This window comes from Pigmentiphaga sp. YJ18, assembly GCF_038066655.1.
In the GTDB taxonomy this organism is placed as follows: domain Bacteria; phylum Pseudomonadota; class Gammaproteobacteria; order Burkholderiales; family Burkholderiaceae_B; genus Pigmentiphaga.
This window is the reverse complement of the sequence record NZ_JBBUKU010000003.1, coordinates 110438-335153: the sequence shown is the minus strand read 5'-3', so window position 1 is coordinate 335153 and position 224716 is coordinate 110438. Positions and strand designations below refer to the sequence as shown.

Genomic DNA, 224716 nt, shown 5'->3' with positions numbered 1-224716 from the left:
ATGGCCCAGTCCGAACACGCGCGCGGCGAACGAGGGAAAATCCAGGACGCTGCCGTCGCGCGCGTCCACGATCGCGGGCCGGCCGGGCCAGCGCTGCGCGCAACGTTGAAGCAGGGCACCGATGTTCATAGCCAGCCCTGCATGATCACGCGGCCTTCCACGGCCTTGGTGTCGAGAAGCTCGTGCGCGCGGCGGATCTCGTTGAAGGGCAGGGTGGCGGAGATGACGGGGCGGATCTGGCCGCAGGCCAGCATCGCCAGCGCCTGGCGGATGTCCTCCAGCGTGCCGCTGCCCGATCCCATGACGCGTATCCTGCGGCCGATCAGCAGGCCGGGCAGCACGTCCACCGCCTGGCCGTCGATGTTGCCGAGCACCACCACCGTGCCGCCCTGCGCCATGCTGCGCAGGGTCTCGGGCAGCGACAGGCCCAGGTTGTCGATGGCGATATCCACGCCCTGCTTGCCCGTGAGCTGCCAGGCCTGGGCGCTGAACTTCAGGTCCGGCGCCACGATGACTTCGTCGGCCCCGAGCGATTTCAGGTGCGCGGCCTTGGCCGGGCTGGAGGTGACCGCGATGGAGCGGGCGCCCAGGGCGCGCACGATCTGGATCTGGTGCATGCCCAGGCCGCCGCTGGCGCCGGTGATGAGGACCGTGTCGCCGGGGCTGGTGCCGGCCAGGGTACGCAGCGCGCGCAGGCTGGTGCCGATCGGGCAGCACGACAGCGCCGCGGCTTCCCAGGGCAGGCCCCGCGGCACGGGGATGGCCATGGGCGCGGGTACGCAGACATATTCGGCGTAGCCGCCCACGGTGTCGACGGCCGGCAGGCCCAGCGCGCGGCACATGTCCTGCCGGCCGCGCAGGCAGTTGCGGCACAGGCCGCAGAACTGGCGCTGGTAGATGACCACCGGGTCGCCCACGCGGTGCGTGATCACGCCGTCGCCCACCGCCACGACCTCGCCTGCGGTCTCGTGGCCCAGGACGACGCCGGCGCGCGCGCCGGGCAGCTTGCCCGCGCGGTGCAGGACGTCATGGTGGCAGATGCCGGCCGCCCTGACCTGCACCAGGACCTCGCCCGCTGCCGGGGAGGGTGTGGGAACCTCGCGGATTTCCAGGGCGTCGGGGGGGCCGAAGGCGGAAAGGATGACGGCTTTCATGGAGGGATCGTCCTTGGTTGGTTGTGCATAATATGCACATAATGTTTACTATTCACACATTTGCGGTATAGTTTGCATAGCCGGCACCCGCCTGTCAACGTATCGCCGGCGCCATTCATGGGAAGAGGCCTGCATGGGTATCGACTATCGTCCGCTCGAAGGCGGCATCCACGAGATCGTCATCAACCGTCCGGAGCGCATGAACGCGCTGGACGTGCCCGCCAAGCGGGAACTGGGCCGCATCTGGCGCGACGCGGCGCGGGATCCGGCCGTGTCGGTGCTGGTGCTGCGCGGCGCGGGCGAGAAGGCCTTCTGCGCCGGTTCGGACATCAAGGAAATGCAGGCCACCGGCACCATGGTGGACACGCGCACGCTGATGGAGGCCATTCCCGGCATAGGCGTCGAACTGCACAAGCCGGTGGTGGCGGCGCTGCACGGCTTCACCATAGGCATGGGGCTGACGCTGGCCATCCATGCCGATTTCCGCATCGCCGCCGAGACGGGCAAGCTGGGATTTCCCGAGGTGCAGCACGGCATGCTCTCGGGTGTCAGCGCCGTCACCCTGCCGGGGCTGGTGGGCGAACCGCGCGCGCTGGACCTGATGCTGACGGCCCGGCTGATCGAACCGCGGGAAGCGCTGCGCATCGGGCTGGTGGACGAGGTCGTGCCCGACAGCCTTGCGGCCGCGATGGCGCTGGCGCGGCGCATCGCCTCGAATTCCGCGGCGGCGGTGGCGCAGACCAAGCGCCTGATCCTGCTGGAGCGCCGCCGCCGTGCGCGCGATCATGCCGCCGCCATCGACGATGCGCGGCTGGCCATACTCGAGTCGAAAGAGTTCGGCGACGTGGTGGCCCACAAGCCCGGAGCGGGCCGCATTCGCTAGGCGGCGCGCCTATCCGTCCATGCGCCGCCCCGCGTCCAGCAGGCGGCCGATGTCCTGTGCCGCCAGCAGTTCCACCGTTCCCTGCGCGAGCTGCGACAGCGGCCGCTCGCGGGCGGTGGCCAACACAAGGTTGTTGCGCATGCGCGGCGAGCCGATGGTGGAGATCCGGAACGGGCCGCCTTCGACGATGCTGGCGATGGGCGCCGCGCTGCGCGGCACGATGGCATAGCCCTGCCCGCTCAGCGCGAGCTTGAGCAGGGTGTGCACGGCGTCGACCTCGGCCACGACGTTCAGCTTGATGCCGTGGGGCCGGCAGCCCGCCTCGATCACGTTGCGCACGGCGTTCGGAATGCTGGGCACGAGGACCGGGTAGCGCTCCAGCTCCCGCGCCGCCAGCCGCGCGGGCAGCGGGAAGGCGGGCTTGGGACGGCCGCACAGCACCATGTCCTCGCGATACAGGCTGCGGTACTCGAGCCGGGGGCTGGGCGGAGGGTCGAACAGCAGCGCGATCTCGATCTTGCCCAGTATCAGGTCCTCGCGCAGCGCGACGCTCAGGCCCTCGGAGACGGAAATCGATGCCTCGGGGTAGCGCTTGCGGAACTGCTTGACCAGTTCCGGCGTCAGCACGTGCGCGATGCGCGGGGGCAGGCCCACGGTCAGCCTGCCGGTGGGCTGTTCGCGCAGCGCCTGGATGTCGGCGCGGGCCTGCCGCGTCAGCTTCAGGATGGCGTTGCCGTAGGACAGCAGGCATTTGCCGGATTCGGTCAGCTCCACGCCGCGGCCGGTGCGGACCAGCAGGTGGGATTTCAGTTCGAGTTCGAGCAGGCGGATGTGGCGGCTGAGCGTGGGCTGGGAGACGCCCGCCACCAGCGCGGCGCGGGTCAGGCTGCCGAGTTCGGCCACGCGGACGAAGGATTCCAGCTGCTGCAGGTCCATGGTATTGAATTTTCGGATATCAGATGTAGAAGCTATTTTATTGATGAAAATGGCCGGCGTGCTCACAATGCCGCCTCTTGACGAAACGCCGCCAGCGGGATGCCGCCAAGGCGGCATGCACGAGGAGACCCCATGCACATGTCCCGCAAATTCCTGGTCCCGGCCGTTGCCCTGGCGCTGGCTTCCACGCTGGGTGCCGCGCGCGCCGAGGATTATCCCGACCGTCCCGTGCGCATCGTGATTCCGTTCGCGCCCGGCGGCAGCAACGACATCGTCGGCCGCCTGATCGGCGAGGAACTGTCCAAGAGCCTGGGGCAGCCGTTCATCGTCGACAACCGGGGAGGCGCGGGGGGGACCATCGGTACCGAGGTGGTGGCCAAGTCCCGTCCCGACGGCTATACGCTGTTGCTGATCTCGACCCCGCACACGGCGAATTCGACGCTGTACAAGAAGCTGTCCTACGATCCGAACAAGGACTTCGCGCCCATCGCCCGGCTGGCGACCGCGCCGCTGCTGATTTCGGTCTATCCGGGCCTGCCGGTGAAGACGCTGTCGGACCTGATCGCCTACGCCAAGGCCAATCCGGGCAAGCTCAACTACGTGTCGTCCGGCGTGGGCAGTTCGCAGCATCTGGTCAGCGAACTGTTCGAGATCCGGGCCGGCATCTCGATGACGCACGTGCCCTACAAGGGCGCCGGCGCGGCCCTGACCGACGTTGCCGCGGGCCATGCCCAGGTGTCCGTCGGCACCGTGTTGCAGGCGTTGCCGCACGTCAAGGCCAACCGCCTGCGGCCGCTGGCCGTCAGCGGCAACCAGCGCCAGCCCGTGCTGCCCGAGGTGCCCACGGTCCAGGAAGCGGGCCTGGCGGGCTATGACGGCGACAACTGGTGGGGCATCCTGGCACCGGCCGGCACGCCGCCGGCCGTCGTCGACAAACTGAGCAAGACCATCGGCGACATCCTGGCCAAGCCGGAGATGCGCCAGCGCCTCGCGGCCGAGAGCGCGTCGGTGGCCTATCTGTCGCCCGAACCCTTCGGCAAATTCATGGCCGGCGAAACGACCAAGTGGGCGGAGCTGATCAAGCGGCTCGGCATCCAGGCCGACTGACGCGTCCGGCTGGCCATTTCTGGAAGATGCATCTATGAGTAGACCCGCCGCGGTGTTGTTGCGGTATTCCCCGGTGCCCGCCGACCTGGCGGCCATCGAACGGCTGGCGGCCGAGGTGGCGGCCGCCCACCCCGGGTACTTCGAGCGCGTGGACGCCAACCGCGCGCTGGACGGTTCCCATCTGTACCTGTACTTCTGGTCCGCGCGGCCCGGCGGCCCGGAGCTGGCCGGTGCCATCGCCGAACGGGCCGGCCGGCTGCTGCCCGGCCAGGCGCCGGACGTCCTGGTCCTGTCGCCGGTGCAGGATCTGCCCGGCGTCTCGCAGGGGCAGCCGGCCACGCACCACTACGTGGTCGAGACCGACGTGCGTCCGGAGGTGGCCGAGGACCTGTCGAACTGGTACGGACAGGAACACCTGCCCGGGCTGGCCGCCGTGGCGGGCAACGTGCGCGCGCGCCGGCTGGTGGCGGACAATAGCGATGGCAGCCAGCGCTCGCTGGCCTGCTATGACCTGACCACGCCCGCCATCCAGCAGGATCCCGCCTGGCTGGCCGTGCGCGCGACCGACTGGAGCAGCCGCGTGCGCCCGCATTTCCAGAATACGCGCCGGGTCATGTGCGAACGGATCTACGCACTCGAACCCGGCCAAGGAGCGATATGACTTCCGCAATCCGACGAGACGGCGCGCCCGCCCTGGTGGACGCCCGCATCACCCGCATCGAGACCATCCCGCTGAAAGTTGAGCTGGAACGTCCGGCCACGGGCTCGACCCTGAAGCTGACCCATCGCTGCACCATCGTCACGCGCGTCCATACCGACGCTGGCGTGGTGGGCGAGTGCTTCAACGGCAACGACGACGAACTGCAGGCGGACATCATCCGCCTGATCCACGACGAACTGGAGCCGCTGCTCAAGGGGCGCCGCGTCGCCGCCATCGACGACGCCTGGGCCGCCACGCGGCGCGCGACCGAGCCTTTCCTGCGTGACCGCCGGGTGGCGCTGCGGGCCCAGGCCTGCGTGGACAGCGCGCTGCACGATGCCGTGGGCAAGCTGGCCGGCCTGCCGCTGCACCTGCTGTGGGGCGGCGCGCGCGAGCGGGTGCCGGTGGTGGCGCTGGGCGGGTACTACCGCCAGAGCGGCGACCTGGAAGCCCTGGCGGACGAAGTGGCCGAACTGAAGGCCTTCGGCATCCACGGCCTGAAGCTCAAGCTGGGCGGCAAGACCCCCGCCGAAGATGCCTTGCGGGCCCAGACCGTGCGCCGGGCCGGCGGCGATGACTTCGTGCTGGCTTGCGACGCCAACCAGGGCTGGAGCCGCGAAGAGGCGCTGGAGTTCGTGCGCCGGACCCGCGACCTGAACCTGGCCTGGTTCGAGGAGCCCTGCCGCTGGGACAACGACCGTGCCGACATGGCGGTGGTGCGGACGGTGGGCGGCGTGCCGGTGGCGGCGGGGCAGAGCGAGCTGTCGCGCTTCGGCTGCCGCGACCTGCTGGTGGCCGGCGCCATCGACGTCTGCAACTTCGACGCCAGCTGGGGCGGCGGGCCGACCGAGTGGCGGCGCGTGGCGATGCTGGCCTCGGCCTTCAACGTCTCGGTCATGCAGCACCTGGAGCCGCAGATCGGCCTGATGATGTCGGCGGGCGTGGCCAACGGCCGCTATGCCGAGGTCATGCTGCCCTGGCGCGATCCGTTCTTCTACAAGCTGATCGCGAACCAGCCGGCGCGGCCGTTCGTCGACGGCTTCTATACGCTGCCGACGGCGCCGGGCTGGGGCATGAGCTTCGACCCCGAGTACCTGGAGTTCGCGCGGCGCAAGTAGCGGCCGCCGGCTCAGCGCGCCGCGAGCAGGGCCTCGACGGCGCGCGCCACCGCCAGCAGGCGGCGGTCCTGGCCGCCCGGCGCGGCCAGCATGAGCCCGACCGGCGCCGTGCCCGGTTCGTGGCAGGGCAGCGAAATGGCGCACCCGTCCAGGAAGTTGATGAAGGTCGGGTTGCGCAGCATCAGCAGGTTGGCCCGGCCATAGGCCTCGTCGTTGGCCAGCTCGCGCAGCGTCGGCGCGATCACGGGCACCGTGGGGCAGACGATCACGTCCAGCGTCTCGAAGTGCCGGCTCGTGCGCCCTATCCAGTCGGCGCGGCGGGCATGCAGTTCGGCAACGTCCCGGGCGGTCAGCTGCGCGCCTTTCTCGATGCGTACCTTGACGCGCGGATCGTACCGGTCGCCGTGCCGGGCCATCATGTCCCGGTGCAGCGGATAGGACTCGGCGGCCGTGTAGCCGCCCTTGGCATTGATGGCCGCCAGTTCCGAGAATTCCGCGAAGGGCGCGTCCACGATGGCCGCGCCGGCTTGCGACAGCCGTTGCAGCGCGGCCTGGAAGGCCGCGGCCACGTCGCCGTCCATGCCGTCCAGCACGAGGGTTTGCGGCACGCCCATGCGCAGGCCGGCCAGGGGCGCCTGCTCGTCCAGGTGCACCGGGTCGCCGGACAGGATGGCGTCGACGAGGGCGCAGCAGTTCACCGTGTGGCCGAGGCCGCCTATGCTGTCCAGCGTGGTCGACAGCGGAAAGGCGCCCGCCGCGGGCACGCGCGCCGCGGTGGGCTTGAAGCCGGCCAGGCCGGTCAGCGCGGCGGGGATGCGGCATGATCCGCCGGTATCGGTGCCCAGGCCCACGGCGGCCATGCCGTCGGTGACCGAGACCGCCGCGCCCGAGGACGAACCCCCGGGGATCCGGCCGGTCTTGCGGTCGTAGGGATTGAGCGGCGTGCCGTAGTGGGGATTGAGCCCCAGCCCCGAATAGGCGAACTCGGTCATGTTCGTGCGGCCCATGACGACGAAGCCCGCCTCGCGCAGGCGGGCGACCGCCACGGCGTCGCGCGCGGCGGGCGGGCCATCGGCCAGCACGCGCGAGCCCGCCGTCGTGACCTGGCCTTCGATGTCGAACAGATCCTTGATCGAGATGGGAATGCCCGCCAGGCGCCGGGTGCGTTCCCCCCGCGCGCGCGCCGCATCGGCCGCATCGGCGGCGCGCCGCGCGCCGTCGGTATCCACCCGGGTATAGGCGCGCGCGCCCTCGCCGGACGGATCGGCGATGCGCGCCAGACAGGCTTCCACCAGCTCGCGGCTGGTCGTGCGGCCGGCGCCCAGCTCGGCGCTCAGGTGTTCGAGGGACATCAAGGACGGCATCGCGGGGTCTCGTTCAGGCGGGGTCGTAATAGTGTATTTCCAGAAGGAGACAGCCGCCGTTCGATTTGAAGGGGCCGTGCCAGGCGCCGGGCGGGCGCACCGCGTAGGTGTAGCCGGAGAACGGCGTGCCGCCGTTGCCGTCGGCGTCATTGCCCACCGTCAGGTCGCCTGAGACCAGGAAGACTTCTTCCCAATGATCGTGGACGATGGCCTCCCGCGTGTGGAGGCCCGGCGGGAAGCGCAAGAGGCGCGTGCGGCTGCCGCGCTTGTTCAGGACGTCCAGCGCGCCGGCCAGGATCTTCTCGCGGGCGCCGGAGGCGGGGTCGTAGCCCTCGGGCAATTGCCAGCCATTCTCCATGTCCAGCGTATGGAATTCGTCGTGCAGTTTGTTCACGGGCATAGGGGTGCTCCTGATGGGAAACGGGATCAGCCGGCCACCGGCAGCGCCTCGGCGCGATAGCCATGGCGCAGCGTGCGGTCCAGCACGGGGTCGTGCAATTCGAAATCGAAGCGGGCCGAGTGGCGGATGCCGCCGTGGGCCGGCAGCGTGCCGCAGAACATGGCGCCGCCTTCGGGCAGGGCGCCCGCGCCGTCGGCGTAGCCGGCGATCAGGTCGAGCGGATGGCGCATGGCCGACACCGGGCCTTCCTGGTAGGGCACGCGCCGGCCGTCTTCCTCGATGAAGGCGCGCAGCAGCAACTGGTCCCAATGCGGGGCGACGTCGTCGAACAGCCACCAGTCGGCGCCTATGGGTTTTTCGCACAACTGCTTGGAGATCGCCACCCCCATGGTCTCGACCTTGCGGTCGGTATGGTCCGAGCCTATGCCCACCCACAACTGCCCGCCCGCGCGCAGCATGACGAATTCGACCTCGCCGCTGGAGTCGGTGCCGCTGACCTCGATGTGGTCGCGAGTGGTCAGGCGCGACGCGGCGACGCGGTAGTACATGGGCGTGGCGGCCGGGCGCGGGACGCCCAGGGCCTCCAGTTCGGCGATGTGTTTTTCCATGGCCTCGCGGTCGCGGCCGGTCCAGCCTGCGATGACGGCGTGCGAGATGGCGGTGTCGCGTGGGACTTTGCCCGCGCGGGTGATGAAGTTCAGAAGCATCGTGTGTCCATCGGGAAAAGCGTGGCGGCCGCGCATGCCGTGGCATGCGCGGCCGGATCGGTCCGGCGTCAGTCCAGCTGGGCGTTGGCGGCCTTGACCACCTTCTGCCAGCGGGCCGATTCCTGCGCGATGAAGGCGCGGAACTCGTCGGGCTTGTCGGCGATGATGGTCAGTCCCAGCGATTCCAGCCGGGCCGTGACGGCGGGGTCGTGCAAGGCCTTGGCGAACTCGGCGTTCAGCCGGTCGACGACGGGGCGCGGCGTGCCGGCGGGCGCGACGAAGCTGTACCAGTTGCCGGCCTGCACGTCGGGATATCCGGCCTCGGCCGAGGTGGGAATGTCCGGCGCCTGCGGGCTGCGTTCCTTGGCGGTCAGCGCGATGGCCTTCAGGCGGCCGCTCTTGACGTACTGGAGGACGTTCGACAGGTTGTCGCACATCAGGCCCACGCGGCCGCTCAAGACGTCCTGCATGGCCGGGGCCGGGCCCTGGTAGGGCACGTGCACCAGGTCCACGCCGGTGGCCGCCTTCAGCGATTCGCCGCACAGGTGGCTGGTGCTGCCGTTGCCGGCCGAGGCGAAGGTCAGTTCGCCGGGGCGCTTGCGCGCCAGTTCCACCAGTTCCTTCAGGTTGGACGCCGCGATGCCGGGGTGGGCCACCAGCAGGTTGGGGGTGGACGCGGCGTTGATGACCGGGTCGAAGTCCTTGGCCGGCGCGTACGCGAGCTTGCTGTACACCCAGGGGTTGATGGCCAGCACGCCCGTCGTGGCCATCAGCAGCGTATAGCCGTCGGCGGGCGAGGTCGCCACTTTTGCGGCGCCCAGCGAGCCGTTGGCGCCGGCACGGTTTTCGACGACGACCGTGGTGCCCAGGGCCTTCGAGACGTGGGGCGCCAGCAGGCGGGGAATGATGTCGCTGGTGCTGCCCGGCGGAAACGGCGTCACGATGGTGATGGGGCGGCTGGGGTACGGATCGGCCCAGGCCGTGGCCGACGCCAGCGCGAGGAGGGTACCTAGTGCGAATTTGCTGAACATGCTGAACTCCCGATGGAGGATTGGTGGGAAGGGGAGCGCATACGGCGGGTCAGGCTCCCTGGTGCATCTCCGGCCGCCGCAGGCTGCTGATCATGGACACCTTCAACAGGTACTCCCTGGCCAGTTGCCCGTCGCCGGCCGTGCGGGTCATCTCTTCGCGCCAGGTCTTCTGCCGCGCTTCGTCCCGCGTCTCCAGGTTGTTCTTGTTGGCGATGGTGATCTTGTTCACGTAGTCGAGCGCGACGGGCCGGCGTTCCGCCTCGTACCGGTCCAGCAGTGCGTCGTCGGCCTGCCCCAGGCACACGCGGGCGAGCTTGTCGGCCAGGTTGAAAGCATCATGTATGCCACCGTTCATGCCCATGCCGCCCAGCGGATTGTTCAGGTGGGCCGCATCGCCGGCCAGAAAGGCCCGGCCCACACGGTAGCGCGGCGCCACGCGCTGGTGCACGGAATAGATGGTGCGGTGCTCGATGGTGTAGCCGGCCGGGTTCGGGTGCACGCATTGCAGGCGCCGCTGGATGCTGGCGTCGGACAGGATGTCGGCGTCGGTTTCGTCGGCGCCCACCGGCAGCATCACGCGCCACAGGCCGGGCACGCGCAGCAGGAAGAACCACTGCTCGGGGTCCGCGAAGTAGCTGACTTCGGCCAGGCCGGGAATGACGTCGGCGAAGTCGAAGGGGGTGCTGGCGACCAGGAAGCGTTCAGTCCAGGTGAAGCCTTCCAGCACCACGCCCACCAGGTCGCGCACCGCGCTGCGGCCGCCGTCGGCGCCGATCAGCCAGGTGCCGCGTTCCGTCGTCTCGGCGCCGTCCGCGCGCTGAACGGTAAGCGTCACGCCGTCCGCGTCCTGCTGCGCGTTCGTCACGCGCGCGTCGAAGCGGACCTCGGCATGCGGAATGCGCGCCAGGCGGTCGACCAGGAGGCCGTTCAGCTTGAACTGCTCGCACTGGAGGCGGTAGGGGTGCGCGGTCTCGCCGCCGATGGCGCCGAAGTTGAACTCGGCCACCCAGCCCTGGCGATCGCGGTATTGCATGCGCGGGGCCACCAGGCCCATGTTGATGAGTAATTTCGAAATATCGAGGCGGGCAAGCAGGTCCAGCGTCGACGGCTGGAAGGTGGAGGCGCGCAAGGTCTGGGGCAGGCTGGCCTCGGCCTCGAACACCGTCACGGGTATGCCGGCATCCGCCAGCACGTTGGCGGCCACCAGGCCCACCGGGCCGGCGCCGGCGATCAGGACTCGTTCGTTGTTTGCGGTCATGGCTTGCAGGAATGTGGAAGAACGGGAGACATCCTAGGAGTCTTGTCCGAGGCCCGACAAACGATTTATTCTGGACACATCTTGAGTTTTTGGAATGACCCAATGCGACGCAGGCTGCCCAGCATCGGTGCGTTGACCGCCTTCGAGGCGGCCGCCCGCCACCTCAGCATCACCCGCGCGGCGGCCGAACTGGCGCTGACCGAAAGCGCCGTGTCGCGGCAGATCTCGCTGCTGGAAGAACAACTGGGTGTACGGCTGTTCCATCGCATCAAGAAGCGCATTTCCTTGACGCGCGCGGGTGCCATGTATGGCGAGCGGGTGATGCAGACCATAGAACGCATCGAACGCGACACGCAGGAAGTCATGGGACATGAAGGCGGCGGCGTGGTGCTCGAGATCGCCGCGTTGCCCACCGTCGGGTCGCAGTGGCTGGTGCCCAGGCTGGCCTCGTTCTACGATGGCCAGCCCGGTGCCACCGTGCACGTCAGCGCGCGCAGCACGCGCTTCTTCTTCAGCGAAAGCGCGCTGGACGGTGCCCTGTATTTCGGCGCGCCCGACTGGCCCGGCGCCGGCGTCGACCACCTGTTCGACGAGGTGCTGCTGCCGGTGGGCAGCCCGGCCTTGCTGCGCGGCGCCGCCTCGCTCGGTCCGCGCGACATCGTGGGCTGCCGGCTGCTGCACCTGATGACTCGCCCCGAGGCCTGGCGCCAATGGTGCGCGGCGGCGGGGCTGGCCGACGTCAACGTCATGCGCGGACCGCGTTTCGAGATCCAGTCCATGCTGATCAGCGCCGCCTGCGCGGGCCTGGGCGTGGCGCTGCTGCCGCGTTTCCTGATCGGCGACCAGCTGCGGTCGGGCAAGCTCAGGGTGTTGTCGGATCTGGCGGTGCGCAGCGAAGGCTCTTATTACTTCGCCTATCCGGTGGAAAATGCCGGCGACCCGGCTCTGGCGATTTTTCGCGCCTGGCTGCAGGCGCAGACCGAATCCCTCAGGAAACAGACACGGGCAAGCGATGCCGCTCCAGCCGCTCGCGGTCTATCCAGTCGTCCAGGCAAGGCGAGGGCGGCAGTGCCACGCGGCCGCGCCGGATGAGCGGCTCGGCGGGCACGACCTGCTCGGCCAACGTCAGGAAGAAGGTCTGCTCCGCGGCGAAGGCGCTGTCGGCGGCAGGTACGGCCGCGGCCTGCTGCAGGTTGATCAGGGTGCCCAGCGCGCTTTCCGCATAGATGCCGGTGGCGATCCGGGCGCCGTAGTCATGCGCGAGTTTGCCGATGGCCAGTGTTTCGGTCATGCCTATGCGCCCGGGCTTGGCGCTGAGCGAGCGCGCGCCCCGTTCCAGGAACAGCGCCGCATCGGCGGCCGTGGCGCAGGGGCTGTCCACCAGGATGGGCAGGGGGGTGCCGCGCTGCAAGGCCTCGAAGTGGGTATCCGGGCGCAGCGGGCAGGGGTCTTCCGCGGTCTCGACCCCTTCGTCCTCGAGCAGGCGCAGGTAGGCCGCGGCCTCGTCCGGCGCATAGGCCGAGTTGGCGTCCACGTTGAAGACCGCGCCGTCGCCCACCGCCCGGCGTATGGCGCGCAGCGCCCGCCGGTCGACGTCCATGCCTTGTCCGCCCTTGATCTTGAACGCGCGTATGCCATGGCGCTCGGCCGCGCCGGCGGCCTCGCGCGCCATGACTTCCGGGGGCTGGCGGGTCACGGTCCAGGTCACCTCGACCTCGGGCGTGCCGCCCCAGAATTGCCACAGCGGCTGCTGGGCGCGGGCGGCGCGCAGCATCCAGCAGGCGGTTTCCAGCATGCCCTTGGCCAGGCGGTTTTCCGGAAGGGGAGCCAGCGCCTGGCGCAGCGTGGCCGGATCGGAGACGTCCAGGCCGGCCGCCGCCGGCATCACCAGATCCCGGAAAGCCGCGGCCAGCGAGGCCGGCGAGACGCCGGACCAGGTCGCCTTGACCGTGCCTTCGGCCATCCCGGCCAGGCCCTCGTCCGATTCGATGCGCAGCAGGGCGTAGATGCCCGCGTCTTCGACCGCGTTGGCCCAGACCACCTGGCGGCGGTAGGGCAGGCGATAGAAATCCAGCGACCAGCGGGCGATCTTCATGGCGGAAGGTCAGCCCATCGTGATGTTGGCTTTCTTGATCAGCTTGCGCCAGGTCTCCATCTCGCGCTCGACGTGGGTCCGGAATTCCTCCGGCGTGGTACCCAGCATCTCGACGCCCTGGGACTTGAAGTGCTCTTTGAATTCGGGCGATTGCACGATCTTGTTCAATTCGCGGTTCAGCTTGTCGACGATGGGCTTGGGCGTGCCGGCTGGCGCGACATAGCCCCACCAGCCCGAGGCATCGTAGCCGGGCAGGGTTTCGGCGATGGTGGGCACGTTGGGCAGTACCGACATGCGTTCCTTGCCGGTGACGGCGATCGCCTTCACGCGGCCGGGTTGCAGGTAGGCCATCGCCCCCGTGTAGGTGCTGAACGTCAATTGCACCTGTCCGCTGGCGACGTCGTTCAGGCCCTGTGCCAGGCCCTTGTAGGGGATGTGCATCAGGTCGACGTGGGCCATGTCCTTGAGCAGTTCGCCCATCAGGTGGGCGCTGCCGCCGTTGCCGGTCGATGCGTACGAGATCTTGCCCGGCTGCGACTTGGCCAGCGCGATCAGTTCGGGGACCGTGTTGGCGGGCAGGCTGGGCGTGGCGGTCATCACGTAGGGCGAGGTTCCCACCAGGGTGATGAAGCTGAAGCTCTTGATCGAATCGTAGGGCAGCTTGGCGACCAGGCTGGGATTGATCGAATGGGAAGCCGCCGTTTGCAGCAGGGTGTAGCCGTCGGGTTCGGCGCGCGCGACGTACTCGGTGCCGATGACGGTGCCGCCGCCGGGCTTGTTCTCGACGACGACCGATTGCTTGAGCGCTTCGGACAGTTGCTGCGCGACGCGGCGCGCCAGCACGTCATTGATCGCGCCGGGCGTGTAGGGAACGATGATGCGGATCGGCCGCGAGGGGTAGTTGGCCGCGGATTCGCTTTGCGCCCACGCGGGCAGCGTTGTCGCCACGGCAGCCGCGACGGCTCCCAATTGAAGGGCGAAACGGGTCTTCATGCTGTCTCCTCGATGGCGGCTGTCCGGGGGACTTGCCGTCCTTGCCGGGGAAAAGCCAGATTGTTGTCTAAATCAACTATGGATTTTATCAACTATACCGTAGCAAGTTGCCATTTTCAACGAAGAGGCGCTGGGGAAAACCCCGGGCGCCCCCGCCCGCATCGTTCATTCGTAGGAGAGAGTGTCGAACAGTGTTTGCACGGCCGCCGGCGGGGTGCCGGCGCCCAGCGCCAGCATCAGTGTGATGCGCGCCTTGTAGGGGTCCAGGCCGGCGGCCTGGATGAAGCCGCCGCCGGGCAGCCCGACCCGGCCGGCGCCGCAGCGGGTGGCACGCACGATCGCCAGGCCCTGCCGGCCGGCCTCGCGCAGCAGCGGTTCGATGCGGCCGCTGATCGAGCCGTTGCCGTAGCCGGCCCAGACCAGTCCGCGCGCACCGCCGCGCAGGACCGCTTCGACCATCGAGGTGGAAATGCCGGGATAGTCGAACAGGATGTCCACCGGCGCGAGCGGCGCATCCGGCGCGAAGCGCGCCGCGGGCCGGCGGGGCGGCCAGAACCAGCCCACGCGGCCGTCCTGGATGAAACCGGCGGGCCCGGCTTCCCCGCTGTCGAAGGCGTCCACGCGATGCGTGTGCGCCTTGCGCAGATGGCGGGCGTGATGGATCTGGCCGTTCAGGACGGCCATTACGCCATGCCGCGCTGCCTGCGGGCAGGCCGCCACCTGCACGGCCTGCAGCAGGTTCATGGGGCCGTCGGCGGAGGCCGCGGTGGCGGGGCGCATGGCGCCCGTAATGACCAGCGGCTTGGCCAGGGCCAGCGTCAGGTGCAGGAACCAGGCCGTCTCCTCCAGGGTGTCGGTGCCGTGGGTCAGCACCACGCCGTCGACATCCGGGTCCGCCTGTGCCCGCCCGACTTCGCGGGCCAGCATCTGCCAGAAACCGGGCAGCGCATCCTTGCTGTCCAGCGAGGCCAGTTGCCGCGCGTCCAGGCGAATGTCGTCCTGCGGGGGAAGGGCGGCCAGCAGCGCATCGACCGGAAGGGCGCCGGCGCGGTAGCCGCTGGTATCGCGAGGCGATGGCGCGGCGCCGGCGATGGTGCCGCCGGTGGCCAGGATGCGCACGGCGGGTATCCGGCGCGTCATGCGGCCTCCGCGGAGTATGCTCGCGTGGGGGCGCGCAGCCGCGCCCGCCTGTCAGGACGATCCGTATGCACGATGCGACACACCGCTTGCTGGCCGCGCTCAGGATGCGCCAGCTCGAACTCATCAGCACCCTGGCCGATGCCGGCAACATGCGGGCGGCGGGCCAGCGGCTGCACCTGAGCACCGCGGCGGTCAGCAAGGGCCTGCGCGAGGTGGAAGCCCTGTTCGGCACGGCCATCTTCCACCGCCTGCCGCGCGGCGTGGTCACGACCGCTGCCGGCGACCTGATCGTCCAGCGCGCGCGGGTGCTGCTGGGCGAGGTGGCCCAGTTGGCCGACGAGCTGGCCGCGCACGGCATGCCGGCCGACCAGGGCATACGGCTGGGCGCGCCGCCCTTCATCGCCTGGACGCTGGTGCCCCGGCTGCTGCGCGACCTGGCGGCCCACGGCGGCCTGCCGCCCGTGCGCATCGTCGAGGGCCGCCTGGCCGACATGTGCCAGAAGCTGGAGGCCGGCGACCTGGACGTGCTGGTCACGATGAACACGCCGTCCGAGCTTGGCGGGCTGAGGCCCGACGGTTTCGTGATCGAACAGATAGGGACCGAGGAATGGACCGTGGTGTGCGCGCCGGCGCATCCGCTGGCCGCTGACCGCCGCCGGCGCCACGCGTGGCGGTCGCTGCGCGACGAGGCCTGGATACTGCCGCCGCGGCCGACCAACGCCCGCATGATGGTGGAGCAGGTCATGCTGCACCACGACCTGGCGCCCATCGTGCCCCGGATCGAATCCACCAATGCCATCACCAATCTGCAACTGGCCGAACAGTCGCTGGGCGTGACGCTGGCGGCGCGCTGCGTGATCGAGGATCGCCTGCGGCGCGGGACCCTGGTGGAGATCGGCATGGAGGACCTGCCCGCGCCGGTCCCCATCGCGATGGTCTATCGCTTCAGCGGCGCTCATCGCGGCGGCGTGTCGGCGCTGCGCGAGGCGGCGCAGCGGCTGCGCAGCGCGGCGACGTCGCCCGAGGCCAGCCCCAGTTCGTCCACCAGGAAGTTCTCGGCCCGGAAATCGCGCGCATAGGCGGCCTCCAGGATGTCGATGCAGGCCGACAGCAGCGGCGACTCCACGCCCGCCGCCCGCGCCAGCGCTTCCTGGAACACCAGGCCGAAGGGCGCGTCTTCCAGCACGTAGCGGTGGTCCAGGCGGGCGGGGCCCGAGGGACCCATGCCGCGCGCCTGGATGGCGGCGGCCATCTCGTGCAGCGGTCCGGCCTCGATATGGTAGGAGCGGCTGTAGTGCTCGGCCAGCGTGGGCAGGGCGAAGCCCAGCGCCGCGGCGGTGGCCAGGCGTTCCCGGTCCAGGCCCGCGGCCAGGCGGCCGACCACCGGCGTGAAGCAGCCGAACAGCGGCCAGTCCTCGCCCCGGTCCATGCGGGTCAGGTTGGGGATGACCTCGGCGGCGTGGGCGATGGGGTTGATGTTGGCCAGCGTCGGCGCCAGCAGGTCGCCGGCATCGACGAAGCGGTCACCCAGCAGGGCGGCGCAGAGCGCCAGGATGCGGTCGCCCGCTCCGGTCGAGGCCATGTCGATGCGATGGCGCAGCGGATTGGCGTGCAGCCGGCCGTCGGGCAGGAAGTGCGCGGTCGTGGGCGTCGTGGCCCAGCCCGCGGCGTGCAGATCGCAGCCGCGCCGCGCCGCGCGCTCGCGCAGCCAGAGCGGCGCCAGGCTGAGCGCGCCGCTGACGATGATGGTCTGGCCGTCGCGCCACACCGGCGTCAGCCGTCCCAGCACGTCGGCATAGGCATTGCCCGGCAGGCAGACGATGACGGTGTCGAACCCGGCCAGCCGTTCCGGCGCGGCCAGCAGCTCGATCTCCACGTCGCCGTCCAGGGCGCCGGTGCAGGCGATGCGCGCCATGCCGCCGCGGCGCTCGAGCCGGGCGGCGGTGGGGGACCACAGGAAGGGACGGTGTCCGTGACGAAGCAGATAGGCCGCGGTGGCGCAGCCGATGGGCCCGGCGCCGACGACTGCGACGTCGAGCGCGGGGTGGGAATGCGATGCCATCCTAGTCCAGGGAAATGTGGCGTTCGCGGATGATGCGGGCCCACTTGGCGCTTTCCGCGGCCGCGGCGCGGCGCAGCTCGTCGGGCGAGCCGTCGACGATCTCGACGCCCTGGCGGCGCAGCTTGTCGCGCAGGTCGTTGCCCGACAGCACCTTGTGCACGGCCTGGTGCAGGCGGTCGATGATCGGGCGCGGCGTGCCCGTCGGCGCGAACAGCGCGAAGTTGGTCGTCGACTCGAAGCTGGGGACGCCGGATTCGCCCACGGTGGGAACCTCGGGCAGCAGGGGCGAGCGGGCCGTGCCCGTCACGGCGATGGCCTTCAGGCGGCCGGCGGCGGCGAAGGGCAGGGCCACGCCCAGGTCCAGGAAGGCCGCGTCGACTTCTCCCGCGGCCACCGCGTTGTTGGCCGGGCCGCCGCCCTTGTAGGGCACGTGCGTCATGGAAATGCCGGTCAGGCTCATGAACAGCTCCGCCGCCAGGTGGCTGGTCGAGCCGTTGCCGCCCGAGGCGACGTTCAGGCGGCCGGGCTGCTTGCGGGCCAGCGCCAGCAGATCCTTCACGCCGGATGCCTCCAGCGTGGGACGCACCGCCAGGATGAGCGGGCTCGAGGCCAGCAGCGAGACCGGGGCGAGGTCGCGTTCGTTCCGGTAGGGCAGCGATTTGTACAGGTGCTCGGCGATGGCGTAGGTGCTGTTGGTGGCCAGGATCAGCGTATAGCCGTCGGCCGGGGCGGCCGCCACCTGGGCGTGGCCGATGGTGCCGTTGGCGCCGGGCCGGTTGTCCACCACCACCTGCTGGCCGAGCTGCAGGCTCAGTTCCGTGGAGACCATGCGGGCCAGCAGATCGGTGGCGCCGCCAGGAGACCACCCGACCACCATCTTGATGGGACGGGAGGGATAAGCGCCGGACTGCGCGTGGGCGGCCGGGACAAAGGCGACGGCCAGCGCGGCCCATAGGCTTATGGCGGGTAAGGTTTTCATCGAAGGGAGTCCGGGGTGAAGGGTACGATGAGTGTATTGAGCGCCTTCCCGCCTGACGAGCGACGTCTTTTCAAGCCTCGTCAACCCAGGGTTAACGCAGCGTGGCCATCGCCCGCTTCCCCGGTGGGCGCAACCCTTGCACGAGAGCAGAATGACCGCACTGTCCGTATTGGATCTGTCACCCATCTGCGCCGGCGGCACGGCCGCCGACGCCTTTCGCAACACCCTCGACCTGGCGCAGCACGCCGAGCGCTGGGGCTATCGCCGCTACTGGCTGGCCGAGCACCACAACATGCCCGGCATCGCCAGCGCCGCCACGGCGCTCGTGATTTCCCACGTGGCCGCCGGCACCACCCACATCCGGGTGGGCGCGGGCGGCGTCATGCTGCCCAACCACGCGCCGCTGGTCATCGCCGAACAGTTCGGCACGCTGGCCTCGCTGTATCCGGGCCGCATCGACCTCGGCCTGGGCCGCGCGCCCGGGTCGGACCAGGCCACCGCCCGCGCGTTGCGCCGGGGGCAGGGCGATACCGCCGACCGCTTCCCGCAGGACGTGGCCGAGCTGCAGCACTATTTCCAGGCGCCGAGCCCGGGGCAGCCGGTGCAGGCCGTGCCCGGCGGCGGACTGGACGTGCCGCTGTGGCTGCTGGGGTCCAGCCTTTTCAGCGCGCAACTGGCGGCGCAGATGGGGCTGCCGTTCGCCTTCGCCTCGCACTTCGCGCCGGGCTATCTGACGGCGGCGCTGGATCTGTACCGCACGCGCTTCCAGCCTTCCGAGGCCTTGCGGCGCCCCTATGTCATGCTGGGCATCAACGTGGTCGCCGCCGACACCCCGGACGAGGCGCGCCGCCTGTTCACGTCGCTGCAGCTGCAATTCGTCAACCTGATCCGCGGGACGCCCGGCAAGCTGAACGCCCCGGTCGACAACATCGAGGAAATCTGGAGCGGCGCCGAGAAGGCGCACATCGAGCGTTCGCTGTCCTGCGCGGTGGTGGGCACGCCGGAAGACGTCGAAACCGGCCTGGACGAATTCGCGCGCCGGCACGGGGCCGACGAGCTGATGGTGACGGCCCAGGTCTACGACCACGCCGCGCGCCTGCGTTCGTTCGAGATCGCCGCCGCCGCCGGCGCGCGGCTGGGGTGGCTGGAAAACGCGGCGTGAGGCTGGTCAGTCGTCCCGCTCGGGCAGGCGCTCGGCTTTCAGCGGCAGCACCTTGCCCAGCCAGAATCCGTGGACCAGGTGATCGCGGCGCGGAAGTCCCGTGTCCGGGTGCACCAGCACGTCCAGGCCGCGCCGGTTCAGCATGAGCCAGGGCACGAGCGAGGCAAAGACGGCGGGGTCGAACAGCAACTGATACATCGCCTGGGTATGCGGGCCGACGGGCACGTCGTGCCAGCGGCCGGCGCGCAGGGGAAAGCGCGCGACGGCTTCCTCGCGCACGATCGCGGCCACGTCGCGGGTGGCGGCGGGGTCGTAGTAGACATGGGCATGGAATGCGCGAATGATGCCGGTGTCGTAGGAGTCTGCCTGCATGGCTTCTGGCCTGGATGGCGGTGCGGACCGCGGTGGTGAATGAAAGAGAAGAAGGCGCGGCGGTGGCCGAGCCCTGTATCGATTCTATGTGACGGAGCGACAAGTGGACCTGGGATTGAAAGGAAAAGTGGCGGTGGTGACCGGCGCGACGGCAGGCATAGGCCTGGCGGCCGCGCTGAAGTTCGTGGAAGAGGGCGCCCGGGTGGCGATCTGCGCGCGCAGCGCCGACAAGCTGGCGGCCACCGTGGAGCTGTTGCGGGCCAAGGGCGGCGATGTCTTCGGGCTGGCGACGGACATCTCCAGGCCCGAGGAGATCGAGCGGTTCTTCACGGCCGTCGCGGATCACTTCGGCCGTATCGACATCCTGGTCAACAATGCCGGCACCTCGATGCGCGGCCCGTTCCTGAAGATGAGCGACGCCGACTGGGACGCCGATCTCGAACTGAAGCTGTACGGGGCGATCCGCTGCTCGCGGCTGGCCGTCCAGCACATGAAGAAGCAAGGGGGCGGCCGCATCGTCAACATCTCGACCATAGGCGGCAAGCAGCCCGCCGCCACCTCCATGCCGACCTCGGTGTCGCGCGCGGCGGGGTTGGCCCTGACCAAGGCGCTGTCGCGCGAGTTCGCGGCCGACAACATCCTCGTGAACGCCGTCTGCATCGGCAAGATCAAGGCCGGCCAGCACGAGCGCGCCGCCGCCTCGAAGGGCCGCGACGCCGACGACCTGTACCACGAGTTCGCCCAGGACATCCCCCTGGGCCGGGTGGGCGAGGCCGAGGAAGCCGCCAACGTCATCGTCTTCCTGGCGTCCGGGGCGGCCAGCTACGTGACCGGCTCCAGCGTCAACCTGGACGGCGGCGCATCCTCCGTGATGTGACGGCGGCGCGGGCTCCGGCCCGCGGCGGGGCTTGCAATTCCCAACCTTCGCCTATATAGTTAGTTCAACTAACTAACTTATTGGGCGCAGCGCCCGCGCGCCTGCCCGTCAGGACCATGTTGGACCCCACCGGCAACGAATCGATCGACCTGGCCGCGCAATTGCGGCCGGCCATCCTGCGGCTGAACAGGCTGCTGCGACGCGAGACCCAGGCCTTCGGCGTCTCGCCGCTCATGGTCATGCTGCTCTCGGCCATCGACAAGGAGCCCGGCATAGGCGTCAACGATCTCGCCAATCGCGAGAACATGCGCGCCGCCAGCATGAGCAATCACGTCAAGCAGCTCGAGGCCGCCGGCTACATCCAGCGCGACCAGACCCTGCATACGGACAAGCGCCGCGTCGGACTGGCCGTGACGCCGGCTGGCCGCAAGCTGGTGGCCGAGGTGCGCAAGCGCCGCACCGACTGGCTGGCGGGCCGCATCGCCATGCTCGATCCCGACGACCGCGCCGCGCTCGGCCGCGCGGCCAAAGCCCTGCAGCATCTCGGGGAGTGACAGCCATGGCCTTGTCCACCAACCATCACTCCCCGTTCATCACCCGCATCACGCAGCGGCTGGCCCCCATGGTCGTGCCGCTCATCGTCGGCTGCGCGCTGTTCATGCAGATGCTGGACTCCACGGTCATCGCCACGGCCCTGCCGGCCATGGCTCATTCCTTCGGCGAGGATCCGGTCCGGCTCAACGTCGCGATCACCGCCTATCTGCTCAGCGCCGCGGTGTTCGTTCCCATCTGCGGCTGGGCCGCCGACCGGTTCGGCGCGCGCCAGGTATTCGCCTCGGCCATCGTGCTGTTCACCATCAGCTCCACGCTGTGCGGTCTGTCGCAAACGCTGGGCCAGATGGTGGCCGGCCGCATGCTGCAAGGATTCGCGGGGGCGATGATGGTCCCGGTGGGGCGCATCGTGCTGCTGCGCACCGTGTCCAAGTCGGAACTGGTGCGCGCCATGTCGTTCCTCAGCATGCCGGCGCTGCTGGGGCCCATCTTCGGGCCCGCCGTGGGCGGCTTCCTGGTCGAGTATGGCTCCTGGCGCTGGATCTTCTTCATGAACCTGCCCATCGGCATCCTGGGCGTGATCCTGGCGCTGCGCTACATCCGCGATACCGAGGCGGGCCAGCCGCAGCCGCTGGACATCATCGGCTTCCTGCTGACCGCCGTCTGCCTGGGCACGCTGGTGTTCTGCTTCGAAGCCGTGGGCCATGGCGTGCTGTCGACGCCCGTGGTGCTGGCGATGCTGGGCTTGGGCGGCGTGTGCGGGCTGCTTTACGTCAAGCACGCGGAGCGTTCGCCGCACCCCATCCTGGATTTCCGCCTGCTGAAGATCCCGACCTTCTCCATCGCGCTGCTGGGCGGCAACCTCTGCCGGCTCGCGGTCGGCGCCGTGCCCTTCCTGCTGGCCATGCAATTGCAGGTGGCGTTCGGCATGGGGCCCTTCGCCGCCGGGATGTTGACCTTCGCCGGCGCGCTGGGCGCGCTGATGATGAAGATGAGCGCCAGCCCCATCATCAAGCGCTTCGGTTTCCGCCGCACGCTCGTGGCCAACGCCTTCCTGACCGGGGCGTCCATCATCGGCTGCGTGCTGTTCACCTCGGTCACGCCGCATGCCGTCATCATCATCGTGCTGCTGCTGGGCGGGTTCTTCCGCTCGCTGCAACTGACCGGGGTCAATTCGCTGGCCTATGCCGACATCGGCCCCGAGCAGATGGGGCGGGCCACCGGCATGGCCAGCGCGGTCCAGCAGTTGGCCATCAGCCTGGGCGTGGCCGTGGCCGCCTTCGCGCTCAAGGCCAGCATGGCCACGCGCGGTACCACCACGCTCGATGCCTACGACGTGATCCCCGGCTTCCTGGTCATCGGCATCGCGATGATGATGTCGGTGTTTTTCTTCAGCCGCCTTTCCGCCAACGCCGGTTCCGCCGTCAGCGGAAAGCGGGAGCCCCCCCCTACGCGCTGACGCGCGCCCCCCAGGGGGCGATGCGGGTGGACCGGCAAAGCCGGATCCACCGCATCCTGGGTCTAGTACCGCTATCTTGGTTGGTGGCGCCGGTGCTTCGCTGGCTGCCAGCGGTAGCAACCGTGCTTCTATCCAAGATAGTTTCCCTAGACCCAGGAAACCGCGGATCTGGCTTTGCCAGTCCGCCGGTTTCGCCCCCTGGGGGGCGCGCGAAGCGCGTAGGGGGGGGCTTCGCCTCTACACCATGTTTTTCGGGATGACCCAGGCGTCGAACTGCTCGTTCGTCACGTAGCCCAGGGCCAGCGCGGATTCGCGTAGCGACAGGTTTTCCTTGTGGGCCTTCTTGGCGATCTGCGCGGCCTTGTCGTAGCCGATGTGGGGATTGAGGGCGGTGACCAGCATCAGGGAGCGTTCCACCAGTTCGGCGATGCGGTCGCGGTTGGGTTCCAGGCCCGCCACGCAATTCTTCTCGAAGCTTTCCATGCCGTCGGCCAGCAGGCGGACCGATTGCAGGAAGTTGTGGATCAGCATGGGCTTGAAGACGTTCAGCTCGAAGTTGCCGCTGGCGCCGCCGATGTTGATGGCGACGTCGTTGCCCAGGACCTGGGCGCCGAGCATGGTCAGGGCCTCGGACTGGGTCGGGTTGACCTTGCCGGGCATGATGGAGCTGCCGGGCTCGTTCTCGGGGATGCTGATCTCGCCCAGTCCGGAGCGCGGGCCGCTGGCGAGCCAGCGCACGTCGTTGGCCAGCTTGATCAGGCCGGCGGCCAGGGTCTTGAGGGCGCCGTGGGAGAACAGCAGGCCCTCGTGCGAGGCCAGCGCCTGGAACTTGTTGGGCGCCGACTCGAAGGGCAGGCCGGTTTCGCGGGCCAGCTCGGCGGCCACCTTCGCGCCGAACTCCGGATGGGTATTCAGGCCGGTGCCGACGGCGGTACCGCCTATGGCCAGCTGCAACAGGCTGCGCTGGGCGTGGCGGATCTGTTCCTCGGCCAGCAGCAACTGGGCCTCGTGGCCGGACAGCTCCTGCCCCAGGGTCAGGGGCGTGGCGTCCTGCAGGTGGGTGCGGCCGATCTTGACGATGTCGGCATAGGCGCGCGCCTTGTCGCCCAGCGTCTTGCGCAGGCGCGCCAGGGCAGGCAGCAGGCGGGCGTGGATCTGCAGCGCCGCCGCCACGTGCATGGCCGTGGGGAACACGTCGTTGGACGACTGGCCGCGGTTGACGTGGTCGTTGGGGTGGACCAGCCGGGCCTCGCCCCGCTCGCCGCCCAGGAGTTCCGAGGCGCGGTTGGCCAGCACCTCGTTGACGTTCATGTTGGTCTGCGTGCCCGAGCCGGTCTGCCAGACGCTAAGGGGAAATTCGTCCGGCCAGCGGCCGGCGATGATCTCGTCGGCCGCCGCCTCGACGGCATGGGCGGTACGGCCGTCCAGCAGGCCCAGGTCAGCGTTGACGCGGGCGGCGGCGCGTTTGACCTGGGCCAGGGCCGTGATCAGCGGCATGGGCATCTTCTCGTGCGAGATCGCGAAGAACTGCAGCGATCGCTGGGTCTGGGCGCCCCACAAATGGTCGGCGGGAACGTCGATCGGACCGAAGGTGTCCTTTTCAACACGGGTTTGCATGGTCATCTCCTTGCCTGCCGGCCCAGCCTGCGGGCCTGGATGATTCCAGGTTAGCAGAAGCCATCCACGCATCGGCTTGTGTCCCTGCAAGCGACTGTGGTAAAGGATGAGCGATGCCAGAACCAGGGAGCTTTTCGTGTTCGAACGAGCCGAGCGGGACCCGTCCATGGACGAGCGGGAGTACGAGCGGCGCGAGCTCGTGCTGCGGACGGAACTGCTCCAGCAGCAGTACGAGCTTCTGAAGCAGCGCGACCGCGCCGTGCTGATCGTGGTGGCGGGGGTCGACGGCGCGGGCAAGGGATCCGCGATCAACCTGCTGAACGAATGGATGGACCCGCGCCACATCCGCACCCTGGCCTTTGGCGACCCCAGCGTGGACGAGGCCCAGCGGCCGGCCATGTGGCGCTACTGGAACGCGCTGCCCGCGCTGGGGCAGACCGGGATCGTCTTCGGCTCCTGGTATGCGCCCCTGTTCAAGGAGGCCGCGCGCAAAAAGCCTGACATGGACCGCATCGAGGCGATGGCGGCCGAGATCCTGCGCTTCGAGTCCATGCTGGCCAGCGAGCGGGTGCGTATGCTCAAGCTCTGGTATCACCTGTCGCGCGATGCGCAGGTGGCCCGCATCGATGCGCAACTGGCCGATCCCGCGACGGCCTGGCGGGTGTCCGAGGCCGACCTGAAGGTGCGCAAGAAATTCGACCGGCTGCGCACGGCCGGCGAGATTGTGCTGGGCGCCACCGACGCGGCCCATACGCCGTGGCGGGTGGTGCCGGGCGCCGATGCCCGGCTGCGCGCGGTCGAAACGGCCTCGGCCGTGTTGCAGGCGATGCGCGAGCCGCTGCCGCGCGCGCCGCGCCGGCCGCCGCTGCAGGGGGTGCGCCCCGGCGGCAGGTCCAAGGCGGTGCTGGAGCCCATGCCGGGCGCGGGCAAGCTGGACGAGGTCGATTATGAAAGGCAACTGGCCGGCTGGCAGGCGCGCTTGTCGGAGCAGGTACGCGCCAAGCGCTTTCGCAAGCGCTCGCTGGTGCTGGTGTTCGAGGGTGTGGATGCCGCCGGCAAGGGCGGCGCGATCCGGCGTGTCTCGCATGCGCTGGATGTGCGGAACTTCGATATCGTGCCGATCTCCGCGCCCAGCGACGACGAACTGGCCCATCCCTACCTGTGGCGATTCTGGCGGCATCTGCCGCTGCATGGCAGGGTGTGCATCTTCGACCGTTCCTGGTATGGCCGGGTGCTGGTCGAGCGGGTCGAGTCGCTGATTCCGCCCGCCACGTGGCGGCGCGCCTACGACGAGATCAACGACTTCGAGGACCAGTTGCGCCGCGGCGGCGCGGTGGTGCTGAAGTTCTGGCTGTCGGTCTCGCGCGAGGAACAACTGCGCCGCTTCAAGGAGCGCCGCGATTCCCCGTTCAAGAGTTTCAAGCTCACCCCGGACGACTGGCGCAACCGGCGCAAGTGGGACGACTACATGTCGGCCGCGCGCGAGATGATCGCGCGCACCGACACTGCGCACGCGCCCTGGATCGTGGTGGCCGACGACGACAAGCGCACCGCGCGGGTCAAGGTCCTGGAACACATCGTGAAGGCCATGGATGAAGCCTGATCCACGCCAGCCTTCCACCGCGTGGGTGCTGGCCGTCACGCTGGCGATCCAGTCGCTGGCCTCGGCCGCCACCATCGCGCCGGCGGTGGTGGCCCCGGTGGCCACGCGCGAACTCGGCCTGCCTTCCAGCGCCATCGGCTTCTACATGGCCCTGGTCTACCTGGGGGCGATGTTCACCAGCGTGATCGGCGGTACCCTGGTCACCCGCCTGGGAGCGGTGCGCTGCAGCCAGGCGGCCCTGCTGCTGTGCGGCCTGGGCACGGGGCTGCTGTGCAGCGGCGGCCCCACGGTCGCGGCCTTGGGCGCATTGATCATCGGTGCCGGGTACGGCCCCATCACGCCTTCCAGTTCCTACCTGTTGATGCGCAGCACGCCCGCCCATCGGATGTCGCTGGTGTTCTCGATCAAGCAGACCGGCGTGCCGCTGGGCGGGGTCCTGGCCGCGCTGGCCAGTCCGCAGATCGAACACGTGCTGGGCTGGCGCTGGGCACTGGGCATTTGCGCGGTGGCCTGCCTGCTGTGCATGCTGGTCGCGCAAAGCGTGCGCCGCAGCCTGGACGTGCCGGGCGAGCCCGCCGCCCCGTGGCGCTGGCAGGACCTGGCGCGGCCGGTCGGACTGGTCTGGCGCACGCCCGCGCTGCGCCTCATGGCCGTGTGCTCGCTGTTGTTCTCCTTCATCCAGCTGGCGATCACGGCTTACCTGGTGACCTACCTGAACCTGTCGTTGGGATGGACGCTGATCGCGGCGGGTGTGATCCTGTCCTTGTCGCAGGTCGCGGGCGTGGCCGGGCGGATCCTGTGGGGCATCGTGGCCGACCGCTGGGCGCCGCCGCGCAAGGTCCTGGGCGGGCTGGCCCTGACGATGGCGGCAAGCTGCGTCGCCACCGCCTTGTTGCAGCCCGCCACGCCCTGGGTGCTGGTGGCCGCCGTCGCGGTGGTGTTCGGCGCTTCGGCCATAGGCTGGAACGGCGTGTTCCTGGCCGAGGTCGCCCGGCGCGCGCCGGCGGGGCAGGCCGGCGCGGCCACGGGTGGGACTCTGCTGTTCACCTATTTCGGCGTATTGGTGGGCCAGCCCTTGTTCAGCTACGTGGCGTCGTTGGCGGGCCCGGCCGGGCAGCCCGGCTATGCCTGGGCATACGGGCTGCTGGTGATTCCCGCGCTGTTCTGCGCCACCTGGCTGCTGCGCGCGCGGAGCTAGCGGACCTGCGCGATGACGTGGGCCACGGCAGCGGTCAGCTTCTTCACGTAGGGAATGTGCAGGAACTCGTTGGGCCCGTGGGCATTGGACCGGGGGCCCAGCACGCCGGTGATCAGGAACTGGGCCTCGGGGAATTTCTCGCCCAGCATGCCCATGAAGGGAATGGTGCCGCCTTCGCCTATCCAGGCCGTGCCTTGCCCGAATGCCGACTGCGACGCCGCGTCCAGCGCGCGCGCGAGCCAGGGGGCGGTCGGCGGAGCGTTCCAGCCACCGGCGCCGCCCTCGCTCTCGAACCTGACCCGGGCCTGGTAGGGAGGGTCCCTTTCCAGCGCGGCTTTCATCGCATGCGTCGCGCGTTCGGCGTCCACCGTGGGCGGCAGGCGCATGCTGAGCTTGAGCGAGGTCTTGGGACGCAGCACGTTGCCGGCGGCGTCGATGGACGGCAGGCCGGCCGCGCCGGTCACGGACAGGGCCGGCCGCCAGGTGCGGTTCAGGATGCCTTCGACCGGGTCGGTGGTGGTGGGCTGGGCGTGGGCATGGCCGTCGGCGCCGTGCGAGCATCCCACCCAGGGGAATTGCTTCCACACCTGGTCGCCCAGGATGGCGCCCGCCGTGCGGGCCTGGGCCAGGCGCTCATCCGGGATGCCGGCATGGAGTTCGGGCAGCAGCACGCGTCCGGTGGCCGGATCGTCGATCCGGTTGAGCAACTGGCGCGCGACCCGGAACGAGGACGGCACCAGGCCGCTGGCCATGCCCGAGTGGACGCCTTCGTCCAGGATTTCCACCGTCAGCACGCCGCCGGTCAGCCCGCGCAACGAGGTGGTCACCCACAACTGCTCGTAGTTGCCACAGCCCGAATCCAGCCCCACCACCAGCGTGGGCGGGCCGATGCGCGGGGCGAGCAGGTCGAGATAGGCGGGCAGGTCGTAGCTGCCGCTTTCCTCGCAGGTCTCGATCAGTCCCACGCAGCGGGGGCGCGGAATGTCCTGCGCATCCATCGCGGCCAGCGCGGCCAGGGCGGCGTAGATGGCGTAGCCGTCGTCCGCGCTGCCGCGTCCATAAAGCTTCCCGTCCTCGATCTTCGGCGTCCACGGACCCAGGTCCTGGCGCCAGCCGGTCATTTCGGGCTGCTTGTCCAGATGGCCGTAGAACAGCACGGTGCGGTCCCCGCCCAGTCCCTGGGTGGCCGGCGCCTCGAAATACAGGCAGGGGGTGCGTCCCGGGATGGCGACGATCTCGACGTGCAGTCCGGTAACCGGCTGAGCGCGCGCCCACTTCGCCGCCGCCTCCACGACCGCGGCCAGATGGCCGTGCTCGGCCCAACTGGCATCGAACATGGGCGACTTGGCGGGGATGCGCACGTAGTCGGCCAACAGGGGAATCAGTTCGTCGTCATAGCGGCGCGCCAGCACCGCGGCAAGGTCGGACAGGTCCATGAAGGGGCTCCCGGATCAGGCTCCAGTGTAGAACTTGTAGCCGGGGAAGGCAGCTTGCAAGATTTACATGTAATTCTTACCTGAGGTAGGGTGGGAGGCCATGCAAATCTTATAAACACCCCTGCGCCTACCCAGCGCGACAGGCTTTTCAACGGGCAAGGCCGGCATGGTACGGAACGTGCTCGTTGTTTCCGGCACGACGCTTACCGCGTCGCCAAGACAGAACCCGCCATCAGCGGGACGAGTTTTACGGGAAAGCCAAGGAGAAGAACCATGTTGCGCTGGGCTACTATCTTTTTCGTGATTCCCTTGCTGGTTGCCGTCGCGGGATTCAGCGACTTCGCGGCCAGTGCCGCGAACATCGCCGTCGTCCTGTTCCTGGTTTCGCTGGGGGCCTTTCTCGCCACCTTCTTCATCCGGACGCCCGAGGACGTGGAAGAGGGCTACGAGGGGGAATGGTCCCGATGAACCCACAGTTCCTTTTCCGCGGTTGAACATGGTTGCAAGACGCGTTTCGCAGGCGGCCGGGCCGCCCGATTCCTCTTATCGCAGATTGGCCGAGCACGCGCCGGGCGTACTTTGGTCAGCCTCGGAGACAGGGGAGTGGCTGTATGTGAATCCGGCCTGGACCCGCCTGACGGGGCAGCCCGCCAAGGCGGCCCTGGGCTGGGGCTGGCTGGCCTGCGTGCCCGCCGACCAGCGCGACCGGGTCCGTGCCGCCGTCGCCAAAGGAGCCGCCGATGCCGCGCCCTTCGAGGTGGTGCACGGACTGGCCACTGCCGACGGACGGTGGGTGGATGCGCATACGCAAGCGCAGCCCAGCCTGGAGGCCAATCAGCAGTTCGTGGGATTCAGCGGTACCTGCCTGCCGTGGCGCGAGTTCGCCGCGGTTAGCCCGTCCGCCGAGGAAGAGCCCGACGGACGGCAATTGCTGGACCTGCTGCCCCATGCCGTCGTCGCCTACGACGCCTCCTTGCGCTACGTGTACGCGAACCGCGCGGCCGGCGAGCTGTTCGGCATCGAGCCCGCCGTCTTCGCCGGCAAGACCGCGCGGCAGTTGGGCGTGGCGCCCTATATCGCATCGGCATACGAACAGGCGGTGGCCGACGCGCTGGCCACGGGGGTGCCGCAGACCTTCGACTACCGCATCGATACCGGCTCCTCCACGCGCCACTTCCGCGCTCGCGTCGTGGCCGATGGTGACGGCCGGCGCGCCGTGGCTTCCACTTTCGACACCAGCGCCTGGGTGCGCGTCCAGGTAGAGCAGGACACGCTGCTCCTGCGCGAACAGGCGGCGCGGACCCAGGCGGAAACCGCGATCGGGATACGCGACCAGTTTCTCTCCATGGTCTCCCACGAATTGAGGTCTCCGCTCAACGGCATCCAGAGCTGGGCTCACGTGCTGGAGAGCCGGGTCGATGCCGGCGTGCCCACGATCGCGCGCGCGCTGGCGGGCATCAGGACCGGCGTGCAGCAGCAGGTCGGACTGATCGACGAACTGCTCGACGCCACGCATGCCATGACGGGACGGCTTCAGCTTTCGATGGCGATGGAGGCGCTGGGGCCCATCGTCGAACGCGCGATCGCCCGCGCCGCCCCGAAGGCGGCCGAACGCAACGTGAGCCTGCGTGCCGAACTGCCGCCGGGCGAGATCCGGGTCTGGGGCAGCGCCGAGCGCATCGAGCAGATGGTCGGGCACCTGCTGGGCAACGCCATCAAGTTCAGCCAGCCCGACGGCCAGGTCGCGGTGCGGGTCGAAGCGACGCAGGACGAGGTGCGCATCGCCGTCGGCGATACCGGCAAGGGCATCGCGGCCGACGTCATGCCTTATCTGTTCGATCCTTTCCGCCAGCTCGACGCTTTTCGCGCTCGCCGCCCGGACGGCCTGGGCCTGGGATTGACGCTGGTGCGGCACCTGGCCGAATTGCAGGGCGGCAGGGTGGCCGCCCAGAGCGGAGGCGAGGGGCAAGGCGCGGTTTTCTCGATCTACCTGCCGCTGGCCGGCGATGGCGAGGCGCCCGTGCCGGCCGTGCGACCCGAAGCGGCCGGCGTGTCCGCCGGCATGCTGCGTGACATACGCATCCTGCTGGTCGAGGGGCACGCCGAGGCGCGAGCCGCGCTGGCCGATTCCTTGCAACAGGCAGGGGGCGCGGTGGTGGCGTGCGACTCCAGCGCAGCGGCCCTGGAGCATCTGCGCCGAACCGGCCCGGGGGAGCTTCCCCATGTCATCGTCAGCGACATGACCCTGCCCGGCATGGATGGCAGCGACACGCTGGCCCGCATCCGCGAACTCGAACGCGGCGAGCCGGACCGTTTTCCTTCGCCTACTCCCGCGGTCGCGCTGACCTCGGCCAGCCGGTGCGAGGATCGTATCGGCGCGCTGGCCGCCGGCTTCCAGGTCTACCTGGCCAAGCCGGTGGAGTTTCCGCAATTGGTGGGATTGATCCAGAATCTGGCGCGGGCCGCCTCTCTGGAGCGACGCTAGCGAAAAGGCGGCCCGCAGGCCGCCTTTCCGGTCAGGCGTGCGCGCGCATCCGGTCGCGCAGTTCCTTCACCTGATCGTGGTTGCGCACGACGCCTTCATATTGCAACTGGATGAGTGCCAGGAGCTGAGGCGGAAGTTCCTCGCGCAGGGCAGCCTGGTAGCGGCCCTTGGCGACGTCCTCGCCGCGTTCGCACTCCTCCAGGATGGCGAGATCCGTTCTTCCCGCCACCGCCGATTTCAATCCCAGCCAGCCACGGTGCAGCGCGCCGGCCGCGGTGCCGCCTTCTTCCGGCTCGTCGCCCAGTGCCGATACCTGCTCCTGCAACTGGGCCGCGGCCGTCGAGCAGTCGCTCGCGCGCCGGGAGAAAAGCGTCTTCAACTCGGGATCGTGGGCGTCCTGGGCAGCTTGCCGAAAGCCGTACTCGCCGTCCTTGCAGGTCTCGACCAAGTCGTTCAGTACTGTCGTCACATCTCGGGCCATCTTCGTCTCCTGGGTAGTCCGAATGAACCGGGCCGCATCGGGCCCGGTCCGGGACTTCAGCAGGAAACGGGCCCGCCTGACGATGGCTATTTCTTGGGATGGCTGGGCTTGAGCTTCCAGTCCTTGTCGTCCTTGTCGGTACGGACTTCCTTCTCGGCATGGGCGGCGGCCCCGGGCGAGATCGGATCGCTGGCCGGGAAGGTATCCTCCAGCGAATCGTCCAGCAGTTCCTGGTAGGTCGGCAGCCCTTCGTCGGACTGCTTGGCCTTGTCCTTCGGATCCTTCTCCGAACGGTTCTTGGGTTCAGTCTTCATGCCATGCTCCCGCAAATTGTCGCGTGGTCGAGTCGGCAAGAGTCATGCCCGGGCCTTACGCCCCGGCGGCGCCGCCCGCCGACGGTGGCGGCACCGAAACCTGGGGTCCGTCGCCATCCAGGCGGCGGACGAAGCTGGCCTGCGGATTGGCAAACTTTATCCCCAACTGCTTGAAACGGCGATAGATGCGCTGGTTGAATCCGCGCTGCACCGCGGCCTTGCCGCGATCCAGCGTGCGGATCTGCCCCGCCAGCGTGACCGAGGCGCCGTCCACCTGATCCACGCCCCACAGGTCCAGGTCGGCCAGCATCAGCGGACCCAGGTTGGGATCGTTGCGCATTTCCTCGCCCACGTTGCGGATCGCGGCCATGACCTCGTCCAGGTCCGAATCGGCGCTTACGCTGACCCGCACCGAGGCGTTGCCGATGCCGCGGTTGCTGTTCGAGACCGTGCCCACGGCGCTGAACGGGACCACGTGCAGCGAGCCGTCGCCCGCGCGCAGCCGGACCGTCCGTATGGACAGATACTCGACCGTGCCCGACACGCCGGCCAGCGTGACCGAGTCGCCCACCTGCATCGCGTTCTCCATCAGCAGGAAGATGCCGGTGATGAAATCCTGCACCAGCTTCTGCGAGCCGAAGCCGATGGCCACGCCGATGATGCTGGCGCCGGCCAGCAGCGGCGCGATGTTGATGCCCAGCTCGTTGAGCGCGGTGAACAGCACGATCAGCGCGATCACGATGAACAGCGTCGTGCGCAGGATGGGGACCAGCGTGCGCAGCCGCGTCGCGCGGGCGAGGTCGCCGGCCCGGGTCCAGCGCTCCATGCGCCGGTTGATCGACAGGTTGGCGGCTTCCCAGGCGACCAGCGCCAGGATGCACGACACCGCGATGGTGGCCGTGGCCGACACCAGCCTGCGGCCCACCGTGCCGGTCTCGAACCAGTCCAGCGCGCGCACGCCCCAGACCTCCAGCAGCGCGATCGCCGTGGCGACGAATACCAGGATCATCACCACGCGCTGCGCCAGCGTCTGGTAGGGCCGCCGGCCCGGCTGGCCGTCGCCCCCCGCGGGCGCGTCGCTGTAGAAGGCGCGGTCCAGCGCCCCGAGCAGGATCATGCTGAGCACGGTGGCCGCCAGCATGACCAGCGCCGTGCCCCAGACGTAGTGCAGCAGCTGCGACAGCCCGCTGGCCGTGCCCAGCGCCCATACCGCCCACAGGCCGGCGATCACCGCGATGGCCGTGGGTGCCCAGACATTGGCCAGCACCACTCGCAGTCCCTCGCGTTCCGGCCCGCGTATCCAGCGCGAGACCTGGCGCCGCCGCTGGACCACCATGATGATCAGCATCACGTGCACGGCCAGGCCCACCAGCTTGGACAGCACGTTGCGCGCGTCGTCGCCGGCCCCCAGCAGATAGGCGATCTCGGTCGCGGCCACGCCGAAGGCGCCGACCGCCACCACGCGCCGCAGCCACGTGTCCAGGTAGCGCGCCGCTTCGTCGCCCAGCCGCGACAGGCGCAGGCAGGCGGCCGACGGCGAGGTCAGGAGACGCAGCGCGGCCATCGTCAGGCGCATGGCGAGATAGGCGGCGATCAGCGGCAGGATGAACGGATAGAAATCGGCGGTCGGCGCGCCGAACAGCGTCATCAATACCGTCGCCACGACCAGGAAGCCGGCCAGCGGCACCAGGGTCAGGATGGCATGCGCCAGCGCGGCGGGCAGCCGGCGCACGATGCGCAGGTGCTGGTCGGGCTCGGCGGGCGTTTCCGTGTCGGCGTCCGGCGCGGAGGGCGGGACCGTGTCCGGAATGTGCCGGCGTTCCGCGTAGGCCATCAGCATCGCGCGCGGCCGGCGCAGCAGCCGCCCGATCCCGGCTTCCACGCCCAGGGCCGCGGCCAGGATCAGCAGGATGGTGCCCAGGCCCTGGAAGGTGGCCGCGCGGGCCTCGGGCGTGCCGAGGTAGTACTGCCACCAGGCGCCCGCGGAACGCAGCGACAACAGCGTCGCGCCCGTCAGCCGCAGCTCGTCCAGCGCCGAGTGCACCCAGCTGCCCGCCTGCGTGAAGGCCTGGGCGACCAGTCCGTCCTTCTCCAGCGCGGCGGGGACTTCGGGCGCGGAGGGTGCGGCCGCCTGTTGCTGCGTCGCTTCGGCGATGACGCCCAGCGTCTGTTCCAGTTCCGCCCGCCGGGCATCGTCGCGCAGCAGGTCCAGGACCTGGCGCGCCTGGGCGGGCGTCACGGCGGCGGGCGCGGGGGCGGCGGCGCCGGCTGGCCGCGACATCCAGAGGGCCAGGCACAGCAGGGCGAGGGCGGTCCAGGGGCGTGGGCGTCGTGTCTGCATGGGATCGGTCGGAAGGGGGATAGGGCGATTCTACCCAGCGGTGCGGGATGTCTGGGGGGAGTTGCGGGGCAATCAAAAAAACCGCTATAATCTTTCTTCTTTGCAGGGCTGTTAGCTCAGTTGGTAGAGCAGCGGACTCTTAATCCGTAGGTCGAGTGTTCGAGCCACTCACAGCCCACCAGAATTCGAAATCAACGCCTTAGCCGCTATGCGGCCTAGGGCGTTTTTTCTTTTGCGGCAACGCCTGTCAGGCATGGCTCGTAGCTTCTGGAATGAGCAACGCCGTCGAAGGACCCTCGAAAGAACCGTCATGGCCGTGGCCATGAAGGGCTTTCATTCTTGCAACCACATGTGGTGAAGATATGAACAAGCCTTTCATTTCGCTGTGTCCAGAGATCACTCGGGCAGACGCGCTGACGCTGATGGATTGGTTGGAAGATGAGCGCGTCATCCGCTACCTGAGCGATTCGCGCCACGTCTCCCGGTTCATCGAACAGGTCATCGGCCGGGTTCAGTTGCCGATCCTGACCCATCTGTTCAACCAGGGCGGCCGGTTCTTCATGGCCTACGACCGGCATGACGTGCCGGTGGGGTTCGTGCGTCTCGTCAAGACCGGTCCGGACTGCGAGATCGTCCTGGTCATCGGCAATCGCGACAACTGGGGCCGCAAGCTTGGCGCCAGCGCCATCCTCGAAGGCATGAAGCTCGCCTTCTTCGACATGCGGGCCGAGAAACTCATCGCCAAGGTCCACCCGGACAACGCGCGCTCGTTGAAAGCCTTCCTGCGCTGCGGCTTCCTGCTTGAAAGCGAAACGCCCACGCTGAAGTCATTTTCCATGACATTCGAGCGCTATCTCCGGCTGCTGCGCGAAAACGCCGTGGGCGACTCCACCGACATCTACATCACCGAAATCGACAAGGCCCGGCTCAGCAGCCTGGTCGGGTTCGAACAGGGGCCGGCTGTCGTCGACCTCGAGCACGAGATCGAACGAGCCATCGTCGTCGATTCGCGGCAAGTGGCGCGCAATGTCGTCACGATGAACTCCAGGGCCTTGCTGCACCTGGACGACGAGGAAGTGGAAGTCGCCCTGGTCTACCCCGAGGACGCGGACGGCAGCGCCGGGAAACTGTCGGTGTGCTCCGACGTCGGCGCCGCGATCCTGGGCTACCAGGAGGGCGATGCCATCGACTGGCGGATTTCGGACCGGACCCGCCGTATCTGCATCGAGAAAGTGCTTTACCAGCCGGAAGCCGCCGGCGATTTCCACCTGTAGCGTCGCACGCTTGCGCCTGCGCGGTTTGCATCTTCGATATGTGCCGTCCCCGCCGCCTAGCCGATGGACGGCTGGTGCCGCCGGTGCATGACCAGCCACTTGCCCACGGCGATGACGGATAGCGCGGCCACGATCTCCACCGCCAGTTCGACCATGGGGCCGGGTTCGCCCAGGTGTTCGACGACGAAGGTGTCGCTGATCAGCATGCCGCCGGCGATCCATCCCAGCATGCCCGCGCCCAGCGTGACGATCACGGGGAAGCGGTCTATCAGCTTCAGGACCAGCGTGCTGCCCCAGACGATGATGGGCACGCTGACGCACAGGCCGAAGATCACGTAGTACAGCTGGTGTCCGAGATGGGCGCTCTCGGCCGCGCCGGCGATGGCGATGACGTTGTCCAGGCTCATGGCGAAGTCGGCGATGATGATGGTCCGGATGGCGCCGAAGACGGACGTGCCGCCGTCGATGTCGCCGTGCGCGTCCTTGTCCTGGGCCAGCAGCTTGATGCCTATCCAGATCAACAGCGCACAGCCCACGATCTTCAGGAAGGGCATGCTCAGCAGCGCCAGCGCGAAGGCGATCAGCAGGACGCGCAGCAGGATGGCGCCCGCGGTGCCCCACAGGATGCCTTTGATCCGTTGCCGGGGCGGCAGGTTGCGGCAGGCCAGGGCGATGACGATGGCATTGTCGCCGCCCAGCAGGATGTCGATCAGGATGATCTGGAAGACGGCGCCCCAATGAAGCGTCTCGATGAGTTCGAACATGAGCTTGCCCCCGGAAAGAACAAGGAAGGCCGCATCGATACCGGCGCAAGAGCCGTACGCATAAGGATGAGCCGCGAAACATTCTATTCCTAGAATGTTTTAAACATTCTAATAATGGCACTATTAAAAGGGTCACTCGCCTTCCCGGAACGGCGGGACCGTATGTTTCCGCTGAAAAATAGATATCTGTTTATCGGATGGGATGTGACTTGTCCTGACCGATTGGTGGATGGAAACTGGCCGCCATGATCAATATTGGGGTGGTCGATGTCCATCAGGCCCCGCGTACCGCGTTTCCTTTGTAGTGCCGTGCTGTTCTGGGGCCACTGCGCGCGCAGGTTCCTGTCTGCCCGTGCGATCCAGCGCGCCATCCGCCGGCGCGAATTCCGCATGGTGTACCAGCCCATCGTCGCGCTCGACACCCTGGCGTTCAGTGGGGTCGAGGCGCTCGTGCGCTGGCACCGGCCGGGCCGGGGCGGCGTGCCGCCCGATCGGTTCATTCCGGTGGCGGAGAGCCGCGGCCTGATGGCCGAACTGACTCGCCACATCCTCGACCTGGTTGCCCGCGACGCCGTCAGCCTGGGGCTGGGGGCCCAGCATCGCCTGGCCGTCAACATCAGCGGTTCGTACCTGGCTACGCAGGCGTTCGCCGAGGACATCCGCCGTTTCATGGGCCGGCTTGGTCCCGACCGGCCCGTGGTCGTACTCGAACTGACCGAGCGCGAATGCCTGCCCGACAGTCCGCTGGTCCGGCACAACATGGCGCAGGCGCGTGCACTGGGCGCCCTATGGTCGCTGGACGATTTCGGTACCGGCCACAATTCCCTGGCCTGTCTGGACCGGTTTCCTGTCGATCATCTCAAGATCGACCGTTCGTACATACGCGGCATCGGGACCGGTTCGATCCGCGCCGTGGTGCTGGACACCCTCATCGACCTGGCCCGGCGGTTGAACCTCGCGGTGGTGTCCGAGGGCATCGAGACCGAGGCGCAGGCCGCCTATCTGCGCGATCGCGGCGTGGCGCTGGGGCAGGGCTATCTGTTCGCCAAGCCGCTGGAGGCGGCGGATCTCGCGGCCTGGCGCTAGCCGCCGGGGATCAGGTGCCGCCCAGGTTGCGCATCAGGCCGCCGTCGACGAAGTAGCTGCTGCCCGTCACGTAGCTGGCCTCGTCCGAGGCCAGGAACAGCACCACGTTGGCCACTTCCTGCGGCTGGCCCGGCCGCCCCTGCGGGATCTGCGAGGCCGACTCGCGTGCCTGCGCGGGATCTTTCAGGCGGTCCTGCGTCATGGGTGTGGCGATCATGCCCGGCGCGACATTGTTGATGCGTATGCCGCGCGAGGCCAGCTCGAGCGCCAGTGTCCGCGTGACCGATCGCAATCCCGCCTTGGACGCGTCGTAGGCCGCGCTGCCGGGCAGGGAAATTTCTTCATGTACCGACGTAATATTTATGATGACGCCGCCGGTGGACACCATGCGGCGGGCGGCCGCCTGGCACAGCAGCCAGGGCGATACGAGATTGATGTTCAGCATCCACGAGAATTCGTCGGGCGGGATCTCCAGCGAATCCTGGCGCGTGGCGCCCGCGCCGGCGTTATTCACCAGCACGTGCAGGCCTCCCATCCTTGCGTGGGCCTGTTCGAAGAACGCCTGCGCGCGCGCGGAGTCGGAGAAGTCCGCCTGCAAGACCTCGGCGCGCCGCCCGGCTGCCCGCACCTGCGAGGCCGTGGCGTTGGCTCCTGCTTCATCCCGGTGATAGTGAACCAGCACATCGGCACCTTCGCGGGCGAACGTCGCGGCCACCGCCTGGCCGATGCCGCTGTCCGCGCCGGTCACCCAAGCGATCTTGTCCTGGAGTTTCATGTCGGCTCCCTGGTCGTAGGCGGACTGGCGCCGACGCAAGCGGCGTGCCGCCCGTGCCGAAGGGTGTTGTAAAAAAGCCGTTTCCCCGCGCCGGGTGCGGCGCCCGGCGCTAAGATACGCGCCACCCCGGAACACAGGCGTCGCGTCGAACGCCGGTTCGCCACTCCCATAGGCCATGTCCGCCCCTTCCTCCCGCATGCCGCTGATCGATGCGATCAAGGCCGTCGCCTGCCTGGCCATCGTGCTTCATCACCTGGCCTTCTACGGCCCCATGTCCGAGATCGCCCACCCGCTCATGCCGCGCGTGCTGGATGCGCTGATGCACTACGGCAGGATGGCCGTCATGGCGTTCTTCGTGGTGTCGGGATTCCTGGCCGCGCGTGCCTTCGCCCCGGCGGGCGTGTCGCGGGTGGAGCAGCCCCTGGCCGCGATCAAGCGGCGGTATTTCCGGCTGGCCGTGCCCTTCATGGCGGCGCTGGTGCTGGCCATGGGCTGCGCCGCGCTGGCGCGGGCCTGGATGGAACACGACTCCATCCCGGATACGCCCACGGCGCCGCAACTGGCGGCCCACGTGCTGCTGAGCAACGGCCTCTTGCGCCAGGAGTCGCTGTCGGCGGGTGTCTGGTACGTGGGCATCGATTTCCAGCTGTTCAGCGTCATGGCGCTGCTGCTGGGGCTGTCTCGCTGGATCGGCGTGCGGCGTCCCACCTGGCGGTGGCTGGGCGCCGCCGCGATCGGCGGACTGACGCTGGCGTCGCTGTTCGTCTTCAACCGCAATCCCTATTGGGACGAGACCGCGCTGTATTTCTTCGCCTACTACGGCCTGGGGTGCTGCGCCTACTGGCTGACCGGCCGACCCAAGGGCGGCCTGTGGCTGCTGGCCATGGCCGGGGTGGTGGCCGCGGCGCTGGTCACGGATTTCCGTGAACGCATCGTCGTGGCGGCGGCCATCATGCTGCTGCTGGGCGCGGCCCGCCAGGCGGGCTGGCTGGAGACGGTGGCCGTGCCCGGCGTCCTGAGCCGGCTCGCGCGCATCTCCTATTCGGTGTTCCTGGTGCACTTTCCGCTGTGCCTGGTGGTCAGCGCCCTGGTGTTCCACTTCTTCCCGGAGCAGGCCTCGGCCAATGCGCTGGGCATGGGGCTGGCGGTACTAGTCAGCGTCGCCGGCGGTGCCGCCTTCCACCGGCTGGTGGAGTGCCGCACGCTGGACCCGATCGTGCGGCGCGCCGTCATGGGGCTCTTCGCCGTGGGCGGCGCGCTGGCGGTCTACTCCCAGGTCTAGGGCCCTACACCAGCCTCGGGCCCCGGGGCTGGTGCCGGGCTTCGGCGGCCGAGGTCAGTCCCGCTTCCTTCTCGAAATCCGCGCCCTGGCTCTGGACCTGGGTGTAGGCGTGCTCGCGGAACAGGTTTTCGGCGCGGTCGGCCTGCCCGCTTTCTATGGCGGTGACGATGGCATGGTGCTGCCGATGGGCGTAGAACAGGAAGTTGAACATCATGTCCCGGCTCTGCGTGTCGAACGCCAGCGTGAGCGGATCGGTGAACGGCACGATGTTGCAGCGGCTGACCAGGCTGGCCAGCAGGGGCATGTCGGCGCCTTCCAGGATCAGCGTATGGAAGCGCGCGTTCATTTCCGCATAGCGGATCTCGTCGTCGTCCGATAGTTTGCGCTCGGTGAAGATGCGGTCGCCCTGAGCCAGGCAGTCCTTGAGTTCGGCCAGCAGTTCCGCGCTGGCGCCGTTGGTGGCCAGCGCGCGCGCCGCCAGCCCCTCCAGCGCGGCGCGCACGTGCAGGGCCTCCGTGCTTTCGCGGGCGGAAAAGGCGCGTACCGCGAAGCCACGGGCGCCGGATGGCACCAGCAGGCCTTCCTGGGCGAGCGCGGGCAGGGCCTGGCGCACGGGCGTGCGCGAGGTGCCCAGCCGTTCGGCCAGGTCGGCTTCCCGTACCCGTTCTCCCGGCGCGAGTTCGCCCCGGAGGATCATTTCACGAATATGCAGCATGGTCGTGGTCTGCTGCATGCGTGCTCCCTGAGTGATGATGCGGTTGCCTCGCGGCTGGCGAGGTGGGTGCAAGTATAAGACTCGTTTGGGATCCCGTATTGGATCCCAAGCAGGCGCCTAAACCCGAAAAAACCCTTGATTGCTTTATTTTGGGATCCCATATAATCTCCGCTACGCATAAAAAAGGGCTGGTGGCGCATGGCGATGCGGCCGCGCCGCCTTCCTATCAGACGGAGCACGCATCATGGCAAGAATCATCGGCGGCATCGGCAGCTCGCACGTGCCGACCATAGGCGTCGCCTATGACAAGGGCAAGCAGAACGATCCGGCCTGGGCGCCGCTGTTCGACGGCTACAAGCCGGTGGCTGCCTGGCTGGCCGAGAAGCAGGCCGACGTGCTGGTGTTCTTCTACAACGACCACTGCACGACCTTTTTCTTCGACATGTATCCCACGTTCGCGCTGGGGGTGGGGGCAAGCTTTCCCATCGCCGACGAGGGCGCGGGCCTGCGCAACCTGCCCGCCATCCGCGGCAACGTCGATTTCCAGGCCCACATCGCCGAGTCCCTGGTGAACGACGAGTTCGACATCACCGTCTTCCAGGACAAGCCCATCGACCACGGCTGTGCCTCGCCGCTGCCGTTGCTCTGGCCGCACCAGCCCGACTGGCCGGGCACCGTGGTGCCCGTCGCGATCAACGTGCTGCAATATCCGCTGCCCACGGCGCGCCGTTGCTATCGCCTGGGGCAGGCCGTGCGCCGCGCGGTGGAATCCTATCCCGAGGACCTGAAAGTAGTGGTGGTCGGCACCGGCGGCCTGTCGCATCAGGTCCATGGCGAACGCACCGGCTTCAACAATACCGAGTGGGACATGGAGTTCCTGCGCCTGCTGGAGGAAGATCCCGAGGCGCTGCTGCGGATGAAGCATGCCGACTACGTGCGCCTGGGCGGCGCCGAGAGCGTGGAGCAGATCATGTGGCTGTCCATGCGCGGCGCGTTGGGCACCGGTCCGCTGCGCAAGCTGCACCAGAACTACTACCTGGCCACCACCACGGCGATGACGGTGGTGCTGTACGAAGAAGGCGAGCCCGTCGCCCGGCAGGCCGGCCCGGCCGCCGCGGCCGTGGCCTGAGGAGCGCGCGATGAATCCGCAACTGGAAGGCATCGAGCAGATTCCCGGCACCTACGCGTTCGACCTGCGCATCAGCAACCGTACGCTGAAGATCAATCGCTTTTTCTGGAACATGATAGGCGCCGACTGGCGCGCGCGCTTCATCGCCGACGAGGAGGGCACGATGGATGCCGCCGGGTTGACGGAAGAGGAAAAAGCCCTGGTGCGGGCGCGCGACTGGCTCGGCTTGATCCAGCACGGCGTCAACTTCTTCGTGCTCGAGAAGTTCGGCCGGGTCGTCAAGAAAACCAATCTCGAGATCTACGCCATCATGCGCGGCGAGAGTTTCGAGGAATTCATGAAGACACGGCTGGTCCCGGACGCTAGGTAGAAGACCCCCGTACGCGCTTCGCGCGCCCAGCATGGTGAGCCCCCAGCCGCTACGCGGCAGCCCCCCGAGGGGGCCGGGACCCGCCTTGGGGCGGCCCGGCGCCGGGTCCCGTGGGGGCGGCACTGGCGGACCAGCGGAGCCGGATCCACTGTGCCTTAGCTACACCATTACATCGCAACACCACCGACGATAGGCGCAGCGCGCCAAGGAGAGAGACTATGCGAATCGGGAAACGCGTGGCGGGGCTGCTGTGCGCCGCCGCGGCCGTGGCGGCGGCGGGAACGGCCGCCGCGGCGGAAATCAAGGTCGGCCTGCTGAGCCAGTTCTCGGGCGCCTACACCTGGTGGGGCCGGGAGTATCAGCGCGGCGTCGACCTGTACCTGGCCCAGCGCGGCGGCAAGTTCGGCGAGCACACCATCACGGTGCTGTCGCGCGACGAGGCCGGTTCCAATCCCCAGCGTGCGCGCCAGTTGTCGCAGGAACTGGTGGTGCGCGACAAGGTGCAGTACCTGATCGGCGGCGTCTTCACGCCCACGGTGCTGGGCGCGGTCGATGTCATCAACCAGACCAGGACGCCCTACGTCATCCTGAACTCGGGCACGTCCAGCGTGACCGACAAGTCGCAATACTATGTGCGCGCCGGTTTCACGCAATGGACGGTCAGCATCCCGCTGGTGCAGTGGGCCTATGACCAGGGCATGAAGAACGCCGTGGTGCTGGCGGCCGATTACGCGCCGGGCCACGACGCGCTGGAGGCCTTCGGCCAGACCTTCGCCAAGCTGGGCGGCAAGGTGGTGGGCGAGATCAAGGTGCCCATGGGCACCACCGATTTCTCCAGCTACCTGCAGCGCGTGCGCGACCTCAAGCCGCAGGCGGTGTTCATGTTCATGCCGGTGGGCCCCATGTCGGCCGGCATGATCCGCAGCTTCAAGGAACGCGAGCTGGACAAGGCCGGCATCACGCTGCTGGTGACCAACGAGGCGCAGGAAGAGGATATCGCCCCCATCGGCGACGCCGCGATCGGCCTGACCTCGGCGCTGCACTATTCGCCCTACCTGGATACGCCGTTGAACAAGGAGTTCGTGACCGCCTACAAGGCCAAGTACGGCAAGGACGAACTGCCCAGCGTCGCGTCGGTGGCGGCCTACGACGGCATGCGGCTGATCGAGCAGATGGTGCGCGCCACTGGCGGCGTGAAGGACGGCGACAAGGCCATGGCCGCGATCAAGGGCTACAAGTGGGACAGTCCGCGTGGTCCGGTCAGCATCGATCCGCGTACCCGCGAGATCGTCCAGAACGTCTACATGCGCAAGGTCGAGAAGATCGACGGCAAGCTCGGCAACAAGGTGTTCCACACCTATCCCGCCGTGAAAGACCCCTGGCACGAGATCAACAAGTAATTCCCGCGCGGGCGCGGCCCTGGCGCCGCGTCCGTTCCCTTCTTCCTCGCGCCGGATGACGCATGACTTCGACGCTCGCCACTTTCCTCAGCCTTGCCGTGGACGGTATCGCCTACGGCATGATGCTGTTCCTGATATCGGTCGGCCTGACCATCACGCTGGGCGTGATGCGCGTGGTCAACCTGACCCATTCGGCCTTCGCCATGATCGGAGGCTACATCGCGCTCTGGTTCATCCAGCGCGCGGGCGTGCATTTCTTCCTGGCCGTGCCGCTGGCGGTCCTGGCCACGATGGCCATCGGCGCGCTGCTTGAACGCACGCTGTACCGCTGGGTCTACGGCACCCACGGACTGGGCCAGCTGCTGATGACCATCGGCCTGACCTTCATCATCACGGCCATCGTCAAGAACCTGGCCGGCACGCAGCTGCAGTCCCTGCCGCTGCCGCCTTCGCTGCAGGGCAATTTCAGCGTGGGCCCGCTCACGCTGTCGGTCTATCGCGCCTTCCTGATCGGCGCCAGCGCGGTCGTCGCCTTCGCGCTGTGGCTGGGCATCGAACGCACGGCCTTCGGCGCCCGCCTGCGCGCCGCGGTCGATAACCAGCGCATGGCGCGCTGCGTGGGCATCAACGTGCCGGCGGTGTTCTCGGCCACGTTCGCCATCGGCTGCGGGCTGGCCGCGGTGGGCGGCGCGCTGGGCAGCCCCATGCTGCCGCTGGAACCGTACTATGGCCTGAAGTACCTGGTCATCGTGATGATCGTGGTGGCCGTGGGCGGCCTGGGCAGCCTGCGCGGATCGCTGTACGCGGCGCTGCTGCTGGGCCTGATCGATACGCTGGGCCGCTACTACCTGCCCGCGCTGGGCGCTTTCGTGATCTATCTGGCGGTGCTGGCGATCCTGCTGGTGCGCCCCCGTGGCCTCGTGGCGAATTGATCATGACGACACCTTCCCTGAACTCATCCGTCGCGCGCGCGTTCTCGCGCCATCGCTACAACCTGCTGGACCTGGTGCTGCTGGGCGCGGCGGTCGCGACCTTCTTCCTGGCCGACCTGTACCTGGCCCTGGCCACCGCCGTGCTGATCATGATCGTGTTCGCGCTGTCGCTGGACATCGCGCAAGGCTACGGTGGCATCGAGACCCTGGGCCACGCGGCCTTCTTCGGCACCGGCGCCTATGCCGCCGGCCTGTACGCCATGCACGTCTCGTCCGAGCCGATCTCGGGCCTGTTCGTGGGCATGGCGGCGGCCGCCGTCGTGGGCCTGCTGTCCGGCCTGGCCGTGCTGCGCACCGCGGGCCTGACCCAGATCATGCTGACCCTGGTCTGCGCGACGCTGCTGCTAGAGCTGGCCAACGTGGCCAAGCCGCTCACCATGGGCGACGACGGCTTGACCGGCTATTCGGTGGCCCCGGTGCTGGGCCTGTTCCAGTTCGACATCGAAGGCCGCACCGCCTACTGGTACGCGCTGGCCGTGCTGGTGCTGGTCTACGCCTTCTGCAAGTTCCTGGTCAGCTCGCCGCTGGGCCTCACGGCGCAGGGCGTGCGCGAGAACCCGACGCGCATGGCGCTGCTGGGGGTGCCGGTACGCCGGCGCCTGCTGACGCTGTATGCCATCTCGGCCGCGCTGGGCGGGGCCGCGGGCGCGCTGTCGGCGCAGGTCAACAACATCGTCGGGCTGGACAGCCTGGGCTTCACCATGTCGGCCAACGTGCTGGTCATGCTGGCGCTGGGCGGCACCGGCCGGCTCTACGGCGCCTTCCTGGGCGCCATCGTCTTCATGCTGCTGGCCGACCGCGCGGCGGCGCTGGACCCGACCAACTGGCTGGCGGCGCTGGGCGTGCTGCTGATCGTCGTCGTGCGCTTCGCGCCCACCGGATTGTCCGGCTGCCTGGCCCGGTGGACGAACAAGGAGGGCACGCAATGAGCACCCCTCCGCTGCAGCTCGTGGGCCTGTGCAAGCAGTACGGCGCGCTGAGCGTGACCCGCGACGTGAACCTGACGCTGGAAGCGGGCGCCCGGCACGCGCTGATCGGCCCCAACGGCGCCGGCAAGAGCACACTGGTGCACCAGATCACCGGCGTGATCCGGCCCAATGCCGGCAAGGTCCTGCTGGAAGGACGGGACGTCACCGCCATGCCGGCCGAGCAGCGCGTCAAGCTCGGGCTGGCGCGCACCTTCCAGATCAATTCGCTGTTCAATCACCTGACCGTTGCCGAGAACATCGGCCTGGCGCTGTCCGCGCATCGCGGCCTGGACGGCCGCATCGGACGGCCGCTGCCGGCGCGCCCGGCGTTCGTCGACGAAGCCGTGGAGTGCCTGCGCGAACTGGGGCTGCTCGACCTGGCGGGCAGGCGGGTGAGCGAGCTGGCCTACGGCCAGCGCCGCCAGATCGAGATCGCGCTGGCCCTGGCGCTCAAGCCGCGGGTGCTGCTGCTGGACGAGCCGGTGGCCGGGGTGCCGTCGACCGAGGGCAAGCGCCTGTTCGAACTGCTGGAGCGCCTGCCGCAGGACGTGGCCGTGCTGGTGATCGAACACGACATGAGCCTGGTATTCCGCTTCGCGCGGCGCATCACCGTGCTGGTCGAGGGGGCGGTGCTGCTGGAGGGCAGCGTGGACGAGGTCCGGACGGATCCGCGCGTGCGCGACGTCTACCTGGGCAAGCGGGGGCATCATGACTGAGCGGGTACTGGAACTGCGCGACCTGAGCGCCGGCTATGGCGAGACCGTGGTGCTGGAGGACGTGTCGCTGCACGTGGACGCAGGCGAGGCGCTGGCGCTGCTGGGCCGCAACGGCGTGGGCAAGACCACGCTGCTGACCACCGTGCTGGGGCTGAACACGGTGCATGGCGGCAGCGTGCGCTACGTGGGCCAGGACATCGCCGCCTGGCCGGCGCACGTGCGCGCGCGCAAGGGCCTGGGGCTGGTGCCGCAGGAGCGGGAGATATTTCCGTCGCTGACCGTGCAGGAGAACCTGACCGTGGCGGCGACGGCGGGGACCTGGACCCTGGAGCGGGTGTACGAATTGTTTCCGCGGCTGGCGCAGCGGCGGCGCAACCTGGGCTACCAGTTGTCGGGCGGCGAACAGCAGATGCTGGCGATCGGCCGTGCGCTGATCGGGAACCCCAGGGTGCTGTTGCTGGATGAACCCTTCGAGGGACTGGCGCCGGTGATCGTCGACGCCCTGGTCGATGCGTTCGGCAAGCTGCGCGAGGGCGGGGCGCTGTCCATCGTGCTGGTCGAGCAGCATGCGGAACTGGCGCTGGACCTGACCGAGCGCGCCGTGGTGCTGGATAGGGGACGCATCGTCTGGCAGGGCGCGAGCCCGGATCTGCGCGGCGATCCGGAGCGGCTGGCGTCATTGATAGGTTTGGAGGAAGTGTAATGAGCAGTCTGTCGAATCCGCCCCTGGTGCTGCTGCCGGGCCTGCTGTGCGACTTCGCCGTCTGGGAGGACCAGCGCGCGCGTTTCGGCGATCGGTTCGCATGTCAGGTGCCGGACTACGGCATGCTGGATACGCTGACGGCGATGGCCGAGCACGTGCTGCGGCACGCGCCCGCCGACCGGTTCAACCTGGCCGGCCATTCCATGGGCGGCCGTGTCGCCCTGGAGGTGACGCGCCTCGCACCGGAGCGGGTGCTGCGCCTGGCGCTGATGGACACCGGCTACCAGGGCCTGGCCAAGGGCGTGGCGGGCGAGTCCGAGCGCGCCGGGCGGCTGGCGCTGCTCAAGGCCGCGCGCGAATCGGGCATGCGCGAGATGGGGCGGATCTGGGCGCGCGGCATGGTGCATCCCGACCGGCTGGACGGGCCGGTGTTCGAGGCCGTGCTCGACATGATCGAGCGCCGCACTCCCGAGGTGTTCGAAGCGCAGATCCACGCCCTGCTGAACCGGCCCGACGCCACGGGCCAACTGGCCGGCATCGCCTGCCCGACGCTGGTGCTGTGCGGCCGGCAGGACACCTGGAGCCCCTTGTCGCGCCACGAGACGCTGGCCGCCGAGATCCCGGGCGCGACGCTGGCCGCCATCGAGGATGCCGGCCACATGACCACGATGGAGCAACCCGGCGCGGTCAACGAAGCCCTGGCGCAATGGCTGCGGGCGGAGGTACGCCACTGATTTCGCAACCCTTCGCGCGGGGCCGGCTCGCGGCCCGCGGCGCGAAGTCATCACTGAGGAGACTCACATGTCGTCCAATCGCGGTGTCGTCTACGTAGGTCCCGGCAAGGTCGAGGTGCAAGGCATCGCCTTCCCCGAACTGGTAAGTCCGGCCGGCAAATCCATCGAGCATGGCGTCATCCTCAAGGTGCTTTCCACCAACATCTGCGGCTCGGACCAGCACATGGTGCGCGGCCGGACCACCGCGCCGGCGGGACTGGTGCTGGGCCACGAGATCACCGGCGAGGTGCTCGAGGCCGGGCGCGACGTCGAGACCCTGAAGAAGGGCGACATCGTTTCGGTGCCGTTCAACGTGGCATGCGGCCGCTGCCGGCTGTGCAAGGAACAGCAGACCGGCGTCTGCCTGAACGTGAATCCCTCGCGCGCCGGCGGCGCGTACGGCTACGTGGACATGGGCGGGTGGATAGGCGGGCAGGCCGAGTACGTCATGGTGCCGTACGCCGACTTCAACCTGCTGAAATTCCCCGACCGCGACCAGGCCCTGGCCAAGATCCGCGACCTGACCTGCCTGTCGGACATCCTGCCCACCGGCTATCACGGGGCGGTCACGGCGGGCGTGGGGCCGGGCAGTACGGTCTACGTGGCCGGCGCCGGACCGGTCGGCCTGGCGGCCGCCGCATCGGCCCGCCTGCTGGGCGCGGCGGTGGTCATCGTGGGCGACGTGAATCCCGCGCGGCTGGTGCATGCGCGCAAGGTGGGCTTCGAAACCGTGGACCTGTCGAAGGATGCCTCGCTGGGTGACCAGATCGCCCAGATCCTGGGCGTGCCCGAAGTGGACAGCGCGGTCGACGCGGTGGGCTTCGAGGCCCGCGGCCATGGACACGAGGGCGCCCGCCACGAGGCGCCGGCCACCGTGCTCAATTCGCTGATGGAGGTCACGCGCGCCGCCGGCAAGATCGGCATTCCCGGCCTGTACGTGACGGACGATCCCGGCGGCGTGGACAGGGCCGCCCAACAGGGTTCGCTCAGCATCCGCCTGGGCCTGGGCTGGGCCAAGTCGCACAGCTTCTTCACGGGCCAGACGCCGGTGATGAAGTACAACCGCGCGCTGATGCAGGCCATCCTGTGGGACCGCATCAAGATCGCCGAGGTCGTCGGCGTGGAAGTCATCACGCTGGACGAGGCGCCCAAGGGCTATGCCGAGTTCGATGCCGGCGTACCCAAGAAATTCGTCATCGATCCGCACGGGCAGTTGCCGAAGGCTGCCTGATCGTCTCCCCCATCCTAGGGAATGTACCGAGGCCCGCGGCGCCCACCAACGATTGACGTTGGGGGCGCCGTGTTTCATTATTCTCCTGCAATTCACCAAAAAGTGAATTAAGCGCGAGCGACGGGATCCCGTGTTCGCGCCGCACCGGTTGCATGCGTATAAAAGACACCGCACCAGGAGACAACCATGAACTTCGTCCGCGCCGCAGCACTCGCTCCGGTATCGTGCCTGATCGCCCTGGCCCACGCGCCGGCCGGCGCCCAGGATGCCGCCTACCCCACCAAGCCCATCCGCGTGATCGTGCCGTTCACGGCGGGCAGCACGACCGACATCATCGCCCGCGCCATCAGCGACAAGCTCGGCGCCAGCCTGGGCCAGACGGTGGTGGTCGAGAACCGCGCCGGGGCCGGCGGCACCATAGGCGCGGCCCAGGTCGCCCAGGCCGCGCCCGACGGCTACACGATCCTGATCCACTCCTCGTCGCATACGGTCAATCCCTCCACCTTCGCCAAGCTGCCGTTCGATACGGTGAAGGACTTCGCGGGCGTGACGCCGATCTCGACGCTGCCCAACGTGCTGGTGATCGCACCGTCCAAGAACATCAAGTCGCTGTCGCAACTGCTGTCCACTGCGCGCAGCCGCCCGGGCACGCTCAACTACGCGTCGTCGGGCACCGGCAGCGCCACGCACCTGAACGCCGAGCGCTTCCGGCTGCAGGCCAAGATCGACGCCACGCACATTCCCTTCAAGGGTTCGCCCGAGGCCGTGTCCGAAGTCATCAGCGGCCGGGTCGACTACTACTTCTCGCCCGTGGCGCCGGTCATCGGCCAGATCAAGGAAGGCCACCTGGTGCCGCTGGCGGTGGGATCGCCGCGCCGCTCCAGCATCCTGCCCGACGTGCCGACCACGGCGGAAGCGGGCGTACCGGGGTCCGAGTTCAACTTCTGGATAGGCATGATGGTGCCGTCCAGGACGCCGCGCCCCATCGTCAACAAGCTGCAGGCCGAAGTGGCCAAGGCCCTGGCCACGGAAGAGGTCAAGACGCGCTTCGCCGCGGTGGGCGCCGATGCCTTCGTGCTGGCGCCCGAGAAGTTCGACGCCTACATCAAGGATGAAATCGAGTCGAACGCCCAACTCGTGAAGGCCGCGGGCATCGAGCCGATGTAAGGCGTGCTAGGCGATGGCCGGGTGGGGCCAGAGCGCGTTGCGGTCGATGTCCCGCAGCGTGCGGCAGCCGGCCAGGGCCATCGCGATCTCGAGCTCGGTGCGCAGCATGTGCAGCACGTGGATGACGCCCACGGCGCCGGCCGCCGCCAATCCATGCACGTAGCCCCGGCCCACCATCACGGCGCTGGCGCCCAGCGCCAGCGCCTTGAATATGTCGGTGCCGCGCTGGATGCCGCCGTCCATCAGGACCGGCAGGCGGCCACCCACTTCGGCGGCGATCCAGGGCAGGGCCTCCAGCGTGGCGGGCAGCGTGTCCAGGCCGCGGCCGCCGTGATTGGACACGACGATGGCGGCCGCGCCGGCATCGATCGCCAGCCGGGCATCGGCCGGCGCCAGGATGCCCTTGAGCACCAGGGGCAGCCGGGTGGCCGAGCGCAGCCAGGCGATGTCGTCCCACGACGGCGCGCCGTCCAGCGTGCCGCCGCCGAAGATGGCGCTTTCCCCGGCCCGCGCCACCGCGCCCGCCATGGGGCGCATGCCCCGCAGGTTGACAGCCTCGACGTCCGGGGGCAGCCCGAAGCCCTGGCGCTGTTCGCGGTTGCGCACGCCGTTGACCGGCGCATCCACCGTGACCACCAGCGCGCGATAGCCAGCCGCCTCGGCGCGCCGGACCAGCCGCAGGGTGTCGTCGCGCTCGCGCTGGAAATAAAGCTGGAACCACAGCGGCGCTTCGGCCGTGCGCGCCATGTCCTCGAGTCCGACGCTCGCCTGCGTGCTGGCCACCATGACCGTCTTCATGGCGGATGCCGCCAGCACGCTGGCCAGTTCGCCCTGCGGATGGACCAGTTTCTGGTAGGCCACCGGGGCCAGCAGGATGGGGAAGGGCAGCGGCGTGCCCAGCAGCTCGAGCCCGGTGCCGCCGCCCGTCAGGTCGCGCAGCACGCGCGGCTGTATGCGTACGCGCGCATAGGCCTCGCGGTTGGCGCGCAGCGTGTGTTCGTCGGCAGCGCCGCCCGACAGGTAGGCCCAGGCGGCGTCGCTCATGCGTTCCCGCGCGTAGTCCTCGTAGTCGGCCACGGCGGCGATCTGCGGGGGAATCTGCGTCAGGGGGGGCAGGGGCATGTCGGCTCCGGGGCGCCCGCTCAGGTCTGCGACCATTGCCGCAGCAGGTTGTGATAGATGCCGGTCAGCTGGACCACGGCGTCGCTGCCGGGGACTTCGCGGGACAGTTGCTGGATGGCCGTGTCCATGCGGTACAGCGTTTCGCGTTGCGTCTCGTCGCGCACCAGGCTTTGCACCCAGAAGAAGGCCGAGACACGGGCGCCGCGGGTCACGGGGGTGACGCGGTGCAGGCTGGTGCCGGGATAGATCACCAGGTGGCCGGCGGGCAGCTTGACGCGGTGGGCGCCGTAGGTGTCCTCGACCACGAGTTCGCCGCCGTCGTAGTCTTCCGGCGGCGTCAGGAACAGGGTGGCCGAGATGTCGGTGCGCACGCGGTGGGCGCTGCCGGGCAGGCTGCGGATGGCGTTGTCGATGTGGTTGCCGTAGTTGCCGCCACCTTCGTAGCGGTTGAAGGCCGGTGGCAGCACCTTCAGCGGCAGCGTGGCGGAAATGAACAGCGGGTTGGCGCCCAGCGCGTCCAGGATCTGGTTGCCCAGTTGCGCGCCCAGCGGATCGTCATTGGCCAGTTGCTGGTTGTGCTTGGCGTGGACCGCCATGTGCCCGGCCGTGGCGCGGCCATCGACCCAGGCGGCACCCGCCAGCGCCTGCCGGCAGCGTGTCACCTGCTCGGCCGTCAGCACGTCGGGAAGGGTCAACATCATGGCGGAGTATCCTCGTGAGTATCCCGGCAAGTTTACCCTTGCCGCCCAACCAGGAGCCCCGCATGCCCGCCGATATGCCCGACCTGCAATCCCTCTGGATGCCCTTCACCGCCAATCGCCAGTTCAAGGCCGCACCCCGGCTGCTGGTGTCGGCCAAGGGCATGTACTACACCGACGCCGACGGCCAGCGGATCCTGGACGGCACGGCCGGCCTGTGGTGCTGCAACGCCGGACACGGGCGCGAGGAAATCATCGAGGCCGTGCACGGGCAGATGCGCGGGTTGGACTATGCGCCGCCTTTCCAGATGGGGCATCCGCTGGCCTTCGAGGCGGCGCGGCGGCTGGCCGCGCTGATGCCGGCGGGGCTGGACCGTATCTTCTTCACGAACTCGGGGTCCGAGTCGGTCGATACCGCGCTCAAGATCGTGCTGGCCTACCACCGGGCGCGCGGCGAAGGCCAGCGCATGCGCTTCATCGGCCGCGAGCGGGGCTATCACGGCGTGGGGTTCGGCGGCATGTCGGTGGGCGGTATCGGTACCAACCGCAAGGCCTATGCGGGCAACCTGATGCCGGGCGTGGACCATCTGCCGGCCACGCTGAACCTCGCCGAGGCGGCGTTCACGCGCGGGCAGCCGGCCTGGGGCGCGCACCTGGCCGACGAACTGGAGCGCTTGCTGGCCTTGCACGATCCTTCGACGGTGGCGGGGGTGATCGTCGAGCCCATGGCCGGCTCGGCGGGCGTGCTCGTGCCGCCGCTCGGCTACCTGGAGCGCTTGCGCGAGCTATGCACGCGCCACGGCATTCCGCTGATCTTCGATGAAGTGATCACCGCCTTCGGCCGCTTGGGCGCGGCCACCGCGGCGCAGCGCTTCGGGGTGACGCCGGACCTGCTGACGATGGCCAAGGGGATCAACAATGCCGCCATTCCGATGGGCGCGGTGGCGATATCGCGGGAGATCCACGACACGATCATGGCGGCGGGGCCGGGCAACGCGATCGAGCTTTTCCACGGCTACACCTATTCGGGGCACCCCGCCGCGGCGGCGGCCGCGGTGGCCACGCTGGACCTGTACGAGAAGGAAGGGCTGTTCGCGCGCGCCGCGAGTCTGGAGCCGGTGTTCGAGTCGGCGGTTCACGGCCTGCGGGGAGCGCCGCACGTGAAGGACATCCGCAACATCGGGATGGCGGCGGCGATCGAACTGGAACCGCGCGCGGGGCAGCCGGGGGCGCGGGCCTACGAGGCGTTCCTGGCCTGCCTGAAGGCAGGGGTGCTGGTGCGGTTCACCGGGGACATCCTGGCGTTCTCGCCGCCGCTCATCATCGACGAGGAGCAGATAGGCGTGCTGTTTTCCGTGGTGAAGACGGCGCTGGATGCCGTGGGCTAACCAGGGCGCAGCGGATCCGGCTTTGCCGGTCCGCCAGCGCGTAGGGGGGTCAGCTATAGTCCGGCTGCTTCGCCGGCACGGCCTGCTGGAACGCGGGCTGCTGCTGGCAGTGCTCGTACACGGCCATCACCCGGGGGTAGGCCGAGGTGTCGCAGCCCATGCGCTGGGCGTTGCCGACCTGGGGGACCAGGCAGCAGTCGGCCAGCGTGGGGGCGTCGCCGAAGCAGTAGGGACCGGAGCCGTGGGCCTGGAGCAGGCGTTCGACGGCGGCCAGGCCGTCCTGGATCCAGTGGTCGTACCACGCCTTCTTCTGTTCCTCGGTGACGCCGATGACGTCGGTGAGGTACTTCAGGATGCGCAGGTTGTTGACCGGATGGATGTCGCAGGCGATGGCCAGCGAGACCTCGAGCACGCGGGCGCGCTGCATCTTGTCCTGCGGGATCAGGCGCGGCTCGGGATAGGTGGCGTCGAGGTAGTCGAGGATGGCCAGCGACTGCCCCAGTTGCACTTCGCCGTCGACCAGCAGCGGGACATTGGCCGAGGGGTTCCTGGCCACGTAGTCCGCCGCGCGGTGCTCCAGCTTGCGGATGTTGACGCCGTGGTACTCGTAGGCCAGGCCCTTGAGCGCCAGCGCGATGCGGACCCGGTACGAGGTCGAGCTGTTGAAGAAGCTATAGAGTTCCATATCGGCTCGTCCGGCCTCAGACCACGCGGACCTTCAGTTCGCCCAGGCCGGCCACGCCGCTTTCCATCAGGTCGCCCTTGACCACGGGGCCCACGCCTTCGGGGGTGCCCGTGAAAATCAGGTCGCCCGGTTCCAGGCGGAAGTACTTGGACAGGTAGGCCACCGTTTCCGCGATCGACCAGATCAGCTTGGAGGTGTCGCTGCGCTGCTTGTCCTGGCCGTTGACCTTGAGCCACAGCTCGGCCTTGTCCATGTCGCCGACGTCGGCGGCCTTGTGCAGCGGCGCGGTGGGCGCGCTCTGGTCGAAGGCCTTGCCGAGTTCCCAGGGGCGGCCGACTTCGCGCATCTTGATCTGCAGGTCGCGGCGGGTCATGTCCAGGCCGACGGCGTAGCCCCAGACGTGGCTCAGCGCCTGTTCGACCGGGATGTTGGAGCCGGCCTTGCCGATGGCGGCGACCAGTTCGATCTCGTAGTGGAAGTTCGAGGTCTCGGACGGGTAGGGCAGGTCCAGGGTCGTGCCGTAGGGCACGGCCACCACGGCGTCGGCAGGCTTGCAGAAGAAGAACGGCGGTTCGCGGTCGGGATCGAAGCCCATTTCGCGCGCGTGGGCGGCGTAGTTGCGGCCGACGCAGTAGACGCGGCGCACGGGGAATTGTTCGTTGCTGCCGACGACGGGCAGCGCGGTGACCGCTTCGGGTTGGAAGACGTACGACATGGGCGGGTAACCTTTGGTGGAGGGATGGGAAAAGGGATCAGGCGACGCGCTCTTCGCGCAGCAGCCCCAGCGCGGCCTGCACCGGACGATCAGAATAGCTGAATAGCACCGCGTCTTCGAGCGCGGCCAGTTGCACCGGTTTCCAGGGCGGCACGGAGAATACGTCGCGCGGCCCGAACTGGAAGACTTCGTCGCCGATGCGCACGCTGCCCTGGCCTTCGACCACGCTGAACACGGTGGAGTCCGAGGTGCGGTAGGTCTTGCCCTGGAAGCCGGCCGGCAGCCACTGCATGAAGGTCGCCATGGTGGGCATGGGGTAGCCGCCGGTGGCCGGGTTCACGTAGCGCAGCTTGACGCCGTCCCAGGGGTCGAGTTCGCCGCGGCGCGCCAGCTGGTCGAGGGCCTCGCGCGAGCGTTCGTAGGGATAGTTGAAGATGGGCGAGGACGTGCCGCTGAAGGTGTGGCGCACCGGCGCCATGTTGTAGCCGTAGCGGGCGAAGCTGTCCCCCTCGGGGCGCATGACGGGCTGCGAGGCCTCGGGGTAGTTTTCGGCGAAGCCGGCGTCCAGCGAGCGCAGCAGCGGGATGTCCAGGCCGTCGAGCCAGACCACCGGCTCGCCGCCTTCGGCCTCGGTGGGGTTGCCGTGGTCGTGCCAGGTCCAGGACGGCGTGATGATGAAGTCGCCGGGATGCATGGTGGTGCGTTCGCCGTTGACCGCCGTGTAGGCGCCCTTGCCTTCGACGATGAAGCGCAGGGCGGACTGGGTGTGGCGGTGGCTGGGGGCGATCTCGCCGGGCAGGATCAGCTGCAGGCCCGCGTACAGCGTCTGGGTGATGGCCGACTGGCCTTTCAGGCCGGGGTTCTCCAGGATCAGTACCCGGCGCACGGCTTCCTCGGCGCTGATGATGGAGCCCGACTCCATGACGTCGGCGCGCAGCTTCTCGTATTTCCAGATCGCGGGCACGCACTGCGGCTGCGGCTGGGGCGGGACGAGGGTATGCAGGGATTCCCAGAGGGGGCTCAGGTTCTTCTGCGCGATGCGGTCGTAGTAGTCGCGGCGCGCGGCATCGGGAGCGGTCTTGTCGAGCATGGATGTCTCCGTGTCTGGCGGAATGGCGCGGAGTGCCCCCGCAGCCGTGGTTTCGGCCATTGTATGCGTCGAGGTATGCAAATCGATATGAAATTATCTTATCAACCATATCAATAAAAATATGGCTTGCGGCATGTAGGCCGGCTCATCCATGCACCAACCGGAGGGCCGGGACTAGAATCGTCGATGATGCCGACCAGCGTGAGCCCCCTATGACCTATTGTGTGGCGACGCGCGTGGACCAGGGGCTGGTGTTCCTGGCGGACACGCGTACCAACGCGGGCGTGGACCACGTCAGCACCTTCCGCAAGATGACCGTGTTCGAGCAGCCCGGCGAGCGCGTCATGGTGTTGCTGACGGCGGGCAACCTGGCGCTGACCCAGTCGGTCGCGCAGCTCCTGTCGCAGCCGTCCGACCCGGACCTGTCCACGCCATGGAACGTGCCCAACATGTTCGAGGCGGCTTGCCTGGTGGGGCGGGCGGTGCGCGAGGTCCACCGCATGCACGGCAGCGCGCTGAACGATTTCAACATCGAGTTCAATTGCAGCTTCCTGCTGGGCGGCCAGATCCGGGGGCAGCCCATGCGGCTGTTCCAGATCTACGCGGCGGGCAACTTCATCGAGGCTTCGACCATGAGCCCGTATTTCCAGATCGGCGAGGCCAAGTATGGCAAGCCCATCCTGGACCGGGTGCTGACGCCGTCGATGCCGCTGGACGAGGCGGCCAAGTGCGCGCTGATCTCGATGGATTCCACGCTGCGCTCGAATGTGTCGGTCGGCCTGCCGCTGGACCTGCTGGTGTACGAGAAGGACAGCCTGCGCGTGACCAAGTTCGCGCTGATCGACCACGACAACGACTACTTCCGGATGATCCATTCGTCGTGGGGCGAGCGGCTCCGGCAGGTGTTCGCCGAGATTCCCGACCCGCAGTGGGCGCCGGTTTCGGCGCTGCCCCACGGCAAGTCGCCGATGCGCTCCGAGCCGCCGCTGGCGCCGGGGCACGGGCCCTACAAGTCGGTGCACGAGCCCGCCCTGGCACAGACCCTGGCGCAGTCGCCGGGGCGTCAGCCCGGGCCGGACTAGGGCCTGTTCCCCCTAGGCGATGGGCGTCAGCGCGTTTTCCAGCGCCTGGGCGGTCAGCGGCCGCGAGAACCAGAACCCCTGCGCTTCGTCGCAACCCAGTTCGCCCAGCCGGCGGGCGTGGGCGGCGGTCTCCACGCCTTCGGCGGTGACCTTGATGCCCAGCGCGTGGGCCATGCCTATGATGGCGCTGATGATGGCGTCGCCGTTCTTGACCGACGAGATCGCGCGTACCAGCGAGCGGTCGATCTTGATGCGGTTGACCGGGAAGCGCGCCAGGTAGGCGAAGCTGGAATAACCGGTGCCGAAGTCGTCGATCGCGATAGCCACGCCCAGCTTGCGCAGGCTTTGCAGCGTGTCCGAGACCTGGCGGGTATTGTCCAGCAGCAGCCCCTCGGTAATCTCGAGTTCCAGGCAGCCCGGCGGCAGATGCCAGCGTTCGAGGGCGGAGGCGACCACGCCGTAGAGCTTGCGGTCGCGCAACTGCGTGGGAGAGATATTGATCGCCATGCACGGCGACTGGCCGAACTTGGCGTGCAGGCGCACGGCCTGCTGACAGGCGGTGTCGATCACCCAGGCGCCCAGTTCGTCCATCAGGCCCAGGTCTTCGGCCATGGGGACGAACTCGGAGGGACCGACGGCGCCCAGCCGCGGGTGCTGCCAGCGCAGCAGGGTCTCGGCGCGGGTGATGTGGCCGGTGCCCAGGTCGACCTGCGGTTGGTAGGCCAGCGAGAACTGGCGCGTTTCCACCGCCTCGCGCAGCAGCGTCTCGAGATGGTTGCGGCGCGCCGACTGCGTCTGCATGCCGAAATCGAAATGGCGGGCGGTGCCGCCGCCGCTGCGGCTGGCCGCGTGCAGGGCCAGCAGGGCGCGCTGCAGCAGGGCCCGGGCATCGTTGCCGGCCGTGGGATGGGAGCTGACCCCGATGCTGGCGGTGACGTGCAGCGTTGCCGAGGCGAACGGGATGGGCCGCGAGACTTCCGCCATCAGCGCGGTCTCGCGCTCGACGGACAGCGTGTTGCGGCCGGTGGAGATCATGACGAACAGCGAGCCGCGCATCAGTCCGAGCACGTGCTCGTCGCCGCACAGGCGCTTCAGGCGGGACGCCACCTGCTTGATGGCGGTGTCGGCGGCGGCATGGCCGAGGGTGTCGCGCAGCTTGCGCAGGTTGTCCAGCTCCAGCAGTACCAGCAGGACCGGATCGCTGCCGTTTTTCGCGCGTTCCAGCGCCAGTCCCAGGCGCTCTTCCAGCAATTCCTGGTTGGGCAGGCCCGTCAGGGGATCGTGGTGCAGCAGGTGCCAGAGCTGCAGGCCATTGCGGGGGCGGCGGGAGTTGTCGAAGACCGTGCCCACGTAGCCGGCGGTCTGGCCATCGGCCTGGGTCAGCCGGCTCAGGGCCAGCGTGACGGTGACGCGGGCGCCGTTGCGGCGCATATAGGTCCAGTCGGCTTCCGCCCCCTGGCTGGCGATCATTTCGGAGTCGGGGTGCAGGCCGACGATGTCGCGCACCGGCGGCGAGGCCAGTTCGCCCTGGCGCAGCGCCAGTTCGGACGGGTCGTGAAGCGCGTCGAAACGCAGCTTGCCGATCAACTGGCCGGCGGAATAGCCGGTGATGCGCTCGTAGGCGGGATTCACCATGGTAAACACGCCATGCGCATCGCACATGAATATGCCGCAGGGAGCCGACTGCATCGCCAATTGATAGGCGGTGGCGGTCCATTGCTGAGCGGACCACGCCGTCGTGGTGCCCGCATCGTTGTGCACGGTCTCATTCCTCCACGACCAGGACATTCTGTCGTGCCGGCCCCGCCGGCACGGCATCTATTGAATCACAAGCGGCCACGGCGCGGCAGGCGATGATGGCGCTACGCCACGACTTTTCAGGGATCTCCCTTGGTGGCGCGTTCGGGGGGCGGCTTTTTTTCGCCGCCGGGCCGCCCCAAGGCAAAAAAACGCCCCCTCGGGGGCAGCGGGAAGGCCGGCCCGGCCTCAGGCTTTCAGCCGGGCATCCATCGTGATCTGCGCGTTAAACAGCTTGGACACCGGGCAGCCCGCCTTGGCCGCGTTGGCGGCTGCCTCGAAGGCGGCCTGGGCGGCGCCGGGAATGGCGGCCTCCACGTCCAGGTGGACCGCCGTGATCGAGAAGCCATCGCCCACCTTGTCCAGCGTGACCGTGGCCGTGGTCGCTATGCTTTCCGCCGTCATGCCCGCCTTGCCCAGCTCGGCGGACAGGGCCATCGAGAAGCAGCCGGCGTGGGCCGCCCCTATGAGTTCCTCGGGATTGGTGCCCTTGCCGCCCTCGAAGCGGGTATGGAAGCTGTAGGGCGTTTGCGACAGCACGCCGCTCTCGGTGCTGAGCGTGCCATTGCCATCCTTGATGCCGCCTTTCCAGACTGCCGAAGCCGATTTCTTCATGAATGCCTCCTGGTTGACAGAGCCGTCCAGCTTAACGCCGGGCGGCCGGCGCGGGCCGGGAGGGAATCGCAAGCGGCTGTAACGCCTTGAGGCGCGGGGCTGTCAAACTACAATCCACGCGATGCACGGAACACGAACGGACATGACGCGGAACGCCGCGGCGGACACGCGGGCCGCCGTGCCGCTGCGCGTGCTGCGCGCGGTCGCCGCGGTGGCGCAGGCAGGCGGCGTGACCCCGGCCGCGCTGGCGCTGCACCAGTCCGCCTCGTCCGTGACGCGGGCCATCCAGGAGGCGGAGTCGCTGCTGGGCATACGCCTGTTCGACCGTGGCGCGCGAGGCATGGCCGCCACGCCGGCGGGCGAAGTCCTGGCGCTGCGGGTCGCGCGCGCAATGGCCTTGCTGCGCGCGGCCGCGGAAGGGCTGCGGCTGCGCGGCGCGCCGGCGTCGGTCATGGCGCTGCCGCGACTGGTCGGCGACACTTCGCTGGCGGCGCTGGCCTTGCGCGCCGACCATGCCACCGAAGGCGCCGCGGCGGATGCGCTGGGCATTTCCCAGTCGGCGCTGCACCAGGCGCTGCGCCGGCTCGAGCACCTGGCCAAGCTGCCGTTGTTCGAGCGCACGCGGATCGGCACGCGGCTGAACGAATCGGGCCGCTGGCTGCTGCTGCACGCGCGCCGGGCCGTGGCCGAGATCCGCATCGGCCACGAGGAACTGGCGCGCTGGCGAGGCCTGGGCGGGCGTCGCGTATCGATAGGCTCGCTGCCCATGACGGGCGACGTGCTGGTGCCGCGCGCGGCCGCGCTCGCGATCGGCGCCGAGTCCGATATTTCCCTGACCATCAAGGGCGGCACCTACGAAGCGCTGACCGAGATGCTGCGCGCCGCCGACATCGATTTCATGGTCGGTCCCCTGCGCGGAGCCGCGCTGGCGGCCGACTTCGTCGAAGAGGTGTTGTTCATCGATCGCTTCGTCGCGGTCGTGCGTGCCGGCCATCCGCTGCTGGCGCGCCGCCGGCGTCCCTCGCTGCGCCAGCTGGCGGCCTATCCCTGGGTCGGGCCCTTGCCCGGCACGCCCGCGCAGCGGGTGTTCGACCACCTGTTCGCGCAGGCGGGCATCCCCATGCCCGGCGTTTCCATGCAGGCCCACAGCACGGCGGTGGTGCGGTCCGTCCTGCTGTCGGGCGACCACGTGGCGCTGGTCTCGCCGCTGCAGGTCAGGGCGGAGGTGGCGGCCGGCCTGCTGGTCCATGCATGCGGTCCCCTGGCCGGCACGGAGCGCGGCATCGGCATCACCCAGCGGCGGGACGCCCTGGCGTCGTCGGCCTGCCTGGCCGCCATGGCGGCCTTGCGCCAGGCGGCGGCGGAGGCCATTGTCACACCCATCGATAAGTAGAACGCAACGCAGGATCCCCAACACGCAAGGCTGGGCTCGCATCGGCAGGGGTGCAGTTCGTATACTGCCCGGCAAGGAAAACCTCCGGCGCTGCGTGGCGGCTTCACGCGATGCACGGCCGGTGGAAACGACAAGAAAACAGGGGAGACCACGACATGTGGAATAGCTTGCGCGCAACGATTTTCCTGACGGTCCCGGCCATCATGGCCTGCGCGGCCACCAGCGCGGTCCACGCGCAGGATGCCGCCGCCAATTATCCGAATCGGCCATTGCGTCTGGTGGTGCCTTTCACGCCGGGTGGGTCCACCGACATCCTGGGACGCACCATCGGCCAGCAACTGAACCAGGCCTGGGGCCAGGCAGTGGTGGTCGAGAACGTGCCGGGCGCCGGCGGCAGCATAGGCGCGGACAAGGTCGCCAAGGCGCCCGCCGACGGCTACACGCTGTTGATGGGCCACATCGGCACGCTGGCCGTGACTCCTTCGCTGTACACCAAGCTGCCTTATGACCCGATCAAGGCCTTCGCCGCCGTAGCCTGGGTGGCGCGCGTTCCCAACGTGCTGGTGGTGCATCCCTCGGTCCAGGCGAAGAGCCTGCAGGAACTGGTCGCCTATGCCAAGGCTCACCCCGACGCGATCAACTACGGATCCGGCGGCAACGGCAGCGCCGCCCACATCGCCACCGAATACCTCAAGCTGCAAAGCGGGGCGAGCATGCAGCACGTGCCCTACAAGGGCACCGCGCCAGCGGTCAACGATCTCGTCGCCGGCCACATCAAGGTCATGTTTACCGGCGTGCCCGCGGTGATCGCGCAGATCAAGGCCGGCCAGCTGCGGCCGATCGCGGTATCCTCGCCCCAGCGCGTGAAGATGCTGCCCGACGTGCCCACCGTGGCCGAGAGCGGTTATCCGGGCTTCGAGGCGGACCAGTGGTATGGCGTGGTCGCGCCGGCGGGCACGCCGCGCGAAGTGGTGGCCAAGCTGAACAAGCAGATCAACCAGTCCCTGTCGTCGCCCGAGATCGAGCAACGCCTGGCCAGCGAAGGCGCCGAGGCCACGCCCAACCCGCCCGAGGTCTTTGCCAAACTGATCAACGCCGAGATCGCCCGCTGGCGGCCGGTGATCGAGAAGGGCGGCGTCAAGGTGGATTGATCGTTCTTTCCGCAACGACAGGACCAAGGGCCCGGCGTGTTCGCGTCGGGCCCTTGTTGCGTTGCCGATACGCCTGCCGTCATGCCGCTGTCACCCGATGACGCGGGAGCCGCGATAGATCGGCCCGCGCCAGCGGTCTGCCTGGGCGTCGGTGGAAAGCGTTACATCTGAGAAGGTAAAACATTCGCGAAAATCGGCTGGCAGCGAAGGCCATGGATTAAGCTTTGCCCAACCTCACTTCAAATGGAGGGCATGATGCTCGAGTGGCTTCGTAGGTGGGTACTGAGTCACGCCCCGACCCCGGAAAGAGAAGCAGAAAAGGCGCTGAACGAGGCGCGGCTGGCGCTGTATCGCGCCGAGCAGCGGGTTCGCGATGCGATCATGTACGCGGAGTACTACCGCGAGCGGGTCAGCTTCCTGAAGCGGGTCAAGGAAGAAGGCATCGAGAACGTGACCGACGTGCGGGCCATGCGTCCGTATGGGGGCCAGGCCGGAGGTTCGCAGGCGACGCTGCGGCTGCATCCGAAGGCGGTCACGAACGAGTAGCCGCGCACCGCTGGTTCGCAAGCAAGATACCGACCGCGCGGCGGCAAAAAAAAGCCTCCGCTCTGGGAGGCTTCATGGCAACCATCCGAGGATGGTTGGTAGGGTGGGAGGGACTCGAACCCTCGACTCTCTGATTAAAAGTCAGATACTCTAACCAACTGAGTTACCACCCCACGTACTCACGGAGTTCGCTGTTCGATCAACTGAACTTGCGACCCGAAGCCCAAAATTATGGCAACCCAAAGACTCTTTGTCAAATGAAAAAGGCCGGTATATCCGGCCTTTTTCATTTGAGCGGGTATCGCGTCACTTCAGCAGTTCGAGGCGATCCTTCGCGGTCTGCGCGGCGGGCACGCCGGGATAGTCGCGCACGATGCGTTCGAGCGTGGTGCGCGCACCGCGCCGGTCGTTCAGTTCGACCTGGCTGCCGGCGATGACCAGCAGCGCGTCGGGCGCGCGGACGTTGGTGGGAAAGTTCTTGACCAGCGCCTGCTGCTGCGTGATGGCCGCCTTGTAGTCCTTGAGCGCGTAGTGGCTGCTGCCGACATAGAACTGCGCGGCGGGCGCGTACGGGCTCTGGGGGTACTGGCGGACGAAGTTCGACAGGGCGGGGATGGCGTCGGCGTAGTTGCCGTTGCGGAACAGGTCGATGGCGGCGTCATAGGCGCGCTTCTCGTCGGCGCCCACGGTGGCCTGCTGGCCGTCTATCGAGGCCGTCTGGGGTTCGAGGCGCTTGAGGCGCGTGTCGAGGTCCAGGTAGATGTCTTTCTGGGCTTGCTGGGTGTCGGCCACCTGCTTGGTCAGAATTTCGATCTGACCGCGCAGGCGGGCGATTTCCTGCTGCAACTGCTCGATCTGCGAGGCAAGCTGCAACTGGCTGCGCTGGCTCTGGGCCAGGTCGTCGGTCAGTTTGCGGCCTTGCTGGTCGGACCGCTCGCGCACTTCCTTGCGCAGGTCGATGATGGCCTGGCGCGCCTCGTCGTCGGAGAACAGGGCCGCGTGGGCCGAGAAACCCGTCAAGCTGGCGCCGATGCAGGCGGTGGCGGCCAGCAGCCGGAGGCGGGAAGTGCGGAGCGTCATGAGGGCGGATCCTTAGCGGTAGGCGATGTCGGCGCGGCGGTTCTCGGCGCGCGAGGCTTCATCCGTGCCGGTGGACTTGAGCTTTTCCTTGCCGAAGCTGATGGCTTCGACCTGGTCGTCGCGCACGCCCAGCAGCACCATCATGCGGCGCACGGCTTCGGAACGGCGCTGGCCCAGGGCCAGGTTGTATTCGCTGCTGCCGACGTCGTCGGTGTTGCCTTCGATCACGACCTTGCGGTTGCGGTTGTTGTTCAGGAAGCGCGAGTGGTTTTCGACGATGGGACGGTACTGGTCCTTGACCACGTAGCTGTCGAAGTCGAAGTACACCGAACGCTGGGCCAGCACGCCCTTGGGATCGTTCAGCGGATCCAGGCCCTGCTGGGTGGTGTCGACGCGGGCGACGCCGTTGGGGTTGGCGCCGGTGTTCTGGCCGGAGCGGTCTTCGACCGGGACGTTGCTGCTCTCATCGAGCTTGACGGGGCTGCTGCAAGCCGAGACTACCGCGACAACGCTCGCCACGACGAACATTTTGAATGCACGAGTAGACATGATTTTTCCTTGGGTTCCGAGGGACGATAGTGGGTTGGAAAAGACGATGACCAGACCGAAACGTGATCCTAAAGTGTCACATGAGCCCCACGGCGCGCAAGGTTGCAAGACGTGACAACGATGCGGCGCCGCGACAGCGGGGCCCTTTTCAGGTAATCAATTGTTCAGGAAAGGCCCCCAGGTGGGTTCGCGTACGTCACCGTTGAGCACCGACAGAGTCTGGGTAACGCGACCGTCGCTCGAAACCGCAGCCAGCACACCGCGGCCGGACTGCGATGTTGCATAAAGAATCATCTTTCCGTTGGGGGCAAAGCTGGGGGATTCGTCCCGGCCGCCGTTGGTGAGGACGAGCTCATTACCGGTGGCGAGGTCTAGGGAAGCTATCTGGAAGCCGGCGCGGCGGGTGACGTACAGCAAGGTTTTGCCATCAGGCGACAACTGGGGAGAAATATTGTAAGTCCCTTTGAACGTGACGCGCTCGACTTGATTGTTGTCCACGTTCAGCCGGTAGATCTGCGGGCTGCCGCCACGGTCGCTGGTGAACAGAATGCCACGGCCATCGGGCGTGAAAGTAGGTTCCGTATCGATGCCGGGAGACTGGGTCAGCCGGCGCAGGCCCGAGCCGTCGGCGTTCAGCATGTACAGCTGGGACAGGCCGTCGCGGGTCAAAACGACCGCCAGGCGGTTGCCATCGGGCGCCCACGCCGGGGCGCTGTTATTGCCCTTGAAATTGGCAACCGGTATCCGTTGGCCCGTGGTGATAGTGTGCACATACACAACAGGCTTGCGCGATTCGAAGCTTACATAGGCCAGGCGGGTGCCGTCGGGCGACCAGGAGGGCGAGATGATGGGCTCGCGCGAGCGCAGGGCCGTCTGGGCGTTCTGGCCGTCGGCGTCGGCGATCTGCAATTCGTAGATGTTGTCGCGCTTGAGCACGTAGGCGATGCGTGTTGCGAAAATGCCACGATCACCGGTCAGCTTCTCGTAGATGCGGTCGGCGATCTGGTGCGCGGTGCGACGCATTTCATTGGCGCCCGAGGCGAAGGCCACGCCGTCGATCTGGGCCTGCTTGACCGTGTCGACCAGGCGATAGCGAACGTCGTAGCGGCCATCGCTGGTGCGTTGCACGCTGCCCACGGCCAGCGCGTCGGCGCCGCGGGTCTTCCAGGCGGCAAAGCCGATGACGGCCGAGTCCGACAGCGGGGTGTCGCCGGCATCGATGATGCGGAACAGGCCGGTGCGGTTCAGGTCGGCGCGGATGATTTCCGCGATCGCCTTGCCCTGCGGATCGGCCGACTCGAAGTTGGCGATGGCCACCGGATACTGGTTGGCGCCGGCGCCCGAGATCTGGACGGTGAGCTGGGCGCGGGCCGGGGCGGCGCCCAGGGCGAAGGCCGTCGCGGCCAGCGCCGCGGCGCATTGCAGGAGCCGCCGTCCTAGCCGGCTGCCGAGGTCACGCAGGCGAGCGCTGCCGGACAGGGCGGACGAGGGGGGGAAAGCGGGATTTGCAAATGTCATCAGTCGAACATCCGATATTGAACTTCTATGTTGGACTCGTACCGGCCGGAAGACGGCCGCGGGAAGGGGTCGCAACGCCGGATACCGGTCTCGACCGCGCGATCGAAAGCCGGGACGCCGGAGGAGCGGACGAGGCGCGGCGCGCCCGCCTGGTCCCCGGTGGGTAGCAACTGGACCCGGAACACGGCTGTGGGGTTCCCGCCGGAGGAACTGCCACTTGCACTATAAATGACTCCGGGTTTGATGCAAGCGCGCACCAGATCCGCATAGCCGGGGTCGCCCCCGCCGCCGCCCGCCTGGTTGCGGTTGGCGGTGCCGCCCTCGCGGCCGCCTTCCAGGCCGGCCGCGCGCGCGGTGTCGTTGCGGAAGGCTTCGCGCAGCTTGCGGTCGCGCTCGGCCTGGGCCTTCTTGTCGGCAGCGGCCTTCTTGTCGGCGGCAGCCTTGTCGGCCGCGGCTTTCTTCTCGGCGGCGGCCTTGTCGGCGGCCAATTGGTCGGCCTTTTTCTTGTCGGCTTCGCGCTGTTCGGCTTCCTTCTTTTCTTGCGCGCGCTTGTCGGCCTGCTTCTTTTCTTCCAGCCTCTGCAGTTCGCGCTTGCGCTCGGCCTCGCGCTCTTCGGCTTCGCGCCGTTCAGCCTCGCGGCGCTTCTTTTCCTGCTCGATGGCGATGTCGGGCTTCTCCTGCGTCACCTTGGGTTCAGGCGGCGGAGGCGGTGGCGGGGGCGGCTTGACAGGCTCGGGTTGCGGTTCGGGCGTGGGGGTGGGCGGCTCGGGCTGGTTGGGCGCGGGCAGCGCCGTCCACAGTTCGGCCTGGACCGGCCCCGGCGAGCGCCGGTTCCAGTCCAGGCTGAAGATCAGGGCGGCGGCCAGCAGCACGTGCATCAGCACCGCCAGGCCGAAGGATTTCCACTTGCCGGGTTCCGGCGGTCGTCGGAGAGGTCGGTTGGATCGGTCGTTGGGCGCCATGGGCAATCAGGAGCCTTGTTGCTTGACCAGCAGGCCGACCCGCTTGACGCCCTGGCGCTGCAGGTCGTCCATGACTTTCAGCACGGACTCGTATTGCGCCTTGCGGTCGGCGGAGATGACGACGGGCTGGTCGGGATGTTCGGACTGGCGTTCGCGCGCGAGGCGGGCGAGGTCGTTGCGCGGGACGGCATGCGGCGTGCTGTCGCCGCGCTCGCGGTCGCGGATGGTGACATTGCCGTCGGCGGCCAGGATGATCTCGAGCGGCTTGACCGGTACCTGCGAGGCCTTGCCCACCGTGGGCAGGTCGATCAGGCCCGGCGACATCATGGGCGCGGTAACCATGAAGATCACCAGCAGCACCAGCATGACGTCGATGTACGGGACGACGTTGATCTCGTTCATGGAGCGGCGCCCACCTCGGCCGCCGCGGTTGCTGGAGCGGTTCGAGGGCATCAGCGCACCTGTCGTTGCAGGATGTTCAGGAACTCGTCGATGAAGCTGTCGAAGCGGATGGACAGCCGGTCGATGTCGTGCGAGAACCGGTTGTAGGCGACCACCGCGGGAATGGCGGCGAACAGGCCGATGGCCGTGGCCACCAGCGCTTCGGCGATGCCGGGCGCGACGCTGGCCAGCGTGGCCTGTTCGACGTTGGCCAGGCCGCGGAAGGCGTGCATGATGCCCCAGACCGTGCCGAACAGGCCGACGTAGGGGCTGACGGAGCCGGTGGAGGCCAGGAAGGCGAGGTGGGATTCGAGCGAGTCCATCTCGCGCTGGTAGGCGGCCCGCATCGCGCGGCGGGAGCCGTCCAGCAGCGTGTTGACGTCGCTCAGCTTGCTCTGGCGGCCCTTGACGAATTCGGCCATGCCGGCCTCGAAGATGCGCGCCAGCGCGCCTTGTTCGCCGCGCCGCGTGGTGACCGCCTGGTGCAGCATGTTCAGGTCGCCGCCGGACCAGAAGTCGGCCTCGAAGCGCTCGGTCTGCTGCTTGGCGCGCTTGATGGCGAAGTGCTTGCGGAAGATGTAGGTCCAGGACATCAGCGACACGATGGCAAGGATGGCCATCACGCACTGGACGGTAAAGCTTGCCTGGGTGATCAGGGACAGGATGGACATATCCTGGTTGACGTTCATGCAGAGTCCTTTGGGGGGCGAAAGAGGATGCCTGAAGGGTTGATGTCGGGGTTAATCGGTTGCGGGTTCCGCCGCGAGCGGCGCGAGCGCCCGGACGAGATCGGGCGGCAGCGCGCGCGGCCGCAGCGTCGCGCGATCGACGCATCCTACCTGGACCTTGCCGGTCGCGAGCAGTTCATCGCCACGTTCGCAAAACTGCAGGAAATCGATGGAGGCCTTGCCCAGGCGGGAGACCTGGCTGCGTATCGTCAGGCTGTCGTCCAGGGCGGCTGGCCGCCGATACTGGGTGTCGATGCCGCGCACGACGAAGATGCAGCCGGTCAGGTCCGCCAGCGCCCGCTGTTCGACGCCCAGCGCGCGCAGCCACTCGGTGCGGGCGCGTTCGAAGAACTTGAGGTAGTTGGCGTAGTAGACCACGCCGCCGGCGTCGGTATCTTCGTAGTAGACCCGGATCGGAAACCGGAAATCTTCACTGGCGGGTTGGAGCACGAGGCGGAACCTTGGACGAGTCTGGCGAGCTGAGGCCGATGAAGCCCCTGGGGCGAAATTGTAAACAACCCGCCGGTCCGGGGCATCCGGCCACCATGCGGGCATTGTGCCAAATGTGACGGCTTGTAAAGCGGGAAACTTTAGCGCGCCAGGGCCGTCAGACGCCAGGAAGCGTTGATTGCAAGCCTGTGCGGCTTCGGGTGCGTGGGTGGCGCCGTCCGGGTTATCGACGCTTCCACCCTTCTTTTATAGGCCGGGCGATTCTGCACCGAGCTGTCATGGCCGCGTCATCGACGCCGTTCATGATCTCGTCCGACTTGATGTCAACTGTGCCCTGCACAGTCGAACCCGTGACCTGGGGGATGCCCAGCACGGGTTTTGTTTTTGTACCCCCCTACGCGCTTACGCGCGCCCAGTATGGTGAGCCCCCAGCCGCTACGCGGCAGCCCCCCAAGGGGGCCGGGACCCGCCTTGGGGCGGCCCGGCGCCGGGTCCCGGGGGCGATGCGGGTGGACCGCCGGATCCGCCGCATCCTGGGTCTGCCTCGATCATTTCCGTATCAACTGGAAAACAGATCGCCGCCGGTTTGCGTGGGCGGGGTCAGGCCCAGGTGGCGGTACGTGCCCTGGGTGGCGATGCGGCCGCGCGGGGTGCGTTGGACGTAGCCGTGCTGGATCAGGTAGGGCTCGATCACGTCCTCGATGGTGTCGCGTTCCTCGCCGATGGCGGCGGACAGGCTGTCCAGCCCCACGGGGCCGCCGTCGAACTTGTAGACGATGGCTTCCAGCAGCTTGCGGTCCATGATGTCCAGGCCGGCCGGGTCGACGTCCAGCATGGACAGGGCGGCGTGGGCGACTTCGCCGGTGATGCGGCCGCCGGCCTTGACCTCGGCGTAGTCGCGCACCCGCCGCAGCAGCCGGTTGGCGATGCGGGGCGTGCCGCGCGAACGGCGCGCGATCTCGCGGGCGCCGTCCTCGGCGATGGCGGCGTTGAGCAGGCCGGCGCTGCGGGTCACGATGGAGGACAGCTCGTCGGCGGTGTAGAACTCCAGGCGCGCGATGATGCCGAAGCGGTCGCGCAGCGGGTTGGTCAGCATGCCCGCGCGGGTGGTGGCGCCGACCAGCGTGAAGGGCTGCAGGTCGAGCTTGACGCTGCGGGCGGCGGGGCCTTCGCCGATCAGGATGTCGATCTGGAAGTCTTCCAGCGCGGGGTACAGGATTTCCTCGACCACCGGGGACAGGCGGTGGATCTCGTCGATGAAGAGGACGTCGTTGCGTTCGAGATTGGTCAGCAGGGCCGCGAGATCGCCCGGCCGCTCCAGCACCGGTCCGGAGGTCTGGCGCAGCTGGACGCCCATCTCGCGCGCGACGATGTGGGCCAGCGTGGTCTTGCCCAGGCCCGGCGGGCCGAACAGCAGGACGTGGTCCAGCGATTCCTGGCGCTTGCGCGCGGCGGCGATGAAGATCTCGAGCTGTTCGCGGATGCGGCGCTGGCCGACGTATTCGTCGAGCGCCTTGGGGCGCAGCGCGCGTTCGATGGCCTCTTCGTTGGGGGACGAGGCGCGTGGAGAGATCACCCGCATGTCGGGGGCGTCGTCTCGGATGGAAAGCTTGTCGGGCTGGATCGCCATGGGGGTATTCTGCCTTGAACTGCGGGTATGTTAGCCCGTTCCGCGCCGGGCTGCGGGCGCCGCCGCCGGCTTAGTAGTCCAGCCGTCCGTACAGTTCGCCGAAGGGCACCATGACGTGCTCGCGATAGGGCGCGCGCTGCTGCAGCCGCTGGTACCAGGCCCTGACGTGGGGCACGTCGGGCCGGGCGATGTCCAGGCCGAAATAGCGGTACAGCGCCGTGCCGGCGGGAATGTCGGCCAGGGTCAGTTGCGCGCCGCCCAGAAAGGGCTGGTTCGCCAGCCGCGCATCCAGCAGGCGGAAATAGCCGGCGCATTCCTCGACGCGGGCGCGGATCCGGTCGGGGTCGCGCAAGGGCTCGGGCGTCCGGTAGTAGCCCCAGAACACGCCGGTCAGGAAGGCGGGTTGCAGCGAGGTGTGGGCCCAGTCCATCCAGCGTTCGGCCTGCGAGCGGGCGGCCGGGTCGGCCGGCCAGAAGTCCGGTGCGCCATGGCGGGCCGCCAGGTAGCGCAGAATGGTGTGGGATTCCCAGACCACGGCGCCGTCGTCGTCGATGACCGGCACCCTGCCGTGGGGGTTCAGCGCGCGGAATTCCGGCGTGTCGATCAGGCCATGCTCGCCGCCGGCGGGGATGTGTTCGTAGGCCAGCCCCAGTTCGTTCGCGAACCAGAGCACCTTCTGCACATTGAACGAGTTGCGCCGTCCCCAGATCCTGAGCATGCGGCCTCCGTCGGCGCGCCTAGCGGGCCAGCGCCTTGAGCGCCTGCTTGATGCCTTCCGAGACGCCCACGCCGGCCGGCAGGTTCTTCACCGAGGCCACGGCCTCGCGTTCGGAATAGCCCAGCGCCACGAGCGCGTTGAGAATGTCGGTCTGGCCGTCGACCACCACGTGGCCGGCCGCGGCCCCCAGGTCGGCGCCCAGCTTGCCCTTGAGTTCCAGCAGCAGCCGTTCGGCCGTCTTCTTGCCTATGCCCGGCACGCGGGTCAGGCGGCCGGCCTCCTGCAGGGTGACGGCCTGCGACAGCTCGGCTACCGTCATGCCCGACAGCACGGCCAGCGCGATCTTGGCGCCCACGCCGCTGACCTTGATGAGTTCGCGGAAGGTGACGCGTTCGGCCGCGGTGCCGAAACCGTACAGCACGTGGGCATCCTCGCGTATGGCCAGGTGGGTGAGCAGCGTCACCCGGGCCCCGAGTTCGGGCAGGGAATACAGCGTGCTCATCGGCACGTCCAGTTCATAGCCCACGCCGTTCACGTCCAGGCAGACGGTGGGCGGTTGTTTCTCGACCAGCGTTCCGGTCAGGCGTCCGATCATGAATTCACCTTGGCGACTTGTCTTCGCGCGTCATACTAATCTTCCGGCCCGCAGCCGGGTACCGCGGCGGGCGAAGGCGGGATGGCTGCCGTGTTCGCGCAGGCGGTCGGCCATGGGCGAGACGTGCGCATGGCAGATGGCGCAGGCCAGCGCGTCGGCGGCATCGGCCGCGGGGGCGCCGTCCAGCGCCAGCAAATGTTGCACCATGGACTGCACCTGGGTCTTGGCGGCGCGTCCGGTGCCGACCACCGATTTCTTGATCTGCAGCGCAGTGTATTCGTGCACCAGCAGTCCGGTGTCGGCCAGCGCGCACAGCGCCGCGCCGCGCGCCTGGCCCAGCAGCAGCGTCGAGGCGGGGTTGGTGTTGACGAAGACCTTCTCGACGGCGGCGAAATCGGGCGCGGTGTCGCGCACGACCTGCCGCAGGTTGTCCAGGATGATCTTGAGCCGCGCCGACAGGTCGTCGTCGGCGGGCACCACGATGGTCCCGCTGGCGACATAGCGCAGCCGCGGCCCCTCCGATTCGATCACGCCGAACCCCGTACGCCGCAACCCCGGATCCACCCCAAGAATACGCATAACGTCAGCCTACCCCGGATCCAGGGCGCCGAGGATCCGGCTCCGCCGGTCCGCCAGCGCCGCCCCCGGGACCCGGCGCCGGGCCGCCCCAAGGCGGGTCCCGGCCCCCTCGGGGGGCTGTCGCGTAGCGGCTGGGGGCTCACCATGCCGGGCGCGCGTCAGCGCGTAGGGGGGGGCCATCTCTAGTGGCGGAAGTGGCGGGTGCCCGTGAGCACCATCGCGATGCCGCGTTCGTCGGCCGCCGCGATGACCTCCGCGTCCCGCATGCTGCCGCCGGGCTGGATGACGCAGCTCGCGCCCGCGTCCACGACCACGTCCAGGCCGTCGCGGAACGGGAAGAAGGCATCGGAGGCCACGGCCGAACCCTTGAGCGACAGGCCGGCGTTCTCGGCCTTGATCGAGGCGATGCGGGCGGAGTCGACGCGGCTCATCTGGCCGGCGCCCACGCCCAGCGTCATGCCGCCGCCCACGAACACGATGGCGTTGGACTTGACGAACTTGGCCACCTTCCAGGCGAACAGCAGGTCGTCCATCTGGGCCTCGGTGGGCGCGACCTTGGTGACGACCTTGAGCTGGTCGCGCGCGACGTTGAACGAATCGGGCTGCTGCACCAGCCAGCCGCCGCCCACGCGCTTGACGTCGAAGGCGTTCACGCCGTCGCCCATCGGGATTTCGAGCAGGCGCACGTTCTGCTTGGCGGCGAAGATCTCCAGCGCGCCGGCCTCGTAGGCGGGGGCCAGCAGCACTTCGACGAACTGCTTGCTGACCGCCTGCGCGGTGGCAGCGTCCACGGGGCGGTTGAAGGCGATGATGCCGCCGAAGGCGGACGTGGGATCGGTCTTGAACGCCTGCTGGTAGGCGTGGAGCGCGTCGGTCGACACCGCCACGCCGCACGGGTTGGCGTGCTTGACGATGACGCAGGCCGGCGCGTCGAAGGTGCGCACGCATTCCCAGGCGGCATCGGCGTCGGCGATGTTGTTGTAGGAAAGCTCCTTGCCCTGCAACTGGCGGTAGTTGGCCAGCAGGCCGGCGGCCGGCGCGGTGTCGCGATAGAAGGCCGCGGACTGGTGCGGGTTCTCGCCGTAGCGCATGGCCTGGCTCTTGGCGGCCTGGAAGCTCAGGATCTCGGGATAGGCCTCGCGCGCCGGCACGGCCTCCTGGGCCGGCGCGTCGGTCAGGCTGGTCAGGTAGTTGGCGATCGCGCCGTCGTACGAGGCGGTATGGGCGAACACCTTCTTGGCCAGGTTCAGGCGCAGGGCGTAGGACGTGGCGCCGGTGGCATCCATTTCCTTCAACACCTGGGCGTAGTCGGCCGGATCGATGACGACCGTGACGCCGCCGGCTTCGGTGCCGTGGTTCTTGGCCGCGGCGCGCAGCATGGCCGGCCCGCCGATGTCGATGTTCTCGACGGCGTCGGCGAAGGTGCAGTCGGGCTTGGCGACGGTCTCGCGGAAGGGATAGAGGTTCACCACCAGCAGGTCGATGCGGCCGATGCCGTGGCCGGCGATGGCGTCCAGGTGCGCCTGGGCGTCGCGGCGGGCCAGCAGGCCGCCGTGGATCTTCGGATGCAGCGTCTTGACGCGGCCGTCCATCATCTCGGGAAAGCCGGTGTAGTCGGAGACTTCCTGCACGGGCAGGCCGGCCTGGGCCAGCAGCTTGGCCGTGCCGCCGGTGGACAGCAGTTGCACGCCGCGGTCGTGCAAGGCCCTGGCGAAGTCGACGATGCCGGATTTGTCGGAAACGGAAAGAAGCGCGCGTTCGATTTTCATGGGTGTGGGGCAGAATGGCGTGCCAGGGCCGGCACGGGACAATGGGGATAAAGGGGCCGGGTCAGAGCTTGATCTGATAGTGGTCGAGCTTCTTGCGCAGGGTATTGCGGTTGATGCCCAGCATCTCGGCGGCGCGCGATTGGTTGCGGTCGGCCTTCTCCAGCACGACCTCCAGCATGGGGCGCTCGACGGCCGTCAGCACCATGTCCCAGATGCCGCTGGTCGTCTCGCCTTCGAGATCCTTGAAGTAGCGGTCCAGGGTGTGGCGTACGCACTCTTCAAGCGTATGTTCTTTCATTGGGTTGTTTCCTTGATGCGCGGTCTAGGCGGCCAGCCGCGAGGCTGGCGTGTCGATCGGGTGATCGAACCAGTCGGCCACCGCCTGCCATTGGTCGCGCGTGTTTTCTATCAAATTCAGCTGCGCACAGAACTGCGGCCCTCCCGGCAGCGAGCCCAGATACCAGCCGATATGCTTGCGCGCGGTCCGCACGCCCGTGTATTCGCCGTAGAAACGGTAGTGGTCGTCGAGGTGCTGCAGCAGCAGTTCGCGCATTTCCGCCTGCGTGGGAGCGGGCAGGCGGGTTCCGGTGCGCAGGTAATGGTCGATTTCCCGGAACAGCCAGGGCCGGCCCTGGGCCGCCCGGCCGATCATGACGGCGTCGGCGCCGGTTGCATCCAGCACGCGCCGCGCCTTTTCGGGCGAGTCGATGTCGCCGTTGGCGATGACGGGAATGGCGAGCTCGGCCTTGACCGCGGCGATGGTCTCGTATTCCGCCTCGCCCATGTAGAGGTCCTCGCGGGTGCGGCCGTGCAGGGCCAGGGCCGCGATGCCGATGTCCTGCGCGCGCTGCGCGACCCGCAGCACGTTGCGGTCGGCCCGGCGCCAGCCGGTGCGGGTCTTGAGCGTGACGGGCACGCCCAGCGGCTCGCAGGCGCGCACGACGGCCTCCAGGATGCGGGCGACCAGGTCCTCGTCGCGCAGCAGGGCCGAGCCGGCGGCCACGTTGCAGACCTTCTTGGCCGGACAGCCCATGTTGATGTCGATGATGCGGGCGCCCTTGCCGACGTTGAAGACGGCGGCCTGCGCCATCATTTCGGGGTCGCTGCCGGCGATCTGCACGGCGATGGGATCGCTTTCGCCTTCATGGTCCAGGCGGCGCGAGGTCTTGACGCTGTTCCACAGCCGCGGATTGCTGGCGGCCATCTCGGACACGGCATGGCCGGCGCCCAGCCGCTTGCACAGCTGGCGGAACGGACGATCCGTCACGCCTGCCATGGGAGCGACGAAAACGTTGTTCGGAAGGTCGTAGGGGCCGATGCGCATGACTGAATGCGCCGTCAGCCCTGTTCATCGGGGATGCGGCGCGTGAGGCAAAAATGTCCGAGGAAGGCGGGGATTGTACCGCTGTCGGGGCGCCGCGGCGATCAGGCCCGCAGCCCCTCCATCAATTGTCGCGCCAGCGGTCCGCGCAGCGTGCGCGATACGTCCAGGCCCAGCAGGGCCAGGCCGCAGGCATGTTCGACGGGGGCCAGGCCGGTCGTGAAGATGCGCGGCATGAAATCGGTCAGGCCGCTGGTCAGCCAGCGGTCGGCCCCGCGGGCGCGGGCGTAGGCCGCCAGCAACGGCGCGGCGCCGGCGGACGGATCGCGCAGCAGGGGGGCGAGGCTTTCGGCCAGCCGAGCGGCGTCGCGCAGGCCGAGGTTCATGCCCTGGCCGGCCACCGGGTGCAGGGTCTGGGCGGCGTTGCCGATGGCGACGGCGTTGCCGTCGACCACGTGACGGCGCAGGTTGATGCCCAGCGGGTAGCGGTGGCGCGGACCGGCGGCGGCGAAGCTGCCCAGCCGGGTGCCGAATGTCTGTCCCAGGGCCTCGGCGAAGGCGCCGTCGTCCAGGGCCGCCAGGCGCTCGGCATGGCCGGGGCGGCAGCACCAGACCAGGGCGTAGCGGCCGGCGTCGTGGGCCGGCCCGGCGGGGTAGGGGAGCAGGGCCAGCGGGCCCTCGGTGGTGAAACGTTCCCAGGCCCAGCCCGGACGCGGACGGCTGGCGCGGACGATGGCCAGGACCGCATGCTGGCCGTAGTCGCGGTGCAGGTCGTTGCGGGCCTGGTGGTCGAAGGTGCCGCCTTCGGCGTGGACGCAGGCCCGGGTGGCCCATTCCTGGCCTTCCTGGCCGATCACGGCGGCGTCGCCTTCCTGGCGCAGGAGGGCGGCGGGCTCGCCTGCGCGAACGGTGATGCCCGAAAGCGCCAGCGCGGCGTCCAGGGCTTCGACGATGGCCGGATAGGGTACGACCGTGCCCAGCGCCGGCACGCCGAAGTCGCTGTGCGAGATATGGGTGCGGCCCAGGCGGCCCTTCTGCGAGACATGGACGTGCAGGATGTCGGCGCCGCCGTCCGGCCAGGCGTCCAGCGACGCCAGCAGCACCCGGCTGCCATGGTTGAGCGCCATCGAGCGCGGATCGGTCGCCGCGCTGGCGGAGGCGACGGCGGGGCGCCGGGGGCGGCACAGCACGATGCGTTCGGGCCGGGCGGCGGCGCGGGCCAGGAGCAGCGCCAGCGTGGCCCCGACGGGGCCGCCGCCCAGGATGGTGATGTCCGCGTGCATGCCCGCGTCAGCCCCGCATCAGGGCTTCGATCTCGTCGGCGGCAACGGGCACGCCGCGGGTGATCAGGTCGCAGCCGGACTCGGTCACGACGGCGTCGTCCTCGATGCGGATGCCGATGTCCCAGAACCGCTCGGGCACGTCGGCGGCCGGGCGGACGTAGATGCCGGGCTCGATGGTGAGCACCATGCCCGGCCGCAGTTCGCGCCACGGGCGGGGTTCGTCCGCGGCCGGCGCGGTGCCCGGCTCGCGGTAGTCGCCGACGTCGTGCACGTCCATGCCCAGCCAGTGGCCGGTGCGGTGCATGTAGAAGCGGGCGTACTGCTGGGACTCCAGCACGCCGTCCAGCGTGCCCGTCAGCAGGCCTTCGTCGATCATGCCCTGCGCCAGCACGCGGACCGCGGCGTCGTGGCCCTCGTTCCAGCGCGCGCCGGGGCGGGTCAGGGCGGCGGCGGCGTTCTGCGCTTCCTGCACCAGGTCGTACAGCGCGCGCTGCGGACCGCTGAAGCGGCCGTTGACCGGAAAGGTGCGGGTGATGTCCGAGGCGTAGCCGTCCAGTTCGCAGCCGGCGTCGATCAGCAGCAGGTCGCCGTCCTTCAGTTCGGCATCCCCGGCGCGATAGTGCAGCACGCAGGCGTTGTGGCCGGTGGCGACAATGGAGTTGTAGGCCACGGCCTGCGAGCCGTGGCGGCGGAATTCGTGCAGCAGCTCGGCTTCGATCTCGTATTCGTGCAGGCCCGGCCGCGACGCCCGCATGGCGCGCACGTGGGCGCCCGCCGAGATGGCGCCCGCGCGGCGCATGGTCTCGATCTCGAAGGCGTCCTTGACCAGGCGCATTTCCGCCAGGATGGCGCGCAGGTCGTAGCTGCTGGCGGGCGCGGTGGCGCCGGAGCGGCCCATGGCGCGCACCCGGTCCAGCCAGCCGCGCAGGTGGGTGTCGAACAGGCGGTCGCTGCCCATGGGCACGAACAGCGCCGGCTGGTCGGCGATCAGCTTGGGCAGTTCGTCGGCCAGCGCCTCGACCGGCAGTGCGCGGTCGAAGCCGAACTGCTCGGCGGCCGCGTCGGGACCGATGCGGTAGCCGTCCCAGATCTCGCGTTCCAGGTTCTTGCTGCGGCAGAACAGGATGCTGCGGTCTTCCGTGCCGGCGATCAGGACCAGCCAGGCCTCGGGCTCGGGAAAGCCGGTCAGGTAGAAGAAGTCGCTGTCGAAGCGGAACGGGAACTCGGCGTCGCGGTTGCGGACGAGTTCGCGCGAGGTAGGCAGGATCGCGATGCCGCCGCCGCGGGCATGCATGGTGTCCAGCACGCGCCGGCGGCGCGCGGCGAAGGGGGCGAGGTCCGGGGCGGGAATGCTCATGGCGATGGATCCGTGCGCGGGAATGACCAGGGTTTATTGTAGGCTGGCGTCGAGCTCGGCCAGGCGCTGCGGCGTGCCCACGTCGGTCCAGCGGCCGCAGTGATGCATGCCGGCGACCTGGTCGCGGCCCATGGCGGCGCGCAGCAGGGGCGCCAGCCTGGCCGGCTCGCCCGCAGGCAGGCTGGCGAACAATGCCGGCTGGTAGACGCCGATGCCGGCGAAGGTCAGCCGAGGTTCGCCGTCCCGGACCAGGCCGGCGGGCGTCAGGCGGAAGTCGCCCGTGGGATGGTGGACGGGATTGTCGACCAGCACCAGCCAGGCCAGGCGGCCGTGCCGCGGCAGGTCGTCGGCCGCGGCGCGGGCCAGGGAGGGATCCCAGTCGGTCCAGATGTCGCCGTTGATCACCAGGAAGGGGTCGCTGCCCAGCAGGGGCAGGGCCTGGCGGATGCCGCCGGCCGTCTCCAGCGCGGTGGCCTCGGCCGAGTAGCGCAGGCGCACGTCCCAGCGCGAGCCGTCGCCCAGCGCTTGCTCGATGCGCGCGCCCAGCCAGGCATGGTTGACGACGATGTCGCGCACTCCCGCCCGCGCCAGCCGCTCGATGTGCCAGACGATCAGCGGCTTGCCGCCCGCCGGCAGCAGCGGCTTGGGCACGGTGTCGGTCAGCGGCCGCATGCGTTCGCCGCGACCGGCCGCCAGGATCATGGCGCGCATCAGAAGGTGTATCCGGTGGCGGACGTCTGGCCGTCAAGCTTGTCCAGCAGCTTCATCAGCGGCTTGAAAGCCAGGTAGCGGCTGGCCACCTGCCGGACGTAGGTATTGACGCGGGGCATGTGGTCCAGGTAGGCGAGCTTGCCGTCGCGGTGGGCCAGGCGGGCGAAGACGCCCAGGATGCGCAGGTTGCGCTGCAGCCCCATCCATTCGTAGGCGCGATGGAAATCGGCGAAGTCGGGCGCCACCGGCAGGCCGGCCTTGCGCGCCATTTCCCAGTAGCGGATGCCCCAGTCGAGCTGTTGCGGTTCGTCCCAGGTGGTACGGGCATCGGTCAGGACCGAGGCCAGGTCGTAGGTGATGGGGCCCACCACCGCGTCCTGGAAGTCGATGACGCCGGGATTGGGGCCGTAGTCCGGTCCGCCCGCCGGCAGGTCGGTCAGCATCAGGTTGGGCGAGTGGTAGTCGCGGTGCACCAGGACGAAGGGCTGGGCCATATTGGCGTCGATCAGCGTTTCGAACACGGCGTCGAGCGCGGCCCGGTCGGCCGCGGCCAGGGGCTGGCCGCGGTAGCGCGCGGCGTACCAGTCCGGAAACAGCTCGAGCTCCGTCGCCAGGCGGGCCTTGTCATAGCGCACCAGGTCGGTGGTTGCGCTTTGTTGCAACTTCACCAGCGCCGCCAGCGCGTCCATGTAGATGCGGTGCGTATCGTGCGGGGTGGGCGTGCCCCGCAGGTAGTCGACGTAGGTGCTGCGCCCCAGGTCCGACAGCAGCAGGAAGCCCTGGCCCAGGTCCTGCGCCAGCACCCGCGGCACGTGCACGCCGGCGTCGTGCAGCAGGCCCGCCACGTGGAGGAAGGGACGGCAGTCCTCCTTGTCGGGCGGGGCGTCCATCACGACCGCGGTGCTCGGGCCCATGGCGACCCGGAAATACCGCCGGAAGCTGGCGTCGCTGGAGGCCGGCTGGAGGGTGGAAGGGTCGAGCTGGAGCTGCTGGGGAAGGCTGGACAGCCAGGCGGCGACCTGGGCCCGCCTGGGGTCGGCGCCGGCCTGGCCGGCGGCTGGATCGGAAATGGCGTTCATGCCTCCTATAATACCGACCGATATCGGTTCCCGGAACGAACCCGGCCCCCTTTTCGGCGGGGCCCGGCGCCCCCCGCCAAAAGCCGCGGGCCGCTATCTTTTTTTACCGCGCGCGGCCGTCGGCTCGCGTATTCTTCGACTTTCCGTTTTTTCATTCCTCGAGGCCCGTGCGATTGATCCGGTGGTTCAGCCTGTTTGCAGCATTTGCGGTAGCGCCGCTGGCCTATGCGCAAGACGGTCCGTCCGAATCCCAGGCCGGCGCCGGGCCGGTATCCGGCCCTGGCCTGCGCCTGTCGCCGGGCCTGCGCCAGCACACCTACGATCCCGACCAGTTGCCGGTGTTCATGCAGGCCGATACGCTCACGGCCGAGGACCAGGACAAGCTCCGGCTGGAGGGCAGCGCGCAGGTGCGGCGCCAGGACACCATCCTGAAGGGCGACACCATCGAGTACGACAAGGTCGAGGACGAACTGGAAGCGCTGGGCAACGTGCGGCTGTTCCGCGAGGGGAATCTGCTGACGGGGCCGAGACTCAAGCTCAACATGAGCAGCGGCACGGGCGAGATCGACAACGCCCGGTTCTTTTTCGGACTCAACGGCGGCAGCGGTTCGGCCGAGCGCATCCGCATGCTGGGACAGAACCGGGTGCGCGCCGACCGGGTGCGCTATACGGGGTGCGCGTGCGAGACGCCTGACTGGGAGCTTCGCGCCCGGCGGGCCGACTTCGACTATGACGCCGGTACCGGGGTGGGCTATGGCGGGGTGCTCTATTTCAAGGATTTCCCCATCCTGGCCTCGCCCATCATTTCCTTTCCGCTGAACAACGAGCGCAAGTCGGGCTTCCTGTCGCCCACGTTCGGCCTGACCAGCAAGAGCGGTCCGGAATTCTCGATTCCGTACTACTTCAACATCGCGCCCAACCGCGATGCCACGCTGACGCCCAAGTTCATGACCCGCCGCGGGCTGCAACTGTCGGGCGAGTTCCGCTACCTGGAGCCTTCGTTCAGCGGGGTGACGCGGCTGAGCTACCTGCCCGACGACCGGGTCGCGCAGCGCGACCGCTATCTGTTCAGTTCGCAGCACCGGCAGCAGTTGACGCCCAACCTGGGCTTCAACTGGAACGTGTCCAAGGCGTCCGACGACGCGTACTTCCGCGACCTGTCCGTGCTGGGCACGGGCCTGGCCTCGACCGCGACGCTGGAACGTTCGTTCTCGCTGAACTGGCAGCAGGGGTACTGGGAAGCCTACGGCCGCGTGATCAGCTACCAGACGCTGCAGGATCCGCTGGCGCCCATCGTGCCGCCGTACGGCCGCGAGCCGCAACTGCACCTGACCGGCCAGCGCTACGACTGGAACGGCTTCGACGTGCGGATGGACGCGGATGCCACGCGCTTTCGCAGCAATACGCTGGTGAACGGGTCGCGCGCCTATGCCTATCCGTCGGTGTCGTATCCCATCATCCGGCCGGGCGGGTTCTTCATCCCCAAGATCGGCATCCATTCCACTCGCTACAACACGGACTCCTACCAGGGGGCGGCGTCCTACACCGCCAACCGTACCGTGCCCATCATGTCGCTGGACACCGGCCTGATCTTCGAGCGCGACAGCACGCTGCTCGGCAGGGAGGCGCGCCAGACCCTGGAGCCGCGCCTCTACTACCTGCGCGTGCCGTACCGCAACCAGTCGAACCTGCCCATCTACGATACGGCGCTGGCGGACTTCAATTTCGCGCAGATATTCTCCGAGAATCTGTATTCGGGCTGGGACCGGATCGCCGAGGCCAACCAGCTGACCGCGGCGCTGACCACGCGCTGGCTCGACCCCAAGACCGGCGTGGAGCGCGCGCGCATCATGGGTGCCCAGCGGCTGTACTTCAGCGACCAGCGGGTCACCCTGCCGGGCGAGGAGCCCAGTTCCGACGGCCGTTCCGACTTCCTGGTGTCGGTCTACGGCGCGCTGACGTCCACGCTCAGCGGCGAGACGACGGTGCAATACAATCCCAAGATCGAGCGCGTGACCCGGTCCACGATCGGCGCGCGCTGGAGCCCGCAGCGTCTCAGCACGGTATCGCTGGCCTACCGCTACAAGCGGGAGATGGTCAGCGTGCCGGGGCAGGAGTTGATCGACATCGCCTTCCAGTGGCCGCTGGCCCCCCGCTGGTTCGGCATCGGGCGCATCAACTATTCGCTGCTCGAGAACCGGATCGCCGAGGCGGTGGCCGGGATCGAATACAACGGCGGGTGCTGCTGGGCTTTCCGCCTGGTCGGCCAGCGCTACGCGGTGGCCAAGGACAACGCCACGACCGCGATGTTCTTCCAGCTCGAGCTGACCGGATTCGGCGGCATCGGGGCGAGCCCGATGACGACGCTGCGCCGGAGCATCCCGGGTTATCAGGTAATCAACCCGCCGCCTGAGAAAGGGACGGTGTTCGAAAGGTACGAATGATGGTTTCCAAGGTATTGCCCAGAATGACGAAAGCGGCCCACGGTGTCGCCCTTTGCTGCCTGGCCGCTTTGGCGGGTGGGTCGGCGGTGGCCCAGGGGCTGCGCATGCCAGGTGACCTCGGCGGCGCGCCGGGCGGCAACGGGCCGACCCTGCTGGCACCGCAGCCCGCGCCGCCCGCCAGCCAGGCTCCCGTGGCCCCGGCCGCGCCGGCGGCCCCGGCTGCGCAGGCGCCGCGCAGCACCAGCGGTTCGCGCATCCAGCTGGGTGACAATATCGTCGCCGTGGTCAACACCGACGTCATTACCCGCCGCGAACTCGACGCCCGCGTGCACGCCGCCCAGGCCACGCTGGCGCGCCAGCAGATCGCGCCGCCGGACGCGGCCACGCTGGAGAAGCAGGTGCTTGAACGCATGGTGGTCGAGAAGACCCAGTTGCAGGAGGCCGCGCAGACCGGCATCCGCATCGACGACCTGCAGCTCGACCGCGCCATCAGCCGGATCGCCCAGCAGAACAACGTGTCGGTTTCGCAGATGCGTGACCAGATCGAGCGCGATGGCCTGCCGTTCTCGGTCTACCGCGACGACCTGCGGCAGGAAATCACGCTGATGCGCCTGCGCGAACGCGCGGTCGACAGCCAGATCCAGATCTCCGAACCCGAGATTGATGCCTATCTGTCCGAGCAGCACGAGGGCGCGCCTTCCGACCTGTCGCTGGCACAGATCCTGGTGCGCGTGCCCGAGGGCAGTTCGTCCGACATGGTGGCGCGCCTGCGCCGCAAGGCCGAGACCCTGCTCCAGCAGGCGCGCGGCGGCGCCGATTTCGCCCAGTTGGCGGCCTCGTCCTCGGACGGCGAGGAGGCCCTGCGCGGCGGCGACCTGGGGTCCCGTCCCACCGACCGCTGGCCGTCGATGTTCGTCGACGCGGTGGCGCAGCTGAGCCAGGGCGGCATCAGCGAGATCATCCAGAGCGGCAACGGTTTCCACATCATCAAGCTGGTCGAGCGCAAGTCGTCCGGCGGTGCCGGTGGCGGCGCTGGCGCGATGCCCGTGCGGCAGACGCATGCCCGGCACATCCTGATCCGGCCGACCCAGGTGCTGACCGCCGAGCAGGCGCGCGAGCGCCTGGCCAACATCCGCCAGCGCATCGTGCAGGGCGGGTCGAGCTTCGCCGACATGGCCCGGCAATATTCCAACGATGCCTCGGCGCCGCAGGGCGGCGACCTGGGCTGGCTGTCGCCCCAGGAAACCGTGCCGGAGTTCGAGCGCGCCATGGATGCGCTGCAGCCCGGCCAGGTGAGCGAGCCCGTGCAGTCGCCGTTCGGCTGGCACCTGATCCAGGTCGTCGAGCGCCGCACGCAGGACGTCGGCCGCGAGCGGCAGCGTGCCGAGGCGCGTCAGACGCTGTTCCAGCGCAAGCTGGACCAGGCGTACGAGGACTGGGCTCGGCAGTTGCGGGACAAGGCCTATGTCGAAATGAGGTTGAGCCCCCCCCCTACGCCCTGAGGGGGAGGCCCACCCCCTACGCGCTTCGCGCGCCCCCTCAAGGGGGCGGCACTGGCGGACCGGCGGAGCCGGATCCGCTGTGCCCTGGGGGACTACCCGGCTGGTGGGGGACGGCGTTTTGGGCGCCGTTTTTTGTTTCTTCTTGTTGAGGCCGGTATTGATCGGCGGATGAGTGAGATGAGTGCGATGCGCAGGCTGGTCTTGACGACCGGCGAACCGGCGGGGATCGGGCCTGAGTTGTCGGTCGCGGCCGCGGCGTGGTTCGCGGGCGAGCGCGGGGCGGGGCGGGTGCCGGCGGATGTGGAGCTGGTGCTGGTGGGGGATCGCGATCTGCTCGCGCAGCGCGGCGGGCAGGATGCCGCGGCGTTGGCGGGGGTGGGGGTGCATCACGTGCCGCTGCGCGTGCCGTCCGAGCCGGGCAGGCTGGCGGTGGCCAATGGGCGCTACGTGCTCGACACGCTGGATGCGGCCATTGCCATGGTGGCCGATGGCCGGGCGCAGGCCATCGTCACGGCGCCGGTCCACAAGGGGGTGATCAACGATGCCGGCGTGGCTTTCTCGGGACATACCGAATACCTGCAGGAGCGGGCGGGGGTCGACAAGGTCGTGATGATGCTGGCCGGCGGCGGCCTGCGGGTGGCGCTGGCGACCACGCACCTGCCGCTGCGGGCGGTGCCCGATGCGGTCACCGCGCAGACGCTGGACCAGGTGCTGCGCATTCTGGATGCCGACCTGCGCCGGCGCTTCGGGCTGGCGCACCCGCGCATTGCCGTGTGCGGCCTGAATCCGCACGCGGGCGAAGGCGGGCACCTGGGGCGGGAAGAAATCGAGGTCATCGAACCGGCCATCGCGCGGGCCCGCGCCGCCGGCATCGATGCGCGCGGGCCGCTGCCCGCCGATACGCTGTTCGTGCCCGCGCACGTCGCGCAGTTCGACGCGGCCCTGGCCATGTTCCATGACCAGGGCCTGCCCGTGCTCAAGCACGCGAGCTTCGGGCACGGCGTCAACATCACCCTGGGCCTGCCCTATGTGCGGACCTCGGTGGACCATGGCACCGCGCTCGACCTGGCCGGAACGGGCAAGGCCGATCCCGGCAGTTTGCAGGAGGCCATCGTCACGGCCCTCCAGATGATACGAACCGGCACCCAGGCGGATGCCGGCTCCGGAGTTTCCGCATGAAACATCAGGCGCGCAAGCGCTTCGGCCAGCACTTTCTGGTCGACGAAAGCATCACCGACTCCATCGTCCGCGCGGTGAACCCGCGCCGGTCCGACAACGTGGTCGAGATCGGCCCCGGCCTGTCGGCGCTGACCCGGCCGCTGCTGGACAAGCTCGATCGCCTGAAGGTCGTCGAGATCGACCGCGACCTGGCGGCGCGCCTGCGCGGGCAGTATGCGCCCGAGCGCCTGCAGGTGACCGAGGCCGACGTGCTGACCGTGGATTTCGCGCCGTTCGGCGAAGCGCTGCGCGTGGTGGGCAACCTGCCCTACAACATTTCCAGTCCGCTGCTGTTCCACCTGATGACCTACGCCGACCAGGTGCGCGACCAGCATTTCATGCTGCAGCGGGAAGTCATCGACCGCATGGTGGCCCGGCCGGGCGATGCCGACTACGGCCGCCTGTCGGTCATGCTGCAGTCGCGCTACGACATGGAGAAGCTGTTCGACGTGCCGCCCGAGGCCTTCGATCCGCCGCCGCGCGTGGTCTCGGCCGTCGTGCGCATGATTCCGCTGCCGGCCGACCGTCCGCGCGCGCGCAGCGAGGAAGCCCTGTCCGCCACCGTGGCCCGGGCATTCGCCCAGCGCCGCAAGATGCTGCGGCGGGGCATGGGCGACTGGGCGGCGCTGGTGCCGTGGCAGCAACTGGGAATACCGGAGACCGCGCGCGCCGAGGAGTTGTCGGTCGCGCAGTTCATCGCCATGGCCGACGTGCTGCACGCAGCCGGCGTGGCCTGACCGCGCCGGCCCGCCGCGACGGGCGCGTCATTCGGGCTGGATGCCCGCCTTGGCGACAATGCCCCGGTAGGTGTCCACGCTGCCGGCCAGCAGCGAGGCGAATTTTTCCGGAGAAGGATGCGCCTCGACCTCGAAGCCCGCGGTTTCCAGGCGTTCCTGAAGATCGGGCGAGGCCAGGGCTTGTTCGATGCCGGCGCGCAGTTTCTCGATCACGGCCGGCGGCATGCCGGCGGGGCCGAGCAGGCCCACCCAGGTGTCGGGTACGGCGAAACCGGGCAGGCCGGCCTGGGCCAGCGTGGGCACGTCGGGCGCGGCCTTGGCCCGTTCGGCCTGCAGCACGCCCAGCAGGCGCAGCTTGCCCGCCTTCACGTGGGGCAAGACGTTGGAAAGCACCAGGATGCCGACCGGCACCTGTCCGCCCACCACGTCGTTGAGCGCCGGCGCGCCGCCCTTGTAGGGCACGTGGATCATGTCTATGCCGGTCGAGGCCTTGAGCAGTTCGCCGCCCAGCTGCTGGGACGAACCGACGCCCGACGTCCCGTACGAGAGCTTGCCGGGCCGCGCCTTGGCGTAGGCCAGGAACTCCTTCAGGTCTTTCACGGGCAGCTTGGCGTTGACCACCATGGCCTGCGGCGCCGTGCCTATCATCGCCACCGGCGTGAAATCCTTGACCGGGTCGTAGGGCACGTTGCGCGAGAAGAACGGCAGCGTATTGTGGGGCGGCCCGAGCTGCATCAGCAGCGTGTAGCCGTCCGGGGCGGCCCGCGCCACCAGTTCGGAGCCGATCATGCTGTTGCCGCCGGCGCGATTGTCGACGATGAAGGCCTGGCCCAGCGCCTCGCCCAGCTTCTGGGCCACGGACCGCGCGACCGTGTCCGCGGCGCCGCCCACCGCGAAAGGCACGACCACCCGGACGGGGCGGTCGGGATAGGTTCCGGCCAATGCCGGCAAGGGCATCAGGCACAGGGCGGCCAGCGCCCGCCTCATGGGGTTCATGGTGTCTCCTTGATGTTCGTGGTCGCGGCCGCGCGAGCGGCGGCCGTCGCCGTGTCAGGCTTGCTGCGGGAAGCGCTCGGAATAGGAAATGAAGCCGATGCGGTTTTCGTTGACCCAGTGGGCCAGTTCGTCGTGCCGGGGAAACCAGACGCCGGGATGGGAGGCGATGTAGCCCAGCACCTCGTCCAGCATCGCGCTGATCAGCGGCCGTCCGCCGAAGTGGCCATGCACGGTGATGTTGATGAACGCGTTCGGCTCCTTGCGATACAGGAAATCGAAGGTGTCGCGGTAGCACTGGAAGAAGTCGCGCGGAGCCGCGCGCAGCACCCGGTTGTCGGCGAAGTCGCTGTGCGGGATGGCGACCATGCCGCCGTGCCGGGTCTGGATCTGGCAGGGCAGGTCCAGGTAGTTGTAGTCGCCGTGCCAGAGCATGCCTTCCTCGGCCAGCAGGTCCGCGGTCCGTTCGGTGGTCGCGATGGTGGAGCTCAGCCAGCCTTGGGGCCGCACGCCGGAGGTGCGCTGCAGGATGTCCAGGCTCTTGCGGATCAGGGCGCGTTCCTGCGCCTCGTCCAGGCCGGGCAGCACTTCATCCTGCGCGTAGTTGTGCCCGGCCAGCTCGAAGCCCTGGCCGACGATGGCGTGGATGACCTCGGGAAACAGTTCTGCCACCCGCGCGTTGACGCAGAACGTGGCGGGCAGCCCGCGATCGCGCGCCAGCCGCATCAGCCGGTAGGCGCCGGCCCGCGCGCCGTATTCCGACCAGGTGATGCCGGCCAGGTCCTTCGCGCCCGGCTTGGGCGGACTCGTCATGGGCGAGTAGGGCGGGGCCTTGCCCTCGGACCAGCTTTCGACCAGGAAGGTCAGCGCCACGACGATGCGCGCGCCGCCCGGCCACATGGATGCGGGAGTGGACATGAAGTCTCCGGTTGACGTTGCCCACGGTCTGGCCGTGGTGATGCCGCCCACTATCCGTTCTTCCTGGACTTTTAACAATTTTAACTTTTTTAATTAAAATTAAGTCTTATTGGAAATCGGCCGTTATCTCCATGCCCGACGCGTTCAAGATCCCCCAGCTTCGTCAGTTCGTCATCGCCGCCACGCGGCAAAGCCTGCGGGCGGCGGCCGAGGACACTCACCGCACCCAGGCCGCGGTCACGCTGGCCATGCAGAATCTCGAAGCGCAGATAGGCGGCAACCTGTTCGAGCATGGACACCAGGCCCGCCTCACGCCCCTGGGCGAATCGGTGCTGCCGCTGCTGCGCGAGCTGGTGGCGCTGCACGACCGCGTGCAGAACGAGGTCGGCCTGCTGGCCGCGGGCGAACAGGGCTCGATCGCCCTGGCCGTCATGCCGTCGCTGGCGGAGGAATGGCTGCCGCTGATGCTGCGGCGCTTCGCCGTGGACTATCCCGGCGTCAGCCTGAAGATCGCCGACGTGTCCTCGCCCCAGGTCGGCCCCATGGTGGCCAGCGGCGAGGCCCAGCTCGGCATCGCCGGCGTGGGCGCGGATCTCGCGGGCCTGCGCTGCATACCCGTGGCCCAGGATACGTTCGGCGTCGTCTGCCGCCACGACCATCCCATCGCGGGGCGAGGACGGTCGGTACCCTGGCGGATACTGGAAGGCGAACCCATCATCGAGAACACCACCTTCCACGCACTGCGCGAGCATCGCATGGCGGCGCTGTTGCAGCGGCCCCATCTGGTGATCAAGAACCGCACGTCGCTGATCGCCGCCGTGAAGGCGGGCCTGGGCATTACCGTGCTGCCGACCCTGGCGCGGCCCGGGGTGGAACACGACCTGGCGTTCGTGCCGTTGACGGCGCCGCGCATCGAGCGCCGCGTCGGCGTGCTGCATGGCGCGGGCCGGTCATTGTCGCCGGCGGCGGCGCACATGCTGGCGCTGATGCTCGATTCGCTGCGGGCGTTCGCGCACGCCAAGGGCGCGCGGCCGATCGATCAGCCGAAGAACCAGTAGCACACGCCGATGGCGGCCAGCACGCCCGCCAGGTCGGCCAGCAGCGCGCAGCCCACGGCGTGCCGCGTGCGCTGGATGCCGACCGCGCCGAAGTACACCGCCACCACGTAGAAGGTGGTTTCCGTGCTGCCTTGTACCGTGGCCGACAGCAGCGCGGGGAAACTGTCCACGCCGTGGTTCTGCATGGTCTCTATCATCAGCGCGCGCGCCGCGCTGCCCGAGAAAGGCTTGACCAGCGCGGTCGGCAGGGCATCCACGAAACGGGTGTCGAAACCCAGCCACTGGATCGCCAGGCGCAGGCCGTCCAGCACGAAGTCGAGCGCGCCCGAGGCCCGCAGCACGCCGATCGCGCACAGCATGGCGACCAGATAGGGCAGCAGCCCCTTGGCCACGTCGAAGCCGTCCTTGGCGCCTTCGATGAAGCTTTCGTAGACGGGAACCTTGCGGATCGCGGCCACGACCAGGAAGAACAGGATCAGCGCGAACAGCGTCAGGTTACCCAGCAGCGAGGACAGCGCGCCCAGCGCCGCCACCGACAGCGTGGACAGGAAGGCCATGAAGCTGCCCAGCAGCAGCGCGGTGCCGCCGACCCAGGCCAGCACCACGGGATCCCAGACCCGCAGGCGCTGCACCGCCGCCACGCACAGGAAGCCGGCCAGCGTCGAGGCGCTGGTGGCCAGCAGGATGGGCAGGAAGACCAGGGTGGGATCGGCCGCGCCCTGCTGCGCGCGGTACATGAAGATGGTGACCGGCAGCAGCGTCAGCGACGAGGCATTGAGCACCAGGAACAGGATCTGCGCGTTGCTGGCCGTGGTGGTGCTGGGGTTGAGCGTCTGCAGCGATTTCATCGCCCGCAGGCCGATGGGCGTGGCGGCGTTGTCCAGGCCCAGCACGTTGGCAGCGAAGTTCAGCGTGATCAGGCCGATGGCGGGATGGCCGCGCGGCACCTCGGGCATGAGCCGCGCGAACAGCGGCCCCAGGATGCGCGCCAGCGCATCGACCAGCCCGGCCTGCTCGGCGATCTTCAGGAAGCCCAGCCACAGCGCGATGGTGCCGAACAGCAGCACCATGACTTCCACCGACAGCTTGGCCATCGCGAACAGCGATGCGACCATGGCCTGGAAGACCGACGGGTCGTGGGCGATGCCCCAGCGCGCCAGGGCGGCGGCGGCCGCGGCGATGAAAAATCCCAGCCAGAGTTTGTTCAGCATGCGCGACAGGAGTGGGGAAGGCGCCGGCCCGGCGGGCGCGGCAGTCCGCTGATTGTAGCGATTAGGGCCTGTTCACACTAAAAGAGGCTCGCATGCCCTAGCCTGGCGGGTGGTCAGCGGCGGCGGGCGTAGGCCGCCGGCGTCATGCCGTTCCAGCGCTGGAAGGCGCGCGCGAAGGCCTTGTCCGATTCGTAGCCGACGGCGGCGGCAACCTCGTCCAGGGTCAGGGCGGGATCCTTGAGTTTCTCGGCGGCGACGGCCATGCGGTATGAGGTCAGGTATTGCATGGGCGTCATACCGACCAGTTGCCGGAAGCGTTCGCTGAACACGGTGCGCGAGAGATAGCAGGCCGAGGCCAGCATGGCGACCGTCCAGGGGCGCCCGGGATGGTCGTGGATGGCCAGCATGGCGCGGGCGATGCCCTGGTCCGCCATGCCGCGCAACATGCCGGTGCGGCGTTCGGCCGATGTGCGCAGATGTTCCCCCAGGATGTGCACTAGCAGCAGGTCGGCCATGCGCGCGGTGGCCAACTGCCACCCCGGCGGTTGCAGCAGCGACTGGTCGACCAGCGAGGCCATCGTCTGCGCCAGCGCCGCGGTCACCGGCGTTTCGCGCTGGCGGATCACGATCAGGCGGGGCAGGGTGTCGACCAGCGTGCCCGGCCCGCTGTCCGGCATCCACAGGTGGAGCGAGAACATGCCGGTGACCGGCCCGTCGCCGCCGTGCGAGAACACGATGGGCCGGTCGCCGTGGGCGCCGACCTGGTGCGCGGCGATCAGCGGCTGGAAGGGGCGCGCCGACAGCCCGGGCGCGGACGAGATGGTGTGGGCGTCGCCGTGGGGCAGCATCAGGATGTCGCCGGCCTCGATCCGCTGCGGCGTATCGTGGTCGAGGGCGATCCAGTAGGGCGTGTCCGCTGCCATCCTGATCAGCGCGCCTTCCACGCCGTCCGACCGCAGGGCCCAGGGCGCGGACAGCGCGAAGCGGGCCGTTACCGCGCGATCGGATCGCCAGTGGGCCAGCAGGCGGCTGAGGAGGTCACCGGAGGCGTGCATGCGGGGTCGGAGGTCTGGGCGGGGCCGCGTGGCGGATTTCCGGACGCCTGGTGCCCGGATCCGGCGTCCCGAGGGTTGAGGCGGGCGCCGGCGGCATCGACACTTACGGCATCGACACGGAGATTATCATGCCTCGAATCGACCACGCCCTGATCGTCGGCGCCGGCATCGCCGGCTGTTCGGCCGCGATCGCGCTCGCGCAGCAGGGCATGCGCGTGACCCTGGTGGAAAAACAGCGGGCCTGGCAATTCCAGAGTTCCGGCCTCTTCATCTACAGCAATGGCCTGCGGGCGCTGCGCGAGATCGGCGTGCTTGCGCCGATCCTCCAGGCGGGGTTCGCCGTGCCGGGCGGACGCAACCGCTATTTCGGCCCGGACGGCTCGTTCATCGTCGAGACGGTCTATCCCTCGCTGGACGGGCTGCCCGCCATCCTGGGCATCAAGCGCGCCGAACTCCATCGCATCCTGGCGGCTCGCATCGAGGAGCTGGGCATCGTGCTCAAGCTCGGCACGACGCTGGCAAGCCTGCCGTCCGGCCAGGACGACGGACCGATGCGCGTGGCCTTGTCCGACGGCACGCAAGTCGCCTGCGATCTCGTCATCGGCGCCGACGGCATCCGCTCCCAGGTACGGGCCGACGCGTTTCCGGAACTGGTGCCGAGCTATTCGGGTTTCGGCGTCTGGCGCAGCGTGCACGACCGCCCGCGGGGCCTCGATGCCAAGATCATGATGATGGGCACGGGCAAGCGCCTGGGCATCATGCCCATCAGCGACGAGAAGCTCTACCTGTTCGGCGTGATGCTCGAACCCCAGGACTCCTGGTACGAGCGTGCCGAGTGGCCGGCGCTGATGCGCGAGCGCTTCGCCGAGTTCAGGGGCCCGGCGGCGCCCTTCCTGGATCAGCTGGGCGAAGGCGCCGAGGTGCTCTACACCGGCGTGGAGGAGGTGATCGCCCCCTTGCCCTGGCACCGCGGGCGGATCCTGCTGATCGGCGATGCCGCCCATGCGTCGACGCCCTTCATGGGACAGGGCGGCGCGATGGCGCTCGAGGATGCGGTCGTGCTGGCCGAGGCGCTGGGGTCGGAAGCGACGCCGGAGCAGGCCTTGCTGGCATTCGGCCGGCGCCGCCATCCCATGTGCAGGCTGGTGCAGGATGTCTCGCGGCAGGTGGGGCAGGCCGGCGCGCTGGAAGACGCCCAGGGATGCGCGCGGCGCGACGAGGCGTTGCGGCGGGAAGGGCAGGCGAAGGTGGACGGCTTCTTCACCGAGCTGGAGCGACTGCGCGCGGCGGGCCGGTAGCGACCGCCGCGATAGCGCGTCAGTCCTTGTGGGTGTTGGCCTGGATGAATTCGATCTTGTAGCCGTCCGGGTCCTCGACGAAGGCGATGACCGTGGTGCCGTGCTTCATGGGACCGGCCTCGCGCGTGACCTTGCCGCCCAGTTCGCGCACGCGGTCACAGGCGGCATAGGCGTCGTCCACCGCCACGGCGATGTGGCCGTAGCCGGTGCCGAGGTCGTACTTCTCCACGCCCCAGTTGTGCGTGAGTTCGAGCACGGAGCCGTCCTTCTCGTCTTCATAGCCGACGAAGGCCAGCGTGAACTTGCCGTCGGGGTAGTCCTTGCTGCGCAGCAGGCGCATGCCCAGGACCTTGGTATAGAAGTCGATCGAGCGCTGCATGTCGCCGACGCGGAGCATGGTGTGGAGTAGTCGCATGGGTTACCTCGCTAATCGTGGGAAGGGGAACAGGCCCTAGTGTAAACAGGCCTAGTCGAACCGCGGCAGGCTGCCCGGATCGTGGCGCCGCAAGGTATCGCGGGCGTCCTCGAAGCCGGGCATCAGCTGGCCGACTTCGGCCCAGAAGCCCGGGCCGTGGTTCATCTCGCGCAGGTGCGCCAACTCGTGCGCGATGACGTAGTCGATGATGCCGACAGGGAAATGGATCAGGCGCCAGTTCAGCAGGATGTTGCCCTCGCTGGTGCACGATCCCCAGCGCGTGGCGGCCGACGACAGCCGCCAGCGGTTGATGGTCAGGCCGGTGCGGGCCAGGAAATCCAGCAGGCGGACGTCGAACAGGACGCGGGCGCGGCCCTGCAGCCAGGCCTGGACGGTGTCGCGGATGCGGGCCGCCGTCGCGTCGGACGGCAGGCCCAGCCAGAGCACGTCGCCGTCGGCGGGCGCGTCGAGGTCGGCCGTGGCCAGCGCCGTGTCGCGCTGCGCGTCCAGGCGCATGACGATGCGGCGGCCCAGATAGGGCAGGTCGCCGCCGTCTTCCCAGCGCGTCTGGTTCAACGCCAGGCGTTCCCGGCGCAACTGCCATTCGTGCAGCTTGGACAGGATCCAGCGCGCCTTCTCGCGGACGGCGCCATCGATCTCGGCCAGGCCGACCCAGCGCGGCGCGGTCACGCGCAGGCCGTCGTCGCCGATCAGGAAGCCGATGGTGCGGCGGCGCGAGCGTTGCAGGACGAAGCGTATCCGCTGTCCCTCGGCCACCACTTCGTGCCAGCGCGCGCCGGGCGGCAACTGGATGGCGGGGGCAGGCGGCGGCGCGGCGGGCGCGCGGGCGACGGGTGGCGGCGGCGCCGGAACGGCCACGGCCTGGGGCGGCTCGGCGAACAGGTCGAGCTGCGCGGAGTGGGGACCGGACTCCCGCTGCGGAGCCGGGGGCGCGCCGGTGTCGGAAGCGGGGCGTGTGGCCATGGAGGCTAGCCGGCGGCGCGTTCGGCGCCCCGGGTATCCGGATAGCGCTCGGGGTTGAGCTGGCGCATCTCGGCCTCGATCCAGTCCTCGACTCGGCGGTTGATCTCGTCGGCGGTCAGGCCTTGCGGATCGATAGGCGGGCCGATGGAGACGGTGATCAGGCCGGGACGCTTGACGAAGGTCTTGCGCGGCCAGCATTCGCCGGCGTTGTGGGCGATGGGCACGACCAGCGCGCCGGTGCGCGCGGCCAGGCGCGCGCCGCCGCTCTTGTACTTGCCCTTCTTGCCCGGGGCGATGCGGGTGCCTTCCGGGAACATGACCATCCAGCGGCCCGCGGCCAGGCGTTCGCGGCCCTGCGCCACGACCTGCTCGAAGGCGTCGCTGCCTTTCTTGCGGTCGATGGCGATCATGCGCAGCCCCGCGAGACCCCAGCCGAAGAAGGGCACCCAGTTCAGCTCGCGCTTGTACACGTAGCAGACTTCGCGCGGCATCCAGGCGGGAAAGAACATGGTTTCCCAGGTCGATTGGTGCTTGGGCAGCAGGATGGCCGGCTGGTCGGGAAGATTGTCCCAGCCCTTGATGCGCCAGCGCATGCCGGTGATCCAGCGGCCGCCCCAGATCATCAGGCGCGGCCATCCTATCGTGAACCGGTAGCGCCACCGCAGGGGCAGGGGCAGCCACAGCACGCAGAGGATGGCGTAGGGAATCACCGTGACGATGAAGAAGATCGAGAACAACAGCGAGCGAAGCCAGCGCATCAGTGCTCCTCGGCCTGGGCGGCGGTTTCGAGCGCGTCGGCGACTTCCCCCAGGTCGTTCCAGACCACCGTTCCCGCCGGCAGCTGGCCCTTGGCGAGGGTCTTGGGCCCGTTGCCGGTCAGCACCAGCCAGGGCGTGCAGCCGGCGGCAGCGGCGGCTTCCAGGTCGCGGGCCGAATCACCCACCGAGGGCACGCCGTGCAAGTCGGACTCGAAGCGCCGGGCGATCTCGCGATACAGGCCGGGCAGCGGCTTGCGGCAGTCGCAGCCCTCGTCCGGCGCGTGCGGACAGATGAAGATGGCGTCGATGGCGCCGCCATGCTTGGCCAGCGACGCCCGCAGCTTGGCGTGGATGGCGTTCAGCGTGGCCGCGTCGAACAGGCCGCGGCCCAGGCCCGACTGGTTGGTGGCGACCACGACGCGATAGCCGGCCTGGTTGATGCGGGCGATGGCTTCGAGCGCGCCGGGCAGCGGAATCCACTCGTCGGGCGATTTGACGAAGTCGGGGCTGTCCTGGTTGATGACGCCGTCGCGGTCCAGGACCACCAGCTTGGGGCGGGCAGGAGTGGTGGGCATGTCAGGTATCCATGGTGTGGCACGATACGCATCGCATGAAACGGGCGCGACTCGCTCCGGGACGCAGCGGATCCGGCTTTGCCGGTCCGCCTGCGTCGCCCCCTGGGGGGCGCGCGTCAGCGCGTAGGGGGGGGCTCATCATGTCAGGCGGTTGCCAAACGGGACAGATCGGCCACGTGGTTCATCGTGCGGTGCAGTTCGGCCAGCAGCGCCAGGCGGTTGGCCCGCACGGCCGGATCCTCGGCCATGACCATGACGTCGGCGAAGAAGGCGTCGACCGGCTCGCGGGCCTGCGACAACACCGTCAGGGCGCCGGCGAAGTCGCCCTGCGCGAACTTGCCCTCGGCCTGCGGCCGCAGCGTGCGCACGGCTTGCGCCAGCGCCTGTTCGGCCGGTTCCTTGAGCAAGGCTTCGTCGACCGCGCCCGGCTCGCCCTCGACCTTCTTGAGCAGGTTGCCGATGCGCTTGTTGGCGGCAGCCAGCGCGGCGGCCTCGGGCAGCGCCGAGAAGGCGACCACCGCGCGCACCCGCGCCGGCACCTGGGCCAGGGGCGGCGCCACGGCGACCACGGCATCGACCGCGGCGCGGTCGAACTGGCCAGCCAGCTGGTTGCGGTAGCGTTCGAACACGAAGGCGCGGACCTCGTCGATCTGGGCCGCCGTGGGCGGCGTGGCGAAGGTTTCCGCCGCCCGTGCCAGCAGGCCGTCCAGCGTGAGCCCGGCGCCGCCGGCGGACAGGCGCCCACCCGCGTCGAGCTGCTCGAACGCGCTGATCAGCCCCAGCGCCGCGCGGCGCAGGCCGTAGGGGTCCTTGTCGCCGGTCGGGACCAGGCCGATGCTCCAGATGCCCAGCAGCGTTTCCGCGCGCTCGGCCACGAACAGCGCGGCGGCGGTGGCGCCGTCGGCGTCGACGGGCTGGTCCAGGCGGATGCGGTACTGCTGGCGGATGGCCTCGACCACGTCGGAGGCCTCGCCGTCGGCCGCCGCGTAGTAGGCGCCCATGACGCCCTGCAGTTCGGGGAACTCGCCCACCATGCCGGTGACCAGGTCGGCCTTGGCCAGCAGCGCGGCGCGGTCCGCGCGCTCGGGATCGGCGCCGATCGCGCCCGCCACCCAGCGCGCCAGCGCGCGCACGCGCTGCGCGCGTTCGAGCTGGGTGCCGAGCTTGTTGTGATAGACGATGGTGCCGAGCTGTTCGACCCGGCCGGCCAGCGGCACCTTCTTGTCGGTCTCGAAGAAGAAGCGCGCGTCGGCCAGGCGCGGCCGGACGACCCGCTGGTTGCCCTCGACGATGTTGGACGGGTTGGCCAGGGCCATGTTGCTGACGATCAGGAAGCGGTGCGTCAGCTTGCCGGTGGCCGCGTCGAACAGCGGGAAGTACTTCTGGTTCAGCCGCATCGTCAGGATCAGGCATTCCTGGGGCACGGCAAGGAATTCGGATTCGAACTCGCCCACGTAGACCGTGGGGTACTCGACCAGCGCGCACACCTCGTCCAGCAGCGAGGCCACGTCGGCCTCGTCGCCCAGCGAGGCCTGCAGGCGCGCGGCCTGGTCGCGCAGCTGGCGTTCGATGGCGGCGCGGCGCTGGTCGAACGAGGCGATCACGCGGCCCGGTTCGTGCAGCAGCGCTTCATAGGCGTCGGCCGAGGGCAGTTCGATCGTCGCCCGCGACTGGAAGCGATGGCCGCGCGTGTTGCGGCCGGCGCGCAGGCCGAGCGCGCAGATGTCGACCACCGTGTCGCCGTGCAGCGCCACCAGGCCGTGCGCGGGGCGCACGAAGCGGACGGTGGTGACGCCGTCGGCCAGTTGATAGCTCATGACCTTGGGGATGGGCAGCTTGCCCAGCGTGTCTTCCAGCGCCGCCTGCAGGGCGGGCGCCAGCACCGCGCCCTTGGCGATGCCGCGATAGACGAGCTGTTCGTTCTTGCCGTCCGACTCGCGCGCGAGCCCGGACACGTCGACGCCTTCCAGGCCCTTGGCCGCGAGCTTCTTTTGCAGCGCGGGCGTGGGCTGGCCGCTGGCGTCCAGCCCCACGCTCACGGGCATGAGCTTTTCGGAGAATTCGCTGTCGGCCCCTTGCGGCAGCACGGCCGACAGGCGCACGGCCAGCCGCCGCGGCGTGGCATAGGCGGTGGTGGTGCTGCCGTCGGCCAGCAGGCCCCGGCTCTTCAGGCCGGCGGCGATGCCTTCGGCGAAGGCCTGTCCCAGGCGGTTGAGCGCCTTGGGGGGGAGTTCCTCGGTGAACAGTTCCAGCAGGAGGGGGTGAGCGGCCGGCATTTACGCGGCCTCCTTGCGTGCAAGCATGGGAAAGCCCAGTCGTTCTCGTGATTCGTAGTACGCCTGCGCGATGGCGCGCGACAGGTTGCGGATGCGGCCGATGTAGGCGGCGCGCTCGGTGACGCTGATCGCGCCCCGGGCATCGAGCATGTTGAAGGTGTGGGCCGCCTTGAGCACCATTTCGTAGGCCGGCAGCGCCAGCGGCACTTCCACCAGGCGCTTGGCCTGGGCCTCGTAGTCGTTGAAATGGCGGAACAGGGTCTCGGCCGACGAATGCTCGAAGTTGTAGGTGGACTGCTCGACTTCGTTCTGGTGGTAGACGTCGCCGTAGGTGACGCGCGTGCCGTCCGGCGCCTCGGTCCAGACCAGGTCGTAGACGCTTTCGACGCCTTGCAGGTACATGGCCAGGCGTTCCAGGCCATAGGTGATCTCGCCCATGATGGGCTTGCAGTCGATGCCGCCGACCTGCTGGAAATAGGTGAACTGCGTCACTTCCATGCCGTTGAGCCAGACCTCCCAGCCCAGTCCCCAGGCGCCCAGCGTCGGGTTTTCCCAGTCGTCTTCGACGAAGCGGATGTCGTGTTCCTGGGGATCGATCCCCAGCGCCTGCAGCGAACCGATGTAGAGGTCGAGGATGTTCGGGGGCGAGGGCTTGAGCACCACCTGGTACTGGTAGTAGTGCTGCAGGCGGTTGGGGTTCTCGCCGTAGCGGCCGTCCTTGGGGCGGCGCGAGGGCTGCACGTAGGCCGCGCGCCAGGGCTCGGGGCCGAGCGCCCGCAGGAACGTGGCGGTGTGCGACGTACCGGCACCGACTTCCATGTCGTAGGACTGCAGGAGGGCGCAGCCTTGCTGGCTCCAGTATTCCTGGAGTCGGAGAATGATTTGTTGAAATGTCAGCATGGTGTTGGAGTAGATGCGGCCGCGGGCGGCCTTGCGGCACGGCGAAACCCTGGATTTTAACTGGCCCTGGCGAAATGCGGAGGGATGGCGCCCCGGGGCGCCGCGGCGTATCAGTCCACGCGACGGATCCGCAGCCAGCCGAGCACCGCCAGCAGGGCCGCGACGATGAACAGGATGGGCACGTTGCCGGTGCGTGCGTAGGGCGTGAGCCCCGTGGTGCCCTGCACCGTCGCGTCCAGCGCGCCGACGCTGTGCGGCGCCAGTTCGCCCACCACCTGCGCCCGCTCGTCCACCACCGCCGTCATGCCGGTGTTGGTGGCGCGCAGCATGGGGCGCCCGGTCTCGCGCACCCGCATGCGCGACATCTGCAGGTGCTGGGGCAGCGCCAGTGAATTGCCGAACCAGGCCAGGTTGCTGACGTTGGCGAGGATGGTGGCGCCAGGATCGGTCGGGCCGGGCCGGACCGCGGGCAGCAGTTCCTCGCCGAACACGTCTTCGTAGCAGATGTTCATCGCGATGTACTGGCCGCCGATGTCGAACGGTTTCTGCCGTTCCCGGCCCCGGTCGAAGTCGCCCAGCGGCATGACCATTTCATCCACGAACCAGCGGAAGCCGGGCGGCACGAATTCGCCGAAGGGGACGAGATGGCGCTTGTCGTAGCGGTGCGCGACGCGGCCGGCTACCAGTTGTTCCGGCGAACTGCGGCCATCGAGCGAGATGACGCTGTTGTAGTAGTAGTCGCGGTCGGGATGGATGTCGCGCATGGCTACGCCCAGCGCGAACGTGCCGCCGCGCAGCGCGGCGCTGTCCACCCATTCCTTCCAGGCCTCGGCGCTGAGCTGGTCCTGGAATACCGGCACGGCGGTCTCGGGCAGCAGCGTAAGGGCAATGGGCTTGCCGTCGGCCCGCGGCGCCTCGGCCAGATCGCGGTGCAGGTCCATGCCCTGCCAGATCTGGGCCGGATCGAACTTGTCGGCCAGCGGGATATTGGCCTGCACCAGCCGGACCGTCAGCGGCGCGCCGTAGGGGCGCACCCAGTTCCAGGCCGCGCCCGCCATGCCGACGAGCAGCACGGCCAGCGCCGCCGCAGGCGCCCGCCATCCCGGGCGCAGCGCGGCCGCGAGACTGGCGGTGCCGCGCTCGGCGGCGGCGCTGGCCGCCCAGACCAGCCCCGAGGCGGTCAGCGCGGCGGTGAAGGCCACGCCGTAGACGCCCAGCAGCGGCGCCCAGCCTTGTAGCGGGCCGTCGACGTGGGCATAGCCGATGTTGAGCCAGGGGAACCCGGTGAACAGGACGCCGCGCAGCCATTCCGCACCGGTCCAGGCCGTCGCCATCGCCAGCACACAGGTCAGTGGCGAGGCAAGCCGGGCCGGGCCGTCCGCGGCGGTTGGCCGCTGCGACAGCCACCATGCCACGCCGGTGGCCAGCGCGGGATACAGCGCCAGATAGGCGGCCAGCAGGCCCACGCCCAGCGCCGCCAGCGGCGCCGCCATGAAGGCATAGACGTGCAGGCTGATGTAGATCCAGGACACGCCGACCAGGAAGGTGCCGGCGCCGAAGGCCGCGCCGATCCATATGGCGCCCCGCAGGCTCGTGGCGCGCCAGATCAGCCAGCTCATGCCGCCGAAGGTGGATAACTGCAGCACCGGCAGGAACCAGGCTGGAAACGGAGTGGGCGCGAAGGCCAACCCCTGTAGCATGCCGAGGATCAGCGCTCCGGCCAGCGCGGCATAAGACAGGGGCACGGGCGGAGTCAACCTTGGTTGGGGAGCGGGGAGGCCGGCGCGGAGCCAGCTGCCAGGCGGGAGACGCGCAGCCAGAGCGCGCGGCGGGCGTCGGCGCGGATCACGTCTATGCGCAGGTCGTCGCGTTCGATGCGGTCGCCGCGCCGGGGGATGCGGCCCAGGGTGCCGGCCATCCAGCCGCCCACGGTGTCGTATTCGTCGTCGTCCAGCGACGAGCCGAACGTTTCGTTGAAGCGGCGGATGTTGGTCAGCGCCATGACCCGCCAGCGGTTCTTGCCGTCGGGGAAGATGGACTGCTCGACGGCGGCGTCGTCGAACTCGTCCTCGATTTCGCCCACGATCTGCTCGAGCACGTCCTCGATGGTGATCAGGCCGGCGGTGCCGCCGTGCTCGTCGACGACGATGGCGATATGGTTGCGATTGCTGCGGAATTCGCGCAGCAGCACGTTCAGCCGCTTGGATTCGGGAATGAAGACCGCCGGCCGCAGCAGCGTGCGCAGGTCGAGTTCGCGGTCGATCATGTAGCGCAGCAGGTCCTTGGCCAGCAGGATGCCGATGACGTTGTCGCGGCTGTCCTCGAACACCGGGAAGCGCGAATGCGCGGTCTCGATGATGGTGGGCAGCAGGACGTCGATGGGCTGCGAGACTTCCAGCATGTCCATGCGCGAGCGCGGGATCATGATGTCGCCCGCCGTGAGCTCGGAAACCGCCAGCACGCCCTCGATCATGGACAACGCCTCGGCGTCGAGCAGGTCGCGGCTGTAGGCGGCCTCGAGCACGGCCTTGAGGTCCTCGCGGTCTTCCGGTTCGCGGTGGATCAGCGCCGAAAGCCGTTCGAAGAAGGTTCTGGGAGGTTGTTTGGGCGTACGCGAAACGTACGCCGGACTAGGGGAGGTGTCTGACATCGTCCAATAGGACAAGTGTTGCAAAAGTTTAGGATACCCGATACGGGTCGGGTATTGCCATCTCGGCCAGGATACGGGTCTCCAGGGCCTCCATCCGCCGGGCGTCGCGGTCGTTCAGGTGGTCGTAGCCCAGGGAATGCAGCACGCCGTGGACCACCAGATGGGCGGCGTGATGCAAAAACGGCTTTTTCTGCGCCCGCGCCTCGGACGCCAGCACCGGCAGGCACAGCACGATGTCGCCGCCCACCACGCCATCCGGATCCGCGCCGTACTCGAAGGTCAGCACGTTGGTGGCATAGTCGCGCTGGCGGAAATCGCGGTTCAGCCGCCTGCCCTCGGCGGCGCCCACCAGCCGCAGCGTCAGGACGACCCCCGCCACGCCGGCCAGTTCGGGCGCCCGCAGCGCCTGGGCCACCCAGCGCCGCAGCCGCCAGCGCGGCAGCCGAGGCTCTTCCCGCCCGTACTGGATCGCAAGGGACAGCGCCGGCGCGGCGGCGGGCGCGTCAGCGGCCCGGGGCTTGCTGCTGGCCATGTTTCTCGTAGGCGTCGACGATGCGCGCCACCAGCGGGTGGCGCACGACGTCGCCGCTGGTGAACTGGGTGAACGACAGGCCCTGTACCGAAGCCAGCACCTGCGAGGCATCCAAAAGGCCGCTGCGCTGGCCCTTGGGCAAATCCACCTGCGACGGATCGCCGGTGATGACCGCCTTGCTGCCGAAGCCGATGCGGGTCAGGAACATCTTCATCTGCTCGGGCGTGGTGTTCTGCGCCTCGTCCAGGATCACGAAGGCATGGTTCAGCGTGCGCCCGCGCATGTAGGCCAGCGGCGCGATCTCTATCGTCTGCTTCTCGAACAGCTTGGTCACGCGTTCGAAGCCGATCAGGTCGTACAGCGCGTCGTACAGCGGGCGCAGGTAGGGGTCGACCTTTTGCGTCAGGTCGCCCGGCAGGAAACCCAGCCGCTCGCCCGCTTCGACCGCGGGCCGCGTCAGCACGATGCGGCGCACCGACTCGCGCTCCAGGGCATCGACGGCGCAGGCCACGGCCAGATAGGTCTTGCCGGTGCCGGCCGGACCCATGCCGAAAGAAATGTCGTGCGTCAGGATGTTGCGCAGGTAGTCGCGCTGGCGAGGCGTGCGGCCGCGCAGGTCCTGCCGGCGCGGCAGACGCAGCACCACCTCGGTCTCGCCCGGGGCGCCCTGCGGCGGCGTGTCCTCGTCGGTGTCGTGGGCGGCGGTCATCGCGCCCAGCTCGACCAGATTCAATTGCAGCTGGTCCACCGACAGCGGCTGGTCGGCGTGTTCGTACAGATATTGCAGTGCCGCCGAGGCCGCGTCGGCGCGTTCGCCTTCCAGCGTGATGCGGTGGCCGCGGCGCGCCAGCTCGACGCCGTAGGCGGCGGCCAGCTGACGCAGGTTCTCGTCCAGTGGGCCGCAAAGATTCGACAGCCGGGCGTTGTCGTCGCCCAGCGAGACGACGACCGGCGCGGCGCGGCGGTGGGAAGCGCGGGAGGCGGCCGTCATGCGGACACCCCTCCGGCCGTCTCGCGCGTCACGACCTCGCCGCGCAGCGTGTGCGACAGCGCCGTGGTGATGCGGATGTCGGCCACCTGGCCGACCAGCCGCGCGGGCGCGGGGAAATTCACGATACGGTTGTTCTCGGTACGGCCCATCAGTTCGTTGGGATCCTTGCGCGACGGGCCTTCGACGACGACCCGCTGCGTGGTGCCGACCATGCCCTGGCTGATCGCCGCGGCCTGGTCGTTGATCAGCGCCTGCAGGCGCTGCAGGCGCGCGAGCTTGACGGCCTGCGGCGTATCGTCGGCCAGATCGGCCGCCGGCGTGCCGGGGCGGCGCGAATAGACGAACGAGAACGACGTGTCGAAGCCGACCTCGTCGATCAGCCGCATGGTCTTCTCGAAGTCCTCTTCGGTTTCCCCGGGAAAGCCCACGATGAAGTCCGACGACAGCGACAGCCCGGGCCGGGCGGCGCGCAGCTTGCGCACGATGGACTTGAACTCCAGCGCCGTGTAGCCGCGCTTCATCGCCGCCAGCACGCGGTCGCTGCCCGCCTGCACCGGCAGGTGCAGGAAGGACACCAGTTTGGGCAGCCGCGCGTAGGCCTCGATCAGCCGCGGCGTCATTTCCTTGGGGTGCGAGGTCGTGTAGCGGATGCGCTCGATGCCGGGGATGTCGTGCACGTATTCCAGCAGCAGCGCGAAATCGGCGATCTCGGTCGAGCCGCCCATGCTGCCGCGATAGGCGTTGACGTTCTGCCCCAGCAGCGTCACTTCCTTGACGCCCTGGTCCGCCAGGTCGGCGACCTCGGTCAGCACGTCCTCGAACGGGCGCGAGACTTCCTCGCCGCGGGTATAGGGCACGACGCAGAAGCTGCAGTACTTGCTGCAGCCTTCCATGATCGACACGAAGGCGGTGGCGCCTTCCACCCGGGCCGGCGGCAGGTGGTCGAACTTCTCGATCTCGGGGAAGCTGATGTCCACCTGCGACACGCCCGAGGCGCGCCGCCTGGCGATCAGCTCGGGCAGCCGGTGCAGCGTCTGCGGACCGAACACCACGTCGACATAGGGCGCGCGCGCCACGATGGCATCGCCTTCCTGGCTGGCCACGCAGCCGCCCACGCCTATGACCAGGTCGGGCTTCTCGCGCTTGAGCATCTTGGCGCGGCCCAGGTCGGAGAAGACCTTTTCCTGCGCCTTCTCGCGCACCGAACAGGTGTTGAACAGGATGATGTCCGCGTCTTCGGGACGGTCGGTGATTTCCAGCGGCTGGTCGGCGTTCAGGACGTCCACCATCTTGTCCGAGTCGTACTCGTTCATCTGGCAGCCGAAGGTGCGGATGTACAGCTTGCGGGGAGTGGGATGGCTCATGTCGATTGCCGTGACGGGGTTATAGCCCGGGGGCAGAAAGGCGGAACAGGACATTTTAACAGAGGGGGCACGGTTGGCCGGACGCCACGCGGGCGCCGTGTTCAGGTCTCTGTCAGTCCCTCCGGGCTAGACTGAAGCCTCAGATGATTGCTTTGCCGCTACGGGCGCCGGCGGAATCCGCAGATCCCCAGCGCCTGGCAGGGTTGTTGTCCGACACCGATACCGCGCTTCCCCCGCGAGCATATTGAGGCGCGGCATTGTGTGCTCCCTATTGGCCCGACAGTTTACTGTCGGGCCATTTTTTTGGGTGCTTCAGGGGCCCTGGTCTGGGCATGGCTGTCCATTTGCGTCCCGTTTCCTGACTGTATATAATCGCGGTCTTGGCTTTTTTGGCGCATTAGCTCAGCCGGTTAGAGCGACGGAATCATAATCCGCAGGTCCCCTGTTCGAATCAGGGATGCGCCACCAAATTTCACAAGGGTGCCCACGTAAGTGGGCACTTTTGTTTTGTTCCGCAAAAACGGCGTTATTCCGCAAAATTCATTCCGTGGGCGTCGTCACATCCCCCTTCCTCTTGCGGACATAGGTCTCGGTCATGGCCACCGAGGCATGCCCAAGTTGCTTCTGAGCTTGTCGAATGTCCTTGGACGATTCGGCTTTATCCGTACCTGCCTTAGCTCGAAGACCCCGGAACTGAAATGCAGACTTCCGGATGTTGGCTGCTTCTCGTGCTTTATCGAAACGGCTGCGAAGCGCTTCACGTCCCAGGGCTTGCCCCTGCCCGTTCACGATCAGCTTTCTGCTGGCAACCTTGTAGGTGGCCTTACGGGCTAGGATCCGTTCGATCACCTGTGCCAATTTGCCGATGATCTGGATACGTAGCTTCTTCTTCGTCTTACCTTGTTGAAGTTCCAGTTGCCCATTGATGATGTGGTCTTCAGAGAGCTTCAGGGTATCTGCGGGGCGTTGACCCGTGAGGTAAGCCACGTCCATGGCGTCCATCAAGGGTTGATCAGCCTTGTCGTAGACGGCTTTGTATAGGCCGTTCTCGACGTACACATCTCGATCAGATTCTTTGTTCTTCCGCACCCCCTGAGCCGGGTTCGGTGCGCTGGTGAGACCCACCTCGTGTGCATAGTTGAAGATGGTGCTAAAGAGGGCGATGTCCCTGTTGGCTCTTACATGGCCAGCGTTCTGAGGAACCGGCTGGCCTTTGTCCTTGTACCAATCCGCCGCTTGCTTCATCCGCCAGCGGATGTACTTGGCGATGTGAACAGGCTGGATCGCGTCCAGTGGGACAGGGGGCTTGTCGAAGCTCAGCCCTGGCGTGGAAACGCGCCGGGGCTTTTTGTTGTCTAGTGTGTTCGCTTAGAAACCAGACGGGTCTTCGGAAGGAGGGTTAGCACGCACGAGGACTTGTCGGTGGAGTCAGAGACCTCCGTAAGACCGCCTTTAAGATTGGCAGTGAAGGTCTCGTTGATACGATCAATGGTGACTTTGAAGCTACTGCCATCGTGGTATTCGCCGGATACTGTGCGTTTTCCATCGCCATCCGAAATCGAAATAGTCGCGACCTCCAGCAAATTGATGCGAATATCGTCGGGCTGGAGTGCTGGTAGCAGAGTTCCATCGGGCTTCAGCGTGAATTCGACCATACGGCCCCCGGGTAAGTTTTGACCATCAAATACAACCATTCTAGTTTTGCTGCCACTGCTATCCCAACGTGGAGCGAGGTCCGCGAAGGTCTGGCGGTCCTCGCTCCCTGCTTCAGGGGCATTCAGGCAAGCTCAGAAGGTTGTTTTTCTGCGTCGCGTCGGGTTGAGTGCGCAGGTATTTGTTTCCCCCGCGGCTGGTGGCTACCTCGACCCAGACGGTCCGGCCATCAACCGAAACATAGAAATTCCACTCACCTCGCTCGATCCTCCCGATCGCGTCTGCAAGAGTCAATTTCCAGCGGCTGGAGCCGTAACCCCCCACGTGCGTGATCGATTCGTTCGGATCGTTGCGCGGAACCTTGTTGATGCACTTGATCTCAGCGTTTTGAGCCATCACTTGTCTCCAATGGTGTGGAGATAGAAGTCTGTATATTTTTGTTACATAGCCGCAATGCTGGTTAACCTTTCAGGTAGTCGTCGTTAACCCAACCCCAAGGATCGCACTTGTCGCGCTCAAAACTACGAAGCGCTCCTCAGCGCATTGCTTCGGTTCGCCATCGTGTGGCGACAGCACAGGCACCCAGCGAGTTGCGGATGCAGGATGCGCCAGGCGGTGGCCAAGCCTGGCGCCGCTGGTGTCAGATAGGCGGTAAGGAGGTTCAGGTAGAAGATCAGGGTAGGGAGCTTTTTCATGGTCGCTTCAACGAAAGAAGACGACCTGAATGATCTTGTCACGACCGGCGGAAATCCTCTTGTGGATTTTCAGATCGGCCGGCCCGGCCGTCGCGACGGCGACGCGTCAAGTGAAAACTCGGGTCCAGGGCGTGTGACCAAAACGTGCCTAAAAAGGAAGAAATGGGCACAAAAAAGTATAATTTCGGCTTGCAGTAAAGCTTGGATGGTGCTGCAAGTTAGTGATTTAAAAGACTTTATTTTGCTGTCTATTTATGGCTTGTGGGGATCATAATCCGCAGGTCCCCTGTTCGAATCAGGGATGCGCCACCAAGAATTGATACGGCCCGCAGCAATGCGGGCCGTTTTGTTTTCAGCACTTGGCTCGCCGCATCGCGCTACTTCCTTCGGTAGCTCTTGTTTCCGCTGTCCGTGAGGCAGTACACCCCGCCGCGGGGGCCCGTGCAGTACGTCCCGCTTCGGCAATTGCATGATCCGTCCGCGGCCGGCGCGGCCCGCTTTGGCGCCGCCATCAGTCCCTGCTTGCCGCCGAAGGTCGCCTGGCAGGACTTCTTCGAGGCGCTGATCGAGCCGTCGTTGCAGATGAACGTGTCGCCGTCGCACTGGGCGATGCCGCCTTTGCGGCCGGAGCATGGCTGGTTCGCGGCGTCTGCCGCGGGCCAGGCCAGCAGGCTGCCGATGGCCAAGGCGAAGCATGCGATCTGTTTCATGCGCGGCTGCGGTCTGCTCATTCCGGCAACCGCGCCGGAAGCACCAGCAACAGCCGCGCGCCATCTTCTCCCATCGTGAACGCCACACGCCCGCCCAGCTCGCGAGCCCGGCGGTGCATGTTGCGCAGCCCGTTCCCCGCGCCGGCCTGGAGCGGCCGGCCGCCATCGTTGAACACCGATAGCGCCGCCATTCCGTCCTCGGTCGTCCTGCCTTCGATAGCCAGGCGACGCGCGGGCCCGTGGCGGATGGCGTTGGTGACGGCTTCCTGGAGGATGCGCAGCACGGACAGGGCGTTCTGGGGCGTGACGCCGGTTACCGCGGGCAGTTTCTCGGTGGACCAGTGGAATTCGATGCCCAGGCGCCGCAATTGCGGTTCCAGCCGTTCGCGGAAGGCCGCCAGGGCCACGCCCAGGTCGCCGTCGCCCAGGTCCAGGGAATGGACCACCAGCCGCAGGTCGTCGAGCGCGGCGCGGGCCGCGCGCTCGATGGCGTGGCCGCCTTCCTGGTTGCGTTCGGCCAGCGCGATGATGGCGACGAGGTGGCCGCTCATCCCGTCGTGCAGGTCCCGCATCAGGCGCTGGCGCTCCTGTTCGCGCACCATCTGGCTGGCGTGGACCTTTTCCTTTTCGTGCAGCAGTCCCAGCTCCGTCTCCCGCGCCGCCAGTTTCTGCCGGAGCGTGTCGTTGGCGTGGTCCAGGCTGTTGAGGCTGCGGGCCAGCCGGCTCATCAGGATGACCATGATGGCCAGCAGCATCAAGGTGCGGGCGTACGAGGCCAGGAGGAAAGGATCGTCGTATCGTCCGGTCACCACGAGGATGTCGTGCACGCCGAACCAGACCGTCAGCGCGCAGGGGCCCACCATGATGGCGGCATCCCAGTTCCTGTCCTGCGCGAACTGATGCGCCAGGATGCCGGCGGCGACGACATAGGCGGTCAGCGTGATGCAGGCGCTCAGGAGTCCGATCACCGGAAACGGAACCAGCCCGGTCTGTCCCAGGACCAGGAGGAAGGCGGGAACGGCGATGACGGCCGGCAGCAACTGCCTGGGGCGGCGCCGTCCCACGATGGCCAGGGCCATGCCGATCGCCATCAGGCCGACGGCGGACACGAGCGAGATCGTCTGGAGTTGTTGCAAGGTGCCCAGCGGGGCGTGCGGGGATTGGCCAAGAACGACGAGGATGCTGGTGACCGACATCGCGGCCAGCCATCCAAAGACCGGGTCGTGCCTGCGGGCGGTCCAGATGCTGGCGATGCCTATCGTCAGGGCGATGTGCAGGGCGAAGGTCATGGCGCGGATTTCCTCGATCAGGAAATTCGACAACTGGTACGCGGGCATGACCGCGGCGGCGGTTCCCACGCTGACCTGGGAAAGGCGGCCCGGCAGCCATCCGATCTTGCGGGTCTGCCGCAGCAGGATTTCGTTGTCGCCCGCGTGAATCGCGCCGTCGGGAATCCGCGCCAGGAAGGAATAACCGCTGGTGGGCGTCGACCACACGGTATCCGGCGCCGTGTCCGCTCTCCGGCCGTTCACCCAGGCTTCGACGCGATGGCGCACGGCGGGGATGAACAGGAACATCGACTCGTCGGGCACGTCCGAGAGGTGAAAGGAAAGGCGATAGCTGCCGGTCGTGAGCTCGTACAGCGTCTCGGGCATCCATTGATGGGGCAGGGGGACGGTCTGTTCCGGGCTTTCCCCTTCCTGGATGAAGCGGGCCTGGGTGATCGCCAGGGCGTCCGGTGGCGGGGACGTGTCCACGAGGTGGGGCAGCGCGCCGATCGCCAGGATCAGCGCGATCAGGACGATCCCGGCGAGCAGTCTTCCATGATCGTGCGACAGGCCTGCGCGCAGTCCCATCACAGCTTGATGAGCCCGAGCCGCGAGGCTTCGAAGACGGCTTCGGAACGGTTGGTGGCTTGCAGTTTGCGATAGATGTTGCGGATGTGAACGGGAACGGTCTGCCGGGAAATGGCGAGCTTGTCGGCCAGTTCGCCATAGGTGTAGCCCTTGGCGATGCCCCACAGGATGTCCATCTCGCGTTCGGTCAGGGAGGGCTTGTCCGCTGCCTGCGCCGTGTCGCTGGCCACATGCCCCTGTTCGGCCAGGCGGCGGACCAGGACGCGGGCGATGCGCGAGGAAATGGGCGAGCGGCCGGCCATGACGTCCCGGATCGCGTCGAGCAGGTCGATGGAGTCGGCATCCTTGAGCAGGTAGCCGGCGGCGCCCGCCTCGATCGCGTCGAGGACGGAGCGCTCGTCGGCCAGGATGGAAATGACCATCGCCTCGGCCTTGGGCTGCCGCTTGGCCAGGAAGCGGATGGCGTCGATGCCGCTGCCGTCCGGCAGGTTGAGGTCGGTGATCAGGAGGTCGATCTCGTTGGCGCCGATGGCGATCAGGGTTTCCTCGAGGTTGGCGCAGGCCGCGCACAGGTCCGCCTCGGGCCATTCGCCGATGATGCGGGCGAGGCGCTCGCGTATGGGCCCATCGTCTTCGGTCAGCAGAATCCTGAGCGGACCCGTCGTCATTGCAGATCTCCTGGCCGCACTGCCGCCGCGGCCGTCCCGTCGGCCCATGGCGAGTGCGCATTTCTCGATTGAGCAAGTATCGCAGAGGGAACCGCGCCGACCATACCATGTACATGGTATTCAACCGGCGGCCCAGGCGTGACTAAGATGCGCCCATCGCGGCGATCGACTGCGCGAGTCCTGGGGGAATACCAATGAGAAGATACATCCAGCGCCTGGCGGCGGTGGGAGCCGCCACCGTCACGGGACTGGCCGGCTGCGGCGGCGGCTCGTCCAGCAGCGGCGATGGCCAGGCCGAGGGGCCGGATGCCAATCCGCCCAATATCCTGTTCGTCGTGATGGATGACGTGGGCATCGACCAGATGGCCGCCTTCGGCTATGGCGGCGCCACCGCGCCCAGCATGCCCAACATCGGCGCGGTCGCCTCGGCCGGCGTGCGCTTCCGCAATACCTGGTCGATGCCGGAGTGCTCGCCGGGCCGGGCCGCCTTTTTCCTGGGCCGCTACCCGACCCGCACCCGCATCTATCAGGCCATCGGGCCCAACGATCTCGCCAATTCGCAGGTGTCGCCGTACGAGGTGACGGTGCCCAAGCTGCTCAAGCGGGCCAACTACGAAAGCGCGATGTTCGGCAAGTTCCACCTGGCCGGCCCCGAGAACAACGAGGCCGGCAACGCCACGCCCAGCGTGCTGGGCTGGGACCACTTCTACGGCTGGATCGGCGGGCTGCCCGGCTCGATCGACTCGACCGCGGGCGGCATCGCGGCCGAGAAGACCTATGCCTGCGGCTTCGTGCCGGGCAAGGCCGCCGGCGGCGCGGACACGGGGGCCTGCTACCAGGCCGACAACAGCTGCACGACGGTCAGCCGCACCTCGCCCCTGCAGGACGCGGCTGGCCTGCAATGCCTGTCCGCGGGGGGCATCTTCGTGCCCCGTGAGAGCTGTGGCACGGCGCCGGCCACGCTGAATTTCGAGCGCGAGAACGCGTATTACGTGTCGCCGCTGGTGATCATCGACGGCGGCAAGGTCACGGAAGTTCCGCTGAGCGACCCGCGTGCGCGCGGTTATCGCACGCGCATCGAAACCGATGCCGCCATCGACTGGATCAAGTCGCGTCCGTCGTCGCGGCCGTGGATGGCCACCGTCAGCTACAGCGCGGCCCATACGCCCTGGCAGCAGCCGCCTCGCAGCCTGGTGCCGGCCAGCGGCAACGCGACGGCCGACGGCTGGGACTGCAACGGCACGCTGACCGGCCGCCGCATCCAGGACCAGATGACCGAGGCCCTGGACACCGAGTTCGGCCGCCTGCTGGTCGAGACCGGGCTGGCGCGCCGGAGCGATGACGGCCAGTTGCAGTACGACCCGAAGGCCGCCAACACGGTGATCGTGATCGTGGGCGACAACGGCACGCTGGGCTCGGCGGTCAAGCTGCCGTTCAGCGGTTCGCAGGCCAAGGGCACGGCCTACCAGACGGGCGTCTGGGATCCGCTCATCATTGCCGGGCCCCAGGTCGCGCAGCCCGACCGCGAGGTCGATCACATGGTCAACATGGTGGACCTGTTCCAGTTCTTCGGCGAGGTGGCCGGCATCGACGCGCACGCGGCGGTCCCGCGCACGATCGACTCGGTGGCCATCCTGCCCTACCTGACCCACCCCGACCAGCCCAGCCTGCGCACCGTCAACTTCACCATCGGCGGCTACAACCAGCAGGCCGAGGGCGGACGCAACGGCGCCTGCGTGATCAATACGAGCTGCACCCAGATCCCCGTCTCCAAGAGCGTGTGCGAGGACAACCAGGGCACGTGGTGGGGCGCCGGCTACGACGATCCCTCGGTGATTCCCAACGGAGGAGCCGGCTACGGCTCGTGCTGGAGCGTCAACCAGGCGCTCTACAAGGCCGACCGCGATCAGCTCGAGATCCTGCCCGAGATATCGGCGGCGATCCGCGACGACCGCTACAAGCTGGTCCGCAATACCCGCCAGGCCTACGACAGCGCGAGCGACAGCGGTACGACGATCGTGACCGAGGAACTGTACGAGGTGGACCAGGCCGCACCTGAGCCCTTGCTCGACACGCCCGATCGCAACCTGTTGCCGCCGGCCACTGCCGAGGCCAGCTCCGCCTATGCCGACCTGCGCGCCAAGCTCGACGACATGCTGGCTGCCGATCCTGACTGCCCGGGCGATGGCAACCGCGACGGCGTGGTCGATGCCGAGGACCTGTCCAACTGGAGCCGGCTGGCCCGGGACTGGGGCCTGTCCAGCGTCTACGACTTCGTGATCGCCAACGTGCTCGATGGGCGCACCAACGACGCCGATGGCCAGATCGTTCGAAACAACCTGGGCAAGACCTGCCCCAAGAGCCATGGCATCTATTGACCTGAAGAACAGCCGCCGGCGCCTGCTGGTGGGCGGCGTGGCCCTGGCGGCCGCGGGTACCGCGGCAGGCGGCGTCCTGGGCTGGCAGGCCTGGCGCAGCCGTCCCGCGCAAAAGCCGCGCGTCGTCCTGGGCGATGGCATCAAGACGCCCAAGGACATGGCCTGGGTGCCGGGCGGGGTGTTCCTGATGGGCAGCGACCACAAGCTGGCCTATCCCAACGAACGCCCCACGCACGAGGTGCGCGTTCCGGGATTCTGGATGGACGTCACGCACGTCACGAACGACCAGTTCGCCCGCTTCGTGCACGAGACCGGCTATGTCACCACCGCCGAGCAGAAGCCGGACTGGGAAAGCGTGCGCGTGCAACTGCCGCCCGGCACCCCGCGCCCGCCTGACGACGTGCTGGTGCCCGGGGCCATGGTGTTCGTCGGCACCGACCGGCCCGTGCGCCTGGACGACTATTCCCGCTGGTGGCGCTACGTCCCGGGCGCGGACTGGCGTCATCCCCAGGGGCCGGGCAGTTCCATCGAGGGCAAGGGCGGCCACCCGGTGGTCCAGGTCAGCCATGCCGATGCGCTGGCCTATGCCAAGTGGGCGGGCAAGCGCCTGCCGACCGAGGCTGAATGGGAATTCGCCGCGCGCGGCGGCCTGGAACAGGCCACCTATGGCTGGGGCGACGAGCCGCTGCTGGACGGCGCGCGCCAGGCCAACTACTGGGACGTGCGCGAGCGCCGCTTTCCCGTGGTCAGCCCGCGCGCGGGCGGCGCGGCCGGCACGGTCGAGGCCGGCACCTTCCCGCCCAATGGCTATGGCCTGCTGGACATGACCGGCAACGCCTGGCAGTGGGTGGCCGACTGGTATCGCGCCGATTACTTCGTGCAGCAGTCCAGGCTGCCGGTCCATCCCATCGACAACCCCCAGGGGCCCGCCGACTCCTACGATCCCGGCGAGCCCGGTGTTCCGCTCGACGCGCCCAAGCGGGTCATCCGCGGCGGTTCGTTCCTGTGCAACGAAGACTACTGCCTGTCGTACCGGCCCAGCGCCCGGCGCGGCTCCGACCCCTACAGCCCCATGTCCCACCTGGGATTCCGGCTGGTCAGGACTTGAGAGGGAGAACAAGCATGAAAACGATAGCGCGCGGCAAACCGATCATCCTGTGCGCGGCGGCCGCGGCCGCATCCGCGCTGCTACTGTCGAGCTGCTCGGACGATAGCGGCGCCAAGCCCTCGCCGCAGGCGGAGCAGAAACCCAACATCCTGTTCATCGTGATCGACGACTTCGGCCTCGATCAGCTGACCTCCTACGGCTACGGCGGCGCGGTGCCGCCCAAGACGCCCAACCTGACGGCCATCGCCAAGGCTGGCCTGCAGTTCCGCAATGCCTGGGCCATGCCCACCTGCACGCCCACCCGCGCCACCTATTTCACGGGCCGCTACCCGTCCAGCACCAACATCCTGAACGCGGTGGTGTCCACCGACCTGGCCAACTCCGAAATCTCGCCCTACGAGGTCACGCTGCCCAAGCTCCTGCGCACCCAGGGCTATACCAGCGCGCTGATCGGCAAGATGCATCTGACCGGCTCCGACCTGGGCACCGCCGCCAACCTGCCCTATGGCCACCAGACCATGTGGAAGCTGGGCTGGGACTACTTCGACGGCTATCTGGACGGCGCGCCCTATCCGATCGATACGCGGGCGGGCCTGGCCACCGTGGCCGAAGGTACCTACAAGTGCGGCTTCGTGTCGAACACGACGATGGATCCCGTCAACGGCGCCGATGGCGGCGCGTGCTATTTCGCCACGGGCGGTTGCGAGTCCATTGCCCGCAGCAGCGACATCGTCACGCCCGGCCGCAGCTGCATGGAGCGCGGCGGCATCTTCGACCCCGGCCAGTCCTGCCAGAGCACCCGGCCCGGCTACATCGACTTCAGCGCGCAGAACGGCTACTACACCGGCGAGTTCATCCAGAGCTGGGCCGATGGCAGTTCGCGCAAGGTCACGGCCACCGATCCGTCCGCGCGCGGCTACCGCAGCACGATGGAAACCGATCGCGCCGCGGCCTGGGCCAGCAAGCAGTCCAAGGACAAGCCCTGGATGATGTCGGTCGGCTATTCCGCCATCCACGCGCCGCTGCAAGTGCCGCCCCTGTCGCTGGTATCGGAATCCACGCCGGGCCGCAACGACAACCTGCTGTGCTCGCCTGCCAGCGACATCGAGGGCGCGCCGGGCCAGATCACGGCCCTGGTCGACGACCACATCGTCACCAACCTGATGGTGGAGGCCATGGACAAGGAAATCGGCCGCCTGCTGGTCGAGCTGGAGCTTGCCACGTGGAACGACGACGGCACGCTGAACTACCAGCCGGAGAAGACCAACACCATGGTGGTCGTCATGGGCGACAACGGCACCTACGTCAACAGCGTGAAGTTCACCGCGCCGGGCCGCTTCGATCCCACCCGGGCCAAGGGCTTCCCCTACCAGACCGGTGTGTCGGTGCCCCTGCTGGTGGCCGGCCCCATCGTGAAGGAGCCGGGCCGGGAAGTGCCGCATCAGGTCAGTTCGCCCGACCTGTACCAGTTGTTCGCCGAAATCGCCGGCGCCGACGTCAAGGCCACCGTACCCGCCAACCGTCCGGTGGATGCCCAGCCCATGCTGGCCTACCTGACCACCCCCGACCAAGGCGCCATCCGTACCCTGAACTTCTCCGAGATGGGCACCAATTTCATCAACCCGGCCACGGACATCACGCCCCAGCCCTGCGTCGTGGAGGCCGCCAACGTCTGCTTCACCATCTTCCCGAACAAGGCCTTGTGCGAAGACCAGAGCGGTGTCTGGTACGGTGCCGACTCCGGACTGGCGGGCGTGCCCGCGGAAGGCTTCAGCCAATGCGGCCAGGTGCTGTCCTACCGCAAGGCCCTGGAGGCGGACGACCCCGTGGACATCCTGCCTGATTCGCAGAAGGCCGTCAGCGACGGCAGCTACAAGCTGGTGCGCCTGAACCGCAAGACCTATACGGTGGATACCGCCAATCCGGTCAACTCGGCGTACGTGGAAAACAAGAACACCGACGAGCTGTACCGGATCGACATGGCCGTTCCCAACCCCACGCTGGACCGCAGCGGCAGCGCCATCGCCACGGGTACGCCCACCATCACCGCCGCGCTGGACGGCGAGGCGCAGCAGGCCTATGCCACGCTCAAGGCCGAGATGGACAAGCGCGACCAGGTGGCGGCCTACAACTACAGCTATGACACGCTCAACTGCCCAGGCGACGGCAACCGCGATGGCGTGGTCGACCAGAAGGACCTGGACAACTGGACGGAGCTCAGCCAGTTGAACCTGCACGAAGGTGTTGCGCAGTCCAGCTGGTACGACTTCAACCACGATGGCAAGACTGATGCCGCGGATCGCGCCATCATCCAGACCAACATGGGCAAGGCTTGCAAGCTGAGCGTGGCCGGTTGAGCGTGCGCGGTGGCCGAGGACTCAGATCGTCCTCAGCCACCTGCCACGGCTCTTGCGCTGCTGGCCGGCCAACGGCGGCAGGTCGAAGGGATGGTCGTCGTCGAACGGCGATTCGTACGGTGTCCTGATCAGTCCGGCCAGCTTGTAGGGCGGGGACGGCAGGGGTTCGAAGCGCCGGCCCGTGCGGGCCAGGCGATTCATCTTGTCGGCGTTGTACAGGCGCCAGCCGGGTGGATCGCCCGAGCGGCCATCGAGCTGCCAGGCGATCACGACCAGCGTGCCGTCGGTGGTGGCGCCCAGGCTGTGGGGATGGGCTATGCGCGTGGCGCCGTGGTAATGGAACTGGAGTTCGGACCGGACGGCAATGGCGGCGGACAATAGGGTGGAGCGGGTTTCGTTGTGCATCGCAGCTCGGGTAATCCTGATGGATTCCCTTGATGGTAGCGCCTGAAAAACCGGATCGCCAGGAAAATGTTGCGATGCACAAATACGGGTCGGAACGCACCATGACGGCGCGTCCGGGACCCTGTCCTGGTGCCTTGCCGGTCAGAGTTCGACCAGCTTGCGGTTGGCCGCACCCGGCAGCGTGGCGAGGCTCTGGCCCAACGATGCGCGATAGCCGCGGGCATGCACCGTGTCGACGTATTGCCAATCGGCGCGGATGCGCTCGGGCGTGACGGTCAGGACCATGTAGCCGCGCAGGCTGGTGTCGGCGTACTTCAGGCTGCCCGCCCACTTGTTGCCCGCGGGCAGGGTGGACAGGTTGGCCAGGCCGGTCAGCAGGGCAGCCAGTTGAGCCGGCGGCACGCCGTCGCCCAGGTATTCCTCGAAGCCGGGCGAGGTCACCGACGACGCGGCGAACTCCACGCCCACGGCGTTGCCGTCCTTGTCGCGCAGGTCGCTGGCCCAGGCGTTGTGGGTATCCCCGGCCAGCACGACCAGGTTCTTGTCCAACTGGCGCGCCATGCCCAGCACGGTCTCGCGCGCGGCCCAGTAGCCGTCCCAGGAGTCGAGGTTGTACGGGATGCAGGGCATGGCCAGGATGGCGCGTTCCTGCGCCGTCAGGGTCGGATCGCCGGCCTGCTGCCGGGCGACGAGCCGGGCGTAGGCCGCGGGGTCCATCGCGAACTGGGCGGGGATCTCGACGTCGCCCAACTGGCCCGTGGAGGCCAGCAGGCCCAGCAGGACCGGCATGGGCAGGTGCACCGGCGCCATCAGCACCTGCTGACCCAGGACCTGCCAGGTTGCGCTCGACGAGGCCATGCGATCGCGCAGCCAGGCGGTCTGGGCCTGCCCCATCAGTTGGCGATCGGGCGCGGCGACGTCGGCGGTGAACGCGGCGGCGAACTGCGCGAGCCCGGTCGCGGGGTCGGGACTGCCGAGCAGCGCGCCAAAATAGCTGGCGTAGGACAACTGCCGGGCGCGAGCCAGGACGCGCGTGTCGAGCATGTGGAGCGACAGCAGGTTGCCGAAGTCGAAGCTGCGGTAAATGACGTTGGGCGCCGACTGCGGACGGGTGGGCAGCCACTCGTGGTAGGCGCGCACCGCGGCCGCCTTGCGCAGCGCGAAGTCGCCCTCGGAGTCGGGCTGGTGGTTCTCGGCGCCGTTTTCCCAGGTGTCGTTGGCGATCTCGTGATCGTCCCAGACGGCGATGAAGGGCAGGGCGGCATGAACCGCCTGCAGGTCGGGGTCGCTGCGGTACTGGGCATAGCGGCGGCGGTAGTCCGCCAGCGACACGATCTCGTTGGCCGGTTCGGACGGCCGGCCCATGGCCTGCGCCTGTTCCGAGGCATAGCCGTCGCGGCCGTATTCGTAGATGTAGTCGCCCAGGTGGATGGCGGCATCCAGGTCGCCGCGCTTGGCCGCCTCGGCATAGACGTGGAAATAGCCGGCGGGGTAGTTGGAACAGGAGAAGACCACCAGCTTGACCTGCTTGACCGAGCCAGTAGGCAGGGTACGGGTGCGGCCGACGCCGGAAACCTTGTCTTCGTGCTTGAAGCGGTACCAGTAGGACGTGCCCGCGGCCAGGCCGGTGACGTCGATCTTGACGGTATGGTCCTGGTCGGCGCGGGCGCTGGCCGACCCGTTCTTGGCGATGTTCCTGAAGGCCTCGTCCGTGGCCATTTCCCATTCGATGTCGACGTCGCCGCCGCCGGCCGGGACGGCGCGGGTCCAGATGACGACGCGGTCGGCCAGCGGATCGCCGCTGGCCACGCCGTGGGTGAAGCTGACGTCGGTGGGATGGTCGTCGTCGCCGCCGCCGCAGGCGGCCAGGGCCAGGGTAGAGGCGGCGCCGGCGCCGCCCAGGGCGACGCCGCGCAGGAAGCGGCGGCGCGCAAGGGTATCGGTCATGTTCGTCGTGTTCACGTGGGGGAGACGCCGGGCAGCCTACCCGCCACAGGTGACAACGAAGTGAACGATCGGCTAGGGCGCCGGTTCCCCCAGCACGCGCTGGATGACCCCGCGCAGCCAGATGCTCTTGGGGTCGTCGTGGAAGCGTCGGTGCCAGTACTGCTTGAGGTCGTAGCGGCGGATGGGGAAGGGCGGTTCGATGATGCGCGCGTTGGCGCTGCGCACGTGCAGCTCGGCCACCGCGCGTGGCAGCACGACGATGAGGTCGCTGTCGTTGATCAGCGTGCCCAGGCTCATGTAGTGCGAGGTGTGCAGCGCGATCTTGCGCTCGATGCCGCGGGCGGCCAGTTCCTGCTCGAACATTTCCTGGCTGCGCCCGTCGTCGCGCACCAGCACGTGGTCCATGCCCAGGAATTCGTCCAGCGTCATGCGCGGACCGGGCAGCGGATGGGCCTGGCGCACGAGACAGGTCAGGTCGTGCGAATACAGCCGCTGCTGGAAAATGAAGTGGGATTGCAGATCGGGAAAATAGCCCAGTACCGAATCGACGCGGCCTTCGTACAGGGCGCCTTCCAGCTCGGCCGGCAGCAGGCCGACGGTGCGCAGCCGCGCACCGGGGGCCTCGGCGCGGATGCGCCGGTACAGGGCGGGCAGGAAGACCGCCTCGCCGATCTCGCTCATGCACAGCGTCAGTTCGCCGTCGAAACGGGCCGGCGAGAACTCGGGGTTGGGCAGGATCTCGTGGTCGATGACCTGGATGACCTCGCGCGTGCGGGCAATGATGTGCTGCGCGCGCGGCGTGGCTTCCATGCGGGAGCCGCGCCGCACGAACAACTGGTCGCCCAGGGATCCGCGCAGGCGCGACAGCGCGGCGCTGGCCGCCGGCTGGCTCATGGCAAGGCGTTGCGCGGCGGCGCTGACGCTGCCGGTGTCGTAGATGGCGACCAGCACGCGCAACAGATTCAGGTCGGTCTTCATGCGGCGGATATTATCCGAAAATCAAATAGTCGATATTGAAAATATTTGCTATTGAAATTCTGTCGGTGCCGGTAGATTGCTGGCTGAGCCCCGTTCCGGGGCCATCCAAGAACGAGGCGCCACGCGCCGACAGGAGATGATGCATGCAAGCAAGATATCCGCTGGCCGCGGCGCTGGCCTGGGCGTGCCTGGCCTCGGGGGCGCAGGCCCAGGTCAGGATCGGTTTCATGGGAGAGCTGTCCGGTCCGCAGGCCATGCTGGGCCAGGACATGTACGACGGCTTCATGCTGGCGGTGGAACAGGAAGGCGGCAAGCTGGGCGGCATTCCCGTGGCCATCGTGCGCCGCGACAGCCAGCTCAAGCCCGAGGTCGCCACGCAGATCGCCGACGAGTTGATCGAGCGCGAGAAAGTGGCGCTGGTGGCCGGCATGACCTTCTCGAACGTGGCGATGGCGGTGGCCCGCAGGTTCGCCGCGGCGCAGGTGTTCATGGTGTCGGGCAATGCCGGGCCGTCGCCCCTGGCCGGGTCCGCCTGTACGCCTTTCTTCTTTTCGGCGGCCAAGCAGAACGACCAGTTCGCCGAGGCCAGCGGCACCTATGCCAAACAGCAGGGTTATGCGCGCGTGATCGCGCTCGCGCCCAACTACCAGGCCGGCAAGGATTTCGTGGCCGGCTTCAAGCGCAACTACGGCCAGCCGCTGGCCGACGAGATCTATACCCCGCTGGCCCAACTGGATTTCTCGGCCGAGATCACCCGCATCGCGGCCGCGCGGCCGGACGCCGTCTATGCGTTCTACCCGGGCGCCAACGGTGTGGCTTTCGTCCGGGCCTACGGCCAGGCGGGCTTGCTGGGCAAGATCCCGCTGCTGACCAACGCGGCGGCCGACGGCACCAATCTGCCCGCGCTCAAGGAAGCCGCGCTGGGCGTGTTCAACAGCAGCAACTGGGGGCCGGATCTGCCCAACGCCGAGAACCGGCAGTTCGTCGCGGCCTTCGAGGCGAAGTACGGCCGCATTCCGTCCGAGTACGCGGCGCAGTCCTACGACTCCGCCCGGCTGATCGGCTCGGCGCTGAAGGCCACCGGGGGCAAGTTGGACGACAAGCAGGCCCTGGGCAAGGCCTTGCGCGCGGCCGATTTCAAGTCGGTGCGCGGCAACTTCCGCTTCAACACCAATAACTATCCGATCCAGGATTTCTACATGTTCGTGGCCGCGCGCGATGCCCAGGGGCGGGTCAGCCTGAAGACCGTGTCCAAGCCCTTGTCCGACGCCAAGGACAGTTTCCACGCGCAATGCCGCATGTCGTGAGGATGGCATGGAGTTCCTGAGGAATTGCTGGTACATGGCGGGCTGGAGCGAGGAGCTTGCCGCCGGGACGCTGCTGCCGCGCACCTTCCTGGAGCAGCCGGTGGTGCTGTTCCGCCAGCAGGACGGTGCGCCCGTCGCCCTGCTGGACCGCTGCCCGCACCGCGTGGCGCCGCTCAGCCGCGGCACGCTGGCGGGCGACACGCTGCGCTGCATCTATCACGGTCTGCGTTTCGATGCCCACGGGCGCTGCGTGGAAAACCCGCACGGCGCCATTCCGGCCAAGGCCAGCGTGCCGGCCTTTCCGATGGCCGAGCGCGACGGCGTGCTGTGGATCTGGATGGGGACGCCGGACGCCGCCGACCCCGCCCGGGTGCCCGATCTGAGCCACATGGCGCGCGTGCCCGCCACCGCGCAGTCGCGCGGCGCCATGCCGTCCGCCTGCCATTACCAATTGATCGTCGACAACGTCGCCGATCTCAGCCATGTCGAGTACCTGCACGCGACCACGCTGGGCGGCGGGGCCTTCGTCGAAAATCGTCCCGTCGTGTCCGAGCAGGGCACCGAGGTGGTCATCGAGCTGCGCAGCCAGGGCCAGCCGGCCCCGCCGGTCTACGACCGTTTCCTGCCGCAACCCGGCGTGCCGGTGGACTTCGTCAATCGCGTGACCTGGTGTCCCGCCGGACTGCTCAAGCTGGACATCAGCGTCACGCCCATGGGCGCGCCGCCGGAGCAGGGGCTGCGGACCTTCAATGCCCACATCGTCACGCCCGAAACGCGCACGTCGTCCCACTACTGGTATTGGCTGACGCGCGAATACCGGCAGGACGACGAGGACATGACCCGGCTGCGGCATGCGCTGATGACGCGCGTGTTCGTCGAAGAGGACAAGCCCGTCATCGAGGCGCAGCAGCGGCTGCTGGGAGCCGTCGACCTGTTCGACGCCCAGCCGGTGCTGCTGGCCACCGACACGGGCTCGATCCGTATCCGCCGGGTCCTGAAGCAGTTGCTCGCGCAGGAGGGCGGCCCGACGGCTTGAGCGCCGCGGTGTCGCGCCGCAGGAACGGTTCGCCCGGCTGATTGCAACATCGCCCCACCCGCGCCGCGCCAGGGGATTCCGGCCGCCAGTCGGCGCGGACATACGTTTGATTACGTATGTAGCAATGTATCAATATTGCCGCGGTGTACAGTCAGCTTGCCGAAAGCCAAGTGTGCTCGCCCACCCCGTGCGGGGTGGCACAGGAGGCGGCGGGTTAGAAGGAAACGACATCATGATCAAGAAGACGCTGGTGATAGCGATGGCCTGTGCCGGCCTCGCCCTGGGCGCTGCGGCCCAGGCCAAGGGCGACCGTTGGGACCGCGGCCATGGCCACGGCCATTACGACAAGCACGACCGGGGCGATCATCGCCGCTGGGACGATCGCCGCCGCGACCGCGACTACCGCCATGGCTATCGCGACGGTTACCGCGATGCGCCGCGCGTCGTCCATCGCGGCTGGGCGCCGCCTCCGCCGCACCGCTGGGCGCGCGGCGACCGCCTGCCCAACTACCATCGCGGCGGTTATTATGTCGTGAACGACTGGCACTCCCATCGGCTCTACAGGCCGCAGCCCGGCTACCAGTGGGTGCGCATGGGGTCCGAGTACCTGCTGGTCGCGATCGCGTCCGGCGTGATCGCCAGCATCATCCTCAACAACTGACCACCCCTGTCCGCAAGGACATTGGAGCGGGATTCCATGTCCATGCGGCATACGCGCCTCGCGGCGCGCGTGGCGGTCCTGGCGCTGGCGGCGGCGACGCCGCTGTCGGCCCAGACCATCCTCCACACGGAAAAATCGGCCTTCGAGGACATCGTCGTCTACGAGTCTCGGGGCGAGCGCTGCATGAAATTCGGCAGCGTGCAGGCGCCCGGGCGCCAGACCTGCCAGTTGCCGGCGCGGCCCGAGGAACTGCTGTTCGACTACACCCGGATGATGATGGCTTCGCTGTACCTGCATCCGGATCCGCGCCGCATCCTGGTGATCGGCCTGGGCGGCGGCAGCCTGCCCATGGCGCTGGCCAAGGTCGTGCCGCGGGCCCGCATCGACGTGGTCGAGATCGATCCCGCCGTGGCCCGCGTGGCCGAGCGTTTCTTCGGCTTCCGGACCGGGCCGTCCATGCGGGTGGAAGTGGCCGATGGGCGTGCTTTCGTGCAGGCGGCGGCCCGGCGCGGCGACCGCTACGACATCGTCATGCTCGATGCCTTCGACGAGACCTACATCCCCAGGCATCTGTCGACGGTGGAATTCATCCGCGAGGTGCGATCCATCCTGCGGCCCGACGGCGTGCTGGCGGCGAACACGTTCGCGTCCAGCGATTCGTACGCGAATGAATCGGCGACGTATGCCGAGGTGTTCGGGCCGTTCTACAACCTGCGCAGCGCCAATCGGGTCGTACTGGCGTCGGCCGGCGCGCTGCCCGGCCAGGACGTCGTGGCGGCGCGTGCCCGCGCGCTGCAACCGGCCCTGGCCCCCATGGGCGTCGATCCCGATCGCCTGCTGCCAATGTTCTCGACCCGCCCCGACTGGCAGCGGGACGCGCGGCCGCTGCGCGACTGATGGAATCAACGGCTATCCGAGATACAATGTATCTCAACAGTCGTTGCGGAGGCCAATATGGCTGCTACCACCATGGTCCACGTCCGCGTGGACGAGAATGTCAAGACGCAGGCCACGGAAACGCTGGCATCGATGGGTCTGACCCTTTCGGATGCGATCCGCGTCTTCCTGACTCGCGTCGTCGCCGACCAGGAGTTGCCGTTTGCGATCAAGGCGCCGAATGCCGGCAGCAGAGCTGCCATGGCCGAGGCCGACAAGATCATCAAGACTCGCCGCGCTCGTTTCGCAACCCCTGACGCCTTGATGAATGACCTCGAAGAAGCCAGCCGCAAGTAAGCGGGCGAATCTGCCGCGCGCGTCGGACTACACCAAGGAGTTCCTGAAGGATTGGCAGCGCCTGTCGCATTCTGGCCGGTACGACATGAATCGACTCAAGGAGGCGATGGTGCTGCTCATCGCCAACGAGGGTCCGCTTCCCCCCGAATGGCTAGATCATCCGTTACCAGGATCAAGCGGCCTTGCCGCTTGATCAGCGCAGCAGCGACGCCGGATCCTCGCGGTGCAGCCGGCGGACCGCGAACAATCCCGAGATCAGCGCGATCGCCATGACGAGGATGGCGCATACCACGGCCACCACGGGCGTCATGCGCACCGGCACGTTTTGTCCGCGCGCGATCGTGAGCAGGACGACACACAGGATGGCGGCCAGCGCGGTGCCGGTCACGCCCACGCCGAACGCCTGCTTCAATACCACCGTGCGCAGCGACGAGGCGCTGACGCCCATGGCCTTGAGCGTGGCATAGGCGCGCATGGAGCCGGCGATGGCGGCGATCAGGGTCTGGCTGGTGATGGCGGCGCCGGCCAGGAACACCACGCCGGCCAGGAACAGTACGCCGGCGCCGGCGCCCGTTTGCAGCAGCCAGTACAACTGCGTCTTCTTGGAAAATTCCTTGCTGCTCCAGACCTCGTAGGCGCCGAAGCTGCGCTGGTTCGCGATCCGCTCGCGCACCGCTTCGGCTTCCGACGGGTCGCGCACCTTGGCGACGAAGTAGGTGGGCAGGTCGCCTTCGTCCGGCGTGCTGATCAGCCGCGCGGTATCGGACGAGGCCAGCACGTTGGCGCCGTCCAGGGCGCGCAGGCCGCTGATGACGCCGATGACGCGTACGGGATGGCCGTTCAGCGTGGCCTGTCCGCCTTGCCGCGTACCCAGCTTGTGCAGGTCGGCGCGGTCCACGACGATGGTGCCGATCTCGGCCAGGCGCTCGCGCAGGTCGGGCGACAGGAGCCGCGAAAAAAGCATGCCGCCCGGCCGGACGTCCACGCCGGATACGGCCACGCTCATGCCGCCATGCACCTCGGGGCTGCGCCATTCGGCCGAGCGCAGGTAGAAGGGCTCCACCGCCGCGATGCCGCGGTCCATGCGCAGGGGCATCTCGATGTCGGGGTTCAGCGGCAGGCCCTGGTCGATGCTTTGCGTACCGGGCGAGCCTATCCAGATGTCGGCGTCCGACGCGGTGATGTAGACCGCCGCGTTGCCGAAGATGCCCAGCACCAGGCTGGCCTGGGCCAGCAGCAGCAGGCCCGAGAAGGCCACCGCCACTACCGCGGGCAGGAAACGCGGCCATTCGTGGATGAGAGTCTTGCGTGCGAGCATGTCGGTTATTGGGCGGAGGCCGCGGCGGTGGACGATGGTTCTTCGCCGCGCCAGGCGGGGGCGCCGCCCACGGCCTTGTGCAGCGAGATGAACGCGAGGTCTTCCGCCAGCGTGGTGGCCGACAGCGCGAGTTGGGCCTGGATGCGGCGCGAGGCGAGATCGGCGTTGTCGAATTCGCTCGACAGCTTCGAGGCCGTCAACCGGTCGGCGTGGTCGGCGGCCCGGCCGATCGCCCGCAGCGCGCGTTCCTCGGCTTCGCGGCGCTGCCGGTACTGGTCGAGTTCGATCAGCGCGGACTCGGCTTCCGACAACCCTTCCAGTACCGCCTGCCGGTAGGCCAGCAGGGCGGCATCGAGTTCGTCGCCGCGCGCATGCGCGGCGGCCTGCCGCTGGCCCCAGTCGAACAGGGGAATGTCGATCAGCGGCCCGAGCGAGAAGATGGTCTGGGTATAGGTGGGCGTGTTGCGCCGGTTGAAGTTGTTGGCGAAGTTGCTGGCAACCGTCAGCGAACCGCCTATGCCCAGGCGGGGATAGAGGTCGGCCCTGGCGATGCCCAGGGCGCCCGCCGCGTCCAGCACGCGCGCCTGGGCCATCTGGATGTCGGGGCGGGTGCGCAGCATGTCGGCGGGCGTGCTGGTGATCGCGGCCAGTGCGGGAGGGCTGGCCACGGGGGCCGGCATGCGGAGCCAGGCAGGGTCCGGCTCGTGGCGGCCGAGCAGCACGGCCAGCTTGAGCGCGCTCTGCCTGACGGCCAGGCCGGGGTCGGCCAGGGATGCGCGCGCCTGCTCCAGCGCGGCCTGCGTCCGCTCGACGTCCACCCGCGATGCGAGGCGTGTACGTTCCCGCAGCGAGATCAATTGCACCTGGCGTTCCTGAAGAGTGACCGCTTCCTTCAGCAACTGCTGCCGGGCCTGGGCGCTGCGCAGTTCGCGCCAGGCGCGCACGACTTCGGCGGCGACGCTGACGCGCGCGCCCTGCAAGGTGGCGGCCGCCGCATCCACGCTGGCGCGTGCCTGGCGCTCGGCGCCCTCGCTCCGGCCGAACAGTCCGAATTCCCAGGTGGCGTCGAACCCGGCCTGGAAGTACGAACTGCTGGCGTCCGCCGCCACGGCGTCGCGCGTGCGAAAGCCCAGGTTGGGCAGGTAGGGCGCGTCGGCCGCGTCATGCAGCTTGCGCGCGGCCTGCAGGCGGGCATGGGCCTCGGCGATGGTCAGGTTGCCGGCCAGCGCCTGCTCCACCAAGCCGTCGAGCTGCGGGTCGGCGAAGGCCTTCCACCATTCGGCGGGCGCGGGCGCGCCCGGCGCGGCGTTGCTCCATTGCGCGGGGACGTCGGCCTGCAGGTCCGGGGCCGGAACGCTCGCGCAGCCGGCCAGGGCGGCGACCGCCAGGACCAGCGCCCAGCGGAGGCCGGGGCGAAAAGGGGGGGACTGCGGAAAATAAAAAAAGGGCATGGCCAGGCGCGCAGAGGAACTGTGGGGCGTGGAGGCGGTACGCGGCCCCGGCGACGAAGGGGCAAATCGCGACAGGCGTGATCTTACTGTTTGTTGGGCATCGGGCGCGAGCGGGGCGGGGCCGGATACCGGGCAGGCTATAATTTTTCGGCGGGAATGCCTAACCGAATGGTAATGAAAATGTCCACCGTGGCCGTTTACCCTATGCGCCTCTTGCAACAGGCGCAGCCTACCGGCCGCGTTGACGATGGCAGTTCACGGCTTTTCTGCGATACTGCGCAACGACGGAGGGTCGGGAAGGTTGGCGGGGACTTCCCGTGTGCTTTCCCAGAACGATAAGCGGTGGGCGCCCAGCCTACAAGACCCGCGGCCGCAACTGATTTCCCCGAGGTTTCCCTTAATGAGCTCCGAATCCCAACTGCTTGCCGACGAAGCGCAATACTGCTCGTTCGGCGATACCGTCCATTACGTCAATCCGCCGAAGATCTTCGATCGCTGCGAAGGCAGCTACATGTACGATGCCCAGGGCACGCCGTACCTGGACCTGCAGATGTGGTATTCGGCCGTGAACTTCGGCTATGGCAACCAGCGCCTGAACAACGTGCTCAAGAAGCAGCTGGACGTGCTGCCCCAGGTTGCCAGCCAGTATCTGCACCCGACCAAGATCGAGCTGTCCAAGGTCATCGCGCAGGACGCCGAGCGCAAGTTCGGCTACAAGGGCCGCGTGCACTTCAACGTGGGCGGCTCGCAATCCGTCGAGGATTCGCTCAAGCTGGTGCGCAACGCCACGGAAGGCAAGAGCCTGATGTTCGCTTTCGAGGGCGGCTACCACGGCCGGACCCTGGGCGCCTCGGCCATCACCTCCAGCTACCGCTATCGCCGCCGCTACGGCCACTTCGGCGAGCGTGCCCACTTCGTGCCGTTCCCGTATCCGTTCCGCCGCCCGCGCGGCATGACGCCCGAGGAATACAGCGAACATTGCGTGGCCGGTTTCGCCCGCCTGTTCGAGACCGAATACAACGGCGTCTGGGATCCGAAGGTGGGGCAGGCCGAATACGCCGCGTTCTACGTCGAGGCCATCCAGGGTACCGGCGGCTACGTCGTGCCCCCGCCCGATTTCTTCAAGGGCCTGAAGAAGGTGCTGGACCAGTACGGCATCCTGCTGGTGGTCGATGAAATCCAGATGGGTTTCTATCGTACCGGCAAGCTCTGGGCCATCGAGCACTTCGGCGTCAAGCCCGACGTGCTGGTCTTCGGCAAGGCGCTCACGAACGGCCTGAATCCGCTGGCCGGCCTGTGGGCGCGCGAAGAACTGATCAACCCCACCGTGTTCCCGCCGGGATCGACCCACTCCACCTTCGCGTCCAATCCGCTCGGCACCGCCATCGGCCTGGAAACGATGAAGATGCTGGCCGAGGTCGACTACGAAGCCATGGTGATGGCCAGCGGCAAGCACTTCCTGGAAGGCCTGAAGGACCTGCAGAAGCGCCACCGCGAGATCGGCGACGTCGACGGCCTGGGCCTGGCCCTGCGCGCCGAAATCTGCACCGAGGACGGCTTCACGCCCAACAAGGCGCTGCTGGACCGGATGGTCGACATCGGCCTGTCCGGCGACCTGGACTACAAGGGCAAGAAGATGGGCCTGGTCCTGGACGTCGGCGGCTACTACAAGAACGTCATCACGTTCGCGCCTTCGCTGCACATCACGCCGGAAGAGATCGACCAGGGACTGGAACTGCTCGACCAGTTGCTGACTCGTGCAAAGAACGGCGGTTGAGGTTGCCGGTCCGGGGGCGACCCCGGACTTCCTGCGGCCGTACCTGAACAGGTTGGAACCCGAGGGGCTGGTGGGCCATTTCCTGGCTTGCCCGCCCCAAGGCTTTTCTGCATGGGTGACCGCCAGCGGCGGTCCGATGTTCCGTGCCCGTTTCGACCTGCTGACCACCGCCGACGACGGCGCCAAGCGCCTGGTTCGGCGCCTGCCGGGCTTTCGCTTCTGGAAGGGCCTGCTGCAGCCGCGCACCGCGTTCGTCGGTACGACCGTCTCGGAATACGCGCTGCTGGCAGCGGGCACGGAGCCCGCGCGCCTGGCCGCGCAGTTGAAGGCCGAGTACGGTGGCCAGCAGCCGTTCCTGATCGTCAAGGACCTGCCGCAGGATTCGCCGCTGCTGAGCGCCGAGGAAAACGGCTACGCGGCGGCGGTGGCCCAGGCCTGCCAGGCCGAGGGCTTCGTGCTGGTGGAAGGGCAGGCGCTGGCCTACGTGGCGATCGATTTCGCCAGCCTGGATGCCTACCTCGAAAGGGTGTCCTATTCGCGGCGCAAGAACATCCGCCGCAAGCTGCGCTCGCGCGCGGGGCTGGACATCGAGCGGGTCATGGCCGGCGATGCCCGATTCGCGCGGCCCGAGGTGCTGCGCGAGTTCTACGCGCTGTACCGGAACGTCTACGACCAGAGCGAGATGCATTTCGACCTGCTGACCGAAGATTTCTTCCAGCGGGTCCTGCAGGACGGCGACAGCGGCGGGATCATCTTCGTGTACCGCCGCGAAGGCCGGATGATCGGCTACAACATCTGTTTCGAGTGCGACGGCAACCTGGTCGACAAGTACATCGGGTTCCAGTATCCCGACGCGCGCGACAACAACCTGTATTTCGTCAGTTGGATGGTCAACCTCGAATACGCGCTGGAGCGAGGCCTGCGCCACTACATCGCCGGCTGGACCGATCCCGAGGTGAAGTCCTACCTGGGGGCGTCGTTCACGTTCACCCGGCATGCGGTCTACATCCGCAATCCCTTGCTGCGGGCCGTGCTCAAGCGCTTCGCGGGGCGCTTCGAGGGCGACCGCACATGGAGCGAGGGCGACAAGCCATGAACGCCGCGCCGCTCGTGCTCGATTTCGACGATGCCTGCGGCAAGGTGGACGGCGCCACGGTGCTGCCGCTGCAATCCTGGCAGGAATCCGTGCGTTTCGGCTGCTCGCTGGCCACGTTCCGCGCGCTGCGGCGCGAGCTGGACGGAACCATGCCGGCGCATCATGGCACGGTGCTGATGGGCAGCGGCGATTTCCATCACCTGAGCTGGCCCCTGATCGAGCGCATGCGCGCGCGCGGGCCGTTCCGCGTGGTGGTATTCGACAACCATCCGGACAACATGCGCTATCTGTTCGGCATCCATTGCGGGTCGTGGGTGCGCAAGGTGGCCGCGCTGCCCTTCGTGTCGCACGTCCATGTCATCGGCATCACGTCGGGCGACGTGGGCTGGTCGCACAGCTGGGAAAACTATCTGCGTCCGCTGGCGGGCGGCAAGCTCAGCTACTGGTGCATGAACGTGGATGCCGGCTGGGCCCGGCTGCTGGGCCTGGGCGGCGCGGTGCGCAGCTTCGACGGCCCGCAGGCGCTGATGGCGGCGGTGCTGCCCGTGCTGGCGGCCTCGTCCGAGCCCACCTACGTCTCGATCGACAAGGATGTGTTCCACCCCGAGGTGGCCCGTACCAACTGGGACCAGGGCATCCTGCGCGAGGAACACGTGGCCCGGGCGATCGGGGCGCTGTCGGGCCGCGTGATCGGCAGCGACATCACGGGCGAGGTCTCGCTGTACGAATACCGCGCCTGGTGGAAGCGGTGGCTGAGCGCCGCCGACGGCCAGGAGGCGCCTTCGGCGGAACTCCTGGCCCGCTGGCAGGCCCAGCAGCACGCGCTCAATGCGCGATTGATTGCCCGGCTGGCTGCCGCATCGCCGCACTGATCGCGCAGTCGGCGGCGATGCGCTGCTCGATGTGGGCCAGCGCTTCCTCCACCTGATCCACCAGGATCAGGCACAGGTCGCCCGCCCCGAGTTCATCCATGGCCGTGTCGATGGCCAGGAATTCCCCCCGGATCTCCCGCACGTCCTGCGCACGGGTCGCGCCCGCCAGTCCCTGGCGCAGCAGCGCCAGCACCTCGCCGTCCTCGCGGCCGCGCTGGCATTGGTCTTCGTACAGCACGACCTGGTCGAAGGCGGTGCCCAGGATTTCGGTCTGGCGGCAGATGTCCACGTCGCGGCGGTCGCCCGCCCCGCTGATGACCACCGAACGCCGCTTGGCGGGCATGCGCTCGATCGCGCGCACCAGCGCCTGGATGGCGTCGGGATTGTGGCCGTAGTCGGCGAAGATCGTGGCGCCGCGGAATGCGAAGCGATTGAAGCGGCCGGGCGCGGTCTGGGCGTCGTTCACGAAGCTGGCCAGGCCGCGGCGGATGACCTGCCAGTCCAGGCCCAGGGCCCAGGCGGCGGCGATGGCCGCCATCGCGTTCTCGACCTGGAAGTCGATCGCGCCGTCGTAGGTCAGGGGAATGTCGGCCAGCGCGATGCGCTGTTCCTCGGCGCCGCGCGCGGCGACGATGGCCTGGCCGTCGCGATAGACCACGCGCTGGTTCTTGGCGCGCTGGGTGGTGATCAGCGTGTGCTGGCGATCGTTCGAGAAGAAGATCACCGAGCCGGGGCAGCTGTCGGCCATGTTGGCGACGTTGGGGTCGGTGGCATTGAGCACGGCGGTGCCGGTGGGCGCCACGTTCTCGACGATCACCCGCTTGACCACCGCGAGGTCCTCGACCGTGCTGATGAAGTTCAGGCCCAGGTGGTCGCCCATGCCGATGTTGGTCACCACCGCCACGTCGCAGCGGTCGAAGCCCAGGCCCTCGCGCAGGATGCCGCCGCGCGCCGTCTCGAACACGGCCGCGTCGACGTCGGGGTGCAGCAGCACGTTGCGCGCGCTGCGCGGTCCGCTGCAGTCGCCCACGTCGATGCGCTGCTGGCCGATGTAGACGCCGTCGGAATTGGTCATGCCGACCAGGTGCCCGTTGACGCCCTGGAGGTGGGCGATCAGGCGCACGGTCGTGGTCTTGCCGTTGGTGCCGGCCACCGCGACCACGGGGATGCGGCCGTCGTCCTCGGGCGCGAACATGTCGGCGATGACGGCTTCGCCCACGGCGCGCGGCTTGCCGTACGACGGCGCGAGATGCATGCGCAGGCCGGGGGCGGCGTTGACTTCGACGATGGCGCCGCCCTGGCTTTCCAGCGGCTTGATGACGGTGCCGGCCACGATGTCCACGCCGCAGATGTCCAGGCCAACCGTGCGCGCCGCCGCGATGGCGTGGGCGGCGAATTCGGGATGGACTTCGTCGGTGACGTCGGTGGCGGTGCCGCCGGTGCTCAGGTTGGCGTTGTTGCGCAGGATGACCAGCGCGCCCTTGGACGGGACCGAATCCGGGGTGTAGCCCGCCTTGGCCAGGGTCGCGATGGCGATGTCGTCCAGGCGGATCTTGGTCAGGCTGGTGGCGTGGCCCTCGCCGCGGCGGGGATCCTTGTTCACTTCGTCCACCAGCTCGCGGATGGTGTGCACCGCGTCGCCGAACACCTGCGGCGGATCGCGCCGCGAGGCCGCGACCAGGGTGTTGCCGACCACCAGCAGGCGGAAATCGTGGCCGGGAATGTAGCGTTCGACCAGGACGGCCGACCCGTATTTCTCGGCCACGGCATAGGCCGCCAAGACCTGTTCGCGCGTCGAGATGTTGACCGCGACGCCCTTGCCCTGGTTGCCGTCGCGCGGCTTGACCACCACGGGCGCGCCGATCTCCTGCGCCGCCGCCCAGGCGTCCTCGGCATCCTCGACCGGACGGCCCTCGGGAACCGGGACGCCGGCGGCATGCAGCAGGGTCTTGGTCAGTTCCTTGTCCTGGGCGATGGATTCGGCGATGGCGCTGCTGCGGTCCATCTCGGCCGCCTGGATGCGCCGCTGCTTCTTGCCCCAGCCGAACTGGATCAGGCTGCCCTGCGTCAGGCGGCGGTACGGGATGCCGCGCTGGATTCCCGCCTGCACGATGGAGCCGGTGCTGGGGCCGATGCGGACGTCCTCGTCCAGGTCGCGCAGCTGCGTCAGCGCGGCATCGAGGTCGAAGGGCGTGTCATGCTCGGCGGCCTGGCACAGTTCCAGCGCGAATTTCAGCGCCTGCCTGCCGACCTCTTCCTCGGTGTACTCGACCACCACCTGATAGATGCCGGCGTCCAGCGTGGGGACGGTGCGCACGAAGGTGACGGGGCAGCCAGCCTGGGATTGCAGGCCCAGCGTGGCCAGCCCGAGCGCGCGGGCCATGGAGACGGAACGCTCCTGGCCCGCTGGCTGCAACAGGCCGATGGCGGGAAAGCGCGCGCGCAGGCGTGCCTCGAAGCCGGGGATGCCGGCGATGGCGCGCTCGGCTTCGGTACACGAGACGATCGCTTCGAGCGCGGTACGCCGGCTCCACAGATTGGGGCCGCGCAGTGCACGGATACGTGAGACTTCCATGATGTTTTCCTGTGCGTTTCCCAGGCTTTCAGGCCGTGGCGGCCGCGGCGGCCGGCATGCCGTAGGTTTCGATCCCGGCGCGGATGCAATCCTGCGGCAGGTCCAGCGCCCAGCCCGCGGCCACGGCGGCCAGGACGCTTTCGATCGGCAGGCCCGGCTGTCCGGCCAGGCAGGGCACGGAGACGAGCGGGGCCAAGGGAGTTTCGTTCGCGCCATGGGCGAGCACGATGGCATCGTCGCGCACGAAGACCGCGCGCTTGCCGGCGGCCCGGTGTTCGGCGATGCGGGGCAGCTTGCCGTCGCGCGCGAAGTACATCACGTCGCCGTCGCACAGCCGGGCCATGTCGGCGACCAGCTCGTCGGCGGCATTGAGCACGGCGCAGCCGCTGGGCAGCACGACGTCGACCTGGGTGCGCAGCACGTTGAAAATCTGCTGCGGCTCGACGATGGACAGGTCGGGGTGCGTTTGCGTGGGATCGAGGTCGGTCACGACGCCGACCTGGCAACGGTCGTAGGCCAGGCCTTGCGTCAGGATGGCGCGGGCACCGTTCTCGATCGCGGCCGCTTCCATCATGGGGTTCATCAGCGCGCGCTGCACGGCGGTCCAGCCGGCGGGGGCGCGATCGACCTGCCGGTGGTCGAAGTACAGGCCCTGGCTGGATGCCGTGGCCACGCGGCGGCCCGACAGCCGCAGGAACTGGCCGACCAGATGGACCACGCCGGTCATGCCGTGGCTGCCGGATACGCCCACCAGCGGGATGCGGCCTTCGCCGCCGTTGGGGAACAGGTGGTCGACGATGGCGCGGCCCACGGGGCGCGGCTTGCCGTCGGCGGGTTTCAGGTGCATCAGCAGGCCGGGGCCGGCATTGACCTCGACGATGGCGCCGCCCTGTTCTTCCAGCGGCCGCGAGATGTCCTCGACCACCAGGTCGACACCGGCGATGTCCAGGCCGACGATGCGCGCCGCGAGCCGCACGTGCGCCGCGACCGAGGGATGGACTTCGTCGGTCACGTCGAAGGCGACGTTGCCGTTGCGCTGGATCAGGACTTCCTCGCCAGCGGGCGGGATGGATTCGCCGTCGTAGCCCTGGCGTTCGAGTTCGATGCGGGCGGCGGAGTCCAGCGCGACCAGGTTCAGCGGATGCTCCTCGGTGTTGCCACGGCGCGGATCCGAGTTGAGCTGGCTGCCGATCAGTTGCTGGATGGTGGAGCGGCCGTCGCCGATGACCGAGGCCGTCTTGCCGCGCGCCGCGGCCACCATCCGGTCGCCCACCACCAGCAGGCGGTGTTCGTTGCCGGGCACGCAGCGCTCGACGATCACACCGCTGCCTTCGCCGCTGGCCACGCCGAACGCGGTCTCGATGGCCTCGCGCGTGCGCAGGTCCAGGAACACGCCGCGGCCGTGGTTGCCGTCGCTGGGCTTGACCACCACAGGCAGGCCGATTTCCTGCGCGGCTTCCCACGCGTCGTCCTTGCTTTCCACCGCGCGGCCCTGGGGCACGGGCACGCCGCAGGCCTGCAACAGGCTCTTGGTCAAGTCCTTGTCGCAGGCGATGCCTTCGGCCACGGCGCTGGTGCGGTCGGTCTCGGCGGTCCATATGCGGTGCTGCGCGGCGCCGTAGCCGAACTGCACCAGGTTGCCCTGGTTGAGGCGGATATAGGGAATGCGGCGGTCCTCGGCGGCCTGCACGATGCTTGCGGTGCTGGGCCCCAGCCAATGTTCGTTGACGAGGTCGCGCAGGGCCTCGATGGCCGCGGGCACGTCGTAGGGCCGGTCTTCGATCGCGGCCATGACGAGATCGCGCGCGGTATGGAGCGCGGCGCGCGTGACTTCTTCCTGGTAGGCGCTGACGATCACGCGGTAGACGCCGCGCGTGGACGTCTCGCGCGCCTTGCCGAAGCCGCCCGGCAGCCCGGCCAGGTTCTGCAATTCCAGCGTGACGTGTTCCAGGATGTGGCCCGGCCACGTGCCCTCGCGCACGCGGCGCAGGAAACCGCCGCGTTCGTCGTAGCTGCACCGGTGCTCGATCAGCGTCGGCAGCCAGGCCTCCAGCCGCTCGTAGAAGCCCGGAATCAGGTTGGACGGGAAGTCCTCGAGTTCCCCGATGTCCACCCAGGCCTCGAGGACGGGCGGATAAGTCCACATGCTGGGTCCGCGCAGGGACAGCACATCGAGGAATTCAATGTGTTTGCGTTTCATGACGAAGATGGGTCTGGGGCGGGGCGCACGGCGCAGAACGGAAAACCGGGGCGTGCGGGCGGCGCGGACAGGCTGAGAAGTTGGGACGAGGGTCCGGGTGGAACGATGCGAGCTGGGTGTACGCTCTCGGGGCGTACTCGAGTCAATCCGATGACAATCGTAGATGAGCGGAAATGTATTGCCCCCTTGCCTGGCAGGCAAGATGGAATACACGGTTTAGGGAATCCCCTAGATGCGACGCTACAACGCATCGGTTTCTCGAACAACGGAAGTTGGTGGGAACTATAATACTTACGTGAGGCTGACATATTTCCATGAATTAGAAATAGTTACAAATACTATGTTGCTTATTTGGGGCACCGCCCGCCGATGACTGCCGCGTCTCATCCGTTGTCTTCCCTGCCCGATGCCTGGCGCGGCCAGGCCGCCCCACCACTGGCCGCAGGCGAAACCGTATGCGCCTGGCTGGAGCTGGATCTCGATACGGAACTGCGCTATGCCCGGGGCCTGCTGGTGCTGACCGAGACCCGGCTGCTGGCGGCCTCGGCCGATGCGCCGGGATGGCGCGACTGGCCGCTGCGCGAGGGAATGCGGCTGGCCCTGTCCGACCACGCGGGCGTGGTCGCGGTCGAGCTGGTGGATGCCCGGGCGCGACAGGCGCTGTGGCGCACGACCATGGCCCATCATGCCGGCGCGGTCCGGCTGGCCGACCAGTTCGAGCGCCAGCTGGCCGCGCTGGCGCAGGGCGGCGTGGCGGCCCGCCTGGCGCCGGCCTGCCCCCGCTGCCATGCGCCGCTGCCGGAAGGCGAGCAGGACTGCCCGGCCTGCGAGGCGGAAGCGCCGGTCGAGAACCGGGGCTGGGCCCTGCTGCGGCTGAGCCGTTTCGCGCGCCCCTATCGCGGCAAGCTGCTGCTGGGCTTCATCCTGACGGTCCTGGCCACCGCCGCGACGCTGGTTCCGCCTTATCTGACCATGCCGCTGATGGACGATGTGCTGATCCCGTTCCAGAACGGCAAGCCCATCGACTACGACCTGGCCGGGCTCTACCTGTCCGGGCTGCTGGGCGCGGCGCTGGTGGCGTGGGTGCTGGGCTGGTCGCGCACCTACATCCTCGCGTGGGTCAGCGAGCGCATCGGCGCCGACCTGCGCACCAGCGCCTATGAACACCTGCAGCAGCTGTCGCTGGAATACTTCGGCGGCAAGCGCACGGGCGACCTCATGGCGCGCATCGGCAACGAGACCGACCGCATCTGCGTCTTCCTGTCGCTGCACCTGCTGGACTTTGCCACCGACGTGCTGATGATCCTGATGACGGCCGGCATCCTGGTCTCCATCGATCCCTGGCTGGCGCTGGTCACGCTGCTGCCGCTGCCCTTCATCGCCTGGCTCATCCACCTGGTGCGCGACAAGCTGCGCCATGGGTTCGAGAAGGTGGACCGCAACTGGGCCGAGATCACCAACGTGCTGGCCGACACCATCCCTGGGATCAGGGTGGTCAAGGCCTTTGCCCAGGAAAAGCGCGAAGTGGCGCGTTTCCGCGAGGCCAACAACCACAACCTCGCGGTCAACGACAAGGTCAACACCACGTGGTCGATGTTCTCGCCCACGGTCATCCTGCTGACCGAGGTCGGCCTGCTGGTGGTCTGGATATTCGGCATCTGGCAGATCGCCAACCATCACATCTCGGTGGGTGTGCTGGCCGCGTTCCTGGCCTACATCAGCCGCTTCTACCTGCGGCTCGATTCCATGAGCCGCATCGTTTCGGTCACGCAGAAGGCGGCGGCGGGCGCCAAGCGCATCTTCGATATCCTGGACCGCGTCTCCAGCGTGCCGGAGCCGGCCCATCCGGTGTCTATCGGCCGGCTGGAGGGGCGCATCCAGATCCGCGAGGCCACCTTCCGCTACGGCACGCGTGCCGTGCTGCGCGGCATAGACCTCGACATCCAGCCGGGCGAGATGATCGGCCTGGTGGGGCACAGCGGCTCGGGCAAGAGCACGCTGGTCAACCTGATCTGCCGCTTCTACGACGTGGCGCAGGGATCGATCAAGGTGGATGGCGTCGACATCCGCGCGCTATCCATTCCCGAGTACCGGCGCAACATCGGCGTGGTGCTGCAAGAGCCGTTCCTGTTCTTCGGGACGGTGGCCGAGAACATCGCCTACGGCAAGCCCGAGGCCACGCGCGCGGAGATCGTGGCGGCCGCGCGCGCGGCCCACGCGCACGAGTTCATCCTGCGCCTGCCGCATGGCTACGATTCGCTGGTGGGCGAGCGCGGACAGGCCCTGTCGGGCGGCGAGCGCCAGCGCATCTCTATCGCCCGCGCGCTGCTGATCGACCCGCGCATCCTGATCCTGGACGAGGCCACTTCCTCGGTCGACACCTCGACCGAACAGGAGATCCAGAAGGCGCTCGACAACCTGGTGCAGGGACGCACCACCATCGCCGTGGCGCACCGGCTCAGCACCTTGCGGCGGGCCGACCGGCTGGTGGTGCTGGACCGCGGCCGCATCGTCGAGCAGGGCCGCCACGAAGACCTGATCGCCAAGGGCGGCGCCTACTATCGCCTGCATCAGGCGCAGACCCGCCAGCTCGATCCTCCCGGCAGCGACAGCGACAACACCTGGGACGGCGACGACGAGGAGCAGGCATGAGCCATACCTTCCCCTATACGTTGAGCCGCAACGCCTACGGCCGGCTGATCTGCACCCCTGCCGACGGCGGGCCGGCCGAGGAAGTGACGCCCGTGCGCGCCTTCCCCATCGATACCGAATCCGAGGACATCTCGCTGGTCGGCCCGGGCGGGCATGAAGTGGCGTGGATTGCCCGCCTGGCGGACCTGCCGCCCGAGGCGAGGGAGCTGGTGCGCGAAGAACTCGGCCACCGTGAATTCATGCCCGAGATCCAGCGCATCGTGCAGGTGGCGAGCTACGTCACGCCCACGACCTGGACCGTCCGGACCAACCGCGGCGAAGCCCGGCTCTGGCTCAAGAGCGAACAGGACATCCGGCGCATTTCCCAGTCCAAGCTTCTGATCTCGGACGGCCACGGCATCCACTTCCTGATACGCGACCTGGAACGCCTGGACCGTGCGAGCCGCCGCATCCTGGACCGCTTTCTCTGAGTTCCGGAGCGCGTCAGGACGCCAGGGTCTTGCAGATCGTCTCGAATCGCTCGTCGTCCAGCCAGTGGCTGTTGGTGATCGACAGCGCGCGCGCCGCGAAATCGCGGGCGTGGGGCACCGGCGCGTCGGCGACGATGGGGCGCAGGTAGTCGTAGTCGGGCAGGGGGTGCACGAACAGGGGGCCCACGCCCAGTCCCGCGCCCCATAGCCGGTCCAGCGCGCGCTGCCGCGCCCGCGCGTCGGGCAGCAGCAGCATGAAGAACGGCCAGACGCCGTCGCCACCGGCGGTGTCCCGCATCACCCGAATCCCGGGCAGGCCTTGCAGCCGTACCAGACGCGACTGGGCACGCTCCCGGGCATCGTCCAGGAAGGCCGGCAGGCGGTGGGCCGCCCGGGCGCCCACGCCGCGGCGCCAGCGGCCGACCCGGTGGATGGGGATGTCGAGCGGGAAATCGTCGCCGGCGGCCCGGACCGGATCGCCGGCGCGCAGGGCCGCGCGCTGCGGGTTGCCGTAGGCCAGGCGCATGCCGCGAGGTCCGTACAGCAGCGCGTAGGCCAGGAGTTCCAGGCTGCGGCGCGCCTCCCATCCCGGGCGGCTGCCGACCGTGCGTGCGCTGGTGGCCCGCAATTCGTCGCGCAGCGCGGGATCGCGCGCCAGCAGCAGTCCGCCTTCGTAGATGCTCAGGCCCTTGCCCGCGGCCAGGCTGAAGAAGCCGATGTCGCCGTCCAGGCCCACGCTGCGTCCGTTGCGGCGCGCGCCCAGCGCCTGCGCCGCGTCCTCGATGACGGCCGCGCCGCAGCGGGCGGCGCAGCGCAGCGCGGCGCCCGTGTCGGCCACGCGTCCGGCCAGGTGGGTGACCACGATGGCCAGCGTATCGTTGTCGCAGGCCGCCTCGAGCGCGGCCGGGTCGAGATCGAAATGCCCGGGGGCGAGGTCGCACAGCTTCAGCCGCAGTCCGCAGTGGTGGACGGCCAGCGCGACCAGCGGGCAGGTATAGGCGGGCAGGATGACGGTCTTGCGGGGGCTGCGCCGGGCCAGCGTCAGCAGGGACACGACCAGGCTGGCGGTGCCGGAGCATTCCAGTTGCAGGGCCGGGGCGCCCAGCCAGGACGCGATGCGCGCCTCCAGGTCGGCGGGGCCGCCGGGCAGGAGGTCGTTCCAGCGCAGCGGCAGGCCCGCCGTGGGCGGGATGTCGCGCCCGTGGGCGCCGGCCGCGAGCCTAGGCGTCGGCACGGCCGGACTCCGGCTGGAGGCGCCGCGATTCGCTGGCCTCGCCGAAGGCCAGGCAGACGATGCCGCCGATGATCAGCAGCGCGCCCAGCATCTGGTTGACGGCGATGTGTTCGTCGAACAGCCAGACCGACACCAGCATCACGGTCACGACTTCGAGGTGGGAGGCGGCGAAGGCCGGGCCGATGGGCGCGCGCTTGAGCAGCGACATCCAGGTGAAGAAGGCGCCGATGTAGCCGACGAAGGCGCCGTAGATCCATGGCTGGCCGAACACCCGCATCAGCCAGTCCAGGTCGGCCGCCAGCGGCATCGCATGGTTGGCGGCGTATTTGAAGCTGATCTGCGCCAGCGTGTCGAAGGCCATCAGCAGGCCGAAACCGATCAGGTAGAAGCGGCGCATCACGGTATTCCCACGATCGCCACACCGGCGGCGATCAGCGCGATGCCGGCCACCCGCAGCGGCGTCAGGTGTTCGTTGAACAGGAAGCGGCCGGCGATCATGATGGCGACGATGTTGATCGAACCCAGCAGCACGCCCTCGGACAACGGCACCAGCGACAGGAAGGCCAGCCAGACGACGAACTCCAGGATATAGCAGGCGATTCCTATCCATATCCAGGGGCGCCGCGCCAGCTCGCGCCAGTAGCGCAGGCCGCTGCCTTCGGCCGGCGCGGTGGCGGCCGCCTTGAAGGCCAGCTGGCCACCGGTGTCGACCAGCACGTTCAGCGTCCAGAGCAGGGCGACCAGCGGCGTCATCGCGCCGCCGCCTGCGGCATGGCGCCTTCGCGCTGCGCGGCGATCTCGGAGAAGAATTCGGCTGACTCGCGTATGACCTCGCGGCGCTCGCGGTCCACCGTGATCATGTGATAGCTGTCGTGCAGCAGCACCAGCTTGGCGGGGCCGCTGACGCGCTCCATGACCAGATGGGCGTTGCCGACGCTGGCCATGTCGTCCTCGGCGGCGTGCATGACCAGGCAGGGCGCGCGCACCTGGGGCAACTGGCGGCGCACCGTGGCCGACAGGTCGATGAGCTCGGTCAGGGAGGACCAGGGGTTGCCGGGCAGGCCGGCGTCGGCGCTGTCGCCGCCCAGCATGCTGGAGGACACCGCCGCCCGTAGCCGCTCGTCCTTCAGGCCGTAAGGCGGCTCTTCGTCGAAGGACTTGTCCTGGAACAGGTTGAAGCGCTTGAACCAGGGCAGCAGGAACGACAGGCGCGAGTACCAGGGAATGTTCCAGCCGTCGTAGCGGAAGGTGGCGCCGTATACGCCGACGCCGGCGATGTCGTCGGGCCGGTCGGCCGCGGCCTTCAGGGCCAGTACCGCGCCCATCGACAAGCCGGCGACGAAGCAATGGTCGACGTCGCGGCGCAGGCGGTCGACGCCCTCCAGCACGCTGGCGTACCAATCCTTCCAGCCGGTGCGGACGAGGTCGTCGACGTCGCCGCAGTGTCCCGCCAGTTGCATGCCGTAGACCGTGAAGCCGGCCCGGTGCAGGCCCTTGCCCACGGTACGCATTTCATTGGGGGTGCCGGTCAGGCCATGGATGAGCAGCACGCCCGCGCGGCCGCCTTCGAAATAGAAATCCGCGGATTTGATCATGAGGTGAAGAATGGACCGCCCGGGTTCAGGCGGTGCTGGCTGCTGCCGGCGCGATCGTGAAGCCGCGCGGAGGTTGCGCGATGGCGTGCAACTGGCCTTTCAGGATGAAGTCGAGCGCATTGCGGGCCTCGTCGAAGCCGGCAATGGGAATGTGCACCAGGCCGTGTTCGCGGCAGTAGTCGATCAGGCGGTGCTTGGCCAGCACGAAATCGACCGTGCCCGACACGCAGAAATCCGAGGCGCCGTCGCCCACGTACAGGATTTTTTCGTGGAGGCCGCGTACGCCCGAGCCGTAGGAGCACTTGCAGGTGCCGCTGGCCTTGCGGCAGGCGGCGTCGGCGTAGGGGAAGGTCAGCCGCCAGTTGCGGGGGCCGGCCTGTTCGAAGCGGTTGGCCACCACGGGCAGGTCGGCCAGCCCGTGGCGTTCCATGATGGCCGTGATCACGCCAGCCAGACCGTCGCTGACGATGTGCACCGGCGTGCCGAGGCGGCGCGCCTGGGCCACGAATTCAGGGAAGGCCGGGTCGATCTCGATGTTCGCCACCAGGGCGTCCAGTTCTTCCTTGCTGGCGTCCAGCAGCGCGACCTGCTTGGCCATGCACTCGCGCGAGCCGATTTCCCCCCGTTCCCAGGCGCCTTCCAGCTCCTGCCATCCCGGCCGGCCGAAATGTTCAAGCAGCGTATCGGTGACATCCTGCTTGGAAATGGTGCCGTCGAAGTCGCACAACACGATCCATTCGGATCCGGGCTGTTCATCGGCGGCGTACTGACTGAGCAACATGGCAAGCCTTTAGGGAAGGAAACGGACCAGCACGCGCTGGCCGACACGCAACTTTTCGGGGTTTTCGATCGACAGCAGGCTTTCGACGCCGCGGCGGCTGATCCGCTCCTGCGGGTCGTCGCCCGGCGACATGAGCTGGAACACGCTGCCTATGCGTTCCAGGCGCGCGGAGATGGGCGTGCCGCCGGGGGCGGACTCTTCCACGATCTCGGCCTGCATGCCGGTTTTCAACGCCGCGACGTAGGCCTCGTTCACCTCGGCACGGACGATCAGGCGCCGCTTGGGCAGCAGGCGCAGCATTTCCGTCTGGGCGGTGACCGCGTTGCCGACCTGCACTTCCAGGCCCACGACTTCGCCATCCACGGGGGAACGGACCTGCTGGCGTTCCAGCGTCCATTGCGCGGCGCGCAGTTTCTGGCGCGCGACGTCCACCGCCGCCTGGGAAGCCAAGGCCTCGGCCTCGGCCTGGGCCACGGCGTTGCGCGCGTCGTCGGCGGCCTGGCCGTCGATGGCGCCGCCGGCCGCCGCCTCGGCCATCCGCTGGGCGCGTTGCTTCAGCCCGGGCAGGCGGCTGCGCAGCACGCGTTCCTGGGCTTGCGCCTGGCGCAATTCGGCGTCGGCCGCATCGACGGCCAGCTGGGCCGACGCCGGATTGAATTCGATCAGCGCCTGGCCCTTCTTGACCTGGTCGCCGTCGCGCACCGCCACCCGCACAACGGTGCCGTCCACGGCCGCGCCCACCCGCACCAGGCCGCCTTCGACATCCACGCGCCCGCGCGCGACGGCGGCGTAGGGCGGCTGGTCGGCCGCCGGGGCTTGCGCCTGCTGCTGGCGTGAACACGACGCCAGCAGCACGCCGCCCGTCAGCGCGGCCAGGATTCCAAGGCGAAGAGTAGTGAAAAGCTTAGGCACGAGCTCGAGAGTTCCTAGGTTTCGGCGACCAGCGCACCGGTGCGCCTGTCGTCCAGGATGCGTCCATCCTCCATGGTCAGGACGCGGTCGGCATGGCTGATCAGGCGCGGATCATGGCTGACGCACAACACCGTGGCGCCGTGGCGCTTGGCGATGCGGTGCAGGATGTCGATGACTTTCATGCCGTTGCCGGCGTCCAGCGCGCTGGTCGGCTCGTCCGCAAAGAGCAGTTCGGGTTCCTTGGCAAGCGCGCGGGCGATGGCTACGCGCTGCTGTTCGCCGCCCGACAGGCCGGAGGGCCGCTGGCGGGCTCGTCCGCTCATGCCCACTTCCTCGAGGGCGGCCCAGGCCTGTTCCTCGGCCTGCGGCTTGGACAGGCCCACGTAGCGCAGGGGCAGGACGACCTGTTCGACAGCCGTCAGGGCGGGAAAGAGGTTGAAGCCTTGGAAGACGAAGCCGGTATGCATCAGCCGGAAACGTTCAAGCTCTTGAAGCTGCAACAGGCCAAGGTCCTGGCCCAGGGCGCGCACCATGCCGGCATCCGGACGGAGCATGCCGCTGAGTATGGCCAGCAGGGTGCTTTTGCCGCAGCCCGATGGCCCAGAAATCAATGTCAGTTCGCCGGGCATGATGCTAACCGACAAATCTCGCAAAATGCGCTCGCGAACATTACCGGATAGAAAGGATTTGCTGAGAGACTCGGCGACGAGGCTCGGTGTGCTCCCGGGGGCGCCCCCTGGGGTACTCCCCGATGTGCGGCCTGTGGCCTGGGGCTGGGTCGCCCGCATGGCAAGGTCTCCAACTGGCTGAAAAAACAAAACCCGGCAAGGCCGGGATTGTAACGCTTGGTACGATAACCCAAGACTTGTGATCGTGGGAAGCCTTGCAACAATCCGCCCTGGGGCGGATTGTTGCAAACACGCCGCATCGGGGAAGGGCGCGGCGGGCCGCGCTTCCCCGCCGATATCAGTCCTCCAGGCGGTTGTCCTTGGTTTCCTTGATGAACAGGGTACCGATGACCAAACTCATCACCGCGACGATGATCGGGTACCACAGTCCGTTATAAATGTTACCGGTGGCCGCCACGATGGCGAAGGCGGTGGTGGGCAGGAAGCCCCCGAACCAGCCGTTGCCGATGTGGTAGGGCAGGCTCATGGAGGTGTAGCGGATGCGGGTCGGGAACATTTCCACCAGCATGGCCGCGATCGGGCCGTAGACCATGGTGACCAGGATCACCAGCAGCGTCAGCAGCAGCACCAGCATGGGTTTGTTGACCTGGGCCGGATCGGCCTTGGCGGGGTAGCCGTGGTTGCGGATTTCCGAGGTCAGCCGGGCCTTGAGCTCGTCGCCGCGGGTCTTGAGCTCGGCCGCCGCCAGGCCCGCGCCTTCGAAGGAGTCGATCGTGGTGTCGCCCACCTTGACCTTGGCCACGGATCCCGCCGGGGCCGCCTCGTTGCTGTAGTTCACCGAGTTCGAGGCCAGGAAGGACTTGACCTGGTCGCAGGAGCTGACGAACTTGGCGGTGCCCACGGGGTTGAACTGGAACGAGCAGGTTTTGGGATCGGCCACGACCACCACCGGCGCCTTGGCCTGTGCCGCTTCCAGCGCGGGGTTGGCGTAGTGCGTGATGGCCTTGAACAGCGGGAAGTAGGCCAGGGCGGCGATCAGGCAGCCGGCCATGATGATGGGCTTGCGGCCTATCCTGTCCGACAGCGAGCCGAAGATCAGGAAGAAGGGCGTGCCGATCAGCAGGGCGAGGGCGATCAGGATGTTGGCGGTGGTGGCGTCCACCTTCAGGGTCTGGGTCAGGAAGAACAGCGAATAGAACTGCCCCGTGTACCAGACCACGGCCTGGCCGGCGGTCAGGCCCAGCAGCGCCAGCAGGACCACCTTCAGATTGCTCCACTGGCCGAAGGATTCGGTCAGCGGCGCCTTCGATCCCTTGCCCTCGGCCTTCATGCGCTGGAAGGCGGGCGACTCGTTCAGCTTGAGCCGGATCCAGACCGAAATCGCCAGCAGGAAGATGGAGACCAGGAACGGGATGCGCCATCCCCAGGAAGCGAAGGCTTCCTCGCCGGTGGCGTTGCGCACGCCCAGGATCACCAGCAGGGACAGGAACAGGCCCAGGGTGGCGGTGGTCTGGATCCAGGCGGTGTAGGCGCCGCGCTTGCCCTGCGGGGCGTGCTCGGCCACGTAGGTGGCCGCGCCGCCGTACTCGCCGCCCAGCGCCAGGCCTTGCGCCAGCCGCAGGAGGATGAGGATGACGGGCGCGGCGATGCCGATGGACGCGTACGAGGGCAGTATCCCGACGATGAAGGTCGACAGGCCCATGATCAGGATGGTGATCAGGAAGGTGTACTTGCGCCCGACCAGGTCGCCCAGCCGGCCGAACACCAGGGCCCCGAACGGCCGGACCGCGAAGCCTGCCGCGAATGCCAGGAGCGCGAAGATGAAGGCCGCCGTGTCGTTGACCCCCGAGAAGAACTGTTTGGCGATGATGGCGGCCAGCGAGCCGTAAAGATAGAAGTCGTACCACTCGAATACCGTGCCTAGCGACGAGGCGAAGATCACGCGCCGCTCTTCCTTGGTCATGGGACGCGCGGCCGGAGTCGGCGCCCCTGAACTGCTGACGGTGGTGCTCATGAAGGAATGTCTCCTGGGTGGGCCTGCTGTAAAGGAGTAATAGTTGGAACGGCAGACTGGCCCTTAGCCACGGGAGCCTCGGGCTTGAAACCAGAGTAGAAACAGTTACTGACGCGGCGCTGACAAATTGCTGACGGGGAACTGAATTTTCACGAACTGGTGATATGGCCGGGTTTCGGACGTGCCGGCGCCGCCCGAGCGTGGCGGCGGCGAGACGCCATTGGAGGGAATCAGCGGACCGGCGGGGTGTCCGGCCGCAGGTGCTCGACCAGCCAGTCGACCAGGGCGGCGACGCGGGCGACGTGCTGCCTGCGCCGCGGGACATAGGCCTTGAACCAGGTTTCCTGCAGCGGGAAATCGTCCAGCACCGTCTCCAGCGTGCCGGCTTCCAGTGCCGGGCGGGCGACGTACGCGGGGAGGGCGGCGATACCCAGTTCCGACAGAGCGGCGTCCCGCAGCGTGAGGTTGTCGTCGGCCACGAGCCGGGGCGCGATGTCCAGGCTGATGCCGCCGCGGGCGCTGCGGAATTGCCAGGCGCGGCCGGATGGCTTGAAGACGAGGCAGGCGTGTTCGGTCAGGGCCTGCGGGTGGCGGGGCCGGCCGTGGCGGGCGAGATAGCCGGGCGCGGCGCAAAGCACGGTGTCCACCGGACACAGCGGGATCTCGACCACGCCTTCGTAGCTGGCCGGCCGGCCGCTGATGGCCACGTCGTAGTCCCGCTCGGCGGGGTTGGTGGAATGGTCGACCAGCGAGATCTCCATCGTGATGCCATCGTGCCGCCGCAGGAATGCATTGAAGAGCGGCCCCAGCCGGACCGTGGTCAGCGTGGTCGGCGTTGCCACCCGCAGGTGACCGACCAGCTTGGAGGCATCCCGCTCCACGCTCTGCACCAGATCCTCGAAGCTGGCCACCAGCACGCCGGCGCGGGCGTGCAGTTTCTCGCCGGCTTCGGTCAGGCGCACCGTGCGGGTGGTGCGGTCGAACAGCCGCGCGCCCACGGTGGCTTCCAGCTGGCGGATGCGCTTGGCCACGACCGAGGGCACGACGTCCATCTGCCGGGCCGCCTCGGAGAAGCCGCCGCAGGCAACGACGGTGGTGAAGGTGCGCAGCTGCGTGATGGCGTCCAATTTATTCCCGATCAAGCTTACTGATAGCTATTTTTTGAACAAATATTCGCCATTATTCCTTAATAAAATGCCTTCGCACAATGGGCCGCAAGCGACGTCCCACCGTATCCACGAAGAGGAGACAAGACATGTCCAAACCGCCGATCGCGCGCATGCTGGCCGCTGCCGCCCTGGCCGCGGCGTCCAGCGCCGCCGTCGCCGCCGCGCCGGCCTATCCGGCCCGGCCGGTCAAGATCGTGACGCCGTTCGCCGTGGGCCAGGGCCCCGACGTGCTGCTGCGCATCGTCGCCGAGAAGCTGACCGCCACCCTGGGGCAGCAGGTGATCGTCGAGAACCGGCCCGGCGCCAGCGGCTTCCTCGCCTTCGAGGCCGGCCGGCGCGCCGCGCCCGACGGCTACACGCTGGTCCACATGGACAGCTACCACGTGGGCACCCAGCCTTACCTGTTCGCCAGGCTGCCGTACGACGTGCGCAAGGATTTCGATCCGGTCACGCCGCTGGTCCGCAACTACTTCTTCGTCGTGGTGCCCGCCGCTTCGCCATGGCGGACGATGGGCGACCTGATCGCCGCGGCCAAGGCCCGGCCCGGCGGCGTTTCGTATGGATCCTGGGGTGTGGCCAGTCCGGCGCACCTGGGCGGGCTGCTGCTGGAGGCGGCCACCGGCACGAGCATGATGCACGTGCCCTACAAGGAGTCGGCCCAGCTGTTCCAGTCGGTGGCCGTGGGCGACGTGAACTGGACGCTGGGATCGCCCGTTTCGGCCGGGCCCGTGTACCAGTCCGGCAAGGTGCGCTTCCTGGCCGTCGCGGCGCCCCGGCGCCTGCCGGGCTACGCCGAGGTGCCCACCGTGGCGCAGGCCGGCGGTCCGGCCAACTTCGAGGTCGGCGGCTGGAACGGCCTGTTCGCGCCCAAGGGCACGCCCGCCGGGATCGTGCAGCGGCTGAACGAAGGCATCGCCGCCGCGCTGAAGGCGCCCGACGTGCAGGAGAAACTGGCCACCTTCACCTACGAGGCCTATGCCATGCCGCCACGCGACATGGCGCGGCTGGTGGACGAGGAAATCGCCAAATGGGGGCCCATCATCAAGGGCGCCGGTATCCACCTGGATTGACGCCGTACGGGAGCGCAGTCGTGGCAAGCAAGCACATCGAAGTCGTGGTGGCCGGCGTCCGGCCGCTGACGCCGCGCATCAAGGAATTCCTGCTGGCCTCGGCCGATGGCAGGCCGCTGCCGCGCTACGAGCCGGGGGCGCACGTGGCGCTGCACATGGTGTCGCAGGAGCGAGGTCCCATCGTCCGGCATTATTCGCTGATCGGCGGACCGGCCGGGCGGGACGATCCACGGCACGTTTATCGCATCGCCGTGCAAAAAGAGGACCGGGCGCGCGGTTCGGCCTTCATCCACGACACCTTCGCGCCGGGCACGCGCCTGCGCGTCAGCGCGCCGGTCAACGATTTTCCGCTGGACCGGCGCGATGCCTGCTCCCTGCTCATCGCCGGCGGCATAGGCGTGACGCCCATCGTGTCCATGGCGCGCAGCCTGGCCCGACGGGGCTGTCGGTACAGCGTCGTGTACGCCGGCCGCGATCCGGACGCCATGGCCTATCGCGACATGCTGGAAGAGGTGGCCGGCGACCGCGTCCGTTTCCACTACAGCGACGAGGCCGGCGTGCTGGACCTGCGCGGCCTGCTGGCATCGCAGCCCGACGGGACGCGCGCGTACGTGTGCGGTCCCGCCCCCTTGATCGCCGCCACCCACGACGCGGGGGCCGCGCTGGGATGGGACCCCGGCCGCGTGCGCAGCGAAGTGTTCACCGCCGGCCCCACGGGCGACGAAACGGCCTTCGAGGTCGAGCTGCGCCGCTCGGGCAGGACCGTGCGGGTCGGTCCCGACGCCAGCATCCTGGATGCGCTGCGCCTGGCCGACGTGCCCGTGCTGTGGGACTGCGCGCGCGGCGAATGCGGCCTGTGCCCGCTGCCCGTCGTCTCGGCCGACGGCCCCATCGATCATCGCGATCGCTATCTGAGCGCAGAAGAGCGTGCCGCGGGCGAGACCCTGTGCATCTGCGTGTCGCGCATCCGCGGCACGCGCCTGGTGCTGGACGCCTGACCATTCCGAGCCATTCCTGCAGGAGCGTGCCATCATGAACCGCATCGCCGATCCCATCCCCGAACTCCGGGCCGATTTCTCCTTCGAACCCGGCGGCTTCGCCGATCACGCCACGCCGCTGGTGCGCAACTGCTGGTACGTGGCGGGCCTGTCCGGCGAGATCACCCGCGAGCTGAGCAGCCGGCGCTTCCTGGGCGTGGACGTCGCCCTGTATCGCACGCAGGCCGGCGAGCCGGTGGCGGTCCGCAACCGCTGTCCGCACCGTTCCTTTCCGCTGGCCAAGGGTCGCCTGGACGGCGACGAACTGATGTGCGGCTATCACGGCATGCGCTTCGATCCGTCGGGCCGCTGCGTGAAGATGCCGGCCATGCCGCTGGTTCCCACCAATGCCCAGGTACGCAGCTTTCCCATCGTCGAACGGGCGCCGCTGGTCTGGATCTGGATGGGCGATCCCGACCATGCCGACCCGGCCCTGATCCCGGACACGAGCTGGCTGGCCAGCCCGGCGTGGAAGAGCGTGGGCGGGGCCTTCCACATGAAGGCCGACTACGTGTCCATGCACGAGAACTTGCTGGACCAGACCCACTTCCCCTTCCTGCATCCCGGCGCCATCGGCACGCCGGAGTACGCGCGCAGCAAGCTGGACGTGCGCCAGGAAGGCGACGTGGTCATCATCGACCGCGCGCTGAAGAACTCGCCGCCGCCCGACGTCTACGGCGTGCCCACCGGCCTGACCGGCAAGCCGGTGGACCGCTATTCGGAAGCGCGTTTCGCCTCGCCCGGCCTGCACGTCGCCTTCGCCCGCATCGTCGACAACCACGATGCCGGCGGCGCGCCGCGCACCTATCGCTTCAACATCACCCACGCCTTCACGCCCGAGACCAACGGCAGCATCCACTACTGGTGGTTCAACAGCCGCGACGCCAACCTGGACGATTCCGCCGCCGATGCCTATCTGCACGAGGCGTCGTCCAAGGCCTATCTCGAGGACGTGGATGCGCTGGAATGGATACTGGACGTGGTGACGCGCGACGCCGAGCCGCAGTTCGACCTGAACTTCGCGCCCGACAAGCCGGGGCTGCTGATGCGCCGTGCGCTGCATGACATGGCGGCGCGCGAGGCCGGGCTGGACTTCTGACGGGCCGCGGCCTCAGGCCGGCGGGAAGCGCACGCTGATGCGGGTGCCGGGCATGCCGGCGGCCGTGTCCTGCGGGTTGTCGGAAATCGACAGAATGGCGTCGTGCCGCTGGGCGATCTCGCGCACGATGGCCAGGCCCAGGCCGCTGCCTTCGGCGTTGGATCCCAGGATCCGGTAGAAGCGGTCGAACACCAGTTCGCGTTCCTCGGGCGGTATGCCCGGGCCGGAGTCCTCGACGTCCAGCGTCGCGCCCGCGCCGGTCGCCGCCACGCGCACGGTCACGGTGCCGCCGCCCGGGGTGTAGCGCAGCGCGTTGTCGATCAGGTTGTTGACCAGTTCGGCCAGCAGCAGGGCATTGCCGGCCACCGGAACCGGCGTCTCCGGGCCTTCCAGGCCCAGGTCTATCCCGCGTTCCATCGCCTCGTGCACCCAGTTCTGCGTCTGGTCGCTGGCGATGGCCAGCAGGTCGACGCGGGCGGAGACGTCCACGGGGCTGCCCTTGTCCTCGGCGCGTGCCAGCGCCAGCAACTGGTTCACCAGGCGCGTGGCCCGTTCGGCGCCCGAGATCAGATGCCGCAGGCTGGCCTCCATGTCTTCCGGGCTGGCGTTGCGCAGCGCCAGCTCGGCCTGCGTGCGTATGCCGGCAAGCGGCGTCTTCAACTGGTGCGCCGCGTCGGCGACGAAGCGCTTCTGCGCGTCGACGTTGTCCGACAGGCGCTGCAGCAGCTCGTTCATCGCGCCGACCAGCGGCGCGATCTCCTGCGGCACCTCGCGATCATCGATGGGCGACAGGTCGTCCGGCCGCCGCGCGCGCAGCCGCGCCTGCAGCCGGCCCAGCGGGGCGATGCCGCGCGACAGGCCGAACCACACCAGCACCACGGCCAGCGGCAGCACGACGAATTGCGGCAGCACCACGCCCTTGATGATTTCGTTGGCCAGCTGCGAGCGCTTCTCCAGCGTCTCGGCCACCTGCACCAGCGCCGGCTGCGCGCCCGGGATCGTGGGCAGCGATACCCAGGTGTAGGCCACGCGCACCGCGAAGCCGCGCATCACGTCGTCGCGATACTGGACGATGCCGGGCAGGGGGCGCTCGAGCGACGGCAGCGGCAGTTCCCGGTCGCCGCCCAGGTATTCGCCGCGGCTGCCCAGGACGAGGTAGAACACGCTGTCGGTCTCGTCGGCGCGCAGCATCTCGCGCGCCGAGACCGGCAGTTGCAGCCGGGCCCGGCCGTTGACGTCCTTGATCTGCTGGGCCAGGGCCAGCACGTTGTTGGCCAGGCTGCGGTCGTAGGGCGCGACCGAGATGGACTGCGCGACCACGTAGGTGATGGCGACGCTGACGGGCCACAGCAGGAACAGCGGGACCAGCATCCAGTCCAGGATCTCGCCGAACAGCGAGCGCGCCGGCCGTTCGACGGCGGGGATGGGCTGCGGCCCCTGGCGGTCGTCGTCCATGCTCCCCAAGCCGGGTCAGGCCGCGCCGTGCTGGGCGCCGGGCTCGCGTTCCAGGCAGTATCCCAGCCCGCGCACGGTGGCGATCTTGACGCCGCCCGATTCCAGCTTCTTGCGCAGCCGGTGCACGTAGACCTCGATGGCGTTGGTGCTGACTTCCTCGCCCCATTCGCACAGATGGTCCACCAACTGCTTCTTGCTGACCATGCGGCCGCTGCGCGACAGCAGGACTTCCAGCAGGCTGACTTCGCGCGCGGACAGCTCGACGATCTGCTCGTCGATGGTCACCACCCGGCCGACCTGGTCGAAGGCCAGGCGGCCGTGACGCAGCACCGCCGGGCCGCCGCCCGCGCCGCGCCGCGTCAGCGCGCGGACGCGGGCCTCGAGCTCGGACAGCGCGAAGGGCTTGGCCATGTAGTCGTCGGCGCCCAGGTCCAGTCCCTTGACGCGCTGCTCCACGCTGTCGGCGGCGGTCAGGATCAGGACCGGCATGTGCGAGTTGCGCGACCGCAGCCGGCGCAGGACCTCGGTGCCCGATAGCCGGGGCAGGCCGATGTCCAGGATCAGCAGGTCGAAGGGTTGCGCCGCCAGCGCGGAGTCCGCCTCGAGTCCGTCGTGGACGGCATCGACGGCGTAGCCGTTCTGGCGCAGGGAGCGGGACAGGCCGTCGGCAAGGATGTTGTCGTCTTCGGCGATGAGGATGCGCATGGGGGAATTGTAGCTTCGGGGTAATGCATCAAGGTGCCCCGACGCATTGTCCCCCAGGCGCGCGTCCCCGTCACTAGCGCTATTCGATCTGATACATCCCCGTGCGGCGCGTCGCGTCGGCCCAGTAGGCGGTTTCCTTGTCCACGAAGCTGCCGAATTCCTGGGGCGTCATGGGCGCGACGGCCTCCAGGCCGAGCTGGGGCAGCTTGGCCACGATCTCGGGGGTCTGCAGCACCGCCCGTACGTCGGCGACGATGCGGGCCATGGTGGCGGGGGGCGTGGCCTTGGGCGCGAACATGCCGTACCAGGCGCGTCCCGGCAGGCCGGTCAGGCCGGCGCTGCTGGCCAGCGGCACGTCCGGCATGAGGGTGGAGGGCGTGTCGCTGCTGGTGATGGCGATGGCCCGGACCCGGCCCGATTTCACCTGGGGCATGGCGCTGGGCAGGGCGTCGATCATCAGCTTGATCGAACCGCCGATCAGGTCCGTGAACGCCGGCGGACTGCCCTTGTAGGGCACGTGCACGAGATCCACGCCCGCCAGCTGCTTGAAGACTTCCATGCTGAGGTGGCTGGTGGATCCCGTGCCGGGCGATCCGTAACTGAACTTGCCGGGATTGGCCTTCAACTGGGCGATGACCTCGCGCAGCGTGGTGGCGGGGAACTGCGCGTTCACCACCATGAGCATGTCGGTGGCGGCAAGCAGCGCGACGGGCTGGAAGTCGCGCCCTACGTCGTAGGGCAGGTGCTTGTACAGATTGGGATTGATCACGACCGGGGAGTTGGAGGTGACCAGCAGCGTGTACCCGTCGCCCTCGGCCCGCGCCACTTCCTGCAGCGCGATGGAGCCGTTGGCGCCGGCGCGGTTCTCCACCACCACCGGCTGCCCCCACTTCTGCGCCAGCTTGTCGCCGATGGCGCGGGCGAGGATGTCCGAGCCCTGTCCGGGCGGGAAGGGGATGATCACGCGCACCCGCTTGCTGGGGAACGCCTGGTCGGCAAGGGCGGGTTGGCTGGCCAGGCCCACGGCCAGGCAGAGCAGCGAAAGCAGTTTGTTCATGGGAAGGGTCTCCTCGCGAATGGTGCCATTGGTGTGGCTTTTCTGTTTCCGGATTTTGATATATTGTTATAACAAACTCAAGATGTCCTTTTCCAACATCGTCCGGGGAGCTTCATGTCGCTACTTCACGGGTTCCGCATTCTTGCCGTCGAGCAGTACGGCGCGGCGCCTTTCGGCACCCAGTTGCTGGCCGCGCTGGGGGCCGAGATCATCAAGGTCGAGCAGGCCGCGCAAGGGGGCGACGTATCGCGGCTGGTCGGGCCGCATTTCCTCGCGGACCTGCCCGACAGCGCGCAAAGCCTGTTCTTCCAGAGCCTGAACCAGGGCAAGAAAAGCATCACGCTGAACCTCGCCCATCCCGAGGGCCGGGCGGTGTTCCGCAAGCTGGCGGCCACGGCGCACGGCGTGGTCGACAACCTGCGCGGCGACGTCGCGGGCAAGCTGGGCCTGACCTACGAAGACTTGAAGGACGTCAATCCGGCCGTGGTCTGCGCCCACATATCGGCCTATGGCCGCACCGGCGAACGCGCGGCCTGGCCGGGCTACGACTACCTGATGCAGGCCGAGGCGGGCTATTTTTCGCTGACCGGCGAACCGGACACCGCGCCGTCGCGCATGGGGCTGTCGCTGGTCGACTACATGACCGGCGTGATGATGTCGGTGGGGCTGCTCAGCGGCATGCTGGAGGCCGCGCGCAGCGGCAAGGGATGCGACGTCGACACCAGCCTGTACGACGTCGCGCTGTTCAACCTCAATTACGTGGCGGCGTGGTACCTGAACGGCGCCGCCGAGACCGACCGCCAGCCCCGGTCCGGCCACCCCTCGCTCACGCCGTGCCAGCTCTACCGCACCGGCGACGGCTGGATCTACCTGATGTGCAACAAGGAAAAATTCTGGCGCAACCTGTGCGAGCGGATCGGGCGGCCGGAATGGATCGCGGATGCGCGCTTCGTCGACTTCGGCGCCCGGGGTCGGCATCGCGAGGAACTGACCCGCCTGCTGGACGAGGCGCTGTCCGCCCGCACCACGGCCGAGTGGATGCAGCACTTCGCCGGCACGGTGCCGGCCGCGCCCGTATGGTCCGTGGGGCAGGCGCTGGATGCGCCCCTGGCCCAGGCCGACGGCAGGGTCCGCCGCGTCGACCTGGCCGGCGGCGGCGCGCTGCGGGTGCTGGACAGTCCGCTGCGCACGTCGCGGCCGGCGGCGGCTGTCGGACCCGCGCCGGCCATGGGCGCCGATACCCGCGAGCTGCTGGCCGGCATCGGGATCGACGAAGAGGAGCAAGGTAGACTAAGGACCCTTGGTGTTCTCTGACGTGTCGCCTCATGTTCCAGCGCAGTGCCGGTTCGCAGTACAAGCTGTTGGCCCAGACCTTGATCCGGCGGATCCGCGATGGCGAATATCCACCCGGCAGCCTGCTGCCCACCGAGAACGAACTGGGGCAGCAGTTCAACGTCAGCCGCATCACCGTGCGCGGAGCCTTGCGCGAACTGGAAGTGCAGGGACTGGTCAGCCGCCGGCCCGGCATCGGGACCCGCGTGGAATCGGCGCAGCCCTCGGGCAATTTCGTGCACGTGGGCAACACGGTGGACGACATCCTGCGCTTCACCCGCGGTTTTCGCTTCCATACCCTGAACATCCGCGAGGTCGACGGCGACGAGGGCTCGGCCCGCGCGCTGCGGCTGCCCGCCGGCCAGCGCTTCATCCGGGTGACCGGCCTGCGCCAGGCCGAGGGCGCGCCGCCGGTCGTCTACAGCGAACACCACATCCCGCCGCTGTATGCCGACGCGCTCGAGCAACTGGATGGCTATCGGGCCTCCGTGGCCGAATGGCTGGCCGAACGGCGTGGCGACCGGGTGTGCGAAATCCGCCAGGAAATCGATGCCGTCCGGCTGACCCGGGCGCAGGCCGAGTTGCTGCAGACCCGCTTCAGCACGCCGACCTTGCGCACGCGCACCTGGTACTACGGCACCAAGAAAGACCTGATCGTCGCCTCGGTGGGACTCTTCCCCGAAGGGCGGCACCTGTTCAGCACCGTGATGCGGCGAGAGCCGATCGGCTGATCCGATCGCGCGGGCCGCGACCTTGTCCCGGAGAGCCCGTGTGACCCACCCCGTCGTTCCTTCCACCTTCCTGTTCTGTCCCGGCAACCGGCCCGACCGCTACGACAAGGCGCTGCGCGGCGGCGCGCCGGGCGTCATCATCGACCTCGAGGACGCCGTGCCGGCGGCCGACAAGGCCGCCGCCCGGCGCGACGCGCTGGCCTGGCTGGCGGCGCTGCCCGTGGTCGGCCCGGGGGCGCCCGCGGTGGCGCTGCGGGTGTCTTCCCCGCAGACCCCCGCGGGTCTGGAGGACCTTTACGCGCTGGCCCACGCGGGCGCCTTGCCCGCCCTGGATCTCGTGGCCGTTCCCAAGGCCGAAGATGCCTCCGAACTGCGCATGGTCCACACGCACGCGGCCGCGGCCAACCCTGCGCTGCGGCTGATGGCGCTGGTGGAGTCGGCGCGGGGCGTGCGCCGCGCGGCCGACATCGCGCATGCCGGGCCGTGGCTGGCGGCGATGGCCTTCGGCGCCGCGGACTTCAGTGTCGAGACCGGCGCGGACAACGCCTGGGACGCGCTGGCCTACGTGCGCGGGCGCCTGCTGTTCGAGACCGCCGGCAGCGGCGTGCCCATGCTGGACGTGCCGCATATCGCCATCGACGACGACGCCGGCCTGCGCGTCGATTGCGAACGGGCGCGCGCCATGGGCTTCTCCGGCAAGCTCGCCATCCATCCGCGCCAGTGGCCCATCATCGTGCAGGCCTTCGCGCCCGATCCACGCCGGCTGGCGTGGGCCGGCGAGGTGGCCGCCGCCTACGAACGCGCCGGCCGCCGCGCCTGCGCCGTGGGGGCCACCATGGTGGACGAGCCCGTCTATCAGAGCGCCCTGCGCATCCTGCGGCGTGCCGCCGCCCCGAACCCCTCCGCCGTTGGAGACCATCATGCATAGTTCCTACTACCACCTGGGCGACGGCCTGTATGCCGAACGCTTCGGCCTGGGCTTCGAGCACCTGTCGGCCGGACAGCGTTTCGTCCATCGGCCGGGCATCACGTTCTCGCAGCAGGACAACGTGGCCGAGGCCCTGGATTCCATCAATGCCGCCATGGTCCACTACGACGACTGCTACGCCGGGCTGACGGACTGGAAGCGGCCCCTGATGGTCAGCACGCTGACCCTGCAGCGGCTGATCGGCATGACGTCCAAGACCTTCGGCCGTCGCCGCCGCATCGTGTCCATGTCCAGCATCGCGCTGACCCGGCCCATGTTCGGCGGCGATACCCTGTATGTCGAAACCGAAGTGCTGGCCACCGAGCCGGTGGACGCGCACCTGGGCCGCGCCAGCCTGCTCACGCGCGGCTACAACCAGCGCGGCGAGCAGGTGGCCGAACTGCGCTACGTGGTCGAGCTATGGCACGGCGCGGCGGGGCCCGATGTGGTCGCGGGCGCCTCGGCGGCGGACGAGGCGCGCTTCCTGTCGCATGCCGCGCGCGAGGACGGCGCCTGGGTCGAGCAGACAGGCCTTTTCTTCGAGGACCTGCGGCAGGGGGAAACCTTCGTCCACAGCCCGCGCAAGACCCTGCTGGCCGAGGAAGCCACGCTGCACGCGCTGCGCGCCATGGAGTGGCAGCCGCAAAGCCACGACCATGCCTTTGCGCAGGCGCTGGGGCTGCCCGCGCCGGTGGTGCCGCAGACCTGGGGGATAGGCGTGGCCGTGGCGCTGTCCACGCGCACCTTCGGCCGGGTCACCGTCAACCTGGGATGGACCGACGTGGAGTTCGGCGCCGACCTGATGCCGGGGGACACGCTCGAGGCGCGTTCCACGGTCGAGGGCACGCGCCTGTCCGGTTCGCGGCCCGACCAGGGCGTGGTGACGGTGCTGACCGAGGCGCGCAACCAGCGGGGGGAGATGATCAACCGCTACCGCCGCGCGCTGATGGTGTACAGGCGGGGGGCCAATCCTTATGCCAGGGCGGGGTACTGAACGGGGGCAGACGCTCCTGTTTCGAAATTTCCGTTGTTAATTTGGCCTGGGAGCTTGCAGTCCCATACTGTTTTTTTATACAGTATCGGGCAGTGCCATAATTCGCCCATCAACCCAAGGATCCCAGAATGGACGACACCAAAGCTTCCAAGGCCGCAGCCGCTGCCCAGAACGAAAAGACCAAGGCCCTGGCCGCCGCGCTGTCCCAGATCGAAAAGCAGTTCGGCAAGGGCTCGGTCATGCGCTATGGCGACAACGAGGTCGAGCACGACATCCAGGTCGTCTCCACCGGTTCGCTCGGCCTGGACATCGCCCTGGGCGTCGGCGGCCTGCCGCGCGGCCGGGTCATCGAGATCTACGGCCCGGAATCGTCCGGCAAGACCACGCTCACGCTGCAGGTCGTCGCCGAAATGCAGAAACTGGGGGGCGCCTGCGCCTTCATCGACGCCGAGCACGCGCTCGACGTCCAGTACGCCTCCAAGCTGGGCGTGAACCTGACCGACCTGCTGATCTCGCAGCCCGACACCGGCGAACAGGCCCTGGAAATCACCGACGCGCTGGTGCGCTCGGGCGCGGTCGACCTGATCGTCATCGACTCGGTCGCGGCGCTGGTGCCCAAGGCCGAAATCGAAGGCGAGATGGGCGATTCGCTGCCCGGCCTGCAGGCCCGCCTGATGAGCCAGGCGCTGCGCAAGCTGACCGCCTCGATCAAGCGCACCAATTGCATGGTCATCTTCATCAACCAGATCCGGATGAAGATCGGCGTCATGTTCGGCAACCCCGAAACCACCACCGGCGGCAACGCGTTGAAGTTCTACGCCTCGGTCCGCCTCGACATCCGCCGCACCGGTTCCATCAAGAAGGGCGACGAGGTCATCGGCAACGAGACCCGGGTCAAGGTCGTCAAGAACAAGGTGTCGCCGCCGTTCAAGAGCGCGGAGTTCGACATCATGTACGGCGCCGGCATCTCGCGCGAAGGCGAGATCCTGGACCTGGGCGTGCAGGCAGGCATCGTCGAGAAGTCCGGTTCGTGGTTCAGCTATAACGGCGAGCGCATCGGCCAGGGCAAGGACAATGCCCGCGAGTTCCTGAAGGAACGCGTGGAAATGGCCATCGAGATCGAGAACCGCGTGCGCGACAGCCTGGGCGTGGCCGCCCGGGTCGCCGGCGCCGGCAAAGTGACCGAAGCCGAGCTTGAGGACGAGTGACGACGGCAAGCCCGCCTCCGGCCCTTCGTTGAAGGCCCGGGCGGTGGGCTATCTGTCCCGGCGCGAACACAGCCGCCTGGAACTGGGCCGCAAGCTTGCCCGTTTCGGGGAAGAGGACGAGGTTCGCGCCGTGCTCGACAGCCTGGAGAAGGAAGGCTGGCTGTCCACCCAGCGCTACGCGCAGAGCGTGGTGCATCGGCTGGCGGCCAAGCAGGGCACCCTGCGCATCATGCATGAGTTGCGCCAGCATGGCGTGGCGGATGCGCAAATCGCCGAACTGCGGGACACGCTCGAAACCACCGAACTGGCCCGGGCGCGCGAGGTGTGGCGCAAGCGCTTCGGCACGCTGCCCGCCGATGCCAGCCAGCGCGCCAAGCAGGTGCGTTTCCTGATGTCACGGGGCTTCGGCCAGTCCACCATCAGGCAGGTGTTGCGAGGCGTCGATCTCGACGACCTGGATCAAGATTAGGGCCTAGGCCGCTTTCCCGAACCCCCGTACACTTTCCGCATCCGTTTTCGCCGCGAGGCCGCTATGCGTGCATTGTTGCTGGCCCTGTGCCTGAGCGTGTCCAGCCTGTTGGCCTGCGCCCAGCCCGCTCCCCAGGCGGGCGACGTGATCACGCTGGAAGGGCGTCTCGTGCTCAAGGGCAACGAGCCTTTCGTCGTGGCCGTGCTCGAATCGGGCGAGCGGCAATGGGACCTGCGCGGCCTGACCCGGCAGCAGATGCAGGACCTGCAATCCCGCACCGTCACGGTCACCGGCACGGTGGCCCGTTCCGCCAGCGAGGCCGGTGGCGGGATGCCCGCCCAGTTGCAGGTGCAGTCCATCCGCTAGTCCGCGTGCCATGGTATGTTGCGCCAAGGCTTCTTCGGCGGGGGCAAGATGAATCGCGAGACCGTGGGTACCATCCGGACATTGGCCGGAATCTCGTTGGCGGCGCTGCTGGCCTCCTGTGGCGGCGGGGGCAGCGAGGTGTCCGGATCGGGCGTGTTGTCGGTGGCGTGCAGCGGCGCGCAGTGCGGCGCGTCAGACGCCCAGACTTATCGCGGCAGCGGCGTCGGCATCTGGCGCTACGACAATAGCGGCTCGAGTTCGGGCACGTCCGTGCCGATCACCCTCAATGGCGTCAGCGGCCGCACCGTCACCCTGGTCTTCACCAATGTGTCCGACCGCGATGCCGGCATGGCCTCGGTCAGCACATCCGTGGCGGATCGGCCCGCCACGGCGTCGAAAATAGACGCCCCGTCCGATCCGGATCACCTGCCGGGCGTCAACCAGATCCCCGCGCATATCCGCGACTACCAGCCGCCGGTCGATCGCGCGTCCCAGCCGCAAGCCTCGGCGCGGCAAGGGCCCGCCGCCGCGGTGCGCGCCGCCGTCGAAGGCGATACACGGGAATGGCAGGACAGCGGCGGTACGAGGTTCCAGGCCACGCTGGCCCGCCGCTGGGCGGCCTCCGACGGGCGCTGGCTGAACATCTGGGTACAGGACGGCGAGCGGTCCGCCGCGAAGGTGAGCGAGGCCCTGCTGGACAGCCTGAAGAGCCGGTTCTCGTCGAACCAGGATTCCGTCTATCCCATCGTGACCGACCTCGCGGGCGAGCCCTGGGGCGATACCGTCGGCAGCGGCTATATCGGCGCTGACCAGGACCTGCACATCGTGCTGTCCAACATCACGCCCGACGGCAAGGCCTGGGGCGTGATCGGCTATTTCTTCAGCGCCAATGCCTTCCTGAAGAGCTACGAGGGGCTCAGCAACGAGGCGGTGGTGCTGTTCCTGGACACCGAGACCATGTACCTGGGCGGCCAGGCGGGCCGGAACACCGGCTATACGACGCTGGCGCACGAGATGACCCACATGGTCAATTTCTACCAGCGCGCCGCGCGCACGGGCGTGAGTCCGGACAACCGCTTCGCGGTCTGGCTGGAAGAGACCACGGCATTGATGATGGAAGACCTGGCTTCGGGCCGGGTGGTGCCGGGCTTCAACCCGTTGCGGGACGGGGACTACGGCAACTGGCTCCACCAGAGCCAGAACTGCGACTACATCCGGGGCTGGGACGCCAGCGTGTCCTCCAGTTGTTTCTCGTATCCCATCGCCGCCAACTACGGCGGCTACCTGCTGCGGCAATATGGCACGGATTTCTACCGCAACCTGCTGCGCGGCACCTCGTCCACCGATTCGTTCACGCTGCTCGACCAGGCCGTCAGGCAGGCGGGTGGCGCGGGCGCGCGTCCGGCCTTGCGCGACTGGGGCGCGGCGCTGGCCCTGTTGCCCGCGTCGCCGCCAGCCGGGTTCGGCTATCCGCGCCGGACGCAGGGCGGCTACGACCTGCCCGCCATCAACGGCCCCGACTACGCCTCGCTGCGCACGCTGCCGTCCAGTTCGCCGTCCACGCTCAAGGCCTCGGGCCATTTTCCGGTGGTGCGCCGGCCGTCGGGCGCGTCGTATTCCGAAACCGTGGCGGTGCCGGCGGGTTCGGCCCTGACCGTCGTCGTCCAGTAGCTCAGGGCCCCGGGGCGGCCTGGCGTTCGCCGCGGGGCGCCCGGATGCCGGTCAGGTTCCGGAACGTCAGTTCGCGCGCGATGTCCAGGAAGTTCAGGATGTAGGGCGCGTCCTGGTCCTCGACCCGCACGCCCGCGTACAGCGTGCGCCAGACGCCTTCCGCGCCCAGGCGGCAGGCATGCAGCAAGCCCTGGTCCAGGTATTCGGTCAGCGCCCAGTTGGGGATGGCCGTCACGCCGCGGCCGCTTGCCACGAGCTGGATGATCATGGGCGTGAGTTCGGTGGTGCGGATTTGCGCCGGCTCCACGTCGGCAGGGTCCAGGAAGGCGGTGAAGATGTCCAGCCGGTCGCGCTCGACGGGGTAGGTGATCAGTGTCTGTTCCGCCAGTTGCGCCGGCTCCAGGGTCTTGAACGTCGCCAGCGGGCTGTTGCGCGCCACGGCCAGCACCAGTTCGTAGCGGAACAGCGGCACGTAGCGCACCGCGTCCAGGCGGATGGGGTCGGACGTGATCACCAGGTCCAGGTCGCCGCGCACCAGCGCGGGCAACGGCGCGAAGGAGAAGGCCGCGGACAGGTCCAGGACGACCTCGGGCCATTGTTCGCGGAACACGTCCAGCGCCGGCATCAGCCACTGGAAGCAGGAATGGCATTCGATGGCCAGGTGCAGGCGGCCGGTGCGTCCCGCCGCCAGGCGCCCCAGTTCCCGTTCGGCGGCCCGCATGCGGGGCAGGACGTCGTCGGCCAGGGCCAGCACGCGCAGGCCGGCCGTGGTGAAGCGCAGCGGGCGCGTGCGCCGGTTGAGCAACTGCGTGCCCAGGCGTTCTTCCAGTTCGCGCAACTGGTGCGACAGCGCGGACTGCGTGACGTGCAGGCGCTCGGACGCTTCGACCAGGCTGCCGCCCTCGCGTATGGCGACCAGGGTTTCGAGATGGCGGATGTCTATCATGGCTGCCATCATAACTTGAGAAAAATTCATACTAGTTATGTAGAACTTGATTTTGATTCAAGCCATCCGCCTTGCACAATGCCGTGTTTCATCGGATAGGTCGGACGCGACACGGACATGGCTACGCTGCACAACCTGGGCTTCCCCCGCATCGGCGTGCGCCGCGAACTCAAGCGCGCCCTGGAAAGCTACTGGGCCGGGCTGTCCACGCAAGAAGCGCTGGAGCAGGCGGGACGCGAACTGCGCGCCCGCCACTGGGCCGTCCAGGCGGCATCCGGGGCAGCCCTGGTGCCGGTGGGCGACTTCGCCTGGTACGACCACATGCTGGAGTGGTCGGCCACGGTGGGAGCGGTTCCCGCGCGTTTCGGCCAGGCCGGCGATGCGCCCGTGACGCTGGACACCGTGTTCCGGATGGCCCGGGGCCGCGCGCCGGGCGGTTCGCCGGCTGCGGCGTGCGAGATGACCAAGTGGTTCGACACGAACTATCACTACCTGGTGCCGGAACTGCATCCGGGGCAGCAATTCCGCATCGCCCGCGACACCTTGTTCGAGCAGGTGCGCGAGGCGCGGGCGCTGGGCCATGCGGCCAAGCCCGTCATTCCCGGTCCGCTGACCTGGCTGTGGCTGGGCAAGGGCGAGGCCTACCGGGGCGCGGGCGACGCGGACAAGCTGGCGCTGCTGGCGGACCTGTTGCCCGTCTATGAAGAAGTGCTGGCGCGGCTGGCCGGCCTGGGCGTGCGCTGGGTGCAGATCGACGAGCCCATCCTGGCGCTGGACCTGCCCGCCGCCTGGCGCGAGGCCTTTGCCGCGGTGTACGAGCGGCTGGCCGGCGCGCCGGTCTCCATCCTGCTGGCCACGTATTTCGGCGCGCTGGACGACAATCTGCAGGTGGTCCAGGCATTGCCCGTGGCCGGGCTGCACGTCGACCTGGCGCGCGCGCCGGAGCAACTGGCGGCCGTGGCCGCCGGACTGCGGGCAGGCCAGGTGCTGTCGGCCGGCGTGATCGACGGCCGCAACGTCTGGCGCGCCGACCTGGATGCCTGGCGCGCGCGGCTGTCGCCGTACGCCGCGGCCCTGGGCGAGCGCCTGTGGCTGGCGCCGTCGTGCTCGCTGCTGCACGTGCCGGTGGACCTGTCGGCCGAAGACCAGCTGGACGACGAACTCAAGAGCTGGCTCAGCTTCGCCCGCCAGAAGCTGGACGAGCTGTCGCTGCTCGCCCGGGCCCTGGAGCTGGGCGAGGCCGCGGACGGCGTGGCCGGGGTAGCCGATGCGCTGGCCGTGCAGCGCCGCGCCCTGCGCACGCGCGCCGAGTCGCGGCGCATCCACCTGCCGGCGGTCCAGGCCGCCCTGCGGGATGCCGCCGGACTGGCTCGGGCCCGTGCTCCCTTCGCGCAGCGGACCGCCGCCCAGCGGGCGCGGCTGCGGCTGCCGGCGTTTCCCACCACGACCATCGGTTCGTTGCCCCAGACCCCGGAGATCCGAGCGCTGCGCCGCGACTGGCGGGCCGGGGCGCTGGGCGACGCCGCCTACGAAAAGGCCATCCGCCAGGAGATCGCCGACGGCATCGCCTTCCAGGAACGGGTGGGGCTGGACGTGCTGGTGCACGGCGAAGCCGAGCGCAACGACATGGTCGAGTACTTCGGCGAACTCCTGGCGGGCTTCGCCTTTACCCAGAATGGCTGGGTGCAGAGCTACGGTTCGCGCTGCGTGAAGCCGCCCGTCCTGTTCGGCGACATCGCGCGTCCGGCGCCCATGACGGTCGGCTGGACCGCGTACGCCCAGTCGCTGACCGAGCGGCCGGTGAAGGGCATGCTGACGGGGCCGGTCACGCTGCTCCAGTGGTCCTTCGTGCGCGACGACCAGCCGCGCGGCACGACCTGCCGGCAATTGGCGCTGGCCCTGCGCGGCGAAGCCCTGGACCTGGAGGCGGCCGGCATAGGCGTGATCCAGGTCGACGAGCCGGCCTTTCGCGAAGGTCTGCCCCTGCGGCGGGCGCAGCGGGCCGAGTATCTGGACTGGGCGGTCGACAGCTTCCGGCTCTGCACGGCCGGCGTGCGCGACGACACCCAGATCCATACCCACATGTGCTATTCCGAGTTCAACGACATCATCGCGTCCATCGCCGCGATGGACGCGGATGTCGTCACCCTCGAGACCTCGCGCTCGAACAGGGAGCTGCTCGGCGCGTTCGAGGGTTTCCGCTATCCCAATGACATCGGCCCGGGCGTCTACGACATCCATACGCCCAACGTGCCCCAGGCCGAGGCGATGGTCGGGCTGATCCGCCAGGCGGCCGCGCGCCTGCCGGCCGAGCGCCTGTGGGTCAATCCCGACTGCGGCCTCAAGACCCGGGCCTGGCCCGAAGCCGAGGCGGCGCTGCGGGAAATGGTGGCCGCGGCGCGCGCGCTCCGGCGGGGCGGCCCCGCCGCGGGGTAGAAGGGCCCGCAGGCAGGGGTGCTATACTCTCCGGGTTTTATCGCCCGCCCATTGCCTCCCGGCCACGCCCGGAATCTGCCGGCGCCCCCGATGCAATCGGCACCTTAGCGCATGCCCGTAACCGCCAATCGCCTCGCTATGCGACAGCCCGCGACTTTGCTCGTCCCGAGTACAGGTCCGTGGGCTTTTGTTTGCCCGGCCGCGGCTACGCCTGGGCTATCCCCATCCGTATCCAGGCGCATGACCCGTCATCGCGCTGGTCTTTTCCAACCGATCATTCAACGTCTACCCGACAGCGAAGGCTCCGCATGAAAATCCACGAGTATCAGGGCAAAGAGCTTCTGAAGAAATTTGGCGTCACCGTTCCGCGCGGCATCCCCGTGTTCTCGGTGGACGAGGCCGTCAAGGCCGCTGAACAACTGGGCGGCCCGGTGTGGGTCGTCAAGGCCCAGATCCATGCGGGCGGCCGCGGCAAGGGCGGCGGCGTCAAGCTGGGCCGTTCCATCGAGGAAGTGCGCACGCTGGCCGGCCAGATCCTGGGCATGCAGCTGGTCACGCACCAGACCGGCCCGGAAGGCCAGAAGGTCCGCCGCCTGCTGATCGAAGAAGGCGCCGACATCAAGAAGGAACTGTACGTCGGCATCGTGACCGACCGCAGCTCGCAGCGCGTCTGCGTGATGGCCTCGAGCGAAGGCGGCATGGAGATCGAAGAAGTCGCCCACGCCACCCCCGAGAAGATCCTGAAGGTGTTCGTCGACCCCGCCACGGGCCTGACCACCGATGAAGCCTCGCAGCTGGCCCGCGGCATCGGCGTTCCCGAAGGCTCGGTCGCCGACGCGGCTGACCAGATCCAGAAGCTGTACACCTGCTACGTCGAGACCGACGCCGACCTGGCCGAGATCAACCCCCTGATCGTTACCGGCTCGGGCAAGATCATCGCCCTGGACGCCAAGTTCAACTTCGATTCGAACGCGCTGTTCCGCCACCCCGAGATCGTGGCCTACCGCGACACCGATGAAGAAGATCCCGCCGAAATCGAAGCCAGCCAGTTCGGCCTGGCCTACATCCAGCTCGACGGCAACATCGGCTGCCTGGTGAACGGCGCCGGCCTGGCCATGGCCACCATGGACACCATCAAGCTGTTCGGCGGCGAGCCGGCCAACTTCCTGGACGTCGGCGGCGGCGCCACGGCCGAGAAAGTGACCGAAGCCTTCAAGATCATGCTGAAGAACCCCGGCCTGAAGGCCATCCTGGTCAACATCTTCGGCGGCATCATGCGCTGCGACGTCATCGCCGAAGGCGTGATCGCCGCGTGCAAGGCCGTCAGCCTGAGCGTGCCGCTGGTCGTGCGCATGAAGGGTACCAACGAGGAGCTCGGCAAGAAGATGCTGGCCGATTCCGGTCTGCCCATCATCAGCGCCGACACCATGGCCGAAGCCGCCACCAAGGTCGTGGCCGCGGCCAAGTAAGCGCACGAGCGCACAGCACAGGATATTAAGGACTCGAAATGTCGATTCTGATCAACAAAGATACCAAGGTGATCACGCAGGGGATCACCGGCAAGACCGGTCAATTCCACACCCGCATGTGCCGCGAGTACGCCAACGGCAAGAATTGCTTCGTGGCCGGTGTGAACCCCAAGAAGGCCGGCGAGGACTTCGAAGGCGTGCCCATCTACGCCAACGTTTCCGAAGCCAAGGCCGCCACCGGCGCCAACGTGTCGGTCATCTACGTGCCGCCCGCGGGCGCCGCCGCCGCCATCTGGGAAGCCGTCGAGGCCGACCTGGACCTGGCCATCTGCATCACCGAGGGCATTCCCGTCCGCGACATGCTGGAAGTCCGCAACCGCATGCGCGCCGAAAACAAGCGCACGCTGCTGCTCGGACCCAACTGCCCCGGCCTGATCACCCCCGATGAAATCAAGATCGGCATCATGCCCGGCCACATCCACCGCAAGGGCCGCATCGGCATCGTCAGCCGCTCGGGCACGCTGACGTACGAAGCCGTGGGCCAGGTCACGGAACTGGGCCTGGGCCAGTCGAGCGCCGTCGGCATCGGCGGCGATCCCATCAACGGCCTGAAGCACATCGACGTGCTGAAGATGTTCAATGACGATCCCGACACCGACGCCGTCATCATGATCGGCGAAATCGGCGGCCCGGACGAAGTGAACGCCGCGCAGTGGGCCAAGGACAACATGAAGAAGCCGGTGGTCGGCTTCATCGCGGGTGTCACGGCTCCGGCCGGCAAGCGCATGGGCCACGCCGGCGCGCTGATCTCGGGCGGTGCCGACACCGCCGAGGCCAAGCTGGAGATCATGGAAGCCTGCGGCATCAAGACGACCAAGAACCCGTCTGAAATGGGCAAGCTGCTCAAGTCCGTGCTGTAAATTAGAAGAGAGACGGGCGCGATTGACTATCGCGCCCGTCGCCATTTCAGGAGAAAAGCGTGGAATTTGGTTCAGCCGCCTTCGTACTGGCTCTTATTCAAATCATCTGGGTGAACATCCTGTTGTCGGGGGACAACGCGGTGGTCATCGCGCTGGCAGCTCGTTCGCTGCCCGCCCACCAACAAAAGAAAGCAATCGTGATCGGCTCTGCGGCCGCCATCGTGATGCGTATCATCCTGACGCTGGTTGCGGCCCAGTTGCTGCAGCTGCCCTGGTTGAAACTGATCGGCTCGCTGCTGTTGCTGTACATCGGTATTTCGTTGTTGCTGCCGGAAGGTGAAGAGGACGAAGGCAAGCTGGCCAAGGACGGCCTGATGGCCGCCATCCGCACGATCCTGATCGCCGACCTGGTCATGAGCCTGGACAACGTGATTGCCGTGGCGGCCGCCGCCATGGGCAATACCGTGCTCCTGGTCCTGGGCCTGGCCATCAGCATCCCGTTGGTGATCTTCGGCAGCACGCTGCTGCTGAAGGTCATCGAGCGCTTCCCGCTCATCGTCTGGCTGGGCGCCGCTCTGCTGGGGTTCATCGCCGGCGAGCTGTTCGTCAACGATCCCGCGCTGCACACCGAGGCCGTCGAGGCATCCATGGGGCTGAGCCACCATGGTGCCGAGATCGCCGCCGGCGTGCTCGGAGCCGTCATCGTGCTGGTGGTGGGCAAGGTGCTGATGTCTCGGCGCCGCTCCGGCGACCAGCCCGCCTGATGGCCGGCAACGCTGCATAGTCGTGGTGCACCGGCCTGGCATTCCTGTGCCAGGCCGGTTTCGTCTTCGTCGGGGGATTTACGGGCATGCGGGTGCCTGGAAATGCCGTCCCGTAAGACGTGGTGAATTCGAAAAACAAGGAAGAACCTATCTTCCGTACAGGAAGATTCGCTCGTCCGGATCTGTCTTAGGGAGCTACACGTGCTTGAATTTTTCCAGACGCTCAGTTGGGCGGCCGTATTCCAGATCATCTTGATCGACATCCTGCTGGGCGGGGACAACGCGGTGGTCATCGCGCTGGCCTGCCGCAACTTGCCCGCCAAGCGGCGGATGCAGGGCATCCTGTGGGGGACGGCGGGCGCCATCGTGCTGCGCGTCGTGCTTATCGCCTTCGCGGTCACGATGCTGCAGATCCCGTTCCTGAAGATCGTGGGCGGCGTGCTGCTGTTCTGGATCGGCATCAAGCTGCTGGTGCCCGAGGATGAGTCGCACGACAACATCGAGGGCGGCGCCACGCTGCTGGGCGCGATCAAGACCATCATCGTCGCCGACTTCGTCATGAGCCTGGACAACGTCATCGCCATTGCCGGCGCGGCCCAGCAGGCGGACGAATCCCACCAGATCGGCCTGGTCATCTTCGGCCTGCTGGTCAGCGTGCCCATCATCATCTGGGGCAGCACCCTGGTCCTGAAGCTGATCGACCGCTTCCCCGTCGTGGTGACGCTGGGCGGCGCCCTGCTGGGATGGATCGCCGGCGGCATGCTGGCGACCGACGTCGCGGTCCAGTCCCATGTGATCCAGCCCAGTTCGCTGGCGGCCTACAACACCCAGATCACCTACGCCGCGGAAATCCTGGGCGCGCTGATCGTCGTGGGGGTGGGTATGTGGTTGGCTCGCCGCAAGAAGGCGCAGCAGCCGGCCAGCCACGCCTGACCGGAGCGCGGGGCCGCAAGGCCCGGCATGGCACGCCCTGCTTCGGCAGGGCGTTGTCGTTTGTGGGGCGTCATGCGTCGAAGGGCCGCTTGCCCAACGCATCGACGACGTGGTCCACGAAGGCCGTGATGCGCGAGGCCAGGGCGGTGTTCCGGTAGTAGACCGCGTTGATCGCCTGGCGCACGTCCAGCGTCTGCCTGGACAACAAGGGCACCAGCCGCCCCTGGCGGCGGTCGTCGCCCGTCATGAAATCCGACAGGCAGACGATGCCCAGGCCCGCCAGGGCCATGTGCCGCAGCGTTTCCCCGCTGGACGAGGCGATCGTGGGCCGGATGCGAACGGTGTTCCCGTCCGCGTCGCGCAGCGGCCAGTCGTTCAGGGTCTCGGGCTGGGTGAAGCCCAGCAGCGTGTGCCGCCCGAACTGGCCCGGGGAGGCCGGCGTACCGTGGCGTTCCAGGTAGGCGGGACTGGCGAGCACACGTATCCGGCTGGTGCCCACGGGGCGGGCGTGCAGGGTGGAGTCCTTCAGGGTGCCGATGCGGAAGGCCACGTCGGTGCGCTTCTCGATCAGGTCGATGATGCCTTCGTTCGAGTTCAGTTCCAGTTCCACCTCGGGGTAGCGGGCGCGGAAACCGTCCAGCAGCGGCACGAGGACATGCAGCATGAACGGCGTGGACGCATCCACCCGCAGCCGCCCGGCCGGGTGCAGGCGCCGGGCCGCCATCTGTTCCTCCGCTTCATCGACCGAGGCCAGGATGGCGCGTGCATGGTGCAGGAAGGTCGAGCCTTCCTCGGTCAGTTCCAGCCGCCGGGTCGTACGGCGCAGCAAAGTGGTCTGGAGCTTTTCCTCCAGCCGGCCCAGGGTGCGGCTGGTGGCGGAGATGGTCAGCCCGAGCACTTCCGAGGCCGCTGTGATCGAGCCGGTGTCCACGACGGCCACGAAGGCCTGCAACTCGTCCAGGGTGGTCTTCATTGTTGAATCTAAATCAAATGATATTGGTTGATATCGGGCTTAATCTGCAAATATAAACGCGGCACACTGGCTGCATCCACAGAAAACCGTCCCAGGATGGCCGTCATGTCTCCCGCTTTCAACGATTCCAAGCCAGCCGAGATGAAATCCACCGCGGCCCTGTTCGCCCTGGCCATCGGCGCTTTCGCCATCGGCACGACCGAGTTCACCCCCATGGGGCTGTTGCCCGTGATCGCCGACGGGGTACAGGTCGACATTCCCGCCGCCGGCATGCTGGTGTCGGCCTACGCCGTTGGCGTGATGCTGGGCGCGCCGGTGATGACGCTGCTGTTCAGCCGCTTCGGCAAACGGGCCGCGCTGATGCTGCTGATGCTGATTTTCACCGTCGGCAACCTCTTGTCGGCGTTCGCGCCCGGATACGCGACCCTGCTCCTGTCGCGCCTGGTCACCAGTCTCAACCACGGCGCCTTCTTCGGCATAGGGGCGGTGGTGGCGGCCAGCGTCGTCCCCAGGGAAAAGCAGGCCAGCGCGATCGCGGCGATGTTCATGGGCCTGACCGTGGCCAACATCGGCGGTGTGCCGGCGGCGACCTGGATCGGGCAACAGGTGGGATGGCGCGTGGCCTTCGGCGGAACCGCCGCGCTGGGCCTGGTCACGATCGCCGCGCTGTGGCTGGCGCTGCCCAAGGGCGAGCCGGGCACGCGGCCGGACGTGCGCCGCGAACTGGCCGTGCTCACGCGCCCCGAGGTACTGCTTGCCATGGGCACGACCGTGCTGGGGGCGGGCGCGATGTTCGCGCTCTACACCTACGTGGCGCCCGTGCTGGCCGACATCACCCGCGCCAGCCCGGGCTTCGTGGCATTCGCGCTGGTGCTGATCGGCATCGGCTTCACCCTGGGCAATACCCTGGGCGGCCGCCTGGCGGATTGGTCCCTGGACGGCGCGGCCAAGCTCATCCTGGCCGCGCTCGCGATCATCATGGCCGTGCTGCCGCTGGTCCTGACCACCCATGTCGGCGCGGCCATCGGACTGGTCGTGTGGGGCGCCGCCGCTTTCGGTATCGTGCCGCCGGTGCAGATGCGCGTCATGCAGGCGGCGGCCCAGGCGCCCGGCCTGGCCTCGTCCGTCAACGTCGGCGCGTTCAACCTCGGCAACGCGCTGGGGGCGGCCCTGGGCAGCGCCGTCATCGGCCAGGGGCTGGGCTACGCCGCGGTGCCCCTGGCGGGCGCGGCGCTTGCCGCCGGTGGGCTGGGGCTGGTCTGGCTGGGCAACGCCGGCCGGCGCCGAGAGCCGGTGTGCGAGTAGGCGGGGCGCCCGCGCCATCGGCGGCGTGAAACAGGCTAACCTTATGCCCCGTCGGATTTCGACGTATGTTTCTTATTGCCGCGCCCGAGGGGCGGTGCCAGAGGATGGAATGAAGAGCTTGCAGAAAGGGTTGACGCTGATGCAGATGCTGGTGCTGATCGGCGCCGTCGGCGTGGCGATCGCGGTCGCGGTGTCCTACCTGCGCTGACCTCCCCGGGGCTAGCGTTCGCGGTAGCCCAGCGCCATCGACAACTCCCGCGCCGCCCGTACCACGGCGGGGATCACGGTCCCGGCCACGACCTCGTCGGTGAAGGTGTAGATCATCGAGGTCGCGTTCAGTCCGGCCACGACTTCTCCCTGGGCGTTCAGGACCGGCGCGGCGATCGAACGCACGCCGCGGTGGAATTCCTCGTCGTTGTAGACGTAGCCGCGTTCGCGCGCGGTATCCAGCAGCGCGCGGAAGGCGGCGGGGTCGACCGTGGATTTTTCGGTCAGGGCGGGTATGGGCGCGCCGTCCAGGATGCGGGCAATGTCCGCCTGGGGCTTGTAGGCCAGCAGGATCCGGCCGATCGATGACGAGTGCGGCGGCATGCGGGACCCGACATGGATGTCGATCGAGGTCGGCAGCGGGATGCGGGCCTGCGCCACGTAGACCAGCTCGTCGCGGTCCAGGATGGCCATGTGCACCGAGGCGCCGACTTCGGTGCGCAGCCGGTTCATGATCGGCTGCGCCAGCTCGACGAGGGGCAGGCGGTTCAGGTAGGCGAAGCCGAGCTTCATCGCATGCGCGGTCAGGCGGTAGCGCCGGCCGACTTCCTCGCGCTCCAGGAAGCCCAGTTTCTCCAGCGTATGCACGAAGCGGTAAGGCTTGCTGCGGCTCCAGCCCAGGCGCTGCGCCAGTTCGGTCAGGGTCAGCGAGGGCTGCTCGCAATCGAAGGCTTCGAGCACGGACAGGCCCTGGGCGAGCGCGTCGACCCAGTAAGGATCCTTGCGGGGAGCGGAAGCGTTGTCGGGCGTGTCGTCGCCGTCTTCGATAGCCGGCAGTTGGGGGTCGGTCATAGGGGGCAGATAGGACGGGGCGCAGGGCGAAGCACCTTGCGCCCGGTCATTTTATAGTCTGCGCAGCCCTATCCGGTCGATCAACAGTTTTTCCTTCTGCATGGTGTCCGCGGCGAAGCGGGTGAACTGCTCGCTGCTCAGGTAGGCGGGTTCAAGGTCGTACTGCTTGAGCGCGGCGCGATAGTTGTCCATCTCCATGGACTGCTTGAAGGCATCGTGCAGGATGCGGACCACGCCCGGATCGGTGTCGCGCGGGGCCGCCAGCCCGAAGGGCGCATTCTGCACGATGTCGTAGCCGAGTTCCTTGAGCGTGGGCGCCGCCGAGAAGCGCGCGCTGCGCGTTTCGCCGCCGGTGGCGAGCAGGCGCAATTGCCCCGACTCGACGTATTGCGCCCAGCTCGGGCCGTCGGCGAGCGACATGATGTGTCCGCCCAGCAGCGCGACCAGCGCCTCGGCGCCTCCCTTGTAGGGCACGTGGTTGAACTTCACGCCGGCCTGGAAGGCCAGGTCTTCCATGGTCAGGTGGGGTGAGGACAGCGTGCCCGGCGTGCCGTAGGTCATCTTGCCGGGGTTGGCCTTGGCGTAGGCGATGTAGTCCGCCAGTGTCTTGATGGGCGAGGAGGCCGGCACCACGAGGCCGAAGGGGTAGGCCGCCAGGCCGATGATGTATTTCAGATCCTTGAGCGGATCCCAGGTGGTCTTGACCAGATAGGGCGTGCGGAACACCGATACGGCGATCTGCGCGATCGTGTAGCCGTCGGGCTCGGTGGTTTGCATCATCTGGGCGGGGATCACCATCCCGGCGCCCGGCTTGTTCTCGACCACGACCGGCTGCTTCAGGATGGCGGCCGCGTTCTGCGCCAGGACGCGGAACGCGACGTCGGTGGCGCCGCCGGGCGCGAAGCCGACCAGCATGCGAATGGGGCGCGAGGGGAAACCGGATTGGGCGCGCGCGACCGGGGCCGCGCCGGCGCCCGCCGCCGCGATCATGGTGCCGAGGAAATGTCGTCTGTGCATGGAATGACTCCGCAGGGGAAGGGAAGGGTTCAGTGCGCCCGCTCGGGCAGGGGTTCGGTCCAGGCGTCGTAGCCATAGACCCAGTCGGCGTTCGTGTCCGAGCGCAGCCAGTCGTTCTGCAGCGAGCCGCGCTGGATGCGGCTGGCGCGTTCCAGCCGGGCCTGTTCGTAGCGCAGCAGGGCGGCGGGTACGTCGTCTCCGGCCTCGCCCAGGCAGCGGCTCAGCACCGCGGCATCCTCCAGGCCCATGGCGGCGCCCTGGGCCATGAAGGGCAGCATGGCGTGGCAGGCGTCGCCCAGCAGCGTGACGCGGCCATGGGTCCAGCGCGCCATGGGGTCGCGGGCGTAGAGCGCGGTCTTGAGGACGACGTCGCAGCCTTCCAGGATGGCCAGCGCTTCCTCGTGGAAGCCGGCGTACGCACGCAGCAGCTCGTCCTTGTGCCCCTGGATGGACCAGGACTCGTGCGTCCATTCGGTCTCGGGCACGGTGGCGAACACGAACAGCTCGCGCTGGCCGCGGTCGATCAGGAAGGTGAAGATCTGGCTGGACGCATCCGGCCCCCACCATTTGGTCGTCGGGGTCAGGTCATAGCGGGCGAGCGGCGCGGTGGGTACGATGGAACGGAACGCCACCTTGCCGGTGAAGCGGGGGGCTTCGGGACCGGCGATGGCTTCGCGCACCACCGAATGGATGCCGTCGCAGCCGACCACGGCGCGCGCGGCCACCCGCGATCCATCGGCCAGTTCCAGCCAGGCGTGGCGCTCGTCCTGGCCGATGGCGACTACCTTGGCGCCCAGGTGGACCGAGCCGGCGGGCAGGGTCGCTTCCAGCGCCGACAACAGGTCGGCGCGGTGGATGGTCAGTTGCGGCGCGCCGTAGCGGCGTTCTCCCTGGGCGTGCAATTCCAGCCGCGAGGTTTCCTGGCCGCTGTCCCACAGCCGGCTGACCCGGCAGGTGGGTTCGTAGGCGGTGGCGCGCAGCACCGCGCCCACGCCCAGTCCGTCCAGTACCTTGACCGCATTGGGCGTCAGGTTGATGCCCGCGCCCACGCGCCCGAACCGGGGTGCCTGTTCGTAGACGCCCACCTTGTATCCCGCGCGATGGAGAGCGATGGCGGCGGCCATGCCGCCTATGCCCGCCCCGATGATCGCGATGTCGACTTCCGTCATGCTTCCATCCTGATTGTTTTGTATAAGAAAACTTTTTTTGAATATAAAACTTAGAGCAGGAAGGAAGCAATAGGGGGAAGCCACGAAGGCGCAGGCGGGCACCTGCGCCGGGTCGCGGCGCATGTCGGGAAAGAGGGGGAAGGGAAGAAGGCGGACCGGAGGACGGTCCGCCATGCCGCCGGGGTCAGCCGGTGTTGCGCAGGCCCGCGGCGATGCCGTTGATGGTCAGGTGAATGCCGTTCTGGGTCCGGCCGGCCGGATCGGCCTTGGCGCGGCCCGCCTTGCCGAGGGTGGCGCGATAGCGGCGGATCAGTTCGATCTGCACGTGATTGAGCGGATCGATGTAGGCGATGCGGTCGCGGATCGAGCGTGCCAGCGAGGGATTGTCGGCCAGCAACTGGCGCTGGCCGGTAATCAGCTTCAGCGCGCTCATGGTGCGCTTCCACTCGTCGCTGATCGCGCCGAAGATGCGCTTGCGCAGCGCGGTGTCAGGCACCAGCTGGGCATAGCGCGAGGCGATGACCAGGTCGGTCTTGGCCAGCACCATTTCCATGTTGGACAGCAGCGTGCGGAAGAACGGCCAGTCGCGCGCCATGGCCTGCAGGTGTTCGATGCGCTGGCGCTTGGTGCCTTCGCCGTGGCGCAGGTAGTCGTCGATGGCCGCGCCCATGCCGTACCAGCCCGGCAGCAGCAGCCGGCACTGGCCCCACGAGAAGCCCCAGGGAATGGCGCGCAGGTCCTCGATGCGCCCGGTGGATTTGCGCGAGGCCGGGCGCGAACCGATGTTCAGGCCGGCGATCTCGGAGATCGGCGTCGAAGCGAAGAAGTAGTCGGCGAACCCCGGCGTTTCGTAGACCAGGGCCCGATAGCTGCGCATGGCGGTGGCCGACAGGCGGTCCATGGTCTGGCCATAGCTGGCGAACAGCGCGTCCTCGGCCGAGGCGCTTTCGGTGTGGTCGGCCAGGCTGGCCTCCAGCGTGGCGGCGGTCAGCAGTTCGAGATGCCAGCGGCCGATGTCGGCGTCCTTGTATTTGCTCTGGATGACCTCGCCCTGTTCGGTCAGCCGGATCTGGCCGGCCACGGTACCCGGAGGCTGCGCCAGGATGGCGTCGAAGCTCGAACCGCCGCCCCGGCCCACGGTGCCGCCGCGGCCGTGGAACAGGCGCAGCCTGACCTTGCGGGCGCGGAAGACCTCGACCAGCGCGCGTTCTGCCTGGTACAGGGACCAGTTCGACGTCAGGAAGCCGCCGTCCTTGTTGCTGTCGGAATAGCCCAGCATCACTTCCTGCACGCCGCGCTGGGCATGGCGCACGCGCGCCTTGACCTCGGGCAGGTCGAGGAACTGCGCCATGATGGCGGGGCCGTTGGCCAGGTCGGGAATGGTCTCGAACAGCGGCACCACCATCAGCCCTTCGCCGTCGGCGGGAACGTGGCCGCTCGTGGAGCCGCCCCCCGGCGCGATTAGGCCGGTTTCCTGCTGCAGCACCAGGACTTCCAGCAGGTCGCTGACCGTTTCCGTGTGCGACACGATGGCGTGGTGCACGGCCTGCGCGCCCAGGCGCTGGCGGGCGCTGGCGGCGGCCCGGAAAATCTCCAGTTCGCGGGTCGTTTCCTCGCTGTAGCGCAGCCAGGGCGAGACCAGCGGGCGGACCTCCTTCAACTCGCGCCGCAGCAGTTCGATGCGCGCGGCTTCGTCCAGGCTGGCGTAGTCGGCCTCGGCCCCGGCGCGCGCGAACAGCTCGGCCACCGTGCGTTCATGCACGTCGGAACTCTGGCGCAGGTCGATCGTGGCCAGGTGGAAGCCGAATACGTCCACCGCCTGGCGCAGCGCCGACAGGCGCAGCCGGGCGATGGGCGAGGCATGGTGGCCGTTGAGCGAATCGGCGATCACCGCCAGGTCGGCGGCGAATTCGGCGGGCTCGGCATAGGGTTGGGCGGGCGGGGCCTCGCGGCGGGCCAGGCCGCGGCCGGTCAGCACCCGCGCCGATGCCGCCAGGCGGGCGTAGATGCCGACCAGGGCACGGCGGTAGGGCTCGTCGCGGCGATGCTCGGAAAGGTCGCCGCCTTGTTCGGCCAGCGCGGTCAGCGCCTGCGAGGCGGGCGTCAGCAGCGCGCTCAGGGACAGTTCGGCGCCCAGCGCGTGGGTCTCGTCCAGGTAGTACTCGAAGGCCGTCGTGCTCTGGCGCAGCAGCGCCAGGTTCAGCGTCTCGGCATCGACGTTGGGATTGCCGTCGCGGTCGCCGCCTATCCAGCTCCCCATGCGCAGGAAGGACTTGAGCGGCGTGGGGTGCGGGCCGAACGGATCGGCCGGCTCGCGGCCGAGCAGACGCGAAAGATGGCCGTACAGCTGCGGGATGACGGGCAGGAAGGTGCTGCGGTAGTAGGACAGCGCGTTCTCGATCTCGTCGGCTACCGTCAGCCGGGAGTTGCGCAGCATGCGCGTCTGCCACAACGTGGTGATGCGGCCCAGCAGGGCCAGCGTCTGTTCGAAGGATTCATCCGTGGTGCGCGGGTCGTCGCGCTCCTGCAGCAGGTGGGCGATTTCCTTGTGCACGTCCAGCGTGCTCTTGCGCTGCACCTCGGTGGGGTGGGCCGTCAGGACCGGCGAGATCAGCGTTTCGTCCAGCAACTGGCGCATGCGCGCGTTGCCGATGCCCGCGGCCCGCAACTGGGTGACGGCGTCCTGCAGGCTGCCGCGCGCGGGGGCGTCCTGCTGCAGCAGGGTGGCGCGGCGGCGCCGGTTCTGGTCGCGGTCCTCGGCGATGTTGGCCAGGTGCAGGTAGTAGGTGAAGGCGCGGACCACGGAGTTGGTCTCGTCGGCCGCCAGCAGCTTCAGGCGTTTTTCCAGCGCGCGGCCGTCGGTGGCGTTGCCGTCGCGGCGAAAGCGCACCGCCGTGCGGCGCACGGTCTCGATGGTGTCGAAGACGCCCGCGCCTTCGCTGGCGCGGATCACGTCGCCCAGAAGGCGGCCCAGCAGTCGGATGTCGTTGCGAAGAGGTAGGTCGGGATCTTGAAGCGATGAGGTCATGGAGCGTCGCGCGTGTTGTCGTTGGAGTCGGCTGCTGCAAATGCTTGGAGACGGGCCCGAAGGCAAAAGAACGCGGTACGGGCGCCTCCAGAGCATGCCATGAAAAAAGGGCCCGTATCGAATACTTCTATAATCCCGAAGGGGGGCGCCGCGAGAGCGGAAGCCTGTCCGCACCGCAATCGAGATCCCCGCATTTTGAAAAACGATCGTTTGATCATCGCCACGCGCGAAAGCCAGCTGGCGCTCTGGCAGGCCGAACATGTACAGGCGCGGCTGCGCGCGCTGTATCCGCAGTATTCCGTCGAACTGCTGGGCATGACCACCCGCGGCGACCGCATCCTGGACCGCACGCTGTCCAAGGTCGGCGGCAAGGGCCTGTTCGTCAAGGAACTGGAAACCGCCCTGCAGGACGGCCGGGCCGACCTGGCCGTGCATTCGCTCAAGGACGTGCCGGTGGACCTGGCGCCGGAGTTCGCGCTGTCCACCATCATGGAGCGCGAGGATCCGCGCGACGCCCTGGCGTCGGCGCGCTACGCGGCGCTGGCCGACATGCCCGCCGGCGCGGTCATCGGCACCTCCAGCCTGCGCCGCGAGTCGCAGGTCCGGGCCCGCCATCCGCACCTGCAGGTGCGGCCCCTGCGCGGCAACCTGCAGACCCGCCTGGCCAAGCTCGATCGCGGCGAATACGACGCCATCGTGCTGGCGGCCGCGGGTCTGCGCAGGCTGGGCCTGGGCGACCGCATCCGGACCCTGCTGGCGCCCGAGGACAGCCTGCCGGCCGCCGGGCAGGGCGCCCTGGGTATCGAGATCCGCGCCGACCGCGAAGACCTGCGTGCCGTGCTCGCGCCGCTGTCGCATGCTGCCACCACCGCCGAGGCCCTGGCCGAACGCGCCGTGTCGCGGCGCCTGGGCGGCTCCTGTCAGGTGCCGCTGGCCGCCTATGCGCAGGCGCAGGGCGAATCGCTGCGCCTGCGGGCCCTGGTCGCGACGCCCGACGGCGCGCGCATCGTCCGGGCCGAGCGCACCGGCACCGCGCGGGACGCCGAGGCCCTGGGCCTGGCCGTGGCCGAAGAACTCCTCGCGGCCGGTGCGGCCGATATCCTCGCTACGCTGGGCTGAGCCGCGATGCCGGCCCAGCCATCCGCGCCGGTACCCGGGCGCACCGTCATCCTGACCCGTCCCGCCGGCCAGAACGACGGCCTGGCGCGGGCGCTCGCGGCGGGCGGATGGCGGCCGCTGGACCTGCCGGCGCTGCGGCTGACCCCGGAGGCCGGCCCGGTGCCCGATCCCGCGGCCTTCGATCTCGTCGTCTTCGTCAGCGGCAACGCCGTGCGGATGTTCCTGGACGCGTGGCGCGAGGCCACCGGGCCAGATCGGGCCTGGCCCGCCGCCACCGCCGCCGCGGTCGTCGGACCCGCCAGCGCGCGGGCGCTACGCGAACATCCGGCCTTCGGCCAGGGGCCGCGGCTGCTGCAGCCCGCCGCCGACAGCCCGCATTTCGACTCCGAGGCGCTGTGGGCCATCCTGTCCGCCGCGCCGCTGCCGTCGCGGGTGCTGATCGTGCGCGGCGGCCGGGGCGAGCAGGGCAGCGGCCGCGACTGGCTGGCCGGCCGCCTGCGCGAGGCCGGCGCCGGCGTCACCCTGCACCGCGCCTACAGGCGGGTGCCCGAGACGTGGATGCCGGCCCAGGCCGAGCGCCTGCGCGAACTGGCCCGCGCCGGCACGCCCACCGCGTGGCTGCTGACCAGCGCCGAGGGCGTGGACGCGGTGCGCGGGCAGCTTGCCCGCCTGGGATTGCTGGACTGGTGGGCCGATTGTCGTCTCGTTGCAACCCATCCACGGATCGCCCGGCATTTAATAACGGTGATCGCCGAAGCATTGCCCGCTCGCGACCACCCGCCAATGTTACAAACTTGCGCGCCCCGGGATGAGGACATCCTGGCCGCGATAGAATCGGTGTCATGACTGCATCCGAGAACGCATCTCCCGCATCCGCGCAGGGTCCTGCGCCCAACGATACCCGTTCCGCAACCGAGCGCGCCGGCCGTGCCCCCAAGGGGCGGACGTCCAGCCGGTCCTTCCCCTGGCTGGGAACGGTGCTCGCTTTCGCGCTGATCGTGATCGTGGTGCTGGCGGCCGCGCTGTGGCGCCAGCAGCAGCTGGTCGATGCCATCGGCCGCGAATCGGCGCGCCGCTTCAACGAGATCGACTCCTTCTCCCGCGATGCCCAAGCCCGCGCCCGTCAGGCCCTGTCCATCTCCCAGGGCAATACCGACAAGCTGGCCGTGCTCGAATCCAAGGTGCTGGAGTCGCAAAGCCAGCAGGCCGCGCTGGAGCAGCTCTACCAGGAGCTGTCGCGCGGCGAGGACGAGTGGACCCTGATCGAGGTCGAACAGGCCCTGTCCATCGCCGCCCAGCAGCTGCAGCTGGCCGGCAACGTGCAGAACTCCATCGCCGCGCTGCAGGTGGCTGACGCCCGGCTGGCGCGTGCCGACCGGCCCCAGTTCACCGCCGTGCGCCGCGCCATCGCGCAGGACCTCGAGCGGCTGCGCGGACTGCCGTCGGTGGACGTGTCCGGCCTGGTGGTCAAGATCGACCAGTTGATCGGCCTGCTGGACCGCCTGCCGCTGCTGGCCGGCGTGCAGCCGGCCCATGAAGCCGACGGCCAGGCCGCGCCGGCCGCGGCCGAAGCCGTCCAGGCGCCGGCGGCCGATGCGTCCTGGTGGAAGCGGGCCATCGCCTGGTGGGAACCCCTGCGGAACGGCTTCCTGGGCGACATGCGCGACCTGATCCGCATTCGCCGCATCGACAAGCCCGATGCCCTGCTGGTGTCTCCCGAGCAGGGCGCCATGGTGCGCGAGAACCTCAAGCTCAGGCTGCTCAACGCCCGCCTGGCCCTGCTGTCCCGGCAGGAACATGCCTGGCGCGCCGACCTGGACGCGGTCGGCCAGGCCCTGCCCGCCTACTTCGATGCCAATGCGCCGGCCACGCGCAACGCCCAGACGCTGCTGCGGCAGATCCGCGAGACCGACATCTCCATCGAGCTGCCGAACCTCAATGACAGCCTGGCCGCGGTGCGCTCGGTGCTGCCGCGCAATGCCGTTCCCGGCGCGCAGAGGTAAGGCATGCGCACCTGGTTCTGGACCCTGTTGCTGCTGGTGGCCGCCGTCGGGCTGGCGGTCGGACTGCGTTATCACTCCGGCAACGTCGCGCTGCTGCTGCCGCCCTACCGGGTCGAGCTGTCCGCCAGCCTGGCCGCGCTGATCCTGGTCGCGCTGTTCGCGGTGCTGTACGCCGCGCTGCGCGCCATCTCCTGGACCCTGGACCTGCCGGTGCGGGTGCGCCGCTGGCGTGCGCGGCGCGCGTTGACGCAGCAGCAGGAGCTGCTCGAGCGCGGCTGGATCAATCTGCTGGAAGGCCGCTATGCCAAGGCCGAGGCCGACATGAGCAGCGTGGCCGGACAGACCGACGTGCCGTCGCGCCGCGTCCTGGCCAACCTGTCGGCCGCCCGGGCGGCGCATGCCATGCAGGAATTCACCCGCCGCGACCTGCTGCTGGCGCAGGCCCGCGAGGCCGCGGAAGCCGACGCCGGACTCAAGCCCGCGGTCGTCCTGGTCGAGGCCGACATGCTGCTCGACCAGCAGCGGCCCGAGGAAGCATTGGCGCTGCTGTCGCAACTGCACGAGGGCGGGCCCAAGCACATGCATTCGCTGCGGCTCACCTTGCGAGCCCATCGCGACCTGGGGCATTGGGCCGAGGTCCTGAAGCTGGCGCGCACGCTGTCCAAGCGCAATGCCCTGCATCCGGCCGCCGCCACGCGCATGATCGCCACCGCCGCGGCCGAACTGCTGCGCTCGGCCAGCGATGCCGCCACGCGGCGCGCCATCTGGAAGGACCTGAAGGACGACGAGCGCATCCTGCCCGAAGTGGCGCAGGCCGGCGCCGCGGTGTTCGAGGCCGATGGCGACGAAGTGCGCACCCGCCGCATCCTCGAGACCGCGCTCGACGCCCAGCTCAGCCCGCTCTTGCTGCAGGCCTATGCCCGTTGCAGCCCCGAACACATACCTCCGCGGCTGGAGAAGGCCGAGAGCTGGCTGCGCCAGCATCCCAATGATCCCGACCTGCTGCAGGCGCTGGGCACGCTGTGCCTGTGCGGCCGCCTGTGGGGCCCGGCGCAGCGATATCTCGAACGCAGCCTGAGCGAGCGCGACGACCCGCGCACGCATGCGCTGCTGGCCAGCCTGTACGATCGCACCGACCGCGCCGTCGAGGCCGTGCGCCACTGGCGCCTGGCTACCGAGGCCGTGATCGGCCTGCCGGTCCTGAAGGCCGACGAAGCGGTCCTGTTCGGACCCGCCGCCGCGCGTCCCCAGTTCGAGAGCGAAGAGGACGTGGCGCCCGATCGCGCGGCTGGCCTCTAGCGGCGGTTTTTTTTCGATGTCGTACCGGCCCCGGGCCGGTCCACTTGTTTTTTCCAACCTTCCAGGCAGTTATGAATCTCGATCGAGTCGGTCCCGGCAAAAAGGCGCCGGAAGAATTCAACGTCATCATTGAGATCCCGATGAACGCGGATCCGATCAAGTACGAAGTCGACAAGGAAACCGGAGCCTTGTTCGTCGATCGCTTCATGATGACGGCCATGCACTACCCGTGCAATTACGGCTACGTGCCGCAGACCCTGTCCGACGACGGCGACCCCGTCGACGTGCTGGTCATCACCCCCCATCCGGTCACCGTCGGCGCCGTCGTGCGCTGCCGCCCCATCGGCATCCTGAACATGGACGACGAAGCGGGCGGCGACGCCAAGCTGCTGGCCGTGCCCGTGGACAAGGTCCTGCCCATCTACCGCCACTGGCAGAAGCCGGAAGACCTGCAGCCCGAGTACCTGCTGCGCATCCAGCATTTCTTCGAGCACTACAAGGATCTGGAAAAGGGCAAGTGGGTCAAGATCAAGGGCTGGGACGGCCCGGAAGCCGCCCGCCAGGAGATCGTCGGCAGCATCGAGCGCTACCAGCAGGCCGGCAAGTAAGGCAACGGTTGTGCCAGGCAGAAGACCTCCCGACGGGAGGTCTTTTTCATTGGGAAGGCGGCACCTGCGCGCGCCGTACGATCCCGCGCGCTGCCAGTTCCTCGATGCGCTGGGGCGACAGCCCGGCCAGCGTTTCCAGGATCTCCTGCGTGTGGGCGCCGGGCAGCGGCGCCGGCGCGTCGTAGCCGGCCTGGCCTGCGCTGAACTTGATGGGGAAGCCGGGGGCGCTGGCGGCCATGTCGGTGCCGGTCATGGGGTTGTGCACCGGGACCACCATGCCGCGCTCGCGCAGTTGTCGCCATTGCATGACCTCGTCGATGCTGCGCACCGGGCTGCACGGCACCTTGGCCGCGTGCAGGGCCTGGACGATGTCCTGGGTGGCGCGCGCCTCGGTCCAGGCGGACACGATGGCGTCGACCTGCGCGTTGTGGGCGATGCGCCAGCCCAGATCGTTCATCCGCGCATCGTCCGTCAGGTCGTGCCGCTCCATCGCGCCCAGCAGGGCGGTCCAGTCGGCGGCGGTGGCCGCGCCCAGCACTACCCAGCCGTCGCGCGAGCGGTAGACGTTGAAGGGCGAGAACCGCATGATGCGGCTGCCCTGGCGGTGGGGCAGGCCCAGCCGCTCGTAGCAGTCGAAGGGTTCGTCGAACATCAGCGAGAACAGGCAGTCGGCCATCGAGACGTCCACCGCCTGGCCGCGCCCCGTGCGCTGGCGGTGCAGCAGGGCGGCCAGGATGCCGGACGCGGCGAACACGCCGGCAATGGCGTCCGACAGCGGCGAGCCGGTCTTGACCGGGGGGCCGCCGGCTTCCCCGGTCACGCTCATCAGGCCCACCGCCGCCTGCACCATCAGGTCGTAGGCCTTCAGGTGGCGATCGGAGCCGGTCGCGCCGTATCCCGTCAGGGAGCAATAGACGATGCCGGGGTTGACCGCCGCCAGCGCGTCATAGCCTATTCCCAGCCGGTCCGCCACGCCCGCGCTGAAATTGTCGATCACGACGTCGGCGCCGGCCACCATGCGCAGGAATACCTCGCGGCCCGCTTCCGATTTCAGGTCCAGCATGACCGATTGCTTGCCGCGCGCGCGTTTCAGGTAGGCCAGGCCCATGTCCGCGTCCGAGGTCCGCTGGAAGGACACGCCGCCGGGTCCGGCATAAGGAGGGGAAAACGCGGTGGGATCGCCCGTGGCGGGATCGTCGATCTTCACGACCTGCGCGCCCATGCCCGCAAGGAACAGGGTGGCCTGCGGACCCGAGAAAAAGCGGGTCAGATCCAATACGAGGGTCCCGGACAATAGCTTCTGCGTGGTCTGGTTCATGGCGGGCAGTCTAAGCAGAACCGGCGATGCGGGCGTCATAGGACTTTGCGCGGGGGCCATATCCGGCCGCTATGGAACCTCCGCGGCCGCCAGCGCCGTGGCGCCGGGCCAGCCGCCCGCCGCGACGATGTCCCGCACCAGCTCGGGGATCAGCGCGGCCACGCTTTCCGCGGCGGAGCCCATGGCGACGATGTCCGGGCTGCACAGCGAGAGCCGCCGCAGGATGGGCGGGTCGCCCACCGACAGCGCCGACAGCCGGTCGCGAGCGCCTTCGCCCACCAGCGAGGACAGCGACAGGATGGTGGCCGCCTGGCCGCGTTCGACGATGGTCTGGATGGTGGACAGCGAATCGAGTTCGGCCATGACCTGGGTGGCCAGCCCGCGCGCGGCGAATACCTGGTCGATGAGCTGGCGGGTGATGTTGGCGCGTCCGGGCAGCACCAGCCGCATCGCCGCGGCGTCCTCCAGGCTGACGCGGCCGTCGCGGGCGCCTGGGGCGGGCGTGGCCGACAGCAGGAACAGCTCTTCCTCGACCAGCGGGACGCGGTGGATGTGGGGCAGGTCGCCGCCCTCGCGCGCGGCCGCGCCCGGTGGCGGTGCTGGCTCGAACAGCAGGGACATCTCCAGGCGGCCGTTGCCCACCAGTTCGCGCAGGTGGCCGCTCAGGCTTTCGACCAGGCTGAGCTGGACGTCGGGATAGCGCTGCTGCACGGTGGCGATGAGCGGGCCGGCCAGCACGTTGGCGGCACTGGTGGGCATGCCTACCGACACCGGGCCTCCGGGCAGCGCGCCGGCATGCGCGACGTCGCGGCGCAGGCGTTCGACCTGCCGCAGCACGGCCTGGGCATGCAGGTACAGCGTCTTGCCGCCGGCGGTGGGTGTGACGCCGCGCACGCTGCGCGCCAGCAGCCGCACGCCCAGTTCGGATTCCAGGTTCGCCAGCTGCGCGCTCAGGGCCGGCTGCGCGATATAGAGATCCTTGGCCGCGCGGGACACGCTGCCCAGTTCGACGATGCGAACGAAGTACCGCAACTGCCTCAGTTCCATGTTCTTCTCTCGTGCTCGCGGCGGAACACTGTAGACCATAGGTTCCGCGTATACCGGGATCGCAATGTCCTATTATTCCCGACGCATCGATGTCCCTACCATGGCTTCCCATTCCCGGCGAAGCCGCGCAAGGGCACGGACATCATGATCGACCTCTATTTCTGGACCACTCCGAACGCCTACAAGGTCTCGATCCTGCTGGAGGAACTGGGGCAGCCCTATCGCGTGGTGCCGGTGCACATCGGCAAGGGCGAGCAGTTCGATCCCGCCTTCCTGGCCATCAGCCCCAACAGCAAGGTGCCCGCCATCGTCGATCAGGACGGTCCGGACGGGCGGCCGCTGGCGATGTTCGAGTCGGGCGCGATCATGATGTACCTGGCCGAGAAATTCGCCAGCCCACTGCTGCCCGCCGATCCGGTGGGGCGCTATGCCACCGTGCAGTGGCTGATGTTCCAGATGGGCGGAGTCGGCCCCATGCTGGGCCAGGCGCATCACTTCCGCAAGTACGCGCCCGAGACCATCCCCTACGCGGTGGACCGCTACACCAACGAGGCGCATCGCCTGTACGGCGTGATCGACCGCCGCCTGGGCGAGGCCGAGTACCTGGCCGGCGATGCCTATACGCTGGCCGACATCGCCACCTATCCCTGGCTGCGGCCCTACAGGTGGCAGGGCCAGGACATCGACGCCTGGCCCAACCTGAAGCGCTGGTACGCGGCGGTTCGCGCCCGTCCGGCCGTGCAGCGCGGACTCGCGGTGCTGGCCGGGAAGGTGGACCGCAGCGGCGCTCCGCCCCAGGGCGAGCGTTGGAACAACCTGTTCGGCGGCGCCCGGCCGGGCGCGCGCCAAGTCTGAGAATCGCCACACCGAAGGAGTCCCATGTCCGCCGCCTTGCCCATGCTCAAGGGATACCGCGTCCTGGATATGACGCAGATCGTGGCCGGGCCGACCTGCTCGCGCATCATGGCCGAGCTCGGCGCCGACGTCATCAAGCTCGAGCTCGCGCCGTTCGGCGACCGCACTCGCGTAGGCGGATTGCGTTCGCGCGATCCGCTGCACAAGAATTCCAGCCGCAGCACCTATTACTTCCAGCACAACCATTCCAAGCGCAGCGTGGCGGTGGACATGAAGCATCCGCGCGGCGTGGCGCTGATCAAGGCGCTGGCCGCGCGCTGCGACGTGCTGGTCGAGAACTTCAGCCCGGGCGTCATGGAGCGCGCGGGGCTGTCCTACGAGGCGCTGCGCGAAGCGAACCCGGGCCTGGTCATGTGCTCGATCTCGCTGGCGGGCCAGCGCGGGCCGCTCAGCCGCAAGCCCGGCTACGACTATGTCGCCCAGGCCTATGCCGGGATCACCGACCTGATCGGCGACCCGGACGGCGATCCGGCGATGATCACCATGGCGGTCGGCGACACGGCCACGGGGCTGACGGCGGCGATGGCCGTGGGCTACGCGCTGCTGCATCGCGAACGCACCGGGGAAGGCCAGCACGTCGAGGCCTCGCTGCTGGACACCTATTTCCAGATGCACGAGGTGGCACTGCCGCGCGTGTCGCTGCGTCCCGGCTACACGCCTCGCCGCACCGGCTCGCAGCATCCCGACGGCGGTCCGACCGGCCTGTTCCGCTGCGGCGACGGCCGCTACATCGCCCTGGCCACGCTGCCCCACCAATGGGAGGCGCTGGCCCGCGCGCTGGACATGCCCGAACTGCTGGCCGATCCGCGTTTCGCCACGGCGGCCCTGCGGCGCGACAACAACGCGGCGCTCAAGACCCTGCTGGAAGGGTGGCTGGCGCGCTTCGATTCCTGCGAGACGGCCATCGCCGCGCTGGAGGCGCATCGCATTCCCTGCGCGCCCGTCCTGACGCTGAACGAGGCGATGGCGCAACCGCACCTGCGCGAGCGCGGCACCGTGCGGCGCGTCCATGACGAGGTGCTGGGCGATTTCGACATCCCCGGGCTGCCGGTCCGTTTTTCCGCCTGGGAACCGGCGCGCGAGCTGCGCGCCGATGCCCTGGGCGAGCACAACGAAGACGTGTTGAGCGAGGTGCTCGGGCTGGGGCCCGAGGACATCGCAGCGCTTTACGCGGAAGAGGTCCTGGTACAGGACAGGCTGATCGCGCGCGGCAGACGCGGGGCGGCCTGACGAGTCATCCATCCAAGGAGGAGGCATCATGCGGACATTCATGTTTGCGGCGGCGTTGGCCGTGGCGGCCGGGCCGGTATCGGCGCAGACCTTTCCGGCACGGCCCGTCACGGTGATCGTGCCGTTCTCGGCCGGCGGCCCGACGGACGTGGTCGCGCGGCACCTGGCGCTGGCCATGGGCGCCAACCTGGGACAGACGGTGGTGGTGGACAACCGGCCCAGCTCGGGCGGCATCGTCGGCGCGGAAGCGCTGTTGCGCGCCGCGCCCGACGGCTACACGCTGATGATCCACAACATCGGCATGTCCACCGTGAAGGCCTTGTCCCCGGAGATCAAGTTCGACCCGGTGCGGGACTTCGGCTATGTGGGCGAAGTGGTCGACGTGCCCATGACGCTGGTCGGCAAGAAGGACCTGCCGGCCAGGAATTTCCAGGAGCTCTCGGCCTACCTGAAGAGCCAGGGCTCGCGCATCAACCTCAGCAATGCCGGCATCGGCACGGCGTCGCATCTATGCGGGCTGATGCTGATGACGCGCCTGAAGGTGGCCCTGACGACCGTTCCGTACAAGGGCGCCGCGCCGGCCATGACCGACCTGCAGGGCGGCCAGGTCGACCTGCTGTGCGACCAGATCACGACCACCCAGCAACCCATCCTGGCGAACCGCGTGCAGGCCTATGGCAGCACCACGGCGGTCCGCCTGCCTTCGCTGCCGGAGCTGCCGACGCTGAGCGAACAGGGCCTGCCTGGTTTCGAGGTCACGGTCTGGCACGGCCTGTACGCGCCGCGCGCGACGCCGCCGGCCGTGATCGGCCGGCTGCAGCAGGCCTTGCAGGCCGCCCAGTCGGATCCGGCTTTCGTCGACAGCATGAAGAAGCTGGGGGCGATGCCCGTGGGAGCCGGACGAGCGACGCCCGCCGCGCTGGAGCAGAAGCTCAAGAGCCAGGTTGCCACGTGGACACCGCTCATCCAGCAGTCGCAGGGATTGGTGCAATAGCACGGACGCGGATTTTTCCTGGAGCAAGACGCAATGAAGATCGAGATGTACTGGGACGTGGGCAGCACCAATACCTATTTCGCCATCAAGCTGATCAAGCCATTGCTGGCGCGCTACGGTGCCGAACTGGTGCTGCACCCGTTCAACCTGGGCTACGTGTTCCGCAGCAACAACTACGAACTGATGAAGGAACCCAAGGCGAAGCTGCGCAACCGCAAGCGCGACCTGATGCGCTGGGCTGAGAAGTACGGTCTGCCGTTCCAGATGCCGCGCGAGTTCCCGATCAAGTCCAGCCGTGCCTTGCGCGGATCGCTGGCCATGCGCCGCCACGGCAAGGAACTGGAATTCGTCGAGCGGGTCATGGAGCGCTACTGGGAGCACGGCGACGCCAGCATCGCCGAGTATGCCGGCCTGCGTCCCATCGCCCAGGCGCTGGGGGTGGATCCGGACGCATTCGAGCGCCTGAGCGCCTCGGACGAGATTGCCGAGGAACTGGCCCGCAGCACCAACGAGGGCGTCGCGCGCGAGGTGTTCGGCGTGCCGATGATCATCGTCGGCGACGAGCTGTTCTGGGGCAAGGACCGGATGGAGTTCGTCGAGGACGAACTGCGGCGCCGGCAGGCCCGCGCGGCCTAGGCGCGCTTCTGTTCAGCCAGGCAATGCGGGCAGTAGCGGGCGTGCGGCTTCAGGTAGCGGTCGCATTCCAGGCACAGCGATCCTCCTCGCAGTTCGATCTCCCGCAGGCGCCGCCGCTTGCGCCAGGACGACCGAAGCTTGAGCAAGCCCAACAGGAAGGCAACCGCGAGCGAGCTGTAGGCGAGGGTGGTCATGGCGCCTCGAAAACGAGGAATAGGGACCATTTATTCTAGATTTTCCCTGTTGCATTCTGTAAACATTTCCGCAATGTAATGTTGCAGTGGTGTTTTACATACAGATACAGGTTGGCCCGGCCCGGCGTAGCGGGTTCACGCGGAATGCGATTCGTGGGGCAGGGTGAAGCGCAGGGTGGCCCCCTTGCCCGCCTCGCCATGGGCGACGATGCGTCCACCGTGGCGTTCGATGATGCGGCGGCAATGCGCCAGCCCCACGCCGGTGCCGTCGAAATCCCGGTTGGAGTGCAGCCGGCTGAACATGGTGAAAAGCTTGCCCGCCTGCCGCATGTCGAAGCCGGCGCCGTTGTCGCGCACGTTGATGGCGACGGTCTGCTCGTATTCGTCGGCCCAGACCTCGATCCGCGCGTTCGGTGTGTAGCGGGTGAACTTCACCGCGTTGTCCAGCAGATTGACCATGACCAGCCGGATCAGATGAGGGTCGGCGAACACGCGCGGCAGCGCGTCGATGCGCCACGAAACCGATCGGTCGCCCACGCTGGCGGCCAGCTCCGACTGGATTTCCTGCACCATGGTGCTGAGCGGCCATAGCGAGGGCACGATGCCGGCGCGCCCCAGGCGCGACAGTTCCAGCAGGGCGTCGATGGTGCGGTTCATGCGCTCCGCGGTGGTCAGGAGCGCGGACAGCATGGGCTTGATATCGCTGCCCGGCTGTCCGGTCTTGCGCAGCATGATGTCGGCGGCCGACATGATCTGGCGGGCCGGCGCGCGCAGGTCATGGCTGACCGAACTGGTGAAGGCTTCCAGTTCGGCCGTGCGTTCGGCCACGCGCAGCTCCAGGGTTTCGTTCAACTGCCGGATCTTGTCTTCGGCCAGCCGGTGTTCCGTGACGTCGACGCAGAACAGTTCGACCCGCTGCTTGCCGTCCCGGGTGACGCTGATCGCGGCCAGCTCGACGTCGCGTTTCTGGCCGTCCAGCGCCACCAGCCGGTAGGGCCTGAACTCGGCGAAGCCCGGGGCCTGGGCGAGTTCCTCGATGCGCCGGCGGACCTTCTCGCGGTCCTTGTCGACGATGAAGTCCGAGAACGGCCGCCCGATGGCGCGGCCCGACCAGTCCGCCGACAGCATGAGGAGCGCCGCGGGGTTGGCATAGATCAGCAGGCCGTCGACCTGGGTCAGGATGCCGATGGGGGCATGCTCGATGACGGCCTTGTACATCGATTCGCGTTCGATCAGGCCGTGCTTGGCGCGCACCGCGTCGGTCACGTCGACCAGCATCATCAGCGTGGCCTGGGGGCCCGCGTCCGTGTCGGCGTGGGGCGAGAGGAAGACGTCGAATTCGCGCTTGACGTTGTCGGGCGTGGTGAACGGCAGCCGGAAGCTCGCGGCCTTGCCCTGCGTGGCCTGTTCCAGGTGGGGCGCGCACAGCGAGGCCGCGCGGCGCGGCCACAGCTCGCGCAGGGTGCGTCCCAGCGCGACGGCGGCAGGCTTGTCGATCAGGGCCAGGTAGGGGCCGTTGGCATAGGCCAGCGAGCCGTCGGCGCCGGTGATCGCCATGGCGTGCGGCAGCAGGTCCAGCAGCGGTTCCAGGTGCGTGGCCGGCTGCGCGGGGCGGTCGAGGGCGGCTCGCGCGGCCAGCCGCTGGCCCGCTGCCTGCGAGGCCGACAGGCAAAGGTGGACCACGGCGACGGACAGCAGCGTGGTCACGGCGAACAGCGGCGCGACCGGGACGTCGGGCAGGCGCCAGACCAGCGGCAGCGGACCGATCATCCAGCCCCAGAAGTCCAGCAGCGACGTGAAGACCACCGAGGCCGCCGAGAGCAGCGTCGATTCGCGCAGGGGCAGCACGATGACGCCAGCGACCAGCGTGGAGATCAACGGAACGGCGATCGGCCATTGCAGGCCGCCGGTGACCGCACAGGCCAGCAGGGCCAGCGCGGAGCATCCGTATATCAGGCCTCGTCCCCGGACGGGAAGGCGGACTTGGGCGGAGGCAGCGGCTCCGGCGTCGCCTGCCTGGGCGCTTGCTCGGTCAGCCGACATTGGAGCTTGGTATCAATTGAAATAAAGGGTTACTTGTGGCAGCCGCGCCGGATTGTACCGGCTTCCCCCCGGACTGGGAATCATCGGTGCCAGGCGAGAACCAATTGGATCATTCCGCCGGGTCGGTCAGGCGGGTCTCGATATTGGCCAGCACGCGCGCCGACGCGCCCTTGGCCTCGAGCGCGAACAGCAGCAGCGAGTGGGCGGTGACCTGGTAGACGTCTCCCGCGTTGAACACCGGCAGGTCCTCGCGCACCGGCATGTTGGTGTCCAGCAGACAGGTCCAGGCATCGGGGCCGGGCACGTCCGGCAGCGTGAAGTTGACCGTATCGTGATGGGCGTTGAACACCAGCAGGAGGGTGGCGTCCGAGGCCGGGCGCTTGATGCCCGAGGCCTGGGCGCGGCCGTCGATCAGCATGCCGAAGCAGCGCATGGACTCGTCGGCCCATTGCTCGCCGGTCAGCGGCGTGGCCGAGGGCGAGAGCCAGCGCACGTCGGTGACGTCCAGGGCCTCGTTGTATTCGCCCGTCAGGAAGCGGTTGCGCCGCAGGACCGGCAGGCGCCGGCGCAGGTACAGGAGCTTGCGCACGAACTCCTGCAGTGCGCGGCCGTCGTCGTCGATGCCTTCCCAGTCCACCCAGCTGATCTCGTTGTCCTGGCAGTAGGCGTTGTTGTTGCCCCGCTGCGTGCGTCCGAATTCGTCGCCGGCCAGCATCATGGGCGTGCCCTGCGACAGCAGCAGGGTCGCCAGCATGTTGCGCTTCTGGCGTTCGCGCAGCGCCCGGATGCCCGGATCGTCGGTGGGGCCCTCGGCGCCGCAGTTCCACGAGCGGTTGTCCGAGTGCCCGTCGCGGTTGTCCTCGCCGTTGGCTTCGTTGTGCTTGTCGTTGTAGGACACCAGGTCGTTCAGCGTGAACCCATCGTGCGCGGTGACGAAGTTCACGCTGGCCCAGGGCTTGCGTCCGCGCCGGTTGAAGCGGTCGCCCGAGGCGGTGATGCGGGTGGCGAAATCGGCGGCAGTGCCCGCGTCGCCCTTCCAGAAGCCGCGCACGGTGTCGCGAAAACGGTCGTTCCATTCGGCCCAGCCCGGGGGAAAGCCGCCGACCTGGTAGCCGCCCGGCCCGCAGTCCCAAGGCTCGGCGATCAGCTTGACGCTGGACAGGATGGGATCCTGGCGGCAGCTGTCGAGGAAACCTCCGCCTTCGTCGAAGCCATGGTCCTCGCGTCCCAGTATGGTGGCCAGGTCGAAGCGGAAGCCGTCCACCTTCATTTCCGTGACCCAGTAGCGCAGGCTGTCCGTCACCATCTGCAGCGTGCGCGGATGGCTCAGGTTCAGGGTATTGCCCGTGCCCGTGTCGTTGATGTAGTAGCGCGCCTGCTCGGGCAGCAGGCGGTAGTACGAGGCGTTGTCGATGCCCTTGAAGGACAGCGTCGGTCCCAGTTCGTTGCCCTCGGCCGTATGGTTGTAGACCACGTCCATCAGGACTTCCAGGCCGGCATCGTGGAAGTGGTCCACCATGCCCTTGAATTCCTGCACGGCCTCGCCGGCGAAATAGCGCGGATCGGGCGCGAAGAAGCCCAGCGTGTTATAGCCCCAGTAGTTGGTCAGCCCCTTTTCCAGCAGGTGGTTGTCGTTGACGAAGGTATGCACCGGCAGCAGTTCCACCGAGGTCACGCCCAGGCCCCGCAGATAGGCGATGACCTCCGGGTTTTGCAGCCCGGCCAGGGTTCCCCGCAGCTCGCGCGGCACGTCCGGATGCAGCCGGGTATAGCCCGCCGCGTGCATCTCGTACACGACGGTCTGGTCCCAGGGCACGAGCAGCCGTTCGGGGCGGCTGCCCGATGCCGAATCGACCACGATGCACTTGGGGACGAAAGGGGCGCTGTCGCGCTCGTCGAAGGACAGGTCCGCGTCCGGATCGCCCACGCGGTAGCCGAACACTTCCGGCGACCACTGCAACTGTCCCGCGTGCGCCTTGGCATAGGGGTCCAGCAACAGCTTGTTGGGATTGAAGCGATGCCCTTCGTCGGGGGCATAGGGGCCGTGTACGCGGTAGCCGTACAGCGTGCCCGGTTGCAGGCCGTGCAGGTAGCCGTGCCAGATCTCGTCGGTGAATTCGGGCAGTTCTATCCGCTCGGTCTCGTGGCCCTGGGCATCGAACAGACAGAGCTCTACCTTGGTGGCGTGGGCCGAGAACAGCGCGAAGTTCGTGCCCCGTCCGTCCCAGGTCGCGCCCAGGGGATAGGGGTGGCCTTCGGCAAGTCGATAAATTCCGTTCGCCATGCTGCTGCTTCCGCTACGAGCCGGGTCATAGCATGCAACAAAAGCGCTCGCCCAAGTGTCCTACGCGAGGTAAAAGAAGTAAGCGGACCGAAGGCCCTAGGCGTGGAAGCGTTCCGCGGTCAGTCCATCCAGGTCGATGGCGGGCTGCCGGCCGGCCACGATGTCCGCCACGATGCGCGAGGTGCCGCAGGATTGCGTCCATCCGTTCGAGCCGTGGCCGCTATTCAGGAACAGGTTGTTCCAGCGCGTGCGGCCCAGGATGGGCGGGCCGTCCGGCGTCATGGGCCGCAGGCCGGCCCAGAATTCCACCTGGTCCCAGTCCAGTCCCCGCGGGAACAGTTCGCCCACGACGTCGATCAGCAGCTTCCTGCGCGCCGGGTTCAGGCCCAGTCCGTATCCGGTCAGCTCGGCCATGCCGGCGGCGCGTATGCGGTTGCCCAGGCGCGAGATCATGATCTTGTTGTGCTCATCCATGACCGCCATGCGCGGGACCGCGTCGGGGTCGGACACGGGCACGGTGATGGAATAGCCCTTGAGCGGATAGACCGGCAGGTTCAGGCCCAGCGGCCGCACCAGGAACGGCGCGTGGCTGCCCAGCGCGACGACGTAGGCATCGGCGCGCAGCAGGCCCTGCGACGTGCGGACGGCATCGATGGCGTTGCCGTGGCGTTCCAGCGCGTCGATGTTCACGCCGTATCGGAAGTCGACACCGCGCTGTTGCAGGAACGCGGCCAGCCCTTGCGAGAACTTGTAGCTGTCGCCCGAGGCGTCGGCGGGCATGTGCAGGGCGCCCGCCACCGTGGCGCGGCTGTGCGCCATGGCCGGTTCCAGCGCGCTGATGTCGGTGGCATCCAGGATGCGCCAGGGCACGCCGTATTCCTCGAGAGCCTTGGCCGACAGGCGGCCCAGGTCGAGTTCGGCGGGCGTGCGGAAGATCTGCAGCGTGCCGCCTTCATGGAAGTCGAACGACGGCAGGTCCTCGCCGCTGGCGATCTCGCGCAGGCATTGCAGGCTGTAGTGCGCCACGCGCTGCATGCGCAGCTTGTTGACGCGGAAGCGCTCGGCATTGCAGTTGCGCATCCATTGCAGCACCCAGGCCACCTTGCGGGGCTCGGGCAGCGGCGAGAACCGGATGGGGGAATCGCGCTGGACCGACAGCTTCAGCACCTTGGAGATCATGCCCGGCGCGGCCCAGGGGCCGGCGAAGCTCGGACACAATCCTCCCGCGTTGCCGTAGCTGGTCTCCCGGCCGGGGCCGGGCTGGCGTTCGACCACGGTGACTTCGTGACCGTCCTTCCACAGGTAGTAGGCGGTCGCGACGCCGACCACGCCGGCGCCCAGCACGAGGACTTTCATGAACCTTGCCGCTTATTCGACCGTGATCTTGGCCGCGTCGATGATCTTCTGGTAGCGCGCCATTTCCGAGTCGATGTACTTGGCGAAGTCGGCCGAGTTCTTGTAGGCCGATTCGAAGCCCAGCGACGACAGGCGTGCCTTCATCTCGGTCGAGGCCATGATCTTGGCCGCGGCGGCGTCCAGCTTCTTCAGGACCGGGGCCGGCACCTTGGCGGGCGCCCACAGGCCATACCACGAGTAGAACTCGAAGTCCTTGAAGCCGGCTTCGCGCATGGTGGGCACGTCGGGCAGCAGCGGGCTGCGTTCGCGGCCGGTCACGGCCAGGGCACGCAGCTTGCCGGCCTTCACGTGCGGCAGCGACGACAGCATCGGGTCCATCATGGCCGACACCTGGCCGCCCACGAGATCCTGCAGCGCCGGCGCGGCGCCCTTGTACAGCACGATGGGGATGTCGCCGGTCAGGTGGGTGTCATGCAGGAACAGCGCGGAACTCAGGTGGCCGGCCGAGCCGAAGCCGCTGGTCGCGAACGTGTACTTGGTGGGGTTGGCCTTCAGGACGGAGACGAATTCCTGGACGTTGTGGGCCGGGACCTGGGGGTGGACGCTGAAGATCAGCGCGCCCTGGGCCAGCATGCTGACGGGGGCGAAGTCCTTGACCGCGTCGAACTTGATGTCCTTCTTGTACAGCAGCGGATTGATGGAGTGGATGGAGGCGTTGAAGTACAGCGTGTAGCCGTCCGGCTCGGCGCGCGCGACATAGGCGGCGCCGATCATGCCCGAGGCGCCGGCGCGGTTCTCCACGACGATCGATTGCTTGAGCTCGTCCTTGAGCTTGTCGGCGAACAGGCGGGCCGTGTTGTCGACCGCGCCTCCGGGGGCGTGGGGGACGACGATGGTGATCGTGCGGGACGGATAGTCGCCCTGGGCATGGGCGGGACTGGTCAGGGCTGAGGCGCCGGCCAGGCCGGCAACGGCCAGGGTGGTGCGCAGGAAAGTGCGGCGGGTCGTGTGGTTCATGATTTCCCCATATTCGAAAAACAGAATTGTCTCCGTTTTCTATATATTTTGCGGTTATTAGAAAATGCTCCGGCTTCCCCTGTCGGGGCGGGCCGCAGCCCGCGCGTCCTGGGCCGTTCCGCAAGCGGGACGGCACGGACGCCTTGTTGTTCTCCTGTTTTCCTTCTTGTTCCCGGATCGGCGCCCGGGTTTCCGTCAGAACGTGCCCGGGTAGCCGCCGCCGTCGATCAGGAGGCTCTGGCCCGTGATGTAGCCCGTGTGCGCCGAGCACACGAAGGCGCACAGCGCGCCCAGCTCCTCGGCGCGCCCGTAGCGGCCGGCGGGGTTGTTGCTGCCGCGTTCTTCCCAGAGCTGGTCGAAGGTCTTGCCGGTGTCCTCCAGCATGCCCTCGATGTGGCGGCGCTGGGCGTCGGTGGCGAACACGCCCGGCAGCAGGTTGTTGATCGTGACGTTGTGGCGCACCGTCTGGCGCGCCAGTCCCGCCACGAAACCCACCAGGCCCGAGCGCGCGCCGTTGGACAGCCCCAGCTCGATCTGCGGCGTCTTCACGCTGCGCGACACGATGTTGACGATGCGGCCGAACTTGCGTTCGACCATGCCGTCCACCGTGCGGCGGATCATCTCGATCGGGCCCAGCATCATCGAGTCCAGCGCCTGGTGCCAGTCATCCAGCGTCCATGTGCGGAAATCGCCGGGCTCGGGGCCGTCGGCATTATTGACCAGGATGTCGGGAGCGGGACAGGCGGCCAGCGCCGCGTCGCGTCCCGCTTCGGTCGTGATGTTGGCGACCACGTAGCGCACCGGCGTGCCGGTTTGCGCCGTGATCTCCGCCGCCGCCTTCTCCAGCGTGGCCTGGGTGCGCGCCGCGATGGTCACGAGCACGCCTTCCTGCGACAACTGGAGCGCGCAGGCGCGCCCCATGCCGCGGCTGCCGCCGAATACCAGCGCGCTCCTGCCTTGGATGCCGAGGTCCATGAGTCGCGTCCGTCCGTCAGGCCGACTTCAGCTCGGGCGAGCTCCAGCCGTATTTCTTGTCCAGTTCCAGCTCGCGCACCACGCGCAGGCCCTTTTGCAGCGCCTCGGGGGCCAGGCTCTTGAGCGGCTTGCGCAGGTCGCCGGCGGGCAGGCCCACGGCCTTCATCAGCGACTTGATCGCCACCGGGTTGATGGCCGAGTACGAGAAGTGCAGCATGGGCAGCATGTGCAGGTACATGTCGCGGAAGCTCTCGGACACTTCCGGCGTCTTCCAGGGCTTGGAGATCGTGGCGATCTCGGCCGGGGCGATGTTGCCGGTCATGTTGGCGGTGCCGTGGCCGCCCAGGCTCATGGTCGGGACGACCAGGCCCAGGTTGGGCGAATCGCAGCACATCACGGCCACGTCGGGGCGGGCGCGCAGCACTTGCGCGACCTGGCCCACGCGGGTGGTCGATTCCTTGTGCACGACGTAGTTCGGGTGCTTGAAGATGCGCAGCAGGTTGTCCCAGTGCAGGTCGGTCTTCACGCGCGGCGGGTTGTTGTAGATGCCCAGCGGCAGGTCGGTGGCGTCGGCCACTTCCAGGAAGTAGTCCTCGATGTCGGACTCGGGGCCGCAGATATAGGCCGGCGCGGCCAGGATGGCGCCGTCCGCGCCGTTGGCGTGGGCGAAGCGCAGGTAGTCGATGGTGGTGTCGGTGTTGTTGCCGGTGCAGCCGTAGAAGAACTTCATCTTGCCGTTCTTCATCTTGGCCGTCTCGGCGATGATCTGCTGGCGCTCCTGCTGCGACAGCATCGAGACCTCGCCCGTCGAGCCCATGATCAGCACGGCGGAGGTACCGTTGTCTTCATGGAACTTGAGCAGGGTGCGGAAGCCTTCGAAATCGACGCTGCCGTCTTGATTGAAAGGAGTGATCAGGGCGACGAACGACCCTTCGATTTTCATCTTAGCCATGGCGATTCCACCGATTGATTAACTGTTACATGATACTCCGCGGGGAAACCCTCGTTCCCCGCGCGATACCTGGGTTTCCCGGTCAGGCGCGGCGCGCGACGGGGGGCGAATCGATTTCGGCCAGTGCGGCGAAGCCGCCTTCCAGGTCGGCGATCAGGTCGGCCGGATCCTCCAGGCCGACGTGCAGGCGCAGCGCCTGGCCGGTGTACGGCCACTTGGCGGTGACGCGGTCGCCCGACGGGTTGAAGGGGATGACCAGGCTTTCGTAGCCGCCCCACGATACGCCGATGCCGAACAGCTGCAGGCTGTCGATGAAGGCTTCCACCGCGGCCGGCGAGGCGGGCTTGAGCACCACCGCGAACAGTCCGGCGGCGCCCAGGAAATCGCGTTTCCACAGCGCGTGGCCGGGATGGCTGGGTAGCGCGGGGTGCAGCACCTTCTCCACCTCGGGCCGGGTCTCCAGCCACGAAGCCACCTCGACGCCCGACTTCCAGTGCTGCTGCAGGCGCACGTTCATGGTACGCAGGCCGCGCAAGGCGAGATAGACGTCGTCGGGACCGGCGGTCTGGCCCAGGTCCTGGGTGGTGCGCTTGATCAGCGGCCAGGTCTCCTCGGTGCAGGTGACGATGCCCAGCATGGCGTCGGAATGGCCGACGATGTACTTGGTCGCGGCCTGGATGGAGACGTCCACGCCATGCTCGAAGGGCTTGAAGAACAGCGGCGTGCCCCAGGTGTTGTCCATGACCACCTTGGCGCCGTGGCGATGGGCCACGGCCGCGATGGCGGGGATGTCCTGCATCTCGAAGGTCTCGGACCCGGGCGATTCGACGTAGACCACGCGGGTGTTGGGTCGCATGCTGGCTTCGATGCCGCCGCCCGAGGTCGGGTCGTAGATGGTGACTTCCACGCCGAAGCGGCCCAGCACCCGGGTCAGGAAGGTGCGGGTGGGCGAATAGGCGCTGTCGGTCAGCAGCACGTGGTCGCCGGCGGCCAGCAGGGCGGTCAGCGCGGTGGCGCAGGCGGCCAGCCCCGACGGGAATACCTGCGAGCGGTAGCCGCCTTCCAGTTCGGCGATGGCTTCTTCCAGCGCGTGGTGGGTGGGCGTGCCGAAGCGGCCGTAGGTGGTGGCGCCCGGCTCGTCGGCGGCGCGCCGCTTCTTCTTTTCTTCCCATTCGGCCATGGTCCCGTGAAGTATGGTCGACCCGCGGAAGATCGGGGTGTTCACGAGTCCGGCGAAACGCTCGGGGTGCCTGCCGGCGGTAACCAGCCTGGTCTTTTCTTTCATTGCTGCTGTTGTCCTCGAATACACAGACGGCGCCGGTGGCGCCGGACCCATCCGCGATACGGCCGGGCATGGAGAAAGTGTAGGGGGGATGGTGATTAAATTTTTTTCCTTATTGACACCGGTTTGTCAAAAAATGGGAAAATTATTTATCCTGTAGTCTCTAGAATAGTGATTGATTCCCCATGGATAAAAAAGACAGCAATATTCTTTCTATCCTCCAGGAAGACGCCACGCTCTCGGTCAACGAGATCGCCGAGCGGGTCAGCCTGTCCCCCACCGCGTGCTGGAAACGCATCCAGCGCCTGACGCAGGAGGGCGTGATCCGCAAGCAGGTGTGCCTGCTCGACAACCGCAAGCTGGGCGTGGGAGTGACCGTGTTCGTGGCCGTCAAGACCAACCACCACGACCTGCAATGGCTGCAGAAATTCGCCGCCGGGGTGCGCGACATGCCCGAGGTGGTCGAGTTCTACCGGATGAGCGGCGAGATCGATTACCTGCTCAAGGTCGTGGTTCCTGACATCCAGGGCTTCGACATGGTGTACAAGAAACTCATACAGGTCGTGGAACTCTTCGATGTCAGCTCGAGTTTCGCGATGGAAGAACTGAAATACACGACGGCGCTGCCGTTGGACTACGCTTGATCCCTGCCGAGACCGCCATGGCCGTAGACGTCAAACGCTTTCCGTCCCTGTCCCACTGGGGCGCCTTCACCGCGGTCGTCGCCGACGGCCGCCTGCAGGCCTGCGAGCCGTTCGCGCTCGATCCTGCGCCGTCGCCCATCCTGCAATCCATGCCCGGCATGGTCCACTCGCCCCTGCGCATCGCCCGTCCCGCCGTGCGCGAAGGCTGGCTGCGCGACCGCGAGCGGGCCGACCGCGCAGCGCGCGGCAGCGACCGTTTCGTGGAAGTGGAATGGGACGTGGCCCTGAAACTGGTGGCCGACGAACTGGCGCGGGTGCGCGCCACGCATGGCGATGCCTCGATCTTCGGCGGCTCCTACGGCTGGTCGTCGGCCGGCCGCCTGCACCATGCGCGCACGCAAACCCACCGCTTCCTGAACGCGGGCGGCGGCTGCGTCAACCAGGCCGGCAACTACAGCTGGGGCGCGGCGCAGTTCCTGCTGCCGCACGTCATCGGCACCTATTCGCCGGTAACCGGACGCGTCACCGACTGGAACAGCGTGGCCGCGCACACCCGGCTGTTCGTGGCCTTCGGCGGGATACCGCTGCGCAATACCCAGATCACCTCGGGCGGCGCCGGCGAGCATTCCGCGCCGCGCTGGCTGGCGCGCGCGCGGGAAGCGGGGGTCGAGTTCGTGGTCGTCAGTCCCACGCGGGGCGACGTGCCGGAAGGCATCGACGCGCGCTGGATTCCCATCCGCCCGAACACGGACGCGGCCCTGATGCTGGCCATGGTCCACGTGCTGCTGACCGAGGACCGGCATGCCGCCGACTTCGTGCAGACCCACTGCGCCGGCTTCGACCGTTTCGCCGACTACGTCCTGGGCAAGACCGACGGCCAGGCCAAGAGCCCCGAATGGGCGCAAGAGCTGTGCGGCGTGCCGGCGGCCGACATACGCGCCCTGGCGCGACGCGCCGCCGACACGCGCACCATGCTGACCTGCACCTGGTCCCTGCAGCGCGCGCACCGCGGCGAGCAACCCTATTGGGCGGCCATCGCGCTGGCTTCGGCTCTGGGCCAGATCGGCCTGCCCGGCGGCGGCTTCGCCTTCGGCCACGGCTCCATGAACGGCGTCGGCAATCCACGGCCGGCCGCCGCCTCGCCCGAGATGTCCTCGGGCGCGAACCCCATCGGGCGTTCGATACCCGTGGCGCGCATCGCCGACATGCTGCTGCAGCCGGGCGAGCCCTTCGAGTTCAACGGCCGCAGCGACGTCTATCCCGACATCCAGATGATCTACTGGGCGGGCGGCAATCCCTTCCATCACCATCAGGACCTGAACCGCCTGGTGCGCGCCTGGAACAAGCCCCAGACCATCGTCGTGCACGACAGCTGGTGGACGCCCACCGCGCGCCGCGCCGACATCGTGCTGCCGGCCACCACCACGCTCGAACGCAACGACATCGGCGGTTCCTCGCGCGACCGCTTCGTGCTGGCCATGCACCAGGCCCTGGCGCCGCATGCGCAAAGCCGCAACGACTTCGACATCTACCGCGAGCTGGCGGCCATGGGCGGCTACGAGCAGGCCTTCACCGGCGGCCGCGACGAGTTCCAGTGGATACGCCACATCTACGACGGCATGGCCGCGGGATGGCGCGAGTCGGGGTTCGACGCGCCCGGCTTCGAGGACTTCTGGCGCGCCGGCTACCTGGAACTGCCCGAGCCGACGCGCGAGTTCGTGCTGTTCGAGGACTTCCGCCGCGACCCCGCCGCCCACCCGCTCAAGACGCCATCGGGCCGCATCGAGATCTATTCCGAGCGCATCGCCGGCTTCGGCTACGACGACTGCCCGCCCCATCCGGCCTGGGTGCCGCCGGCCGAATGGCTGGGCGCCGACCTGGCCGCGCGCTTCCCGCTGCACCTGGTCACCTCGCAGCCGGGCGACAAGCTGCACTCGCAGCTGGACGCCGGCATCGTGTCCACCGCCAACAAGGTGCACGGGCGCGAACGGGTGCGGATGGCGGCCGGGGATGCGGCGGCGCGCGGAATCCAGGACGGCGACCTGGTCAAGGTCTACAACGATCGCGGCGCCTGCATCGCGGCCGTGTCGGTGCAGGACGGCGTGATGCCCGGCGTGGCCATCATGTCCACCGGCGCATGGTTCGACCCCCTGGACGCGGCGCTGGAGCGCCACGGCAATCCCAATGTGCTGACCCTGGACGCGGGCACGTCGCGCCTGGCGCAGGCGCCCAGCGCGCTGTCGGCGCTGGTGGAGATCCGCAAGTGGGAAGGCGAGGCGCCGCGGGTCGAGGCGTTCGAGGTGCCGGCCCTGGCGGTCTAGCGGCCGCTACTCAGGCCGCGTCCGCATCGGGCGCGGCCTGGTGGTCGCGCTTCTGCCGGCGGAACTGGGCCGGCGTCAACCGGGTATAGGCCTTGAACCGCTTGGCGAAATGCGTCGCGTCCAGGAATCCGGACGAGATCGCGATCTGCTGCAAGGGCAGGTCCGTATAGGCCAGCAGATTCTTCGAATTCTCCAGACGGATCTGGTCCAGCAGCGGCTTGAACGACTTGCCGGTCTCGTGCTTGAGCAGGTGAGTGAGATAGGTCCCCGTCAGGTGCACCTTGCGGGCGACGTCGGACAGCGTTAGCGGGCGGTTGAAGTTTTCCTGCAGGAAGCTCAGCGCCGCGCGGGCACGCTTGTCCAGGCTGGGCGCCGCGGATTCGGCCTTGTCGATGCGCTTGAAATCCTCGCTGTAGCGCCTGGCCACCGCCGTCAGCAGCAGGGTCAGTTCGGCCCTGGCCTCGGCCTGGTCGAGGATGTCCTTGCGTTGGCAGGCGGCGCGGATGCGCTCGCACCGCGCCCGCATGTCCAGGGTGGCCGCCGCATCCAGCGCGTAAGTGCAGAATCTCTGGTAGACGAACGGGGCCAGCTCGGGCATGGCGTACAGCTGCGAATCCTGCACGGCGATTTCGGACACCGAGAACCCGCGCCGAAGAAAAGGCGCGTCGAAGTACAGGACGTAGCATTCGGCGTCTTCGGGGAAGGTGACCTGGTGGACGGTGTAGGGGCTGACGAAGAAAATGTGCCCGGCGCCGGCCTCGATGGTCCTGCCCGCGATGTCGTGGGTGGCGCTGCCCGACGCGACGAAGAATATCTGGAAGAAACTGTGGCGGTGCGCGGGCATGTTGCGCTCGGCGGATTCGGTGGTTCGGACGCCGATTCCGTCCCAGCAGAAACGCTTCTGCGCGAGCGAGAAGGTAGGTATCGTCTTGGTCCCCATGGAGCGCGACTCCGCAACGGCATCGCGCCAGCTTATGCGCTTGCCGGCCGCCGTTGAATAGGGCCTTCCACGAGGCCCAGGTCGATCAGCCGCAGGCACGCGTAGATGGCGCGCAGGGTCGGAACCTCCAGTCCGTGGTGGGCCGCCAGTTCGAGCAGCGCGCCCAGGATGGGATCCAGTTCCAGCCGCCGCCCGGCTTCCACGTCTTGCAGCATGGAGGTCTTGTGCCGCCGGCTGCCGCGAGCCCGGGCGAAGGCGGCCTCGGTGTCGATGGGTTCGGCCAGCCCGCAGGCCCGCGCCACCCGCAAGGCTTCCTCCATCAATTGGCCCGCCAGCCAGGTGCCCGGCGCATCGTCCAGGACCTGGCCGAAGCCCAGGTGGGAGATGGCGCCCAGGGGGTTGAAGGCGGCATTGATCAGCAGCTTGCGCCATTTCTCGAGCCGGATGTCGGCGGCCAGCCTGACCGGCAGGCCGCAGCCGGCCAGCAGGTGCGCGGGGCGGTCCGCCGCCCCCGAACCGGCCACCACGTCACCCAGGGCGAACAGGTCGCTGGCGACGACGGCTTCCACCAGCGTGGCGTCCGGCCCGAACGACAGGCCCTTGGTCACCGTGCAGCCGGCGATGCGTTCCAGGGGCAGCGCGCGCTCGGCGTCGCCGTCCGGGTCGACCGCATGCAGCCGCAGCGGCGGCGCCCCGGTGCCCAGGAACTGCCACCAGGGAAGGCCGTTCTGGGGCAGCACGATGACCGCATCCCGGACGTGACGGGCGAATTGGCGGGCCGCGGCCGGCAGGTCCTGCGCCTTGACGGCGAAGATGACCATCTCCCAGCCGGCTTCCGGCGGAGGCGAAAGCATGCATGGCAGCGGTATCGTCCGCGCCTGGCCGCCGTCCTGTCTCGCCAGTCGCAGTCCGTGGGCAGCGACATGGCGCAGGACGGGGCCGCGTCCATGCAGCGTGACGTCGATGCCCGCCTCGGCCAGGCGCGCCGCGAAGTAGGCGCCGATCGGACCGGCGCCGATCACCAGGGTGCGCATGGGGGCCTCAAAGCTCGTAGCCCCGCTCGCGCAGGGCCTCGTCTATCCAGGCGGAATCGTAGGCGCCGTCGGCGATCTGGGCGACCAGCCGCTCCTCCCGCTGCTGGATGGCGCGCGCGGCATCCGCGACCTCTTCCAGTTGCCGCCGGGGGATGGCGATGACGCCGTTGCGGTCGCCCACCAGCAGGTCCCCCGGCTCGACCACCATGCCGTCCAGCGATATCGCGATGTTGAGCTCGCCGGGGCCGTCCTTGTAGGGGCCACGGTGGGTGTAGCCGCAGGCATAGACCGGGAATTCGGATTCGGCGATGCAATCGATGTCGCGCACGGCGCCGTGGATGATGATGCCCGCCAGCCCACGCTGGCGCGCCCACGAGGTCATGATCTCGCCCACGATGGCCTGCTCCAGCATGCCCCCCGCGTCCACGGCCAGGACGTCGCCCGGCCGCGCGGCGGCGATGGCCTTGTAGACCATCAGGTTGTCGCCGGGCGGCAGTCTGACCGTGACGGCCGGCCCGATCATGGCGCCGCCGCGGTGCAGGGGCTTGAGCGCGGTGCCCGCGGGCGAGGTCTTGCCCAGGCTGTCCGAGATGTTGGGCGTGGGAATGCCCCGGAACCGCTCGCATAGCGCGGCGGGCGGAGAAGGCGGAGAGGGATGGATGCGAAAACCAGGTTTCATGGGAGGTCCTAGGGGGCGTTGACTGGGCGTCAGTCGTTCGCGTGCTGGTAGGTGAACGTGCTGGCGTCGACTTCCGGCTCCAGCCCGACGGCCTCGTCGGCGGGGAAGTTGAGTTCCACCTTCACCCCGTTCGGGTCGAACAGGAAGAGCTGGTAGAGCCCCTGGGCGTTGACGCGGCGCTGGCGGAAATCGACCTGCCTGGCCCGCAGGCCGGCCATCATGTCGTGCAGGCCGCTGCAGCGAAAGCCGATGTGGTCGATGACTCCCGAGCCGCTGGTCTGCTCGGACTGCTGGCCGAGGTAGCGCTTGCGGTTGTCGGTGGTCTTCCTGCCGCCGTGGGTAATGTGCAGGACGTCGCGGTCACCCAGGTACATCCACTGGACGGGGAAGCCGAAATCGGGCGTCGGCCCCGGCGCCATGCCCAGCACGTGCTGGTACCAGTGGACGGTTCCCTCGAAGTCCTCGGTCTGCACGAGATAGTGTTCGATGTATTGCAGGGGCATCGCTGTGCTCTCCTTGGCGCGGCGTCCGGCGCCGCCAGTGGGGTGCGTCACGCGTTCGAGGCGCGTTCCAGGGTCATGGCGGACGTGAATTCGCCCGCTTCCAGCAGCGTGATTTCCGCTTCGCCGGCCCCATCCAGCCGATGCTGTCTGGCACGCTGGTATTCCGGCGAGTGGTAGCAATCGAGCGCCTGCTGCAGCGAGGGAAACTCCAGCACGACGAAGCGCGTGAAATGGCCGTCGCCCTCGACCTGCACGAAGGGCGCGCCCCGGGACAGCACCCGCGCTCCATATTTCTCGATGATGGCGGGAACCTGCTCCGCATATTTCATGTAGCGGACCGGATCGATGACCCGGCTGCGCGCCAGCCAGTAAGCACTCATGGAAGACCTCGACGAAAAGGGTCAGTCGGCGGGGGACAGCAGCCGCAGCGGCCGTTCGATGGCATCGCGCATCAACTGATTGGCGTCCTTGCCCGCCAGGCCACGGGCCAGTTCGCGCGCCTCGGCCACGAAACGGGAGGCGGGCAGGGAACGTCGATCGAGTTCGCGGGTCGTCCGGTCCGCCAGGTCGGCCATTCTTTCGTCGAGCGCCATCCGCTCGTGCGTGGGCAGCTCCAGGAACGCGCATCCCGCCGCCGCGAATCGTTCCCGCGCCAGGGCGCCGCCAAGGCCATACAGGATCTGGGTCTCGGCCTGGGCCTCGGCGCGCAGCCAGTCGTTCAGGATGGCCTGGAGGCCGGGTTCCAGCCGTTGCAGGAACGCGGCGCTCAGCCCGAACTCCATGTTCATCATGGAAACGCCCATCTCGATCCGATAGGGGGCCTTTGCGCCCACGCCGAAGACATCCGCCGATCCGTCGGCAAGCGAGACCGCATCGACGCGGCCCGCGAGAAAGGCCGGCAGCAGCTCCACCGAACTCAGCGCAACGGGCGTGGCATCGAGCGCCGTGGCGATCCGGCTGTCCAGGCCGGCGTTGACGGCGATCGACATGCCGCGCAGGTCCGCGAGGCGCCGGACCGGCTTGTGCGAGAACAGGTGGTAAGCACCGGTGGCCTTCAGGCGTCCCATCAGCAGGCCCGGCCTTTCGAACTCGGTCCGCAGGTATTTCGCATACAGCCGCTCCGCGACCTCGGTGCCGATCTCGCTGTTGGGAAAGAGTCCGGGCAGCGCCAGCAACTGGGCCATCGGGTAGTCGTCGGCCCGCCAGTTCGTGTAGCACGGCGCAAGGTCGGTCCGGCCGTCGGCCAAGGCCTCGAAGCCTTCAGCGGCGGGATGCGCGCTTTCCCCCCAATGGCCTTCGGCCACGAGCCGGCCGCGGGACATGCGGCGCAGCGCCGAGAACGACGGGTCGAATACTTCCCGGACCACGTACGCGTCGGCCGAGGGGTGCGCGCTGACGCGCATGACGACAGGGGGAACGGCATGCGTGGACGGCTCGGCCGGTGTCTGGCCGGCCTCGCTCGACAGCCATGCGCGGGCGGCCGCGCATCGCATGAGCTCCTGCTTGACGGAGTTGGGCATGGGGTCAGGTTCGCTTGCGAGGGGAGAGGGGGCCTGGCCTTACCGCAGGCGCAGGCCTTCGATGACCGCCGCCATTTCGCCGCGCTCGGTCTGCCCCACCTGCTGAAGCTCGGCGGGGCTGCTGGCGCGGGCCCGCAGCCCGTAGCCGGCGATCTGGTCGCGGCTGGCCTTCTGGTCCAGCACGCCCTGGACGGCTTCGCTCAGCACGCGCAGCACCGGAGCCGGCGTGTTGGGCGGCGCGTACAGGCCGACCCAGGGCACGTACTCGAACTCGCGCACGCCGGCCTCTTTCAGCGTCGGCGTATCGGGCAGTTGCGGGGATCGCGTGCCACCGCCGACGGCCAGGGGCCGCAGCTGTCCCGTCTTGATGAACGGAACCGCTACGGACACCGCGATCCAGGTCCCCTGGATCTGCCCGGACACGACGTCCGCGACCGCTTGCGGGCCACCGCGATAGGGAACGTGCAGGAGATCGGCGCCGGTGGCCGATTTCAGCATTTCCATGGCGATGTGCTGGGGGCTGCCCATGCCGACCGAGCCATAGGAAAGCTTGCCGGGATGCTGCCTGGAATAGTCCACGAATTCCCGCAGCGTCGAGGCCGGCAACGCGGCGGGCACGACCAGGACGCTGGGAAGTTCGGCAATCATGCTGACCGCCGCCAGCGTGCCGATGTCGAACGATGGCCGGTCGGGAAGATTGGGAACGAAAGTGATCAGGCCGTTGTTCAGCGCCGCCAGCGTATAGCCGTCGGGCTTGGCGCCGTGGAGCCGGGAGGCGCCCAGCACGCCGCCGGCCCCGGGCAGATTCTCGACGATCACTTTCACGCCCAGTCTTTTCGACAGTTCGCCCGCGACGACCCGGGTCGCGATGTCCGAGGCGCTGCCCGCCTGCAACGATACGATGACGGTGATGGGCTTGGACGGAAAGGGTTCGTCGGCAAGCGCGGGGCGCCATGCCAGGCCGACGACGGCAAGCAAGAGCTGCAGTCCCCGGCGCAGCCCGGCGTGAGGGGCGGATGTCATGGGGTGTCTCCGGTCTTTCGTTATGGCCTCATGGTAAGCCGGCCACCCTGGTCCGTTATGTCTGTTTCCGATGGGCTATTGGCGTTTTCCGGCCTGTCCCGCCGGCGCGGCCAGCACGGCCTTGCGGCGTGAATACAGGAAATACACCGCGAGGCCCGCCAGCACCCACACGCAGAAGGCCAGCCAGGTGATCCGGTCCAGATGCGCGATCAGGAAGACGCAGCAGGCCACCGCCGCGAGCGGCACGAAGGGGACGCCGGGGCAGCGGAAGCCGCGCCGCAGGTCCGGATGGGTCCGGCGCAGCACGATGACCGCCAGCGAGATCAGCGCGAAGGCGGTCAGCGTGCCGATATTGATCAGCTCGGCCAGCACGGCCAGGGGCACCAGCCCGGCGATCAGCGCGAAGGCCAGCCCGACGGACCAGGTCAGCGTGAAGGGCGTCGCGTGGCGCGGGTGCAGGGTGGCCAGCCGCCGCGGCAGCAGGCCGTCGCGCGCCATGGCGTAGAGAATGCGCGTCAGGCCGTAGCTCATGACGAGGATGACCGTCGTCATGCCCAGGATCGCGCCCAGGTCCACCACGCCGGCCAGGCCGAGCTGCCCCGTGCGCTGCAAGGCCAGCGACACCGGGTGGTCGGAGTTGGCGGTGAAGTCCTGGTAGGGCACGATGCCGGTCATGACCAGGGTCACGAGCACGTACAGCACGGTGCAGATCAGCAGCGAGCCCAGGATGCCGAGCGGCAGCGACCGCTGCGGATTCCTGACTTCCTCGGCCGAGGACGCGACCGCGTCGAAGCCGATGAACGCATAGAACATCAGGGCCGCGCCGGCGTACACGCCGCTCATGCCGTAGGGCATGAAGGGCGTCCAGTTCTCGGTCCGCACGTGGGTGGCGCCGGCGGCGATGAACAGCACCACCACCAGGATCTTGATCACCACCATCGCGTTGTTGACGCGCTTGGACTGGCGGATGCCCAACGACAACAGGGCGGTGATGGCGGCCAGGACCAGGAAGGCGGGCAGGTTGAACAGCGAGGCGCTGCCGGACACGGCGCCCGGCGCGGCGCGCAGCGCCTCGGGCAGGTGCAGGCCGAAGCCGGCGATCAGCGATTGCAGGTAGCCGGACCAGCCGGCCGCGACGGCCGAGGCCGCCAGGCCGAATTCCAGGATCAGTATCCAGCCGATCAGCCAGGCCGGCAGTTCGCCCAGCGTCGCGTAGACATAGGTGTAGACCGAGCCGGAGACCGGCAGCGCGGACGAGAACTCGGCATAGGACAGCGCCGAGAAAAAACAGGCGATGGCCGCCAGGACGAAGGACAGCGACAGCGCCGGGCCGGCGATCAGGCTGCCGGTGCCGGTCAGGATGAAGATGCCCGAGCCGACCACCGCGCCCACGCCCAGCATGACGAGATCGAAGGTGGACAGGCTCTTGCGCAGGCCGGCCGTCTGGCGCTGCGCCAGCATGCTGTCTATGCTCTTGACGCGGAACAGGTCCATGGGCACCCCGCTGGATGTGGTGTCGGCGCGTGCTCGCTCGGTCCGTTGTCCGCATTCTCACACAGGTGTCCTGGCGAGGCGATTCTTGTCCCGGGAGCCTTTCTGCTGGTACAGTAGCGGGCTTGCGTCCCTGTAGTTCAATGGATAGAACAGGTTCCTCCTAAGAATCAGATCCAGGTTCGATTCCTGGTGGGGACGCCACCCGCCGCCTTCCCTTTCCGCTGTACCTCCCCGCTGTCATCCCCCTGCCGCCTCGGCCGACAACTGCACTTCCTCGGTGGTCGCACGCCGCAGCTCGCGCCGCTGCGCGAAGTCGAAGCGCCGGCCGCGATGCAGGGTGGCGGTGTTGTCCCACATGACCAGGTCGCCCACGCGCCAGTGATGGCGGTACACGAACTCGCGCTGGGTCGCATGTTCGAGCAGGTCGAGCAGCAGCATGCGGCCCTCGGCCACGGTCATGCCCACGACTTCGCACGCGTGGATGCCGACGAACAGGATCTTGCGGCCCGAGCGCGGGTCGGTCTGCACGAGCGGCCAGCGCACCGCGGGCAAGGCGTCGCGCTGGGCCTGGGTGTATCCGGTGTCGCCCAGCAGGAAGCGCGAGTGCAGGGCGTAGTGCACGGCCTGGAGATCGCCGATGGCGGCCTTCATGCCCTCAGGCAGGTGATCGTAGGCGGCGCGCAGGTCGGCGAACTCGGTCTGGCCGCCGTCCTGCGGCACCACCACCGCCGACAGCATCGAATACTTGGCCCGCGGGCGCTGGAACGAGCTGTCGCTGTGCCAGAGCTGGTTGGCGATGTTGCCGACGATCTTGGCGTGGTCGCGGCCGGCGACCGAGCCGTCGACGGTGACGTTCGAGATGTCGGCCAGTTCCGCATGGTCGAAGCGGTGGGCGCCTCCCTTGACCTTGCGCAATCCCAGGTCCAGCGGGCCGAAGCCCTGGGCGAAGCGGATCTGCTGGTCCTGGTCCAGCGGCTGGTTGCGGAACACCAGCACGGCGTAGTCGTCCATCGCCTTTTCGACGGCGCGGACGGCGGCCGCGTCCAGCGGCCGGGCGAGGTCCAGCCCCGAGGCTTCGGCGACGAAACCGGGGGTCAGGGGCGTGAGTGAAAGTGCCATGGTGCGAGTCTCTCCTTGTCGGGGTTCATTCGATCTTGATGCCGGCGGTCTTGACCACCTTGGCCCATTTGTCGATCTCCGTATCGATCAGCGCGGCGTATTGCTCGGGGGTCGAGCCCACGGGCTCCATGCCCAGCTGCTGCATGCGCGCGGCCAGGTCCGGCGCCTTCACGATGCGTCCGATGTCCGCGCCGACGCGCCGCCGCAGGTCGGCGGGAACGCCCGCCGGCTCGACGATGCCGATGGTGCTCATGGCCGAGAATCCCGGCACGGTCTCGGCGATCAGGGGAATGTCGGGGTGGCTGGCGGCCCGCTTGGGACTGGCGAGCGCGATCAGCTTGAGCCGCTTGTCCTCGACGTAGGGCATGGCCGAGAACATCACGTCGAACAGCAGCGGCACGCGTCCGCCCACCACGTCCTGTTGCGCCGGGCTGCTGCCCTTGTACGGCACGTGCACCAGTTCGATGCCCGCCATGTGGGCCAGCAGTTCGCCGGCCAGGTGCGTGCCGGTGCCGACGCCGGGCGTGGCGTAGCTCAGCTTGCCCGGGTTCTTCCGCGCATAGGCGATCAGCTCGGGCACGGTGTCGACCGGCAGCGAGGGATGCGCGAACAGGCCGAAGTGCGTCAGCGCGACCTGCGAGACGGCGGCCAGGTCCTTGCGCGTGTCATAGGGCAGCGAGGGCTGCATGCTGGGGTTGATCATCAGCGCGCTGATGGCCATGCCCAGCGTGTAGCCGTCGGCGGGCGCCTTGGCGACCGTGTTGGTGCCGGTGATGGTGCCGCCGCCCGGTTTGTAGTCGACCACGACCGGCTGCTGCCAGGCGGCCTGCATCTTCTCGGCCAGCATGCGGGCGATCGTGTCGGTGGGGCCGCCCGGCGCGAACGGCACGATGAGTTTGACGGGGCGGTTGGGCCAGGCCTCGCCCTGTGCGGCCGAGAGGCGGGGCGCGGCCGCGGCGGCCAGCAGGGCGGCCAGGGCGGTGCGCCGCCCCGGGTGGAAAGGAAAGTCGGGCATGCGTGTCTCCTTGTGTTTTCTGGTCGTGGATGGGCGATGGCCTTATGCCGACGAGGCGGCCATTCGTTTGCGTGGAGCGGGCAGTGCGGCCGCCGTCAGCGCGGGGCCGCAGACGCCGCCGATCTCGTCGGCGAAATCGGCCGCCGCGCGCAGCAGCCGGGGAATGACGAGATCGTGCAGCTTGTCGGGCGTGATCAGGAACGAGGGGCCGCCGCAGTTGATTGCGAAGACCTCGCCGCTGGGCGCCCGCACCGGCGTCGCGACGGCGTTGATCTGCGCATGCCATTCGCCCTGCGAGGCCGCATAGCCCAGCCGGCGCGCCTTGCGCAGCGCGGCATCCAGGCGCGAGGCGGTCACGGTGCTGCCGGCGGCCAGCGTGTCGGCGCCCACGGTGGCGCAGGTCAGCGGATCCACGCCGGACAGCCACGCCCGCCCCAGCGCGGAACTCGCCAGCGACATGCGCGTGCCGACGTCGGCGCCCAGGAAAGCCACCGCCGACCGGGCGCGGGCCGCCTCGACCACCAGGATGTCGGTGCCGTCGCGCAGGCCCAGGAAGGCCGAGGCGCCACAGGCCTCGGCCAGCGCCACGAGATGCGGCCGCGCCAGGCGGCGCGCATCGATCGCGCCCAGGAAGGATTGCGCCAGGCGCACCACGCCGGCGGCCAGTTCGTACTTGTCGGAGTCCGGGCAGGGGCGCAACTGGCCCAGCGCCACCAGCGTGGAGATCAGGCGGTAGGCGGTGGGGCGGGGAATGCCGGTGGCCTCGGCGATGTCGCCGTTGCCCAGCGGTCCCGGGGCGCGGGCGAAGCAGTCGAGTACGGCGAAGCCGCGTTCCAGGGCGGTGACATTGGCGGGCGGCTTGGTGCGGCGGCGCATGGCGTGGGCGATATCCGGGTGGGCGGCCCGGGATGGCCGCCGTCGGAAATCACTCTAGGATCGCCGCCTGGTGAAAACAACCTTTTCCAAAAACCATTTTCATTTTTCGGCATTTGGATGCAAGTCCCTCAGGCCGGAGGCTCAGTGCTCAGCAGGGCTTCCTCGATCGCGGCGGGCGTCAGGTTTGGCGCCAGCTTGCCGACGAATTCGTACAGGTGGCGCGGCCAGTACGCACCGCGCCGGGCCAGCGCGTAGACGATGCTGGTCGGAAACAGGTGGTCCACCGGCCGCGCGTCGAGCTTGCGGTCGCGCGTGCGGGAATAGGCGATCAGCGGGATGACGGCCAGGCCCACGCCGGTGGCGGCATAGCTCTTCATGATTTCCACGTCGGTGCCGCGCATGGCGATCTTGGGCGACAGGCCGGCGGCGGCGAAGGCTTCGTTCACCCGCCGGCCGATGGCGTGCTGTTCGCTGTAGGTGATGAGCGGGTGGCGGGCGATGGCCTCCAGCGTCAACGGAGACGTCTCGAACACGGGATGGCCGCGCTCGCCGATCAGCACGTGCTTGAGCTTGTAGCAGGGGATGGTCGCCAGCGAGGGGGGAAGGATCTGCGGCGCGGTGGACAGGCCCAGGTCGACTTCGCCGGTGGCGACCAGGTCGGCGATCTCGGACGGCGTGGCCTGGACCAGGTGCAGGCCCACGCCCGGATGGCGGCGGGTGAAGCCCGGCACGATGTCCTGCAGCGCGTAGCGGGCGTGCGTGTGCGTGGTAGCGATGGCCAGCCGGCCGCCGGCCTCGCGCCGGTGGTCGGCCACGATCAGCGAGATGTCCTCGGTCGCCGCCAGGATGCCGCGCATGCATTGCAGCACCTGCCGGCCCACGTCGGTCAGCCCCAGGATGCGGCTTTTGGCGCGGATCAGCAGTGCCACGCCCAGGCCGTCCTCCAGTTGGCCGATCTGCTTGCTGACCGCCGACTGAGTAGTGTGCAGGGCGCGCGCCGCTCGCGACACGCTCATGTCGTGGTCGACGACGGCGCAGAAGGCGCGTACTTGCTGGAGTTTCATTGGGGTATTCCAGGAATACGTTTCCAAAATGGAATAGACATCCGCAATTTATCATTTCTCGGAAACAAGGGGCGGGTCTACGATGGGTTGGTACAAGAGAACTCCAGCGAGACAGCATCGTGAACTCCGACACCACGCCCGCGACACTCGAGGCGTTGCAAGCCTGGGTGGGCCGCAGCGAGACGAACGCCGACGTCGTTACCCCTCAACTGGCCGAACGCCTGTCGGCCACCCTCGAATCCTCGCGCGGCGCCGCGTTCGCGCGGGGCGCCGAATTCCCGCAGATGTGGTACAGCGTGCTCTTTCCGCGCGTCGTGCCGCGTTCCCAGCTCGGCCGTGACGGCCATCCGGCGCTGGGCGACTTCCTGCCGCCCGTGCCGCTGCCCAAGCGCATGTTCGCCGGCAAGCGCATCCAGTTCGTCGCGCCCATCCGCATCGGCGACGAGCTGGAGCGGGTGTCCACCATCGCCTCGATCACGCCCAAGCAGGGCAGTTCGGGACCCTTGGTGTTCGTGACCGTGCGCCACGTCGTCAGCAACGGCGCGGGCACCGTGGTGATCGAGGAGCAGGACGTGGTCTATCGCGACAGTACCCTGGCCAAGGACGGCGGCGCGGCCAAGGCTGCCGCCGCGCCCGCCTTCGAGGCCCTGCACCGGTCCGAGACCATCGTGGCCGATGCCGTGATGATCTTCCGCTACAGCGCGCTGTGCTTCAACGGCCACCGCATCCACTACGACCAGCCCTACGCCACCCAGGTCGAAGGCTATCCCGGATTGGTGGTCAACGGCGGCCTGGGGGCGCTGTGCGCCGCCGAGCATCTGCACGAGGCCTGGGGCGGCGCGCGCCTGTCGCGCCTGACCACCCGCAATACCTCGCCGCTGTTCGAGGGCGTGCCCTTCCGCATCGAAAGCCGCGCGGGCGCGGAGCCCGGTGCGATCGAATTCCGCGTCGTGACCGAGGCGGGCAAGACCACGCTGCAAGGCTCGGCCACCAAGGAGGCCGCATGATGGCATCCGTTTCCCGGCAAGCGGGGCGCGCGCCGCTCGAAGGCGTGCGCATCGTCGACCTGACGCAGGTGGTGGTGGGGCCCTATGCCACGCAGTTCCTGGCGGACTTCGGCGCCGAAGTCATCAAGATCGAGCATCCCTCGGGCGACCTGGCGCGCTGGATAGGCGGGCGTTCTCCCACGCCCGGCATGGCGGCGAAATACCTGCACCTGAACCGCAACAAGAAGAGCCTGGCGCTGGACCTGAAGAAGCCCGGCGCGCTCGATGCCCTGAAGAAGCTGATCGCGTCGGCCGACGTGGTGGTGCACAACATGCGGCCGCCGGCGGCGGCGCGCCTGGGGCTGTCGGCCGAGGACCTGATCCGGATCAAGCCCGACCTGATCTATTGCAGCGTGGTGGGTTTCGGCCAGGAAGGGCGCTATCGCGACAAGCCCGCCTACGATTCCATCATCCAGGGCGCCTCGGGCCTGGCGGCCATCAACAACGGCGGCGACGGCCAGCCGCGCTTCGTGCCCATGGTCATCGCCGACCGCACCGTTGGCGTGATGGTGGCCAACAGCATCCTGATGGCGGTGGTACAGCGGCTGCGGCATGGCGGCCCCCAGGTGGTGGAGGTGCCCATGTTCGAGAGCATGACCGCCTTCGTGCTGGCCGAGCACATGTTCCTGAAGACCTTCGATCCGCCGCTGGGCGCCACCGGCGACTCGCGCCTGCTCGATCCCAATTCGCGGCCCGTGCGCACCGCCGACGGCTATCTTTGCGTGACCGCCAACACCGACGCGCAGGTCTTCGCGATGTTCGACGCGATGGGCCGGCCCGAACTGCGGACCGATCCGCGCTTCGCCGAGAAACGCGCCCGCTTCGAGAACATCGGCGAGATGTTCCGCATCCGCAACGAGGTGTTCGCGACGCGGACCACGGCCGAATGGCTGGAGATCCTGGAAGCCGCCGATATTCCCGCGATGCCGCTGCACACGCTGGATTCGGTGCTGGACGATCCGCACCTGGCCGACACCGGGCTGTTCCAGAAGATCGAGCATCCCACCGAAGGCACGATCACCAACCTGCGCAACCCGGTCCGCTTCTCGACCTACGAGCCGGCGCTGAAGTGGGCCGCGCCGCACATCGGCGAGCACAGCATCGAACTGCTGCGCGCCGCCGGGCTGGGCGACGAGGACATCCAGGCCATGGTGGCCAGCGGCGCGACGGTCGACCATGCCGCCGCCCGGGAGGCAGCACGATGACGAGCATGGCCGAACAAGCCAAGCAGCGCGAGCTGCCGGTCTGGCGATCGCTGCTGTACGTGCCGGCGAACGTGCCGCGCTTCATCGAGAAGGCGCACACCCGTGGCGCCGACGCCATCATGCTGGACCTCGAGGACAGCGTGCCGGCCACCGAGAAGGCGGCGGCGCGCGAGGCGGTCGCGGGCGCCGCCGCGCAGGTGCGGCGCGGCGGGGCCGACGTGCTGGTGCGGGTGAACCGCCCGCTCGGCCTGTGCGTGCGCGACGTCGAGGCTAGCGTGGGCGCGGACGTGGACGGGATCGCCATCACCAAAGTGGACGGTCCGTCGCACGTGCGGCTGCTGGACGAACTGGTGACCGAGCTGGAGGCGGACCGGGGCCAAGCCCTGGGACGCACGCGCTTCCTGGTCATGATCGAGACGCCCGAGGCGTTCGAGCAGATGACCGACATCGCCCGCGCCTCGCCGCGCGTGGCGGCGATCAACATAGGCGGCGAAGACTTCGCCCTGAACGGCGGCTTCGAGCCCACCGACGAGGCACTGCTGATGCCCAAGCAGCGGATGATCCTGGCGGCGCGCGCCGCCGGCGTCATGCCGCTGGGCTACATCGGCACCGTGGCCGATTTTTCCGACTGGGACCGGTTCCGGGCCATGGTCAGGCGCTCGCGCCAGTTCGGTTTCGACGGCGCGAGCTGCGTGCATCCGGGGCAGGTCGCCATCGTCAACGAGGAGTACGGGCCGCGGCCCGATGACGTCGCGCATGCCGTGCGCGTCATCGAGGCGGCGGAGCAGGCGCAGGCCGAAGGCCGCGCGTCGTTCCAGCTGGACGGCAGGATGATCGACATTCCGGTCATCGAACGGGCCCGAAGGCTGATCGCGCGCCAGCGGCGCATCGAGGCCCGGGGCGCCCGTCCCTGAGCCACGGGGCGGCGGGCCCCAAGGTCCACCGCCCACATATCAATACATACAGGAGACCCATCGTCATGTTCAAGCAAGTCCTTACCTCGGCCATCGTCTGCGCCGCTTTCGCCGCTCCGCTGCACGCGGCCGACAACTACCCGTCCCGGCCCATCACCCTGGTCGTTCCGTTCACGCCGGGCGGCAGCACCGACATCATCGCGCGCGTCGTGAGCAAGCAGCTGGGCGCGGCGCTGGGCCAGTCCATCGTCGTCGAGAACAAGCCCGGCGCGGGCGGCATCGTGGGCACGCAGTACGCCAAGTCGCAGCCGGCCGACGGCTACACCCTGATCATGGGCGCCATCGGCACCTTCGGCGCCAACGCCACGCTGTATCGCCGCCTGCCTTACGATCCGGTCAAGGATTTCGCCCCGATCTCGCTGGTGGCCGGCGTGCCCAATGTGCTGGCGGTCAATCCGGCCAAGCTGGATGTGCGCACGGTGGACGAACTGATCAAGGCCGTGCGCGCCAAGCCCAACGGCTACGACTACGCTTCGGGCGGCAACGGCAGCGCGGCCCATCTGGCGACCGAGTACTTCAAGCTCAAGGCCAACATCCAGATCCAGCACGTCCCCTACAAGGGAACGGCGCCCGCGCTGAACGACCTGGTGGGCGGCGTGACCTCGATGGTGTTGACCGGCTATCCGCCGCTCTCGCCGTTCCTCCAGGCGGGCCGCCTGCGGCCTATCGCCGTGGCCACTGCCAAGCGCCTGCCGCAGTTGCCCGACGTGCCGACCATCAGCGAGACCAAGGGCCTCGAAGGCTTCGAAGCCAGCCAGTGGTATGGCCTGCTGACCATCGCCGGCACGCCCAAGCCCATCGTCGACCGCCTGAACAAGGAGATCGTGGCGGTCTTGAAGAATCCGGAGACCCTGGAGCAGTTCCGCAAGGAAGGGCTGGAGCCGATGCACAACACGCCCGAGGAATTCGCCCAGTACATCAAGGACCAGATCCAGCTCTGGCGGCCGGTCATCCAGAAGGCCAACATCATCATCGATTGATGGCCCGCCGGTCTTGCGCTACTGCTTGAGGTTGAGCTTGGGCACCAGGGTCTTGAAAGCCTGGCCCTGCCTGGCCACGTCGGACGAGAACTCGGACAGGTCGGCGTAGGCCGGCGTCAGGTTCTGCTTGCGCATGGTGGTCTGGAACTCGGTCGACTGCGACAGGGTCCGGGCCGCCGCGCGCCATTTCTCCACCGCCTCGGCGGGGGTGCCCTTGGGGACCCCCACGCCGCGCCAGACGCTGAACAGCAGGTCGTGGCCCAGCTCCTTGAAGGTCGGGACCTGGCCCAGCGTCTCGATCCGTTTCTCCGACATCACCGCGAGCGTGCGCAGCTTGCCGGCCTCCACGTGCTGGCGCAGTTCCGCGTAGGCCACCGTGGTGGCCTGCACGTCGCCCGACAGCAGGCCCATGATGGCCGGCGCCGAGCCCTGGTAGGGCACGTGCGTGAACGCGATGCCCGCCGATTCGCCAAGCGCCGCGGCCGCCATGTGCGGCACCGTGCCGTTGCCGGCGTTCGAGATCGCGACGCGGCCCGGATTGGCCTTGGCGTAGGCCAGGAATTCCTGGATGGTCTGCCACGGCGCGTCGGCGCGGACCGTGATCGACGACGGGTCGTCGGTGAAGCGGGCGATGGGCTGGAATTCATCCACGGTGGTCTTGCCTATGCCCATCAGCGGTACGACCAGCATCTCCGGCGTCATGAGGACCAGCCGGTAGCCGTCGGCCGGGCCGGTGGCCACGTAGGACCAGCCGATCGAGCCGCTGGCTCCGGGCTTGTTGACCACGTAGACGGTCTGCGGAAAGATGGGGCGCACCGCGTCGGCGATGGCGCGGGCGGTGTTGTCGCTGCCGCCGCCGGGCTGGTAGGCGACGACGAGTTCCACGGGCTTGGCCGGATAGCCGGCGGCCCAGGACGAAGCCAGCGTGGACAGGCTGGCGAGCGAGGCGCAAAGCAGGCGGGCGAGGTTCATGGTGCGGTCCTTCTGCTGTGGGAAAGCCCCCGGTGGCGCCTGGCGCCGAGGGGGCGGGGGATCAGTAGTCGTATCCCAGCCGGCGCAGGCCGGCCTGGGTCTCGCGAACGATGGCGAGGGTGCGTTCCCGTTCGGCGCCCGACAATGGGAGCCGGGGCGGCTTGACGGTTTCCGCGGTGCCGTCGATCAGGTGTTCGGCCAGCTTGATGTGCTGCACCAGCTTGACCACGGTATCCAGGTGATAGAGCGGCGTCAGCACGCGATACAGCTCGCGGGCCTTGTCGAAGTCGCCGGCGGCGGCCAGCGCCAGCAGGTCCACGGATTCGCGCGGCACCGCGTTGGCCATGCCCGATACCCAGCACCGGACGCCCAGCGCGGCGCTCTCGACCACCAGGTCGTCGACGCCGCACACCACGGCCAGGCGGTCGCCGAAGCGGGTGATGAGGTCGGTGACGCGGGTCGTGTCGTAGGACTCTTCCTTGAGCGCGACGATGGTCGGCTCTTCCAGCAGGCGGGCCACGACGTCGGGCGTGAGATCCACGCCGTAGCCGCGGGGGTTGTTGTACAGCAGGATGGGCAGGGGCGAGGCCTGCGCCACCGACCGGTAGAAGGCCACCGTTTCGTCGGCGTCCGACTTGTAGGTCAGGCCGGGGAACACCATCAGGCCGTCCACGCCCAGCGCATGCGCGTCGCGGGCGAAGGCCGCGGCCCGCTCGGTGCTGGTCTCGGCCACGCCGGACAGCACCGGCACGCGGCCCTTCACGGTGTCCAGCGCGATGCGCAGCACTTCCTGTTTTTCCTCGGGCGACAACTGGGCGTTCTCGCCCACCATGCCCATCATCAGCACGCCGTTCACGCCCCGGGCGATCAGGCGTTCCAGGCCCACGCGGATGGCGTCGGCGTCCAGCGAGCAGTCGGGTTTGAGCTTGGTCGTGACGGCGGGAAACACGCCTTGCCATCGGATCGTCATGCGGGCACTCCTTGGAATCTACAGTAAGGATATTGACTACTTTATATTGGATCCAATTTAAAGGTCCATGAAAAACGGCCAGGGAGGCCGTCGTCAGCCCGGCTGGTCATCGCCGGTAGCTGTTGGATAGTGGATCCAATATACTGATATTAAAACCCCAAGTCCGCGACGCGTCTGTCGGGGTTTACCTGGACCCCGCCATTCTTTCCCTTGCCATGCCCAGAAACGATCTTTCCCCGTCTTCCCCCGCGTCCCCCGGCAGCCGGCTGGTGCGCCGGACCACGTCCGAACTGGTGGCCGAGGCGCTGCGCGACCGCATCCTGTCGGGCGCGATCCCGCCCGGTTCGCCGCTGCGCCAGGAGTCGCTGGCGGACGAGCTGGGCGTGAGCCGCATCCCGGTGCGCGAGGCCATCCGGCAGCTCAGCGCCGAAGGGCTGGTGGATGCGATTCCCCACCGCGGGGCCTTCGTCTCCATGCTGTCGCGCGCCGAGGTCGAGGAATTGTTCGACATCCGCCTGCGCCTGGAGCCCTGGCTGATCCACGAGGCGGCCTCGCGGATCTCGGAAGAGGAGCTGGCACAGGCCGAGCAATGCGTGGCGCGCATGGATACCGCGGGTCCCGACCAGTGGGGCCAGTTGAACTGGCAATTGCACGAAGGGCTGTACCGGGCGGCCCAGCGGCCCGCCGCCCTGGCCATCGTGCGCGGGCTGCACGAGAAGTCCGAGCGCTATTTCCGCTTCCAGGTGGTCAATGCCCCGATCCGGCAGCAGGCGCACCAGGAACACCTGGCCCTGGTCGCGCTGTGCCGCGACCGGCGGGCCGACGAAGCCCGATCGGTGCTGGAGCGCCACATCGGCGACGCCGCGGAGCAGATCCTGGCCATCGTCGAACGCCTGCTGGACCAGGCGCCGGGCCGCGATCCGGCGTAGCGGGAGCGGTGCGACTACAATGCGCAGGCCGTGGCCGGTCGCGCACGCACCGGCGCCGCGGTTTTCACCGTCCAGTCCTTCATGCCGTCGCAGCCTCTTTCTTCATCGATCCCGTCGTCCCGTTCAGGAAACATCGTCGTCTGCGCATCGCTCGTGCTGCTGTTCGCGATGGGCGTGCGCGCGACCTTCGGTTTGTTCATGCAGCCCATGGGGCTGGTCCACGGCTGGGGGCGCGACGTGTTCTCGCTCGCCTTCGCCATCCAGAACCTGGTGTGGGGCGTCTCGGCCATCCTGATGGGATCGGTGGCCGACAAATGGGGGGCGGGCCGGACCATCGTCGCGTCGGCGCTGTTGTGCGCCTTGGGCCTGGTCGGCACGCGCTATGCGGGATCCGAGGCCATGCTGTATCTGTGCGCCGGCGTGCTGGTCGGGCTGGGGCAGGCCGGCACGACGTTCGCCGTGCTGCTGCCGGTGGTGGCGCGCGCCGTGCCGCCCGAGGGCCGCAGCACCGCGATGGGCATCGCCAGCGCGGGCGGGTCCATGGGGCAGTTCGTGGTCGTGCCCGCCGGGCAATTGCTGATCGACCATATCGACTGGACCGGCGCGCTGTGGGCGCTGTCGGCGCTGATGCTGCTGGCCGTGCCGTTGGCCAGCCGCCTGACGGGCAAGCCGGCGCATGTCGCGGGCGCCCAGTCGCTGGGCGCGGCGGTGCGCCAGGCCATGGGGCACGGCTCGTACCACTTCCTGTTCTGGAGCTACGCGGTCTGCGGCTTCCACACGGCCTTCATCACGTTGCACCTGCCGGCCTTCGTGGTGGACGGCGGCCTGAAAGCCTCGGACGGCGCGCTGGCCATCGCGCTCATCGGCCTGTTCAACGTGTTCGGCTCGTACTGGGCCGGCCGCATGGGCGGCCGCCACAGCAAGAAGCACCTGCTGGCGCTGCTGTACGCGACGCGTTCGGCGGCGATCATGCTGCTGATCCTCTTGCCGCTGACGCCGGCGGTGCTGTATGCCTTCTCGGCCCTGATCGGCCTGGTCTGGCTGGGAACGGTGCCGCTGACCACGGCGCTGGTGGGACATATCTACGGCATGCGCTATGCCTCGACCCTGACGGGCATCGTATTCTTCGGCCACCAGATCGGCAGTTTCGTGGGGGTCTGGCTGGGCGGCAAGCTGTATGTCGCCACCGGCAGCTACGATGCGGTCTGGTGGATCTCGGTCGCGCTGGGCCTCATGGCCGCGGCGCTGTGCATGCCCGTGCGCGAGCGCGCATTGGTGCCGGCATGAGTCCCGCCGGAAACAGGAGCGACGCCCATGGCAGATGCCAGCCGGTACGAGCAAGCCAGGAGGCGCGGGCGCGCCTGGCGGACGGTCCTTGCCTATGCTTTGCTTGGCGCCGTGCTTGCGGTAGCCTTCCTGGGCTATCTGCGCCCGCAACTCGTCGTCGGATGGGAAGGGCTCATGGCCCTGTGCGGCTTTTGAACGCCGCCGGCCGGGGAAGGAATGGGTGCCCAAAAAATGGGCGTGCCAGTTCGACCCGCATGGTTAGGCCCTCCATCCGTAAAATACCCTTCATTTTCCACAGTCGCTGGGGATAACTTGGCCACTCGCTACAACGAAGCTTCCATCCGGGTGCTGAAGGGGCTCGAGCCCGTCAAGCAGCGCCCGGGCATGTACACCCGAACCGAAAACCCCCTGCACGTCGTGCAGGAGGTGATCGACAACGGCGCCGACGAGGCGCTCGCCGGCTACGGCAAACATCTGCAGGTCACCCTGCACACCGACGGCAGCGTGACCGTCGAGGACGAAGGCCGCGGCATTCCCGTCGGCATGCATCCCGAGGAAAACGCGCCGGTCGTCGAGCTGGTCTTCACCCGCCTGCACGCGGGCGGCAAGTTCGACAAGCAGGGCGGCGGCGCCTATTCGTTCTCCGGCGGCCTGCACGGCGTCGGCGTCTCGGTCACCAACGCGCTGTCCTCGCGCATGGAGGTCACGGTCTGGCGCGACGGCGCCGCCCACCGGCTGGTGTTCCAGCACGGCGACGTGGTCGAGGAACTCGCGCAGGTTTCCGATCCCACGCGCAAGAAGAGCGGCACGCGCGTGCGCTGCTGGCCGGATCCCAAGTATTTCGACAGCGGTGCGATCCCGATGGGCGAGCTGTCGCGCCTTTTGCGCAGCAAGGCGGTGCTGCTGCCGGGCGTGAAGGTCACGCTGCGGGTCGAGAAGACCGGCGAGACCCAGACCTGGCTGTACGAGCAGGGCCTGCGCGGCTACCTGACCGAGGCGCTGGCCGGCGCCGAACTGCTCATCCCCCTGTTCGAGGGCGAGCAGTACGCCGGCGGCGACAACGAGAACTTCGCCGACGGCGAGGGCGCCCAGTGGGTGGTGGCCTGGACCGAGGACGGCAACGTCGTGCGCGAGTCCTACGTCAACCTGATCCCGACGCCGGCCGGCGGCACGCACGAAGCCGGGCTGCGCGACGGCCTGTTCAACGCGGTCAAGGGCTTCGTCGAACTGCACAACCTCAGCCCCAAGGGCGTCAAGCTGCTGCCCGAGGACGTGTTCGCGCGCGCCAGCTTCGTGCTGTCGGCCAAGGTGCTCGATCCGCAGTTCCAGGGCCAGATCAAGGAACGCCTGAACAGCCGCGACGCGGTGCGCCTGGTGGGCGGCTTCTCGAAGCCGGCGCTGGAGCTGTGGCTGAATTCCCATGTCGAATACGGCAAGAAACTGGCCGAGCTGGTCATCCGCCAGGCGCAGTCGCGCGTGCGGGCCACGCAGAAGGTCGAGAAGCGCAAGAGCTCCGGCGTGGCGGTGCTGCCCGGCAAGCTGACCGATTGCGAAAGCAGCGATGCCACCCGTACCGAGGTCTTCCTGGTCGAGGGCGATTCGGCCGGCGGCTCGGCCAAGATGGGCCGCGACAAGGAGTTCCAGGCCATCCTGCCGCTGCGCGGCAAGGTGCTCAACGCCTGGGAAGTCGAGCGCGACCGGCTGTTCGCCAACAACGAGATCCACGACATCGCGGTGGCGATCGGCGTCGACCCCCACGGGGCAAACGACGATCCCGACCTGTCGGGCCTGCGCTATGGACGGGTCTGCATCCTGTCCGACGCGGACGTGGACGGCTCGCACATCCAGGTGCTGCTCCTGACGCTGTTCCTGCGGCATTTTCCCAAGCTGGTCGAGGCCGGGAACGTGTACGTGGCGCGCCCGCCGCTGTTCCGCGTGGACGTGCCGGCGCAAGGCAAGCGCCCGCCGCGCAAGCTCTATTGCCTGGACCAGGGCGAGCTGACCGCGGTCGAGGACAAGCTGCGCAAGGAAGGCGTGCGCGAAGGCTCCTGGAGCATCAGCCGCTTCAAGGGCCTGGGCGAAATGAGCCCCGAGCAGCTTTGGGAAACCACGATGAACCCTGACACCCGCCGCCTGCTGCCGGTCACCTACGGCGAACTCGGCGCGGACGAGACCACGCGCATGTTCGACATGCTGATGGGCAAGGGTGAGGCCGCGCAGCGGCGCTCGTGGCTGGAAGAGAAAGGCGACCTCGCCGAGGTGGATATTTGATGACGGACGAACAACAACCCGGCCTGTTCGAGCGGCCGGGCGGCGATGCCGCGATCACGCTGGCGCGCTATGCGGAACAGGCTTATCTGGATTACGCGGTATCGGTGGTCAAGGGCCGGGCGCTGCCGGACGTCAGCGACGGCCAGAAGCCCGTGCAGCGGCGCATCCTGTACGCGATGCAGGCCATGGGCCTGGGTTCCAACGCCAAGCCGGTGAAGTCGGCCCGCGTGGTGGGCGACGTGCTGGGCAAGTACCATCCCCACGGCGACCAGGCCGCCTATGACGCGCTGGTGCGCATGGCGCAGTCGTTCTCGCTGCGCTATCCGCTCATCGACGGGCAGGGCAACTTCGGCTCGCGCGACGGCGACGGCGCCGCGGCCATGCGCTACACCGAGGCGCGGCTCACGCCCATCGCCCGGCTGCTGCTGGACGAACTGGACGAAGGCACGGTCGACTTCATTCCCAACTACGACGGGTCGTACCAGGAGCCCAGGCAGTTGCCCGCACGCCTGCCCGTGGTGCTGCTGAACGGCGCCTCGGGCATCGCGGTGGGCATGGCCACCGAGATCCCGCCGCACAACCTGCGCGAAGTGGCGCAGGCCGCGGTGGCGCTGTTGAAGAATCCGAAGATCGCCGACGACGAGCTGTACGGCCTGCTGCCCGGACCCGATTATCCCGGCGGCGGCCAGATCATCACGCCGCGGGCCGAGATCGCCCAGATCCTCAGCACCGGCCGCGGCTCGATCAAGGTGCGCGCGCGTTGGAAGTTCGAGGAAATGGCCCGCGGCCAGTGGCAACTGGTGGTGACCGAGCTGCCGCCCTCGACCTCCGGCCAGAAGGTGCTGGAAGAGATCGAGGAACTCACCAATCCCAAGGTGAAGGCGGGCAAGAAGAGCCTTTCGAACGAACAGCAGCAGACCAAGGCGGCGCTGCTCGGCCTGCTCGACGCGGTGCGCGACGAGTCGGGCAAGGACGCGGCGGTGCGGCTGGTGTTCGAGCCCAAGACCTCGCGCGTGGACCGCGACGAATTCGTCAACACGCTGCTGGCCCACACCTCGATGGAAAGCAGCGCCCCCATCAACCTGGTGGCGGTGGGCAACGACGGACGGCCGCGCCAGAAGTCCATGCGCGAGATCCTGGACGAATGGCTGGCCTTCCGTACCCAGACCGTCACGCGCCGCTCGCGCCATCGCCTGGACAAGGTGCTGGACCGCATCCATGTGCTGGAAGGGCGCATGGTGGTCTACCTGAACGTCGATGCCGTGATCAAGGTCATCCGCGAGTCGGACGAACCCCGGCCCGCGCTGATGCAAGCCTTCAACCTGACCGAGCGCCAGGCCGAGGACATCCTGGAGATGCGCCTGCGGCAACTGGCCCGCCTGGAAGGCTTCAAGATCGAGCAGGAACTCAAGAACCTGCAGGAAGAGCAGGGCAAGCTCGAGGAACTGCTGGCCAATCCGGCCTCGCTCAAGCGCCTGATCGTCAAGGAGATCGAAGCCGACGCCAAGCAGTACGGCGACGATCGCCGCACGCTGATCGAGGCGGCCGAGCGCGCCACCATCGAGGCCAAGGTCATCGACGAGCCGGTTACCGTGATCGTGTCGCAGAAGGGCTGGCTGCGGGCCCGACAGGGCCACGGCCACGATGCCAGCCTGTTCACGTTCAAGGCGGGCGACGCGCTCTACGGCGCGTTCGAGTGCCGGACCACCGACACGCTGATCGCGCTGGGCAGCAACGGCCGCGTCTACTCGGTGGCGGTCAGCGCGCTGCCCTCGGCGCGCGGCGACGGCGTGCCGGTGACCACGCTGATCGACCTGGAAGCCGGGTCCCGCATCCTGCACATGATCGCGGCGGCGCCCGAGAGCCGCTGGCTGCTGGCCACCGAGCGCGGCGTCGGCTTCGTCACCCGCCTGGGCGACATGGCCACGCGCCAGCGCGGCGGCAAGCAGTTCATGACGCTGGACGAAGGCGACAGCCCGCTGCGCCCCGTGCCGGTGTTCGACGGCGCCGATTCGCTCGCGCTGCTGACCGACAAGGGCCGCTTCCTGGTGTTCGGCCTGGCCGAGGTCAAGGCCTTGTCGTCGGGCGGACGGGGCACGGCGCTGATGGACATCGATCCCAAGGACACGCTGGCCCAGGTGGTGCCGGTCGGGCCGGCGGGGCTGCGGATCACGGGCATCTACCGCAACAAGCCGCACGAAGAGATCCTGTCCGGCGCAGGACTGGCGGTCTACGTCGGCAAGCGGGCACGCAAGGGCCGGCTGCTGGATGCCAAGCCCAAGCAGCCCGTGCTGTCGCCGGTGCTGTAGCGCCATGATGCGGCGAGGGGTGGCGGCGGTCCTGGCGGCCTGCGCGGTGGCGGGGTGCTCCCCCGTCAACCCGTACTACGATGCGACCCAGCCGCACCATACGCCGCACGGGTTCCACAACCTGTACTCGTATGACCATCCGGGCACGCTGGACTTCTGGCGCTGGCAGTTCGACCGTTGGGCTCAGGGGCTACCGCCGCCCCCGACCGAGTCCCTGGCGCCTGTCGTCGCGGACACCGCGTGGCTGAAGGAGCCTTCGTCCGACGTGCGGGTCAGCTGGGTCGGGCATTCCACCCTGCTGGTGCAACTGGGCCATTTCAACCTGTTGACCGATCCGGTGTTCTCCGAGCGCGCCTCGCCCTTCGGATTCATGGGGCCCAGGCGCCACCAGCCTCCCGGCATCGCGCTGGCCGACCTGCCGCACATCGATGCCGTGGTGATCTCGCACAACCACTACGACCACCTGGATTTCGAATCGGTCAAGGCGCTGGCGGCCCAGCCCGGCGGCCCGCCCGTCTTCATGGTGCCGCTGGGCGTGGACGTCTGGTTCCGCCAGTACGTGCCCGAGGCCACCGATCTGCGGCCGCTGGACTGGTGGGGCCAGACGGTGGTGGGCGATGCCATCCTGACGCTGCTGCCGGTGCAGCACTGGAGCGCCCGCACGCCCTTCGACCGGAACGTCTCGCTATGGGGCGCATGGGCGGTCCGGACGCGCGAGCCCGCGTTCAATTTCCTGTTCGGCGGCGACTTCGGCTATTCCAGGGACATCGCCGCCATAGGCGAGCGCATGGGGCCCTTCGACCTGGCCGCGCTGCCGATAGGGGCCTACGCGCCGCGCTGGTTCATGCGCGGCCACCACATGAATCCCACCGAGGCCGTGCAGGCGCACCGCGAGCTGGGCGCCCGGGCCTCCGTGGCCATCCACTGGGGCACGTTCGAGCTGACCGACGAGGCGCTGGACCAGCCGCCCCGCGACCTGGCGCGGGCCCGCCGCTACGCGGGCGTCGCCTCCGACGAGTTCTTCGTGATGCACCACGGCGAGAGCCGGGTCTGGCGCGACGGCCGCTGGCTGATCCGCGCTCCAGGGGATTGAGAGTCCCCAGGCTCCGGCGCGCGAATGTTGTGCGGAATCGGCATTTGTCTTGATTTGGTCATTGATGCGCTGTATAAAAAACCAGTGAAAGATAGCGATAGGCAATCCATTTAGGAGAAAACTGTGGCTCATCTGGTTCTCGCGCTCGATGTCGCCGGTACGCCGGTGCATTGGGTCGACATCGAAAAAGCCATCTGCCTGCACGTGGCGGGAAGGGTGGCGTGGGAACTGGGGGACACCACCGTCACCTATCGCGGGGGCACGAACCGGCTGACCGGGCTCGTCTCCACCGTCAGCACCGCCAGCATCATCGCCGTGCGCGGCCGCGAGTTCCGCGGCGACCGTTCCGCCTCCATCAGCATCAGCCGCGAGCGCCTGTTCTCGCGCGACATGCATGTCTGCGCCTATTGCGGCGGCTGTTTCCCCGAATTCGAACTGACCATCGAGCACGTCCGCCCCGAGTCGCGCGGCGGTGCCAATACCTGGGAAAACGTGGTCACGGCCTGCCGCTCGTGCAATCAGCGCAAGGGCAACCGCACCCCCGAGCAGGCCGGCATGCCGCTGCTCTACCTGCCGTACCGGCCCAATCGCTGGGAAGGCATGATCCTGCGCAACCGCCGGATCCTGGCCGACCAGATGGAATTCCTGCTGGCCGGCGTACCCATTACGAGTAGGTTGGGGCCCCCCCCTACGCGCTGAGGGGAAGCCCACCCCCTACGCCCTTCGGGCGCCCCCTCAAGGGGGCGGCGCTGGCGGACCGGCAAAGCCGGATCCGCGGCGCCCTGGGTCTGGGTGGGGGCTGTTATGCTTGAAAAAGGTGCGCGCGGCCTTATCTAGGCCGCGTGAGCTTTTTGCTCCAATCGGACAACTTCCTTTCGTCAACCGCCATGCCTGGCGCGCCTGAACCCTGCGCGCCGGGATGGGCCTTGTTATTGCCATGAGTCAGACCAACACCTCCGAAACCCTGGGCTTCCAGACCGAAGTCAAGCAGTTGCTGCACCTGATGATCCACTCGCTGTACAGCAACAAGGAAATCTTCCTGCGCGAGCTGGTCTCCAATGCGTCCGACGCCTGCGACAAGCTGCGTTTCGAGGCCATCGACCGGCCGGAACTGCTGGAAGGCGACGGCGAGACGGCCATCCGCGTGGGCTTGGACAAG

General features: G+C 68.4%; 207 protein-coding genes, 4 tRNA genes and 3 pseudogenes (2 of these 214 cut by a window edge). 96 read left to right on the top strand and 118 right to left on the bottom strand.

All coding sequences use genetic code 11. The annotated features are described in order from the left end of the window. A protein-coding gene (locus WKR98_RS21395; protein ID WP_341434615.1) for a class I adenylate-forming enzyme family protein crosses the window boundary here: on the bottom strand, nt 1-129 show its start. 1365 nt of this gene lie to the left of the window's left edge; only the first 129 of its 1494 coding nucleotides appear in the window; its start codon is at nt 127-129; the stop codon falls past the left edge of the window. Further along, nucleotides 126-1154: an alcohol dehydrogenase catalytic domain-containing protein gene (locus tag WKR98_RS21390; protein ID WP_124690793.1), complete on the bottom strand. Its 1029-nt coding sequence runs from the start codon at nt 1152-1154 to the stop codon at nt 126-128. The genes WKR98_RS21395 and WKR98_RS21390 overlap by 4 nt, the downstream gene beginning before the upstream one ends. A 133-nt stretch (nt 1155-1287) precedes the next feature. Between WKR98_RS21390 and WKR98_RS21385 the strand changes: the two genes are divergently transcribed. Beyond that, nucleotides 1288-2037 (top strand): enoyl-CoA hydratase/isomerase family protein, encoded by a 750-nt coding sequence (locus WKR98_RS21385; protein ID WP_341434614.1) that lies wholly within the window; start codon nt 1288-1290, stop codon nt 2035-2037. A gap of 9 nt (nt 2038-2046) precedes the next feature. Here WKR98_RS21385 and WKR98_RS21380 read toward each other — a convergent pair whose 3' ends face one another. Beyond that, nucleotides 2047-2973 (bottom strand): LysR family transcriptional regulator, encoded by a 927-nt coding sequence (locus WKR98_RS21380; protein WP_124690791.1) that lies wholly within the window; start codon nt 2971-2973, stop codon nt 2047-2049. Between the two features lie 138 nt (nt 2974-3111). Here WKR98_RS21380 and WKR98_RS21375 point away from each other — a divergent pair, with 138 nt between their 5' ends. Genes WKR98_RS21375 through WKR98_RS21365 form a run of 3 tightly spaced genes read left to right on the top strand, consistent with a single transcriptional unit; the run spans nt 3112 to nt 5898 of the window. Next, nucleotides 3112-4080 carry a Bug family tripartite tricarboxylate transporter substrate binding protein gene (locus WKR98_RS21375; protein ID WP_161567896.1) on the top strand — a complete coding sequence of 323 codons (969 nt, stop codon included), beginning with the start codon at nt 3112-3114 and terminating at the stop codon, nt 4078-4080. 34 nt (nt 4081-4114) lie between these two features. Next, on the top strand, nt 4115-4741 hold the full coding sequence (locus WKR98_RS21370; protein WP_124690789.1) for a DUF4286 family protein: 627 nt from the start codon (nt 4115-4117) through the stop codon (nt 4739-4741). Then, on the top strand, nt 4738-5898 hold the full coding sequence (locus WKR98_RS21365) for a mandelate racemase/muconate lactonizing enzyme family protein (RefSeq protein ID WP_124690788.1): 1161 nt from the start codon (nt 4738-4740) through the stop codon (nt 5896-5898). Before WKR98_RS21370 ends, WKR98_RS21365 begins: the two co-directional genes overlap by 4 nt. A gap of 11 nt (nt 5899-5909) precedes the next feature. On the opposite strand, the gene WKR98_RS21360 is transcribed toward WKR98_RS21365, so the two are convergent. The 5 genes from WKR98_RS21360 to WKR98_RS21340 form a co-directional block, all read right to left on the bottom strand. Then, nucleotides 5910-7262 (bottom strand): amidase, encoded by a 1353-nt coding sequence (locus WKR98_RS21360; protein ID WP_341434613.1) that lies wholly within the window; start codon nt 7260-7262, stop codon nt 5910-5912. Between the two features lie 13 nt (nt 7263-7275). Continuing rightward, a complete protein-coding gene (locus tag WKR98_RS21355; protein ID WP_124690786.1) occupies nt 7276-7662 on the bottom strand; it encodes a cupin in 387 nt (128 codons plus the stop codon). A 26-nt stretch (nt 7663-7688) separates the two neighbouring features. Further along, nucleotides 7689-8369, bottom strand: a complete 681-nt coding sequence (locus tag WKR98_RS21350; protein WP_341434612.1) for a DUF2848 domain-containing protein — start codon at nt 8367-8369, stop codon at nt 7689-7691. Nucleotides 8370-8437: 68 nt separating this feature from the next. Then, on the bottom strand, nt 8438-9400 hold the full coding sequence (locus WKR98_RS21345; protein WP_124690784.1) for a Bug family tripartite tricarboxylate transporter substrate binding protein: 963 nt from the start codon (nt 9398-9400) through the stop codon (nt 8438-8440). A gap of 49 nt (nt 9401-9449) precedes the next feature. Next, nucleotides 9450-10658: an FAD-dependent oxidoreductase gene (locus tag WKR98_RS21340; RefSeq protein ID WP_124690783.1), complete on the bottom strand. Its 1209-nt coding sequence runs from the start codon at nt 10656-10658 to the stop codon at nt 9450-9452. Nucleotides 10659-10760: 102 nt separating this feature from the next. Here WKR98_RS21340 and WKR98_RS21335 point away from each other — a divergent pair, with 102 nt between their 5' ends. After that, a complete protein-coding gene (locus WKR98_RS21335; protein WP_341434611.1) occupies nt 10761-11750 on the top strand; it encodes a LysR substrate-binding domain-containing protein in 990 nt (329 codons plus the stop codon). On the opposite strand, the gene WKR98_RS21330 is transcribed toward WKR98_RS21335, so the two are convergent. The 3 genes from WKR98_RS21330 to WKR98_RS21320 all read right to left on the bottom strand — a co-directional run bounded on the left by WKR98_RS21330 (nt 11647) and on the right by WKR98_RS21320 (nt 14886). Next, nucleotides 11647-12753, bottom strand: a complete 1107-nt coding sequence (locus WKR98_RS21330; protein WP_341434610.1) for a mandelate racemase/muconate lactonizing enzyme family protein — start codon at nt 12751-12753, stop codon at nt 11647-11649. The two genes, WKR98_RS21335 and WKR98_RS21330, sit on opposite strands and share 104 nt — an antisense overlap. A 9-nt stretch (nt 12754-12762) precedes the next feature. Then, the gene (locus WKR98_RS21325) at nt 12763-13746 is read right to left on the bottom strand and encodes a tripartite tricarboxylate transporter substrate binding protein (protein WP_124690780.1); all 984 of its coding nucleotides are present in this window, start codon (nt 13744-13746) and stop codon (nt 12763-12765) included. A gap of 165 nt (nt 13747-13911) precedes the next feature. Further along, the gene (locus WKR98_RS21320) at nt 13912-14886 is read right to left on the bottom strand and encodes an asparaginase (RefSeq protein ID WP_124690779.1); all 975 of its coding nucleotides are present in this window, start codon (nt 14884-14886) and stop codon (nt 13912-13914) included. Here WKR98_RS21320 and WKR98_RS21315 point away from each other — a divergent pair. Then, nucleotides 14820-15821: pseudogene (locus WKR98_RS21315) on the top strand (LysR family transcriptional regulator); the annotation flags it as partial. The gene WKR98_RS21320 and the pseudogene WKR98_RS21315 sit on opposite strands and share 67 nt — an antisense overlap. Nucleotides 15822-15841: 20 nt before the next feature. On the opposite strand, the gene WKR98_RS21310 reads toward WKR98_RS21315, so the two are convergent. Together WKR98_RS21310 and WKR98_RS21305 are read right to left on the bottom strand one after the other, a co-directional pair. Beyond that, the gene (locus tag WKR98_RS21310) at nt 15842-16948 is read right to left on the bottom strand and encodes an NAD/NADP octopine/nopaline dehydrogenase family protein (protein ID WP_124690777.1); all 1107 of its coding nucleotides are present in this window, start codon (nt 16946-16948) and stop codon (nt 15842-15844) included. Between the two features lies 1 nt (nt 16949). Beyond that, complete coding sequence (locus WKR98_RS21305) at nt 16950-17927, bottom strand: Bug family tripartite tricarboxylate transporter substrate binding protein (protein WP_341434609.1); 978 nt, start codon at nt 17925-17927, stop codon at nt 16950-16952. A gap of 151 nt (nt 17928-18078) precedes the next feature. Here WKR98_RS21305 and WKR98_RS21300 point away from each other — a divergent pair, with 151 nt between their 5' ends. Beyond that, on the top strand, nt 18079-19089 hold the full coding sequence (locus WKR98_RS21300; RefSeq protein WP_124690775.1) for an LLM class flavin-dependent oxidoreductase: 1011 nt from the start codon (nt 18079-18081) through the stop codon (nt 19087-19089). A gap of 6 nt (nt 19090-19095) precedes the next feature. Here the strand turns inward: WKR98_RS21300 and WKR98_RS21295 are convergent, their stop codons facing one another. Beyond that, entirely contained in the window at nt 19096-19461 is a 366-nt protein-coding gene (locus tag WKR98_RS21295; RefSeq protein WP_124690774.1) for a DOPA 4,5-dioxygenase family protein, read from the bottom strand. Between the two features lie 88 nt (nt 19462-19549). On the opposite strand from WKR98_RS21295, the gene WKR98_RS21290 reads away from it, so the two are divergent. The 3 genes from WKR98_RS21290 (at nt 19550) to WKR98_RS21280 (ending at nt 22349) form a co-directional block, all read left to right on the top strand. Continuing rightward, nucleotides 19550-20338 carry an SDR family NAD(P)-dependent oxidoreductase gene (locus WKR98_RS21290; protein WP_238160156.1) on the top strand — a complete coding sequence of 263 codons (789 nt, stop codon included), beginning with the start codon at nt 19550-19552 and terminating at the stop codon, nt 20336-20338. 116 nt (nt 20339-20454) lie between these two features. Beyond that, nucleotides 20455-20892 (top strand): MarR family winged helix-turn-helix transcriptional regulator, encoded by a 438-nt coding sequence (locus tag WKR98_RS21285; RefSeq protein WP_341434608.1) that lies wholly within the window; start codon nt 20455-20457, stop codon nt 20890-20892. Between the two features lie 5 nt (nt 20893-20897). Continuing rightward, nucleotides 20898-22349 (top strand): DHA2 family efflux MFS transporter permease subunit, encoded by a 1452-nt coding sequence (locus tag WKR98_RS21280; RefSeq protein ID WP_445936147.1) that lies wholly within the window; start codon nt 20898-20900, stop codon nt 22347-22349. Nucleotides 22350-22586: 237 nt separating this feature from the next. Here the strand turns inward: WKR98_RS21280 and fumC are convergent, their stop codons facing one another. Further along, on the bottom strand, nt 22587-23966 hold the full coding sequence (gene fumC / locus WKR98_RS21275) for a class II fumarate hydratase (RefSeq protein WP_341434607.1): 1380 nt from the start codon (nt 23964-23966) through the stop codon (nt 22587-22589). A gap of 136 nt (nt 23967-24102) precedes the next feature. Here fumC and pap point away from each other — a divergent pair, with 136 nt between their 5' ends. Beyond that, on the top strand, nt 24103-25569 hold the full coding sequence (pap, locus tag WKR98_RS21270; protein ID WP_341434606.1) for a polyphosphate:AMP phosphotransferase: 1467 nt from the start codon (nt 24103-24105) through the stop codon (nt 25567-25569). Beyond that, on the top strand, nt 25559-26767 hold the full coding sequence (locus tag WKR98_RS21265) for an MFS transporter (protein WP_124690769.1): 1209 nt from the start codon (nt 25559-25561) through the stop codon (nt 26765-26767). Before pap ends, WKR98_RS21265 begins: the two co-directional genes overlap by 11 nt. On the opposite strand, the gene WKR98_RS21260 is transcribed toward WKR98_RS21265, so the two are convergent. Then, a complete protein-coding gene (locus WKR98_RS21260; protein ID WP_341434605.1) occupies nt 26764-28203 on the bottom strand; it encodes a M20/M25/M40 family metallo-hydrolase in 1440 nt (479 codons plus the stop codon). The genes WKR98_RS21265 and WKR98_RS21260 overlap by 4 nt on opposite strands. A 273-nt stretch (nt 28204-28476) precedes the next feature. On the opposite strand from WKR98_RS21260, the gene WKR98_RS21255 reads away from it, so the two are divergent. Both WKR98_RS21255 and WKR98_RS21250 read left to right on the top strand, forming a co-directional pair. Beyond that, nucleotides 28477-28671: a DUF1328 domain-containing protein gene (locus WKR98_RS21255; RefSeq protein WP_124690768.1), complete on the top strand. Its 195-nt coding sequence runs from the start codon at nt 28477-28479 to the stop codon at nt 28669-28671. Between the two features lie 28 nt (nt 28672-28699). Further along, nucleotides 28700-30688 carry a hybrid sensor histidine kinase/response regulator gene (locus WKR98_RS21250; RefSeq protein WP_341434604.1) on the top strand — a complete coding sequence of 663 codons (1989 nt, stop codon included), beginning with the start codon at nt 28700-28702 and terminating at the stop codon, nt 30686-30688. Nucleotides 30689-30719: 31 nt separating this feature from the next. On the opposite strand, the gene WKR98_RS21245 is transcribed toward WKR98_RS21250, so the two are convergent. The 3 genes from WKR98_RS21245 to WKR98_RS21235 form a co-directional block, all read right to left on the bottom strand. Continuing rightward, nucleotides 30720-31169 (bottom strand): ferritin-like domain-containing protein, encoded by a 450-nt coding sequence (locus WKR98_RS21245; protein ID WP_124690766.1) that lies wholly within the window; start codon nt 31167-31169, stop codon nt 30720-30722. 86 nt (nt 31170-31255) lie between these two features. Then, complete coding sequence (locus WKR98_RS21240; protein WP_124690765.1) at nt 31256-31483, bottom strand: hypothetical protein; 228 nt, start codon at nt 31481-31483, stop codon at nt 31256-31258. 55 nt (nt 31484-31538) lie between these two features. Continuing rightward, nucleotides 31539-33824 (bottom strand): mechanosensitive ion channel domain-containing protein, encoded by a 2286-nt coding sequence (locus tag WKR98_RS21235; RefSeq protein WP_124690764.1) that lies wholly within the window; start codon nt 33822-33824, stop codon nt 31539-31541. Nucleotides 33825-33929: 105 nt separating this feature from the next. On the opposite strand from WKR98_RS21235, the gene WKR98_RS21230 reads away from it, so the two are divergent. After that, nucleotides 33930-34005: transfer RNA gene (locus WKR98_RS21230), tRNA-Lys, on the top strand. Between the two features lie 181 nt (nt 34006-34186). Next, nucleotides 34187-35098, top strand: coding sequence for a bifunctional GNAT family N-acetyltransferase/nucleoside diphosphate kinase regulator (locus WKR98_RS21225; protein ID WP_124690763.1), 912 nt, complete (start codon nt 34187-34189; stop codon nt 35096-35098). Between the two features lie 56 nt (nt 35099-35154). On the opposite strand, the gene WKR98_RS21220 is transcribed toward WKR98_RS21225, so the two are convergent. Then, complete coding sequence (locus WKR98_RS21220) at nt 35155-35862, bottom strand: TerC family protein (protein WP_124690762.1); 708 nt, start codon at nt 35860-35862, stop codon at nt 35155-35157. Between the two features lie 267 nt (nt 35863-36129). On the opposite strand from WKR98_RS21220, the gene WKR98_RS21215 reads away from it, so the two are divergent. Further along, nucleotides 36130-36948, top strand: coding sequence for an EAL domain-containing protein (locus tag WKR98_RS21215; protein WP_124690761.1), 819 nt, complete (start codon nt 36130-36132; stop codon nt 36946-36948). Between the two features lie 10 nt (nt 36949-36958). Here WKR98_RS21215 and WKR98_RS21210 read toward each other — a convergent pair whose 3' ends face one another. After that, complete coding sequence (locus tag WKR98_RS21210; protein WP_124690760.1) at nt 36959-37723, bottom strand: SDR family oxidoreductase; 765 nt, start codon at nt 37721-37723, stop codon at nt 36959-36961. A 175-nt stretch (nt 37724-37898) separates the two neighbouring features. Between WKR98_RS21210 and WKR98_RS21205 the strand changes: the two genes are divergently transcribed. Beyond that, entirely contained in the window at nt 37899-39005 is a 1107-nt protein-coding gene (locus WKR98_RS21205) for an acyltransferase family protein (RefSeq protein WP_124690759.1), read from the top strand. Between the two features lie 4 nt (nt 39006-39009). Here the strand turns inward: WKR98_RS21205 and WKR98_RS21200 are convergent, their stop codons facing one another. Continuing rightward, complete coding sequence (locus WKR98_RS21200) at nt 39010-39738, bottom strand: GntR family transcriptional regulator (protein ID WP_124690758.1); 729 nt, start codon at nt 39736-39738, stop codon at nt 39010-39012. A 226-nt stretch (nt 39739-39964) separates the two neighbouring features. Between WKR98_RS21200 and WKR98_RS21195 the strand changes: the two genes are divergently transcribed. From WKR98_RS21195 to WKR98_RS21150, 10 genes are all read left to right on the top strand, one after another. Beyond that, nucleotides 39965-40849, top strand: a complete 885-nt coding sequence (locus WKR98_RS21195; protein WP_124690757.1) for a gallate dioxygenase — start codon at nt 39965-39967, stop codon at nt 40847-40849. A gap of 10 nt (nt 40850-40859) precedes the next feature. Next, a complete protein-coding gene (locus tag WKR98_RS21190) occupies nt 40860-41219 on the top strand; it encodes a protocatechuate 3,4-dioxygenase (protein WP_124690756.1) in 360 nt (119 codons plus the stop codon). 218 nt (nt 41220-41437) lie between these two features. After that, nucleotides 41438-42619 carry an ABC transporter substrate-binding protein gene (locus WKR98_RS21185; RefSeq protein WP_124690755.1) on the top strand — a complete coding sequence of 394 codons (1182 nt, stop codon included), beginning with the start codon at nt 41438-41440 and terminating at the stop codon, nt 42617-42619. Nucleotides 42620-42681: 62 nt separating this feature from the next. Beyond that, nucleotides 42682-43551 (top strand): branched-chain amino acid ABC transporter permease, encoded by an 870-nt coding sequence (locus WKR98_RS21180; protein WP_124690754.1) that lies wholly within the window; start codon nt 42682-42684, stop codon nt 43549-43551. A gap of 2 nt (nt 43552-43553) precedes the next feature. Continuing rightward, complete coding sequence (locus WKR98_RS21175; protein WP_124690753.1) at nt 43554-44540, top strand: branched-chain amino acid ABC transporter permease; 987 nt, start codon at nt 43554-43556, stop codon at nt 44538-44540. Continuing rightward, nucleotides 44537-45295 carry an ABC transporter ATP-binding protein gene (locus tag WKR98_RS21170; protein ID WP_124690752.1) on the top strand — a complete coding sequence of 253 codons (759 nt, stop codon included), beginning with the start codon at nt 44537-44539 and terminating at the stop codon, nt 45293-45295. The genes WKR98_RS21175 and WKR98_RS21170 overlap by 4 nt, the downstream gene beginning before the upstream one ends. Next, nucleotides 45288-45998 carry an ABC transporter ATP-binding protein gene (locus tag WKR98_RS21165; protein WP_124690751.1) on the top strand — a complete coding sequence of 237 codons (711 nt, stop codon included), beginning with the start codon at nt 45288-45290 and terminating at the stop codon, nt 45996-45998. Before WKR98_RS21170 ends, WKR98_RS21165 begins: the two co-directional genes overlap by 8 nt. An 8-nt stretch (nt 45999-46006) precedes the next feature. After that, nucleotides 46007-46732 carry an alpha/beta fold hydrolase gene (locus WKR98_RS21160; RefSeq protein ID WP_124692462.1) on the top strand — a complete coding sequence of 242 codons (726 nt, stop codon included), beginning with the start codon at nt 46007-46009 and terminating at the stop codon, nt 46730-46732. A gap of 67 nt (nt 46733-46799) precedes the next feature. After that, nucleotides 46800-48002 (top strand): formaldehyde dehydrogenase, glutathione-independent, encoded by a 1203-nt coding sequence (gene fdhA / locus WKR98_RS21155; RefSeq protein WP_124690750.1) that lies wholly within the window; start codon nt 46800-46802, stop codon nt 48000-48002. A 186-nt stretch (nt 48003-48188) separates the two neighbouring features. After that, nucleotides 48189-49169: a tripartite tricarboxylate transporter substrate binding protein gene (locus WKR98_RS21150; protein WP_124690749.1), complete on the top strand. Its 981-nt coding sequence runs from the start codon at nt 48189-48191 to the stop codon at nt 49167-49169. A 6-nt stretch (nt 49170-49175) separates the two neighbouring features. On the opposite strand, the gene WKR98_RS21145 is transcribed toward WKR98_RS21150, so the two are convergent. Next, complete coding sequence (locus tag WKR98_RS21145) at nt 49176-50291, bottom strand: alpha-hydroxy acid oxidase (RefSeq protein ID WP_124690748.1); 1116 nt, start codon at nt 50289-50291, stop codon at nt 49176-49178. A 20-nt stretch (nt 50292-50311) separates the two neighbouring features. Next, complete coding sequence (locus WKR98_RS21140) at nt 50312-50992, bottom strand: Fe2+-dependent dioxygenase (protein ID WP_124690747.1); 681 nt, start codon at nt 50990-50992, stop codon at nt 50312-50314. Nucleotides 50993-51054: 62 nt separating this feature from the next. Between WKR98_RS21140 and WKR98_RS21135 the strand changes: the two genes are divergently transcribed. Continuing rightward, nucleotides 51055-52377 (top strand): aspartate aminotransferase family protein, encoded by a 1323-nt coding sequence (locus WKR98_RS21135; protein ID WP_124690746.1) that lies wholly within the window; start codon nt 51055-51057, stop codon nt 52375-52377. A gap of 49 nt (nt 52378-52426) precedes the next feature. Here the strand turns inward: WKR98_RS21135 and maiA are convergent, their stop codons facing one another. Genes maiA through gtdA form a run of 3 tightly spaced genes read right to left on the bottom strand, consistent with a single transcriptional unit; the run spans nt 52427 to nt 54867 of the window. Then, nucleotides 52427-53062, bottom strand: a complete 636-nt coding sequence (gene maiA / locus WKR98_RS21130; RefSeq protein WP_124690745.1) for a maleylacetoacetate isomerase — start codon at nt 53060-53062, stop codon at nt 52427-52429. A gap of 16 nt (nt 53063-53078) precedes the next feature. Next, nucleotides 53079-53777, bottom strand: a complete 699-nt coding sequence (locus WKR98_RS21125) for a fumarylacetoacetate hydrolase family protein (protein WP_124690744.1) — start codon at nt 53775-53777, stop codon at nt 53079-53081. 37 nt (nt 53778-53814) lie between these two features. Then, nucleotides 53815-54867 (bottom strand): gentisate 1,2-dioxygenase, encoded by a 1053-nt coding sequence (gene gtdA / locus WKR98_RS21120; protein ID WP_124690743.1) that lies wholly within the window; start codon nt 54865-54867, stop codon nt 53815-53817. Between the two features lie 212 nt (nt 54868-55079). Here gtdA and WKR98_RS21115 point away from each other — a divergent pair, with 212 nt between their 5' ends. After that, nucleotides 55080-55949, top strand: a complete 870-nt coding sequence (locus tag WKR98_RS21115; protein WP_341434603.1) for a proteasome-type protease — start codon at nt 55080-55082, stop codon at nt 55947-55949. A 12-nt stretch (nt 55950-55961) separates the two neighbouring features. On the opposite strand, the gene WKR98_RS21110 is transcribed toward WKR98_RS21115, so the two are convergent. Next, a complete protein-coding gene (locus WKR98_RS21110; protein ID WP_161567894.1) occupies nt 55962-57710 on the bottom strand; it encodes a sensor domain-containing protein in 1749 nt (582 codons plus the stop codon). 225 nt (nt 57711-57935) lie between these two features. Continuing rightward, nucleotides 57936-58361, bottom strand: coding sequence for an OsmC family protein (locus WKR98_RS21105; RefSeq protein WP_341434602.1), 426 nt, complete (start codon nt 58359-58361; stop codon nt 57936-57938). A gap of 142 nt (nt 58362-58503) precedes the next feature. Here WKR98_RS21105 and WKR98_RS21100 point away from each other — a divergent pair, with 142 nt between their 5' ends. From WKR98_RS21100 to WKR98_RS21090, 3 genes are all read left to right on the top strand, one after another. Continuing rightward, complete coding sequence (locus tag WKR98_RS21100; RefSeq protein WP_341434601.1) at nt 58504-59754, top strand: LysR family transcriptional regulator; 1251 nt, start codon at nt 58504-58506, stop codon at nt 59752-59754. A gap of 203 nt (nt 59755-59957) precedes the next feature. Next, a complete protein-coding gene (locus WKR98_RS21095) occupies nt 59958-60905 on the top strand; it encodes a Bug family tripartite tricarboxylate transporter substrate binding protein (RefSeq protein ID WP_341434702.1) in 948 nt (315 codons plus the stop codon). Between the two features lie 255 nt (nt 60906-61160). Beyond that, nucleotides 61161-61451 (top strand): hypothetical protein, encoded by a 291-nt coding sequence (locus tag WKR98_RS21090; RefSeq protein WP_192901766.1) that lies wholly within the window; start codon nt 61161-61163, stop codon nt 61449-61451. Nucleotides 61452-61547: 96 nt separating this feature from the next. Here WKR98_RS21090 and WKR98_RS21085 read toward each other — a convergent pair. The 19 genes from WKR98_RS21085 to WKR98_RS20995 form a co-directional block, all read right to left on the bottom strand. Beyond that, nucleotides 61548-61624 (bottom strand) — tRNA-Lys (locus tag WKR98_RS21085). Between the two features lie 133 nt (nt 61625-61757). After that, a complete protein-coding gene (ybgF, locus tag WKR98_RS21080) occupies nt 61758-62531 on the bottom strand; it encodes a tol-pal system protein YbgF (protein ID WP_341434600.1) in 774 nt (257 codons plus the stop codon). 12 nt (nt 62532-62543) lie between these two features. Continuing rightward, nucleotides 62544-63080, bottom strand: coding sequence for an OmpA family protein (locus WKR98_RS21075; protein ID WP_124690736.1), 537 nt, complete (start codon nt 63078-63080; stop codon nt 62544-62546). Between the two features lie 156 nt (nt 63081-63236). After that, nucleotides 63237-64598 (bottom strand): Tol-Pal system beta propeller repeat protein TolB, encoded by a 1362-nt coding sequence (gene tolB, locus WKR98_RS21070; protein ID WP_124690735.1) that lies wholly within the window; start codon nt 64596-64598, stop codon nt 63237-63239. After that, a complete protein-coding gene (gene tolA / locus WKR98_RS21065; RefSeq protein WP_341434599.1) occupies nt 64598-65560 on the bottom strand; it encodes a cell envelope integrity protein TolA in 963 nt (320 codons plus the stop codon). The genes tolB and tolA overlap by 1 nt, the downstream gene beginning before the upstream one ends. 6 nt (nt 65561-65566) lie before the next feature. After that, on the bottom strand, nt 65567-66013 hold the full coding sequence (gene tolR / locus WKR98_RS21060; protein ID WP_124690733.1) for a protein TolR: 447 nt from the start codon (nt 66011-66013) through the stop codon (nt 65567-65569). Then, nucleotides 66013-66690 (bottom strand): protein TolQ, encoded by a 678-nt coding sequence (tolQ, locus tag WKR98_RS21055; protein WP_124690732.1) that lies wholly within the window; start codon nt 66688-66690, stop codon nt 66013-66015. The genes tolR and tolQ overlap by 1 nt, the downstream gene beginning before the upstream one ends. A gap of 51 nt (nt 66691-66741) precedes the next feature. After that, entirely contained in the window at nt 66742-67179 is a 438-nt protein-coding gene (ybgC, locus tag WKR98_RS21050) for a tol-pal system-associated acyl-CoA thioesterase (protein WP_238160152.1), read from the bottom strand. A gap of 559 nt (nt 67180-67738) precedes the next feature. Then, nucleotides 67739-68809, bottom strand: a complete 1071-nt coding sequence (ruvB, locus tag WKR98_RS21045; RefSeq protein ID WP_124690730.1) for a Holliday junction branch migration DNA helicase RuvB — start codon at nt 68807-68809, stop codon at nt 67739-67741. A 70-nt stretch (nt 68810-68879) separates the two neighbouring features. Continuing rightward, complete coding sequence (locus WKR98_RS21040) at nt 68880-69527, bottom strand: glutathione S-transferase family protein (RefSeq protein ID WP_341434598.1); 648 nt, start codon at nt 69525-69527, stop codon at nt 68880-68882. Nucleotides 69528-69546: 19 nt separating this feature from the next. Then, the gene (ruvA, locus tag WKR98_RS21035) at nt 69547-70122 is read right to left on the bottom strand and encodes a Holliday junction branch migration protein RuvA (RefSeq protein ID WP_341434597.1); all 576 of its coding nucleotides are present in this window, start codon (nt 70120-70122) and stop codon (nt 69547-69549) included. A gap of 30 nt (nt 70123-70152) precedes the next feature. After that, nucleotides 70153-70701, bottom strand: coding sequence for a crossover junction endodeoxyribonuclease RuvC (gene ruvC, locus WKR98_RS21030; protein WP_124690727.1), 549 nt, complete (start codon nt 70699-70701; stop codon nt 70153-70155). A 182-nt stretch (nt 70702-70883) separates the two neighbouring features. Then, on the bottom strand, nt 70884-72470 hold the full coding sequence (purH, locus tag WKR98_RS21025) for a bifunctional phosphoribosylaminoimidazolecarboxamide formyltransferase/IMP cyclohydrolase (protein WP_341434596.1): 1587 nt from the start codon (nt 72468-72470) through the stop codon (nt 70884-70886). A gap of 61 nt (nt 72471-72531) precedes the next feature. Further along, nucleotides 72532-72768 carry a helix-turn-helix domain-containing protein gene (locus WKR98_RS21020; RefSeq protein ID WP_124690725.1) on the bottom strand — a complete coding sequence of 79 codons (237 nt, stop codon included), beginning with the start codon at nt 72766-72768 and terminating at the stop codon, nt 72532-72534. 24 nt (nt 72769-72792) lie between these two features. Further along, entirely contained in the window at nt 72793-73794 is a 1002-nt protein-coding gene (gene dusB, locus WKR98_RS21015) for a tRNA dihydrouridine synthase DusB (protein WP_124690724.1), read from the bottom strand. A gap of 101 nt (nt 73795-73895) precedes the next feature. Next, entirely contained in the window at nt 73896-75074 is a 1179-nt protein-coding gene (locus tag WKR98_RS21010; RefSeq protein ID WP_341434595.1) for a UbiH/UbiF/VisC/COQ6 family ubiquinone biosynthesis hydroxylase, read from the bottom strand. 7 nt (nt 75075-75081) lie between these two features. Further along, a complete protein-coding gene (locus tag WKR98_RS21005; RefSeq protein ID WP_124690722.1) occupies nt 75082-76431 on the bottom strand; it encodes an aminopeptidase P N-terminal domain-containing protein in 1350 nt (449 codons plus the stop codon). A 33-nt stretch (nt 76432-76464) separates the two neighbouring features. Continuing rightward, nucleotides 76465-77142: an N-acetylmuramate alpha-1-phosphate uridylyltransferase MurU gene (murU, locus tag WKR98_RS21000; protein WP_341434594.1), complete on the bottom strand. Its 678-nt coding sequence runs from the start codon at nt 77140-77142 to the stop codon at nt 76465-76467. Continuing rightward, the gene (locus WKR98_RS20995) at nt 77142-78221 is read right to left on the bottom strand and encodes an aminoglycoside phosphotransferase family protein (RefSeq protein WP_341434593.1); all 1080 of its coding nucleotides are present in this window, start codon (nt 78219-78221) and stop codon (nt 77142-77144) included. Before WKR98_RS20995 ends, murU begins: the two co-directional genes overlap by 1 nt. A 167-nt stretch (nt 78222-78388) precedes the next feature. Here WKR98_RS20995 and WKR98_RS20990 point away from each other — a divergent pair, with 167 nt between their 5' ends. The 4 genes from WKR98_RS20990 to rsmA all read left to right on the top strand — a co-directional run bounded on the left by WKR98_RS20990 (nt 78389) and on the right by rsmA (nt 84122). Further along, on the top strand, nt 78389-80665 hold the full coding sequence (locus tag WKR98_RS20990; protein WP_124690719.1) for an LPS-assembly protein LptD: 2277 nt from the start codon (nt 78389-78391) through the stop codon (nt 80663-80665). A 104-nt stretch (nt 80666-80769) separates the two neighbouring features. Continuing rightward, nucleotides 80770-82167, top strand: coding sequence for a peptidylprolyl isomerase (locus WKR98_RS20985; protein WP_341434592.1), 1398 nt, complete (start codon nt 80770-80772; stop codon nt 82165-82167). Nucleotides 82168-82344: 177 nt separating this feature from the next. Continuing rightward, nucleotides 82345-83346, top strand: a complete 1002-nt coding sequence (pdxA, locus tag WKR98_RS20980) for a 4-hydroxythreonine-4-phosphate dehydrogenase PdxA (RefSeq protein WP_341434591.1) — start codon at nt 82345-82347, stop codon at nt 83344-83346. Further along, a complete protein-coding gene (gene rsmA, locus WKR98_RS20975; RefSeq protein WP_341434590.1) occupies nt 83343-84122 on the top strand; it encodes a 16S rRNA (adenine(1518)-N(6)/adenine(1519)-N(6))-dimethyltransferase RsmA in 780 nt (259 codons plus the stop codon). The genes pdxA and rsmA overlap by 4 nt, the downstream gene beginning before the upstream one ends. Nucleotides 84123-84149: 27 nt before the next feature. Here rsmA and WKR98_RS20970 read toward each other — a convergent pair whose 3' ends face one another. Next, nucleotides 84150-85118 carry a Bug family tripartite tricarboxylate transporter substrate binding protein gene (locus tag WKR98_RS20970; protein WP_124690715.1) on the bottom strand — a complete coding sequence of 323 codons (969 nt, stop codon included), beginning with the start codon at nt 85116-85118 and terminating at the stop codon, nt 84150-84152. A gap of 54 nt (nt 85119-85172) precedes the next feature. Continuing rightward, on the bottom strand, nt 85173-86033 hold the full coding sequence (locus WKR98_RS20965) for a polysaccharide deacetylase family protein (RefSeq protein WP_341434589.1): 861 nt from the start codon (nt 86031-86033) through the stop codon (nt 85173-85175). Nucleotides 86034-86164: 131 nt separating this feature from the next. On the opposite strand from WKR98_RS20965, the gene WKR98_RS20960 reads away from it, so the two are divergent. After that, nucleotides 86165-87091: a LysR substrate-binding domain-containing protein gene (locus WKR98_RS20960; protein WP_341434588.1), complete on the top strand. Its 927-nt coding sequence runs from the start codon at nt 86165-86167 to the stop codon at nt 87089-87091. Here the strand turns inward: WKR98_RS20960 and WKR98_RS20955 are convergent. Together WKR98_RS20955 and WKR98_RS20950 are read right to left on the bottom strand one after the other, a co-directional pair. Beyond that, nucleotides 87073-88302, bottom strand: a complete 1230-nt coding sequence (locus WKR98_RS20955) for a nucleoside recognition domain-containing protein (RefSeq protein WP_341434587.1) — start codon at nt 88300-88302, stop codon at nt 87073-87075. The genes WKR98_RS20960 and WKR98_RS20955 overlap by 19 nt on opposite strands. 113 nt (nt 88303-88415) lie before the next feature. Continuing rightward, nucleotides 88416-89357 (bottom strand): AraC family transcriptional regulator, encoded by a 942-nt coding sequence (locus WKR98_RS20950; protein ID WP_341434586.1) that lies wholly within the window; start codon nt 89355-89357, stop codon nt 88416-88418. A gap of 128 nt (nt 89358-89485) precedes the next feature. Here WKR98_RS20950 and WKR98_RS20945 point away from each other — a divergent pair, with 128 nt between their 5' ends. Further along, a complete protein-coding gene (locus WKR98_RS20945) occupies nt 89486-90655 on the top strand; it encodes an FAD-dependent oxidoreductase (protein ID WP_341434585.1) in 1170 nt (389 codons plus the stop codon). Between the two features lie 19 nt (nt 90656-90674). On the opposite strand, the gene gloA is transcribed toward WKR98_RS20945, so the two are convergent. The 11 genes from gloA to miaB form a co-directional block, all read right to left on the bottom strand. Beyond that, a complete protein-coding gene (gene gloA, locus WKR98_RS20940; protein WP_124690709.1) occupies nt 90675-91070 on the bottom strand; it encodes a lactoylglutathione lyase in 396 nt (131 codons plus the stop codon). A 51-nt stretch (nt 91071-91121) separates the two neighbouring features. After that, the gene (locus WKR98_RS20935) at nt 91122-92054 is read right to left on the bottom strand and encodes a M48 family metallopeptidase (protein ID WP_124690708.1); all 933 of its coding nucleotides are present in this window, start codon (nt 92052-92054) and stop codon (nt 91122-91124) included. A gap of 5 nt (nt 92055-92059) precedes the next feature. Further along, nucleotides 92060-92812 (bottom strand): lysophospholipid acyltransferase family protein, encoded by a 753-nt coding sequence (locus WKR98_RS20930; protein ID WP_124690707.1) that lies wholly within the window; start codon nt 92810-92812, stop codon nt 92060-92062. After that, the gene (gmhB, locus tag WKR98_RS20925) at nt 92812-93387 is read right to left on the bottom strand and encodes a D-glycero-beta-D-manno-heptose 1,7-bisphosphate 7-phosphatase (RefSeq protein ID WP_341434584.1); all 576 of its coding nucleotides are present in this window, start codon (nt 93385-93387) and stop codon (nt 92812-92814) included. Before gmhB ends, WKR98_RS20930 begins: the two co-directional genes overlap by 1 nt. Nucleotides 93388-93530: 143 nt before the next feature. Next, nucleotides 93531-95663 carry a glycine--tRNA ligase subunit beta gene (gene glyS, locus WKR98_RS20920; protein WP_341434583.1) on the bottom strand — a complete coding sequence of 711 codons (2133 nt, stop codon included), beginning with the start codon at nt 95661-95663 and terminating at the stop codon, nt 93531-93533. After that, entirely contained in the window at nt 95664-96563 is a 900-nt protein-coding gene (gene glyQ, locus WKR98_RS20915; protein ID WP_124690704.1) for a glycine--tRNA ligase subunit alpha, read from the bottom strand. Nucleotides 96564-96673: 110 nt separating this feature from the next. Next, nucleotides 96674-98308 carry an apolipoprotein N-acyltransferase gene (lnt, locus tag WKR98_RS20910; protein ID WP_341434582.1) on the bottom strand — a complete coding sequence of 545 codons (1635 nt, stop codon included), beginning with the start codon at nt 98306-98308 and terminating at the stop codon, nt 96674-96676. Nucleotides 98309-98316: 8 nt separating this feature from the next. Then, complete coding sequence (locus WKR98_RS20905) at nt 98317-99213, bottom strand: HlyC/CorC family transporter (RefSeq protein WP_341434581.1); 897 nt, start codon at nt 99211-99213, stop codon at nt 98317-98319. Nucleotides 99214-99241: 28 nt separating this feature from the next. Beyond that, on the bottom strand, nt 99242-99745 hold the full coding sequence (gene ybeY, locus WKR98_RS20900) for an rRNA maturation RNase YbeY (protein WP_341434580.1): 504 nt from the start codon (nt 99743-99745) through the stop codon (nt 99242-99244). Then, the gene (locus WKR98_RS20895) at nt 99717-100736 is read right to left on the bottom strand and encodes a PhoH family protein (protein WP_341434579.1); all 1020 of its coding nucleotides are present in this window, start codon (nt 100734-100736) and stop codon (nt 99717-99719) included. The genes ybeY and WKR98_RS20895 overlap by 29 nt, the downstream gene beginning before the upstream one ends. Further along, complete coding sequence (gene miaB, locus WKR98_RS20890; RefSeq protein WP_341434578.1) at nt 100733-102100, bottom strand: tRNA (N6-isopentenyl adenosine(37)-C2)-methylthiotransferase MiaB; 1368 nt, start codon at nt 102098-102100, stop codon at nt 100733-100735. Before miaB ends, WKR98_RS20895 begins: the two co-directional genes overlap by 4 nt. Before the next feature lie 391 nt (nt 102101-102491). Here miaB and WKR98_RS20885 point away from each other — a divergent pair. Next, nucleotides 102492-102568: transfer RNA gene (locus WKR98_RS20885), tRNA-Met, on the top strand. 72 nt (nt 102569-102640) lie between these two features. Here the strand turns inward: WKR98_RS20885 and WKR98_RS20880 are convergent. From WKR98_RS20880 to WKR98_RS20870, 3 genes are all read right to left on the bottom strand, one after another. After that, nucleotides 102641-103345: a tyrosine-type recombinase/integrase gene (locus WKR98_RS20880; RefSeq protein ID WP_341434577.1), complete on the bottom strand. Its 705-nt coding sequence runs from the start codon at nt 103343-103345 to the stop codon at nt 102641-102643. A gap of 110 nt (nt 103346-103455) precedes the next feature. Then, nucleotides 103456-103794 carry a hypothetical protein gene (locus WKR98_RS20875; protein WP_341434576.1) on the bottom strand — a complete coding sequence of 113 codons (339 nt, stop codon included), beginning with the start codon at nt 103792-103794 and terminating at the stop codon, nt 103456-103458. A gap of 73 nt (nt 103795-103867) precedes the next feature. Beyond that, nucleotides 103868-104149 carry a DUF3892 domain-containing protein gene (locus WKR98_RS20870; RefSeq protein ID WP_341434575.1) on the bottom strand — a complete coding sequence of 94 codons (282 nt, stop codon included), beginning with the start codon at nt 104147-104149 and terminating at the stop codon, nt 103868-103870. Nucleotides 104150-104446: 297 nt separating this feature from the next. Here WKR98_RS20870 and WKR98_RS20865 point away from each other — a divergent pair, with 297 nt between their 5' ends. Next, on the top strand, nt 104447-104722 hold the full coding sequence (locus tag WKR98_RS20865) for a hypothetical protein (protein ID WP_341434574.1): 276 nt from the start codon (nt 104447-104449) through the stop codon (nt 104720-104722). Nucleotides 104723-104825: 103 nt separating this feature from the next. On the opposite strand, the gene WKR98_RS20860 is transcribed toward WKR98_RS20865, so the two are convergent. From WKR98_RS20860 to WKR98_RS20850, 3 genes are read right to left on the bottom strand one after another with little or no spacing between them, the layout of a single operon-like run. Then, nucleotides 104826-105158, bottom strand: coding sequence for a YdcA family protein (locus WKR98_RS20860; RefSeq protein WP_341434573.1), 333 nt, complete (start codon nt 105156-105158; stop codon nt 104826-104828). A gap of 17 nt (nt 105159-105175) precedes the next feature. Beyond that, complete coding sequence (locus WKR98_RS20855; RefSeq protein WP_124690697.1) at nt 105176-107014, bottom strand: sensor histidine kinase; 1839 nt, start codon at nt 107012-107014, stop codon at nt 105176-105178. Then, nucleotides 107014-107682 carry a response regulator gene (locus tag WKR98_RS20850; RefSeq protein ID WP_124690696.1) on the bottom strand — a complete coding sequence of 223 codons (669 nt, stop codon included), beginning with the start codon at nt 107680-107682 and terminating at the stop codon, nt 107014-107016. The genes WKR98_RS20855 and WKR98_RS20850 overlap by 1 nt, the downstream gene beginning before the upstream one ends. Before the next feature lie 194 nt (nt 107683-107876). Here WKR98_RS20850 and WKR98_RS20845 point away from each other — a divergent pair, with 194 nt between their 5' ends. Genes WKR98_RS20845 through WKR98_RS20835 form a run of 3 tightly spaced genes read left to right on the top strand, consistent with a single transcriptional unit; the run spans nt 107877 to nt 113525 of the window. Beyond that, complete coding sequence (locus WKR98_RS20845) at nt 107877-110060, top strand: sulfatase-like hydrolase/transferase (protein ID WP_124690695.1); 2184 nt, start codon at nt 107877-107879, stop codon at nt 110058-110060. Beyond that, nucleotides 110047-111168 carry a formylglycine-generating enzyme family protein gene (locus WKR98_RS20840; RefSeq protein ID WP_124690694.1) on the top strand — a complete coding sequence of 374 codons (1122 nt, stop codon included), beginning with the start codon at nt 110047-110049 and terminating at the stop codon, nt 111166-111168. Before WKR98_RS20845 ends, WKR98_RS20840 begins: the two co-directional genes overlap by 14 nt. 14 nt (nt 111169-111182) lie before the next feature. Next, nucleotides 111183-113525, top strand: a complete 2343-nt coding sequence (locus tag WKR98_RS20835) for a sulfatase-like hydrolase/transferase (RefSeq protein WP_124690693.1) — start codon at nt 111183-111185, stop codon at nt 113523-113525. A gap of 21 nt (nt 113526-113546) precedes the next feature. On the opposite strand, the gene WKR98_RS20830 is transcribed toward WKR98_RS20835, so the two are convergent. The 3 genes from WKR98_RS20830 to WKR98_RS20820 all read right to left on the bottom strand — a co-directional run bounded on the left by WKR98_RS20830 (nt 113547) and on the right by WKR98_RS20820 (nt 116855). After that, nucleotides 113547-113930, bottom strand: coding sequence for a hypothetical protein (locus WKR98_RS20830; RefSeq protein ID WP_124690692.1), 384 nt, complete (start codon nt 113928-113930; stop codon nt 113547-113549). A 141-nt stretch (nt 113931-114071) separates the two neighbouring features. Then, the gene (locus tag WKR98_RS20825) at nt 114072-115877 is read right to left on the bottom strand and encodes an alkaline phosphatase D family protein (RefSeq protein WP_124690691.1); all 1806 of its coding nucleotides are present in this window, start codon (nt 115875-115877) and stop codon (nt 114072-114074) included. A 72-nt stretch (nt 115878-115949) separates the two neighbouring features. Beyond that, nucleotides 115950-116855 carry a LysR family transcriptional regulator gene (locus tag WKR98_RS20820; RefSeq protein WP_124690690.1) on the bottom strand — a complete coding sequence of 302 codons (906 nt, stop codon included), beginning with the start codon at nt 116853-116855 and terminating at the stop codon, nt 115950-115952. Between the two features lie 143 nt (nt 116856-116998). Between WKR98_RS20820 and WKR98_RS20815 the strand changes: the two genes are divergently transcribed. From WKR98_RS20815 to WKR98_RS20790, 6 genes and pseudogenes are all read left to right on the top strand, one after another. Beyond that, entirely contained in the window at nt 116999-118162 is a 1164-nt protein-coding gene (locus tag WKR98_RS20815; protein WP_124690689.1) for an ABC transporter substrate-binding protein, read from the top strand. Nucleotides 118163-118169: 7 nt separating this feature from the next. Next, nucleotides 118170-119198 carry an aromatic ring-hydroxylating dioxygenase subunit alpha gene (locus WKR98_RS20810; RefSeq protein WP_124690688.1) on the top strand — a complete coding sequence of 343 codons (1029 nt, stop codon included), beginning with the start codon at nt 118170-118172 and terminating at the stop codon, nt 119196-119198. A gap of 232 nt (nt 119199-119430) precedes the next feature. After that, nucleotides 119431-119859, top strand: coding sequence for an RcnB family protein (locus tag WKR98_RS20805; RefSeq protein ID WP_124690687.1), 429 nt, complete (start codon nt 119431-119433; stop codon nt 119857-119859). A gap of 36 nt (nt 119860-119895) precedes the next feature. Beyond that, on the top strand, nt 119896-120756 hold the full coding sequence (locus tag WKR98_RS20800; RefSeq protein ID WP_238160145.1) for a spermidine synthase: 861 nt from the start codon (nt 119896-119898) through the stop codon (nt 120754-120756). Between the two features lie 57 nt (nt 120757-120813). Continuing rightward, nucleotides 120814-121092: a type II toxin-antitoxin system RelB/DinJ family antitoxin gene (locus WKR98_RS20795; RefSeq protein ID WP_341434572.1), complete on the top strand. Its 279-nt coding sequence runs from the start codon at nt 120814-120816 to the stop codon at nt 121090-121092. Continuing rightward, a pseudogene (locus tag WKR98_RS20790) lies at nt 121064-121264 on the top strand (type II toxin-antitoxin system mRNA interferase toxin, RelE/StbE family); the annotation flags it as partial. The gene WKR98_RS20795 and the pseudogene WKR98_RS20790, both read left to right, overlap by 29 nt. Nucleotides 121265-121285: 21 nt before the next feature. On the opposite strand, the gene WKR98_RS20785 reads toward WKR98_RS20790, so the two are convergent. Next, a complete protein-coding gene (locus WKR98_RS20785) occupies nt 121286-122410 on the bottom strand; it encodes an ABC transporter permease (protein ID WP_124690686.1) in 1125 nt (374 codons plus the stop codon). 5 nt (nt 122411-122415) lie between these two features. Beyond that, on the bottom strand, nt 122416-123861 hold the full coding sequence (locus WKR98_RS20780) for a TolC family protein (protein ID WP_124690685.1): 1446 nt from the start codon (nt 123859-123861) through the stop codon (nt 122416-122418). Nucleotides 123862-124261: 400 nt separating this feature from the next. On the opposite strand from WKR98_RS20780, the gene WKR98_RS20775 reads away from it, so the two are divergent. The 3 genes from WKR98_RS20775 to WKR98_RS20765 all read left to right on the top strand — a co-directional run bounded on the left by WKR98_RS20775 (nt 124262) and on the right by WKR98_RS20765 (nt 127606). Beyond that, nucleotides 124262-125638, top strand: a complete 1377-nt coding sequence (locus WKR98_RS20775) for an aspartate aminotransferase family protein (RefSeq protein ID WP_124690684.1) — start codon at nt 124262-124264, stop codon at nt 125636-125638. A 136-nt stretch (nt 125639-125774) separates the two neighbouring features. Next, on the top strand, nt 125775-126734 hold the full coding sequence (locus WKR98_RS20770) for a GNAT family N-acetyltransferase (RefSeq protein WP_124690683.1): 960 nt from the start codon (nt 125775-125777) through the stop codon (nt 126732-126734). Next, the gene (locus WKR98_RS20765) at nt 126731-127606 is read left to right on the top strand and encodes an arginase family protein (protein ID WP_238160143.1); all 876 of its coding nucleotides are present in this window, start codon (nt 126731-126733) and stop codon (nt 127604-127606) included. The genes WKR98_RS20770 and WKR98_RS20765 overlap by 4 nt, the downstream gene beginning before the upstream one ends. Here WKR98_RS20765 and cphA read toward each other — a convergent pair. Continuing rightward, nucleotides 127560-130181, bottom strand: a complete 2622-nt coding sequence (cphA, locus tag WKR98_RS20760) for a cyanophycin synthetase (RefSeq protein WP_124690681.1) — start codon at nt 130179-130181, stop codon at nt 127560-127562. The genes WKR98_RS20765 and cphA overlap by 47 nt on opposite strands. 61 nt (nt 130182-130242) lie before the next feature. After that, nucleotides 130243-132381 (bottom strand): annotated as a pseudogene (locus WKR98_RS20755) (cyanophycin synthetase); the annotation flags it as partial. Nucleotides 132382-132750: 369 nt separating this feature from the next. Here WKR98_RS20755 and WKR98_RS20750 point away from each other — a divergent pair. Beyond that, nucleotides 132751-135033: a cyanophycin metabolism-associated ABC transporter gene (locus WKR98_RS20750; protein ID WP_341434571.1), complete on the top strand. Its 2283-nt coding sequence runs from the start codon at nt 132751-132753 to the stop codon at nt 135031-135033. Continuing rightward, on the top strand, nt 135030-135503 hold the full coding sequence (locus WKR98_RS20745; protein ID WP_124690678.1) for a cyanophycin metabolism-associated DUF1854 family protein: 474 nt from the start codon (nt 135030-135032) through the stop codon (nt 135501-135503). The genes WKR98_RS20750 and WKR98_RS20745 overlap by 4 nt, the downstream gene beginning before the upstream one ends. Nucleotides 135504-135516: 13 nt before the next feature. On the opposite strand, the gene WKR98_RS20740 is transcribed toward WKR98_RS20745, so the two are convergent. From WKR98_RS20740 to WKR98_RS20700, 9 genes are all read right to left on the bottom strand, one after another. Then, nucleotides 135517-136737 carry a DegT/DnrJ/EryC1/StrS family aminotransferase gene (locus WKR98_RS20740; protein WP_341434570.1) on the bottom strand — a complete coding sequence of 407 codons (1221 nt, stop codon included), beginning with the start codon at nt 136735-136737 and terminating at the stop codon, nt 135517-135519. After that, nucleotides 136724-137134 (bottom strand): DMT family transporter, encoded by a 411-nt coding sequence (locus tag WKR98_RS20735; protein ID WP_124690676.1) that lies wholly within the window; start codon nt 137132-137134, stop codon nt 136724-136726. The genes WKR98_RS20740 and WKR98_RS20735 overlap by 14 nt, the downstream gene beginning before the upstream one ends. Continuing rightward, on the bottom strand, nt 137134-137490 hold the full coding sequence (locus WKR98_RS20730; RefSeq protein ID WP_124690675.1) for an EamA family transporter: 357 nt from the start codon (nt 137488-137490) through the stop codon (nt 137134-137136). Before WKR98_RS20730 ends, WKR98_RS20735 begins: the two co-directional genes overlap by 1 nt. After that, nucleotides 137487-138332, bottom strand: coding sequence for an alpha/beta hydrolase (locus tag WKR98_RS20725; protein WP_124690674.1), 846 nt, complete (start codon nt 138330-138332; stop codon nt 137487-137489). Before WKR98_RS20725 ends, WKR98_RS20730 begins: the two co-directional genes overlap by 4 nt. 25 nt (nt 138333-138357) lie before the next feature. Then, on the bottom strand, nt 138358-139113 hold the full coding sequence (locus tag WKR98_RS20720) for an MtnX-like HAD-IB family phosphatase (RefSeq protein ID WP_124690673.1): 756 nt from the start codon (nt 139111-139113) through the stop codon (nt 138358-138360). A 9-nt stretch (nt 139114-139122) separates the two neighbouring features. After that, entirely contained in the window at nt 139123-140025 is a 903-nt protein-coding gene (locus WKR98_RS20715) for an HlyD family secretion protein (RefSeq protein ID WP_341434569.1), read from the bottom strand. A gap of 14 nt (nt 140026-140039) precedes the next feature. After that, nucleotides 140040-140813, bottom strand: a complete 774-nt coding sequence (locus WKR98_RS20710) for an ABC transporter ATP-binding protein (RefSeq protein ID WP_124690671.1) — start codon at nt 140811-140813, stop codon at nt 140040-140042. Nucleotides 140814-140991: 178 nt separating this feature from the next. Then, a complete protein-coding gene (locus tag WKR98_RS20705) occupies nt 140992-142668 on the bottom strand; it encodes an MFS transporter (RefSeq protein WP_425543314.1) in 1677 nt (558 codons plus the stop codon). 230 nt (nt 142669-142898) lie between these two features. Continuing rightward, nucleotides 142899-143795, bottom strand: a complete 897-nt coding sequence (locus tag WKR98_RS20700; protein ID WP_124690669.1) for a LysR family transcriptional regulator — start codon at nt 143793-143795, stop codon at nt 142899-142901. 128 nt (nt 143796-143923) lie between these two features. Here WKR98_RS20700 and WKR98_RS20695 point away from each other — a divergent pair, with 128 nt between their 5' ends. From WKR98_RS20695 to WKR98_RS20685, 3 genes are read left to right on the top strand one after another with little or no spacing between them, the layout of a single operon-like run. Next, nucleotides 143924-144907, top strand: coding sequence for a Bug family tripartite tricarboxylate transporter substrate binding protein (locus tag WKR98_RS20695; protein ID WP_341434568.1), 984 nt, complete (start codon nt 143924-143926; stop codon nt 144905-144907). A 20-nt stretch (nt 144908-144927) separates the two neighbouring features. Beyond that, nucleotides 144928-145905 carry a PDR/VanB family oxidoreductase gene (locus tag WKR98_RS20690; RefSeq protein ID WP_341434567.1) on the top strand — a complete coding sequence of 326 codons (978 nt, stop codon included), beginning with the start codon at nt 144928-144930 and terminating at the stop codon, nt 145903-145905. A 34-nt stretch (nt 145906-145939) separates the two neighbouring features. Beyond that, entirely contained in the window at nt 145940-147043 is a 1104-nt protein-coding gene (locus tag WKR98_RS20685; protein ID WP_124690666.1) for an aromatic ring-hydroxylating dioxygenase subunit alpha, read from the top strand. A gap of 12 nt (nt 147044-147055) precedes the next feature. On the opposite strand, the gene WKR98_RS20680 is transcribed toward WKR98_RS20685, so the two are convergent. The 3 genes from WKR98_RS20680 to WKR98_RS20670 all read right to left on the bottom strand — a co-directional run bounded on the left by WKR98_RS20680 (nt 147056) and on the right by WKR98_RS20670 (nt 150260). Next, on the bottom strand, nt 147056-148498 hold the full coding sequence (locus WKR98_RS20680; RefSeq protein ID WP_341434566.1) for a sensor histidine kinase: 1443 nt from the start codon (nt 148496-148498) through the stop codon (nt 147056-147058). 15 nt (nt 148499-148513) lie between these two features. After that, nucleotides 148514-149203 (bottom strand): response regulator transcription factor, encoded by a 690-nt coding sequence (locus tag WKR98_RS20675; protein WP_124690665.1) that lies wholly within the window; start codon nt 149201-149203, stop codon nt 148514-148516. 79 nt (nt 149204-149282) lie between these two features. Continuing rightward, nucleotides 149283-150260 (bottom strand): Bug family tripartite tricarboxylate transporter substrate binding protein, encoded by a 978-nt coding sequence (locus WKR98_RS20670; RefSeq protein WP_341434565.1) that lies wholly within the window; start codon nt 150258-150260, stop codon nt 149283-149285. 114 nt (nt 150261-150374) lie between these two features. Between WKR98_RS20670 and WKR98_RS20665 the strand changes: the two genes are divergently transcribed. The 8 genes from WKR98_RS20665 to WKR98_RS20630 all read left to right on the top strand — a co-directional run bounded on the left by WKR98_RS20665 (nt 150375) and on the right by WKR98_RS20630 (nt 157998). Beyond that, nucleotides 150375-151574, top strand: coding sequence for a CaiB/BaiF CoA transferase family protein (locus WKR98_RS20665; RefSeq protein ID WP_341434564.1), 1200 nt, complete (start codon nt 150375-150377; stop codon nt 151572-151574). Nucleotides 151575-151585: 11 nt separating this feature from the next. Next, nucleotides 151586-152323: a GntR family transcriptional regulator gene (locus tag WKR98_RS20660; RefSeq protein WP_124690662.1), complete on the top strand. Its 738-nt coding sequence runs from the start codon at nt 151586-151588 to the stop codon at nt 152321-152323. Nucleotides 152324-152363: 40 nt separating this feature from the next. Then, nucleotides 152364-153251 carry an HpcH/HpaI aldolase/citrate lyase family protein gene (locus WKR98_RS20655; protein ID WP_341434563.1) on the top strand — a complete coding sequence of 296 codons (888 nt, stop codon included), beginning with the start codon at nt 152364-152366 and terminating at the stop codon, nt 153249-153251. Next, complete coding sequence (locus WKR98_RS20650) at nt 153244-154284, top strand: MaoC/PaaZ C-terminal domain-containing protein (protein WP_341434562.1); 1041 nt, start codon at nt 153244-153246, stop codon at nt 154282-154284. The genes WKR98_RS20655 and WKR98_RS20650 overlap by 8 nt, the downstream gene beginning before the upstream one ends. A gap of 128 nt (nt 154285-154412) precedes the next feature. Next, nucleotides 154413-155492, top strand: coding sequence for a recombinase RecA (recA, locus tag WKR98_RS20645; protein ID WP_124690659.1), 1080 nt, complete (start codon nt 154413-154415; stop codon nt 155490-155492). Then, nucleotides 155479-155961, top strand: a complete 483-nt coding sequence (recX, locus tag WKR98_RS20640; protein ID WP_124690658.1) for a recombination regulator RecX — start codon at nt 155479-155481, stop codon at nt 155959-155961. Before recA ends, recX begins: the two co-directional genes overlap by 14 nt. A 63-nt stretch (nt 155962-156024) precedes the next feature. Further along, nucleotides 156025-156327 (top strand): hypothetical protein, encoded by a 303-nt coding sequence (locus WKR98_RS20635; protein WP_341434561.1) that lies wholly within the window; start codon nt 156025-156027, stop codon nt 156325-156327. A gap of 48 nt (nt 156328-156375) precedes the next feature. Further along, nucleotides 156376-157998 (top strand): M30 family zinc metallopeptidase, encoded by a 1623-nt coding sequence (locus tag WKR98_RS20630; protein WP_341434560.1) that lies wholly within the window; start codon nt 156376-156378, stop codon nt 157996-157998. A 1-nt stretch (nt 157999) separates the two neighbouring features. Here WKR98_RS20630 and WKR98_RS20625 read toward each other — a convergent pair whose 3' ends face one another. Further along, a complete protein-coding gene (locus WKR98_RS20625) occupies nt 158000-158944 on the bottom strand; it encodes a LysR family transcriptional regulator (protein ID WP_124690655.1) in 945 nt (314 codons plus the stop codon). 117 nt (nt 158945-159061) lie between these two features. On the opposite strand from WKR98_RS20625, the gene metE reads away from it, so the two are divergent. The 5 genes from metE (at nt 159062) to WKR98_RS20600 (ending at nt 165466) form a co-directional block, all read left to right on the top strand. After that, complete coding sequence (metE, locus tag WKR98_RS20620; RefSeq protein WP_341434559.1) at nt 159062-161380, top strand: 5-methyltetrahydropteroyltriglutamate--homocysteine S-methyltransferase; 2319 nt, start codon at nt 159062-159064, stop codon at nt 161378-161380. A gap of 308 nt (nt 161381-161688) precedes the next feature. Beyond that, nucleotides 161689-162849 carry an ADP-forming succinate--CoA ligase subunit beta gene (sucC, locus tag WKR98_RS20615; protein WP_124690653.1) on the top strand — a complete coding sequence of 387 codons (1161 nt, stop codon included), beginning with the start codon at nt 161689-161691 and terminating at the stop codon, nt 162847-162849. A gap of 38 nt (nt 162850-162887) precedes the next feature. Next, the gene (gene sucD / locus WKR98_RS20610) at nt 162888-163769 is read left to right on the top strand and encodes a succinate--CoA ligase subunit alpha (protein ID WP_124690652.1); all 882 of its coding nucleotides are present in this window, start codon (nt 162888-162890) and stop codon (nt 163767-163769) included. Between the two features lie 59 nt (nt 163770-163828). Next, on the top strand, nt 163829-164533 hold the full coding sequence (locus WKR98_RS20605) for a TerC family protein (protein ID WP_124690651.1): 705 nt from the start codon (nt 163829-163831) through the stop codon (nt 164531-164533). A 201-nt stretch (nt 164534-164734) separates the two neighbouring features. Continuing rightward, nucleotides 164735-165466 (top strand): TerC family protein, encoded by a 732-nt coding sequence (locus tag WKR98_RS20600; protein WP_124690650.1) that lies wholly within the window; start codon nt 164735-164737, stop codon nt 165464-165466. A 70-nt stretch (nt 165467-165536) separates the two neighbouring features. On the opposite strand, the gene WKR98_RS20595 is transcribed toward WKR98_RS20600, so the two are convergent. After that, the gene (locus WKR98_RS20595; protein WP_341434558.1) at nt 165537-166439 is read right to left on the bottom strand and encodes a LysR family transcriptional regulator; all 903 of its coding nucleotides are present in this window, start codon (nt 166437-166439) and stop codon (nt 165537-165539) included. 141 nt (nt 166440-166580) lie between these two features. Here WKR98_RS20595 and WKR98_RS20590 point away from each other — a divergent pair, with 141 nt between their 5' ends. Further along, the gene (locus WKR98_RS20590) at nt 166581-167744 is read left to right on the top strand and encodes an MFS transporter (protein ID WP_124692458.1); all 1164 of its coding nucleotides are present in this window, start codon (nt 166581-166583) and stop codon (nt 167742-167744) included. Nucleotides 167745-167963: 219 nt separating this feature from the next. Here WKR98_RS20590 and WKR98_RS20585 read toward each other — a convergent pair whose 3' ends face one another. From WKR98_RS20585 to ppc, 4 genes are all read right to left on the bottom strand, one after another. Further along, nucleotides 167964-168803 carry an IclR family transcriptional regulator gene (locus WKR98_RS20585; RefSeq protein ID WP_124690648.1) on the bottom strand — a complete coding sequence of 280 codons (840 nt, stop codon included), beginning with the start codon at nt 168801-168803 and terminating at the stop codon, nt 167964-167966. A 51-nt stretch (nt 168804-168854) separates the two neighbouring features. Beyond that, a complete protein-coding gene (locus tag WKR98_RS20580; protein WP_124690647.1) occupies nt 168855-169820 on the bottom strand; it encodes a tripartite tricarboxylate transporter substrate binding protein in 966 nt (321 codons plus the stop codon). A 29-nt stretch (nt 169821-169849) separates the two neighbouring features. After that, entirely contained in the window at nt 169850-170989 is a 1140-nt protein-coding gene (locus WKR98_RS20575) for an FAD-dependent monooxygenase (protein ID WP_341434557.1), read from the bottom strand. Nucleotides 170990-171173: 184 nt separating this feature from the next. Beyond that, nucleotides 171174-174017, bottom strand: coding sequence for a phosphoenolpyruvate carboxylase (gene ppc, locus WKR98_RS20570; RefSeq protein ID WP_341434556.1), 2844 nt, complete (start codon nt 174015-174017; stop codon nt 171174-171176). Nucleotides 174018-174212: 195 nt separating this feature from the next. Here ppc and hemC point away from each other — a divergent pair, with 195 nt between their 5' ends. From hemC to ppa, 5 genes are all read left to right on the top strand, one after another. Beyond that, complete coding sequence (gene hemC / locus WKR98_RS20565; protein ID WP_445936142.1) at nt 174213-175136, top strand: hydroxymethylbilane synthase; 924 nt, start codon at nt 174213-174215, stop codon at nt 175134-175136. Between the two features lie 6 nt (nt 175137-175142). Beyond that, a complete protein-coding gene (locus tag WKR98_RS20560; RefSeq protein ID WP_124690643.1) occupies nt 175143-175982 on the top strand; it encodes a uroporphyrinogen-III synthase in 840 nt (279 codons plus the stop codon). Continuing rightward, the gene (locus WKR98_RS20555; protein ID WP_124690642.1) at nt 175979-177139 is read left to right on the top strand and encodes a uroporphyrinogen-III C-methyltransferase; all 1161 of its coding nucleotides are present in this window, start codon (nt 175979-175981) and stop codon (nt 177137-177139) included. Before WKR98_RS20560 ends, WKR98_RS20555 begins: the two co-directional genes overlap by 4 nt. Nucleotides 177140-177142: 3 nt before the next feature. Beyond that, the gene (locus WKR98_RS20550; RefSeq protein ID WP_124690641.1) at nt 177143-178438 is read left to right on the top strand and encodes a heme biosynthesis HemY N-terminal domain-containing protein; all 1296 of its coding nucleotides are present in this window, start codon (nt 177143-177145) and stop codon (nt 178436-178438) included. 71 nt (nt 178439-178509) lie between these two features. Further along, a complete protein-coding gene (ppa, locus tag WKR98_RS20545) occupies nt 178510-179046 on the top strand; it encodes an inorganic diphosphatase (RefSeq protein ID WP_124690640.1) in 537 nt (178 codons plus the stop codon). Between the two features lie 46 nt (nt 179047-179092). On the opposite strand, the gene WKR98_RS20540 is transcribed toward ppa, so the two are convergent. Together WKR98_RS20540 and WKR98_RS20535 are read right to left on the bottom strand one after the other, a co-directional pair. Next, nucleotides 179093-180364, bottom strand: coding sequence for a CaiB/BaiF CoA transferase family protein (locus WKR98_RS20540; RefSeq protein ID WP_341434555.1), 1272 nt, complete (start codon nt 180362-180364; stop codon nt 179093-179095). 69 nt (nt 180365-180433) lie between these two features. Further along, nucleotides 180434-181411: a LysR substrate-binding domain-containing protein gene (locus WKR98_RS20535; RefSeq protein ID WP_161567888.1), complete on the bottom strand. Its 978-nt coding sequence runs from the start codon at nt 181409-181411 to the stop codon at nt 180434-180436. A gap of 144 nt (nt 181412-181555) precedes the next feature. Between WKR98_RS20535 and WKR98_RS20530 the strand changes: the two genes are divergently transcribed. The 4 genes from WKR98_RS20530 to WKR98_RS20515 are packed head-to-tail and all read left to right on the top strand — an operon-like array spanning nt 181556 to nt 185186. Further along, the gene (locus WKR98_RS20530) at nt 181556-182266 is read left to right on the top strand and encodes a glutathione S-transferase family protein (RefSeq protein ID WP_341434554.1); all 711 of its coding nucleotides are present in this window, start codon (nt 181556-181558) and stop codon (nt 182264-182266) included. 24 nt (nt 182267-182290) lie between these two features. Continuing rightward, a complete protein-coding gene (locus WKR98_RS20525; RefSeq protein WP_341434553.1) occupies nt 182291-183556 on the top strand; it encodes a CaiB/BaiF CoA transferase family protein in 1266 nt (421 codons plus the stop codon). A 28-nt stretch (nt 183557-183584) separates the two neighbouring features. Continuing rightward, a complete protein-coding gene (locus WKR98_RS20520) occupies nt 183585-184550 on the top strand; it encodes a tripartite tricarboxylate transporter substrate-binding protein (RefSeq protein WP_341434552.1) in 966 nt (321 codons plus the stop codon). Between the two features lie 33 nt (nt 184551-184583). Continuing rightward, the gene (locus WKR98_RS20515; protein ID WP_124690634.1) at nt 184584-185186 is read left to right on the top strand and encodes a 2-hydroxychromene-2-carboxylate isomerase; all 603 of its coding nucleotides are present in this window, start codon (nt 184584-184586) and stop codon (nt 185184-185186) included. Here WKR98_RS20515 and WKR98_RS20510 read toward each other — a convergent pair. The 8 genes from WKR98_RS20510 to metC form a co-directional block, all read right to left on the bottom strand. Next, entirely contained in the window at nt 185183-185380 is a 198-nt protein-coding gene (locus WKR98_RS20510; protein WP_124690633.1) for a hypothetical protein, read from the bottom strand. The two genes, WKR98_RS20515 and WKR98_RS20510, sit on opposite strands and share 4 nt — an antisense overlap. A gap of 135 nt (nt 185381-185515) precedes the next feature. Next, nucleotides 185516-187423 (bottom strand): sensor histidine kinase, encoded by a 1908-nt coding sequence (locus WKR98_RS20505; RefSeq protein ID WP_341434551.1) that lies wholly within the window; start codon nt 187421-187423, stop codon nt 185516-185518. 109 nt (nt 187424-187532) lie between these two features. Then, a complete protein-coding gene (gene glgX / locus WKR98_RS20500) occupies nt 187533-189707 on the bottom strand; it encodes a glycogen debranching protein GlgX (protein WP_341434550.1) in 2175 nt (724 codons plus the stop codon). A gap of 96 nt (nt 189708-189803) precedes the next feature. Next, on the bottom strand, nt 189804-191063 hold the full coding sequence (locus WKR98_RS20495; protein WP_341434549.1) for a D-amino acid dehydrogenase: 1260 nt from the start codon (nt 191061-191063) through the stop codon (nt 189804-189806). 12 nt (nt 191064-191075) lie between these two features. Next, on the bottom strand, nt 191076-192080 hold the full coding sequence (locus tag WKR98_RS20490) for a Bug family tripartite tricarboxylate transporter substrate binding protein (protein ID WP_124690629.1): 1005 nt from the start codon (nt 192078-192080) through the stop codon (nt 191076-191078). 195 nt (nt 192081-192275) lie between these two features. Then, complete coding sequence (locus tag WKR98_RS20485; RefSeq protein ID WP_341434548.1) at nt 192276-193055, bottom strand: SDR family oxidoreductase; 780 nt, start codon at nt 193053-193055, stop codon at nt 192276-192278. 16 nt (nt 193056-193071) lie between these two features. Then, complete coding sequence (locus WKR98_RS20480) at nt 193072-194007, bottom strand: 4-hydroxy-tetrahydrodipicolinate synthase family protein (RefSeq protein ID WP_124690627.1); 936 nt, start codon at nt 194005-194007, stop codon at nt 193072-193074. Nucleotides 194008-194089: 82 nt separating this feature from the next. Then, entirely contained in the window at nt 194090-195292 is a 1203-nt protein-coding gene (gene metC, locus WKR98_RS20475) for a cystathionine beta-lyase (protein WP_341434547.1), read from the bottom strand. A 182-nt stretch (nt 195293-195474) separates the two neighbouring features. Between metC and WKR98_RS20470 the strand changes: the two genes are divergently transcribed. Continuing rightward, nucleotides 195475-195933 (top strand): Lrp/AsnC family transcriptional regulator, encoded by a 459-nt coding sequence (locus WKR98_RS20470; RefSeq protein ID WP_087781515.1) that lies wholly within the window; start codon nt 195475-195477, stop codon nt 195931-195933. Between the two features lie 17 nt (nt 195934-195950). Then, nucleotides 195951-198254 carry a molybdopterin guanine dinucleotide-containing S/N-oxide reductase gene (locus WKR98_RS20465; protein WP_124690625.1) on the top strand — a complete coding sequence of 768 codons (2304 nt, stop codon included), beginning with the start codon at nt 195951-195953 and terminating at the stop codon, nt 198252-198254. Nucleotides 198255-198264: 10 nt separating this feature from the next. On the opposite strand, the gene WKR98_RS20460 is transcribed toward WKR98_RS20465, so the two are convergent. The 8 genes from WKR98_RS20460 to WKR98_RS20425 all read right to left on the bottom strand — a co-directional run bounded on the left by WKR98_RS20460 (nt 198265) and on the right by WKR98_RS20425 (nt 205447). After that, nucleotides 198265-199194, bottom strand: a complete 930-nt coding sequence (locus tag WKR98_RS20460) for a helix-turn-helix domain-containing protein (RefSeq protein WP_124690624.1) — start codon at nt 199192-199194, stop codon at nt 198265-198267. A gap of 32 nt (nt 199195-199226) precedes the next feature. Continuing rightward, entirely contained in the window at nt 199227-200228 is a 1002-nt protein-coding gene (locus tag WKR98_RS20455) for a ketopantoate reductase family protein (RefSeq protein ID WP_238160135.1), read from the bottom strand. A 7-nt stretch (nt 200229-200235) separates the two neighbouring features. Beyond that, nucleotides 200236-200907 (bottom strand): RraA family protein, encoded by a 672-nt coding sequence (locus WKR98_RS20450; RefSeq protein WP_124690623.1) that lies wholly within the window; start codon nt 200905-200907, stop codon nt 200236-200238. A gap of 29 nt (nt 200908-200936) precedes the next feature. Then, complete coding sequence (locus tag WKR98_RS20445; protein ID WP_341434546.1) at nt 200937-201410, bottom strand: VOC family protein; 474 nt, start codon at nt 201408-201410, stop codon at nt 200937-200939. Between the two features lie 47 nt (nt 201411-201457). Continuing rightward, entirely contained in the window at nt 201458-201790 is a 333-nt protein-coding gene (locus tag WKR98_RS20440) for a DUF1330 domain-containing protein (RefSeq protein WP_341434545.1), read from the bottom strand. Nucleotides 201791-201811: 21 nt separating this feature from the next. Then, on the bottom strand, nt 201812-202930 hold the full coding sequence (gene dctP, locus WKR98_RS20435) for a TRAP transporter substrate-binding protein DctP (RefSeq protein WP_341434544.1): 1119 nt from the start codon (nt 202928-202930) through the stop codon (nt 201812-201814). A gap of 39 nt (nt 202931-202969) precedes the next feature. Further along, complete coding sequence (locus WKR98_RS20430; RefSeq protein ID WP_341434543.1) at nt 202970-203953, bottom strand: Bug family tripartite tricarboxylate transporter substrate binding protein; 984 nt, start codon at nt 203951-203953, stop codon at nt 202970-202972. Between the two features lie 75 nt (nt 203954-204028). Beyond that, on the bottom strand, nt 204029-205447 hold the full coding sequence (locus WKR98_RS20425; RefSeq protein WP_341434542.1) for an amino acid permease: 1419 nt from the start codon (nt 205445-205447) through the stop codon (nt 204029-204031). 126 nt (nt 205448-205573) lie between these two features. Between WKR98_RS20425 and WKR98_RS20420 the strand changes: the two genes are divergently transcribed. Next, nucleotides 205574-205648: transfer RNA gene (locus tag WKR98_RS20420), tRNA-Arg, on the top strand. A 36-nt stretch (nt 205649-205684) separates the two neighbouring features. Here the strand turns inward: WKR98_RS20420 and WKR98_RS20415 are convergent. From WKR98_RS20415 to WKR98_RS20400, 4 genes are all read right to left on the bottom strand, one after another. After that, on the bottom strand, nt 205685-206566 hold the full coding sequence (locus tag WKR98_RS20415) for a TauD/TfdA dioxygenase family protein (RefSeq protein ID WP_124690617.1): 882 nt from the start codon (nt 206564-206566) through the stop codon (nt 205685-205687). Between the two features lie 25 nt (nt 206567-206591). Next, nucleotides 206592-207581, bottom strand: coding sequence for a tripartite tricarboxylate transporter substrate binding protein (locus WKR98_RS20410; protein ID WP_341434541.1), 990 nt, complete (start codon nt 207579-207581; stop codon nt 206592-206594). A gap of 42 nt (nt 207582-207623) precedes the next feature. After that, on the bottom strand, nt 207624-208457 hold the full coding sequence (locus tag WKR98_RS20405) for an IclR family transcriptional regulator (protein WP_124690615.1): 834 nt from the start codon (nt 208455-208457) through the stop codon (nt 207624-207626). Nucleotides 208458-208585: 128 nt separating this feature from the next. Continuing rightward, nucleotides 208586-209521, bottom strand: a complete 936-nt coding sequence (locus WKR98_RS20400) for a LysR substrate-binding domain-containing protein (protein ID WP_124690614.1) — start codon at nt 209519-209521, stop codon at nt 208586-208588. Between the two features lie 119 nt (nt 209522-209640). On the opposite strand from WKR98_RS20400, the gene WKR98_RS20395 reads away from it, so the two are divergent. The 4 genes from WKR98_RS20395 (at nt 209641) to WKR98_RS20380 (ending at nt 213726) form a co-directional block, all read left to right on the top strand. Continuing rightward, entirely contained in the window at nt 209641-210528 is an 888-nt protein-coding gene (locus WKR98_RS20395) for an FAS1-like dehydratase domain-containing protein (RefSeq protein WP_124690613.1), read from the top strand. After that, complete coding sequence (locus WKR98_RS20390) at nt 210525-211772, top strand: CaiB/BaiF CoA transferase family protein (RefSeq protein ID WP_238160133.1); 1248 nt, start codon at nt 210525-210527, stop codon at nt 211770-211772. Before WKR98_RS20395 ends, WKR98_RS20390 begins: the two co-directional genes overlap by 4 nt. A 5-nt stretch (nt 211773-211777) precedes the next feature. After that, on the top strand, nt 211778-212686 hold the full coding sequence (locus WKR98_RS20385; protein WP_341434540.1) for an HpcH/HpaI aldolase/citrate lyase family protein: 909 nt from the start codon (nt 211778-211780) through the stop codon (nt 212684-212686). 65 nt (nt 212687-212751) lie between these two features. Then, on the top strand, nt 212752-213726 hold the full coding sequence (locus WKR98_RS20380; protein ID WP_124690611.1) for a Bug family tripartite tricarboxylate transporter substrate binding protein: 975 nt from the start codon (nt 212752-212754) through the stop codon (nt 213724-213726). A gap of 18 nt (nt 213727-213744) precedes the next feature. Here the strand turns inward: WKR98_RS20380 and WKR98_RS20375 are convergent, their stop codons facing one another. Further along, entirely contained in the window at nt 213745-214698 is a 954-nt protein-coding gene (locus WKR98_RS20375) for a tripartite tricarboxylate transporter substrate binding protein (RefSeq protein WP_124690610.1), read from the bottom strand. A 61-nt stretch (nt 214699-214759) separates the two neighbouring features. Further along, nucleotides 214760-215668: a dihydrodipicolinate synthase family protein gene (locus WKR98_RS20370; RefSeq protein WP_124690609.1), complete on the bottom strand. Its 909-nt coding sequence runs from the start codon at nt 215666-215668 to the stop codon at nt 214760-214762. A 215-nt stretch (nt 215669-215883) separates the two neighbouring features. On the opposite strand from WKR98_RS20370, the gene WKR98_RS20365 reads away from it, so the two are divergent. The 8 genes from WKR98_RS20365 to htpG form a co-directional block, all read left to right on the top strand. Beyond that, the gene (locus WKR98_RS20365; RefSeq protein ID WP_124690608.1) at nt 215884-216597 is read left to right on the top strand and encodes a GntR family transcriptional regulator; all 714 of its coding nucleotides are present in this window, start codon (nt 215884-215886) and stop codon (nt 216595-216597) included. 81 nt (nt 216598-216678) lie between these two features. Then, on the top strand, nt 216679-217884 hold the full coding sequence (locus tag WKR98_RS20360; protein ID WP_445936149.1) for an MFS transporter: 1206 nt from the start codon (nt 216679-216681) through the stop codon (nt 217882-217884). Nucleotides 217885-217911: 27 nt separating this feature from the next. Next, nucleotides 217912-218079, top strand: a complete 168-nt coding sequence (locus WKR98_RS20355) for a hypothetical protein (protein ID WP_161567887.1) — start codon at nt 217912-217914, stop codon at nt 218077-218079. A gap of 117 nt (nt 218080-218196) precedes the next feature. Then, nucleotides 218197-220155: a DNA topoisomerase IV subunit B gene (parE, locus tag WKR98_RS20350; RefSeq protein WP_238160131.1), complete on the top strand. Its 1959-nt coding sequence runs from the start codon at nt 218197-218199 to the stop codon at nt 220153-220155. After that, nucleotides 220155-222464, top strand: a complete 2310-nt coding sequence (parC, locus tag WKR98_RS20345; RefSeq protein WP_341434538.1) for a DNA topoisomerase IV subunit A — start codon at nt 220155-220157, stop codon at nt 222462-222464. The genes parE and parC overlap by 1 nt, the downstream gene beginning before the upstream one ends. A gap of 4 nt (nt 222465-222468) precedes the next feature. Further along, entirely contained in the window at nt 222469-223557 is a 1089-nt protein-coding gene (locus WKR98_RS20340; protein ID WP_341434537.1) for an MBL fold metallo-hydrolase, read from the top strand. A 123-nt stretch (nt 223558-223680) separates the two neighbouring features. Further along, nucleotides 223681-224256: an HNH endonuclease gene (locus WKR98_RS20335; protein WP_370282492.1), complete on the top strand. Its 576-nt coding sequence runs from the start codon at nt 223681-223683 to the stop codon at nt 224254-224256. A 238-nt stretch (nt 224257-224494) separates the two neighbouring features. Beyond that, a protein-coding gene (htpG, locus tag WKR98_RS20330; protein WP_341434536.1) for a molecular chaperone HtpG crosses the window boundary here: on the top strand, nt 224495-224716 show its start. Its footprint extends 1683 nt past the window's final position; the window shows 222 of its 1905 coding nt (coding positions 1-222); it begins with the start codon at nt 224495-224497; its stop codon lies beyond the right edge, outside the window.

Coding starts and splice junctions, on each gene's coding strand:
- recA (WP_124690659.1), top strand. CDS start 154,413: ATGGACGACACCAAAGCTTCCAAGGCCGCAGCCGCTGCCCAGAACGAA.
- WKR98_RS21265 (WP_124690769.1), top strand. CDS start 25,559: ATGAAGCCTGATCCACGCCAGCCTTCCACCGCGTGGGTGCTGGCCGTC.
- WKR98_RS20955 (WP_341434587.1), bottom strand. CDS start 88,302: ATGCTGAACAAACTCTGGCTGGGATTTTTCATCGCCGCGGCCGCCGCC.
- WKR98_RS21250 (WP_341434604.1), top strand. CDS start 28,700: ATGGTTGCAAGACGCGTTTCGCAGGCGGCCGGGCCGCCCGATTCCTCT.
- cphA (WP_124690681.1), bottom strand. CDS start 130,181: ATGGAAGTCTCACGTATCCGTGCACTGCGCGGCCCCAATCTGTGGAGC.
- WKR98_RS20445 (WP_341434546.1), bottom strand. CDS start 201,410: ATGCCCCTGCAATACATCGAACACTATCTCGTGCAGACCGAGGACTTC.
- WKR98_RS21125 (WP_124690744.1), bottom strand. CDS start 53,777: ATGTCGTACGTCTTCCAACCCGAAGCGGTCACCGCGCTGCCCGTCGTC.
- gmhB (WP_341434584.1), bottom strand. CDS start 93,387: ATGCCCACCACTCCTGCCCGCCCCAAGCTGGTGGTCCTGGACCGCGAC.
- WKR98_RS21100 (WP_341434601.1), top strand. CDS start 58,504: ATGACGCGGAACGCCGCGGCGGACACGCGGGCCGCCGTGCCGCTGCGC.
- WKR98_RS20685 (WP_124690666.1), top strand. CDS start 145,940: ATGAACCGCATCGCCGATCCCATCCCCGAACTCCGGGCCGATTTCTCC.
- WKR98_RS20630 (WP_341434560.1), top strand. CDS start 156,376: ATGAATCGCGAGACCGTGGGTACCATCCGGACATTGGCCGGAATCTCG.
- WKR98_RS20385 (WP_341434540.1), top strand. CDS start 211,778: ATGGCCGAACAAGCCAAGCAGCGCGAGCTGCCGGTCTGGCGATCGCTG.
- WKR98_RS20945 (WP_341434585.1), top strand. CDS start 89,486: ATGCCTCGAATCGACCACGCCCTGATCGTCGGCGCCGGCATCGCCGGC.
- WKR98_RS20905 (WP_341434581.1), bottom strand. CDS start 99,213: ATGTCAGACACCTCCCCTAGTCCGGCGTACGTTTCGCGTACGCCCAAA.
- WKR98_RS20340 (WP_341434537.1), top strand. CDS start 222,469: ATGATGCGGCGAGGGGTGGCGGCGGTCCTGGCGGCCTGCGCGGTGGCG.
- WKR98_RS21385 (WP_341434614.1), top strand. CDS start 1,288: ATGGGTATCGACTATCGTCCGCTCGAAGGCGGCATCCACGAGATCGTC.
- WKR98_RS20415 (WP_124690617.1), bottom strand. CDS start 206,566: ATGGCACTTTCACTCACGCCCCTGACCCCCGGTTTCGTCGCCGAAGCC.
- WKR98_RS21005 (WP_124690722.1), bottom strand. CDS start 76,431: ATGAGCATTCCCGCCCCGGACCTCGCCCCCTTCGCCGCGCGCCGCCGG.
- ppc (WP_341434556.1), bottom strand. CDS start 174,017: ATGACCTCATCGCTTCAAGATCCCGACCTACCTCTTCGCAACGACATC.
- WKR98_RS21295 (WP_124690774.1), bottom strand. CDS start 19,461: ATGCAGGCAGACTCCTACGACACCGGCATCATTCGCGCATTCCATGCC.
- WKR98_RS20400 (WP_124690614.1), bottom strand. CDS start 209,521: ATGAAACTCCAGCAAGTACGCGCCTTCTGCGCCGTCGTCGACCACGAC.
- WKR98_RS20820 (WP_124690690.1), bottom strand. CDS start 116,855: ATGAAGACCGACCTGAATCTGTTGCGCGTGCTGGTCGCCATCTACGAC.
- WKR98_RS20720 (WP_124690673.1), bottom strand. CDS start 139,113: ATGTTGCTCAGTCAGTACGCCGCCGATGAACAGCCCGGATCCGAATGG.
- WKR98_RS21300 (WP_124690775.1), top strand. CDS start 18,079: ATGACCGCACTGTCCGTATTGGATCTGTCACCCATCTGCGCCGGCGGC.
- WKR98_RS20625 (WP_124690655.1), bottom strand. CDS start 158,944: ATGATAGACATCCGCCATCTCGAAACCCTGGTCGCCATACGCGAGGGC.
- WKR98_RS21345 (WP_124690784.1), bottom strand. CDS start 9,400: ATGTTCAGCAAATTCGCACTAGGTACCCTCCTCGCGCTGGCGTCGGCC.
- WKR98_RS20725 (WP_124690674.1), bottom strand. CDS start 138,332: ATGATCAAATCCGCGGATTTCTATTTCGAAGGCGGCCGCGCGGGCGTG.
- WKR98_RS21205 (WP_124690759.1), top strand. CDS start 37,899: ATGTCCGCCCCTTCCTCCCGCATGCCGCTGATCGATGCGATCAAGGCC.
- WKR98_RS20520 (WP_341434552.1), top strand. CDS start 183,585: ATGCGGACATTCATGTTTGCGGCGGCGTTGGCCGTGGCGGCCGGGCCG.
- WKR98_RS20405 (WP_124690615.1), bottom strand. CDS start 208,457: ATGCGCCGCCGCACCAAGCCGCCCGCCAATGTCACCGCCCTGGAACGC.
- gtdA (WP_124690743.1), bottom strand. CDS start 54,867: ATGCTCGACAAGACCGCTCCCGATGCCGCGCGCCGCGACTACTACGAC.
- WKR98_RS20390 (WP_238160133.1), top strand. CDS start 210,525: ATGATGGCATCCGTTTCCCGGCAAGCGGGGCGCGCGCCGCTCGAAGGC.
- WKR98_RS20380 (WP_124690611.1), top strand. CDS start 212,752: ATGTTCAAGCAAGTCCTTACCTCGGCCATCGTCTGCGCCGCTTTCGCC.
- sucC (WP_124690653.1), top strand. CDS start 161,689: ATGAAAATCCACGAGTATCAGGGCAAAGAGCTTCTGAAGAAATTTGGC.
- WKR98_RS21115 (WP_341434603.1), top strand. CDS start 55,080: ATGACCTATTGTGTGGCGACGCGCGTGGACCAGGGGCTGGTGTTCCTG.
- WKR98_RS20750 (WP_341434571.1), top strand. CDS start 132,751: ATGACTGCCGCGTCTCATCCGTTGTCTTCCCTGCCCGATGCCTGGCGC.
- WKR98_RS20635 (WP_341434561.1), top strand. CDS start 156,025: ATGCGTGCATTGTTGCTGGCCCTGTGCCTGAGCGTGTCCAGCCTGTTG.
- WKR98_RS20410 (WP_341434541.1), bottom strand. CDS start 207,581: ATGCCCGACTTTCCTTTCCACCCGGGGCGGCGCACCGCCCTGGCCGCC.
- WKR98_RS20695 (WP_341434568.1), top strand. CDS start 143,924: ATGTCCAAACCGCCGATCGCGCGCATGCTGGCCGCTGCCGCCCTGGCC.
- rsmA (WP_341434590.1), top strand. CDS start 83,343: ATGAAACATCAGGCGCGCAAGCGCTTCGGCCAGCACTTTCTGGTCGAC.
- WKR98_RS20770 (WP_124690683.1), top strand. CDS start 125,775: ATGTTCCGTGCCCGTTTCGACCTGCTGACCACCGCCGACGACGGCGCC.
- ybgF (WP_341434600.1), bottom strand. CDS start 62,531: ATGACGCTCCGCACTTCCCGCCTCCGGCTGCTGGCCGCCACCGCCTGC.
- WKR98_RS20970 (WP_124690715.1), bottom strand. CDS start 85,118: ATGAACCCCATGAGGCGGGCGCTGGCCGCCCTGTGCCTGATGCCCTTG.
- WKR98_RS20650 (WP_341434562.1), top strand. CDS start 153,244: ATGCATAGTTCCTACTACCACCTGGGCGACGGCCTGTATGCCGAACGC.
- WKR98_RS20985 (WP_341434592.1), top strand. CDS start 80,770: ATGCCAGGTGACCTCGGCGGCGCGCCGGGCGGCAACGGGCCGACCCTG.
- WKR98_RS20825 (WP_124690691.1), bottom strand. CDS start 115,877: ATGACCGATACCCTTGCGCGCCGCCGCTTCCTGCGCGGCGTCGCCCTG.
- WKR98_RS20950 (WP_341434586.1), bottom strand. CDS start 89,357: ATGCACGCCTCCGGTGACCTCCTCAGCCGCCTGCTGGCCCACTGGCGA.
- WKR98_RS20535 (WP_161567888.1), bottom strand. CDS start 181,411: ATGGAACTGAGGCAGTTGCGGTACTTCGTTCGCATCGTCGAACTGGGC.
- WKR98_RS20785 (WP_124690686.1), bottom strand. CDS start 122,410: ATGCTCGCACGCAAGACTCTCATCCACGAATGGCCGCGTTTCCTGCCC.
- WKR98_RS20875 (WP_341434576.1), bottom strand. CDS start 103,794: ATGGTTGTATTTGATGGTCAAAACTTACCCGGGGGCCGTATGGTCGAA.
- WKR98_RS21195 (WP_124690757.1), top strand. CDS start 39,965: ATGGCAAGAATCATCGGCGGCATCGGCAGCTCGCACGTGCCGACCATA.
- WKR98_RS21355 (WP_124690786.1), bottom strand. CDS start 7,662: ATGCCCGTGAACAAACTGCACGACGAATTCCATACGCTGGACATGGAG.
- WKR98_RS21370 (WP_124690789.1), top strand. CDS start 4,115: ATGAGTAGACCCGCCGCGGTGTTGTTGCGGTATTCCCCGGTGCCCGCC.
- WKR98_RS20450 (WP_124690623.1), bottom strand. CDS start 200,907: ATGAAACCTGGTTTTCGCATCCATCCCTCTCCGCCTTCTCCGCCCGCC.
- WKR98_RS21325 (WP_124690780.1), bottom strand. CDS start 13,746: ATGAAGACCCGTTTCGCCCTTCAATTGGGAGCCGTCGCGGCTGCCGTG.
- fumC (WP_341434607.1), bottom strand. CDS start 23,966: ATGCAAACCCGTGTTGAAAAGGACACCTTCGGTCCGATCGACGTTCCC.
- WKR98_RS21350 (WP_341434612.1), bottom strand. CDS start 8,369: ATGCTTCTGAACTTCATCACCCGCGCGGGCAAAGTCCCACGCGACACC.
- tolQ (WP_124690732.1), bottom strand. CDS start 66,690: ATGAACGTCAACCAGGATATGTCCATCCTGTCCCTGATCACCCAGGCA.
- WKR98_RS20660 (WP_124690662.1), top strand. CDS start 151,586: ATGTTCCAGCGCAGTGCCGGTTCGCAGTACAAGCTGTTGGCCCAGACC.
- WKR98_RS20440 (WP_341434545.1), bottom strand. CDS start 201,790: ATGAGTGCTTACTGGCTGGCGCGCAGCCGGGTCATCGATCCGGTCCGC.
- WKR98_RS20710 (WP_124690671.1), bottom strand. CDS start 140,813: ATGCGGGCGACCCAGCCCCAGGCCACAGGCCGCACATCGGGGAGTACC.
- WKR98_RS20375 (WP_124690610.1), bottom strand. CDS start 214,698: ATGAACCTCGCCCGCCTGCTTTGCGCCTCGCTCGCCAGCCTGTCCACG.
- WKR98_RS20530 (WP_341434554.1), top strand. CDS start 181,556: ATGATCGACCTCTATTTCTGGACCACTCCGAACGCCTACAAGGTCTCG.
- WKR98_RS20575 (WP_341434557.1), bottom strand. CDS start 170,989: ATGACGGAAGTCGACATCGCGATCATCGGGGCGGGCATAGGCGGCATG.
- WKR98_RS20470 (WP_087781515.1), top strand. CDS start 195,475: ATGGATAAAAAAGACAGCAATATTCTTTCTATCCTCCAGGAAGACGCC.
- WKR98_RS21285 (WP_341434608.1), top strand. CDS start 20,455: ATGTTGGACCCCACCGGCAACGAATCGATCGACCTGGCCGCGCAATTG.
- WKR98_RS20965 (WP_341434589.1), bottom strand. CDS start 86,033: ATGTCCACTCCCGCATCCATGTGGCCGGGCGGCGCGCGCATCGTCGTG.
- WKR98_RS20835 (WP_124690693.1), top strand. CDS start 111,183: ATGAAAACGATAGCGCGCGGCAAACCGATCATCCTGTGCGCGGCGGCC.
- WKR98_RS20895 (WP_341434579.1), bottom strand. CDS start 100,736: ATGACGGCCGCCTCCCGCGCTTCCCACCGCCGCGCCGCGCCGGTCGTC.
- WKR98_RS20555 (WP_124690642.1), top strand. CDS start 175,979: ATGACTGCATCCGAGAACGCATCTCCCGCATCCGCGCAGGGTCCTGCG.
- gloA (WP_124690709.1), bottom strand. CDS start 91,070: ATGCGACTACTCCACACCATGCTCCGCGTCGGCGACATGCAGCGCTCG.
- WKR98_RS21135 (WP_124690746.1), top strand. CDS start 51,055: ATGCCCGCCGATATGCCCGACCTGCAATCCCTCTGGATGCCCTTCACC.
- WKR98_RS21145 (WP_124690748.1), bottom strand. CDS start 50,291: ATGCCCCTGCCCCCCCTGACGCAGATTCCCCCGCAGATCGCCGCCGTG.
- WKR98_RS20505 (WP_341434551.1), bottom strand. CDS start 187,423: ATGTCGGCTGACCGAGCAAGCGCCCAGGCAGGCGACGCCGGAGCCGCT.
- WKR98_RS20515 (WP_124690634.1), top strand. CDS start 184,584: ATGAAGATCGAGATGTACTGGGACGTGGGCAGCACCAATACCTATTTC.
- WKR98_RS21040 (WP_341434598.1), bottom strand. CDS start 69,527: ATGCTCAGGATCTGGGGACGGCGCAACTCGTTCAATGTGCAGAAGGTG.
- WKR98_RS20665 (WP_341434564.1), top strand. CDS start 150,375: ATGTCGCTACTTCACGGGTTCCGCATTCTTGCCGTCGAGCAGTACGGC.
- WKR98_RS20735 (WP_124690676.1), bottom strand. CDS start 137,134: ATGCGCCGCTTCTACCTGATCGGTTTCGGCCTGCTGATGGCCTTCGAC.
- ybeY (WP_341434580.1), bottom strand. CDS start 99,745: ATGGCCAGCAGCAAGCCCCGGGCCGCTGACGCGCCCGCCGCCGCGCCG.
- WKR98_RS20485 (WP_341434548.1), bottom strand. CDS start 193,055: ATGGACCTCGGCATCCAAGGCAGGAGCGCGCTGGTATTCGGCGGCAGC.
- WKR98_RS20670 (WP_341434565.1), bottom strand. CDS start 150,260: ATGAACAAACTGCTTTCGCTGCTCTGCCTGGCCGTGGGCCTGGCCAGC.
- WKR98_RS21095 (WP_341434702.1), top strand. CDS start 59,958: ATGGCCTGCGCGGCCACCAGCGCGGTCCACGCGCAGGATGCCGCCGCC.
- ppa (WP_124690640.1), top strand. CDS start 178,510: ATGAATCTCGATCGAGTCGGTCCCGGCAAAAAGGCGCCGGAAGAATTC.
- WKR98_RS21200 (WP_124690758.1), bottom strand. CDS start 39,738: ATGCAGCAGACCACGACCATGCTGCATATTCGTGAAATGATCCTCCGG.
- WKR98_RS21220 (WP_124690762.1), bottom strand. CDS start 35,862: ATGTTCGAACTCATCGAGACGCTTCATTGGGGCGCCGTCTTCCAGATC.
- WKR98_RS20865 (WP_341434574.1), top strand. CDS start 104,447: ATGGTCGCTTCAACGAAAGAAGACGACCTGAATGATCTTGTCACGACC.
- WKR98_RS20495 (WP_341434549.1), bottom strand. CDS start 191,063: ATGAAAGTCCTCGTGCTGGGCGCCGGCGTGGTCGGCGTCGCGACCGCC.
- dctP (WP_341434544.1), bottom strand. CDS start 202,930: ATGCCCAACTCCGTCAAGCAGGAGCTCATGCGATGCGCGGCCGCCCGC.
- WKR98_RS21165 (WP_124690751.1), top strand. CDS start 45,288: ATGACTGAGCGGGTACTGGAACTGCGCGACCTGAGCGCCGGCTATGGC.
- WKR98_RS21210 (WP_124690760.1), bottom strand. CDS start 37,723: ATGAAACTCCAGGACAAGATCGCTTGGGTGACCGGCGCGGACAGCGGC.
- WKR98_RS20850 (WP_124690696.1), bottom strand. CDS start 107,682: ATGACGACGGGTCCGCTCAGGATTCTGCTGACCGAAGACGATGGGCCC.
- purH (WP_341434596.1), bottom strand. CDS start 72,470: ATGAAAATCGAACGCGCGCTTCTTTCCGTTTCCGACAAATCCGGCATC.
- WKR98_RS20860 (WP_341434573.1), bottom strand. CDS start 105,158: ATGAAACAGATCGCATGCTTCGCCTTGGCCATCGGCAGCCTGCTGGCC.
- WKR98_RS20845 (WP_124690695.1), top strand. CDS start 107,877: ATGAGAAGATACATCCAGCGCCTGGCGGCGGTGGGAGCCGCCACCGTC.
- WKR98_RS21305 (WP_341434609.1), bottom strand. CDS start 17,927: ATGAAAACCTTACCCGCCATAAGCCTATGGGCCGCGCTGGCCGTCGCC.
- WKR98_RS20585 (WP_124690648.1), bottom strand. CDS start 168,803: ATGACCGACCCCCAACTGCCGGCTATCGAAGACGGCGACGACACGCCC.
- sucD (WP_124690652.1), top strand. CDS start 162,888: ATGTCGATTCTGATCAACAAAGATACCAAGGTGATCACGCAGGGGATC.
- WKR98_RS20365 (WP_124690608.1), top strand. CDS start 215,884: ATGCCCAGAAACGATCTTTCCCCGTCTTCCCCCGCGTCCCCCGGCAGC.
- tolR (WP_124690733.1), bottom strand. CDS start 66,013: ATGCCCTCGAACCGCTCCAGCAACCGCGGCGGCCGAGGTGGGCGCCGC.
- WKR98_RS21240 (WP_124690765.1), bottom strand. CDS start 31,483: ATGAAGACTGAACCCAAGAACCGTTCGGAGAAGGATCCGAAGGACAAG.
- WKR98_RS20805 (WP_124690687.1), top strand. CDS start 119,431: ATGATCAAGAAGACGCTGGTGATAGCGATGGCCTGTGCCGGCCTCGCC.
- WKR98_RS21185 (WP_124690755.1), top strand. CDS start 41,438: ATGCGAATCGGGAAACGCGTGGCGGGGCTGCTGTGCGCCGCCGCGGCC.
- ruvA (WP_341434597.1), bottom strand. CDS start 70,122: ATGATCGGACGCCTGACCGGAACGCTGGTCGAGAAACAACCGCCCACC.
- WKR98_RS20935 (WP_124690708.1), bottom strand. CDS start 92,054: ATGGCCACACGCCCCGCTTCCGACACCGGCGCGCCCCCGGCTCCGCAG.
- glgX (WP_341434550.1), bottom strand. CDS start 189,707: ATGGCGAACGGAATTTATCGACTTGCCGAAGGCCACCCCTATCCCCTG.
- WKR98_RS20795 (WP_341434572.1), top strand. CDS start 120,814: ATGGCTGCTACCACCATGGTCCACGTCCGCGTGGACGAGAATGTCAAG.
- WKR98_RS21180 (WP_124690754.1), top strand. CDS start 42,682: ATGACTTCGACGCTCGCCACTTTCCTCAGCCTTGCCGTGGACGGTATC.
- WKR98_RS20840 (WP_124690694.1), top strand. CDS start 110,047: ATGGCATCTATTGACCTGAAGAACAGCCGCCGGCGCCTGCTGGTGGGC.
- WKR98_RS20930 (WP_124690707.1), bottom strand. CDS start 92,812: ATGCGCTGGCTTCGCTCGCTGTTGTTCTCGATCTTCTTCATCGTCACG.
- metE (WP_341434559.1), top strand. CDS start 159,062: ATGGCTACGCTGCACAACCTGGGCTTCCCCCGCATCGGCGTGCGCCGC.
- maiA (WP_124690745.1), bottom strand. CDS start 53,062: ATGGAACTCTATAGCTTCTTCAACAGCTCGACCTCGTACCGGGTCCGC.
- ruvB (WP_124690730.1), bottom strand. CDS start 68,809: ATGGCGATCCAGCCCGACAAGCTTTCCATCCGAGACGACGCCCCCGAC.
- WKR98_RS21010 (WP_341434595.1), bottom strand. CDS start 75,074: ATGCACGCGGACATCACCATCCTGGGCGGCGGCCCCGTCGGGGCCACG.
- miaB (WP_341434578.1), bottom strand. CDS start 102,100: ATGAGCCATCCCACTCCCCGCAAGCTGTACATCCGCACCTTCGGCTGC.
- WKR98_RS21090 (WP_192901766.1), top strand. CDS start 61,161: ATGCTCGAGTGGCTTCGTAGGTGGGTACTGAGTCACGCCCCGACCCCG.
- WKR98_RS20550 (WP_124690641.1), top strand. CDS start 177,143: ATGCGCACCTGGTTCTGGACCCTGTTGCTGCTGGTGGCCGCCGTCGGG.
- WKR98_RS21365 (WP_124690788.1), top strand. CDS start 4,738: ATGACTTCCGCAATCCGACGAGACGGCGCGCCCGCCCTGGTGGACGCC.
- WKR98_RS21190 (WP_124690756.1), top strand. CDS start 40,860: ATGAATCCGCAACTGGAAGGCATCGAGCAGATTCCCGGCACCTACGCG.
- dusB (WP_124690724.1), bottom strand. CDS start 73,794: ATGCGCATCGGCCCCTACGACCTTCCGAACAACGTTTTCGTCGCTCCC.
- WKR98_RS21375 (WP_161567896.1), top strand. CDS start 3,112: ATGTCCCGCAAATTCCTGGTCCCGGCCGTTGCCCTGGCGCTGGCTTCC.
- WKR98_RS21390 (WP_124690793.1), bottom strand. CDS start 1,154: ATGAAAGCCGTCATCCTTTCCGCCTTCGGCCCCCCCGACGCCCTGGAA.
- WKR98_RS20880 (WP_341434577.1), bottom strand. CDS start 103,345: ATGAAGCAAGCGGCGGATTGGTACAAGGACAAAGGCCAGCCGGTTCCT.
- WKR98_RS21310 (WP_124690777.1), bottom strand. CDS start 16,948: ATGGCATCGCATTCCCACCCCGCGCTCGACGTCGCAGTCGTCGGCGCC.
- WKR98_RS20870 (WP_341434575.1), bottom strand. CDS start 104,149: ATGGCTCAAAACGCTGAGATCAAGTGCATCAACAAGGTTCCGCGCAAC.
- parC (WP_341434538.1), top strand. CDS start 220,155: ATGACGGACGAACAACAACCCGGCCTGTTCGAGCGGCCGGGCGGCGAT.
- WKR98_RS21360 (WP_341434613.1), bottom strand. CDS start 7,262: ATGCCGTCCTTGATGTCCCTCGAACACCTGAGCGCCGAGCTGGGCGCC.
- murU (WP_341434594.1), bottom strand. CDS start 77,142: ATGCGCGCCATGATCCTGGCGGCCGGTCGCGGCGAACGCATGCGGCCG.
- WKR98_RS20580 (WP_124690647.1), bottom strand. CDS start 169,820: ATGCACAGACGACATTTCCTCGGCACCATGATCGCGGCGGCGGGCGCC.
- fdhA (WP_124690750.1), top strand. CDS start 46,800: ATGTCGTCCAATCGCGGTGTCGTCTACGTAGGTCCCGGCAAGGTCGAG.
- tolA (WP_341434599.1), bottom strand. CDS start 65,560: ATGGCGCCCAACGACCGATCCAACCGACCTCTCCGACGACCGCCGGAA.
- WKR98_RS20960 (WP_341434588.1), top strand. CDS start 86,165: ATGCCCGACGCGTTCAAGATCCCCCAGCTTCGTCAGTTCGTCATCGCC.
- WKR98_RS20430 (WP_341434543.1), bottom strand. CDS start 203,953: ATGACATCCGCCCCTCACGCCGGGCTGCGCCGGGGACTGCAGCTCTTG.
- WKR98_RS20370 (WP_124690609.1), bottom strand. CDS start 215,668: ATGACGATCCGATGGCAAGGCGTGTTTCCCGCCGTCACGACCAAGCTC.
- WKR98_RS21215 (WP_124690761.1), top strand. CDS start 36,130: ATGTCCATCAGGCCCCGCGTACCGCGTTTCCTTTGTAGTGCCGTGCTG.
- WKR98_RS21260 (WP_341434605.1), bottom strand. CDS start 28,203: ATGGACCTGTCCGACCTTGCCGCGGTGCTGGCGCGCCGCTATGACGAC.
- WKR98_RS20705 (WP_425543314.1), bottom strand. CDS start 142,668: ATGAGCACCACCGTCAGCAGTTCAGGGGCGCCGACTCCGGCCGCGCGT.
- WKR98_RS20540 (WP_341434555.1), bottom strand. CDS start 180,364: ATGAACCAGACCACGCAGAAGCTATTGTCCGGGACCCTCGTATTGGAT.
- WKR98_RS20480 (WP_124690627.1), bottom strand. CDS start 194,007: ATGGCTAAGATGAAAATCGAAGGGTCGTTCGTCGCCCTGATCACTCCT.
- WKR98_RS20800 (WP_238160145.1), top strand. CDS start 119,896: ATGTCCATGCGGCATACGCGCCTCGCGGCGCGCGTGGCGGTCCTGGCG.
- WKR98_RS21020 (WP_124690725.1), bottom strand. CDS start 72,768: ATGAAAGAACATACGCTTGAAGAGTGCGTACGCCACACCCTGGACCGC.
- WKR98_RS21380 (WP_124690791.1), bottom strand. CDS start 2,973: ATGGACCTGCAGCAGCTGGAATCCTTCGTCCGCGTGGCCGAACTCGGC.
- WKR98_RS21140 (WP_124690747.1), bottom strand. CDS start 50,992: ATGATGTTGACCCTTCCCGACGTGCTGACGGCCGAGCAGGTGACACGC.
- WKR98_RS21150 (WP_124690749.1), top strand. CDS start 48,189: ATGAACTTCGTCCGCGCCGCAGCACTCGCTCCGGTATCGTGCCTGATC.
- WKR98_RS20560 (WP_124690643.1), top strand. CDS start 175,143: ATGCCGGCCCAGCCATCCGCGCCGGTACCCGGGCGCACCGTCATCCTG.
- WKR98_RS20490 (WP_124690629.1), bottom strand. CDS start 192,080: ATGAACCACACGACCCGCCGCACTTTCCTGCGCACCACCCTGGCCGTT.
- WKR98_RS21335 (WP_341434611.1), top strand. CDS start 10,761: ATGCGACGCAGGCTGCCCAGCATCGGTGCGTTGACCGCCTTCGAGGCG.
- WKR98_RS21170 (WP_124690752.1), top strand. CDS start 44,537: ATGAGCACCCCTCCGCTGCAGCTCGTGGGCCTGTGCAAGCAGTACGGC.
- WKR98_RS20595 (WP_341434558.1), bottom strand. CDS start 166,439: ATGAAGACCACCCTGGACGAGTTGCAGGCCTTCGTGGCCGTCGTGGAC.
- WKR98_RS21105 (WP_341434602.1), bottom strand. CDS start 58,361: ATGAAGAAATCGGCTTCGGCAGTCTGGAAAGGCGGCATCAAGGATGGC.
- WKR98_RS20680 (WP_341434566.1), bottom strand. CDS start 148,498: ATGGACGACGACCGCCAGGGGCCGCAGCCCATCCCCGCCGTCGAACGG.
- WKR98_RS20425 (WP_341434542.1), bottom strand. CDS start 205,447: ATGGACCTGTTCCGCGTCAAGAGCATAGACAGCATGCTGGCGCAGCGC.
- WKR98_RS20355 (WP_161567887.1), top strand. CDS start 217,912: ATGGCAGATGCCAGCCGGTACGAGCAAGCCAGGAGGCGCGGGCGCGCC.
- WKR98_RS21330 (WP_341434610.1), bottom strand. CDS start 12,753: ATGAAGATCGCCCGCTGGTCGCTGGATTTCTATCGCCTGCCCTACCGC.
- WKR98_RS20675 (WP_124690665.1), bottom strand. CDS start 149,203: ATGCGCATCCTCATCGCCGAAGACGACAACATCCTTGCCGACGGCCTG.
- WKR98_RS20465 (WP_124690625.1), top strand. CDS start 195,951: ATGGCCGTAGACGTCAAACGCTTTCCGTCCCTGTCCCACTGGGGCGCC.
- WKR98_RS20510 (WP_124690633.1), bottom strand. CDS start 185,380: ATGACCACCCTCGCCTACAGCTCGCTCGCGGTTGCCTTCCTGTTGGGC.
- WKR98_RS21340 (WP_124690783.1), bottom strand. CDS start 10,658: ATGACCGCAAACAACGAACGAGTCCTGATCGCCGGCGCCGGCCCGGTG.
- metC (WP_341434547.1), bottom strand. CDS start 195,292: ATGAAAGAAAAGACCAGGCTGGTTACCGCCGGCAGGCACCCCGAGCGT.
- WKR98_RS20830 (WP_124690692.1), bottom strand. CDS start 113,930: ATGCACAACGAAACCCGCTCCACCCTATTGTCCGCCGCCATTGCCGTC.
- WKR98_RS20780 (WP_124690685.1), bottom strand. CDS start 123,861: ATGCCCTTTTTTTATTTTCCGCAGTCCCCCCCTTTTCGCCCCGGCCTC.
- tolB (WP_124690735.1), bottom strand. CDS start 64,598: ATGACATTTGCAAATCCCGCTTTCCCCCCCTCGTCCGCCCTGTCCGGC.
- pdxA (WP_341434591.1), top strand. CDS start 82,345: ATGAGTGCGATGCGCAGGCTGGTCTTGACGACCGGCGAACCGGCGGGG.
- WKR98_RS20745 (WP_124690678.1), top strand. CDS start 135,030: ATGAGCCATACCTTCCCCTATACGTTGAGCCGCAACGCCTACGGCCGG.
- WKR98_RS20815 (WP_124690689.1), top strand. CDS start 116,999: ATGCAAGCAAGATATCCGCTGGCCGCGGCGCTGGCCTGGGCGTGCCTG.
- WKR98_RS20730 (WP_124690675.1), bottom strand. CDS start 137,490: ATGACGCCGCTGGTCGCCCTGCTCTGGACGCTGAACGTGCTGGTCGAC.
- WKR98_RS20525 (WP_341434553.1), top strand. CDS start 182,291: ATGTCCGCCGCCTTGCCCATGCTCAAGGGATACCGCGTCCTGGATATG.
- WKR98_RS20855 (WP_124690697.1), bottom strand. CDS start 107,014: ATGGGACTGCGCGCAGGCCTGTCGCACGATCATGGAAGACTGCTCGCC.
- WKR98_RS21225 (WP_124690763.1), top strand. CDS start 34,187: ATGAACAAGCCTTTCATTTCGCTGTGTCCAGAGATCACTCGGGCAGAC.
- WKR98_RS21255 (WP_124690768.1), top strand. CDS start 28,477: ATGTTGCGCTGGGCTACTATCTTTTTCGTGATTCCCTTGCTGGTTGCC.
- WKR98_RS21280 (WP_445936147.1), top strand. CDS start 20,898: ATGGCCTTGTCCACCAACCATCACTCCCCGTTCATCACCCGCATCACG.
- WKR98_RS21320 (WP_124690779.1), bottom strand. CDS start 14,886: ATGACGCGCCGGATACCCGCCGTGCGCATCCTGGCCACCGGCGGCACC.
- glyQ (WP_124690704.1), bottom strand. CDS start 96,563: ATGCTGACATTTCAACAAATCATTCTCCGACTCCAGGAATACTGGAGC.
- WKR98_RS20460 (WP_124690624.1), bottom strand. CDS start 199,194: ATGGGGACCAAGACGATACCTACCTTCTCGCTCGCGCAGAAGCGTTTC.
- WKR98_RS21235 (WP_124690764.1), bottom strand. CDS start 33,824: ATGCAGACACGACGCCCACGCCCCTGGACCGCCCTCGCCCTGCTGTGC.
- WKR98_RS20775 (WP_124690684.1), top strand. CDS start 124,262: ATGAGCTCCGAATCCCAACTGCTTGCCGACGAAGCGCAATACTGCTCG.
- WKR98_RS20810 (WP_124690688.1), top strand. CDS start 118,170: ATGGAGTTCCTGAGGAATTGCTGGTACATGGCGGGCTGGAGCGAGGAG.
- WKR98_RS20995 (WP_341434593.1), bottom strand. CDS start 78,221: ATGAACGCCATTTCCGATCCAGCCGCCGGCCAGGCCGGCGCCGACCCC.
- WKR98_RS20590 (WP_124692458.1), top strand. CDS start 166,581: ATGAAATCCACCGCGGCCCTGTTCGCCCTGGCCATCGGCGCTTTCGCC.
- WKR98_RS21075 (WP_124690736.1), bottom strand. CDS start 63,080: ATGTCTACTCGTGCATTCAAAATGTTCGTCGTGGCGAGCGTTGTCGCG.
- WKR98_RS21175 (WP_124690753.1), top strand. CDS start 43,554: ATGACGACACCTTCCCTGAACTCATCCGTCGCGCGCGCGTTCTCGCGC.
- ruvC (WP_124690727.1), bottom strand. CDS start 70,701: ATGCGTATTCTTGGGGTGGATCCGGGGTTGCGGCGTACGGGGTTCGGC.
- glyS (WP_341434583.1), bottom strand. CDS start 95,663: ATGCCGGCCGCTCACCCCCTCCTGCTGGAACTGTTCACCGAGGAACTC.
- WKR98_RS20360 (WP_445936149.1), top strand. CDS start 216,679: ATGCCGTCGCAGCCTCTTTCTTCATCGATCCCGTCGTCCCGTTCAGGA.
- WKR98_RS21245 (WP_124690766.1), bottom strand. CDS start 31,169: ATGGCCCGAGATGTGACGACAGTACTGAACGACTTGGTCGAGACCTGC.
- WKR98_RS20765 (WP_238160143.1), top strand. CDS start 126,731: ATGAACGCCGCGCCGCTCGTGCTCGATTTCGACGATGCCTGCGGCAAG.
- WKR98_RS20455 (WP_238160135.1), bottom strand. CDS start 200,228: ATGCGCACCCTGGTGATCGGCGCCGGTCCGATCGGCGCCTACTTCGCG.